Here is a 173748-nt window from a genome sequence, read left to right as displayed (position 1 = left end):
GGCTGTTAAAACCCCTGTTTATCATCATCAAAAAAAATTTTCTGTCAGTAAACAACTTTATTTCTGTTGAGTGCCTGAATACGGCATTTTTTGAATTGTGGCGTCTGCGGATTTGCCGATGCTGAGTTTTTTTACCTGCCGGTAGTACATAACCTTCTGATGCCGTTACTGATCTGCCTGTTTGCCCCGAAAGTTCCCCGGCGTATGTGCGCGTCTGATACCTTGTTTTTGCCGTTGGTGATGGCTTAGCCAGTCCTTATGCGACATTGCGGCCGTCAGATCGATAAGCATGGTATTGATGGCGGTGATGACTGCACGGGTGATCGGGGCAACCCGCGAAGGATCTCTATCTGACACGGCTTGCCATGAGGTGGACACCTCCAGGCTGGCAATCCGCAGCTCGTGTTGCTCGATCTGCTTTTTTAGCGCCATCCAGTCGCTGTTACTCAGACGGGTCAGACGGTCTATCTGTTCAAGCAGCCGCTACGGTGTCTAAAGGTAAGGGGAGAGGTGAAATAGCCTTAAGCCCCTTTAAGGCAATCAGGTTATTTCTGTTTTCTGGTCATACTCGCAGAGATCTTCAATAATGCAGGCGCCACAGCGCGGCTTACGCGCGACGCAGGTATAGCGCCCGAGGAGGATCAACCAGTGATGACAATTGAGTTTGAACTCTGAAGGCACAACCTTGAGCAGCTTATCTTCTACCTGCTCAACGTTACTGCCGGGTGCAAAGTGAGTACGGTTTGCTACGCGAAAAATATGGGTATCGACGGCGATCGTTGGCCAGCCAAAGGCAGTATTCAGAACGACGTTTGCCGTTTTTCGTCCTACGCCAGGTAACGCTTCCAGCGCCTGGCGATTTTGAGGCACTTCACCGGCGTGTCTTTCCAGCAGAATACGGCTGGTTTTAATCACGTGTTCAGCCTTGCTGTTAAATAAACCGATTGTTTTGATGTATTCCTTCACGCCGTCAACGCCGAGATCCAGCATTGCCTGTGGCGTATTCGCCACAGGATAAAGACGGGCGGTGGCTTTATTCACGCTAACATCCGTCGCCTGCGCAGAAAGTAGGACTGCGATCAGCAGCTCAAAGGGAGAGGAAAAATTGAGCTCAGTTGTTGGATGAGGGTTATCTTCGCGCAGACGTTCCAGTATCATGCGGCGTTTTTCTTTATTCACGCAGTGCTTCCCGTTTGTCCGTTCAGTCCTCTGGTTGACTCTGAGCGTTGTTCAGCTCTCAGTGCTGCTCGCTGTTTCATTTTTTTGTCGATCAAATATTTACATGCCAGCAGCATGCCAAGTCCGATAAAGGCACCCGGGGGCAGCATTGCCAGCAGCATCGGCGAGTCAAAATGGAAAATCTGAATACGCAGCACTTTCGCCCAAGGACCAAGCAGCTGATCAGCACCGTTGAAGATTGTACCATTGCCGATAATTTCACGAATCGAACCCAGTACAACCATCACGCTGGTCGCACCAAGACCGATCGCCATACCGTCCAGTGCAGCAAGGGGAACACTGCTTTTAGATGCAACCGCTTCCGCGCGGCCGACGACAATGCAGTTTGTGACAATCAGGGGAATAAAAATCCCCAGTGATTGATTTAACTCCGGCGCCCAAGCTGCAATGAGCATCTGTACGCAACTGACTACAGCGGCAATGATCATCACGTAAACTGGAATGCGGATCTCTGAAGGTACCCAACGGCGTGAAAGTGAGATCCCACTGTTAGTGCAGGTTAATACCAGCGTGGTCGCCAGACCCAGACCTAATGCATTGGTCGCCGTGGAAGTTACCGCCAGCAGGGGGCACAGACCCAGTAATTGCACCAGCGCAGAATTATTCTTCCACAAACCGCCGATGAGTAGTTCCTTCGCTTGGCGCATTATTATTCTCCGCAGGCTTTTAGTGAGTTCAGTTGAGGTTGCAGGGTTTCCACATAAAGCGTGGTGCGTTTTACAGCGTTAACGACCGCGCGCGGCGTAATTGTCGCCCCGGTAAACTGATCGAAGTCACCGCCATCCTTTTTTACTGCAAAATGCGGGTCGGCGCTGCCATGAATAACTTTATCATCGAAAGACAAGATCCAATTGGAGATACGTAAATCAATCTTATCTCCCAGACCTGGTGTTTCATGGTGCTCAACAACGCGAGTACCCAGAACCTTACCCTTAAAATCGGCACCAACCAACATCTGAATGTTGCCGGAATAGCCATCAGATGCCGTCGTTTCGAGCGCCACTGCTACCGGTTTGCCATTCTTACGCGCAAGATAAAGGTGGTGAGGATTCAAATTCCCTAATGCTCTATTTGTGACAACGTAACATTCCTGTTGCAACTGGTTGTCATAAATATCCGGTGGAACCACCTGGTCAAGTAACGCTTTCTGCGCCAGATCAGCCTGATGCGCGATAGTGGGTTTAGTCACTGCGTTGATGACTGCTGTCATGCCGGTGGTGATGGCGGCAAAAACCGCAAGCGTAACACCATTTCTACGGATCACATCCAGCATATTTACTCCTTTTTGTGACCGTATACGCGCGGCTGCGTGTAATAATCAATCAGTGGCACAGTAATGTTAGCCAGCAAAACGGCAAAAGCTACGCCATCAGGATAACCGCCAAAACTGCGAATCAACCACACCAACATGCCAATTAAAGCGCCAAAAATCAGGCGGCCTTTATTGGTCGTGGAGGCGGTTACGGGATCGGTGGCAATAAAAAATGCCCCAAGCATGGTTGCGCCAGAAAACAGATGAATCAGCGGCGAAATAAATTTATCGGGTGCGATCAGCCAGCTAATAGTCGCGCAAATCGTCAGCGATAGCAGAAAACTGAGTGGAATATGCCAGCGAATGGCATTCCGGCTAAGTAAGAACAGACCGCCGAGAAGAAAACCAAGGTTGATCCATTGCCAGCCTGGCCCTGCCAGTACACCGCTGTAGATAGGCTGAGTGAGCAGCTGAGCGGCGTGATGGCCGGTAGCCAATCCGGTTTTAAAATTATCCAGTGGCGTTGCTTGACTAATACCATCAATCCCTTCACGCAGTTGGTGCAGCGTCTCACCGTTAAGACTATGACCACTGAATATCACCGCCAGTGAATCGGCAAGGCCGACCGTTGATGCCTGAAGTTCTCTGGGTGGCAGCCAACTGGTCATCTGTACAGGGAAGGATATCAGCAGAACAACATAGCCTATCATCGCCGGATTGAAAGGGTTTTGACCGAGCCCGCCGTATAGTTGCTTGGCAATAATAATCGCAAAAGCGGTACCAATAACCACCATCCACCAGGGGGCAAGTGCTGGGATACTTATTCCCAGTAGCAGGGCGGTTAACAGTGCTGAATAGTCGCCCAAGCCTGGCAGCACCGGACTGCTGCGTAGCCTTAATGCCAGCCCCTCTGAAGCCAGCGCGGTAACTATCGCGATCGCTACTTGTATCAGGTTACCCCAGCCAAAGTAATACCACTGCGCCACTATACCGGGGAGTGCGGCTATAACGACCAGCAGCATGATTTTACCGGTATTGCGGTGGTTGTGGGTATAGGGAGAGCTTGCGATACGAAACGCCATTTATTCCTCTTGAGTTCGTTGCTGTGCGGCTTTTTTTGCTTTAGCGCGGGCGATAGCGGCTTCCACCGCCGCCTTACGCGGATCGCTGGTGGAGGGCTGTGTGGTACGTTGCTCCTCTTGCGGCAGTTCTGGCACGGCTTTTTTTGCTTTAGCGCGGGCGATAGCGGCTTCTACCGCCGCCTTACGCGGATCGCTACTTTGGCGGGTGATAGGATCTTTCTGAGACTGCTTTTCCGACTGGCGAGCGTATGCCTCAGCTTTACGCGCCTGACGCTGAATGATCATTGCGCTGTTATCCGGCAAACTTCCTGCCTGTACTATCACTGGCTGATCAGGCTTAATATTCTTCGCTTTAACACGTGCAAGTGCGGCGCTTATCTCCTGCTGATCGCGCTCACTGACCGTTGTTTTTGCCTGTTGATGGCGTGCCTCGCGGGCTTCTTTTTCACGCCCGAGACGGTTTTTCCGTGCTTCAAAACGCGCCTTTGCCTCAGCGGTGCGTCTGGCGTCAAGGTCGATGGCCCTCAGCTCAGCTTTTTCCTGGCGATAATACTGAACCAGCGGGATATTGCTGGGACAAACGTAAGCGCAGGCTCCACATTCAATGCAATCATCAAGGTGATGGATGCGGGCTTTGTCATGATCGCCACCCCGGCTGTACCAGTACAGCTGTTGTGGAAGCAGTGCTGCCGGGCAAACGTCGGCGCAGGCGCTGCATCGAATGCAGGACTGCTCAGCCAGGGGTTTACCAATCTCTTCGCTGGAGGGGGCTAACAGGCAGTTGGTTATCTTAACCACTGGCACATCCAGTGCTGATAAGGTAAAGCCCATCAGCGGGCCACCCATTATAACCATCTGCTCAGCCTGCGGCGCAAAACCGGCATGGTGTAGCAGATGGCTAACTGGAGTACCCATCCGCCCCCAAACGTTTCCCGGTTGTGCAATTGCCTCACCAGTGAGCGTTACTACGCGTTCCGTCAGCGCTTCGCCATCGATAATTGCTCGCTTCACGGCATAGGCCGTGCCAACGTTTTGCATCAGCACGCCGATATCAGATGAGCGCCCGCCGTGGGGAACTTCCATTCCCGTGAGAATTTTTGTCAGTTGCTTTGCACCACCTGACGGGTATTTAGTGGGGATAATGCGCAACTGCAAATCATGGCTGCCGGCCAGAGCCTGTTTCAATGCTTTGATGGCCTGGGGTTTATTATCTTCAATGCCGATCAGTGTCTGGTCTGACTGTAAAATCCAGGCAAGAATACGGCTACCTTCTATAACCTCTGCAGCGCAGTCCTGCATCAGGCGGTCGTCAGCTGTGATATAAGGCTCGCACTCCGCAGCGTTAATAATTAATGTCCTGGTGCTGTTCCGGCCGCCGTTCAATTTGAGTGCGGTAGGAAATCCGGCACCGCCAAGTCCGGCGATGCCAGCCTGATGAATATGTGTTATCAACTCAGCACGTGGCCGCAACTTATAATCTGTCAGCGGATTACGCGGTGCCCAACGATCCTCTCCGTCCGCTTCAAGAAAAATACAGAATTCACTCAGCCCTGAGGGATGTGCCGTCATATGGTAAGCTATGGCCTCGATGACACCAGAAGTCGGCGCATGCACCGGCAACATTCGATCCTTGCCGAAGGTCAGAGGCTGGCCACGCAGCACTTTATCGCCAGGCTTAACGCAGATCTCGCCATCTTGTCCGATATGTTGTTTCAACGGAATAATAAAGCGCGATGCTAGCGGCAGCTGACGCAAAGGCCTACTGTTTGACTGCGTTTTCATTTCAGGCGGATGAATGCCGCCTTCAAAATCCCAGATGCGTTTTTTTTTGAACAGATTAAGTTGTTTAAGCATGACAATCCGCAGGGATTACTTTTACTGGAATAGTCTCTAAGTTCCATTTCCAGTTAGCAGGGGTGACGGCAACTGGCCGCATTTCAATGCAGTCAGTTGGGCAAGGTGCAACACAGAGGTCGCAGCCAGTACATGCATCGCTAAGCACAGTATGCATGGCACGGGTGGCGCCTATAATCGCATCGACCGGACAAGCCTGAATGCATTTGGTGCAGCCAATGCAATTGGCTTCATCGATCCAGGCGACTTTCCTTAGCGGCTCACGCGCTTCGTCATCGCCATCAATCGGCTGTGCCTCAACATTGAGCAGCGCCGCCAGCTTAAGCATGGTTTGCTCGCCACCGGGGGCGCATTTATTAATTGCCTCGCCATTGTTACCCACCGCGTTTGCATAGGGGCGGCAGCCGGGATAGCCACACTGGCCGCACTGACTCTGTGGTAAAAGTGCATCGATTTGCTCGACGATGGGATCGTCTTCAACTTTAAATCGACGGGAAGCATAGCCGAGTAGGGCGCCAAAAAACAGGCCCAGTGCACTGAGTACCACAACAGCGATCCAGATTGCGGCCATCAGAATTTCACCAACCCGCTGAAGCCCATGAAGGCCAGGGCCATCAACCCGGCGGTAATCAGTGCAATAGAATTTCCTTTAAACGGAGCAGGCACATCAGCCAGAACCAGCCGCTCACGCAGGCCGGCAAATAGCACCATGACCAGTGAAAAGCCAATGGATGCGCTGAAGCCAAATACTGATGCCTGCAAGAAGCTGTGACTGAGATTTACGCTCAGCAACGGAACGGCCAACACGGCACAGTTAGTGGTAATCAATGGCAGGAAGATGCCCAACAGGCGATAAAGACCGGGGCTGGTTTTACGTACCACCATCTCGGTAAATTGTACGACGACCGCGATCACCAGGATATAAGCCATAGTGCGCAGGTAGGTGAGATCGAGGGGAACAAGAATCAGATGATTGACCAGCCATGCACAAATCGAGGCCAGAGTAATCACAAAGGTTGTGGCGAGCCCCATGCCGATTGCCGTTTCCAGCTTTTTGGAAACGCCCATAAAAGGGCAAAGCCCGAGGAACTTCACCAGGACGAAATTATTCACCAACACGGTGCCAACAAATAACAGCAGGTATTCGGTCATGGTTTAGCCTGAACAACAAAAGCGGTTATTATCGGCCATCCCACTGCCGGGCACAACCGCGCAATACCAAGGTTAATCCGTAAACCCTCTCAGAAAGCACTATTGAATAAACACGTATGGCTAAGGTTCAATAAAGGTCGTTTTGGCTCTTTTTGAACGCCGTAAATAAACAGCAAAAAGAGCGGCAGCCAACAAAGAAATCAGCAGGTTTCGCGTGGCGATGGCCTCACTTACTGGCGATAAAGCCCAGCTTTTGAGCGACAGCGCAATCGTCAATAGTAGCCATATGATGTAATGACGCGGCAGCCGGCTGGAGCGCTGATAAAATAACCAGGTAACCCAGGCGCTGTAAATCCACATGCCAGCCGCTGTCACCAGCGTAGCGGCTATCTGAATCAACAGAGTATGTGATTGACTGAACAGATTGTGCCAGATCGGGTTATTCAGCAGCCAGGCGACATAATGCCCCATCACTAACGTGCTGGTAAGCAGCGTCAGAACCAGCCATATAAAGGGCAACCACAACCAGCCACCAATACGCGGCGCAGATTCTATTTTCACAACAAACCCTCATGGTCCGCAGCATGGAAATGTTGACTGTTGAAAAGCAGAGGCGCGATTATACGTGATTTTTTGTAAAATTCATCAGGCAGAGAAATTTAGATGACATAGCGCCAGACAGATTTCGGCACCTGGCCCAAATTAAACAGCCTGCCGCCTGAAACAAGCTCAGCGCGTCGATGATCGGCAGCGCGATACATATTGATAATGTCCTTGTCATCAGTCAGAGAATAATTAAGACGATCGAAAAGTTTTTCTAAGTTGTCGTAATTGTTAATTTTGCGAAATGTTAAAAGAAAATCTTGAGCTGTCATGATGTTGATAGATTGTCCTGGTAGTAGAAATCATAAAGATAGGAGAAAGACATAACCCGACTCTCATTTTAATCAAGAAACCTGAAACCTGATTAAAACAAATTGCTCATAATGCTTCTGAAAAGGCAGCCGGATGCATCGATTTTCTTAGCCTAATAACTCTGCTGTTAGGAAAAGTGGTACTGGGTATTCTCACAGGTCAATCTTTAGACACAGATTCATCATGCTTTTTATCGTAATTTCATTTTTTCAACATTTTTATAATATTGCGAAAGGGATGGCGATTACTATTTGTGCCGCTCCTCCTATTTAACTATCGCTATTCACAATCAGACTTCGACTGTAAACAGACATTTTTCTGGCGTGGCTATTGTGCGGTAGAGACGTGTAGTTAAGGTGCAGCACACCTGTCAGTGCTGATGATGGCGATTGTAATCAACATCTTTTGGTTTTTGGCATTTGTCCCGCTGTGCTCAATGGGCACAAGAATAAACTTTCAGCGTATTCGGCCTTGTTCTGCATCGCACTTTCAACTTTAATCAATCGGATAGAGAACGAGAGGAGTCAAAATGAGCGACAAAATTCGTGTTGGTCTGGTAGGGTACGGCTTTGCCAGCAAAACGTTTCACGCCCCATTAATTGCCGGAACCTCCGGAATGGAGCTGGCGGCTATATCCAGCAGCGATGCTGCAAAAGTTCATGCGGACTGGCCATCAGTCAGGGTCGAATCCGATCCGCAGACGTTATTTGACGATCCTTCTCTGCAGGTCATCGTTATTCCAACGCCGAATGATAGCCATTTTCCACTGGCAAAAGCCGCTTTGAATGCCGGTAAGCACGTGGTGGTTGATAAACCTTTCACTGTTACACTGTCACAAGCTTATGAGTTAAATGCCCTGGCACAGTCGAAAGGATTGTTGCTTTCGGTGTTCCACAACCGCCGCTGGGACAGTGATTTTATGACGGTTAAGCACTTGCTGGATGAAGGTACTTTGGGTGAAATTTGCTATTTTGAATCGCACTTTGATCGCTTTCGCCCGGAGGTGCGTCAGCGCTGGCGTGAACAAAAAGGCGTGGGCAGCGGCCTCTGGTTCGATCTTGGGCCGCATCTGTTAGATCAGGCTCTTCAGTTGTTCGGCTCACCGGTAGCCATTAATGTCGATATGACAGAGCTGCGTCCCGGGGCACAAACAACCGACTATTTTCACGCGGTGTTAATCTATCCGCAAAAGCGCGTGATTTTACATGCGAGCATGCTGGTGGCCGCCGAGTCAGCGCGTTACCAGCTTCATGGCACCCGTGGGAGCTACGTGAAGTTTGGCCTTGATCCGCAGGAAGACAGCCTTAAATCTGGTGCCCGACCACCGCAGACGGAATGGGGGTATGATATGCGAGACGGCGTGTTGACGCTGATCGAGGGGGATCAGGTGATTGAGAAAAGCCTGTTAACAATCCCTGGCAACTACCCGGCGTACTATGCTGCAATTCGTGACGCAATTAAAGGGGATGGTGCCAATCCGGTTAGCGCTGAAGAAGCCATTCAGGTAATGGAATTGATTGAGCTTGGCTTGCAGTCTGTGGAAAAGCGTCAGACGCTTTCCTGTAAATAATCGCCGTAAACAGAGCGGCTGCGTGAAGTGCGCGCCCAGAAAAGGAAAGTAATTTTTACCTCCCTGATGTGCAGGGAGGCTTTTTCAATCGTCAACCGGTGGAAACGCGTTGGCGCAATGCTTGCTTTTCCACTTCACTGAGGAAAGCAATTGTCAGGCCATTTTCCTGCGCCTGGCGAATATGTGCTGCTGACAGCCCGGCGCTGGGCGCTGCAACCTGATATTCATGGGGTAGCTCGATGCCCTGAACCGCAGGATCGTCAGTGTTCAGCGTGGCCAGTATCCCGTGGTCGAGGAATTGTCTCAGCGGATGTGAAGCCAGTGACGGGACGGTGTTGGTTTGAATGTTCGACGTCAGGCAGGATTCAATGCCGATACCCTGTTCAGCGAGAAAATCCATCAGGGCAGGATCGTCAATAGCCCTGACGCCGTGCCCTATGCGTTCGGCGCCCAGCTCGCGGATAGCTTGCCAGATGCTCTCGGCGCCGGCCGCTTCTCCCGCGTGGATTGTCACGTGAAAACCTGCATCGCGAGCGCGATTAAAATGTGTCAGGAACTCGCTTCCGGGGAAACCGAGTTCGTCGCCGGCAAGGTCAACGGCAGTGATTGCATCGCGATGGGCCAGCAGACCCTCCAGTTCTTGCAGGCAGGCTTCTTCACCAAAGGTCCGGCTCATGATACCAATCAGGCGTACCTCGATCTGATACTGGCGTCTGGCGCTTTTGATGCCGTCGGCAATGGCCTCCACCACGCCGCTAACCGGCAGGTTATGCGTCATCGCCATATAGCCAGGAGAGAAGCGCAACTCCGCATAATGAATACCCGCCCGTGCAGCATCCTCAACGTTCTCTATAGCTACCCGGCGGCAGGCTTCAAGCGATCCCAACACTTTTACGCCCCAGTCTAGTTTATTGAGGAAGCTCACTAAGTCGGGTTCACTTCCGGTAACCTGCACGTGGGGGCGTAAACTCGCCAGGTTGGCTGCCGGCAGGTTAACATTGAACTCTCGTCCCAAGTCCAGGATTGTTTGCGCACGGATATTGCCATCAAGATGACGATGAAGGTCTGTCAGGGGGAGGTTGTCAACGATCACAGTGCACTCACTTACCAGATTGAATTTATAAAGTGCAGAACATTATAAAAATATCACAACGTATGATGCCACTAGTTTGCGCAAAATTTTTTTTGTTTGCGTAAATCACCACTAATAAAAAGCGCGCCATAGCGCGCTTTTTATGGGATCGAAATGATTGAAATTACTGCGGCATACTATCTGGCGTAGCGTTAAGCGGGAGGTAACGATTGATAAACTGGTCGAGCGGCATTTTTTCGCCATTCATGTTTATCTGGCCATTGGCAAAATGCAGACTGGTAACGATATCACCATTCTGCTGGGTAGTGAGCTTGAACATCTGCCCCATTGCAGCAAAGCCTTTAACCTGCTGATCGGCAATCTTGGCGGCTTGTTCTTCGCTGTTACCTTCTGCCATGCCTACACGAGTCATAGTTTCATTTGCCATCGCCATAGGGATGACGAGTCTGGCGTCGAGGGATTTGACGAACGTGTCTGCGGCCTGATTAATATCACCGGCATCGGCTGGTATACCGGCTGACGGATCTCTCAGGCTGATAGTTAAATTAAAGGTACTTTCGCCCTTGGCATTTTTCCAGCTCAACGGGGCAATGCTGATAACCGGATCGCCTTTGAGCAGCAGCGGAAGATTTTTAATAAAGATTGCACGGGATTTTTGTTGTAACATCAGCGAATCATTGTTTTGCTGATTAATTATCGGCTGCATTTCATCGCGATAATTATTCAGGAAGGTCCTCAACGCATTAGCATCGAGTTGTGATAATTTCAGATTAAGATTGGCCGAGCCTAAATCTTGCCTCTGTATTTTCAGGCCGTTCATGCTGTAATCCAACTGCCCGTTGATATCCTTATCATCGCTTGTGAAGTCTGACAGAAGTTTCAGCCCTTCAGCGTCAACCATCTCTTTGCCCTGAATGCTGGTATTGAACTTTTTCAGTGCTATCACCTGTTTACCAACGCGGAAACCGCTCGCACCTAAATGTGTTATACCCGTTACCGATAAGCCATTAAAGGTAAGCAGAACAGGCATGCCCATATCATTTTTACTGGTAATCTGCAGGTTATCGATATTGCCGTTATAATCCAGTTTGTTACCCCGGTTATCGGCAGAAACGGTTAGCTCGCCGCCATTGAAGGCCAGTCGATCACCACTTTTCTCATCCTGAAAATCAATCGGCAACAAATGAATTACGCTTGAAGTTGCTCCGCTATAACCAACGCGGGTATCAGATGTAATAAAGGGCTTATCTTTGGTCAACTTAAACAGCCCGCCCACCGGGGCGGTATTTTGCAGCGTGCTGTGTACGGAAGCCATACTGGGGATCAGATTAAATTGCTTTAATTGCGCCAGCGGAAATGGACCGTGATCGATCGTTTCCTGAAGAACAATGCTCTGGCCGGGTTTCAACAGCGCATTGTCTGTTGTCTGAGATGTTGATTGTATGACCAGTTTAACGTGGCTGCTGAACAGGCCGCGTTGATAATCCTGATAATTGACCGTCAGACGCGATTGTGGCAGCTGCTGTTGCAGCCAGTGATTAATCTGTTGTAATGCCTGATCGCGATTTTGCTCCAGCTTTTTCCCTGTTATCCACGCGCCCCCGGTCCAGATTACGCCTAATGCTACCACCACGACGACCGCTATTTTGGTCTTTTTCATCAATAAATCCTTTCTCTTTCGTCATGCCGGTGTACCTTCCTGTTCTTGCGGGCTGTTCCGGCGGGGTGTTTTTTAAGTAATAGCTTGAATGATAACAGCTATTTTATAACCTGTCTTTTCAGTTAATCCAGCTGATTATAAACACGAGCAATGCGCCCTGTGCCAGTAAGCGTCACGGGTGATTCGTTGGCGGGGATAAAGCAGGAATCACCTGGCATCAGCGTTATCTGCTGTTTCCCTTGCGCGACCAGTGCTTCACCGTCAATGCAGAACAGAATGGCTGCACTCTCCTGGCTGATAACAGCTTTCTCCGCGCTCAGGGTATGTAATGCAAAGGCAAAATCCTCTACCGGTATCGGAAAAATCAGACTGCTGCCTTTGGACTGCGGCTCTGTGCGCAGTGAATCATAAGGTTTTGCCGTGAACTTGAGATTTGCTAACAGCTCCGGAAGATCAATATATTTTGGCGTCAGCCCTGCGCGCAGTACATTATCAGAATTTGCCATTACCTCCAGCGCAACGCCACTCAGATAGGCATGAGGCGTTTCTGCGAACAGGAACATAGCTTCACCCGGTTGCAGGGTAATGACATTTAGCAGAAGCGGTGAAAACAGGCCATTATCATTAGGATAATCCGCGGCAATAGTGCGGATGGTTTCCCAGGGTTCGCCTGGCTGACTGTTTAGCATGTCTTTAAGTACCCCGAGTGCCAGAGATTTCCTTTCTCCCTCCATCGAAAGCAGGCTGGCAAAAAGCTGTTTGAGACGTAGCTCATCAGGTGCCTGTAAAAAGTGGGCGATATCTGGATGAGCGCCAGCGACTGGCTGCAACAGTGAAACCATTTCTCTTTGTTGACGAAAACCGTTGATGGCTTTGAACGGTGTCAGTGCAAACACCAGCTCCGGCTTGTGATTGGCATCTTTATAGTTGCGCTCAGGGGCATCCAGTGCGATCCCTGCGGCGTTCTCTTTGGCGAAACCGGCTTCGGCTGACGATTTGCTGGGATGGACCTGAATGGACAACGGCTGGGCGGCGCAAAGAACCTTAAATAAAAAGGGCAGTTCACCAAAGCGAAGGGCAACTTTTTCACCCAGAATCGCAGTGGTATTTTCTGAAATAACCTCACGCAATGAGCGACGGCCAGCGGGGGTATCTATTTGTGAAGGACTTTTAGGATGGGCGCCCATCCAAAGTTCTGCCAGCGGACGATTATCGGGATTAGCAATATGATAAAGTTCTGTTAAGGCTGTTTTACTGCCCCAAGCATAATATTGCAGTGAATTGATTAATTTTTGCATGATAAGTTCCCGTGTTGGCAGTGAAATAATCGTGATGTATTACAACAGAATGTCATAGTAAAGGCATTCAATGACTAATAACTTGGACTCAGTTGCATAAGACAATGTTGATCTTAATCACGCTGAGCGGTGTAGTTTCCGCCTCTCGCGGGGGTTAGGCCGTAAATACTCACTATTTGTGTTAAGGAGACAGTAATGGTTGCCAATCGCATTGAAAAAGACTCAATGGGTTCGATCGATGTTCCCTCTGATAAGCTGTGGGGTGCACAGACCCAACGCTCTCTGGAACACTTTCGGATCTCAACGGAAAAAATGCCAGACGCGTTGATTCATGCGCTGGCGCTGACTAAACGCGCAGCGGCAAAAGTTAATCAGGATTTGGGATTATTAGTTGAAGAACGCGCAGAGGCGATCATCAAAGCAGCAGAAGAAGTGCTGGATAATCAACACAGCGGAGAGTTTCCTCTGGCCATCTGGCAGACCGGCTCCGGTACGCAAACTAACATGAACATGAATGAGGTATTAGCGAACCGCGCCAGTGAGATCCTCGGCGGTGAACGAGGTATGTCACGACTGGTCCATCCCAATGATGACGTGAACAAAAGTCAGAGCTCTAACGACGTATTCCCTACCGCTATGCATGTTGCCGCAGTCATTGCCGTGCGTAAACAGCTTATTCCACAGCTACACACGCTGAAGAAAACCCTGAAGCAGAAATCTGACACTTTTAAAAATATCGTCAAGATTGGTCGCACCCACTTGCAGGATGCGACACCGTTGACGCTTGGGCAGGAGATTTCTGGTTGGGTGGCGATGCTGGAGCATAGCCTGACGCATATTGAAAACAGCATTCCGCATGTAGCTGAGCTTGCCCTGGGCGGTACGGCCGTTGGCACTGGATTGAACACCCATCCTGAATATGCTGTTCGCGTAGCCAAAGAGCTGGCAACACTGACGGGACTGCCATTTGTCACCGCCCCAAATAAGTTTGAATCGTTGGCAACCTGTGACGCGCTGGTGCATGCGCACGGCGCGCTCAAAGGCCTGGCCGCATCATTGATGAAGATTGCTAACGACGTGCGCTGGTTGGCCTCTGGGCCGCGTTGTGGCATAGGCGAACTGGCTATTCCTGAAAACGAGCCGGGTAGCTCAATTATGCCGGGTAAGGTAAATCCCACGCAGTGCGAAGCGGTTACCATGCTTTGCTGTCAGGTGATGGGCAATGACGTTGCAATAAATATGGGTGGCGCGTCGGGCAATTTTGAACTGAACGTTTACCGCCCAATGATTATCCATAATTTCCTGCAAACCGTGCGACTGCTGGCCGATGGCATGGAAAGCTTTAATCACCACTGCGCGAGTGGGATTGAGCCTAACCGCGAGCGAATCAGCCAGCTACTGAACGAGTCATTGATGTTGGTTACTGCACTGAATACGCATATTGGCTACGATAAAGCAGCTGAAATCGCGAAAAAAGCCCATAAAGAAGGACTGACGTTAAAAGATGCCGCGCTGAAACTTGGTTATCTGACCGCTAAAGAGTTCGATTCATGGGTACGACCGCAGGAAATGGTTGGTAGTATGAAGCAGTAAGTCTTTTCATGCTGGTTAAACCGGGCCAGGCCCGGTTTTTTACTATGAACGTTCAACAAATAAATGCAGACGGGGGATCAGCGGCCACAAGGCCTGAGCCTCAGGCTTATATCGGTGATTTATGGCGTTTTCATCATAATCAGTTAGCTCACCAAGTGTTGGTAGCTGGCTGGCATCGTGACAGATGATAATCAGCGGGGAAGGGCAGGCCAGCTGAGTTTGCTTTTGCTTATCCGCTTGCCAGATGCGGGCTATCGGCTGCACTTTCACCGGTCGGCGTATCTTTAGCTTAGCATCCTGCGGCAGAGCTTCGAGTATGGCTATCTCCTGCTGCAAATTTTCTGCCCATTTTTCGCGGCTCCAGCCCGCAGCGCTTCGCCCACTTTCCAGGCTTATCATCAGCTTTTGTATTAATTCGCCGCAACTCACCTTTTTTATAATCTGTTTATTTGCCCAGCCAAAACGTACGCTGTCTGGTGCATCGAGGAGCGTAATGGTTCGGTAGACATTGAGGGTGATCAGGCCAGGTAGCTGCTGGTGGACAAAGGCAAAACGCTCTTCCGACGCGACGCCAGAATCAACGGTAATGATCTGCTCCATCCGACGTTTGAGCTGGTTAATATGTAAAACCCGATTACGCAAGTTTTCTGCAACGGAATCAGTCGCCTCCAGACAAATCGCGCCAGGAAGCCTGACGGCAGATTTAGTGCTGCGCTGCGTCGATTGTTGCTGCATAAAAAGCAGACCGAAATGATGTAGCGCTTGCGCCCGCGCTTCTTCAGCTTGCAACTGGGTGACCGTAATTTGTGGGCGAGGGTCGTGCTCCTTACCCCGGGTAACGTCAGGAAGAACGAACACCCGACCCGCCAACAGGGGTAACTGCTTTAACGGGTGTTGTAACTCCCTAAGCTTAAGTTCGAGTTCTTTAACGGTCTGATGAAGTTGCCCGATGGCCTGATAACGTGACATCAACCCTCCGATTTAGTTACAACATCCTGTCATTGTCGAATGAAATTACCCGTATTTCTACGCTAGTGGACAAAACTTCCGTCAGGAAAAATCATTCCTGATGGTCTGGTCAGACGGCCCTTTTTCTCAGTTGTAGACCAATCAGCAGAGCAATCACTAACAGCGAGCCAATAAACAGTGTGATACCCGGCCAACCAAAGTTATGCCAGAATAAACCGCCGGCCGTGCCAGCTATGCTGGAGCCGAGATAATAGCTGAACAAATAAAGTGAAGAGGCCTGGCCTTTTGCCCGTCGCGCCCGTGGACCGATCCAGCCGCTGGCGACCGAGTGGGCGGCGAAAAAGCCTGCGGTAAATAACATCATACCTGGCAGAATTATCCACAGCGAACTGAAAGCTGTAAGCAATAGTCCCGACAACATCACAGCGGTAGAAAATAGCATCACCGCGCTGCGCCCAAATCGCGTTGTCATGGTACCGGCTTTCGGCGAGCTCCATGTTCCCGTCAGATAGACGATAGACAGCAGACCGACAATCGCTTGATTGAGTGACCACGGCGGGTTGACAAGCCGGTAGCCGATATAGTTGAACAGCGTGACGAACGAACCCATTAGTAAGAAACCCTCTGCGAACAGCAGCGGTAACCCGCGATCGTGCCAGTGCAGATGAAAATTTATTAGCAGATTTTTGGGGCGCAAAGAGGATGGGCGGAAATGACGTGATGGCGGTAGTATTTTCCAGAACATGAGCGCGGCAGCCAGTGAAAAACAGCCGATAGTGGCAATAGCAATCCGCCAGGAAAAAAAGTCAGCGATCACCCCGCTGAGCAGCCTTCCGCTCATGCCGCCAATCGAGTTACCGCTAATGTAAAGCCCCATGCTAAAGGGAATAACGCTGGGATGAATCTCCTCACTGAGATAGGTCATACCGACCGCCGCAACCCCGCTGAGTGCCAATCCGGTTAATGCACGCATTAGCAGGATACCGTGCCAGCTTGTCATGGTTGCTGATAACAGCGTGCATAACGAAGCCAGCATCAGGGCCGTCACCATTACCGATTTTCGCCCGATCGCATCAGAAAGTGGGCCGGTGATCAGTAAGCCCAAGGCCAGCAGTGCCGTTGATACTGACAGCGACAGGCTACTGGCAGCTGGCGATACGCCAAACTCTTTTGATAAAAGGGGCAAAACAGGCTGAACACAATAGAGCAGCGCAAAGGTCGCCAGACCCGCAGAGAATAACGCCAGAGTGACCCGAATGAATTGGGGAGTACCGCGTTTAATGTATTGGGCTGAACGATGCCGATCTGGAGTGCTCGTAGAGTGTTGATCTGGCTGATCACGTGTTGATGTGGATGACGCGGAGATACGGCTCACGATTGATCCTTTGCAACGTTAGGACGGTACTGCTTTGAAGCATAAGGAGCAGCGTATATTATGTCTAATATATTAATCATCTTAAATAATATTTTATGCATATCGAACTGCGCCATTTACGTTATTTCATCGCCGTAGCTGAAGAGCTTCACTTTGGTCGCGCAGCCCAGCGTCTTAACATTTCTCAGCCACCGCTTAGTCAGCAAATCCAGGCGCTGGAGAAACAGATAAATGCCCGACTTCTGGTCCGTACTAACCGACGTGTCGAACTAACACCAGCAGGAGAACAGTTTTTACTGGACTGTCGGCAGATTCTGGCCAACGTCGATCGGGCGACGGAAAAAGCTTCACGTTTGCATGCCGGTACTGTTGGTGAGCTGTGCATTGGTTTCACTTCTTCGTCCCCGTTTATTACACGAGTTTCTGAGGCACTATCCCACTTCTGTAACCAGTATCCTGATGTTCATTTGCAAATGCAGGAGCTGAATACCCGGCAGCAACTGGATCCCATAATCGCCGGTAGCCTCGATCTTGGTGTAATGCGCAATACCGAGCTGCCTGATTCTTTGACGTGGCGTTTGCTGATGTGCGAACCTTTATGCGCGTTATTGCACCACGATCATCCGTTGGCGTCTGAGGCAGATCTGTCCGTGAGTGACCTGGCAAGCGAACCATTTGTGTTCTTCGATCCCCATGTAGGAACTGCACTTTACAGTGAAATTCTGGCGTTGATGAATCGTTATCAGGCGACACCCAGTATTACGCAGGAAGTGGGTGAAGCGATGACGATCATGGGTCTGGTCGCCGCTGGTTTGGGAGTTTCTATTTTGCCAGCTTCCTTTCAACGCGTTTCACCGCCGGAGGTGATATGGAAAAACTTACGGGAAGTCGATGCATTATCTGAAGTGTGGCTGGTGTGGTCGCGTCAACGAGAGTTGCGGGCGCCAATGGCGCAGATGATTGCTTTGCTGACAGGGGGGGATTTGTGAAGTAAATCACAAAACCAATCAATTAGTTGACGAAAAAATATAACTATTTCACCATGCAGAACAGCTTTTTTAAGCGCGGAAATAACCGGAGCGTAACACGTGTTGGAGGATAATAAACCGGGTCATATCGATCAAATAAAAAAAATTAACGCTGGGGTGGTTTATCGCCTCATCGACCAATACGGACCAATATCCCGCATTGAGCTGTCAAAAAAGGCCCAGCTGGCACCCGCAAGCATTACTAAAATCGTGCGTGAATTAGTTGATGCGGAATTAGTTAAGGAAACCGAATTTCAGGAAATCTCCAGTCGGGGACGCCCGGCGACCGGATTGGTTCTTGATACAGGTAACTGGCACTATCTGGCTTTACGTATCGGTAATGGTGAAATAATTCTTGCGTTACGTGACCTCAGTAGTCGATGCATCATTGAAGAAATTCAGCCGCTGGTGCTTGATGATGTTCGCCCGCTGCAGTTTCTAATCGCCGAGCAAATCGATGCCTTTTTTTTCCGCAACCAGGACAAGCTGGAGCGACTGATGGCGATTGCCATTACCGCTCCCGGTATGGTTAACGGCCGCCTCGGGGTAATTCATCGGATGCCGTTTTACAAGGTTAAGGATCTGGCTCTGGGCCCTTTTTTAACCGCCCGGATGGGGCTGCCGGTTTATCTGGCACACGAGATTTATGGCTGGACGCTGGCCGAAGCCCTGTTTGGTGCTGCGCGTGGTGCACGTGATGTCATCCATCTGGTAATCGACGATAATGTCGGTGTCGGTATTATAACCGATGGGCGTATTCTCCATCGTGGCACCTCTTCCCTGGCGGAGATCGGTCATACGCAGATCATGCCGCAGGGCCATCAGTGCTATTGCGGCAATCGCGGCTGCCTTGAGACTCTGGTCAGTATCCCCAATTTGCTGGAGCGTGCCGCTGAAGGCATGGCGCGCGATCCCTCTTCCTCGCTACATCTTCAACCGTTAAACTTAGACGCGCTATGCCATGCGGCGAAAAATAACGATTTGCTAACTCAGGCGTTGATTCTTGACGCTGGAGAAAGTGTAGGTCGACTGCTGGCGATTATGGTGAATATTTTTCATCCACAAAAAATACTAATTGGTTCACCACTCAATCAGGTCTCTTCATTACTTTATCCGGTAATCAGCGACGCAATCATGCAGCAGTCGTTACCGGCTTACAGCGCAAAGTTGATTCTTGAAGCATCGCAGATTACAGGTCGGGGGACGTTACCCGGCGCTGCTCTGATTAAAGATGCATTATTTGAAGGTTCGCTGCTAATACAGTTATTACAAGGCTGAGTTTTCCACGTTAACATTGCGCTAACGCAATCTGCATTACTTCTATTTTGCTTATAATTTTCATCTGACCGGTTAGCCGGTTTACATAGGGGTGGGGCATTCGGGGGAACGAGGATGAAAAGGGTATTTGTAACGGGGACTGACAGCGCGATTGGTAAAACCGTTACTTGCTGTGCACTTATGCAAAAGCTCTCCTCTCAGGGTAAGCGAGTTGTGGGGTATAAGCCTATTGGTCGTAATAGTTTGCAAACACCCGAGGGTTTACGTAACCCTGACGCACTGGTTCTTCAGACTGCTTCAACGCTGAAGACAACCTATGAAGCAATTAACCCACTGGCTTACGAGGATGATGAAGTTAGCGCACAGCGCGGCGCGCCGGTTAACTACGCTGCACTGAGTGAGGGACTGGCCGCGCTTTCATCACAGGCTGATACGGTTATTATTGAGGGTACCGGCGGTTGGCGTAATTTGTTAAGCGATCTGCGTCCGCTTTCGGAGTGGGTGGTACAGGAACAGCTGCCAGTAATTATGGTGGTTGGCATTCAGAGCGGATGTATTAGCCATGCGCTGTTGACCTCTCAGGCCATTCTGGCGGATGGTTTGCCGTTAGTAGGCTGGGTAGCTAATCGTATCAATCCAGGATTGGCGCACTACGCTGAAATTATCGACGTGCTGAGTGAGAAACTTTCCGCACCGTTGCTGGGTGAAATACCCTATTTACCAAGGCCTGAAAAACGCGCGTTGGCGGATTATCTTTGTGGCATGTAATGATTGAAAAGCGGACGTCCCTGTCCGCTACGGCGTCTGGTATTGTTTGTAGACAGGCCCTGTGATGGCGTGTTTTGATGAGCTGATAAAAGTTCCGGACGCAGCTTTACTCCAATCAGGCCACTCCTTAGAACGAATGCGTCAAATTTATCATTGTCTAACTGTCTCAATCGCTGAGAGTGACTGACGCACTGGCCCATTTTCCTTGTATCGGTTTAACCAGGAGGAACCAGATATTCATGTAAATATTTTGGACGCGGTAAAGACATGGTCGCCTACACGCTGCTGTGTAACCACATCCCGATCAACGGTCATCTGATAGGCACAAACGAGTACGAAGGCCATCATGTCTTTGATATCTGGTACCGCAACACCTCAGTAATGAAACCCACAGCCATTACCGGAGACATGCACAGCATCAATAAAGCCAACTTTGCGATCCTGCACTGGTTTGGGGTTCGCTCTGAACCGCATTTCACCGACCTGAATAAGCAGTTGAAGAAGCTGTATTTTACCTGGGAGCGATCGGCCTATAAAAAATGGCTGATTCAGCCCGTTGAGCAGATTAATCAGGACCTTATCATCCGCAAAAAAATAATGTCGATCGTATTGTCGCTACGTTGGGACTGAAGGAGATGACGCAGGGAACGCTGATATGCAAGCTATGTACGTACACAACAACCAATCCGACAAGACAGGCTATATTTGAATATGACCGGCTGGTTCGCAGCATTTACACACTGAAGTATCTGCGTGATCCGCAACTGGAACGCAATATCCGGCGCTCCCAGAACCGGATTAAATCTTATAACCAGCTACGCGCGGCAGTCTCCAAAATTGGCGGAAAGAAAGAGTTGAGCGGGAAAAATGATCTTGAAACGGAAATCAGTAACCAGTGCGGGCGGTTGATCTCCAACGCAATCGTTCGTTACAACTCTGCAATCCTGTTGCAATTACTGGAACGACTGGAAGCGGAAGGCAATGCCAAGGGAATTGAGGCTTTGGCCAGGATATCACCGGAAGCCTGGCAGCACATTTTGTTGAGCGGGCATTATATCTTTCATAGTAGCAATGAAATCATGGACCTGGATGCACTGATTGCTGGTCTGAAACTGGGGTAACAGAAATTTCGGCGGTTCCGGCATAGAACCCCTTTAAACATAAATCGCAGTTGATGAAGCGACATCGGATAAACGATTTTTACAGGTGCCCTCCAAAACTCGGCATGCTGTAAGAAGCACTAAACCAAGTTTTCACTTATCAGGCCGGGTAATAGCAGCGATTCCAACAAGTAAATCAGCATGCACATGCATCCTGAATTTAATGCGTTTCCGTACCGGATAAAGTAAAGCGCGAATCGGATTCAACGCCGGAGCTGCTAAAATCTCCGATCTGGGATTTTTTAGAACCTGAAGGGATTAATGGATGGCACACAAAATACCCGAGTTTTACAGATGATCTTCCGGACTATCTTCATCAGCGAGTGTTGGTTTGTGATCATTCAAATGAAATTGACATCTTTTCAAATATGGCAATTAACAAAGCAATGACGATAGTGATGCTGAATTATAATCTGTTGCAACGTCTTCCTGACTTTCATGATCCCGTTCAGCAAATGATATCGCCCGCGCAGCGAGCATTTTAAGTCGTCGATGTCCTGCAACTGGTCACGCTGTAGGTAGTCAGTTCACCTCACTGGACGTTTCTTTCACAACGTTGTTTGCCGTGGTCTGTATACTGCTTGCAAGAATGCTATACAGCCAGAAAATTGCCTGAAATGAGTGGGGACGTTAAAACGTCCCCGGATGTTATTGTGCAGGAGAGTCCTGACTGGTGCCGGCATTAGCCGGAACGCTGGAGCCCCTTTCACTATTGTTTCGTTTATAAACGATTTTTTGCGTGTCATTATCACAGTGTCCGACGACCTGACCACCGGCCCGATCGGCCTGATCATTTGGCACTATATCAAGAGTGAAGTCATTTTCCGGCACGCCGTTTTTAATGATTTTTTGGGAAATTTCATTTTTTAAAGATTCGCAGGAAGCCTGCGCAAACAGAGGGGCAGCTATCAATAGGCCGGTCAATAATAATGTGTTCTTTCTCATTGTTCTCATCCTTTAGTAAAAAGACCCTGACTGACATTAGTTTCATAAAACTGTTCGTTTTATGCAACTTCAGGGCGTTACGGGGCGACCCGTTCGACGATCCAGACAACGCATGGTTTTGGGTTCCCAATAAGCGTTGACGTTCAGGCTGCTTTCACAAGCTTCGCGTTTATCAAGGCCATTGGCCGCCTTATCGAACTGTTTTTCTACCCTTTGGTTAATTTTATTGCGCAGATTGCGTGTAGCATCCCACTGTTCTTTTTGTTCGCGGGCTTCTTCACGAATCAATGGGTTACCGTTACTGTCCAGAATTATGTGCTGAGTCTCAGCCTTTGCCATCTGACTGAGCGAAAGAACGCCCGCAAAAAGGGTTAGCAGCATTAAAAATGGTATAACAACTTTCACCGAAGTATTCATCTTACTGATTCCTATGTTTGCACCGGCATAGTATATCATTTGGGCCTTTATAGCCCAATGTTACCAGCAATTGGTTAAAACAGGAGAGAGGTTAATGGTATGGTGAAAATCACACTGCTATTTTTTCTAACGGCGCTGGCGGAAATTACCGGCTGTTTCCTTCCCTGGCTGTGGCTCAAAAAAGGAGCCAGTGGCTGGCTCTTATTACCGGCATTGGCCAGTCTTACACTGTTTGTCTGGCTGCTGACGCTTCATCCTGCGGCGAGCGGAAGAGTATACGCCGCCTACGGCGGTGTATACGTTGTTACGGCTTTAATTTGGCTGCGGTTGGTTGATGGCGTGAAACTTAGCCATTGGGACTGGCTTGGCGGCATGGTAGCGCTGGGCGGTATGTTGATTGTCGTTGCCGGTTGGGGCAGCAAATAAAACCGGTGGATAACCTCAAACTCCGTTCCACGGTATAAACTCAGCCCTTATGCACCTTCATTCCTGCAGTGGTCTGCGCCACCGGCATCATTTCGAGCGTATTAATATTGACATGCGCGGGAAGCGTTGCCACCCACCACACAGCCTCAGTGACGTCGTCAGCTGTCAGAGGGGTGGTATTTTCATACAGGCCGCTGGCTTTAGCATCATCACCTTTATAGCGCACATTAGAAAACTCGGTACCACCAACCAGACCCGGCTCAATATTCGTCACTCGTAGCGCCGTGCCGTGAAGATCGGTGCGTAGGTTTAGGCTGAACTGGCGCACAAATGCTTTGGTGGCACCATAGACGTTACCGCCCGGATAGGGCCAGTTACCGGCAGTGGAACCGATGTTAATAATATGACCGCGATTGCGTTCGACCATTCCTGGAAGCAGAGCGCGGGTCATGTATATCAGCCCCTTGTTATTGGTGTCGATCATATCCTCCCAGTCTTCAATTCTGGCCTTGTGTGCGGGTTCGACGCCGAGCGCCAACCCGGCATTATTTACCAGCACGTCAGGTGCCCGCCACCCCTGCGGCAGGCTGGCCAGCGCGTGCTCAATTTCCGCCCGGTTACGTATATCAAGCTGTAAGGGGTGCAGATTAGCACCGAGTTCACTTTTAAGCTCTTCAAGCCTTGACAGACGGCGGCCCGCAGCGATGACTTTATGACCCTGTGCGATGAAACGTCGGGTAATGCTTCGGCCAAATCCGGCGGTGGCACCTGTAACAAATACAATCATTGTGCTAATCCTCAGCGAGAACATGTTTACTATACGTCACCTTACCATGACGCTTTTTACCTGTCCCCGCACAATAGCTGAACAGGTAACAATAAGCCTGCAGCAAGGGTCAGTGACTTTTATATAGCAAGGATATCTATGGAACTTACTTTGACGCGTCGGCGCTTTCTCTGTGCCGCCGCACTGTTGCCCATCACGGCGGGGTTAGCCCCTCAGCTCCAGGCCGCTCGCGTCCGCAATCTTCATCTGCAGTTGGCAACGCTTGAGAAACGGTATAACGGCCGTCTGGGAATGACGCTACTCGATACGGCAAGCGGTCATAAACTGCAGTATCGTGGCAACGAACGCTTTCCAATGTGCAGCACCTCAAAGACTCTGCTCGCGGCAGTGGTGCTGAATCTCAGTTTGCAACAGCCGGGTCTGCTCGAACGACGTATCTACTGGGATACGTCAGAGCGGCTATCCTGGATGCCCGTCACAGAGAAGCATTATGAGAGCGGAATGACGGTAAATGAATTGTGCCAGGCTATGCTCCAGTATAGTGATAATCTTGCCGCAAACCTGATGTTGAAACTGGTTAACGGACCTGCCGCCGTTACCACGCTGGCACGGTCACTTGGTGACAATGTAACCCGCCTCGACCGAACTGAGCCTGCTCTTAACAGTGCGATCCCTGGTGATAAGCGTGATACAACGACGCCGCTGGCGATGGCAAGTGATCTGCAAAAACTGGCTTTTGGCAACGGATTGCCCCATCGGGAGCAGCAGCTATGGATTCGCTGGCTGAAAGGCAATACCACCGGTAAGCAGTCGATTGCCGCCGGTGTCCCTGCGGTCTGGAAGGTCGGTGATAAAACTGGCAGTGGCGATTATGGCACGACCAACGACGTCGCCCTCTTATGGCCGCCTCAGCGTCAACCCCTGGTGTTAACGGTCTATTTTACCCAGCCGGATAAAACGGCGGCGTCGAACAGGACGGTGCTTGCTGAAACCGCGCGACTGACGCTGGCGACGTGGCGTTAAAGCTTGCGGCTAGCTTGTAGAGTCATACCCGTGTTTTTGGCCATTTAGTGTCGCAGCGGAAAGACGTAATGAGCGGCGCGATAAGATAAGACAAGGTCACCTGCCACCGAACATTCGTCGGGGCAGGTCTTTTAGTTGAAGGCGTAGCTCAGCGTTGCTCCGATACCATAATTACGGCCTGGTGCGGATTCGTAATAGCGGCCATTCGTTTCATTGACGATCACTGAACCGATATAGTTGCGATCAAACAGGTTATCTACCCGACCGAATACATCAAGCAGCCAATTTCCCTGCCTGAATTTATAGCCGCTATTCAAGCCAACTGTGGCGTATGAAGGTGCGCTAACGCTGTTTTCATCATCGGCGGCAATATTACTCATATAGTGTAAATCCGCCCCGGCATACCAACCGCTTTCCGGCTGATACCCCAGCGACACGTAAGCCATGTTGCGCGCAATGCCTGGAATACGGTTACCGTTGCAATTTTCAGTGCTACAAACATTGCTACGATAGCGAGCATCAAGCAGCGTCAGGGCCATTCCCAAACGCCAGTCATAGGCAAACTGCTGATCGAAGCCTGCTTCCAGGCCGCGTCGCCGGGTTTGACCGGCATTTTTATAGCTGGTACGGCCATTGAGGCTACCGGCAGAGACGATCTCATTCTGACTGTTGGTCTCAAACAGCGCCAGGCTGAGCAGGCCGAAACCAATGCGTGTCTTGCTACCCAGTTCATAGGTAGTGCTGGTCGAAGGTTTCAGACCAAAATTATTGCCGCCGTTGCTATTGTAGGAACGTTCGTTAAGTGTTGGCGTCTCAACTCCGCGACCGCTTGAAGCATACATATTCCAACTATCAGTAATGGCATATTTCAGCGAGCCGACCGGTAGCCATTGATGGAAGCTGCTGCTATAACTGTCATCACCATTGGTGCCGACAATATAGTTATCGTGGGAATCAACGTTTACCGTGGTATAGCGCAAACCAGCATCCAGCGTCAGGCGGTCGGTCAGCTGCCAGCTGCTTTGCAGATAAGGGTCGAGATTCCACACCAGATTACGTTCGTTGCGGCGTAAATTGCCTTTATCGCCATAGTGATAGCTGCCGTTGCTGAAGGTGAAGTTTTCGTAACCTTTACGTCGCTCGGTCATGGTTTCATAATCCAGTCCGATTGTTACAGCGACAGGCACGTCGGCGACAGTATCTCTGTGGGTCCAGCGCGTATCTATACCCTGAAAGTGGCGGGTCAGATTGATAACACCACCGGGATGATCAGCGGATCTGCGTTGGGTCGCGGCAGGAATTGACTGGTACTGGGTCGTTTCACGGATCCCCGTGTAAAGCATTACGCTGAGGTCATCATTTTTCGACATCTGATGCTGATAACGTAACCCGCCTTGAGTCTGACTAACGGTTTTGCGCGTATTGTACTGCGTGACAATCGGCGCCACCTGACGCGGATTTTGCTGCCACTGCTCTCGGGTTAATCCACCGGGATCCTGTGCGGTGATATCCACGCTGTTAAACAGCAGCGTCATCGTACTGACATCGTCAATACGAATGCCCAATTTAGCATTGCCGAGGTTTTTTTGCGCCGCACTGTGTTCACGCCAGCCGTGTGTGGTGAAACGGCTGGCTGAAATCAGATAATTAACGTCGCCGGCATGAGTACCGTCGCCAACAGCGCCGCTGGCTTTCACGCTGTTGCGCCAGCTGCCATAGCTACCGTAGTAGCTACTATATTCCAGTAATGGCGGCAGATGTCCGGTTTCAGTAGTTACATTCACGACGCCACCGGCGGAGTTGCCGTACAGTGCCGAAAACGGGCCGCGAAGGATCTCTACGCGATCGACCGAATTTAGATCGATATTCGACGTCTGTCCCTGGCCATCCGGCATAGTCGCTGGAATACCGTCAACGTAAATACGGACACCCCTCACGCCAAAGGTGGAGCGTGCGCCGAAACCACGGACTGACAGCTGAAGATCCTGGGCATAATTTTGTCGGTTTTGAATTTGCAGTCCGGGTACAGCGCTTAATCCTTCCGACAGGTTGATGCGAGGCGCAGCATGGCGCAAATCCTTGCCATCAACCATGCTGATCGCCGCTGGAGTATCCAGCTCGGAGGGCGCGCCCGGTGCAGCAGTAACTACCATGGTTTGCTGAGGATCTTTGTTCTGTTGGTCTGCGGCGTAAACCTGGAGAGAGGGGCAGGTTAGGGTGGCAGAGAGCAGCACCAGCGGACCCGTGGCCTTTTTAGGCAATCGCATATTCATGTGTTATCCGTGAGTAAAAAGTTACCATCCTTAATAAAAAGGCGCTCAGGATAACGTTTTATGTCAACTTTTGAAAAAATTTTGTAACCACATCCAACAAAAATTAACCTTAAGGCAGGTGTTAATGCTCTTCGTGCCGGCCAGATTCAGCAGAGAAAGCCTGTCGGTGCGCCATGATTCCGGTGATGTTATTTTCCAGCCACTCAGCCAGCAGAGCGACGCGCGTTTCGGCTTCGCACCCCAGCGGAGTCAAATAGTACTCAACGTGCGGTGGAACCACATCATGAGCGATACGAACAATAAAACCGTCCTCCTCCATATGACGTAGTGTTTGCGCCAGCATCCTTTCACTGACACCGCCGATGCGACGACGCAATGCGCTGAAACGTAAGGTTTCCTGCTTCAGGGCGATCAGTACCAGCAGGCTCCAGCGTCCAAGAAGTCGTTTAAGTATGTCGCGAGAGGGGCAGTCGGCGTTAAGCAAATCGCCTTTTTTTATCTTGAGATCTAATGAGTTAGTCATGATTAGCCTTTTTTTGATACTAACATAGCTGTAAGTAATTACTTTTCGTAAGTATAGCGTTTAACCTGTTCGGGTGAGAAGCATGACGTTAAGCTTGCGTCGCCTGCCAACGTTAAATGAAAGGGGTAATTATGTTTGCGATAACAGGTGCAACTGGCCAACTTGGCCGCCTGGTGATTGAGGTGATGCTTAAAAGTGTTGCTGCAAAAGAGATTGTTGCAGTGGCTCGCTCGCCAGATAAAGCCGCTGATCTGGCTGCTCGTGGCCTGATAGTGCGTCAGGGGAACTACGCGCAGCCGACAACCCTTGATGAGGCTTTTATCGGCGTCGAAAAATTGCTGCTCATTTCTTCCAGCGAAGTTGGACAGCGGGACGCACAGCATCAGGCAGTGATTAACGCGGCACGACACGCCGGGGTAAAATTGATTGCTTACACCAGTTTGCTGCATGCCGATTGTTCTCCGATCGGGCTGGCTGTTGAGCATCGAGCAACGGAAGCCGCGTTAAAAGCGTCGGGAATCCCTTTCGTGATACTGCGTAATGGCTGGTATAGCGAAAACTATGCTGCCAGCATTGCGTCTGCGATTGAACAGGGCATATTTTTCGGTGCGGCAGGCGAAGGGCGGATCGCTTCCGCTACGCGTCAGGACTATGCCGAAGCCGCCGCCGCGGTGCTAATCAAAGAAAATCAGGCGGGTAAAATTTATGAACTGGCAGGGGACAATGCCTATACTCTGACCGAGTTTTCCCGGCAAATAAGCGCCAGCAGCGGCAAGCCGGTCAGTTATCAAAATCTGAGTGAGGCCGACTTCGTCTCGCTGCTCAAAGAAGCTGGCCTGCCTGATGATCTGGCTTCCATGCTGGCAGACGCCGATTATAGCGCGTCTAAGCAGAGCTTATTTGATGACAGCCATACTCTGAGTCGCCTTATCGGCCGATCGACCACGCCCTGGCAGCAGACGATAGAAATGAGCATCAAGCATTTATGATGCGCATCGATTAGTCGTGCAAATGGATATCAGGCTGGTTTGTTTTCTGTAGCTAGCCTCCTGTGCATATGGATATGAAATTTGCTTTCCGGCGTTCAATTTGCAACGCCTGCGTAAGCGGCGGTAGAGAGGAAAGTCGCGCCCTGGCCTCCACCACGGAGTCTGCCCGCCGTTGATTTCCGTGGCGCTAACCCGGGCGATTAAAAAGAGCTGGAAAATACCGGTTGATAGCAGCTGGAGAGGACTTTTCACTCTTCAGCCGCTATGATCAGAGCAGGAATTCAACCGGTAAGGAGTACAGCGGTGGGCGTTAAACTGATCGCGGTGGATATGGACGGCACCTTTTTACGTGATAACAAAACCTACGATACTGAACGCTTCGCCCGCCAGTTTGCGCAGATGCAGGCGCTGGGGATCCGTTTTGTGGTAGCCAGTGGCAATCAATATTATCAGCTGCGATCCTTTTTTCCTGATATCCATCCAGAAATCGCTTTTGTGGCTGAGAATGGAGCCTGTGTTATTGATCAGCAACAGCCGGTGTTTGTTGCCGGAATGCCGCGTCAGGAGTGGGAGAAATGCCTGGCCGTGCTTGATCGCTATGATTTTATCAAAATCATCATCTGCGGTTTCCAGAGCGCCTATATACGCCGCCCTTTAGACGAGCGTTTTTTTAAAAGTATGTCGCGCTTTTATCACCGCTTACAGGTGATTGAACATCAGGATTCAATTAAAGACACCGTGTTTAAGTTTGCGCTTAATATTGATGACGACCAGTTTGATAACTTTATGCTCACTATTAACGACGAAACGGAAGGCTTGCTAACCCCAGTCTCCAGTGGTCATGGGTCTGCGGATCTGATCATATCGGGTATGCATAAAGCCAACGGTTTGCGTATTTTGCAGCAGCAGTGGGGAATTACTGATGAAGAAATTGTCGCCTTTGGCGATGGGGGTAACGATCACGAGATGCTCGATAAAGCCGGCTGGGGTTTTGTGATGCAGAACGCCCCGGATAAAATGCGCATGCCTGGACGTCTTGCTGCGGGTCATAACAATAAGGATGGAGTATTGGATATGATTGATAATATTCTGTATGGCAGGACGCCATTCAATCATTAACTCTCAGACGCACGACGTAAAAATGAGGGCAACCAGTCAAGGTAATGTCGTACGGATTTCTCAGACACTGACATTGTTTTACGCTGTGACCATAGCATAAAGATTTCAGAGAGATTGATGTAATGACGTGGTATTACGGCATGCTGGTCTGACATTGATGCTACGTAACAGTCATACCTGCAGCCGGTATTAAGCCTTAAAACGTCAGCGGCATGTCCGAAATAAGGCGCCTTACGGCGCCCAAATAATCATTTCATGGTAAAGCTGTAATTGCCTTTTGTTTTATGGCCGTCAGTTGAAAGCACATGCCAGTTTACCTGATAAGCACCTGCTGCCAGCGGGGCGATTAACGGCAAAACTATCTGCTGACGATTACGCTTACTCACTAACGCCTTACCCGTGGGAACGACTGCGCCCTGGCTATCCTTGAGGATAACATCGCTGAAAGCCGGTTCCAGTCCTTCTGTGAAGGTTAGCGTGAGTTGTTTTAGTGACGTTGTCACCTCAGCGTTTGCTGCCGGTTCCGAAGATTTCAGATGGGCATGCGCCTGTGCCTGCTGCATGGTAGCCAGCAGTGAAAGAACGGTGGCGACCGACAAAAAGGTGTTCCTGATAGAGGTTTTCATCATCGTGCTCCTGGGTAATTGTTGTTCATCATGACGCATTGTAACCAAAAGGTTGGCAGCATGATAACATGGGTGGAGGATTAAAAAGGGGGTTGCCTGCTATGATCAACGTGCGGCTACCTATCGGTAACCCGCCATCATGCTCCAACGTTAATTGATACTAAGGATCCTGCCCATGCCACATATCGAACTATCATTCTTTCCTCGTGATCTTAATGAAGAGCAGCAGCAAGCGCTGGCCTCTGACCTGTGCGAGGCGGTGAAAAAGCACTTTGGTTCTCGTGATGCGTCATTATCGGTTGCTCTGCATGCCGTTGAAAAGGAAAACTGGAAAGCGCAGATTTACGATCGGCGTATCAAGCCAGAGCTGGACCAACTGGCTAAAAAGCCTGGTTACGAAATGTAGTTTCTTTTGCCGCCGCTATTTATTCCCGCGCACCGACGCGGGTTTTTTATGCCTTTTAACCGCTGAGCTGTTGTTTCCCTAAGGATGCACAAGATTGGTATTTTGGGGTCAGAGTCCCTGATGACGGGGGCTATTTAATCTATAACAGGGCCTCTGACTATCGCAACCGCCAATAAGGATGAGAGGCTTACTTGGTTTCAGTACCGCTGGATCGTCTGAGCTATTCATGTACCCGCAGCTGTGGATAACGTTGAAAGATAAACAGGCACCAGCCGAAGGCAATAGCGCCAATCAGCCCACCGGCATAGCCCACTTGCGACATGCTAAAGTGCAGACTGATCTGATTGCCCAGCAGAGCACCGCCGCCAATGCCGATGTTATAGATACCGGATAGTAATGACATGGCAACGTCGGTGGCATCCGGAGCTAACTCCAGCACGCGAACCTGTACCGCCAGCCCCATAATCATCACGGCCATTCCCCATACTATACTTAGCAGAGCAATAGCCAGCATGTGCGGAGCAGCCAGCCACAATAAAAGCATAGAGGTGGATATAATCGCCAGCGCAGCCATCAGGAGAATGGCCGTAAAGCGATTTCCCAGCATGCTGAAGAGGATGCTACCGAGAATCCCAGCCGCGCCAAATAGCAATAGTAAAAAGGTGGTGCCGTTGCCAGTAACGTTCGCCACCACCTCCATAAAGGGCTCAATGTAGCTGTAAGCGGTATAGTGGGCGGTAACTGCCAGCGCGATAAGCAGGTACAACGCCATCAGCGCCGGGCGGCGAAACAGCAGCGGCAGGCTTTTTAACGAACCTGTATGTTCGCTCGGTAGCTTAGGCAGCAGGCGCATCAGGCAAATCAATGTCACTAGCGCAGCGATGCCGATAACGCCGAAGGTACTTCGCCAGCCAAGATATTGACCAATAACACGTCCCAGAGGTAAACCCAGTACCATAGCCAGAGCAGTACCCGTAGCCAGCATGCTTAACGCCTGAGTCTTTTTGCCGGGAGGGGCAACGCGAATTGCCAGCGAGGCAGTAATTGACCAGAACACAGAATGCGCGAGAGCGATACCGATACGCGATATCACCAACACATTAAAATTCCATGCAATGGTGGAAAGCGCGTGGCTTAGAATAAACAGGATAAATATAGCGGCTAACAGCAGTCGACGTTCGACGTTACGCGTGAGTAGCATCATTGGCAGCGACATAATCGCTACTATCCACGCGTATATAGTTATCATGAGGCCAACTTCAGCCGTTTTCATCGACCATGTTCCGGCAATATCAGATAGCAGACCCACGGGAGCAAATTCGGTTGTATTAAAAATAAAGGCGGCGATAGCCATCATGATGACACGTAGCCATGCCGTTTGGCGTGAAACGGTGGTAGAAGTCGCTTCCATGTAATAAGAGCTCGCTTTCAGATAATTGCAGAGATAAACCGGGAAAAACAACGATTCGTTATATTGTGATTGATTCGCTATGAGGTCAAATCAAAACTCATTGGAATTCACAAAACCCCATAATGTAAACAACATCACCAGCTTTATTTGAGCAATCAGGATACGAGTGAGTTTTTGCGGGATTATTTCTGCATAGACTACAGAATAAACATAACGAGTTCATTTTTATTCTTCAGAATGGCAGGAACCTGTCTGTGGATGTACAAAACAATAACATTACAACCACGTAACTGTTGATCAGCGTGAAGGTTGCCCGCTTTTGGGTGCGCGGTTTGTGCCTTTGTTAACGTAATAAATTTCTTATTATCAGTCACCTATCGCAATTAGCCACACAGTGCCAGTAATCAACTTCAAAGAGCATTAACGTTCTGCTATATTAGCTGTCAACTATGTTTATACCTGAATGATTTTTAACGCTTTTTATGATCAGAGATTCCGATCAGGAATTTAGAAAAGCAAGGATATCATCATGCTTGATTTGCGCTTTCCTACAGCTTTACAAATAGTGCTTTGTGTGGCGATGTCAGATCGGGAAGGTCGTCGCAGTACCAGTAAAACGCTTGCTATGGGGTTGGAAGTCAACCCGAGCTTTGTGCGCAAATTAATGGTGCCGTTAACTCGCGAGGGCATAATTATATCTACTTTAGGCCGCAGCGGAACGATTCATCTGGGGCGGCCTCCGGAAGATATTACGCTGTGCGATATCTACACTTCAGTAATAGAGGATAAGCCTTTGCTGCCGCAGCGCCCCGAAGTCAAAGCTCGTTGCGTCGTCTCAGCCAATACCTGCTGGTTTTTTAAAGAGCTGGCATTTGAAGCCGAGCAGGCCTCCATGAAAGTGCTGAAAAGTAAAACCGTTGCTGACGCTTTGCGCGAAATTTGTGAGCGTGACAGACGTAATACCGAAGACGCGAATACGCTGGTTTGCCGCCCCTAAAAGTGAATGGGGCCGTATATTAAAAAACCATGTCGAAACGGCATGGTTTTTTAATATACGGCCAGTGACGCTTCCCGGTGGGGCCTGTGCAACGCGAAACCCACGGTACGGCGCATACGTTAATCTCTGCGTAACAGTGCGTATTCTGGTTTATTGCCTGTCCTTCAATCCATTCACCTGTACGATTTATTCGCCGACTCGTTACCCCGGATCAAGATGATGCGCCGTTTCGAATTATTTTATTGGCTGATGAATATGTTACGTCAAATGAACATGCCGATAAAACCACGCTAACTTCTCGATTATTGGTGTGGGATATTCATTAGCTGAGGTGTGTAAAGAAAAAAATACCGATAGATTAAAAAGTATTTTTTACACTTGCATTTAAGTTAGAGCTACTCTAGCATTAATAAATGCTCTAGTTATAGTTACTTTTTACAGTTCACTCGGATAGAGATGTTTGCATCAGAGTAACAACAGAACAGAGAAGGGGAAGCCTGATGAATCATGATGATTTTATTGACGATCTCGTAAAATGGATAGAGGGTCATATTGAAGGAAAAATGGATTTGGATTGCGTCGCTAAACGAGCGGGTTATTCGAAATGGCATTTGCAGCGAATGTTCAAGCAACATACTGGCCGTTCGCTGGGTGAATACATTCGTGCTCGCCGCCTGAAAAAATCTGCGGAACGCCTCGCAAAAGGCGGTGAGCCTATTCTTGACGTTGCAATCTCATTTGGATTTGATTCACAGCAGTCTTTTAATCGTAGTTTTAAGCGCCAGTTTGGTCAGACGCCGGGGTCGTGGCGTCGTCAGGTACAGGTAAGTACCAGCCAGGCTAACTAATTATCGCGGGCCACCAGGCTCGCCGTTTTCCTCTGTACTCAAGCCTTCAGCCTCGTTGTATACTGCCCCATATTCCTCTGTTTTTGTCATTTTCGACAGGAGTCGACATGGAAATGGGAAACACCCGGCAGCAACATTACATTCAGCTCGCCAGTTATACTCTGATTGCTCTGGCGTTATTTCTTCTCTTTCCTCTGCGGCTGTTACCCTGTTTTCTGGCCGGTTTTATTGTCTATCAGATTATTGTCGCGTTGACTCCGTGGGTGCAGCGACTGGTGAAAGGTCAGGCGGCGCGTTGGGTCATCATTCTGACTCTGAGCATGCTGATCATCCTCGGTCTCATCACCGCTATCAGCAAAATCATGGGTTTTTTCCTGCATGATTTTCAGAGTGTTCAGGCCTTTCATGCAACCGCCAGCAAGCTGCTCAATGATGCGCAAAGTACACTTTCACCATTGATCGTACGCTATCTGCCTTCCGATATCGACGAACTGCAATCTCAGCTCATCGGATGGCTGCGCGAGCATCTGGTGGTGGTGCAGAGTTTAGGTAAGACGGTGGCGCATACGATAGCGACCATGCTGATTGGTATGCTGCTCGGCGCCATTATCTCACTGCGTACCGCATTGCGCGATGATAATGCCGCGCGACCACTGAAAAGAGCCTTATTAGATCGACTTTCGATACTGGCGACGTCATTTCAAAACGTGGTTTTTGCGCAGATTAAAGTTTCTCTGGTTAATACTATTCTTACCGGCATTTTTCTGTTTGGCGTGCTGCCGCTTTTTGGCCTGCACTTTCCCTTTGGTAAAACCATCGTAGTATTGACGTTTCTTGCCGGGTTGCTACCCATTATTGGCAACCTGATTTCCAATACGGTTATTGTATTGATCGGCCTGTCTATTTCACTTGAGGCGGCCGTGATAGCGCTGACTTTTCTGGTTCTGGTTCATAAGCTGGAATACTTTATTAACGCCCGAATCTTCGGCACCCGCATCAACGCAAAAACCTGGGAAATACTGCTGGCGATGCTGATTTTCGAATCGGCATTTGGACTTGTCGGTGTGGTTGCCGCGCCACTTTATTATGCTTATTTGAAAAGTGAACTGCGGTCTGCCGGTCTCATTTAGGGAACTTCCGATCTGGTAACGTTCAGGTTAACCCTGTGTAAGTGGCAAAGGAGAACTGATGGCCGGTGCACGACGCCAGTTATCAGTGCGCCAGACAAAACCAGAAAAGCCCTCTCGTAAAATTTCTGCTAGTGATAAATGAATACTATTCATTAACGCTATCTTTTTTTGCACTCTAAACACCTCTCCCAACGTGCATTATGCTTTTGCTCTGTCACGCTGGAGGAGACCTATATGCGAACAGTTCTACTGAATAACGGAATCGAAATGCCCTTGCTGGGCTTTGGCGTATTTCAGATGACAGATGTTGCTGAGTGCGAACGTGCTGTGCTGGAGGCCATCGGGGTAGGTTACCGGCTGATTGATACCGCCGCGTCTTATCAGAATGAAACTCAGGTTGGGAATGCATTAAAGCGCAGCGGTGTTGCACGTAACCAACTCTTTATCACAACAAAACTCTGGCTCCAGGGCGCCAGTTATGAGGGTGCAAAGGAACAGTTCGAGCGCTCCCTGAACCGTTTGCAGCTTGATTATGTTGATCTCTATCTGATTCATCAGCCTTACGGTGATGTCCACGGTGCATGGCGTGCGATGGAGGAGCTGTACCGCGCGGGCAGAATTCGCGCTATCGGCGTCAGTAACTTCTATCCTGACCGGCTTGCAGACCTGATGGCGTTTAACACGGTGGTCCCCGCCGTCAACCAGATTGAAGTTAATCCTTTTAATCAGCAGCTGCACGCCACACCGTGGATGCAAAGCCGGGGTATACAACCCGAAGCCTGGGCCCCATTTGCTGAAGGCAGAAATGATTTTTTCCAGCATCCCGTATTAGCTTCCATCGGTGATAAATACGCTAAAAGTATTGGTCAGGTCGTCCTTCGCTGGATTTATCAGCGCGGTATGGTTTCGCTGGCAAAATCAGTCAGAAAAGAACGAATGGAAGAAAATATCACTATTCTCGACTTTGAACTGAGTGCTGACGACATATTGCGGATTTCCGCGCTTGATACCGCGACCAGCGCTTTCTTCTCGCATCGTGACCCTGCCATGGTGGAGTGGCTTACGGGTCGTCAACTCGACGTTTGATATCACACGACAAAGGGTTCTATTTATGCAAACTCGTTATCTTGGCCGCGCCGGACTTAACGTCTCCTCGCTGGGTTTAGGGTGTATGGGACTGAGTTACGGATATGGCCCGGCCACGGATACCCGTCAAGCCGTTGAGCTTATCCGTGACGCAGTGGAGCGCGGCGTAACCTTCTTTGACACAGCCGAAGTCTATGGTCCGTATCTGAATGAAGAGGTTGTCGGTCAAGCTCTGAAGCCGTTTCGTGACCGGATGGTGATCGCCACCAAGTTCGGCTTTGACTTTGGCGAAGACAATAACCAGCAGGTTTTAAACAGCCGTCCTGAACATATCCGCAAAGCGGTGGAAGGATCGCTGCGCCGTCTCAATACCGATGTGATTGATCTGCTGTACCAGCATCGCGTTGATCCGGACGTACCGATTGAGGACGTCGCTGGCACAGTGAAAGAGCTGATTGCCGAAGGTAAAGTGAAGCACTTCGGGCTGTCTGAAGCGGGTGCCGGGACGATTCGTCGTGCGCATGCCGTACAGCCGGTTACGGCGTTACAAAGTGAATACTCCCTCTGGTGGCGTGAGCCTGAGAAAGAGATCCTGCCGCTGCTGGAGGAGCTGGGAATTGGCTTTGTGCCGTTCAGTCCATTAGGTAAAGGCTTTCTGACGGGAGCGATCACCGCTGAAACTGTGTTCGGTGCGCAAGATTTCCGGAGCAAAGTACCCCGTTTTACGGCAGAAGCGATTGAGGCCAATGAACAACTGATCGTGGTGTTAGGAGAGCTTGCCAGGGAAAAAGGGGTGACTCCCGCACAAATCGCCCTGGCCTGGTTGCTGGCACAAAAACCCTGGATTGTGCCCATTCCGGGAACCACGAAGCTACATCGTCTGGAAGAAAATCTGGCGTCGACAGAGATTAGTCTGACTGCCGAAGAATCAGGCAAAATTACCCGTTCCCTGGATGCAATAAAAATTGTGGGTGAACGCTATCCCGCAGCGCTTCAGGCTCGGGTAGGACGTTAATATCTGGCGAAAGCTGGTGGTTCTTTCGCCAGCTTTTTGGTATCGATCGGTCTCCAGGCCGGATTCTTTGCCAGCCTTGCTGGTAAGGTTTCAGCCTGGCGTGGTAAGACGTAGCGCTTCAATCAGCAATGCAAAGGCCGGTGGATGTTGTCTGCGGCTGGGATAATAGAGATGATACCCGGCAAAGGACGGACTCCATGAATCCAGCACCCTGATCAGCCTGCCGGTGCGGATGTGCTCCACGACCGTATCTTCTGGTATACAGGCAATACCAAATCCTTCCAGCGCAGCATCTACACGCTCGGTTAACTGGTTGAGGATGAGCTGTCCTTCAACCTTTACCCGCAATGGTTTTCCTCCATTATCAAATTCCCAGTGATAAACGCCCCCCGCCGTGGGTAATCGCATATTGATGCAGCAGTGATTTTGTAAATCATAGGGTGTTTGTGGTATGCCTGACTGATTGAAATAGTCAGGTGATGCCGCCGTGATCATCTTCATATCGGGGCCAATCTTAACGGCTATCATGTCTTTTTCCACGCTTTCACCTAACCGTACACCTGCATCAAAACCGCCCCGAACAATATCAACAAAGCCATTTTCTGCCACCAACTCAAGGTGAATGTCCGGATAGTCGCGCAAAAATGGTTTCAGTTTCGGCCATAAGAGGCTATGTATTGCATGCTCACCGGCAGAAAGTCGGATATTGCCCGACGCGATCCCGTTCATCTGGACAATATTTCCCAATTCAAGCTCCAGTTCAGCAAGTCTTGGCTCAAGACAGGCAAGAATGCGCTCGCCGGCTTCCGTGGGGGCTACGCTGCGGGTGGTACGAGTTAACAACCGTAAGTTCATCCGCGCCTCCAGTGCCTTGACGGCATGGCTCAGCGCTGACTGTGAAACCCCCAGTTTCGCTGCTGCTTTAGTAAAACTGCGCTCTCTGGCGATCGCCAGAAAAAATTGCAACTCATTAAAATTCTCTTTCAGCATGCGATTTCCTGACCCGGTTTATTCATGAACATCATTCATAGATGCAATCATTCTAATGCTATTACTCTGAATAATGACAACGGGTATTCTTTTTTCATTACGGTATCTCTGCCATATCAACAAAACATGAATAATGCCCGTTTTAATTATCCAGCTCAGCGGTTCGTACAGTGCTGGTTATCGCCAGATGTGGCGTTCGCACCGGCAGTGCGTGCTGCAACACCGGATGAAGTCGGCCCTATGGTCTCTGAGGGGGCCGTTATTATCGCCCGTCTTTTTCTGATGGATGCCGGAAACCGCAGCTTAACTGTTTGCAGAATTCCAAACTCGCCCATCATTCTTTCTCTCATTAATTTATTTTTTTGTGAATGTCTCTATGCCTGAAAATGCTACACACTCATCTCAACCGATAACAGTGGGGGCCGGATTTATCATTCTGCTCAGTGCGCTGATGGCACTGACTTCGTTATCTACTGATATTTATCTGCCGGCCATGCCGATGCTGGGCCGTGAACTTCACGGTGATGCCGAACAACTGACTATTACCGGATTTTTAATCGGCTTTACCATTGCTCAACTGGTCTGGGGGCCGATAAGCGACCAACTGGGACGAAAAGTTCCCCTGATTATTGGGATGCTCCTGTTTATTGCAGGCTCTGTTGGTTGCGCCATCTCTTCCTCTATGACGCAGATGGTGTTCTGGCGTGTTTTTCAGGCACTGGGGGCTTGCACTGGACCGATGCTTGCGCGTTCCATGATAAGAGATCTATTTAGTCGTTCGCGCGCTGCAGCGATGCTTTCCACGCTGATGATTATGATGGCGATTGCCCCGATTGGCGGCCCGCTGCTGGGGGGGCTAATCATTGAGTTCAGTAGCTGGCCGGTCATTTTCTGGTTGCTGGCTGTGACAGGTGTCATGTTGCTGCTGGCATTACTGACCTTACCAGAGACGCTGCCTGAAGAGCGTCGCGTGCGTGCCACGTTCAACGGTGCATTCAGTAACTATTTCTCGTTACTGAAAAATGGACTTTTCCTGCGCTATACGTTGAGCCTGACCTCCTATTACATGGCGATCTATGCCTTTATTGCCGGTTCTCCGCTGGTTTACATCAGCTATTACGGCGTCTCACCACAGCATTATGGCTGGTTATTTGCCGTCAATATTGTTGGCGTCATGTTAATCAGCACAGTCAACCGTCGTCTGGTACAGCGCTACCCACTGGATATACTGCTGAAAACCGCCCTGAGCATTGCCAGCCTCGCCGCTATTTTGCTGACACTGGCCGCGGGAATGAAAACAGGAGGCATCGTTTTCCTGGCGGTCATGATGTTTTTCACGTTCTCAATGAATGGTGTGATTGCTGCAACCTCAATCGCGGCCGCGCTGGATGAGGTTCCGGAGTTCGCGGGCTCTGCCTCTGCATTGGTTGGCGCACTTCAGTACGGCAGTGGCATTGTTTCCACAGGATTACTGTCATTGTTCAGCGATAACACGCCCTGGACCATGAGCTGGATAATAGGTCTTTTTACCACCACAGGAGCCATGATGGTGCTGACGGTAAAACGCAGGCACTGAGTAAAGCTGCCCGCCTCAGTCCGGGCAAAAATACTTTTTCGTAAAACAAACAGGAGGAGCCACCATGCCAGATCGGCTCAATGAACGACAGCAATCCATCATCCCTATTGCGGCATTTACTGCCTGCGGTGATTTGCCCCGGTTGGAAGCGTCCCTGCATCAAGGGCTGGACAGTGCACTTAGTATCACTGAGAGCAAGGAAGTTCTGGTCCAGCTGTATGCTTATTGCGGCTTTCCCCGCAGCCTGAATGCACTGACCACGCTGATGTCCGTTGTTAAAACTCGCCGTCAGGCGGGCACAGAGGATAAGGTGGGTCAGAGCGCATCACCCGCACCTGCCAACTGGAACAGCCTTGTTAACGGTAGCGAAAATCAGACCCGGCTGGTCGGTAAACCGGTGACCGGTGCTTTATTCGATTTTGCGCCCACCATTGATCAGTTTCTTAAATCTCATCTGTTTGGCGATATTTTCCAGCGCGATGTGCTTGACTGGCAAACCCGAGAAGTGGCGACGATTTCGGCACTGGCGGCGATATCCGGAGTGGAGGATCAGCTCCGCAGTCATTACGCCATCAGTCTGAATACCGGGTTGACTCGCGCGCAGCTACAGCACTTTACTGACATACTGAGTTCAGCGTATGACCCGGAAAGGGCAGCCAGCGCCCGACAAATTCTATACACTATCTGAACGATCAGGACGCTTCAATGAATCAACTATTTAATGGCAATGGTATTTTCCCAAAAGGTCCCAAAAATGAGGCCTATGCGCAGTATTTCCAGGGGACAAGCTATTTGAATATGCTGTCCACGACGGGCGTTAATATTGGTAATGTGGTGTTTGAACCGGGGTGCCGAAATAACTGGCACATTCACCACAAGGGCGGACAAATTCTGCTGGTAACCGGGGGGCGTGGCTGGTACCAGGAGTGGGATCATCCAGCCCGCCTATTGGTGGCTGGTGATGTAGTTAATATTCCCCCTGAAACTAAGCACTGGCACGGGGCAGCTAAAGACAGCTGGTTTGCGCATATTGCGATACAAGTGCCGGCAGAAGGGGCGTCTAATCAATGGCTGGAGATAGTCGATGACGCACAGTATAACCAGCTTTACTATAAGATGAGTTCGTTGTAGCAAAATGATAACTGAAAATGTTGATCACAGATGTCCGGTTAAAATGCGATAACCCCTGGCGCTGCACTGTACTCCTCTCACTTATGGCGTGCGCAGAGTAGTGCGGCAGAAAATGATAACCCTGAGTAAAGTAAATCACCGATGAGTAAGCGATTAATCGTTGCCATGCTGCTGGCAGGGGTGGCAGTAATTTATGGCCTGCACCAGCCCCATAGCGGCCACTCCTCCCCGGTACACAATAGTCAGCAACAGCAAACGAAAAGGTCAGCGTCTGATGACATAGGCAGTAAAACCCGACAGCAGGTCGTCGTGAGTTTCTTGCAACAGCATCAGCGTCTGCCGGATTTTTATCTGACAAAACGTCAGGCCCGTCATCAGGGCTGGCAGCCTGATAAGGGTAATCTTTGCCAGGTTTTACCTGGCAGGGCTATCGGCGGTGACCGTTTTGGTAACCGGGAAAAACGGCTGCCTGAGCAGGCCGGGCGTCGATGGTTTGAAGCAGATATCAACTATCATTGTGGAAAGCGAGGCCGTGACCGCCTGCTTTATTCCAGCGATGGCCTGATCTTCGTTACCCACGATCATTATCAACATTTCCAACAGGTGGGCGGATGATTCAACAGCTTAATCTCGACTTCCGGCATATTGCAGATATGCCGGAATTTTATCGCCAGTTTGCCGCGTTGCTGGATCTGGATGATGGATTCGGTGCCAATCTCGATGCGCTTTGGGATACTATCACCAGCGAAATTACCTTGCCGCTCCATCTGTCGCTGCAACACTGGCAACAGCATGCCGATCCGCAGCAGTTTAATGACCTGATTATTTTGTTAAAAGATGCTGAAAAAGAGACTGCTGGTGCTTTCAGGTTGAGCCTCGTGTGACATTGTCACTTTTACTGCCTTCCGATGTCAGGCAACCACACGTGCAGCAATCAATGTCAGCATCTGGCGTGCCGCGCTGCTGATGTTTTGCGAGGCGGAAAATCCGGCGTTTTGCACGATCAGCGCATTAAGAGCCACCAGCCAGTCGTAGATATAATAGGCCGCGGCATTAATTGGCTGGGCTGACAGGCGTGACAACCGCTGTCCGGGGCCAGGTATAAAATTGCTGGCTCCGGGACGAGCGAAAATTTTTTGACCGCGATGAATCCGGCTATCCGGCTTTTGCTCATACGGCACTGACTGGAATCCCAGCCAGGCGATATAATCACCCAGCACGCTGAGCGCCTGTGAAACCTGACGTTGAGCAATTAGTTCAGGAAGCGCGCCAGCTGACGGTGCCTCGCTAAGCGCCGCCAGTAATGTACTTTCAATTTCCAGACGGATACTTCCGGTGATCAGCTCTTCAGTTAGCATTTCAAGCGTAGGCTTTGTGACACCCAGTAGTTCTCTCAGCGAAGCATCATCCGGAACTTTGCGCAGCTGATTAATCCAGTAACGATACACCTGATGAGCAAAGGCGGTAGTTTCGCTTTCCGGTATGTCATTATGATCATGGGCATCACAGGGTTCTGGCTGGTCTCCGAGCAGATCAATGGTTACGCCGATGCTGAAAGGATCGCTATTCTGCAAGACTTGAAACTCACGCTGAACGTTTATATTTCCCTGATGCTGCAGCAAAAATAATTGACACAAGGCATCACGTTCGGGCAGCAACCTTTCCAGTAACTCGCCGTGGACGCCGGTGCGGGTCTGCAACGTTTTAAGCAGCGATTCGGCAATGCGTTGTTTTGCGGCGGGATCTGCCGCGCTATCCTGCTGTAACCAGGGGCCAAGCAGATTATCCTGTAGTTCCCGGTACAGCTCCTGATACTGCTCGCTGAGGCGCGCCAGTTTGGTTTCTCTTTTAACCTCATTGGTCAGCCACGTCGCCATACGCAGCACGTCTTTATTCTCCATCATCAACAGGGTACCCCAGCTATCGCCGGGCTGTCCGACGTAGCGCTGCACGGCGGCATCGAAATTTTCGCCAAGAGTGACGCGATGATCGTAGGGGGTCAATGCCCAAATCAGACCGGGTTTGCGTCGTTTGCGCGTTTCGCTGTTTTCCCCCTGAGTCTGCCTGACCCAAAAATCCAGCAGTTCTCCCGTCGTACGGCTACTGTCGCGCGTCGCGTTAGCGGTACACACCAGTAGCCAGTGGATTTGCTGTTCTTCGCTGGCGAGATCCAGCAGCAAACCGCGCTTAGCGTTAATGACGTCCCTCGTCAGGTCGTTTATCTGATTATCGTTCTCATTAGGTGCGCCGGGGGCGGAGAAATCGACCACATCGACCTCCTCAAACAGCGCTTCCCGTGGCGCAGCATAAAGAGACAAGGTAATTTCACGGCTAATTAAAGCCAACTCTGATAGTGACAGTGTCACAGATTTGAGTGATCGTCCCTGATGGCGTGGGCAAACCTGAAGGAGGGTATCCGCCGGGGTGTTAAAATTCTGCAGCGCACTGGTATTTAACAGGCTACAGGAGGCATCGTCGATGCTGCCGAGCGGGGCAGCAACCCGGTGCGCACTACCAAGATGATGGAGTACGTGGGCCAGCTGACGGTAGAGCGCCGTGAGTTCACGATCTTCACCCCAAAGCAGGGAAAACAGGCGCGCACGATCGTCTACACTTAAGTGCGGTGCAAGATCGATTGCCCGCGGCCAAAAGTGAGTATTAAGTGCTTTTTGTCCAGGGTGCGCGACGCGGTTATAGCGATCCCAGAAGGCGATCATCTCCTGCGGGGTAATGCCCGCAATCGCTTCGCTCTGTCGTTGCAGCAACAAACTTTTCATGCATTCAGCCAGCTGCTGTTCATTGGCTGGCTGCGGCTGGTGCGAGCGTTTATGCCAGACACCCGCCAGCATACTGGCAATCTCGCTTTCACGCAGCAGAGTGAGTTGAACCGGCCATTGGGCGTCACCATCAGGCAGCTGGCGGGTGAAGCGCTGTGCCATTGTTGCACTCTGCTGCCTGGGATTAAGCTGCGCATAATCCAGCGATTGGCCGGCAAGATCCAGCGCTAACCGTCCGTTATCACCGCTCATTAACGCGTTGATCAGAAAAGCTTTGCCTCGTTGTGCCAGGCCAAAAAAACCAATAGCGCACTCCTGCTGACTGGCCGCGAAGTAGCAGCGGGCCTGATAATTAAGACGGCGAAGTTTTATCTTCAGCCGGTCGGCTTCCATTTCGAGTCGCGGAGCCTTTTTACGCTGATTACTGACCCAGGTCAGTGCATCATCCAATGCCAGAGCGGCCTGATCCAGTTTGCTCCCCAACTGGGTGGCGAATTGTTTGCTGGTTATAGGTTTCACTTTTAACAGACGCTCCCGCTGTCGATCCAGTATTGAGCAATGCCGTTGCCGCCGGCGGTCAGCGTATTGAGCCGCAGTCGCAGCTGCTCCAGTGGCACCCTGGTGCCATCCTCCAGCCGCGCATCGGTAATTTCAAAACGTTCAGGTCCGAATGCCCGGGGGGCTTTGCTCACAGCCAGACGAACGAACAGCTTGCCATCGCCCGCGATCTTTCTCGCCAGTGATGGATCGTCAATCGTCAGCGAGTACAGGGGGGATGCGGGCCAGCGTTCGTTGTCCAACTGGCGAAAACCGAGGCAAAGATTACCGCGCACCTGAAAGCGGGCTTTAGCATCGGGAGTATACCTGGCATCATCAAGGTCAATGTCGCTGTACCAAACATTGTCATCGGTCATGGCCTGATCCTCATTCACTATGCCGAGATGGCGAATGGTGGAATAGGGCTGGAAATCGCCGGCTTTAAACCAGAAGTTACCCAGCCGCAGGTCAAGTGACAGCAGGCAGAGCATGGCTCCCACCGCCGCCGTTGATTTTGGATTTTCAATCCGACCGTTTTTGTTAAAAGGATACCAGTCGCTGGTATGATAACCATCCAGCGAAAGGATACGACTTACCGGCAGCGGTTGCAGGTGACGAAACAGAGCTTGAATGCCGGGAAAACGCGACGGACGTCCGGTAAGCAACAATATATCGCAATCATAAACTGCAACCACTTCAGCCAATGCTCGCAAGCTTCGTGTGATTTTCATTCGCGGAGAAACAAATTCGGCGTGAAGCTTACTAAGGCGCATTAATAGCGGAACCTGCAGGATATCGAACGTCGTGACGTTGGTGGGTAGCTCGCGCTTGATTTCTCTGTTGATGTAATCGTGCAGCCGGGAAGTTGGCTGATGCTGCAAAAGTTCACCAAATGACGCATCGATTTCAGCGGTAAGATCCAGCGGATCGTAGTTCTCATAAGCTTCAAGGATCGCCTGACCTAACGGAATGAAAATTTGCAGCGTAACTTGCTGGCGCAGCGTTGAGTGGCCGTCGAGCCGACCCTCAGCGCCGAACAGACGGGTCATAACCGCTTCCGGATTGATCATGCCAGCCTGTTTAAATGCCTGCTGTAAACAGGGCAGTACGTAGAGTTGGATTACATCCAGCAGAATATCATCGCCCGCCATTTTAAAACCTTCACGAAAAAGCAAGCGTGGCATGATTTTCACATTATTGCCCTGACCGTCGTCTAAGCGATACTGTGTAATGGCCAGATCGGTGGTGCCTCCGCCAATGTCTATCATGGCAATACGCAGGGTTTTACCCAGCGGCTCATCAGCCTCACGCACGCGATCCTTTCGCGCCATACTGGCAAAAAATGCTTCAGCGCGACCGCCAAAATTAACCTGGGTTTCATTGTAGAGATAAACCATTTGTCCGCAGGTTGCTTCGTCCCACTCCATCCGGACATCTGGCACGGGCATGCTACTGAGTGCAAAATCTGCGGCGTTTTCAAACGATGCATCCTGGGGATGCCACCCCTGTGCTTTCCACACTAATCCAATAGCTTCCTGCATACGCCGGCGAAAAATTTCCCGCTCTGGTTTTGGCATTGCTGACGGCAGCGTCAGAATGATATGGCGTAACTGACGTGGGACGCTGCTGCGCACCATGCGATAGCGCTGTGCCACGCTGTTGATCTGCCTTAGCGCCTGGCTTAGCAATTCACTCAGCATCAGGCTCATGACGGCGCTACGTGTATAGGTAGGATTGAGCACAGGCAGACGCTCTGCTACGGGCTGGCAGAATAGCGGCTCTCCTTCATCATCAATCAACCAGCAAAAAGGGGCTGCGATGGCCAGGGGCTCATGGCCACTGGCACCGTTTTTCTGGCTGAAACGCCATCCGCTAACCCAGGGGTCTTCATCCCACAGATAGCGGCGAGGACTGGATAATCCGGTGGTACCATCGGTGCCGAGGCGCTTTCGCGCCATGTGACTCGCTTCCCGACCTACGCGCACCATTGAAGGCCAGAGAAATGCACCTTCACGCCCACTTTCAAGCGAAAAATTAGCTTTCCCGAAGCTGGCTTCGCAGAATTCAACCCGACTCTCAAACAGCGCGTTATATTCCTGAATCGGTTCGCTGAGATTACGTAAATGCAGTTCGTAACAATGCTTCAAGCCCTGATGATCCTCCAGATGATCCTCAACCATAATGCCGCAAGTATGCGAGTTGCCAACATCAAGGATGAGATCGACCTCGACTGCCGGCTCCTGTAAAGAGGCCCGACAAACCTTTATTTCTGGCATCTGCAGCTCATTGGCGATGATATGCAGCACATTAAGGTAATGAGCCTGATATTCAAATTCGCGCAGGCCGGCATTGACGTTGACAATGGCACGATCCTCTCTGGAATCTGCCTGTTCACTGAATACTTCACGTAGCCAGCCATCGACCCAGGTGTGATCAAGAAAATCGATCAGCTCGTTGCTGCGCCAGGCAAGGGTAAAGGCCGTACCATTGGTCACATCACTTTCCGTTAAGGCCAGCCCTTCATATTCGTGTCCCTGAGGGTAAACTCGCGTGTCGAATGCCAGGCATAGACGGTGGGTAAAACCATCGGTATCAGGTTTGTCGAGGGCGACCAGCATCATACGCGCCCAGTTGTCCGGACCGCTAACAAAGGTTCGCGGCGGATTAAAACGTAGCCATGGCACAGGGAGCCACACGCTGTCCAACAGTTTCAAAGACTGTTGTAACGGGTAACTGTATTCCGGTTTAACCATTTCGGCGGCCTGCCTATCAGACCGCGGCAGCAAATAGCGGCCCTGGTCCGGATCAGGTTCAAGGCGCAGAAGCGGACCGTTAGCAGTTTTACGTACAAATTTACCTTCCGAATCGCTCGTCCGGCATGGTATCAAACCAAAGTCCAGAAACTGAATACCACTGTCCTGAATGAGCGTCAGGTTAGTTTTATAATCGCTGAGAGTGGCGAGCATTAATTATTTCCCTTCGCGCTTTATCGTGATTGGGTAAGCGGTATTTTCATCATAGCGTGCGGTGCACTGAGCCGAACCTGTCGCGTCTTGCTTGCAGGTTAACTCAGGAATGGCGTAGCGGGTGCCATCGCTACATTTCGCTTTGGTGCGGGAATTAATAACCAGATTACCGGACCTCATCAGACCGGCGAACACCGCGACGCGGCAGTGGGCTCCGTCTCCCTGTCGCAATTTGACCCTACCTTTACCGTTCGTAAATTGATAATGCAAAATGGGTGGCCTACCGGTAACGGGCGTTTTTATGTCGAGGATAGCTTGCCAGTTACCGTTGAGAAACGTTGTCGTGCCGAGGCGCACGGCGTTTGTCGGTAACACTAAATCGTCTTTAGCGATACCTGTTGACGTACTGGCAATCTGCCTATTTCGGGCAGCAGAAGGGGGCATAACCGCTGTAGCAGGCGCGGGTACGGTGATTGCTGCTGGCGTATCACTGCGCGCAACGCTGGCGGCGTTGAGTGGCAGTGACGCAGCGCTCAGCGTAGACAGGGTCGGCAGGAAAATTGGGGCGCGGGTATCAGGTTGCGGAGCCTGCATGTTCTGAGAGGGCTTGTCCGGCGTGACAGCCGGGGTATTCAGGCTGGCAATTGACGCAGTTTTTTCTGTTGTCACGTAGCCGCGCAGTTGAAAACCGAATAACGCGACCAGCGCTATACCCGTTGAAACCCAGCCGTAACGAAGCCATTGGCCCTCCGATGCCTTTTTGGCCTGAGACGACGTGACCCCGGCAGGTTGTGCTTGTTCGTAAGTTTGTGACACTGTCAAACCGTTGATTTCTGCTGCTGTCGATACAGGGCGTTGATTAAGCGTGCCCAATTGATTGTTCTCAGAGGGAGAAACTGCTACCGATTGCGGTGTCACTAATTGCGCGGGTGTCATCCTCGTCGTGTTTGCCATCCCGGGCGTCTCAGTTTGTCTTACGATATCCTGTGGCGGCGAGCCGCTGAAGGTTTTCGCCTCCATTGCAGGCATCGCCGGGGGAGCGCAATTCTCCTTAACCAGTGATGCCGACAGGCTATCAGGCGTGCTACTGCGCAATGAATCAAGGGGATCGGCTATTTTTTTATTAATCGCGTTAAACCCCCAAAAGGTGATTACCGGCTTGCCCCCCACTAAAAAAACGCAGTTTTGATCGGGAAACTGCAACGCTTTTAATAGCAGGGCACCAAACAACTTATGCCTGGGTTTGCTTGCAGCCAGCGCGGTATGACTCATCTCACGCAGCGCAATTTCCGCTTCTTCCAGCCTGCTTAACATCCCTGCACGAACACTTTCGCTGGCGCTGTTCCAGGTGACGACTTTTCCACTGAAAGCCGCATACCAGTCGAGCCGGTTGCCCGCCTCGTTAGGCTGGGGGACAGCGAACAAATCGGCAAGCATCTGCTGCTGACGCAATCGCAGAGTTTCGCGTATTTGCTGCGCTGAGTGCCAGAGAGGCTGACCATTTTCGCCCAATGCCAATACTGACTCCAGATTTCCGCTGCGTAAAAATGTATTAGCCACGCAAAAAAGACCCTTTTATAAGATGCCATCAGGTTGAAACAGAATGACATGCAGAATACCAGATAGTTACAGATTCATTCCTTTATTCAAACGTGGAAATAAAGACACAAATCGGCCCTTCATTGTCGAATGAAAAAAGGGGCAAATTGATCGAAATCCCACAACATTTTGCCGGACTTTGATTGAAATCAATAATGAGAATTATTACCATAACTACTCTATCCCAATCCTTCGCCTGATTTACTCTCACGTCCAGGACAATATGATGAACTTTCATTCCAGACAGACCTTTGCAATCGTTGGCTTCTCGCCGGAGATACCACCGGCATGGCGACAGAAACTATTGTCATTTGGTTTGTTGCCTGGTAGCACATTTGAGATCGTACGCATCGCACCATTAGGTGATCCTGTCGAAATCCGGACCTGTCGCAGCAGCCTGATGCTGCGTAAAAAAGATATGATCCATCTTGAGTTGCAGGAAGTCGCCTCATGAACAACATCACGATTGGGCTTATCGGGAATCCAAATGCCGGGAAAACGACACTATTTAACCAGCTAACAGGTGCACGTCAAAGAGTCGGCAACTGGGCTGGCGTCACCGTTGAACGCAAACAGGGCCATTTCACTACACCTAATTCAGACGTTACTCTGGTCGATTTGCCCGGCACCTTGTCATTAACCACGCTGTCGCATAGTGGATCGCTTGATGAGCAGATAGCCTGCCAGTACTTGCTGAATGGCGAAGCCGATCTGTTCATTAACGTTGTCGATGCGTCCAGCCTGGAACGTAGCCTTGCTCTGACGTTTGAACTGCTGTCACTCGGTGTTCCCTGCATTGTGGCACTGAATATGCTGGATATGGCGCAAAGTCAGAACATTGAAGTTGACACGGCCGCACTGGCGAAACGGCTTGGCTGCCCGGTAATTCCGTTGGTGAGTACCCGTGGTGAAGGTATTGAGTTACTCAAAGCGCAGATAGACCGCCCATGGCAGATTCCTGCGCTGCCGGAATTACCCTATGCGCCGGCTTTACAACAGGCTTTTACTACTCTCACCAGCGCAATGCCCAGGCAGTTGAACGAACGTCACAAATTCTGGCTGGCTCAGCAATTGCTGAACGGCGACATCGTGAGTCGGGCACCGGCGGGTGAGGCGAGTGCGTTGGTTGCTGAAGTACAGAGTCAGGTGAGAAAGGCTACAGGTAGTGAAGCCAGCATGTTGATAGCTGATGCCCGTTATCGGGTGATTAATCAACTTTGTCAGCAGGTAACAACCGCCAGCCGGGCCCAACTCAACCCGCTCACCGTGGCGTTGGATCGCATTGTGCTTAATCGCTGGCTGGGGTTGCCGGTTTTTCTGTTCACCATGTATTTGATGTTTTTACTGTCGATTAATCTCGGCGGCGCGCTGCAGCCGCTGTTTGATTTAGGTTCAGTCGCGGTGTTTATCGATGGTGCACGCTGGCTGGGTGCTGAGCTGAATTTTCCTGCATGGCTGACGGTTTTCTTGGCCCAGGGCGTCGGCGGGGGCATCAACACCGTTTTGCCGTTGGTACCGCAAATTGGTTTGATGTATCTGTTCCTGTCATTTCTGGAGGACTCCGGTTACATGGCGCGCGCGGCCTTTGTAATGGACCGACTGATGCAGATGCTTGGGCTACCGGGAAAATCTTTTGTTCCACTGATTGTTGGCTTCGGCTGCAACGTACCCTCTATTATGGGGGCCAGAACTCTTGATGCCCCGCGCGATCGCCTGATGACCGTGATGATGGCACCCTTTATGTCCTGCGGTGCCAGACTGGCGATATTCGCCGTATTTGCGGCGACTTTTTTTGGTCAGCACGGCGCCAGCATTGTATTTTCGCTCTACGTTCTGGGTATCCTGGCTGCAATCGCGACCGGGCTGATCCTCAAATATACCCTGATGCGTGGTGAAGCCACGCCGTTCATTATGGACCTGCCGCTCTATCATGTACCGCATGTTAAGAGTTTGCTGCTGCAAACCTGGTTGAGGTTAAAGGGTTTTACTTTACGCGCTGGAAAGGTGATCGTACTGGCCAGTATGCTGATTGGCGGCTTAAGCAGCTTTGCTTTTAACGGCAGCGTAGTGAGCAATATTGATAATTCTGCGCTGGCGGTGGTCAGCAAATCGCTGACACCGGTATTGTCACCGATTGGCGTCGGACATGATAACTGGCAAGCGACGGTGGGGCTGATAACTGGCGCCATGGCTAAAGAAGTGGTCGTTGGGACGCTTAATACGCTTTATACCGCCCAGGCAATCCAGCAGGAGCCGTTTGATCCGGCCGCTTTCAGCCTGAGCAGTGAGCTTAAAAACGCCGTTTCCCAGACATGGGAGTCAATCAAAGGCACGTTCTCGCTCAGCGTATTAGCTAACCCGGTAGAAGCCAGCAAAGGGGATGGTGATATGGATAGCGGTGCATCTGGCACCATGAGTAAAAAGTTCGGCAGCGTTCATTCAGCTTACAGCTATCTGATTTTCGTGCTGTTGTATGTTCCCTGCGCATCGGTCATGGGCGCTATCACCCGTGAATCAGGAGTTCGCTGGATGCTGTTTGCTATGGGCTGGGGGCTCGATCTGGCCTGGTCTCTGGCAACGCTCTATTACCAGACGGTAACGTTCAGCCAGCACCCCGTCAGCAGCGGGTGGTGGTTGTTGCTGGTGATTGGCTTTAATGCCCTGTTAATCACTGCCTTGCGCTGGCTGGGTCAGCGTAACAGTCGCATAGACTTCGTTAGCCCCCCCCATCGCCCGACCGGAGGCTGCGGCTCAGGAGGCTGTGCGGGGTGTTCAGCCAACAAAGCTTGCCATTAAATACGTTATTGTTTTCGCTGAAGCAGCCAGACGGCTGCTTCAGTGCGCGAACGCAGTCCAAGCTTTTGCAATAAATGTTTAACGTGCACTTTAACGGTACTTTCACTGATATCCAGCTCGCGAGCAATCAGCTTATTACTCAGTCCGCGTGCCAGTTGGCGCAGTATTTCTTCTTCACGTGGGGTCAGGGAGCTAGCCGCCAGGCTAGCAGGAGCCGGTGGTGTACGTAGCTGTTCAGCCAGTAGTGGCACCAGGTTATCACTGAGTACCATTTCCCCAGCCGCCGCCTGATGTAGTGCGGCAAGCAGCGCTTCGGGCTCCATATCTTTGAGTAAATAGCCGTCGGCACCCTGCTGCAGAGCGGCAATCACGTCCTGTCGCAGATCCGAAACGGTGAATATCACTACCCGGCCAGAGAGAGGCTGCTGTCGCAAGGCATTCAGCGTCACCAGCCCATCATATTCTGGCATGTTCATATCCAGCAGGATTAGATCCGGATCATGCTCACGGGCAAGGCGCACCCCGTCAGGTCCGTTACCGGCTTCGCCGATCACTTGTAGCATAGGATCGAGACTGACAAGCTGGCAGATACCGCGACGCAGAGTGGGGTGATCATCAATCAGTAGAAGCGTTGCTGGCATCATGGTCATGGCTATCATCATCGTGGGTTATAAAGGGAAGCTAACATCAATACGTGTACCGCTGCCGGGCGTGGTGTGCAGACCGAACTGACCGTTCAGGGCCTGAGCACGACCGTGCATAATAGCCAGTCCGTAATGCTGATCGGCAACACTGTCGGCGACGAAGCCCCGGCCATTATCCCTGATCCGCAGAAAGACCTGATTAGCGCTGCATTTGACGGTAATTTTTACCTGACTGGCTGAAGCATGCCGCACCACATTGTTTAAGGCTTCGCGGACGATATTGGTGACGTGCAGCGCCTGTGAAGGCGTGAAAGCGGCATCAGCTGTCTGCCAGTCCAGCTCGGGACGGTAGCCAAGACGGGAGGTGAATTCGTCACAGGTTTCCGCCAGTGCCGGTTGGAGTCCCGGCTGTGAGAGCTGCACACGGAAGGTGGTCAGTAGTTCACGTAACTGTTGCCATGAGCGATTAAGCTCCTGACGCATCTGACCCAGCAGCTCAGCGGTTTTCGGCTCTTTCAGGCCCGGCTGCATTTGCACGTAGCCAAGCTGCATTTTAAGGCAGCTCAGAGATTGTGCGATGGAGTCGTGCAGCTCACGAGCAATGATGGCACGCTCTTCCATGAGTGCAACCTGCTGACGATAATCCTGTTGGCGGGCGATGGTCTGCGTATTGGCGATCATTTCGCATAGCGTAACAATGAGCTGATGTTGATCGGCGGTCAGCGGTGTCGAGTCGTTAAGACAGGCGTTAAGATAGTCGTGTTCTGGCTGCGTCGGACGTAGCGGCCAGTATAGGTGATGCTTAGCGGCATCGGCCGCAGGTAACGGGCCACTCTTCAGCGTTGGATTGTTCAGTGGCGTAACGTGGGTCAGTAGCTTCAGCACGCCTGCAATACGCTCGCTGAGAGGTTCGTTGCCTTGCAGGCGCTGGCTGGCTTCGAATAAAAAACGCAGTTCATCGTGCTTTTGCGCCAGAGTCGCGGTTTTTTCCAGCACCCGCTGCTCCAGCAGGCCATAACTTTGAGAAAGTGCGCCGGTCATCTGGTTTAGGGCGGAAGCAAGCTGGGCCATTTCGTCACTGCCATCAACCGCAACGCGCGGTGTGAAGTCACTCAGACTAATTTTATCTGCCTGATCCATCAGCGCCCGCCAGGGGAGCAGCACCCGTTTACGCAGCCAGCTGCGCATCAACAGAAGCTCTGTAATTAGCACGATAACCAGTAAAAAGTGCATGCGGGCGGTCTGTTCCAGGCGGCGGGTAGTTCGATTATCGAGTGCTTGAACCAGTTTATTGATGTTATCGACAAAGCCTGCCACTTGCGCTTTCACGCCGTCGCGTTGCTGCGCTGCACGCAGCGACGGCGCGATAGTCTGTAACCACTGTTGCTGTAACGCTATCAGAGACGGTTTCAGCCCGGCGGTATCCGCCGCATTGATAATTTCCGGCTGCCAGAGCAGTTGCCGGATACGTGTAAATACCGCTTCATCTTCTGCTTTAACCGGAACCTCTGACAGCAGGCGATAGCTAAGCATCCGTAGTGATCCGGCGTTGTTTATCACGTGAGCATTGCCATCCACACTACGCGTTAGCCACGCAGAGAGAAGCACACCGCCCAGGCAGGTCAGGGCAATAAGCAGGATAAGGCTGCTCAGCTGAGTCATCAGAGAGAGTCGGGCGCTCAACAATTTATTTATGCGACACGCAGTCAATACCCCTTTATGAGTACTCCTTAATATTCGGAAAGTCCCCCTCCATGCCTTTGCTATGCAACTCATTGTTTTTAAAGCACCTTTAAATGTATATCCCGGTTTTTTCGGACATGCCGTGATTATGATTAATACGCGCTACGTTTCGCCTTGATGTATATCAACACCGCCGATCGCTATCGTTCTTACCGTAACGTCATCTTTTCGTTCCGGAAAAAATATTATGACGAATAATACACCAGCGGTGAAAGGGCGCCAGCTCAACCAGTGGGAACCCGAAAATCCTCAATTCTGGCAGCAAACGGGACATGCTGTTGCCCGGCGCAATCTGGCAATTTCGGTTCCCTGCCTGCTACTTTCATTCTGCGTCTGGATGCTGTTCAGCGCCATCGCGGTAAATTTACCAAAAGCCGGTTTTACTTTTACTACCGATGAGCTGTTTCTGCTTACCGCGCTGCCTTCGGTTTCCGGCGCGCTGATGCGTGTGCCGTATTCTTTCATGGTCCCGCTAATGGGAGGGCGACGTTGGACAGCAATTAGCACTGCTATCATGATAATCCCTTGCGTATGGCTCGGCTTTGCAGTGCAAAATCCACAAACCAGCTTCCAGGTATTTATGGTTATCGCACTGCTGTGCGGTTTCGCAGGCGCTAACTTTGCCTCAAGCATGGGCAATATCAGCTTCTTTTATCCCAAATCGCGTCAGGGTGCGGCGTTAGGCATTAATGGCGGCATCGGCAACATGGGCGTCAGTGTGATGCAATTGCTGGCACCGCTGGCAATTTCTCTGTCTATTTATGGTGCTTTTAACGGTAAAGTGGTGACACTGCCAGACGGTGCGCAGCTGTGGCTACAGAATGCAGCCTGGGTGTGGATCCCATTTCTGATCATTGCCACCCTGGCAGCATGGTTTGGCATGAATGATCTGTCGACCGCCAGAGCCTCGGTACGTCAGCAGTTGCCCGTACTGGCACGCGGCGATTTGTGGTTACTGGGACTGCTTTATCTGGCCACTTTCGGCTCCTTTATCGGATTTTCCGCCGGATTTGCCATGCTCACCCGTACGCAGTTTCCACAAGCCGATATTTTACATTACGCCTTTTTTGGCCCCTTCCTTGGCGCACTGGCACGTTCATTAGGCGGAATGATCTCTGACCGGCTCGGTGGCAACCGGGTTAACTTAGTTAATTATCTCGTAATGGCAGTACTTAGCGGACTGGTTTTCCTTACGCTGCCTGGCGTTGGGAGCAGTGGTAGTTTCACCGCCTTTTTTATCGTGTTCATGCTGCTGTTCTTCAGCGCTGGCCTGGGCAGTGGCTCGACCTTTCAGATGGTCGCCACGATTTTTCGAATCCGCACCCTGGCGCGCGCCAAAGCAAGTGGTGCCAGCGATGAAGCTGCGCAGCACGCGGCGGCCACGGATACCTCCGCCGCGCTGGGCTTTATTTCGGCCATCGGTGCAATCGGCGGTTTTTTTATTCCGAATGCTTTCGGTATTTCACTAAAAATGACCGGTTCTCCGGCAGGTGCGATGGGTGTTTTCCTCGCCTTTTACCTGATTTGCGCAGTCATCACCGCCACCGTTTACAACAAAAAAAAGTGTGAGCCTGCGTCGTAGTATTTGATGGGAGTAATGAGTTATGAGTAAATTTCTTGACCGATTTCGTTATTTTAAACAAAAAGGGGAAACTTTTTCTGACGATCATGGCCAGACCTGGAACCAGAATCGGGACTGGGAAGAGGGCTATCGTCAGCGTTGGCAGCATGACAAAATCGTGCGTTCCACCCACGGCGTTAACTGTACCGGTTCATGCAGCTGGAAAATATACGTCAAAAACGGCTTAGTTACCTGGGAGACGCAGCAGACAGACTATCCGCGTACCCGACCCGATCTGCCAAACCATGAACCGCGCGGCTGCCCGCGTGGGGCCAGCTTTTCCTGGTACATTTACAGCGCTAATCGTCTTAAACATCCACTGGTACGCCAGACGCTAATCTCGCTCTGGCGCGAGGCTAAAGCCCAGCATTCCGATCCGGTAAACGCCTGGCAGGCGCTGGTCAGCGATCCGCAGAAAGCGTCACAATGGAAACAGGCACGCGGTCGCGGCGGCTTTGTTCGCGCTGACTGGAATGAGCTTAATGAGCTGATTGCCGCTGCCAATATTCATACCATTAAAACCTGGGGCCCGGATCGTATCGCTGGTTTTTCACCGATCCCGGCGATGTCAATGGTTTCCTACGCGGCGGGTGCCCGCTATCTGTCGCTGCTGGGTGGCGTTTGCCTGAGCTTTTACGACTGGTACTGCGATCTACCACCGGCGTCGCCAATGACCTGGGGAGAGCAGACGGATGTGCCTGAATCAGCAGACTGGTATAACTCAGGTTACATCATTGCCTGGGGTTCTAACGTGCCGCAGACCAGAACGCCGGATGCACACTTTTTTACCGAAGTCCGCTATAAAGGCACTAAAACCGTTGCTATCACGCCAGATTATGCTGAGGTCGCTAAACTCTGCGATCAGTGGCTTGCACCTAAGCAAGGCACCGACAGCGCGCTGGCGATGGCAATGGGCCATGTGATCTTGCGCGAGTTCTATCTTGATAAACCCTGTGACTATTTTATTAACTATGCACGTCACTACAGCGACCTGCCAATGCTGGTCTTACTGGAGCCGCGTCCGGAAGGTTATCAGGTTGCAGGTCGTCTGCTGCGCGCATCTGATCTCAGTAATAAGCTGGGTGAAAGTAATCAGCCGCAGTGGAAAACGGTGGCGATCGATGAGGATAGCGGTGAGCTGGTTGCTCCTAATGGTTCCATTGGCTTCCGCTGGGGCGAAAAAGGCAAATGGAACCTTGAGCCGAAAGCGGCTGAAAAACCGGTGACGCTACGCCTTGGCCTGAAAGGCCAACACGATGAGGTTGTCCCGGTAGGCCTTCCTTATTTCGGTGGTGACGCACACCCGCAGTTTAAGGCTGTTGAACTGGATAACGTGTTAGTCCGCACCGTGCCAGCCCGGCGTCTTACTCTGTCCGACGGGCGCGAAGTCTATGTCACCTCGGTCTACGACCTGACGCTTGCCAGCTACGGCGTCTCTCAGGGGCTGCAAGAGGGGGGTTGTGCTACCAGCTACAACGACATTACCGCCTACACGCCGGCATGGGCTGAGCATATTACCGGCGTGCCGCGCGGTGACATCATTCGTATTGCGCGTGAGTTCGCAGATAACGCGGCAAAAACTCACGGTCGTTCAATGATTATCGTCGGTGCTGGTCTCAACCACTGGTTCCATATGGATATGAACTACCGTGGCCTGATCAACATGCTGGTATTTTGTGGCTGTGTTGGTCAGAGCGGCGGGGGGTGGGCGCATTATGTAGGTCAGGAAAAGCTGCGTCCGCAAACTGGCTGGCAGCCACTGGCATTCGCCCTCGACTGGCAGCGTCCACCGCGCCATATGAACGGCACCTCATTTTTCTATAATCACAGTAGCCAGTGGCGTTACGAAACAGTAAGCGCCAGTTCGCTGCTGTCGCCGCTGGCGGATAAATCGCGCTATCAAGGGCATCTCATCGATTTTAACGTGCGCGCCGAACGCATGGGCTGGTTACCATCCGCACCGCAGCTGAATGTGAACCCACTGCATATCCACACCGCCTCACAGCAGGCGGGCATGACGGATAAGGAGTATCTGAGCCAACAGATGCAGCAGGGTAACGTGTGTCTGGCATCGGAGCAGCCAGAGCGTGAGCAAAACTATCCCCGTAATCTGTTTATCTGGCGCTCCAATCTGCTGGGATCGTCAGGGAAAGGCCATGAGTATTTTCTGAAACACCTACTGGGTACCGAACACGGTATCCAGGGTAAAGATCTCGGAGAGCAGGGGGGCGAGCATCCGCTGGAAGTGGAGTGGCAGGACCAGGCCACCGAAGGCAAACTGGACCTGGTAGTCACCCTCGATTTTCGCATGTCCAGTACCTGCCTCTATTCGGATATCGTGTTGCCTACCGCGACATGGTATGAAAAAGACGACATGAATACCTCGGATATGCATCCGTTTATTCATCCGCTGTCAGCAGCCGTCGATCCGGCCTGGGAGTCACGTAGCGATTGGGATATCTATAAAGGGCTGGCCAGGCATTTCTCCCGGTTGTGTCCCGGCCATCTCGGCGAGGAAACCGACATGGTGCTGCTGCCGCTACAGCACGATACTCCTGCGGAGCTGTCACAACCTTTTGAGGTGAATGACTGGAAACACGGAGAATGCCCGCTGATCCCCGGTCAGACTGCACCGCAAATGGTTAGCGTTGAGCGCAATTATCCGGAAACCTACCGTCGCTTTACCTCCCTTGGTCCACTGATGGAAAGTCTCGGCAACGGTGGCAAAGGTATAAACTGGAATACCCAAAGCGAAGTCGAGCTGCTCAAGCGTCTGAACGGCGTCAAAGAAAACGGCCAGGCAGCAATTGAAACGGCGATCGACGCGGCGGAAACTATTTTGTCGCTGGCACCCGAAACCAATGGTCAGGTTGCCGTACGTGCCTGGCAGGCTCTTGGCGAGATTACCGGGCGCGATCATCGCCATCTGGCGTTGAATAAGGAAGATGAAAAGATCCGCTTTCGCGATATCCAGGCGCAACCGCGCAAAATTATCTCCAGTCCGACCTGGTCAGGGCTTGAAGATGAACACGTTTCCTATAACGCCGGTTACACCAACGTGCACGAGCTGATACCCTGGCGCACACTGACCGGTCGCCAGCAGCTTTATCAGGATCATCCGTGGATGCGTGATTTCGGCGAGAGTTTGGTGGTTTATCGTCCACCGATCGATACACGCAGTGTTCAGAGCATGCTTAACCTGCGTCCCAATGGTAACCCGGAGAAAGCACTCAACTTTATTACGCCGCATCAGAAATGGGGGATTCACTCTACTTACAGCGATATCCTTCTGATGCTGACCCTGTCGCGCGGCGGTCCAATAGTCTGGATAAGCGAAGAGGATGCACGCGAACTGGGCATTGAAGATAACGACTGGATTGAAGCCTTTAACGTTAACGGCGCACTGACGGCCCGTGCGGTCGTCAGCCAGCGAGTACCTGCCGGTATGACCATGATGTATCACGCCCAGGAGCGTTTAGTAAATATTCCGGGATCGGAGATCACTGGCCAGCGTGGCGGTATCCATAACTCCGTGACGCGCATTACTCCGAAACCGACCCATATGATTGGCGGCTACGCTCAGCAATCTTACGGTTTTAATTACTACGGAACGGTCGGCTCAAATCGCGATGAATTTGTCGTGGTGCGCAAAATGCAGCGCGTTGACTGGCTCGACGATGAATCACAGGAGCGCGTCTGATGAAAATTCGATCTCAAGTGGGCATGGTGCTCAATCTCGATAAATGCATAGGCTGTCACACCTGTTCCGTTACCTGTAAAAATGTCTGGACCAGTCGTGAAGGTATGGAATATGCCTGGTTTAACAACGTAGAAAGTAAACCCGGCGTCGGCTATCCCCACGCATGGGAAGACCAGGAGAAATGGAAGGGCGGCTGGATACGTAAAATTAACGGTCGTTTGCAGCCACGCCTCGGCAGTAAAGTCGGCGTACTGCATAACATCTTCGCTAACCCGGTAATGCCGGAGATTGATGATTACTACGAGCCCTATACTTTCGATTACCAGCACTTACAAAACGCGCCTAAAGGAAAGCATCAACCGATTGCACGTCCGCGCTCCCTGCTCACCGGTGAGCGTATGGAAAAAGTGCAGGGGGGACCAAACTGGGAAGAGATTCTTGGCGGCGAGTTCACTAAGCGCAGCGCTGACAGCAACTTTGCTGGTATTGAACGCGAAATTTACGGCCAGTTCGAACAGACGTTTATGATGTATCTGCCGCGTCTTTGTGAACACTGTCTCAATCCTGCCTGCGCAGCAACCTGTCCAAGCGGTGCGATTTACAAACGTGAAGAAGATGGCATCGTACTGATTGACCAGGATAAATGTCGCGGCTGGCGTATGTGTATCAGCGGCTGCCCGTATAAAAAAATCTACTTCAACTGGAAAAGCGGTAAGTCAGAAAAATGTATTTTCTGCTATCCACGTATTGAAAGCGGCATGCCCACCGTTTGTTCAGAAACCTGTGTCGGACGCATTCGCTATCTGGGCGTACTGCTGTACGACGCTGATCGCATTGCTGACGCCGCCAGTACTGAACATGAACAGGATCTCTATCAGCGCCAGCTGGATATTTTCCTCGATCCGCACGATCCGCAGGTGATCGCTGAAGCAGAAAAGCAAGGTATTCCGTGGAGCGTTATTGAAGCCGCGCAGCACTCCCCGGTTTACAAGATGGCGGTCGACTGGCAACTGGCATTGCCGCTGCATCCGGAATACCGCACGCTACCAATGGTATGGTATGTGCCGCCGTTATCCCCGGTGCAGTCACAGGCGGATGCCGGTAATTTGTCGAATCACGGCGTGTTGCCTGATGTTAGCGCACTGCGTATTCCTATGCGCTATCTGGCCAATCTGCTGACGGCTGGCGATGAAAAGCCCGTGAAGCTGGCCCTGGAGCGCCTGATGGCCATGCGTCACTATAAACGCGCCCAGAGCGTGGAGGGTATAGACGACACCAGGGCACTACAACAGACCGGGCTTACTGTCGCCCAGGCTGAAGAGATGTACCGCTATCTGGCTATCGCCAACTATGAAGATCGCTATGTCGTTCCCTCTTCGCACCGTGAGCTGGCACGTGATGCCTTCCCCGAACGTAACGGCTGCGGATTCAGTTTTGGTGATGGCTGCCACGGTAGTGACACCCGCTTCAACCTGTTCAATAGCCGCCGTATCGATGCAATAGAAATCGAGGCAAAGGACGGGAGCCGATAATGAAACGATTAAAAGTCATTTCGCTGCTGATGGACTATCCACAACAAGCTATCTGGCAGCACCAACAGGAGTTGACGCAGGCTTGTGAACAGCTGCCGCAGCTGAAGCTTTTCATTGATGAACTTTGCGCGCTCCCTCAGCTGGAAGCTGAAGCGCGTTGGGTGGCACAATTTGAACGCGGGCGCGCCACGTCACTGCTGTTGTTCGAGCACGTTCACGGAGAGTCACGCGATCGCGGTCAGGCGATGGTCGATTTGCTTAGCTGCTATGAGCAGGCCGGGCTGGTTCTGAGTGAGCGCGAGCTGCCGGATTATCTACCGCTGTATCTGGAGTATCTCAGCGTTCAGCCGGAGAAGGATGCCCGCCAGGGTATTGACGATATTGCGCCGATTCTGGCGCTGATCACCGCACGCTTGCGTCATCAGAACAGCCAGTATGCTGCGCTTTTTGCAGAGCTTTTAGCCTGGATAGATTACCAGGCTGACAGTGAGCAGTTGAATAAACAAGTTCACCAGGAAGGTGATGATCGGTCACCGGCAGCGCTTGATGCAGTGTGGCAAGAGGAACAGGTGCGTTTTCTGAGTGAAAGCGGGGGGTGCGATAGTGCACAGCAGCAGCATCAACGACGTTTCGCCCGACAACCTGCGGTGCAGTATTTAAACCTGACGTCAGGAGGTCAGTGATGTCGCATTTTCTAACGCTTTTTTTCTTCGACATCTACCCGTATATTGCCGGCAGCGTTTTTTTAATCGGCAGTTGGGTTCGTTATGATTACGGTCAGTACAGCTGGCGTGCAGGGTCCAGCCAGTTAATGAGCCGTAAAGGAATGCGCCTTGCTTCCAACTTGTTCCACATCGGCATCCTTGGCATTTTGTTTGGCCACTTCTTTGGCCTGCTGACACCGCACTGGATGTATGAGCGCTTTTTGCCGATCGCCACCAAGCAAAAGCTGGCAATGATTGCCGGGGGCATTTGCGGCGCAATGACGTTAGTGGGCGGGCTGATGCTGTTGTATCGACGCCTGTTCAACGCCCGCGTTCGTTCTACCTCCAGCACTGCAGATATTTTGATCCTGTCACTGCTGCTTATTCAGGCGTCGCTGGGGCTGATTACCATCCACTTCTCGGCGCAGCATATGGACGGTAGCGAAATGATGAAGCTGGTCGGCTGGGCGCAGTCGATAGTAACTTTCCACGGCGATGCTGCCGCGCATCTTCAAGGCGTGGATCTCATCTATCGGGTGCATATGGTTCTGGGCATGACACTGTTCCTGCTATTTCCGTTCACGCGGCTGGTGCATATCTGGAGCGCGCCGGTGGAGTATCTTACTCGCCGCTACCAGGTGGTGAGGTTGCGTAAATAACCTGTCCTGGCCGGTCGCAAGTTCAATCAGGCTGACGACTGGCCGCATTTAAAGGGCGGTAATTTAGAAAAAGAGATCAATGGAGGGACGACGTTGTTTCAGTGCAAACGTGTTTATCAGATTGTGGAAAAAAGCGACGGCTACCGGGTGCTGATCGACAGACTCTGGCCCCGTGGTATCAAAAAAGTTGATTTAGTGCTGGATGGATGGTTGAAAAATCTGGCGCCATCAGCAGATTTGCGCTTAGCGTTACATCGACAGCTGATTGACTTTTCCTCCTTTAGTGTGGCCTACAGGCAAGAGCTGTATGCGCTTGATCGCAGCTGCTGGCTGCCACTGGTTGCCACTGCAGAGAAGGGGACGGTAACGTTGTTATACGCCAGCAGTGACACCCAGCATAATCATGCGCTGGTGTTAAAAAAGTTTCTTGAAACTCAGCCGCTCTGGCCCCTTTCATAATCTATCGCTTTTAGCACGCTTATTTGCGCCATACGGCCACGCTTCCTTACAATTTTGGGGAAAAAGCTTAATATTAACTTGCTGTTAACCAAACATGACGTTGGTTACAATAACGCTTTCGTATTTTATAGAGGCTTGTTTTCAGCATGCACATGCGCTTAATGCTGGCTGGCATCCCCGCCACAATACTCCTCTTTGGCTGCACCCCCAAGCCTGCCGTCGATGACGCCAGCGAGGCTTTCTCAGGGCCAACACGTGTTCATATCACTCACCTCCTAACCCGCGCTGATGATGGGTCCCGTATTTTTTTAACGGTGGATGGTAAAGAAGTCGGAATACTCCCGGCAGGCGAAAGTCGGGATATTAATTTGAAGGCCGGTAAGCATCAGATTGGTGGTTACGTTTCTACGCTGTTCAACTATGGTCGCGTCACCGTTAAGCCGGTTGACATCATCACCAATACCCACGCAGTGCAGGATGTTACCTACGCGGTGACCAGTAACCAATACGGGTTCACGATAACGGGCTCAACACCCGTTCCGTCGCCAGCCCCTGCCGTTAAACCGGCTCCGGCAAACTCAAATCAGAACCTGAGCGCCGATGGCGACACCCCTCAGGCAACAACGAGCATCACGCCACCACTAAACTCAGCACAAACTACCCCAGGCAACACCACAGCTGCCGATATAAATCAGAGCCCCGCTGCCGTAACACCAGTGCCAGCGTACACGCCATCAGCAACGACAGAACAACCTCCGACAGCGGTCGTCACAACGCCAGGTGCCGCAGAGATAACGAATACGCCAGGAATGGGTTCCAACACGGCTAACAGCATGACAAGTGCTCCCGGCACATCTTCTGATAATTCCGAAAGCGCCACGCCGCAAACAGCTGAATCGGCGCATTCCGCGCAGGCCACAGTTCCTGAGCCAGATACAGCAACAACGTCATCTTCTTCATTGAACAGTCACTGATCCTGCATGTTCGTTTATTACTCATCACTGTCCGGTGTTAATTCTGATTAAGGGGAGGGCAGTGATAAACGTGACACTCTCTTTTAAACGCAAGCAAATAATATCTCGATAAAATTAGTTGGGCGCTAAATCAATCTGCTATTATTTCTCTTCAAAAAAAGGGGCATAAGGATGTTAATGTCCGGATCGGCTAAAATGGCGGCGGCGAGGATCTATGGGTAAGATTGCAAAACAACTAGCAGCGGTTTTTTTCCTCAATATCTGGAAGGTTACCGGCTATAAAGTAAAAAAAATTACCCGCTTTGATGAACAACATATTATTAACACTATTGCAATTTTCTCCACTACCGCACTCGGTGATTTCATCTTAAATACCCCGGCAATGGGTGCAATCAAGGCGCGCTGGCCACATGCAAAGTTGCTGCTGGTTATTAATCAACGTAATGAGGCACTGGTTGCAGGAAGCGGACTGTTCGATGAAATTATTTTTTGGAACGGGAAAGTAAACAGCGTCATAAGAGTCGCCGCGACTTTACGTCGACACAAGGTTGATGCAACCTTTATCCTTCATGCGCTACACCCTATGACATCATGGCTGCCTCAATGGCATTCTCGACCTATATCATCAAAGATGTTTACTTCAATGATTATCACGGCAGAAAGAATTTTGCACTGGCTCGCTTTTTGTCCGCACACTATGACCATCGTGAGCAAGGTGGCATCCACTTTATTGAGCAGAAAGCCCGTCTGCTTAATTTAGTTGGTATTAACACGCCGTCAAAAGCGATGTTCCTTCCCGCACCTTTTACCGCAGAGCAACCCACAAAACCGATCATTGGCATACATGCCGGCGCATCAAGTCCTGAGCGCTGCTGGCCGGCCGAAAAGTTCACCCGGCTAATTCAGATGCTGCTTGCTCAGCATCCGCAGGTGGATATTGTACTGATTGGCGGGACGAATGAGAGGGCGCTAAACCAGAGCATTATCGACGGCCTGGATGACGGACGAGAGAACGTACGCAATCTGGCCGGAAAAACTAATTTAAAACAGCTCGCAGCATGTATTGCCAGCTTTTCCTGTCTGGTCGTCGGTGATACCGGCCCATTGCACGTTGCCGTCGCGTTGAAAACGCCGGTAGTCACTCTGTTCGGCAGTGCTTCCACAGCCGGAGCCGCACCGATTCAGGATCTGCATCTGCATCGGATGGTGGTTCCTGACGACAAAAATGAAGGAATTACTGCCATCAGGGTAGAAGAGGTATATATGAATGTTAATCAATCTCTTCGTGCCAATGCTCGCGATCGGGTTTCAGAAGAGTTGACTTGAGTTGGCGCAGATAAAAATAATGGCTTTTTAGAGAATTACGTTAAGCATGATCAGCGTATTTGAATACCATCCTGGTATCATCGGCAACATCGCTGAAGCTCCAGGGTAGTGGTTCTTTTATATTTCCTATCCAAACTTCATAGCGATTAATAAAACTTTTGAATTTAGACACATCTTCATAGAGATAGCTCAGTAATGTAATCATGTAAGCTGTATTATCTGGATTCATCCAGACATTCTCATCTGCGAGAGATAGCCTTTCGTTAACCAGACTCTTTAACTTCTGCTCTCTAAGGGCTAAGTTTTCATCTTTAATGATATCAGGAATTTTTTCACTACCCCAACCGTTATCAAATGCCTTCGTAATTGAATCGGTGTTTGCTAATGAGACTTTAATCCTCAGTTTCCGTAATAATGGTGAAGTCAACTTTGCGATCGCAGATATATCTAATTTATCTTCGTAAAGTCTTGGATAACATATGTCAGGTGATTTCTTGGTAAGAATATGATAACTTTCATGGATCAGAGCCGTAGAAATAAAGCTTTCGAATTTTCCCTTTGAATATCCCAATCGGTTATTCGTCTCAACAAGACTGCCTGCGAACACCGTGATTGTGATGGGAGTATGCTCACTACTCTCAGCACCAGCCACATACTGCGTTTCAAATATACGGCTGGGTTGAGATTCTTTGAATCCACCCTGATATATCATTTCTTTTGAAAATCTGAATTTACTCAAGACTTTAATTTGGCTTTTGATCAGTTTTTTTGTTTTCTCTTTAAAAATAGAATATTTAATGTCGTCAGTAGGTTTGCCAATAAATATATCAAATATAGTTTTTACATTAGCTATGTCATTTTCCTTTCGACTTTCTAGGATTTTCAGGGCTCTTCTCTGACACTTTATTGCTTTAACTCTTGATGCCCAAACCAGTGAGCGTATTTCTCTTGCATGATTTTTACTCATGTTCTCAATCCTTTCGATTGGCTTATTTTTTCTACCCCCAGCATTTTGTAGCCTATATGCTAACAAATGAATCTTACTTCCCTTACGCCAGGTGACACCACCATCACGTGATACAAAAATTTCGCCTTTTTCTATTCGTCCAAACAACATTTCCTCACCGAACATGAATGAGCGTACAGCCATATCAACCGTTAAAGAATAGACCGGTGAATTATTTTGTATCATTCCCAAGTGTTCTAAAAGATTTGGTTCATCCATATGCTGGATAATCTCTGTACTTGGATATTTTTCACATATATTACGAGTCATATGATAAGAGTCAGATACGCTAAGGCCGCTGGTCAGAAATGCCTGGTAAATAGCAAGTGGCTCACCAGTGTCCAGAGCTGTTTTGATACTTTCTGCTAAGATCCCGAGATCTAAGAATTTGTTACTCACCATAAGTCCGTATTTAACTGCACTTCCACCAATCGAGGTAAACTTTGCCACTTTAGCGGCTATTTTACCGCCAGGTATACTCCCAACAACCAGAGCAGATACCGCTAAGGGATCCAGTTCCTTTCCTTCCGCCACGTCTGCGGCGATTTCCGCAGCTGCCTGCAAGGAGTTAACAACAAATCCTACTGGCGTAAACGAAGTGATTGCCCCTACACTCACATCAACCCAACTCCCTATATACTCAGCCTGATGAACATTTGCATCAGTTTCTTGTACTGTTTCCCCCTTAAGGGAGCTGGATACCAACTGCATCTCTCCACTGAGAATGGAAAAGGGTCTGGCGAATGATCGCAGGTAATTTTGGGGAGTTAAGTAATCTAATGTTAATTCAAGATGATAGCTTTTCTCGGCTATACTGACTTCTGATACAGGGATGTGAGCTCCAGCAATAGCTCTTAAAATCAATGAGTCGTTTACTATTTCCTTATTTTTAAGCAAATAATCTTTTTCGATAATATTAGTGAGATATTCAGAAATTTCTTCAATGCTCATTGGCTTTGAATTGTCTTGGTTGAAATAGTTATTGAAAAATTTTTCACTTTGCCTCATTGTATTTAAAAAAATATCGCAGCTCTCGTAATATATATCTATAGTTCCTGGAGCATTAGAGTCACGAAATTTAATTTTTGGAATAGATGCCAGATAAGGCATTCCCTCCCTGATATCATCTGGAAGATCCTTTCCGCTCTCGACGTAATTGTAAAGCTTTTCAGAATTCAAAGAAATAAGAATGCCAGACTTAGCGTTGAGACTATCTGGAAGGAAAAGTGCATTATTTATCTTGCAGCCTTTTAAATCTACAGGAATAAGTTTTTTTGAACCTATTCGGGTCAAATAAGCCATATCTCTAATTTTTTTATTTAATTGTTTATCGTTTTCTATTTTTTGAAGTGCGAATTGAATAGCATATGAGTAGGTATTTTTCTTCATTTTATCTGAGAGATCTTGATACCGTATATTACGGTCTGAATCAAAATGCTCTGATTTTAGTTTCGCATCGGCAGGTATTGATTTATAGAAATCTGGATAGGAGTGAGTAGGGTGATCTTCCGCTAATGATCTTCTGAGTCGGACATGACTATTTCTGTGAATCGATTCTCGATTATACATAGCAGGATCAAATATGCTGCTGTAATTTGAACTCACTGGATTTAGGGGTATTAGTGGGTATAAGTCGCTGTCTTTGTCAGAAATAATTGCTGTTTTTTCTGACAAACACTGGCTATCGGTTAACCTGACTTGGCTCAGCAGCATTATTAGTGGAACTAGAATGCTCTTAGGTGTAGCTACAGCCTGATAAGATGCGTGATTGATTACTTCGCTAGAATTGGTGACCTTACTGATATCGCATCCAAAGCGACCTATATCATCCGGGGTTGAACTGCTGTCAAACCTCATGCCCTGTATCAATCTTATGCTTTTTCTCCTGATACTATCGTGTAACTTATTCTGGTGAGATCCCGCTGAAACCCTGTGCTGACATGTTGATACAGACATTCCTGATAACCCTTCATATAAAAATGAATTAATTACATATCGGTGCCTGCATTACTATCAATAAACCATTTTTATCGATTATTTTCTTGAACAGCATATATTTTCTGAGTGTTTTATAACTGAAATAACAATAGCATGACGTCCCCTGAGATTTTCAGCTTCCAATATGCGGGCCAAATTCACTGTAGTTTTCATGCAGCAGTGCCAGCACAGGTAATCTGCACGACTCCGCTCCGGCAAACGGTGGGGGCCGGTGAGCAGCAGACTCGCGGTAGCCGTTCATGAGGCATTGAACTTGGATCCAACTGAAAAGGCTGCATTATATGACATAGTCACTAACACGCACCCTCGTGAGGCTACACCTGCCGTGAGTTTACGATCCACGCTTACCGATACTGCATCATGAAAAAAATACTTATTGTCATTACTTTTTTTTACTGTCCTGGCAGCACAGGCAGAGCAGGGCGGCGCTGGCTTTCCCTGACTGGCGTGCCTGTTTCGCAGGCAATAACGGTGCTCTGGCGTGACATATTCGCCCATCCGTTCATTCTTGCTCAGGCGCTTGTTTCCGATTCCTACCACGTGTCGTTTTCCGTTGATGCCCGTCGGCCAACGCGACAGTCTGTGGACGTTCCTGCACCACAGGTCACTGTTTTCTGTTACGTGTTTGAGATTCAGACGGTGGAAAGGTGTTAAAAGGATAACGGTACTGAGCGCGTCAGAATTTCATGTACACTACGTTGGTACGCATAACGCCCTTGTACGCATCTGTGTCGTAAGTATTATCTTTACGAAGATTATTTGTTCGCATCTCATAATAGAGATCTTTGATGTTCTGCATAACAACTCAGCCAGTGTCAACGATTCCCACCAGATTCCGCTAACCTTACCGTTGGTGCGCATAATGTATATTATGTTAAATTAGCGTTATTTACCAATATACTGGTTGATTTTGCCCTGTTCCCCATGCCCTGGATTGTGGAATTTTTCAGGGCGTGAAGACAGGAAGCTCAACATGCATAATCCTGCCGGTATCTGCAGCGTGTTTAAATTCCGCGTGAGAGGATCAGTTCAACACACCTGAAAAAGATTTTGAATTAAATAAACGGCGAGACGGCTCTTTTCACCAATAACCTACCTCTGTGCTGCGCACATCCGGGAATCTGACAGGTTGTGCACCTCAATGATCTATCTGATCAAGGGTTATTAATGTCGCCGCGCGCCAGCGCGGCGACATTGTTGCCGTTGACGTCAGTAGCGTTCATGTCAGCCCCTTTGGCCTTAAGCTGTTCCAGCAACGAGTGTCGCTGAAACAAGGCCGCATACATGGCCGCGGTCTGCCCGGCATTATTACGCGTATCCGGATTGCATTTTGCGGTTATCAACTGCCCTGCTATTTTCACTTCGCCTTTAAAAATAGCCCCCATCAGTGCAGTATTGCCGCGTTTATCACGCAGACAAGGATCGGCACCAGCGTTCAGCAGGTTTTCCACTGTCGCCCGATGGCCATGATAGGCCGCCAGGATCACTGCGGTATAACCGCGTTCATCCTGCACGTTGAGATTGTATCTGGCGGCGATAAAATCGTCGATAACGCCGTTATTTCCCGTTCGTGCAGCATCCCACAGATAGTTGTTTAGCTGCTGTTTGATCTGTTTTTCGCTGGCGTTGTTCGGAGCCTGAATGGCAGCCATCGGCGCGGCCGCCAGGAAAAACAACAGATAAAGTGCTTTCATCACGTTTTGCTCATCATCCTGCTAAAAAGCCTACACTGTGGTGCTGGCGCTTATCGTCGGTGTCAGTCGGATAGTTTATCCGCTAATTTCTGTACTGTGCCCAAATCCCCTTTTGCTATGCCAGTCAGACGCGTACCGTAATCCTTATCTGCTTTATAGAAATAAGACAGCATGATGTTCTTGCTCTCCTTGTCTGCACCAGCCAGCGACGTGCCCAGGCTGTTCACCAGATCGTTCTGCTCTTTCTTGCTGTAAGAGCGGTACAGCTCGCCGGTCTGTTTGAAGTTCTGTTCACGCTGGATTTTACTTTGCTGGGTAGTGCCTTTCAGCAGTGTACGGCTGTATCGGGCAGAGCTAAGCTCTTCACGCGGATAGATGCGACTCGGCTGGTAATTCACCCCCTTATCAAGGGTATGCCCACTGTTGAGGCGGCCGTCCTGATTGCCGTTATTAACCGGGCTATGCGGACGATTAATCGGCAGGCTGAGCGCATTGGCTCCGATACGGTAGTACTGAGTATCGGCATAGGCAAACAGGCGGCCCTGTAGCAGTTTATCTTCCGAAGGTTCTATTCCTGGCACCAGGTTGGATGGTGCCATCGCCACCTGCTCAGTTTCCTGGAATACATTGTCGGTATTTTTATTCAGCACCATCTGGCCAATTTTACGCTCCGGCACGTCAGGCCAAATCTTGGTCGCGTCCAGTGGATCAAAATCAAACGACTTCAGATCCTCAGGCTTCAGAACCTGAATATAGAGATCCCATTTGGGATAGTCGCCCCGATTAATCGCCGCCACCAAATCGTGCGTCATATGGCTGTAATCTTTTCCCTGTACCTGCTCAACCTGTTGTGGATCCAGATTTTTAATCCCCTGCAGCGTTTTCCAGTGAAACTTGACGTAATGCACTTCACCTTTATTATTCACCAGCTTGTAAGCATGAACGCTGTTGCCATCCATATTGCGGTAAGAAGCCGGTGTCCCTTCGTTGGAATAGAGCAGCGTCAGGGTGCGGATCGATTCCGGCAGGTGAGAAAAGAAATCGAAACGCCGTGAATCGTCATCCAGATTGGTGCGGGGATCAGGCTTGAACGCATGCACCATATCCGGGAATTTTATCGCATCACGAATAAAGAACGTGGGGAAGTTATTACCGACCAGATCCCAGTTGCCTTCAGTGGTATAAAACTTGGTCGCGAATCCCCGAGGATCGCGCAGCGTTTCCGGTGAGTGATTGCCGTGTACTACGCTTGAAAAACGAACAAACACTGGCGTTGTGCTACCCGCAGTAAACACTTTCGCCTTCGTTAAATCGGAAATGTCCGCAGTGGCGGTGAACTCACCATGCGCGCCTGCGCCGCGGGCATGTACCACGCGTTCCGGTACACGCTCGCGATCGAAACGCTGTAGCTTTTGCAGAAGTTGTACATCCTGCAAAAGCACCGGACCGTTGGCACCGGCAGTTTGTGAATTCTGATTATCACCCACCGCTGCACCATTATCACGGGTTAAGGTGTCTGCCACTGCCATCGGGCTGATGGCCAGTGAGGTTAAAGCAACCAGCAACTTTTTTCGCGTAATGTAACCGCCTGTGATACGAGTATTGCTCATAACGCTATCCTTATCGTTTATTGTCGTGAAACGTAATTCCGTTCTATCGCACGCACCAGCAGGCCGCAGAGGACAAGGAAAATCGTCAGTCGGCGCATAATTTCCCAGAGGCTGGCGCTGTATGTAATAAATGCAAAGGGCTGTCCTGCATTCCTGGATCAGGACAATCTGCCTGTAACGCCACACACTTTACAGGGTATTGCATCTATTTGTGAGCCATTATGCGCTATTGAAGTAATAGGCTATACGGATTGACGTACCTGCCTTTATTAACTGGGATAAAAAATATTAGTTAAAAGGGAGAATGATGGAGGTTTGCTTGCCTGGAAGCATGCTAATTGCCGTGATAGCCGCGCCCCCTCCCCCGTCACCGCCGTCAACCCAGAAACCCTGATCCTGATACACCACACCTCCTTTCATTTCAAGATTGAAGGCGTAAAGCACGCCAGCCTAAAGGCGCTGTATCCGACGGAACCCTCAAAAACCGTTGCTTCAGCGAACTGATAAGCCGATGCATAAAGACGGTGACTGGCCGCTTTCTTTGGTGAGAGCGGTTTAAGGCCTGCCGCACAATGACACTGCTTATTGTGCGGCGACCTCGGCCAGCAATGTCTCTGCGGCTAACCTGCCGAGATTATTGGACGCCAATGGACTGTCACCGGTTAATAAACGACGATCTTTATGGACTTTTCCCGTGATATCACTGTTGATGATCCTGACGCCCAATGCGCTAAGACGTTCACCGACCAGCCAGGGCATCTGGCCCGGAATATAGCCGATATCAATATTTGCGCCGGTATCGAGCATGTCAGGGAAAACGCAGATTTCGTAACCCCGATACAGGAAGTTTTCTTTATTCTCGCCCAGACTTGCCGCCAATAAACCGGCAGGTCCGTGGCACAGTGAAATGACATAGCGGTCGTTTTTATTGGCCCAGTAAAGCGCTTTTTTCACGTCTTCGCTGAAGGGGATATCGTTTAATACTCCGTGACCACCCGGTATAAAAATGCCGATATAATTGCCAGCATCTAGATCCTTCACCACTTCAGTCAGTTTTTTGGGCTGTTTAAGTTGAAGGCGATACTTCTCATATGTGACTCTGACCGCCTCATCCTCTGAAGGAAAAGCCCACATTTCAAGTTTAACCGGATCGCCAGATGGCGTAGCAATGTCAATGTTGAACCCGGCAAGATCCATGTGGTGCATGGGTAATAACATCTCCACAGGATGGTTCCCGGTAGAGAAAAACTTTCCATTTTGCATCATCAGATAGCGTTCCTGACACGCAATCATCAATACCTTCCACTTGCCTCCTTTATAAGGCGCAGGATAGTGGGCGCCGCAAAAATCTGTCTTTGATGAAGTGTATTTACTCAGAGAGTAAGGCGATGGGAAAAATGCATTTTCTTCAGCAACATCAGGAACTGGATTGCGATTTTCAGATGCTAAGTTAGACATGATAGCCCCCTTCGTTAATTGACTTTTTTGGCAGAAGCAACACAGTATGACGAGCAATCTAGCGAACCTCTCATAGCGATGCTTTTAATACTATGGCACCGAATTGATTATTACCGGCAGATTTTCCCGCAAAAATACTACAGGGTGGACATCGATTTGCTTATGATGACGTCGGTAAGTGAAGCCTCCCCTTACCAGATTAATAAAATGATTGTCATGACATCTTTTGGATTCTAAGTGACAAGTTTGGTGGAACTCTCCCCGGAAACGCAACAGTCAGCGGTTCGTTTTGGAGGGGCGACAAAGCCGTCCTCTGGAGCCTGAAGATATCCACAGACTTCGAGAGGAAAGCAGCTCTGCAAGTACTGTATGAAGATGAACATTAACTAGCGCAATACACCTGCTTTGGCGCCAGGTTTTAGCCAGCCATTACCATGTCGAACGAAGGGTACTCAGATAAAAGACAATGCCACTCCATTCGAAACCAGGGTGTGAATTGTGCTTCTGATTTTGAAAGTTGTGCGGATATTTGATCGCGAGTCAGCCATCTGATACTGCGAATCTCCAATGCAGAAGGCGTTACCACCGCGTCAGAACGTGCAACTAATACATGACATAATTCATGTTCCGCACCGATCGAACCGAAGCGAGCATGATACTCAAAACTATATATAAAGCGGCAGGAAGCAGATATCCCTAATTCCTCCTGCAGACGCCGGGAAGCAGCGGCCAGGATGGTTTCTCCTGGAGCCGGATGACTGCAGCAAGCATTCGACCAATAACCAGGCCAAAGCATTTTTCCTGCCGCACGACATTGAAGGAGATGACGTCCGCCGTTGTCGATTAGATGTACCGAAAATGCGCGATGGCGCTTTCCTTCATCCAAATGCGCAGCGCGCTTGTCACAAATACCGATTTGTCTATCGTGTGCGTCGACTAACACAACATCATTGGTCATTGTGTTTTTCCTTTTATAAATTGCTGTCCGCACAATGCGAGGGCGAGACTATGCTTTTCGACGTATGGGGACTTGCCCCCATGAGCTGACGAATGTCAACGCTGTATCAGTGAACTCAGGAGCAGCACGTAGGCTGGCCATAGCATCGAGATCATTTTGAGTTAACAAGCCTAACTTCAATAGCGCCGGTCCCGCCTGGACGGTCGTTGCCGCCCAGAAGGTATCAGCTGGACTATTGTCACCTATACGACCTTCGACGGTTCGATGTCCAATATTGGATAATCCTCTGTCACGTAGACGACTGGGAAGAATATCGGCCCAGAACATGTCGGAACCAACAGACTGTTCAAGAAGAGTTATTCCGGCCAGGGCGATTTTTCGGAACAACGGGTTCGTGGTGCTCAAACTCGGTTGCAGACTCACATCTTCTATTATCAACCAACCGCCAGGACGAACCCAACTGGCAATTCGAGTTAATATAGCCTCACGTTCAGTAAGGTGACTCAATAGCGCCCGGGCATGCACTACGTCAAAAGAGGCAGCAGGAAAATCATCGGTCACAATATTGTGGGAGATCACTTGAATATCGGGTACATCTATAAGGAATCGGATATCAATGTCGGTGGCGGTGGCGGTGACTTTAGCATCGGGATATTGCCTGGCCAACCAGCCAGCCAACGATCCTGCGCCAGCACCAAGATCAAGGATGTCAGACCTGGCCGGAATCTCCAACTGCTCGAAAACCGTTTTACTTAGCGGGTCAAAAGCGTACTCCAGGGTGCGCAGTCGTGCTAATTCTCCGACGCACTGACTACCAAGATAACTTTGGGTATAGCAGGGTTTACCTGCGGGGCCGGTCACAATGTTACCTCCAGTCGATTAGGAACGCGGTTAAGAAATCCATGTTCTGTAGGCTGAAACTCTGGAGCCCAACGCACATTTGGAAAAGCCTGTAACAACATACGGCTGGCAGTGGTAATCTCCATCTGAGACATCATCGCACCCAAGCAGAAATGCCGCCCCGCACCAAAAGCAAAATGATTTATAGCCTGATTGGGACGCATCATATTGAAGGTGTCAGGATCAGGGAATCTATCTGGATCACGGTTAGCCGAACCGATTAGACATGCAAAGTTCGCACCAGAAGGAAGTATTCCTGAGGGTAAATCCATTGAGTCTTTAGCTTCTCTGAGTACGAGTTGCAAAGGAGGATTACGCCGCAAAGTTTCGGTGAACACATTATCCATCAGGTCGGGATTAGCCATCACCGCATCTTTGACACCAGGCTCACTCAACAGATTGACAATAGTATTCGCTAAGGCTCCGTTGCTGGTCTCACTACCCGCTGTCATCAGGATTGCACAGTAAGCTCGAATGTACGTCTCGGATAAAGGCTGATCATCAATTCGGGCCGCCAGTAAATGCGAGATCAAATCATTTGTGGGTTGAGCTCGACGGGCGTCGATATAGGGCTGAATATAGTCATAGAAACTATCCCGATTGGACACCCCGCCAGTTAACAGTGCTGGATCCTGTCGATAGTTGCCCAGATAAGAGAAGCCGACAGCACCCCAGTTTTTTAGCTGTTCAATCTGCTGGGAAGTATCAGCCGGTAGACCCAGCGCACGAGCCATCACGCGAACCGGCAACACTGAGGTAAAATCAGCAATGAGATCTACCTGAGTGCGATCATGCATCTGCGCAAGCAGGTCGGTAGTAACTGACGTAATAGAGTCTCTGAGTACTTCAAGTGCTTTGCCGCGAAATGCCGGACTAAGCAATGCTCTGTGTTGCGCGTGTTCACAACCGTCCATCGAGACAAGAGTAGGTCCAAGCAGTGGTCCAATCTGCCATGCGTAATTGTTATTGCTCACATTTGGGTGGATCAATGCGGCTTTGACATCCACGTACCGACTGATAAGCCACAAATCCGTGGGTTCGTCGTATACGATTGGCATGGTGGTCCGTAGACGATCATATATGGGGTAAGGATCGATTTCGAATTGTCGGGATTTAAGCGTGGGAGGCGTAAGTTCCAGATCCAGCTGCCGTGTGGACTGTTCTAAAAAATTTGTGCTCTGCAGGTGATAGCGAGAAACGGTCCGATGCCAGTCCCCTGCTGCACGGACAATATGACGTAGGCGATCAGGGTCAGTCGCTTTGGACAGCTGGTCACTTGGAGGCTGGTTAGCGGTTGCGGTGAATTCTGCAACCGCTGTTTTCACCTTCTGATGAGCGGACTCAATCGCGGTAGACCAGTCTATGCCCGTATTGTCCGTCAGGATAGATACCAAGTTGAAGCGTTCACCACAAACCACATCCTTAGCAACCGAATAGATATCGTTCGTCCATGCAATGATATTCGCACAGTGTTCACGCAGTGTATTCCACCATTCGATGTCCGCTGAATGTTGATACGGGTCGAGAGATTCGGCCGCATCGATGAGATCAAAGAAGAAAAACGCGCCAAACGAATCACGCCGCAATGGCAGATACCTGGTCAGCGTAATCGCCGCGTCGATCTCCTGCATTCTTACCAGCGCCGCTTGTGCGCGAAGGTGTTGAACTAGATGTTGCACGAGCTGACTCCGCCATCGATCGTCTCCCAAATTCCGGGTTCGCGGCCATAAATCACAGACCAAAACATTGATCATTGGATCATCACATTTAAGCGTTTTATGCGAAAGATTAGCACCGTCGTCGTACCCAGTCACCGCCTGGACCGCGATGATAAAACGCTCCAACACCCCGTTTTCCGCCCATGGTCCGTCATCGATACGGTCATCGAGAATAAGCGCCCAGAGATACCAGCACACCAGAATTTCGGCGCGTTCTGTCGGAGAGCTCCCGCATAACGCGACCCCCAATTCGAGCAAAGGTGTCGTACTCAGCCGGTGAGCCCCACGGCGACCGATCAAGCCATTTCTCTCCGCCCAAGCCAGAGCATGCGTCCGCAACTGATCACTGTCTGAACGCGGAGGGGGAGCGGTGAAAGGAAACTGAATATCAGGAATGACCAACGGTGTCGACAATGAGTGGCAAGCGCGGCTCATGCCGGGATGACTTTTACTATGTCCTTGTTTCATGGTGCTCTCCTTTTGGAACAACTTTCCTTCAAGTTTGCCTTTAATTTTCCTGTCATCTAAGGGCTAAGCCAGCGCTAACATTTCAGGATCACGGATTAGCTGCTGGTAACAATCGATACAATTATTTCACAAACACATAACCCTTACCCAGATCCAGTTCAAAAAAGCTGATGCATGATTTTTTAGTTTTACGCTAACCAAACTGAACGCATGTGTTTATTACGTTGATACATTGGATATTATTAAAAGAAAAAAACATCCTTCTTTATCGTCTCATTGCACTAGCCCTTAACATGATTTTAGGTTCAACGGAGAGTCAGGTCCCGTCACTTTATAAGAAACGTTTTCAGATGGTCATGATGGAGAAAGATCATGCATTGATTTTTTTTTGTTAATCAGGACCACGCGCATTTTGCCTACGAGAAAGGGGCCGCGGATGTGGCCTTCTCAATGCGGAGGCAGCGTTAACATTAGAATAATCCAGACGCCAGCCAGCTCGTCAGCATTAACAAAAAGTAGAGCTATCCCCGCGGCTAAAAACAGCAGGATCCGCACTCATATTTCAGCCAATGACCGGCTCACCGAAGATGCAGACTTAAGCTTGCTTTCGTTATAATCACCCTTTTAAACCTTAGAATTTTGGAAAAAATAATGAAAGTACAGACTGGCAGAGTCAGCTATCTGATAAAGTTTTTAGCTGTTATTGCAACAGGGTTCGCGGCGGGTCTCGCGGGTATGGCGCTCGCCCTGTTATTACATGCTATACAGCATTTTGCATTCGGATACAGCACCGCACATCTCATCGACGCTGAATCTTTTCTGCAGGGAGTGAGTGACTCAACGCCTTTGCGGCGCATCGGCGCAATCATTACAGGGGGTATTGTCGCCGGATTCGGATGGTGGCTACTGGGGAGGTACGGTCGACCTCGCATATCAATTAAGTCTGCTGTATCAACACCTTCCAGCCCCATGCCTGCAGTGACCACGACCGTTCATGTACTGCTACAGATAATTACCGTGGCGTTGGGGTCGCCTTTGGGGCGTGAGGTGGCCCCCAGAGAGATGGGGGCGCTTGCCGGGGGCGCCATTGCGCGCCGGGCTGGGCTTAACGACGATGAGATTCGGATCCTTATTGCCTGCGGTGCCGGGGCTGGCCTGGCTGCCGTTTATAATGTTCCGCTGGCGGGTGCGCTGTTCAGCCTTGAAGCTCTTTTACTCTCATTTAGCTGGGAAAAGGTGTTCGCTGCCATTGTCACATCTGCCATTGCAGCCTGGACGGCGACGCTCGCTCTGGGTAACGAATCGCAATATCATTTTGTATCAGCAGAGCTCCCACACAGCTTTCTGCTTTGGGCCTGTGTCGCGGGACCCGTTCTCGGTCTGGCAGCATGGGGGTTCCGTAAATCCACAGGAAAAGCCCGTGCCAGTGTCAGGGCTAACTGGCAGATGCCCGTTATCTGTTTTTTAGCCTTCGTTATTCTGGCGGTTCTCAGTCTCTACTATCCTCAGTTACCGGGCAATGGTAAAGGACCGGTGCAGATGGCCATCAGTGATGAACTGGGCTACCCGCATGCAGCCGTTTTACTGGGACTTAAACTGCTGGTCATTCTGGCCGTACTCCGGGGCGGCGCCGAAGGCGGGTTGCTTACCCCTGGGCTTGCTGTCGGTGGGCTATTAAGCCTGGTCCTCTGTGCGGGATGGCAGCTCATGTGTCCAGGCGGAGATGCCCTCAGTTTTGCGCTTGTGGGAGGCGCTGCCTTTCTGGCTGCATCCATGCAGATGCCTCTGACCGCTATCGTCCTTGTTCTGGAGTTCACGCATATGGAGCACAGCTACTTTGTACCGGTCATGTTTTGTGCCGCCGGTTCGTTCATCACATGTCGTATCCTGGAAAAAAATTATGCCTACTGAAATGGTGAGAGGATGAGTGCAAAGGCAGCCAGAGCTGAAGGACGGGTATATTTTTGAAATTGCTCGCCAGGAAGTACAAATCAGGCAGCGATTATCCCGGGAATATCATCTGTAGTAACATGACAACCAATATCCGGAACAGAAGCCAGCACGGAGGAATTTGATCTAATCCAATCAGGCCTGAGCGAGGTTTGGCTCTTTCAGTTGGTGCTTATCCTTCAGGTATACTGAGAGGGGTGGTTTAACCGCCCTGACACCCTCTCAGTCTCTGATCTTCAGTACGAAAGGCGTCTGATATGAACAGTGTATTTTATCAGTACTTCTGTAAACCTCGTCAGGCAGCTGGTAAAGAAAAATCACCAGTGTCTGCGCACTGTCTGGCGGATGGGACATGGGCGTCAGCTTCCACGGTACGTTGAGTATCCATACTGACTCAATAGCAGCGGTATATGGTAGTGTTCACCCGCTTTTGACACATGAATAATTACTGGGATTTCTGGGAAGAAAGTATCTTCTTTATGCTCGGCATAGTACTTACCTGTTTCGAAGATCACTCGGTAATCGCCTGGCTCAATCTCTTTGCCCGCAGGATACAGAGCATTTATGCGTCCATCCTGACCGGTAGCTGCCGAGTTCAATTTGATCCATTTATGCCCTTCTCTTTTATCAAGAGTCACTAAAATGTCTTCAGACGGAAAACCCGTTTTTAAATTTAGCACATGAACGCTTATCGGGTTTTTAGCGGGTAGGGTTTGTGCCGCGAATGAGGCTGAGGACAAAGAAATTAACACACCTGAAAGCGAAAATTTTACGAGTCGATTCATTAGTCTCACCCACTTTACGATGCGTAATGGAAGAAATTTATTCATATCACTAATAAAGTATAGTCAATATAAAAATAATACTCTGAATATAGTCATATCATCGATTATCCGGTAGCTTTTCAGCGGGGTCGGGATGGCATCCTGTCTTATAAGCCAGTGCAATTCCATCTATTCTTGTACAAATTATAACCCAGTTGCTGAGTGAGGGATGCTGTCATTTTTTGGGCGCGAACACTGTTGCCCATCGTATCAAGTGGTGGGGAGAATGCGGCAATTCCCATCACTCCTGGTACTACGGTTAAAACCCCGCCGCCGACACCGCTTTTTGCGGGTAAACCAACGGTATAAGCCCAGTCACCCGAGCTGCCGTACATCCCTTCCATGGTCATTTGCGCAAGAAGAAAAGGAATATTTTCTGCAGTTAATACCGTTTTCTGTGTTAATGGATTAATGCCGCAAGCGGCCAGGGTTGCCGCCATAGTCGCAAGCTCTACGGTATTTACAAGCGTTGAACATTGACGGGTATAAACGTCACAGGCTTCCATAGGATCGCAATAAATAGCATCGGCTGAGTACAACAGCCATGCGATGGCCCGGTTATGGAAATTAGTGGTTTGTTCAGAGTGATTAAGCGCTTCGCACAGAGATACTGGCGCGCCTGCCAACTGTTGCTGCATATCAAGAATACGTTTCCACCGATTTTCAACATTTTCTGCTTTCAGGATACTCACCGTAGACATGGCGCCCGCGTTGACTAATGGTGATAAAGGTTTCCCTCCATGCAACTCTAAGGCAATGATTGAGTTAAAAGGTAGACCTGTCGGATCTGCACCAATTCTGTTTTGCACTACTGAGGGGCCGACGTCTTCGAGTGCCAGAGCAAGCGAACAAACTTTCGAAATAGATTCCAGAGCAAACCGGAATTCAGAATCCCCCTTAGATAAAATATCACCCTCTACGGTGACGATTGCTATCGCGGCGAGATTATCTGGCACCGTAGCCAGATAAGGAATATAGCTTGCGTTCTCGCCACCCTTAAATGATGAGAATTGAGAGTAAGCATTCACCAATGCATCATGTACATCATTGAATAGTATATTCATTAAATTTATCTTAAATATATTTCATTCAGCAGCGGGGATAATGAAGCGTCTGAAGAATTAGACGCTTCATTAATTTATTATATTTTGAAAAACATCACCTATCTTTATCAATTTCTTTCTCGTCACCTGCAATAAAATGATGAGCAGATCGTGCGCGCGGATGCATAAAGAAATGTCCGATCGGAGCGTTGTTTGACTTGATGGGTACAAGGGTTGCGTTGGTTGTTTTTCCTTTCTTGCTATGTAATGCATAAACGATGAAAGGTATAGACAGTACAATCAGGAAGCTAACAACCAGGAGTTCAACATACACATTATTTACTTCACCGCCCGGTAAAGAGCTCGGGGGGAAGAATGAAACAATAAAGGCCAAAATTGAAATCGATAGTCCAACGATGGCAATGAATATTTTAAACGCCTTGCCTCCGGGGATATGGAAAGCACGCTTTTTATCAGATTGTTTACGAATTAACTGAATATAACCTAAGAACAGCATCAAATAACTGCAGAGATAAATAACCACGGTCAGTGACAATGCGATCAGAAATGACATGTTGCTGCCGCCGCCGGTGTTAGTTAAAACAGTTAATGCAATAGTTGTGATCAATAATTGAAAAATAACCAGTGCGATGGGGACCCCGTTTTTGTTCACTTTTGCAAAGCTTTTCGGAAGGATACCTTTTTGGGCTGTGACAAACATTCCGCGTGAAGGCCCCACAATCCAGGAAGCAACTTCAGCTAAGACCCCCAGCATTAACAATGCGGCAATGATACGCGTCACCCACTCAAATCCAGGACCATAATGTGAAATAAGTACGTTGAACGTCTGGACGACGCCACTGGACAGATTAATATCATTATGCGGTATAACGGAGGCGACAGAAAGTCCGCCAATAGAACTCAAACAAATGGCGGTAATCATCAGCAGTATCATCGCGACAGGATAATCGCGACCTGGGTTCTTCATTTCATTAACGTGCGTGGCCGACGCTTCAACCCCCATGTAACTTAAGATAAAGGCCACAAATACAACCAGTGTCCCGATTTTTGTAAAGTCAGGGAAGAAGGTTGCTGTACTCATTTCAATCTGCAGGGGTGCGCCGCTGGCTAAATAGCCAATAGCCAGAACAACAAGAATAAACGCTGGCAGCAAAATACCCGCGAAGAAGCCGATTTTTGCAATGCGTGCGGTATATTTTGTTCCCAAGAATTGGGTGATAGCTAAGACCCAGAGAATAATTAATCCAGCAACAGTTTTTGTTATCGGGTTGTCATTGAGTGCAGGCCATTTCAGGATGAAAGATAATGCGCCTAAAATAAAATAAAGCATGGGAATAAAGCCTACTGCAATTTGTAAATATCCAAAAGAAATTGCAGCAAATCCCCATCGCTCACCAAGTGTTTTGGATACCCAGGTAAAAACACCCCCCTCCTCCCAGCCTTCAACGGTCGCCATTTCTGCAGCACAAAGGCCTACGGGAATAAACCATAAAATACCGCCTAGCAGCAGGAAGAAAATCAAGCTAAACCCTGATGTTGAGAATGTAGGGTACTCATATACCGCCATAACCATAGACGCTGTTATCGCAAAGAAACCTAATAGTGATAGCTGATTTTTAACCGGTGAGGCTTTCATCTTCGTCATTGTTATTTCCTCGAAATAACAATTACCATTCCTATCCAGTATAGGATATATGTGGAAAGGGTAGCTGTTGTCTGTTGAATAGAGATATGCCCGGTTCAGATCAAATTCATTCAATGATCACAGGCATTGGATAATGAAAATTAACAATGATTAAATCCGCTGGCCTCTTTTTCTGATAGAGAATAGTTCACAGGATGTTTTTCTAAATAATCCAGCGCACGTTTCATATCATCAATTAACAAGCTAGCGAGATCGTGGCTAACGCCATGACGCACCAGTATTCGTTGGACCACCAGATCTTCACGCTCCGCAGGCATAGAGTAAGCCGGTACCTGCCAGCCACGGCTGCGTAATCTGTCCGCTAAGTCATACAAGGTGTAGCTATTTGCAGACGCACTCTCTTTTAGTTTCCAGGCAATAGCGGGGATACCTTTTTCACAATCACCACTGAAGATCATTTCGAATGGACCCAGTTTTTCAATCTCTCGCGCAAGGTATTGGGCTGTTGAATAACATGCATTATGAATTTTGCTATAACCTTCGCGCCCCAAACGGAGGAAGTTATAATACTGCGCGATAATTTGACCACCTGGTCTTGAGAAATTTAGCGCGAAAGTCGGCATGTCACCGCCAAGATAATTCACTTTGAAAATGAGTTCTTCCGGCAGATCAGCGGCCTGACGCCATATTATCCAGCCGGTGCCAAGCGGAGCAAGTCCAAACTTATGACCGGAAGCATTGATGGATTTGACTCTCGGCAGGCGAAAATCCCACTCCAGGTCGGGGGCGCAGAACGGTGCTAAAAAACCGCCGCTTGCGCCATCAATATGCATTGGAATATCCAGACCGCTCTCTACCTGTAACTGGTCTAAAGCATCATGAACCTTTTTTACCGGCTCATACTGGCAGGTGAATGTGACGCCAAGCGTCGGAATGACGCCAATCGTGTTTTCGTCGACGCGTTTCAGCACCTCCTCTGGGCTCATGATCAAGCGATCGCCTTGTAAAGGGATCTCACGTAATTCAACATCAAAATAACGCGCAAATTTATGCCAGCAAATTTGCACCGGGCCGCAGATCAAATTCGGCTTGTCGGTCGGTAAACCTAATGCTTCACGCTTTTTACGCCATTGCCATTTGAGTGATAATCCCCCCAGCATTGCAGCTTCGGATGAACCAATGGTAGAACAACCCAGGGTCGTTTCTGGGTTTGGGGAGTGCCAGAGATCGGCCAGCATATGAACACAGCGAGTTTCAATTTCGGCAGTCTGTGGATATTCATCTTTATCGATCATGTTTTTATCGATTGAAAGATCCATCAGATCACGAATTTCTTCATCAACCCATGTCTGGCAAAAGGTTGCTAAATTTTGACGGGAGTTTCCATCTAACATTAATTCATCGCGAACGGCGTTGAAAATATTTCTTGGATCACGCTCTTCAGCGGGGAATTTTGTTTTTGGTAATGAAGAGGCTAATTCGATCGATGCATAAACATCATCAAGTTTATCATTGTATTTCAGTGGTTGCTTAATTTCCATATATTACCTCGATAAGTTTTATATCATCTTCAAGGCGGTTATCGGGATGATTCAGCAGTTATGATTATACATAGAGGACAGTATCATTTTATTCAACAGGTATAATTTTTTTATTTTTCTTAATTAAAATATTCATCTCTACTTAATAACATTTTGACTCATAAATACATAATTTTTCATAAAATGAGTATCTGAAATGTATTATTGCAAGTTTAAAAGGTCACGCAATCCCCCAAAATATAAATGTCACTGTTGTAGGGAATGGCTTGAACTCCATTTCAAAAAAAATCCTACTTCTGGCTATTATTTTTGATAATTCATCACTTCACACTCTCCCAGGACGTCTGCCATGAACGTTAGTAAATCATCATCAACTCACCATACTGCTGCCGATGGGCGCATCTATAATGATTTTAAAAGGAGGCCTGTCGGCCTTGCCGGTAAAGTAAACGAAGTTACAAATACCGTTGATGTACCGAAACAATATCCACTACAGACGTCTGGAGATAAAAGACATATGGATATGCTTTTTAACAGGTGCTTCAGTCATGCATAAAAAGACACACAATCGAAAAATTGATAGCTGATTACTCTCAATGGCTAATTAATTTCGTAATCAGTCTGGAGCATATCAGCCAAAGCTATTTAACTATCCTTTTATGCCCTGCTCTGCCAGAGTGAGTGTAGGCTGGCACCCGCATATTGATATGAGCATGGCGCAGTGGCGATAGTTACTCTGTCCGTAATAAGCATCCGGACCATGCTTACGTATAACGTGTTTCTCCATCAGATAACTATCGATGACGCAAAGTTGCGAGTTAATGCAACGCCCAATCACCACCATTCTGGCCACGTCTTCCATAACCCCCGCCTCGTGAGCATCGTTGCCTCAGGCAAAGGATCCGTGCTGATACACCATAACCCCCGGCGTATGCAGTGGCTCTGTCTCCCTGGTATAGTGAAAGCGCTTAAGGCGCAGTATGTTGAAGTCGTGCTGGTGTAGCCCTCTATTTCTTCAGAACACGGTAAGTTACCCCGGCGCTGAAATCGGTCAACGACTCTCTGATCTTTGCTCAGATTGGTGAGGTTTTATTATACTCGCCACTGTTGCAGAGTTTGTGGTGTGGCTGATCAGTATAACGCTGAAAGACCCTGAATTTGACACAGACTTATCACCAGGCACATCCGGTGAGCCGCGCCCTCTAAATGCAGGCTTTACTCCGGGACAAAGCGTTTCTCCTTATTCGTACTCGTCGCCGTGGTCTGATTAACAAACGGCCAACCAAATAGCATTTATCTCAGTTTTACATCAACGACTCTCTTACAAAGATTGTCATTGAAGCCGCTTTGCAGGAAAATCGTTATGTAAAATAATACACAACGTGGTGATCAATGTGACTTATAGAAAAATAAAGTACGTCCTTACAGCGGTGGCGTTGATGCAAATGTCATTCTTCGCACTGGCAAAAGATATCCGTGTGACCTATGCCGGTTCAATGGGCAAAGTGATGGATGAGGGATTAGGTCCGGCATTCTCCAAAGCGGAAAACGCAGAATATCAGGGACAGGGACAAGGCGCTTACGGAATGGCGCGCCTGCTGGCTGACCATAAGATTGCGGCCGATGTTTTTGTTTCCATTACCCCCGGCCCGATGGAAATTCTTAAGAAAGCCAGGCTGATTGATGAGGCGGTTCCCGTGGCAAGTACGAGCATGGTGATCGCCTACAGCCCCAAAGGGAAATACGCGGCGCAGTTTACACAAGCCAGCCAGGAAAAAAATGGTTCATGGCTCAATCTGTTAGCGAAAAAAGATATTTATTTCGGCCGTACCGATCCGTATGTGGATCCCAAAGGTCAGAATATCATCTTCAGCCTGATGTTAGCAGAAAAGTACTACAAAATGCCGGGTATTGCCGATAAGATCCTGGGTTCATTGCAAAATCCGCAACAGACTAATCAGGAAGGTGGTTTACTGGCGCGACTGGAAAGTGGTCAGGTGGATGCGGCGGCGGCGTACGAAAGTGAAGTCCGTTCGGCTCATCTTCCTTTTATCGCCCTGCCGGACGAAATCAACCTGAGTAATCCGGCGATGGCTAAGAAATGGTATAACACCGTCAGTTTTGCCATTAAAAACAGCAAGGGCCAAAATGTCATTGTGCACAGCCAACCACTGGTGTTTTACGCTGCAGTGCTCAAAAATGCGCCGGATGGAGTACGACAGGGGAAAAATTTTGTCGCGTTCATGCAGAGCGCTGAAGGCCAGAAAGTGTTCAAAGAATTTGGTTATGCCGCACCTAAAGGTGGTAACTTATTCGCCCGCTAAGCCGTCCTGGCGGGATTGTGGGCTGGCTGTCATTGCCCGCGATCCTGCTGTTAAGTATTCCCTTTCTCACGCTGGTTAGTGTCACGCCCTGGCATCATCTACAGCTGGCCTGGGGGGATAACGGATCCATCCTTACCTCGATGACGCTGGGCCTGCTGGCGCTCGGGATTATCATTGTTATCGGCACGCCCGCAGCGTGGTGGCTGTCGCGTTCGCGCGAAAGAAAACGGTTGCTGGGTGAGCTACTGGTGATGATCCCACTGCTGACACCACCTCTGGCGATGGGCATTTTGCTGGTATCGGCATTCGGGCCTTACGGGGTGATTGGTCATTGGCTGACCGTGCTGGGAATGACGTTAGTCAACAATCCTGCTGCCTTTGTGCTTGCTCAGGTTTATGGTGCCTTGCCTTACTTTATCGTAGTAGCGCGCTCGGCCTTTGCCACTGTTCCTGATACGATTCTTGAAGCTGGTCATACTTTGGGAGGCTCCGACTGGGCCTGTTTTCGCCGCCTCACATTGCCGCTGGCTTTGCCGGGTCTGGCCTCTGCTGTATCGCTTGCGTGGGTCCGCGCAGTGGGAGAGTTCGGCATAGTAATGATCTTTGCTTATTTTCCACAGGGTATACCGGTAAAGCTCTACATTAACTTGCAAAACGACGGTGTCGACGCGGTCTACACTCTGCTCTGGGTACTGCTGATCGTGACGCTTCCTCTCCCGATAGCCTGCTATATTCTTAGCAAAAAGACGGCAAATGAATAATACGCCCGTATAAAATCAATCACCTTGTTGCTGGCCTATACCGTTTTCACCAGCGTGAAGTTATTTAACCGTTTAAGTTAACAGTGATAGTATTTTTATCGCAATGTTCCTATCGCTGTTTAATATCAGATGAAAATATTCACTCGTTTAAATATCATCAGCACCACTCTTCAAGCTGCATCGTAAGTAAAAGAAGATAAAGAGTTTTTCTCTCAATATTTTGCGAAAACCCTCGGATATATATATAATCCCGATGCAATACGGATATGTATTAAAACCAAAAAAAAATGGATAAGTAATGAAATCATTAACAACACTAATTTTAATTCCGATTTTTTTCAGTTCAGGCGCCATGGCATATTCAGCCGGCGGCGGAAATGACTATAATCAAAATGCAGCCACATCAGTAGGATCAAGTAGCAATAGCTTATCTCCAGGGGCATCGGCATATGGAGCTAATAGCTTGGCAACAGGGCTAAATTCAACAGCAGTAGGTCTAAATGCAAATTCAAATGATGAAGCCTCAGTGGCTATTGGTTCCAATTCCAGTGTAAAGACAACGAGCGGCGTGGGTAAGGAAGGTATTGCCATAGGCAATGATTCATCATCTGATGGCTGGGGTGCTATCTCTGTTGGAGGTCAAAGTAAATCGAATGGAGATACCAGCACTGCGATAGGTTACGGCGCGAATAGTACCGGAGATTATTCAACTGCAGTTGGAAGAGGCGCTACAACAAAGGCCGCAAGTGCAACCGCTATTGGACATAATTCTGATGCTTCAGGAACCAACGCTGTAGCTTTAGGTAATGGTGCCAGTGCAACAGCTAATAACTCAGTTGCCATTGGTAATAATTCAACAGCAAATGAAGAGAATACTGTTTCAGTAGGTAATGATTTACAAAAAAGAAGAATCACGAATGTTGCAGATGGTATAGCTAATAACGATGCAGTGAACCTGGGTCAACTTAATAATGCTTCCAACAATACCTTAATGTCTGCTAATAGTTACACTGACAATCAAATAAGAAATCTGAACTCTGAATTCAATGAAAGGATAAATAATACTAATAAACGATTGAACGCAGGTATTGCCGGAGTAACAGCAATAGCGTCAATTCCCTATTTGAATGGCAACAGATTTTCATTTGGTATGGGAAGCGGGACTTATGACAACGGCTATGCTATTGCAGCTGGAGCGCAGGTACATCTAACCCCAAATACAGCGGCAAGGGTTAATTTATCGCTGGATTCATCTAATAATTCCGCAGTGGGTGTTGGATTTGCCGCTGGTTGGTAGCGGCTGACGAAATTGCATTATCACGAAATTACTGCCAAGTCTGAGTAGATGTGCCCGGCTGATGGCTATGCATTATTTTCGCTACGGGCGTGGCTGCAGCGTATGAAGAGCCTGTTTAACGGCGACCTTTTAAGAGCCATGTCCGTACGATTAAACATAAGCTTTTCGACTGATCACTCAGCGCCAGCCACTCTTTTATCTCCATGATTGATTCTCCTCAGACTTCCCCGCAGGGACGCGGAGGAGAATAAAAAACCACCATTAGAATAAAAATCAAAGGTAAAAACTAAAGACTAAATGCTAACCCCCCTTTCGACAGAACACCCACCCACCACAACCAGTAGGTGGAGTTGATGCGTCTCGTTTCGAAGTGATCTGGCAGCTAAATTTATTACTCGAGTTTTAGAGCCTGAGCCACACGTGGGCGCGTTGATGAGCTGTGTTATGGTTGCCAAACTGAAACCCGAACGCGAAGGCAAGATTGGGCGCCAGGCTCATGACTGTTTATGATTAAGTACCCAGCGCCAATGTCCGGGTACTGACAAAAAGCTATATATGCAGAAGTTGGTACTGGACATGACGGTGAACTGTTCCGAGAACAGTTCACCGCGTTAGTCTGTATTGTCAGAGGGTTGACAATAAGGATCATTCTAATCCGTAAGCGATCACATAATCACCACGGTCGGGTGACTGACGCGCCCCACCCGCTGAGATAAGAATGTACTGCTTACCGGTTTTAGGTGATAGATAACTTATTGGCCCTCCCTGACTGCCAACTGGCAGACGGGCTTTCCATAACTCCTTACCTGTTGAGCTATCAAAGGCCCGCAGATAGTAATCTTGCGTACCTGCGATAAATACAAGTCCACCTTGTGTAGCCAGCGAACCACCCAGTGAAGGCATCCCAACCGGCATCTTCATGTGCATCTTGATACCTAATGGCCCGGTATCCTGAACCGTTCCCAATGGAACCTGCCACACCACTTTTCGGGTATTCATATCAATTGCGCTGAGCGTGCCAAATGGCGGCGTCTGACAAGGGATACCCAACGGTGAAGAGAAGCGATTTTTATTGACCGAATAGGGTGCCCCTTTCATTGGCACCGCACCCATACCCGTATTGACCGCTTCACCACCGGAATTGGTTTGCATTTTCATCGATGGTGAATTTTTGACCAGCTGCTGCCAGAGTCCAAGCCGCATATCATTGACAAAGATATAGTGATTGTTCGGATCAACCGATATCCCTCCCCAGTTCATCCCACCAAGTGAACCCGGAAAGCTCAGTGAAATATCAGTTCCTGGCACCGTATAAAGGCCGTCATAGCGCATCGATTTAAACTCGATACGGCAGATTAGCTGATCAAACGGCGTCGCTCCCCACATATCGGACTCTTTAAGCGTTTGTGCGCCGATCTGTGGCATGCCGACAGATCGCGGTTGAGTATCGCTGTACTGCTCGCCGGGAATGTCGCCTCGTTTAACTTTTACGTTAACAACGTTCGTCAATGGTTTTCCTGACTGGCGGTCCAGTACATAAATCTGTCCTGCTTTGGTACCAAAAACCACCGCCGGACGCTCACTGCCGTCTGCCATGTTGAAGTCAATCAGACTCGGCTGCATCGGAATATCAAAATCCCATAAGTCGTTATGAACCGTCTGATAAACCCACTTCTCTTTGCCTGTGTTAGCATCCACGGCGAGTATTGAAGCGCCATATTTATGATCAAGCGCAGTACGGTTTGCTCCCCAGATATCGACGGAAGAACTTCCCATTGGCATAAAGACCGTGTTCGATTGCGGATCGTAGGACATCGGTGCCCAGGAGTTCGGGGTGCTGCGAACGTAGTGTGTCCCTGGCTTCAGTGGCTCATTAGGATCTTCTTTGCCTGTGTCAAACGCCCAGCGCAATGCCCCGGTTATCACATCATAGCCACGAATTACACCACCAGGCATATCCGTACTGACATTATCTGCAACACGTCCCCCTACGACCACGGTGGTACCCGCCAGGGTTGGCGGTGAGGTCAGCACATAGTCCGGATCCGGAGTACTCCCCATACCGGTATGCAGATTAACGGTCCCCTTGTCACCGAAATTCTCGCAGAACTGGCCATTGTCAGCATTCAGCGCAATTAAACGGCCGTCAATTGTATTCATCAACACACGGCGGGGACAGGTTTCAGTACTCACTGAAATGGGAGCCGCTCCGCCTGGCAGGGCCGATTTCGGCAACGGTTTATTGACATCAAAATAAGCCAGACCACGACAACGCATCCACACCGAAGATTTGGCGTTAATCTCCGCTTTCCAGATCTCTTTGCCAGTATCGCCATCAACAGCTATCACGTTGTTATGTGGAGTACAGAGGAAAACTTTATCACCGACCTGCAATGGTGTTTGCTGGTCTTCTGCGCCATTACCATCTGGACTCAACGGGATATCCCCGGTATGGAACATCCATATGGGTTTCAGCCTGGTCACGTTATTTCGATTAATTTGATCGAGGGCGACAAAACGACTGCCTTCAGGCGTATTACCGTAGTTATTCCAGTCTTTTTGTTGTTTGTCTTTTCCTACAGGGATTAGCGGCCGCGGAGTGCCTTCAAAAGCCACGGTAGGGTGAGGTTGAAACATACCCCAAAATGCGCCAATAAAAGCAGCAATAGCGATCCCGGCTAAAGTGTAAACACCTTTGCTGTGGCTGCGTTTATTCTCATAACGCAGTAACGATGGTAAAAGTAATAGCGAAATGATAGCCAGGCCCGCAGGAAACATGAGACGGGAAATTAGCGCCCAGAAGACAAGGCCGGCATCCCAAAATGCCCAAATACTTGAGCCAAGGAACACTATAATACAGAGAAATGCCCCAGAAGCGCGTATACGAATAAGTTGTATACCACTTGCCAACATCACGATTCCGGCAATTACGAAATAATTACTCCCGCCCAGCGTAACTAGCTTTACGCCATAATAGAGGAAGAAAGCCCCAGATAAAACCAGTACCAGCCCTAATAGTATTGAGATGATTTTTAGCCACAACGGCTTCGCAACAGAATGTTCCATTTTTCCCCATGTCAAATCGAATTAAAATAAAAAAATCATTATGGTTGTTAACGTATCATGCGTATCTGATACAGTGCGTAGTATGAGTTGAATACTAAGGTTAACGTAGTACCCTTCCAGGATGTAGCAAATTGCTCGGCAGGACACACAGAAAATCATTATTTGGTCATCACTGAATCACTCTGCGAGAATCCTTTGTGAGTCTGTCATCCATAATAATTCTCTGTGCAGGCGTTATGCTGAGAGAAGCTACCTTTCCATCTGATAATACCCGAATGAGGATATCTCTACTGACGTCAATACCCACCATCTTTTTTTGAATCATAACGCTGTAACACTATCTGATAAATCCGGTTATCAGACTCAGCCTTCTGTATCTCACTATCGGACTGAATATACACAGCGTATATTACTCAATGAAACTCCGTAAATTATTTTGCTTCTGGACATAACGTGCGGTCTGATTCATCAACATTTCCTTGTTTATTAGTTTCTGTTGCTGATAGTGCCGGTAATTATCACTATTTTTTTATTTTATCTCTTCTTCTCCTCATCCCGCAATATCAGAAGATTTATCTAATGCGAAATAGAGGGGTTGTAAGCGGAAATCCGCCAAAATTGTGTGACGCCTTATATGCAGGCAGCCCTGGCTCATATTCGGGCGCAGGGTGAAACACTGAATGATGAAGATATCGCACGCCTCTCCCCACTTACACGGACATATCAATATGCTCGCCTTCTAGACAACCTCTTCCCAAGCATTTAGCCTAAATTAAAATTTCAATATCTGTCAGGCTAGTTCATTATGAAAAATGATATCAGAACCCTGGACCTTAACCTCCTCAAGGCCCTTGATGCATTACTGGATGAGGGAAGCGTGACTCGGGCAGCAAAGCGCCTCTCCCTGACGCAGCCTGCCGTCAGTGGTATGCTTTTTCGCTTGCGTGATTATTTTGAGGATCCCCTCTTTATTCGCACCAACCACGGTATGGTCCCCACAAAGCGCGCCAACGAACTCTCTACGCCGATAAAACAAATCCTTACCGATATCGCTATCCTACTGAAACCAAGAATATTTGATCCCATGACGGTGGAAATGACTTATACCATCGTCGCAACCGACTATGCACTTAAGGCTATAGTCGTTCCGATGATGGCTGAGCTGAAACTACGTGCACCGTATATTAAAATTGCCGTACGGCCCGTGGAGAGTGAGCGAGTGTATCAGCAGTTGTCTCGGGGTGAAGTTGATCTGGCTTTGCTAACACCGCAAACAACCCCCGAAGAACTGCATGGAAAAGCGCTCTATGAGGAAGATTATATCTGCGTGGCACGACATCATCATCCACTGTCAATGGTTTCAGAGATGACGCTCGAACAATTTTGCAAACAGGAACATATTCTGGTCTCTTCAGAAGGTAACTTCACCGGTGTTACAGATGAAGCACTGGCTAAGCTCAGTCTGACACGGAGAGTAGGCATGTCAGTTAATAGTTTTCAGGTGATACCTGATATTTTGCGAGTGACTGATATGATTGCAGTTGTCCCTCACCGCATGGTCCTGACAAACAACGATCTCATCATTCTCTCTTTACCCCTGGAAGTCCCCGGCTTTACCAAGAGCATGGCCTGGCATGACCGAACCCATCGGGATCCAAGTCATCAGTGGATTCGTGCTTTGTGCGCAGAAGTAAGCCAAAATCCTCCATTTTGATATAATTTATCTTATATTGATTATAAGTAATGATAATTCGCCTTATAACTCCATTGCACCAATAATCACTGTCTTCACGCCACTGCCGTAATAACACACACACTGCACTCAACTAGAATAATCGGAGAAATTTATGCACGCGATTGACTGGCCAGAAGGATTTGTTCCGGGTTTTACCGATAACTTTGTTTCAAATGAAATGATTATCTCAAATCTGAACGTCAATGATCTCTGGCCGCTCCTGAGTCAGCCATTGCTATGGCCGGAATACTATAAAAATTCCGCCGATGTGTGCTTTCATGACAACAAAGGTCCAGAATTGGAGATTGGGGCTCGCTTCTACTTCAGCACGTTCGGTTTCCCAGTTGAAGCTGAGGTTGTGGAGTTTGTCTCACCTGCTGAAGGTAAACCTGCTCGACTGGCATGGCACGGATGGGCCGGTGAAAAAGATACCGCGCAACGACTCGATGTTCATCATGCGTGGCTACTGGAGGATCTTTCCGGTCACAGGATTCGTATCCTAACGCAGGAAACACAGAACGGCATCCCAGCAAAAGATCTGGCAAATACCCGCCCGAACCCAATGCTTAATGGTCATCAGGAATGGCTTGACGGTCTGATTCGAGCAGCAAAGAAATAATAAATCGCTTTCCACAGTCATATCACTGAGGCTGCACTTTCCCGCAACCCAGAAATATTGGCCCTTTTTTGCTAAGTGTTCCTCAATTATACGTTGAGGTTTGAAAGCAAAACCGGCAGCAAAGCTGAAGCAGTCATCCCCACGTCCGTCATTACAGATAAATTCATGTTCAGTGTCGCTGTGCGTCACCGATGAAAAATTACAGTGTGACTAATAAATGGCTGGCGTAAATACCCGCCCTGTTATTCTGTTTTTACCTATCAGGGTGAGTATTTTAGAGGAGGGATAAGTTCACAGTTCGATCATCTTCGATAAGATCCGAGTGTGATTTTGATGAAGGTGGCTATTTTGACCCGCAATCCAAAAGCGAGCGATATCAAAGCGGCGGAAGTGATATCCCGCCGCTATTGTTTTCGCGTTAACGGATAAAGCGTAGCGCTACACCCCGTGTCTGGCATGCCATCAGCAGCCCGGTATAGTCCAGTTCAAAACAGACCGTATCGCCCACTTTCAGCGACTGGGCAGAATCCTCAATATCTATCAGAGTGTGGTCGCTTGTCTGTCCTAACATCGTTATAGCGTCATCCTGCGGTACGCAATTTTCTGCCGGGACGTCCTGACGACCAAAAGCGAGCAGCGCGCGTTTGCGCGTACCGTGATCCTCAAAGGTTTTCGGTTGGAGAAAGGCATCAACGCCCAGCTCACCAACGGGTACGGTCGGTTTGCTGTTGAGTTCGATGATCTCCGCATAGAAGCGGTAGAGGTCTGAAGATGCTCTGCCTACAGCCTTGGTGGAGTGGTGAAATTCATCGAGATATTTCATATCGACATATTCAATGCCGAACTGGTGCAGACCGCCAATACGCAGATGATTAAGCGCCTGTGGCCAGAGCCCTTTGTCAATCAGGTGATAGCTGGTACAGTTTCCGGCCGAGAGGCGACGAACTTTACTACCGGTATCGGATTCCACGCGTTTGACGATGGCAATAAAATCCTCGCCGTTCTTCACGGTAGGCAATACAGTTCCATAGCAATTGAAATTGGTACCCATGCCATACAACGCCAGGCCCGGCAGTTCCTCAATCAGTCTTACTGTCTCAAGGATCTGTGGATAGTCTTCAAACCAGATCCCTTCACGTAAATCGCCCATATCTATCATCAGCAAAACCTGATGCGTTTTTTTCTGGCGTACAGCTTCGGCAGCCAGCGCGCGCAGAACGGGAGGCTCGCTGTTCAGACTGATGTCAGCGTAGCGCACCACGTCTTCGATTTCACTGAGACAGGGACTGCGTAACAGGCAGGTAGTACAGCCCGTCTCGCGTATCTTTTTCAGATTATAGGTGCGGGATTCGGCAATGACGTTAATCCCGCCCTCCATGACGGCACGGGCAGTTTCAATGCAGCCGTCAAACACTTTGTTCACCGCCATGACCTCGACGCCCTGCTTCTGCAACAGCGTTTTTTCAACGAAGGCATTGTCACGCAGCTTGTTCAAATCAATTTCAAGTATCGGCATATACATTTTTAAATCTTCCCTTCTGACGCCAGATGCGCGTTGCGCTTCTGGGCACGGTGGTATATGACTTCCGCAACAATGAATGCCAGCAGCGCGCCGCCAATAATTTTACCTGCGTACTGAAGATATCCCCCCATATTGATCTGAGACGGTGGGATAAACAGCAGAAACACGGCAAATGTGACGGAGATAAAGCCCATGATGGGTAACAACACCGGCAGAATTTTGCCCGGGATTTTAAAGCTGCGCGGGGTATCCGGCTGGCTTATGCGCAGACGGCAAAAAGCCGGAAACATCACCATATAGGGAATAAAGTAAGTGATGGTGGTCAGGGCGGTCAGCATCCAGTAGGCGGCGGCGACGCTGGTTGAGATAAAGGTAGAGAAACAAAGCAGGGTGACAATCACTGCCTGCATGATCAGCGCAAAAGCCGGTGTCTGGTACTTAGGATGCAGTCGGCCAATACGCTCGCCGAGCAGGTTATCTTCTCGTGAAGCTTCCTGCAGCATATAGATGGGGCCAACCAGCCAGGAATTAATCTGCCCCAGCGCCCCAAAGAACATGCAAATCGCCATTACCGGGAGCAACCAGGGCATATGTAGCGTTGCAGCTGCGGAGTGCATGGCCTGCATGACTCCGGCAACGATATCGGTTTTTCCCGCGGGCAGCAGAGTGTTCAACGCCCAAGTGCCGATCATGTAAATCCCCACGATAACCGCGGCTGAAAAAGCCATCGCACGCGGAAAGTCACGCTGTGGATTGCGGGTGCGTCCGGCAATCATTGGTGCAACTTCCAGACCGGCGAAGGCAAACATCATGCTGGACAGAAACACAATGGTGTTCCAGTGGCTCAGGTCGGGTATCCAGTCTGACACGCTGGCGTAGTTTGTTTGCATCGGATGACCGGTGATCAGCCACACAATCGCCAACAGGATCAGGATGGCAGAAGGAATAAACACGCCACACCAGGCGCTGATGCTGTTTATGATTTTAGTCCACTCCATACCGCGGATGTTCATCATCGTCAGCAACCAGAAAATGACCGCTGAACCCACTCCAATAAAGACTTTATTTTGCGCCAGACCGGCACTGAACATATAGCCCAGCGCGGTGAAACCAAATTGCAGCATCAGAGGGAAGAACAGGACGCAGGAGAACAGAAAGCAGACGACCACCATCCAGGCAATACGCTTGCCAAAAGCCTCTTTTATCCAGACAAATATTCCACCGTCTTTTGGCCAGCCAGTGGACAGCTCTCCACACACCATTGCCAGCGGGAAAAAAAGACAAAATGCGGCCAGAACCCAGAGGACCATAGCGGATGCGCCGTAAGGGGCAACGTTAGGAATTTGCCGCAGGCTGAGAATGGCAATAACATTCATAAAAATAATGTCTTTACTGCCAAGCAACCCTGAATTTTTATCACTCATCGTTATCTCCGAAACAAAACGGGGAGCATAGAGCTCCCCTTTGCGACAATTAATAGATGTCGTATCCAACCATATCCTGGTAAGTATCCTCGCGGCGAATAAGTCGGTCTTTACCCTCATTATCGATCATGACCACGGCGGTGCGCGGGCGATTGTTATAAACTGTCTGGCTCTCAATGGTGTAAGCACCCGCATCGAGAAACACGACGGTGTCCCCTACTTCAGTGGTTTTCGGCAACAGGAACTCCTCACCTTTCACTCCCATATGGAAATAGTCCCCACCGTCACACAGGGGTCCTGCCAGCTTGATATACTCGTCATGTGCTTCGGTAATGCGCGACGCGTTATAGACATAGAAAAACCAGTCGAAGTGCTGACTGTCAGAGAGCACGCTGTAGCCTGCATCAACAAATTTCCACTCCACATGACATTCGATATTGCCGTCCACATCGTAGTTGGTTTTGCGTTTTTCGCAGGAGACATCGGTAAGCAGAACCGCAGCAGAACTGGTCACTTTACGCCCGGGTTCAATGCAGATTTGCACGTCCGTGCGCCACTTATGTACCTCACTGATCACCGCATCAGCGAAGTCCTTAGCGGTTATTCCGGCATACATGTTGTCTTTCAGCGGATCACCGTTCTCGTCATCGTACTTATAAGGAACCGGAATGCCGCCACCAACATTGATTAGATCAAATTTGATGCCAAGCACTTCCTCCAGGCGACGTGATTCATCGACCAGCACTTTCGTCGCTTTGGCAAACGGTTCGGATTCCGGTACCTGATCCCCCACATGCATATGCAGACCACGAAGATGGACAAAAGGCATCTCAAGAATGCGTCGGCAGGTTTCTTCCGCCTGCTCAAGATCCAGACCTGACTTGGCATGATAGGCAGTAACCAGCTCCGCATGGGTAGCGGAAGGAACATTAGGTTCGACACGCACACAGACGTTAGCGGTTTTTTTCAGGCGGCGCGAAATCGCATCAATATGATCCAGCTCGTACAGACTGTCGACGTTAATCAGATAGAGATCGTTGGCGATAGCGTACTCCAGATCCTCGGGTTTTTTTACCACCCCGTTGAACACGATTTGATCGCCGCGGAAACCGATTTCCAGACATTTACGCACTTCGTACCTGGAGTTGGCTTCTGCGCAGATACCGGCGTCTTTGATTGCTTTCAACACCCCCATTACCGAGCAGGTTTTGGAAGCGAAAAAAGTTTTGGTGTTCGGGTGAGCAGCAAAGGCTTGTTCGATTTCGCGCACGTTGCGCACGATTTCCGGTTCCGAGAACACGTAGAACGGCGTCCCGTATTTTTTAGCCAGTGATTCAACATCAACACCTTCGAAACAGAGCTTTCCTTCGCAGGCGCTGAAACGACGGTCATTTTCAATCACACGCTGGCGCAACCGGTTGTAGTTAGCAGCAATACTGTCAGACATAAGAACCTCTCATCACGGGATAGTTGTGGATATTTTCATAAAGCAATTGATGTGCCAATTTTTTTTGATTGATAATCAATAGGTTAATAAAACCAACTAGAATTACTTCTTGTCTTAAGATAGATTTTTCATCTGAATGACGAATTTCCGTCTGTCTGAAAACATCAACAGGAAAGAGTATCTGATGCCTGCTATTGCTCCGGAATTACAGGACGCCCTGCGCATGTTTGCGCGCTTTTTCGATCTTATTCATCAGCCATTGGCTGTCATTAATCACGAAGGGAAATATGTGTATTACAACCAGGAGAGCGCGGACCTGGATGGCTCAACCATCGAACAGGCAATGGGACAGCACATGCTTGACGTCTATCCCAGAATGAAAGAGAACCAGAGCACCATGCTGACAGCACTGAAAAAGGGCAATGAATATATCGGGCACTATCAGATTTACTACAATGCCAGAGGGCAGGCAGTGGATTATCAGCATACCACTGCGCCACTCTACGACAGCTACGGGCAGCGGGTTGGGGTGATCGAAATTGGCCGTAACCTCTCCGGAGTCCGGCGTTTACAGGAACAAGTGGTAGAGCTGAACCACCTGCTTTACGCCCGGGAAAAGGAAGACAAGTACCGTATTATCACGGAAAACCCCGCAATGCTGGTCCTGATTGAGAAGGGAAAACGGCTGGCGGCAAGCGATGTCCCGGTGATGATCGTCGGTGAGACCGGAACCGGCAAGGAGTTATTTTCCCGCCTTATCCATCGTCACAGCAAAAGAGCCGACAAGCCCTTTATCGCCCTGAACTGCGGCGCGCTGCCGCCAACACTTATTGAGAGTACGTTATTTGGTACGGTAAAGGGCGCATTTACCGGCGCTGAGAACAGCCAGGGATATCTGGAGCTTGCAGACGGTGGCACTCTGTTTCTTGATGAACTCAATTCGCTGCCACTGGAAATGCAGAGCAAACTTTTGCGTTTTTTGCATGACAAAACCTTCTGGAAACTGGGGGGAAACCAACAGCAGACGTCCGATGTTCGCATCGTTGCCGCCATGAATGACTCCCCCATCCGGCTATTACAACAGGGTAAGCTTCGTTCCGACCTTTTTTACCGCCTGAGTGTGGGGACACTTCTGTTGCCACCGCTCTCTGCACGTCCGGAGGATATTCTGCTGCTCTCCAACTATTTCATTGATAAATACCGCGATAACGTTGAGAAAGATATTCAGGGGTTAAGCGATATTGCTGCCCGCACGCTGCTGATTCATCCATGGCCGGGCAACGTCCGCATGCTGGAAAACACTCTGGTACGCAGCATGATTATGCAGGATCGCGATGGACCACTGGAGAAGATTATTTTTGACGATGAAGAGGCAGAGCTACTTCCGATGGCAGAGTTAGAAGCCTTACCGGAATTACCAGCACCTCATTCTGAAAGCCATATTCTGACTGGCGATCTGATTACAGAAGTGGAGAAGTTTGAACAAAAATTGATCGTACAGGCCATCAATCAGGCTAACGGACGCATTGCGGAAGCAGCGCGAATACTGAAGGTGTCGCGTACCACACTTCATTACAAGATCAAAAAGTACGCCATCAGATTGGGGGTCATGCCATAACTGAAGAGGCATTCCGGAAAAACGACGGCGTCCGTGCCCTCTTCAGGTCAATCGTGAATCGCACACCGGGCTGGCGCGACACTATTCTATTGCGTATAGGAAAATTAACGGCGTTCGGGGAATCTGAATAGAAGATTTATCTCCATGTATGGAGTATAGGTTTATACTCGGAAAAATGTATACTCCTTCTGAGCAGCAGAAACGCAGGACAGCCTAACTGAAAAAATATCTGAAATAACCCCAATTTACCAGCAGGTATGAAGTCCGAAAGAATAAAATGGAGTTAATCGCACCATCACGCTACTCCATTATTCTAATAATCAAAACAGTTGCTTTTAGTTCATTTCTTTACAATTTGACTTAGGATCCCTAACAGAAATAGCGCACAACGTTAGAGATATCAGGAAAAGCATTGCCGTCTGTGCATTAATTAATACGGAATCTGTCAGGCCGCAAACAAACATAACGCATAAAGGCAGTGCTGCTGATGTAGATACTTTTTTTGTTATCGCAATCCACAGAAAAGTAAGGTAAATCAATACAAAAAAAATCAAACCGAAAACACCCTGCAAGGTCAATACCTCAAGGAATTCATTGTGCATGTTGTATCTGACATTAGTGTAACCCTCCAGATTACTTGGATAGTGTTTCTTAATATATGCCTGAGCAAATATTGTCCGTTGGTATGGCGTACTGAAAAGAAAATGATGACTGGCAAAGGGTAATGTCTCCAATTAGTAGAACATATATTTTTCAATAAACGCTCCGATAACTTTTTCGTGCAGCTCAACTGAGCGCGAGAAGCAGATCGTTTTACGAATCAGACGCTTTATGCGAGTGCGGAGCGTCAGGTTATTACGCTCAATTCGTTGGGTGAATATTTTGCCTGTCAGATGCTTATCCTTCGGCACCTCACGGCGATAGCTGCCCCAGTCGTCGCTGGTGATCATGCCAATGTTGAATGGCGTGAGCAGTGCCAGTAGCTCCCGGCAGGTTTCATCGGTCCGGGGACCAAAAGTGTAGGCCAGTACACCGCCTGTTTTGGTGTTGTATGCGTACCAGAGCCAGTGCTGCCGGGCTTTACTGCCAACAAAGCTCCATTGCTCATCGAGTTCACAGATAAGCGCCACATCAGCGTGGGCAACGGGTGAAGACGTTATTCGCTTTGGCGCGAGTTTTTAAAGTACGGATGACGGTGTTAATGCCAACTTTCAGCACTCTGGCGGTATCACGAACGCCGGCACCATTGAAGGTCATCTCAGTGATCTGCTCTTTAACGCCCGGCTTACGGGCTTCATAGACGTAAGTGAGCTGAAACACGCGGTGGCAGTCACGGCAGCGAAATCTGTCATGGCCTTTAGGGTTCTGACCATGACGATAAACCTGAGCAGACTGACAACGGGGACAATGAACATTAACGCTAGCCATGAGAGAACCTCAAAAAGCCTGCATTATACATCGGATTCAACCAATTAGAGGCATCACCAACCCGTACAGCTATCCAGTATACGCCTGCCAGATAGTATTCCTCATTCCGCCTGGGCGTCGGAAACCAGCTGACCAATTATATAAAAAATGCAATTAACTGGAGCATTACTTTGTAAGATTAAAAGATAATCGTCGTATTGTCATCCGCCTGAAAAATCGCCAGGAATTACCCGTGCATACTAAAGTAAGAATTGTGAATATTATTAAATTAAGCGACTCTGCCTTACACGCAGCAAAATACCGGCATTAACCGAAAGTTATCCGCCATCTCTTTTTTGCCAGCACGCTTTCAGGGAAGATAAAGGAGTAGACGAAATATGCGGCTGCACCAAATCAACGGTGCTCTTTATCCGTTCCAGCGTGCTGCCCTTCCTGTTTGTGCGAAAAACAGGTGGCTATAGTACAGTGGCATATACACCAGATCTGATAGACGGCTGAGAACCAAAAATAACGCATGGTAAGATTGCATAACTGTTTACAGGAATATTTGTAACGAAAACGCCGGAATCAGCATAAAGGCTTTTCACTGATTTCGGCGTTGAAAAAACTGAAAGCAGTGCGCGCGTCAGTTTCTATATGCACGATCAACAGACAAGTTCAGAAGGTTACTCCTTTGCGCCTGCCGCCTTATTAATAGCTGCCTGCAGGGCTGCGGAGCTGGTGAATCCCGGAATAACCGTCACATTATTAGCATAGGCACCTGTTGTGGGCATCACCACCAGGGCAGGTGTGCCACCAAAACCCAGCTGCTGAGCCAGGGTATTGATAGCATCCAGGGTGTCCTGTACATCTGCCGCTTTACTGGCGTCGAATTTAACCGCACTGGCCGCCTTGCTGATGTCACTGTCAGTTAACCTGCCCTCATTATGCCCGGTAGCGTAAATTGCATTGTGGTACTGAAGATAAGCGTCAGCCCCTTTTTGCTTCCAGATCTGCAGCCCGGTTTTCGCCGCTTTCAGCGAAGCCGGCCAGCGCTGGCCGAATATCGGGAACTCCTTAAACACAAATCGTACGTTTGGATTTGCCTTTATCACTTTTTCCAGCGCTGGCGCCAAGTGAGCACAGTAGATGCATTGGTAATCGAAAAACTCAACGACCGTCACTTTCGCATCTGCTGGACCATAGGAAGGCGTGCCTTTATCCATTAGCAGCGCGGCCTGATTCTTGATAACGGCCGCCGTCATCGCTTGCTGCTGCTCCTCCTCTTGCTGTGCCTGCAGCTTCTGGCTGACCTCAACCAGGATCTCCGGATGGGCCAGCAGGTAGTCTCGGGCCACTTCACCAATACGGGCTTCCTGCGCGCTGGTAAAGGTTGCGGCAGATTTATCTGCGGCAGTAGCCTGACCGGACAGCATGACGCCGGTAGCCATCATAACGGCCAGAATGTTATTCATTTTCATCGTTCATTTTTCTCCAGTTTCTATCTCTATCGCGATTTCGCGCTCGGTATGCTGCCACTGTTCTTTCACGCCGCCACGCTCAGGCTGCTCCCAGGCAAGCTCTCTCTGAATCATTTATCGAGCATTCTTCATGCATGCCGGTCTAACGTTCAATGCGCATCCATTCCTGGCGTTTCCTGCAGTGATCGTTACGTTTTCTACTCATTCTTTTTTCAGACTTCCCTAGGGGGTAAACCTGTTTCAAGCCATGCGACGACTATCTGCCAGCGCACAACCCCACCAGTTACAACTAAAGCAGCTCAGACGACCATTACCAACTAACTAAATTTAGCGCAGTATTGTTCCCGACAGTGCTATAGGCGGTAAGAGTTGCATACAGAGCCGATCATTTTCGACTGCCGAAGATAAACCGCGCCTCACCCACCCCGGTATCTTTTCTGGAAGTATGCCGTCTCCAACGCGTTTCATCCAGCGACCAGCAGTTTTCATCCGCCGGTAAATATCATGTGTGATCAGATGTCGGAGCGATGTTATCTGCCAGCACGGATATCTGAACAGCCGTGATGCCGCTCAGTCATCCCCGGACTGAAGTTCAGACGCCGTCTCCGAGCTCGCGCCCGGAGCGAGGAACGCTGACCTGCTCCCCTACCGAGCCAGCAGTATGGCAGGATCAAAAAATCGGCATATCATACTGACATCTTTATGACCTGCCGATAGCCCGTCCTGGAAACTTTTATCAACGGCACTACCCGGAACAGATCACGATGTACAATAGGCAGCCTGAATACCCCCCCCAACAATAATAGTGACGGTTTCACATGAAAATGGAACTTACCTTCCATCGAGAGAGTCACTTAGACTCATTTTTCAACAGGTATCTGAAAAGAAGACTTGAAGATGATAAAATCTCCGCAGGCATCTATCGGGCCACACATTTTCTTTCATGTCAGGAAAAAATAATACATAACTTTTCATATGCTTAACATTTTTTAAGCATAAAAAAAATCTGTTAACACGTCATATCATAAGTATCTTCAATACTGGTTAAATCTTCCCCAGGTATCATTCCTTAATATCATTCTTATCGATTAAAACGCCAGTGTCAGTGAACTCAAGATAAATCCAATAACAACAGTCAACGCCGTTAATAGCTATACGATTGCGATCTTTAACCGCAATCAGCCTGCTTTTTACTGCGTTCCGGCAGAATTATACGAGAAGATATTGCGTAATTGCTAGTATGAGATATGAGAATTACCCTATGTTTTGTATAAGGATTAGAGTTCTATATCAAAAATCATATCTCAACCTTTCAAAATCATAATCAGGATCAATTGGGGACTATTATATTTTAATCATTAAATAACGTATTTTATTATTGAGTATAATTCGGCGATTAACACTGTAGTTACTAATCTCTTAGCCTGTACGTTTCTCCTTGAAAGAGAAAGTGCCTTTATCACGAAGTTAAACCATCACGGGTCAATAACCAACCCTGGAGGTGATGATTTTTATTTACAAACCAAATCCCGTGAATATTTATACAAAAAAGACAATCTGAAAATCTGCCCCGTAAGATCACTAAAAGTATTTTATCGAATTATAAACACTTTTCTAGTTATATTATTTTAAAGTAAAATCACCTATCGTCAAATTGATTGTTTCATTAAAGAAATTATCACATAATTCATTCTGACAGGTAACGAAAGAATCATCGATATTTTTCTTTATAATGGAATCATTTTATCTCTCCTGCACTATTAATATCACTTTATTCTGAGATGAATCTGTATTTTTAAGAAACCACTCAAAATATCTATGATGTTTATTTTTAATAAAAAATTGCGCAAATAATATTTACGACGTTTTATTTTTTAATACGCCCATTTTAATAACCTCTTGCATTATAAGTTCTGGTAATTTTTCCACATCAGCTATTTTTCTATTGTCAACAATTATTTGACTCGCTTCTTTGTATCCTGCCTCATTGAGGCTTTTCACTAGTGGTGTCGAAACCACAACATCTCCGATGGTTCCTTCATTGCGCACGAGCAGTATAGTTTTGATTGATTTGATATCAAAAACGTTTTTTTTATGCTTATCCCAGATAAGCTTTGCAAAATAAATTTTAGTATTGAGCTTTACCTGTTTAATATAGTAATTTCTTCTCCTGTTCCAGGTCCTTATTTTTTTGAAACGACCGCTTGTGCCAGAAGCCTCTAAATCATTACTTTTTCTATTCTTTTCTCCATTTTTTTTACAAATTCCTCATTAACTTATGAGAGAGGTATTTACTAACTGCCAAACTACCGATACAAACAGTAATGTTAGGTAGTTAAACACTCCCTAAATTTGGTCGACGCCACAGGGTAACATAATCTACCTCATTGTTTTTCTTAGATTATGATGCTGATATAAACATCAGTCAACACAGCTTACTGCTATTACACAAATAACCTCGCGCATTCTACCAGTACACCCTAATTCGCGTCACCTCCTATGCGCTTAAGCTGATGCTGGCGTCTTTAATATCAACATGTGCACCTTCAGCGAACTTCAGCATCGATAGCAGCAGCTAACTAAACGGTCATAAACCTACAACGATATCAACCAGTTGTTGATAAAACTGAAGAGGCTATCTGTTTTTCAAACTGGTAGGAATGGGATCGGAGGAGTGTGCATTCGCCCGCAGGATACCGGGTTTTACAGAGCGAGTTATCTGGTTTGTGTGAACAACAGCGACTGAGCTCCCACACTTACAAAAAAAGCCCCGATTATTTATAGGTACAACAAAAACTTTAAGTCAAAGTGCACGGCATAGCCAGACAGCGAAGAAATCACCTGCTCCCGGTGATATTATCGGACTTCGCTGCGTGGCTTTATGATGTTATGTCTGTCTGTTGAACGATTAAATAGGATGATATCTTTATGAGTTATTGACTTGAATTACGAAAATAAGAGAATGTCATCTCTTAATTCTCATCTCGAAATCGGAGCATAACATTCGCCGCATTTGCTGTTTTGCCCTTTTCAGTCAAGTGAAAAGAAACGGTCTGCTAGCTGCAGCTGCATTTTTGCTTACCAGCTGTACCTCAGAGCCACCGCATAGCCTCATCACCCCTTTTTCTGCTGTGACAGCGGAGGCTAATTCAAAACCAAAGGCACTGCCTGAGCCGCTGGTCCGAGAGAAACAACCGCAGGTGCGCGGCGTCTGGCTGGCAACCGTTTCACGGCTTGACTGGCCGCCAGTCTCCTCAATCAACACCAGCAACCCTGTGTTACGCGCTACCCAGCAGAAGCTGGCATTAAGAGAAAAGCTCGATAAACTGCAACGTCTCGGTATTAATACCCTTTTCTTTCAGGTTAAGCCCGACGGCACCGCACTTTGGCAATCAAACATCTTACCCTCGTCAGATATGCTGACCGGCAGAATCGGTGAATATCCGGGCTATGATCCGCTGCAGTTTGTGCTGAATGAAGCCCATAAGCGCGGTATAAAAGTACATGCCTGGTTCAACCCCTATCGTGTTTCGGTAAATACCAATGCCGCAACCGTTGCCGCGCTGGATCGCACGCGATCTCAACATCCTGCCAGTGTTTTCGTTCTGCATCGCGACTGGATAAGGGTAGCAAGCAATCGGTTTGTCCTCGATCCGGGGATACCGCAAGTACGCGACTGGATCACCAGCATCGTCGCCGAAGTCGTGAAACATTATCCAATCGATGGCGTGCAGTTTGATGATTACTTTTACAGTGAATCCTCTGACTCTGCCCTGAACGACAGTCAGACTTATAAGGCTTTTGGTCAGGGATTTAACAGTAAGGCAGACTGGCGTCGTCATAATACTGAGTTACTGATTGAGCAGGTTTCGCGCACTATCCATCAGCTGAAACCGCATGTCGAATTCGGCGTCAGTCCAGTCGGGGTGTGGCGTAACTTATCCCATGACGCTGCTGGGTCTGATACGCGCGGTGCGGCGGCTTACGATGAATCTTATGCCGACACGCGACGCTGGGTGCAGCAGGGTTTGCTTGATTACATCGCCCCCCAGCTTTACTGGCCTTTCTCGCGCAGCGCAGCGCGCTACGACGTCCTGGCAAAATGGTGGGCAAACGTGGTCGCAACCACCAATACGCAGCTCTATATTGGCATTGCACTGTATAAGGTCGGCGAGCCTTCCAGTAAGGAGCCGGACTGGGCGCTTGAAGGTGGCGTGCCGGAGCTAAAAAAACAGCTCGATCTGAATGAATCGCTACCACAAATTCAGGGTACCATCCTGTTTAGAGAAGACTTCCTGAACCAGCCGCAAACCCGCGAAGCAGTTGATTACTTGTATAGCCGCTGGAGCGACTAATTGCGACCGGTACGAATCCTTTCGTACCGGCATCGTGTCAGTTATCGTCATTTGCTTGAGGAAAAAGTGCCCAAGCGGTACAAATAGAGACGCGTTAAAACCAGCCTAGAAAGAAGGAGCTCAATTCTTTAGATCAGAACGATCTGCTTACTCCATTCAGGGGTTGACAAATTTTTTTGAACTGGGTTAGCAGGGCACTACCACATGCTATAATCTGCGTAAATTTATATATTCCATCCGGTCGTTAAAATACAATCCTATAATAACATATAAGCTATGCCTGTTAGTTATCCACTCTATGATCTCCAGCATCTAAAATTATAATGATCTGTTTAAAATATTTACGTTAAATAACTTTTAATATCCCTCACTTTGAAATAACATCAGGTTCTTAGATATATATATCTAATTTCGCGAGTATTTTTTTGTAATTTTATTTTCCATTATTTTATGTAAAATAGTATTAAAAACTACACTTTAGATTTTTCAGCCTCTATAATATCAATCTTGGAACTCAAACAATCACAAGGCCCATAAATGTTAAATATTAAGACATCCTCCTTGAATCACACTGAAGATCATATGATTCACGTCAGTGATAAAAAATTTGATGATCTTTCAAGCGATAAGCTCAAGTGTCTATACGTTTTACGAAAAAAAACATTTTACGATAGATTGAAATGGCAGGTAAGCTGTGAATTGAACATGGAATTTGATAAATATGATAACTCAAACACCAAGTATATCTTAGGGGAGCTAAAAGGTGATATATTATTCGGCGTAAGATTAATTGAACTTAATAATGATAACATGATAAGTGAGGTTTTTTCTCCATACTTCGATGATATAAATATACCTTTTGGTAACTTCATCGAAGCAAGCCGGTTGTTTATTGATAAAGATGTAACAAAAAAACACAATCTTTTTGGTAAAGGTTTAAGTTTAATTCTATTTATATCAATGATCAATTTTGTCAGAAAATCACAATATGAAGCAATGTATTCGATCGTAAGCAAGCAGATGTATACCATTTTCAAAAGAGCACAATGGAATGTGAAAATAATATCAGAGGGAATTTCAGAAAAGAATGAAACAATATACTTCATTGCCATGCCAACAAATCAAGAAAATATTTATAATCTTATCAACAAATTAATGATGACTAGTAATGTGGATGAAAAAAAACTTACTGAGTGGCCTATTGCTATTGATCCTGACTTGTTAGTGGGCGGATGATTTTAAGTTCTTCAGCTAACTTTATTGCATGCTTAGCATTTGATACGCCTAATTTATTGACTATATTTCTCATGTGAAACTTTACAGTACTAATTCCTATGCTAAGTATCATCCCTATTTCTTGATAAGTTTTACCCAAACTAGCCCAATATAATATTTGATTTTCTCTATTTGTTAATACATGATTTTTCTCTCTCCTTTTACCGTCAATTTCTTTATATAACTCAAGTAACATTTGATGAATAGAAATCAATAGATATTGTAAGTTAAATTTATTCTCGGAGATAACTTCTCTAAAATTAATTTTATCAACTGTGTATCCGAAGATAGATAACATAGCGAGATTAGATTTATTATCGTGGAGTAAAAAAGTATGCCCAGTATTTATATTATAATCTTCACCGGCTTTAAATATATTCGATAACTTCAACTCAGATGTGATCATCAATTTCTCGTCCCAAGGGAAGTCTTGTACTCTATCCAAGGCTTTTAAGATAACGGGATCAATCAACTGATAACTTCCAGTCAAATAAAGTTCAAACCAAGGCTCGTGATTATTAATGATCTCCATATCATTTGGATCTTTTTTATTTAGTATTGCGTACGCATACTTAAACCCTCCATAAGCATTGATTTCATTATCTAATTTTTTCTTTATTAATGAATTTATTTTTTTATCATTAAAGTAGTTTTTCATATAAAATTCCATTATGTGTCATTAATATATTCAAGATAGCGCTTAAGAGTTAAATGCGCAACTAGGTAATCATATTTTTTAACATAAATAAAAATTTCCAACCCTTTACCTTTAGTTAAAATGATAATATCTAAACCAAGAATTTTTTATTAACTAACACTACTATACATTACATTTATCCCGTCAAATATACTAATTTACATTTTTCCATCCTGATAATGTCAATCAGATATGCTAAAGATCTTCGAGATCACCCTCTCAGGTTATACGCTCTGAAATAATGATCGCTTTTTCTGCAAATCAGAAAATAGTGATTTTCATTTAATCGTGGTTTAGTTACTCATTGAATTAAATTGATATGGATCAATTTTATAAATGCTATCCAGGCAATAATATTCTTGTAAGACCTGAGCAATTTACTGCACTGCAATTTTTTTCATTCCTTTTTATTCGCCATTTTCGAATGGCGATTTTTTAGTCTTTTTAAATTCCTTTTCGTCGCGCTAATATTGATTAATTTAACACGCCAGCGGCTATTCTTACCAGGAAAGCAGAAAATCTGCTTGATCCGCACATAAAATGGCGCAATTTTTCATGCGGGCCTGGTAACCTTGCCTGGTTTGTTATTGCTTATCAGGGGGTTGATTGGATACTGAAGTGTGAGCGCGGGTTAGCCAACATGCGGATTAGAGGAGCCTGCTTACGCCATTTTACGGCGCAAACAGGATTTGACTATCATTGGTACCGTGGATCAGTTTGATCTGATATAAGGCGTTGGCGCTCCCGCCGACGTACGCTCAGACTGGAAAAAATAAAAGTAACAACGAATACGCCGGCAAACAGCACCACGATGGTTGGAGCCGGTGCACTGTCAATATAGAACGACAGATACACGCCTGCCATAGAGATAATGATCGAGATGGCCACAGCGATCAGCAATGCCTGATGAAAGCGTCGGGTTAGCAAAACAGAAATTGCGCCGGGCGCGATCAATAACGAGATCGACAGAATAATTCCAACTGATTTGAGTGTTGCCACTATCGTCAGAGAGACCATGCATAGCAGGCCGTAGTGCAGCCAGCCGGTGCGCAATCCACAGGCCCTTGCCTGCTGTATATCAAAGCAGAACAGCAAAAAGTCACGCCATTTAACGGCGATCACTACGGCGACTACGGCCGAGATTACCATCGTCTGCTGCATATCGGTAAAGGTTATACCCAGCATATCGCCGAACAAAATATGATCGAGGTGAACCTCTGGCTTAAGCGCGATATAGAGGATCAGACCGGCGGCAAACATACCGGAGAATACGATTCCCATCACTGTATCCTGTTTAATCCGGCTATTATCTTTCAAAAAGCCCGTTGCCAGCGCACAGAACAGTCCGGCGACAAAAGCGCCAGCACCGAGAGGGATACTGAGCATCCAGGCCAGCACAACGCCGGGAAAAACCGCATGACTCATTGCATCGCCCATCAGTGCCCAGCCTTTCAGTACCAGAAAGACTGAAAGCAGTGCGCACGGTATCGCAACCAGCAGCGCGGCCAGCAGCGCGCTGGTCATAAAGCTGAACTGAAAAGGCTCAAGCAGCGCGGTTATCATGATTCTCTCCTGTTGCCTGGCGGGCGCGCCGACGGTTAGCCAGCAGTCCGTGAGTCGGGGCGAAAATAAATGCCAGCAGAAAAAGCAATGTTTGTGCAACAACAATAATGCCGCCGGTAGCGCCGTCGAGGTAGTAACTTGCCCATGCACCGAGGAAACTTGTCACGCTGCCGATGGCCACAGCAATGCACAGCAAGCGCGGGAAGCGGTCTGACAATAGCCAGGCGGTCGCTCCGGGCGTAACGACCAGGCAAATCACCAAAAAAGCGCCTACCGTTTGCAATGCTGCGACAGTTGAGGCCGCCAGCAGCGTGAAAAAAATCAGCTTAAGCCGCTCTGGACGCAGGCCGATAGTGCGGGCATGATTCTCATCGAAGAAGGTCACCATCAGGTCTTTCCACTTAAAGAACAGCACCATAATGGAGACCGCGCCAATAATGGCAAGCTGGAGAATATCTGAAGGAGCAATCGCCAGGATATTACCCAGCACGATAGTTTGTACATTGACGGATGTCGGGTTCAGCGACACCATAAACAGCCCAATACCAAAAAAAGAGGAAAAAATCAGCCCAATAATAGCGTCCTCTTTCAGGCGTGTGCGTTGGTTGAGAAATAACATGCTGCCGGCAGCAAGACCACCGGATAGAAAAGCACCGATTGAAAAAGGCACGCCAAGCATATAAGCGCCAGCCACTCCCGGTACGATTGAATGCGACAGTGCGTCGCCAATTAATGACCAACCTTTCAACATCAGGTAACAGGACAGGAACGCGCACAGCCCTCCTACCGTCGCCGAAACCCACATCGCATTCAGCATGTATTGATAGTGAAAAGGTTCCAGTAGAAATGCCATTATCACGCCCTTTCTTTGTCGGGAATACGATGTGAAACGAACGGGCGCTCATCATCGGTGACAATCCGATCTTCAGACCCGCTTAATACCACATGGCGTAGAACGCCGCTGAAAGCCCGCTCCAGATTTTCCATTGTAAACGTCGTTTCAGTTGGCCCATAAGCCAGCACCGTCCCCTTCACCAGCACGCAATAGTCGCAAAAATCCTTCACCGATCCAAGATTATGGGTGGAAACCAGCATGGTTTTACCCTCCATACGAAGCTCGTGCAGCAGGCTGGTGATTTTAGCTTCAGTTTTGACGTCAACACCGGTGAAAGGCTCATCCAGTAGAATAAGCTCACCCTGCTGCGCAATTGCCCTCGCGAGGAAAACACGCTTCTTTTGCCCTCCGGACAGCTCGCCAATCTGACGGCGGCGAAAATCCAGCATATCGACCCGCTCCAACGCCTCGCTGACGATACGTTTATCCTCAGCGCCAGGAATGCGTAGCATCCCCATATGACCATAGCGCCCCATCATCACGACATCTTCAACTAAAACCGGAAACGACCAGTCCACTTCTTCAGCTTGTGGCACATAAGCCACAAGGTTTTGACGCAGCGCCTGCTTCGTCGTGCGTCCAAGTATGGATATGGCGCCGCTGGAAAGACGTACAAAGCCCATTAATGCTTTGAACAGCGTTGACTTACCGGAACCATTAACTCCTACCAGCGCCGCAATAGAACCGCTGGGTACGTTAAAGCTGGCCTGCCGTAACGCTGAGTGACCGTTACGGTAAGTTACGGTCACGTCAGAAACCGCAATCCCTGCCGTTGTACTCATGACTTATCCTTCATGCCATCTTTGATACCTTGCACCACGGTAGAGGTCGTGACTTTAAGCAGGTCGATATAAGTCGGAACCGGGCCGTCTTGCTTACTCAGGGAATCGACATACAGCACACCGCCATAATGCGCACCCGTTTCACGCGCGACCTGACGAGCTGGTTTGTCGGAAACCGTACTTTCACTGAATACGGCAGGAATATGATTTTTTCTGACTAAATCAATAACTTTACGTACCTGCTGTGGCGTACCCTGCTGATCAGCATTGATGGGCCATAGATACAGCTCTTTCAGTCCAAGATCGCGTGCAAGATAGGAGAACGCCCCTTCGCTGGAAACTAACCAGCGCTTATCTTCCGGTAGCCCGGCGACCTGTTTTCTAAGCGGCTCAAGGGTGCTGATTATTTTTTTCTTATAAACGTCAGCATTATGCCGGTATATTGCGGCATTTACCGGGTCGTATTTCACCAACGCATCCCGGATATTATCAACGTAAATTAAGGCATTATCTGGCGACATCCAGGCATGGGGATTGGGCTTTCCATTATATGGCCCCTCAGTGATCCCCATCGGTTTAATGCCCCTGGTAACCACCACTTCTGGAACACCGTTGAGGTGTTGATAGAAACGTTTAAACCACAGTTCAAGATTGAGTCCGTTTGCCAGAATTAACTGTGCGCCTTGTGCGCGTTTAATATCCCCTGGGGTGGGCTGATATTCGTGAATTTCCGCGCCGGGTTTAGTGATTGAGCTTACGTCCGCAGCATCACCCGCCACATTTTTTGCCATATCCGCAATGACGGTAAAGGTGGTCACAACCTTAAATTTCTCTGCCGCCAGCGCAGCACTGCTGCTGACGGCCAGCATGAACCCGGTTAGCAGTAAAACTTTTGTTTTTTTTAATAAATACATCGTTTTTCTCCGAAAGCGTGAAAGATAGCAGAGGCTATGATTTATACCATCAGCTAAGATTAAATGACAATTATTCTCGATAACATTTTGTAGCACTGTGCGTGCGCAAAAATTTATAATTGATTATTTATCAGAAAGATAGGTTGAAATGATTGTTTTCAATCGGTATCGGCAATAGTAAAAACAGGTGAAAACACCCTGATATAATATATTTTACTGTATCAGCAAACGTTGCTGATAGGTGTAACGGTAATCTGCCACAGTGGATAAGAGGATTATTTATGAAATTAAAACGCTCTGATGCTCTGTCTCTTGCCTTATCAATCACAGCAATTTTTAGCAGCGGAATACACGCCGCTGAAAACCAAATTGAAATAGACGATAGCGGCCTTACAGTGAATTTTTCCGCCGCACAGTCGAAGAAGATCTACCACTATCTGGAGAAAGTACGGGAGCAGGAGGGCTATGTTGTTAGCTCTGGCGCGGCAGGTTCAGTCTATCTGTCCAGTCCGGCGGTGACTTGCAAACGCACCGATCCAGGCAATCTTGGACGCAGTGAAAAAAATGACAGTGCAGACCTGTACAGTTGTATGACACGTATCAACCAGGCAGGCCTCAGCGAACAACCGTAACCAGTAAGTTTATCTTATCGAGGGCGGTCTTCAGGTAAAAACAGCGCGATTCGTCAATATACTAAGGCGGACAAAACCTGTGCGACTGCCAACAGATCAGCGCTGCCACCAGGGCTCAAATTGCGCGCGATAAGTGCCCTGTCCATCTGTTCCAGGGAGGCCCTATTCCAGCCTTTCAGTAATAAATTTTGGGCGTAGCGTTGTACAAAGCGCAAGCCTTGTAGCCCGCCGCGGGCAGCAAGATTAGTATCAGGATTAACCGCCATCAGGCGTAACAAAGCGTCATGCAAACATCGATCGTCAGGCTGGTGCCTCTGCCAGAATGGCAGTACCGACTGCCTGATGATACGGAAACCACTTTCAACCTCCCCTCTGGCACCTGTCAGCCCCCAGCGCTGATAAAGCCGCTCGCCTGCCGTAGACGCATGGCGGCGCATCATTAACTCTCTGGCAACCAGCCCCTGCGTGATTTCACTCACCTGACGACACAGGCTACGTTGCGTCAGAGCGTTCTCCAGTGCGCTTAACCGCCCGGCAGCGACACACAGTATACCCAGTGAAAAAATGCCGCCTTTATGGGTGTTAACGCCACCGGTCGCACTGAACATTGCCTGCTCACAGGCAATGCCAGCCGGACGGATAATCGTCAGCACCTCCGCGGCTGGCCGCCAGGCATGCTCATATCCCAACTGATAAAACTGGCTGAACCACGGCGTGATCGCGTCAATACTGCACATAAATAGCGCCAGGTCCATATCACGATGTGCGCCGCTATTGTCACGATCGACCAGGCCCGGCTTAGGTGTCAGGTTCACTTCGTCGATCATGGCCTGACGTGCAAGATTCGCGATCAATGGCGGCGATACAGCGATAACAGCGGCAGAATTAGTCACGTCGTAACCAGTCATCTATGGTTTGTTCGATCTGTCCGACGACCTGTGCCAGTGGATGGCGACGGGATCGGCTACAGACATGGGCTTCATCGTCGCAAATCACGCAGCGGCGTGGTGCGAAACCACTGGCTTTGCGGCACAGCATCGTACCTTGCGGCGTCACCACGTCGATATCCCACAGACGGCCCAGCGGATGCTGATCTTCCAGCTCAATCACTGCGTTTTTAATTAATTGCGCTGGCTGATCTAAGCACCATAACGCTTCCGGGCCGGTAGGCAGCCAAAAAACCTCACGTTGTAATACTTTCCAGCCATTACGCCACAGCAGCTGATCGCAGGCCTGCAACGCGACGCCCATACAGTTACGATAGCGAATGCTGTCTTTAACCGGGCCGGGGGTCACCAGCGTCAGAGAGAGCAGCGGCGACTGCCAGCGCGTCCGCCAATCCTGCTGGCGTTGTGCGCGCTGATCTTTGGCGTCCAGCACCTCAGTGAGGCTGACGCCTGGCATTGCAGACGTCTCCTGCATCACTCGTCCTCTTTTACCTGACGTACCACATCAATCACTGTGCCGTCCCGATAGCGGATCACGCCAACAATGCGGTCGGCAAAGGCAATCGGACGCGGATTGCCACAGAGCACAATCGCCCGTTGATAGAGCGCCTCAATGTCCATTACCGGTAATCCGGCCTTAAGCAGACGCTCGCGTACTTCTGGCCGCGCCGGGTTAACGGCGATGCCATGATCGGTAACCAGTACGTCAATGCTTTCGCCCGGCGTGACCATTGTCGTCACCCGACGAACCACGGTTGGAATACGGCTGCGGATCAATGGCGCCACCACGATGGTAAGATTAGCACCCGCGGCAACGTCGCAATGACCACCTGACGCGCCGCGCATAACGCCATCGGAGCCGGTGATAACATTAACGTTAAAGTCGGTATCGATCTCAAGCGCGCTGAGAATAACCACATCGAGCCTGTCACAGCAAGCCGCTTTAGCGCCGGGATTGGCGTAAACGTTGGTCGATATCTCAACATGATTAGGATTTCTGGCCAACGAAGCCGCTGCCTGACCATCAAAGCACTGGGTATCGAGAAGGGTTTCAATCAATCCCTTTTCATGCAGATCCACCAGGCTACCAGTGATCCCCCCTAGAGCAAAACGTGCCACAATTTGCGCCCGCTCCATTTTTTCCTGCATAAAGCGAGTGCACGCCGTCGCCGCCGCGCCGGAGCCGGTTTGCATCGAAAAACCGTTTTTGAAATAGCCTGAATGTTCAATAACATCAGCCGCCTGACGGGCGATTAATAACTCACGCGGATTACTGGTAACTCGCGCGGCACCAACGCTAATTTTTTCCGCATCGCCGACGCTATCAACCTTTACCACGTAATCAACCTGATCCTGAACCAGACTGGCTGGCATATTAGGATAAGGGACCAGCATTTCAGTCAGCAGCACCACCTTACGGGCGAACTGCGCATCCACCATCGCGTAACCCAGCGATCCGCAGCAGGCGCTACCACGGGTACCGTTAGCATTGCCGAACTCATCGCTGCAGGGTACGCCGAGAAAAGCCACATCAATCTTGATTTCGCCTTTCTGTAATAAATTGACCCGCCCACCGTGAGAATGTATCTGCACCGGATGTTCCATCAGGCCGTGAGAAATCTCATCGGCCAGGCGGCCACGCATACCGGAGGTCCATATGCGGCTGATGACACCGGCGCGGATATGTTCGATCAGCGGCTCGTTGCAGGTCATGAGTGAACTGGAAGCCAGGGTTAGGTCACGAAAGCCCATTTTTGCCAGCAAGCCGATGACCTGATTAATGACACGATCACCTTCGCGAAATGCGTGATGGAACGATATCGTCATGCCATTTTGAAGGCCGCTGCGCTTAACCGCTTCTTCCAGGCTGTCACAGAGCTTACGCTGATACTTACTCTGTGTATCATTCAGCCACGGCGTTGCTGCGTGCGCGCCGTTAAACGGTGCCAGCTTCTGGAACTGGGGATATTTTTGCTGTAATTCTTCGATTATCTCGCTCATTGCCTATCTCACTGAATAATTAGCGGCGAATGCCGGTTTTAGCACGTTCCAGAACGAGCCGGGCGTGGTCGATAATCGGCCCGTCGATCATTTTACCGTTGAGTGAAACCACACCAAGACCATTACGTTCGCCCTCCTCTGCGGCCTGCACGACATTTTTTGCATGCTCGACCTCCTGGCTTGTAGGCGCATAGGCGTTATGTAACAGCTCTATCTGACGCGGATTAATCAGTGATTTGCCGTTAAAGCCAAGCTTACGGATAAGATCAACTTCCTGCAAAAAACCCTGCTCATCGTTGACGTCAGGCCATACCACGTCAAAGGCATCGATACCGGCCACTCGCGCGGCATGCAGCACAGTACAGCGCGCATAAAACAGTTCACTGCCGTCACCACGTTCGGTCTGCATATCCATGACATAATCGAATGCCGCCAGCGCAATACCCATCAGACGCTTTGAGCTGCAGGCAATCGCCACGGCGTTAACCACCCCTGACGCCGATTCGATTGCTGCCAACAGGCGTGTTGAGCCAGGCGCACGGCCACACTCTTTTTCGATGCGCACCAGATGCTCTTCAAGCTCATAAATATCCTCCGGCGAATCGGTTTTTGGCAGACGCACAATATCCACACCTGCACGGACTACCGCTTCAAGGTCGGCCAGGCCAAACGGCGTTCGCAACGAATTTATACGCACTACGGTTTCAATATCCTGATACATCGGATGCTGGAGGGCGTGGAAAACTAACATTCTGGCGCTATCCTTTTCCCGCAGCGCAACCGCATCCTCCAAATCAAACATGATGGAATCCGGGCGATAGATAAACGCGTTGGAGAGCATAGCGGCATTAGCACCGGGCAGAAACAACATGCTACGGCGAAGCTTTTTCATTTCATTGCCTCCCAGTTGATGCTGGCATCTTCAACCGAGCGCAGCACTGCGCTCTGCAAGCGGGCGCGGATCACACAGTCCAGCGCCCCTTTATCTTCAACCACGATCTGCCCTTCGGTTACCTGCATTTTTCTCAGCGTCTCATCAACCACGAGGCGAATTTGCTCACCAAACTGCTTGTAGACCTCGCTACGAATAACAATATCTAATTCGCCCGGCGCGGGAGCTACCTTGACCATCAGGTCGCTGGACTCAATGGTGCCAGCCAACGCTTCCTTAGTAATCTTCATATAAAAATCTCAGTTTAAATCTCGTTAACTCATGCGGTTAAAGCAAAATGCTTCGTCTGTAAGTACTGCAACGTACTGGGGGGCACCCGCCGTGCAATAGCAGGAAATTGATGTGCTGTAAGCAGTCTGCGCACTTCAGACGCTGAAACGGCTACGCCGCCTGCATCAGTCATGCGCGGCATTTCCACCACATTAATCGCGGGTAACCCGCTATCATAGGCACTTAAATCAGCCTGCATGGCCTGGTTGTACTGACGCGTAACCGGACAGAACGGCTCGCTGCCAACAAAACGGTGTGTGACGTGCAGTGCTGGTGCGATGTACTGGCGAAAAATGCGTAAATCCAGCGCACACCATGCCTGCTCAACGTTGCCGCTGGCTTTAAGAAAATAGGAAGGAAAGGTGGCGCGTGAAATAATATAAGCGCCGCCCTTATGAACACTGACGTTAGGCAAATCACTGACGCCTTGTTGCACCATTGCCAGACGATCATCAAAAGAAAACAGCGAGGCATTTTCCTCAACCACAAAAATATGCAACCAGTCGCAGCACGCGGCGGCCTGCTCTGCCAGATACCGATGTCCAAGCGTAAAAGGATTGGCATTCATCACGACGGAGCCGATTTTTTCTCCCGACCGCAGCGACTGAGCCAGCGTCGCACAATAACGGTTGATACCGCGTGGGATATTTTCCATCAACAACACGCTGTCAGTTTGCGCAATGGGCCAGAAGCCACACTGTTGAAAACGGCTACGATTAGTCGGTCGGGTGAATAAAAACAGATGCAGATGCCCCTGCGACATTGCATAGTTTTGGATTTCACTCATTAATCCGGCACAAACATTTTCACCGCGCCAACGTTCATCAACTGCTACGCACTTGACGACATTGCCATCCAGCCCGGCGCAACCTGCCAGCTCCTGACCGGACTGTGCAACCACAAATAGCGAAATAGCGTCGTCCATTTCCAGCTGACAGGCCTGCAATAAGCGAACGACTTCCGCTTTTATTTGTAGATCGCGCCTGATATCAACGATCAGCAACCGCAAACCGCTTTCAGAAACCATATTGTACTCCTTACGCCGCCACCACTTCCGGCACGCTCAGGGGCGCATCGGCAATCTGATTTGATAAGCAGCCAATATGCTCAATTTCAACTTCGATACGGTCGCCGGGATGCATAAACAGCGGTGGCGTACGTTTTTTACCAACGCCCCCAGGGGAGCCGGTAATGATCACGTCACCGGCGCTCAGTGAGGTAAAGGTCGAAATATATTCAATCAGCGCTGCAACGGTATAGATCATGTTACAGGTGGAATCCTGCTGAACCTGCTGACCATTAAGTCGGGTGACGAGCGTGAGTTTTTGCGGATCAGGAATTTCATCACAGGTAGTCATCCAGGGACCAAAAGCCCCAGTGCAGCGACCGTTCTTTCCGGCGGTATACCAGGTGTGCTGCCAGTCGCGAGCTGAGCCATCCATATAGCAGCTGTAGCCAGCAACGTGCGCCAGTGCCTGTTCACGCGGTATGTTGACCCCCGTACGGCCAATAATGACGGCCAGCTCGCCTTCATAGTCAAACTCAGCTGAATAGCGCGGTTTCAGTACCGGCTGAAGGTGACCCGTTTGAGAATCGGCAAAGCGTACAAACAGCGTCGGGGCCGGATTCTGTTCGTTAAACTCCAGACGTTTATCCGCATAGTTCATCCCCACACAGATAATTTTTCCGGGATTATCGATCACCGGCAGAAAGTCGACTTCGCTCAAGGTCAGATCAGGTAAATGATGTTGATATTCAGCCGCCTCAGCCTGCGCATTACTGGCGAGTAACGCCTTCAAATCGACGTAGCGTTTTCCAAGCCGAGCCCCCAGATCAATGATCCCGTTTTCGGTTTTAATGCCGTAACTACGGCATCCGTTAAATAAATAGGCTGCAAGTTTCACGATAATCGATCCGTTATAGTCAAAGAATAAAGTTGCTGAGAACCAGCAGCGACAGCGCGACGTTGAGCGCACCACCGACTCGAATAGCTATCTGGGCGAAAGGCATCAATGACATGCGGTTTGCCGCTGATAAAATGGCGACAGCACCGGTGCCACCCTGCCCACTCTGGCAACATGAAACAACGGCGACATCAATCGGGTGCATACCGAGCTTACGGCCAACCAGCGAACCGGTGATCGTTGTGGCACCAACGGTACTGATAATCACAAGCAGGTTTGACACGCTGAAGGCGCTGACAAGGTCTTGCCAGGGCGTGATGGCGACGCCAACAGCGAACAGGATGGGATAGGTTACCGCTGACTGGAAAAATTTATAAACAACCTGTGAACCATGCTGCATACGAGGTGAAACTGTGTTGCCAACTTTCAGCAGAACGGCAACAAATAACATACCAACGGGTGCTGGCAAGCTAATGTAGTGCTGAATGAGCATGCCAATCATATAGAGCAGCACGGCCAACAGCGCCCCGGAAGCTATAGCGTTAACGTCAACTTTGCCAGTGAACTCCTCAGTCAGACTCGTACCAACGTCATTCTTCACATCGGGCATCAGCTCCCCGTTACCGGTAAGATGCGGAAAACGTTTACCCAGTTGGTTAAGACATCCTCCCATCACAACCGCAAACAGGCCACCGAGCATGACGATAGGCAGAACCTTACCGAGAGCAACCCCTTGGTTCATATGCAAAATAGTGGCGTAACCAATCGACAAAGGGATGGCTCCTTCGCCAACACCACCGGCCATTATCGGTAAAACGATAAAGAAAAAGGTCTCAAACGGCGTAATCCCCAGCAGGTATCCGACACCAACGCCGACGAACATGCCGACAATTTCACCGCATACCATCGGAAACACGATGCGAAAAAAACCACGAATCAACGTAGTACGATTCATGCTCATCACACTACCGACGATTATGCAGCAGATGTAGAGATACAGGATATCGGTTGATTTATAAAATTCAGTGGTACATTTAACGACTTCAGTTGGTAGCCAGCCATAGTAAACCAGCGCTGAAGGAATGAAGGTCGCACAAATAGCTGCTGCTCCGATTTTACCTAAATAAGGCAGACGCTTACCAAATTCACCGCAGGCAAAACCGAAGAAAGCCATTGTTGCCACCATCACCACCATACTGCTGGAGAGGTGGCCATTCAGGCAATTCAAAGCAATTAACGCACCCGCCAGAATGAATAGCGGAAGAGGAACGATTCCGATCTTCCAGTTATCAAGAATGTGCCACCATTTCTCTGCGAATGAAATCTCGGGTTTCTTCTGTTTTTCGGGATCTATATAAGAATCATCTGTTAAGCTCATTTACTTTTTCCCTGGAATGAAATCTCAAAGAAATCAAAATAGGAAAATAACGATTTATTTAGATTGATTCAGGTCATAAATAAAACGAGGTTTTTAAGAACATAATGGTTTTTAAAGACTTTATTTTTATTCTGTAAAAAACCATTAACATACCATTAAAGACTACGCTAAGGTTTATCCTACCATAAGGAATCGGAATATAATTAATTTAATTAATATTTTTTTATTTTTTTTTAAGGTAAAATTCGCTTAAGAAATTGAATTCAACTCAATAAAAACAATAATGAAGCTAAGATTTCAGACTAAACTCTTCCTTTATCTGGCTATATTCAATACCGCCATTTTCATCACGCAGGGTGTCTGGCAATACACCAGATTAAATGACAAACTTTACAAAGATACAGCAATCCGAACGCACAAAGAGGCAGAATACATAGCGCAACTCTCTGCATTAAAACGAGATATCTTGAACCGCGATACTACTGCAATAAAACGTCTGCTCTCACCCCTCGCTGCCAGCAGTGATGCCAGTTTCATTGTCGTTGGCGACGCACATGCCAAGCACCTTTATCATTCGCGTGATGAAAAGCTGATTGGCACGCCCCTGGTAGGAAACGATAATGCCCGCGTGCTGGAAGGCTATCAGATCACTACGGTACGCCACGGCACACTTGGCATGTCACTCCGCAGCAAAGTCCCCGTACTCTACCAGGGGCGAGTTATTGGCATCGTCTCTGTTGGCTATCTGAAAAGCTACCTTAATGATGCCTCGGCACAGAATATTGTTCACATTTCGCTCTCACTGTTGTTACTGCTTTGCTGCCTGTATCTGTTCAGCTGGTGTTTCACCCGCCACATTAAAAAGCAAATTTTTTTCCTTGAACCTCGTGAAATTGGCGTACTGGTCAGGCAGCAAAAAGCGATGATGGAAGCTATGTATGAAGGCGTCATTGTGATTGATGATTGTGGACGCATCCAGCTTATCAACCGTGCGGCTAAAGTCTGGTTGAATCTGCCCCAAAAAAATCGCTTGTTGCGTGGCAAGCCGATAACCTCAGTGATTCACCCCATCACTTTTTTTGAGCCGCAGGTCATGTTAAATCAGGATACCCATGATGAGGTGGCGGTATTTAATAAGCTTACGGTCATCGCTAATCGTGTGCGGATTATGCTGGAAAATAAGCTTCAGGGATGGGTAATCAGCTTTCGAGACAGCAATGATATTAGCTCGCTTAACGATCAGCTCAGTCAGGTAAAAAGTCATATCAACGATCTGCGTATCGTTCGTCATGAATATCGCAATCAGCTGTCAACACTGACCGGATTACTGAGTTTAGGACACGTTGATGAAGCGCTAAGCTTTATTCAAGCGCAATCACAGCACACACAGCAGGTACTCGACTTCATTTCCACACGATTTTGTTCACCGTTGATTTGCGGCCTGCTGTTAGGGAAATACTCACGCGCATGTGAAAAGGGGATCATATTGTTATTTGATGCCGGCTGTTGGTTAAAAACCATGCCTGAATCGCTGTCTGATTCTGAATTTATTTCTGTCATTGGCAACGTGCTGGATAATGCGATCGAGGCGACACTGCGAGCCCCCTCCCCGCAAATGCCGATTGAAATTCTCATCAGACAAAATGCAGAGGAAATTTTAATCGAAGTGGCCGATCAGGGCATTGGCATTGCCGATTCGCTGAAAAGTACCCTGTTCGAACCGGGTATTACCAGCAAAACCGAAGGTGACCACGGTTTGGGTTTGCACCTGATCAGTACTTATATAAAACGTGTGGGCGGTGTGATTGAAGTTACTGATAACGTGCCGAATGGCACCATTTTTTCGCTTTACATTCCGGCCAGTACGGTAGGATTAAGCGAGGAGAAATGTAATGCAGTCTGAAGTTATCGATGTACTGATTGTTGAAGATGAAAGCAACCTTCAACGGCTTTACGAAGAGCTGATCCGCAGCACCCCCACGATGCGTCTGGTTGGCTGCGCTTCGTCGCTTAAGCAGGCCAACGAAATGATCGCTGCTCATAAACCTACGTTGATCCTGCTGGATAACTATTTGCCCGATGGCCAGGGCATTACTCTGTTGAGTCAGCCTGAATTTAAGCGTTATAACTGCTCCGTTATTTTCATTACTGCCGCTACGGATATGGATACTTGCAGTCAGGCCATTCAGGGCGGTGCGTTCGATTACATTCTCAAACCAATATCCTGGAAACGACTAAACCATACGTTTAAACGGTTTATACAGTTTTATGGACAGCAGCGGCTATGGAAAGTGGTCGATCAGCAGTGTGTCGATACCCTTTACTCTCTGCAATACAGTAACTTTCAGGGCGACAGGGAAAATAAGGGCATTGAAGAAAATACACTGCAGCGCGTGATCGCCCCCTTCCAGCAGTCGCCAGAAGAAACCTACTCTATTGATGAAATTATGCAGGTAAGCGGCTTAAGCAAAACCACTATCAGGCGCTATCTTGAATATGCGGTTGATAACAAGTTGTTATCCGCTGAAAAACAGTACGGCAAAGTAGGTCAACCACGGCGTGTTTATCGCTGGTTGAGTTGAGCGGCATACACAGCAGCAGCCCGATAGCGTTAACGTTCGGCAAACATAATAATGTGTAGCAGTTCGTTAATGGTATCTGACAGCAATTCACCGCGCTCATAAGCCTCACGCGTCGCTTCATCACCATTGATGACATTTTGCGGCTGCTCGATAAACTGACCTATTAGATGCTGCTGCGCATCAAGTACCGCTACGCAGGGAATGGCTATGCGCTCAACGCCCATAAGCGCTTTCAACGCCCTTTCTGCTCGCGCTTTACTGATAATTCTCATATCAATTCGCGGCTGCATCTGACACAGCAAATTCATCGCGCTGAGGTTACGCTGACAGTCCGGGCACCACATTTCCGCAGCAACTAAGAGACTGTAATGTCCCTTAACCGAGGCCAGCCTTTGCTGTAAAGAAAACGATAGCGAGTCGGCATTCAGCTTTTGTTCATAAAGGTGGGTGGCGTTAATCTCCTGCACTGAGCCATCCTGCGCATAATTTTTATAATCACGTCCTGCCGCCAATAGCGACTGAAAATCATTCATAATGTTACCTGATCCGGACCTGTTTCTGCGTTTGAGTATGTCGCTCTCAACATACCATCGTCAATCCTCCTGACGACATTGAAAGCGCTATTAATGTGAATTAATACCTTACGCAGTAATTTAACCTTACATAATTGAGGGGAAACTCTCAGCAGAGTCTGTTGTGCTGAACTACGCTAGAAAACGGAGTTATTATAATGATGCTGGAGATGCAATGATGAGAAATGATAAAACCAACCCAACAACCACGGATGCTGGCATTCCGGTAGCCAGCGACGATAACTCGCTCACCATTGGCCCGGACGGGCCGATTCTGTTGCATGATCATTACCTGATCGAACAAATGGCCAACTTTAATCGTGAGCGCATTCCTGAACGTCAGCCCCACGCCAAAGGCAGCGGCGCATTCGGCTATTTTCAGGTGACCGAAGACGTCAGCAAATACACGAAAGCTGCACTGTTCCAGCCCGGCGTAAAAACCGATGTCGTAATGCGTTTTTCTACCGTTGCTGGCGAGCGCGGCAGCCCCGATACCTGGCGTGACCCACGTGGATTTGCTATCAAGTTTTATACCAGTGAGGGTAATTACGACATGGTAGGGAATAACACCCCGATGTTTTTTATCCGCGACCCGATGAAATTTCAGCACTTTATTCGATCGCAAAAACGCCGTGCCGATAATAATCTGCGTGACCACGATATGCAGTGGGACTTTTGGACGTTGTCGCCCGAGTCGGCCCATCAGGTCACCTGGCTGATGGGAGATCGCGGTATTCCTAAGAGCTGGCGTAAAATGAACGGTTATTCCAGCCATACCTATTTATGGGTGAATGCCAAAGGTGAGAAATTCTGGGTGAAATACCATTTTAAAAGCGACTTGGGTGTGGAATGCCTGACACAGCAAGATGGTGACGCACTAGCCGGAATAGACGGCGATTATCACACGCGCGACCTTTTTGATGCGATAAAACAGGGGAACTTCCCCAGCTGGACACTTTTCATGCAGATCATGCCGTTCGCTGAGGCGGAGTCTTATCGCTATAACCCTTTTGATTTAACGAAAGTCTGGCCCCACGCTGACTATCCGTTGATCAAGGTGGGCAAGCTGGTACTCGATCGCAATCCCGCCGATAACCACGCAGAAATCGAACAGGCGGCTTTTGAACCAAATAATTTGGTGCCAGGCATCGGCCTGAGTCCGGATAAAATGCTGATAGGGCGTATCTTCGCCTATGCTGACGCACATCGTGCCCGTCTTGGCGTTAACTACAAACAGATCCCGGTCAATGCGCCACACTCCCCGGTGAACAGCTACAGCAAAGACGGCGCAATGCGCATCAATAAGGTATCAGATCCGGTTTACGCCCCTAATTCAAAAGGCGGCCCCAAAGCTGACGGTGAACGCTACCCGACTGATTCAGCCTGGTCTGCCAGTGGTGAGATGGTGCGCGCATCCTATACCTTGCGTAAAGACGATGACGATTATGGCCAGGCTAATGCACTCATCAATAAAGTCATGGATCAGGCCGCTCGCGACAGGCTGGTAAGTAATGTAGCGGGTCATCTGCTGGCAGGTGTCAGCGAACCTGTCCTATCACGCGCTTTCGAATACTGGCGACATATAGATGCTGTCATCGGCCAGCGCATAGAGGAGAAAGTTAAAGCCGGGCAGGCTGGCAAATAGTCACGTCTCAGCCAATTGCAATATTAATGTCTTCAGCGCCCCCAACCAGGGGGCGTTTTTTCATCAGGATTGCTGGTTTTCTTTCTCGCCGAGAAAAAAGTACCAGAGCGGTACTGAGAGCATCAGGGTAAACACCAGACTGTACAAGACAATCATTGAGACTTCGGTAACATATAACTGAACTGGCCACTGGCTGAATGGCAAATGGTACTCATCAATCACACCACCTATTATAGCTTTTCCCATTACTACACTGACCAGTATCGCCAGGACAACAACCGCAAAAACAAATTTTTTTGCCTGACGCGAGAGCGGAAACAGAGGCTTCATTACATACTCCTTATGGTATGAAGAGGCTAATCTTACGTCATGATCGCCGTCAATCCAATGTCAGTTACCTGTAGAACAGGATTAGGGGTTAAAAATTTGCAAGAGTTCTACACAAATCACATTTGAAAGCCACTGAAATAATCTGTCGAGGGGTGTCACATTGCAGCATTTTTGCTGGAATTAAGCGCTTAAAGTGAATCACTCAATAAAATATTTAATATTTATTTTATAGAAAATTAACATCCATGATAACTGTTATCAGCTTAAGAAACGCTGATCACGCTTCGTTTCGAATTATTAAGCAGAAAAAACTTAGTCTGCTGGAGATACATTGATAGCCAGTCTTCATCAGATGATTTAATTTTAATTAAAATAGTTAGCCATGCAATCACTAAATGATACATCAACGGATGGGACAAAAATCAACGCGATTTAGCTGATAGTCAGTTCAAATATATAAGAAATATTTAATATATAGCCTAGTATTGGCTATTATCAAATTGAATAATCAGTGGGTTACAAACGAATCAATGATAATTATCGATTGATTCGATCAATTTAGTAAAGTGTATTTCAATATCTTTACAAGTAGTGAATAAATAGAGGTTGACGATAAAAATGGCATGAAACGATAATATTGCCATTATTGATAACGTCACGGAGAAAATTAAAATTAGATAAAGTACACATTGCCTTTATGCAGTCAAAAAGTTAAACGTTGTACATTTATTAAATTGCTAAATTACAATTTGTAAATTATTTAACTCTTTTTATTTTTTTGATAAGAATATTAAGCAATTGTCAGGAATGTTTAAGGAAAATACGTTATGAAATACTTATCTTATAAAAAATTTGTATTACCTTTGATTGGTGGCTTAACGCTGGTTCCAGTGTTTGCTAGCGCGACACCTGCCACTGCAATAGCAGACAATTCTGCGAATGTAAAAGGGAAAATTGATATCAACTTGACTATAACCCCAGGTTGTATCGTCCAGCCAATTAGTTCGTCATCATCCGATCAACAACATTTGGCAGATGATAGCGAATGGACGAGCCTGAATTTCAACAATATGGATCTTGGTACTGATCATGCTTCTAATGATATAGATATCCAATGTACTGCAAGCGCGACACCATCGCTGAAACTTGATGGCGGAAAATATGGCAGTGGAGACAACCGCTATATGGAAGATTCAAAGGGAGACAAACAATCCTATACCCTAGCCGCAGGTCCAAATGGTGATGAAGGAAACATCGCGCCAAATCAACCTGTTAGCCCACCGGCCAACGGTGATTATGAAATTTACGCCACGACGAATATTCTACCCAAAACCGCCGTCGGAGCGTACAAAGATACGATTGAGGCCACCTTAAGCTGGTAGCAATAATATTAGAGCGACAGAATAAATGAAGATAGCTATAGATAAGTTCGCTGTCGTGGTATCACTTCTTAGCGCACTCGTACCCACATGTTATGCCTACGCTCATTCAACAACTAAAACATTTATGGTAAAGGCAACTGTCGTCAATGGATGCATCTTCAAAAATTACACGAAACCAATTCATGTGCAACTCCCGGAACTGTTGCCTGGTGGAAATGGCGTGTCAACAGTTAGGCAATTTCAGCTATCTTGCACCCCGGGAATGACAGCCGAAATAAGTATCGATGATGGTGAACATGCGGATAAATCCGGAGACAGAAATCTGGCATTAAACGATAAGAATGGTGTGCTGATCCCATACCAAATTTATTATGTGGATTCCGGGAAAAATATATTGTGGAACAATCCTATACCTTTCACTTCGAATGCGTCACCCGAAGTAATCAATATGATGATAAAAGTGCCTCAGCCTAAAACATCATTACACCCTGGGAATTATTCTGATACCGATACCATTATTGTTTCTTATTAAGAGTTTTAAAAATGTCGACTAAATATTTAATTAAGGCGATTCAGCTTTGTTGTTTACTTTTCATTTCCTGTCGTTGTTTCGCGAGCGCTGATCTTGAAATCTGGCCAGTCACCGTTTCCTGGAGTACGCAAACCACAATCCCCACCGTTTGGCTGCGTAATGTTGGTAAGGACAGCGTAAGCCTGCAAGTTCGCATACTTAAATGGCAACAACAGAATAATCAAAATATCTACAGCGATCAGAACACAATTTATTCATTACCGACATTTGTGAACCTTGGACCTGGACAGGAATTACCTTTTCGCATTTATGGCGAAAATACGAACGGCAGAAATGAAGACGCTTATCGTATTGTTATTGATCAGCTTCCCCAACTCAATTTGAAACCGCTCAAATTGAATGATAGCGCAGTTGATATACGCATGCAGTACGTGCTGCCCTTCTTTGTTTATCAAAAAGGAATCAATAAAAACGACTTACCTAATATCGATGGTTTTCCAGGTGAAAAACATCATATTCAGTGGTCCGTCAAAGGCGGAAATTTACAAATTCAAAATTTCAGTAAGACTCACCTGAAGATTATATCGGTCGCTTTGCGTTGTGGGGCTGAAATTTGTTTTAAAAAAAATATACCCGTGACTTACGTACTATCAGGAGCGAATGTCACTCTGCCTTTATCTGTACCCGGACCAACACAAAAAAAAGTGACCGGGTTAATCATTAACCCAGCTCAGTCTGGCGAAGAAAGTTTTAGAAAAGAGTGATTGATGGTCATGTTGAATCAAAAAAAATTAGCTTTTCTTCTCTTTTCTTGTCCGATTTATGCGAGTCATGCGGCAACCTATATTAATACTATCGAGCCTGAAACCACTCAGAGTTCGAATCGCTATCTGCTTACGCTGGTTGAGAATGGCCATGTATTTCCTGCACCTTACCAGGCAACCGTGAAAAACGGCAAAATCTATTTACCAGAAAATCTGCTGGCTATGCTTCACTTACCAGCAACAGTCAAGATCGGGCGTGGTGGTTTTTTTAATCCGGCAGAAATTCCCCATTTACAAGAAAAGTATGATGCCGATAAAAATGAACTCCTGATAACCATTCCGGCAGACTGGTTACCCGATCAGAAAGTGACCATCCCCGATCGTTGGACATCGGCCTTCTATAACGATGATGTGACGCCAGGCGCCCTGCTGAATTACAATATCTATGCCGAAAAATACGCACATAGCGCCTATCTGTCTGGCTGGCTGGACGGTATTTATTACAACCACTTTGGTTACCTTGACTTGTCCGGCGATTATACTTATCTACGTAATCAGGGCGAGGTTTTTACCCAAGCCCAGCGCCTGAATACTACTCTGGTCATTAATAATCGTCGTAAAGCCGACAAGCTTTTGCTGGGTGATATCACCACGGACAACAGTGGGGGTTTTAGCGGTGTGTACATGGGGGGGATCCAGTTTCGCCGTGATTTTAGTCTCAGACCGGATATTGTCACCTATCCAACGCTGAAACTTAGCGGTACTGCGGCACTCCCTTCGACTCTGGACTTTTATGTGAACGGCTCCAAAACTGATCAAACAAAAGTCAGTCCCGGCCCTTATGTCATCAACAATATTCCCTTTATCAACGGCGATGGCACCATGACGGTGGTAACGACCGATCAAAATGGAAGGCAGGTTGCCAGCACAATTCCTTATAATGTCCAGCAGGATATGCTTAAGCCGGGATTAAGTGATTTCAATATGTCGTTAGGGCTGCTACGTTATAATTACGGTACTCCCGACAATGAATATAAAAATGCCGCTGCCAGCGGTACCTGGCGCTATGGCCTCTCCGACGCTGTTACCACCCTCTCACACGCTGAAGCCGCGAGACGCATGGCATTGTTGGGCGGCGGAATACAATACAATACCGGCCGATGGGGGCGTTTCGATATAATGGCCAGCGGCAGCGAGGCCCGCGAAGCCGAGAAAGGCGCCAGTGGGTACATCAGTTATACCCAGTCTTTTCGTCGGGCAAGTATCACATTCAGTCACGTTCAGTCCAGTAACCATTATCTGGATTTGAGTGATTATGATGCGTTCTATTCTGACCCGATATCATCAGATCAGATATTTTACTCACAAACGCTACCGGACGCCGTCGGAACGTTGGGCGTTGGGTTGATGCATTTTCACAGCGAAGATGGTGGTTCGGATACGCTTGCTAACCTGTCCTACAGCACCGTATATGACCGGTTGTTAACCTTCACACTGTCCTACAGTCGTGACTTTTCCCAGACGAACAGTAATGACGTGATGTTCGGTATTACACTGCCTTTCGGTGGTAAAACCACGGTGGGCGTTCAGGAGCAAACCTCGTCAGGTGATGAGAGCAGTACCTTGCTCAATATTTCTCATCAATCCGGCAGCGATCTGGGGCTGGACTGGAGCGCCAACACCAGCCTAGAAAATGATTATCTCTATCCTGGCTACACCGACTTTTCTGCCAACTGGAAAACGGCACACGCTACCTATAGTGGCGGCGCTTACGGCTACGGTCGTAGCTTCACCCCCTGGTTGGGCGTTCAGGGCAGTATGGTGTATATGGACAAAAGTTTGTTTTTCTCTCGTGAACTGGGTGATGCCTTTATCAAGGTGGATACCGACGGCGTCGGCGGCGTGCCCTATTACTATAATGGCACCCTGGAAGGTAAGACCAGCAGCAACGGCGTCGGTTTTGTCAGTGACGTTGTGCCATATGAAAAAGATGACGTCGCTATTGACCCGACCCATTTGCCCGCAAATGAGGTGGCAACCGGCGTCAAACATGGATTCTTTGTACCTGAAGAGGCTGGTTACGAAGTCAGGTTCCGGTTCAACAATCTGTCTGAACAGCAGCTTATTCGCGTTGATGCGGGCAAAAGCGTTTCACTCTTTGCCGGCGAGCCAATTGTTGATAGCAAAGGGCGGGTGATCACCCATCTGGCCTATGGCAATATGGCCGCACTGTCGAATAATGCGATAAATCAACGCTATACACTGAAAAACAACGGCAAGACTCTGTGCAGTTTTACGCTTTCCACTAAACATGATACAGGAATCGAACCGGTACTATGCAAAAACTAACTATTAACTTATCGTGCTTATGTGTCTTGTGCCCGCTGTTGTTCGTTAGTGCCAGTAATGCACATACCCTCTCCTGGAAAGAGATATGCGACTTTAACTGGCAGGATTCAAGGATAGATATGAATGGCGGCGGTGCGATCTCCCCGCTGGATTTAACCACTACCAAGCAAGTATATCAGCAGCCGGTTCAAGTCTGGTGTGACACGGCACCGGACGATACATCAACCTCTGGTCAGGAGGTTGGCTTAGTAATAGATACCCAATCAACCCCAAATACTACAACACTGTCTCTGAGTCCTCCAACGACGTCACTCAGTAACAACCTCTTGCCGATTAAACTTTGCCTGGGCAGGCGGAATGCAACACAACTTTGCTTATCTTCAATATATGATAAACGAACTTACAAATGGGGGGGGGGAAGTTCCAAAGTATCGCTGAGTTCGTTGATGTTTATAGACATGAATCCAAAGGACAAAAAATATGGCGATAAATGTCATGATGGCAAAGGTGAACCTTGGTGTGCCGATTTGTGGGGCTATGCAGGACCTTATAGGAACATGATTGCGGTGCATTTTGTGACTGATCCCTTAGCTATTGCTAACGCGCCCCCTGCGCCTGGTAAATATACTGACAAGATCACGGCAACGATCAACGGGAATGTAGGAACAGGAAAAGGTGACTGGTCCGTATTCCCATCAGCAGTGGATTTTTCTGGAGAGGATAACCCGACTATCTACCTGACCGCGACGTTGGAACCGGATTGCCGGATAGACAGCGCGCCGGATGTCTCCATGAGCGGTAATTTATCCAGTCAGCTTAGCTCGGAACAGACCATTACCGTAACCTGCACCAATACTACTCCCTATACGATGAGCTTTGCCGGTGCTAACGACATTGCGGGTTGGCATCAGATGAAGTCTGATACTAACAGCGATATGCTGCGTTATCAGATTTACAGCAATTCCACTCACACCGCGCTATGGAACACACAAAAATTCACCGGATCAGGCCTCCTGCAAAAACATGATATTTATTATGCTACCGATCCTTTGCAGGCAAATTTGCCCGCAGGTACCTATCAGGATACGGAAACGCTAACTGTTAGCTATTAACTTCCCCGTACTGCCAAGCTACTGTTAAATGAATGACATGCCCGCGCAATGCGGGCATGATTTTTTAAGGCAATTGTATCCATACATATTTTTAATGCCGTAAATGAACGCGTCGAAATTAAGTTGCGAGCATACCAGCAAGAAAATATTGCTTAACCCGTAACAGGTGTGATACCGCTACGCTGCCAATCTCCGCCTATCTCGTCAGCCCGACTTTATCAGAACGACACCCACTCATCTGGAGTTCTGCCTGTCTTTGAAGCCGCATTGGACACTGAATTATCCCGTCCCTGCGGGGGAATATTGGCTGTTAATAGTGTTTTTTCGTCATTGTTAAGCTGGAAACGCGCGACCGATTGTGTCAGGTTGACGGTCTGCTGCTCCAGCGCATTTGTCGCAGAAGCCATTTCAGAGACCAGCGACGCATTTTGCTGCGTGACCTCATCCATCTCATTTACGGCCTGTCCAACCTGACCAATACCTTTGCTTTGCTCTTCCGAGGCGGCAGCAATTTGCTTCATGATATCGGTAACCGCGCTAACGGCCGTTAACATCTCCTCCATCACGACACCGGCATCATTAACCAGCCGGTTGCCATTGTCCACTCTGGAGACCGAATCGGCGATTAACGAGCCTATCTCTTTCGCAGCATTGGCGCTGCGTTGAGCAAGGTTACGCACTTCGCTTGCAACTACGGCAAATCCACGCCCTTGCTCACCCGCCCTGGCCGCCTCTACCGCCGCATTCAGCGCCAGGATGTTGGTCTGAAAGGCGATACTGTTGATGACATTGGTGATATCCGCAATCTTGTGAGCGCTGCCAGCAATCCCTTCCATTGTGACCACTACGTTCTGAACTAACTGCCCGCCTTTACTGGCTGTTACCGAGGCGGTATCGGCCAGCTCGCTGGCCTGGCGGGCATTTTCCGCATTAAACTTCACTGTTGCCGTTAGCTGTTCCATGCTGGCGGCAGTCTCTTCCAGCGCCGCCGCCTGCTGTTCGGTACGTGAGGAGAGGTCGAGGTTTCCACTGGAGATGCTGCGCGCATCATGATATATGCTGTCGCTGGCGGTACGGATGGTTCCTACTGCCTGACCCAGACTCTGCTGCATGGTTCTTAATAATGGCACCAGTTTACCGACGCAGTTACGGCCAAAATCTTCGATTGGCTGGGTTAAATCCCCCTCAGCAATCGAGGTAAACTGACGACGGATCCTTTTCAGAGGACGTACCAAAATGATTACCAGGTAGCGGTCGGTAAAAATCAGAATGAGTACACCAACGACACCACCAAACATCAGCACCGCCTTAGTGAAATAAATCCCCCTGTCGACATCTATCCGCGTTTTTTCCAGCGCTATGCCGGTGGCCTTGTTAAATTTTTCAATCTCGGCACCGAAATCACGACTCAGAGCCGGTGTAACGCCATTGGCCTGTCGGTAATAGGCCGTCAGATCTGCCTGCTGAGCAAAGCGCATTTGCGGCAGAATGCCCTTATTTAACAGCACCTCCCAGCGTTCAATAACCGACCGTGAGAGTTTTGTATTCAGTGATGAAGCCGACTGTGATTTGAACTCATTCAGTCGCTGTATCATGCCATCCAGCGCGCTTTGCGCGGCATTAACACTTTCCACGGAGGGTGCGCTACCTTTTTCCCGCACGTCAACAACCCGATAAAGCCTTGTGATAAAACGAAAATATTGATCGTTACCCCGGCTGAGCGTTGTCATTTGCGCAACCAACTGACGATCGAGACTATTACCGGCGCTCATGGCGTTAAGCGCATTCACACTGTAAAAACCCACCCCACACAAAAGTAAACAAAACAGACCGAGCACCCACAGCATGACGCTACGGATAGTGAAGTTTTTAAGTATTCTCATGGCATTACCGTCCTTAAGACAATGTGATGTCAGCTTGTGATTAAGACCTTGAGGACATATATCGGCAATTCGGATAAAAACAGTATGAAAATTCTGGATAGTTTTTAACGATGAGAAACATCTTCAAATCAAGGCTCGCATTAACCACATAATTGATTGATAAGTTTTTTTTCTAATGCTCAAGACTGAATAATGATATGAATGACCTTTAACGCACAGTAACGCTCAGCGATAATTATGCAGATGGCCACACATTTACAGGAAAAAACTTGCTTGTGACGTAGCATGAATCGGTGTCCCACTGTGATACCCGCAGTCGTTGCGTAGTGTCTGCCCCGTGCCTGAGCAGCCAGCCGACATTAGCTTCGATGGAAAAGGTATAGCACGACGTAAAAAGCCAGCCGCCAGTCGAAAACCCGCAGGCTACGTGCGGCACTATTGTGCCGGCCCCTATCAGTACGGTTCTCTATCGATTACAGCAGATTATTTCGTGTAGGCTGCAAGCCTCCACATTTACGGTGACGTTTTTACAGCCTTTGCTGAAAAACCAGCTTATTTTTCTGAAAAAGATATTCAGTGAAATTGAGTTACACGGCGGCGTATTTTCCACTAGATTCAATAGTGTAAAATTATTAATGAGGATTGTTTTATGTTTTCTACAATTAACAGCTCTTTGAACCGTCTTGGCGATCATCCTGATTTAGGTAAACTTTTACTGCGCCTGACTATCGGTATTTTACTGTTATTCCACGGTATCTATAAAATTCAACATGGCGTGGGATGGATAGGCGGAATGCTCGCCGCGCAGGGCTTACCTTCGTTTATTGCTTATGGCGCATACATTGGCGAAGTTGTTGCGCCCGTAATGGTTATTATCGGTTTTCTGACGCGCCCTGCAGGTTTAGTCATTGCGATAAATCTGGCGGTCGCGGTGCTGCTGGTCGGTATGGGAGAGTGGACACAGCGCACCGACGTTGGAGCGTGGGCGCTGGAGACTGAAATGCTCTATTTCATGGGCGGTATTCTGATTATGCTGCTGGGCCCAGGAAAATATACGTTAATACGCAATACGCGTTTACAGTGATCCGCTGCCGGGTGACAGCGCCCGGCATTTTCGAAGGGTACATACGCTCTGCTCTCCACCGCGTAAGCACAACTGTTTATTCTGGGATTTAGCTGGCCGGGCATAACAACTACGGCACGCTGACATGCAGCTATCAGATGGCGCTGTGCGGCGAGCACCGATGGTTTCCTCCGCCAGCCGTTGATTGCTCACGCCAATGAAGCGAATCGAACCACTCTCCGCGCAGCCTATCCCAAATCTTAGCGCGACCATCAGAGATCGCTCCAGGGTGCTTAACCACGAGCCTGTGCAGATCCCCAACCTGTTGTCGTCAACACCCTGTCATTAAACCCAGCGATCCAACGCAGCAGTGTCCCGCACTTAAGCTAAAGTGAAGTTCCGGCACTCCTGCGGCACGTTAATCCCGTGAGGTTTAAGCCCTGATAAGGTGGTGATATAACGTGCAATAAAGCTTAATGTTAATTATATATTTCGATTAAGTTAATGTTATAAAGCGAAACATCTTGCCGCCAGCGGCGCGATTTCATTACTGTGGGTTATGGATAAAAATTACCTTTTTCATCAGCGTATTCGCCTGCGTCATCTGTACACCTTTGTCGCCGTTGCGCAGCAGGGAACCTTAGGTCGTGCCGCAGAAACCTTAAATCTCAGTCAGCCTGCACTATCCAAAACACTGAACGAGCTGGAAGCATTAACTGGCGCCAGCCTGCTGGAGCGCGGACGACTTGGTGCACGGCTGACCGCGATGGGCAAACAATTTCTTCCTCATGCGGTGCGCGTGCTCGACGCTCTGAATCACGCCGGACAATCATTTAGTATGGGCGTTAACGAAGAATCGACCGTGCTACGCCTCGGCGTGCTGACGACAGCCGCGCTGGGGATGTTGCCCTCAATTCTAAACCACTTCCACCAGCAGCAGCCTAATACGTTGGTGCAGGTCGCCACGCTTCATAATAATGTGCTGCTTGCCGGACTAAGAGCTAGCGAATTTGACGTTGGTATCGGGCGCATGGCGGCACCGGAGCTTATGGTGGGACTGTCTTATGAACTGTTATTTCTTGAATCACTACAATTGGTTGTACGTCCCGACCACCCGCTTTTAAGTGACAGCGTCACCTTATTCCGGGCCTTGAACTGGCCCGTGGTGATTTCACCGGAAGGAACGGCCCCCAGGCGCATTGCCGATATCATGTTACAAGAACAAGGCTGTCGCCTGCCTGAGACTCTGGTTGAAACGTCGGCGACTTCACTGGCCCGACAGCTGGCGCTGCGCTATGGCTACGTCTGGTTTGTTCCCTCAGGTGCTATCAAAGAGGATCTGGCACATAACGCTCTGGCGGCGCTTCCCATCGCTTCTCGCGGGCCAGGAGAGCCGGTCGGCATCATTACCCGCACGGGTCACCCACTTAGCGCTGAGGGGGAAGTTATGCTCGCTTCCATTCGTAAATCACACGGCGGCTAACGTCTGTGTTTGGCATGCCGCTCACGGCTCTCCTCGCGCGCCTTCGCACTTTTACGCAAGTCCACATCGCAGGCACTGGCATCGCCGTGATAAGTACAATAAGCCTGAACCACGTTAAATTGTTGCAGCCATTGAGCCAGGTAACTGCGCACGATATTGGTATGAGCTTCATTGTCCCGACCTCTACCATGAATGATCTACATATTACGAAGGCTATCTTTTTATGCCTGACATATAAAACGCCACAACGACTGGCGGTAGTTTTCCACCAGTTGACGCAGAAGATTCAGACTGTCATCCAGTGGATAATTTCCCAGTCGCAATTTATTCAACATCCCATGCTGTATCCCTTCGGCTTTGTCTTCCAGCGGGACAGAACAAGGGATAATTTCCAGATAACCGCGTTGCAGAAAATTATCTCGCTGCAGCTGGTTCTGAAGGTCTCGTTTCACCCTGGCAACCGATGTTTTGACCCAGTTCATGCGGTTCTAATCCTTGAGCGGTGTAACGTCACTCATTGCGTTGGTAAACAGTTTTTTATCGTCTAGATCCGTTATTCAGCTTCCCCTGGCAGGGGTAACGAGTAATCAAGATGCCAGCAGTGATAGGCCTGGCGGCCTTCTCTCGACCGATAACCGTCTGAGTTGTTTGCCAGAGAATACTTAACACCTCCCGATCACCACGATCACTTTCATCCATCTAAAACCAACACATGGAAAAAGGATACTCAGCGTAAACAGCACAGAAAAGATCATATTAGATTGATATAAATCAAGACTGCGGAGGTTAATGTCCGTTTTTCATCCTTTTTTTTACCTGTTTAACCGATTCAACCAATTCTTTCCGGCAAAAAAAATGTTAAAATTGACTTTAGTCAATATATTGTTGGAGCCTGATAATGATTGCGGAAAAGAGAATTATTCGTCGAATTCAATCTGGCGGTTGTGCGATCCACTGTCAGGATTGCAGTATCAGCCAGCTCTGCATCCCCTTCACACTCAATAATCATGAATTGGATCAGCTCGATAATATCATCGAGCGTAAAAAGCCAATTCAAAAAGGCCAGACGTTGTTTAAAGCCGGTGACGAGCTGAAGTCATTGTATGCTATCCGCTCCGGAACTATTAAAAGCTATACCATCACCGAGCAGGGAGATGAACAGATTACGGGATTCCATCTGGCTGGTGATCTCGTGGGATTCGATGCGATAAGCGCTCACCAGCATCCCAGCTTTGCTCAGGCGCTGGAAACGGCAATGGTGTGTGAAATACCCTTCGAAACGCTGGACGACCTTTCCGGTAAAATGCCGAATCTACGCCAGCAAATCATGCGTCTGATGAGCGGTGAGATCAAAGGCGATCAGGATATGATTTTACTGCTTTCAAAAAAGAATGCTGAAGAACGTCTGGCCGCGTTTATCTACGGCTTGTCTCAGCGTTTTGGTCAACGGGGCTTTTCCCTGCGCGAGTTTCGCCTTACCATGACGCGCGGCGATATCGGTAATTATCTTGGCCTCACGGTTGAAACCATCAGTCGTCTGCTAGGACGCTTTCAGAAAAATGGCCTGCTGGAAGTCAAAGGTAAATACATCACTATCATGGATCAGGAAATGCTGGCGCAATTGGCCGGACAGGTGCGCTGCACAGTCTGAACGTCCTTATAAGATTCGTCGCAACCAGCGGCGAACGCCCCTTTTTTCCCGTGTCTGTTGCACGTCAGATAATCGCCAGGCCAGTAACTTCTCCGCTTCTTCCCTGCACATTAATCGGCTATCTTTAAATCTGAAACTTCAGTTTTATGGAGAGCTGAATATGATTAAGTATCAAAACATCCTTGTTGCGATTGATCCTATGCAGGATGACCAGCCGGCTCTGCGCCGTGCGGTTTATTTAAACCAGCGTCTCGGTGGGAAAATTAAGGCGTTCCTGCCTATTTATGATTTCTCTTACGAGATGACCACCCTGCTATCACCGAACGAGCGAATTAGCATGCGCAAGGACGCTATCAGTCAGCGTACCGAATGGATTCGTGAGCAGGCCAGCGCCTATCTGGCTGCTGGTGTTGATATTGATATCAAGGTGATGTGGCATAACCGCCCCTATGAAGCTATCATCCGCGAGGTGATGGAAGCAGGCCACGACCTGGTACTGAAAATGACTCACCAGCATGATCGGTTACAGGCAGTCATGTTTACGCCTACCGACTGGCATCTTTTACGCAAATGCCCCTGTCCGGTTTGGATGGTGAAAGACCAGCCGTGGCCGGAATCAGCCAAAGCGCTGGTAGCTGTAAATCTAAGCAGCGAGGAACCTTATCATCACGAGCTGAACAAAAAGCTGGTGTGGGAAACCACTGAACTGGCGCGGCTGGTTAACCATACTGAGGTTCATCTGGTCAATGCCTATCCCGTTACGCCAATAAATATTGCCATCGAGCTTCCCGATTTCGATCCCAGCGTCTATAACGATGCTATCCGCAGGCAGCATTTGATCGGGATGAAAGCGCTGCGGCAGCACTTCAGCATCGATGAAAAAATGACGCATGTTGAAAAAGGATTGCCAGAAGAGGTTATTCCCAATATTGCAGAGCATCTTAACGTTGGCGTGGTGGTACTCGGCACCATCGGACGTACCGGTATTTCAGCGGCCTTTCTCGGTAACACCGCCGAGCAGGTTATTGACCATCTGCGTTGCGATTTGCTCGCCATCAAGCCTGATGGGTTCGTCAGCCCAGTAGACCCTAACAGCGATGAAGATTAGAAAAGAGTACTCTGGATTAAAACGTATAAAGCCCGGCTGATATGACGGGCTTTGTTTCTAATATAAGCGTGGCTTGCTTTGCCTCACAAGGCTTTCAAAATGGCATCCACGGTAACTTTAGCGTCGCCAAAGAGCATCTGCGTGTTCTCTCTGAAAAACAAGGGATTTTGTACCCCGGCGTAGCCCGTATTCATCGAGCGTTTAAACACCACAACGTCCCGCGCCTTCCATACTTCCAGCACCGGCATTCCGGCGATAGGACTGCGTGGATCTTCTTGTGCCGCCGGGTTAACAGTATCGTTAGCGCCAATAACCAGTACGGTATCTGTATCGGAAAAGTCATCGTTGAGCTCGTCCATCTCCAGCACAACATCATAAGGTACTTTGGCTTCTGCAAGTAATACATTCATATGGCCCGGCAGACGCCCGGCAACCGGGTGAATACCAAAGCGAACTTTAATTCCCCGTGAACGCAGCTTTTCTGTAATTTCAGCCACCGGATACTGTGCCTGCGCTACGGCCATACCGTATCCCGGAGTGATAATGACCGAATCAGAGTTTTTTAATAGCTCGGCTGTCTCCTGAGCAGTAATTTCCCGATACTCGCCAACTTCATCTGTTTCGTCACTGCCGGTGCTATCGGTACCAAAGCCACCAGCGATAACGCTGACAAAAGAACGATTCATCGCCTTACACATAATGTAAGAGAGAATGGCTCCGGAAGAGCCAACCAGCGCACCGGTGACAATCAGCAGGTCGTTACTCAGCATAAAGCCAGCAGCAGCAGCCGCCCAACCTGAATAGGAATTAAGCATAGAAACAACAACCGGCATGTCTGCACCACCGATTGAAGCAACCAGGTGCCAGCCGAAAACAAGCGCAATCAGTGTCATTAGCGTCAGGGCGAAAGCCTGCATCCCGCCGCTTTCTGTACGCACAAAGACAATAAGCAGTATCGCTGTAACCACCAGTGCCAGCAGATTGAGGCGGTGGCGGTGCGGCAACATTAACGGACGGGACGGAATCTTACCGCGCAATTTTCCAAATGCCACAACAGAACCGGTAAAGGTCACTGCGCCAATAAATATCCCTATAAATACTTCAGTCAGATGAATGTTTTCCATGATTGTCGGCAGTCCTGGTGCATGATCAATATAGCTGTTGTATCCGACCAGCACCGCTGCCAGACCAACGAAACTATGCAGAATAGCCACAAGTTCAGGCATTTCTGTCATTTCAACTTTGCGTGCCAGATGAATACCTATCGCCCCTCCCATTACCATCGCTATCAACAACCATCCAACGTTAGCCGTATCCGGCCCCAGAATGGTTGCGATCAACGCAATAGCCATGCCGCTGATACCGAAAATATTCCCCTGCTTCGATGTCTCATGCTTTGACAGCCCGGCCAGGCTGAGAATAAACAAAATTGCGGCAACAATGTATGCTGCAGTTACTAATCCACCAGACATTGACTACCCCTTAGTTTTTACGAAACATTTTCAGCATGCGCTGAGTCACGGTAAAGCCACCAAAAATATTGATACTGGCGATAAGTACCGCGATAAAAGCCAGCAGGGTTACCCAGCCACCATGGCCGATCTGCAACAGTGCGCCGACAACAATAATACCGGAGATAGCATTGGTTACTGCCATTAGCGGTGTGTGCAACGCATGACTGACGTTCCATACGACGTAGTAACCTACTACGCAGGAGAGCGCGAAAACCGTAAAATGTGACAGGAATTCCGCCGGGGCGACGTTCGCCAGCCAGCCAAATAAAATAATGGCAACTGCGAGCAGCAAATATTTAGGCCACGAGCGGACAGGCGCTTTTTCAACCACTCGGGGTGCGGGTTGTTGTGCAGGCGTAGCGGTTTTGGGCGCGGCGGATACCTGTATCGGTGGCGCTGGCCAGCAAAGCTCTCCGTCACGCATGACGGTTACCCCGCGGATCACAACGTCGTCGAAATCTATATCGATAGCGCCATCTTTTTCTTTGCACAACAGCTTCATCAGATTAACAAGGTTTGTGCCGTAAAGCTGTGAGGATTGCGTCGGAAGCCGGGAGGGTAAATCGGTGTAGCCGATGATCTTCACGCCGTTATCCGTTATCGTCACCTGCCCCGCAACGGTTAATTCACAGTTTCCGCCGGTTTGCGCTGCCAAATCAACCACTACGCTGCCGGGTTTCATGTTTTTAACCATCTCAGCAGTGATTAATTCAGGCGCAGGCTTACCAGGAATAAGGGCCGTAGTAACAATGATATCAACCTCTTTCGCCTGGGCTGAGAACAGTGCCATCTCCGCAGCAATAAAGGCTTCCGACATCTGCTTAGCATAACCGTCGCCACTGCCTGCTTCTTCCTTAAAATCCAGCTCAAGAAACTCTGCACCCATACTCTGAACCTGCTCTTTCACTTCAGGTCGGGTGTCGAAAGCTCGTACAATTGCACCGAGGCTGCCAGCCGCACCAATCGCAGCAAGTCCAGCAACGCCGGCGCCAATAACCATCACTTTGGCTGGCGGTACTTTACCCGCTGCAGTGATCTGGCCGGTGAAGAAACGACCGAATTCGTGGGCGGCTTCGACGATAGCGCGGTAACCCGCAATATTCGCCATTGAGCTCAACGCATCAAGAGACTGTGCCCGTGAAATACGCGGCACGGAATCCATAGCCATAACGTTAACCTTTTGCGCCTGTAATTTCTCCAGCAGCTGTGGATTTTGCGCAGGCCAGATAAAGCTAATCAGGGTTGCTCCGGGACGTAGCAGTGACACTTCATCATCTTCAGGGGCATTCACTTTAAATACGATATCTGCCTGCCAGGCTTGCTCTGCCTCGCCGATTTCGGCGCCCGCCTGCTGATAGGCAAGGTCATCAAAGCTGGCGGCCAAACCGGCTTGTTTCTCAATAACAACCTGAAAACCGAGCTGAATTAATTGCGCCACCGTTTTGGGCGTGGCTGCGACACGGCGTTCGTCGGGCCAACGCTCTTTAGGTACTCCGATTATCATATTCTTCCCTTATTCAGATGGAAGGTAATCCGCTATACAAGGCTCAGCACCTCAACGTTATACCGGCACGAAATTGTGTGATGCTCTTCATAATCTGCTGGAAATATGTCTTACATTTTTCTCTTCGACAAGATTGAAACAGCGTTTCACTGTAAAAATACAAATAAACCAGGTAACCACGACAATTCGACCTATTACTTGCCATCATTACATCATTTTGTGCTAAGCAATTATTTAACGTCGGTACCAGGTTAATAACAAAACATAAACATAACAATTACTTGAATGCGCATTTATCATCATTACGGCGCCCACCATGACGATAATGATAATCAGGCTGCTGGTAGCCCCTACGCTCCGGCATCATCTAAACCAGCATAATCACCATTTTCGCCGCTAAAATGGCTGGGACAGCGTGCATTATTAGTGCCATAATCGGCAGCTATTCTGTTACATATCAAAAGTCAGAGACGTTTTATTCCTATTTTTGCGTTAGGCGAAGGATACTTTTTTATGAAGCTTAAAATTACCGTTCTGGCCTCTGCCTTGTTATCAGTGGCAACCATGTCGGCACATGCAGCGAAAGAACTGACTGCGCAACAAGCTGCTGCCCTGAAACCATTCGAGCGCATCGCCATTATCGATAAATTTAATTCGATCGGTGATGCTAACGCGGCAATTTCCAGGCGTGCTGACTCAATGGGTGCAGCATCTTACTTCGTTCAGGGTATCAATGAGTTAAACAGCAATAGCGGCAACTGGCGCGTAACCGCTGACCTTTATAAAGCCGATGCGCTAAAGCGTACTAAAGACAAGCACTTTCTTACGATGCATGGCGTCCGCCAGTATCCAAAAGATTTGGCCTATTCGCTCGAACCTTATGATACCGTCAGCGTAAACGGTTTTTTTCGTAGTCAGCCAGACGTTGAAGAGGCAATTTCACGTGCCGCTGCCCGCAAAGGCGCTTATGGCTATTTTATCATTCGCCAGGTTGATGCCAATAACGGCGGTAACCAGTACATCACCGCTTTCCTTTACAAAAAAGATGCCACTAAGCGCCTGACACAGGATACGTCAGATATGATCCCTGCCGACTCTCAGGCAGGCAAAGCAGCACTAGCCGCTGGTGGCGCGGCAGCCAAACGCGTTGCTATCCCTGGCGTAGCCAGTTCAGATACGCCAAGCAACAGCGTTGGTCGCTTCTTTGAAACCCAAAGCTCTAGCGGTAAACGCTATACGGTTAAGCTACCTGATGGCCGTTCAATCGAGGAAGTTAATGCGGTCACCGCCGCACAGATGCAGCCTTTCGATAGCGTGACCTTTACCGGTCATTTTGGTACGCCAACTGATATATCTGAAGAGGTCGGCAGACGCGCCATCGAAAAAGGCGCTAAGTATTATCATATTACCCGCCAATGGCAGAACCAAAGCGGCGGCAACTTAACGGTCAGCGCCGATCTGTTTAAATAATTGCAAGCGCTCGATGTTAAAAACCGCAGTCCAGGCTGTAATGCCATTCAGTTAAGGATCGATTGATTGATCCAGTGGATGTGTAAAAATCCGGAAATACTCACTCATTTCCGGATTTTTTATGCCTGCTGCACAGGCTCTTGATTCTGGTACCTCTTTACGATACTCTTCGTAACCCATTGATTTTTATGGGCTAATGCCCAGGATCCGCAACTGATTTCCGCTGTCTGACCGAAGCCGGTACCCAGCTTAGCGTCTCACAGTCATGCGGATGCTTATGACTCGTCAGGGTGCTTCTCCAGGCTAAGCCAGGAGCTAATGCGTGATTTTGAAAATATGGGACAACTGGCACAGTTACCGACGAGAAAAGAAAGAGCCTTCCCGAGTGTAATACAGGAGAGACACTGGAGATATTCGACAGCTTCGAAAACGGCCAGTCAGTTGCTTAACAGAATTGCAGCCCAGGCTGCGCTTTTTGTCTATACCGCACCGTTATCAGATTGAAAAAAGTAACGACGTCAGGATTCAAAGAATATTGTTAAGCGGCATCGGCAACAATAATCGACAGTTTGTCACCCTGTAGTTTAAGGCTGACGGGCTTACCATACTCCGCATGGATGATTTTAATCTGCTGTTCGCTGAAAGTATAAGGGAGCAGAATATCAAAGTGGGTGATTTGCAACTGTCTGGCCAACGTAATCAAACGCACAATATTTATTTCATCGCTGACTTGGGTTGAAAGCACTTGCAGTGCCAGCTCAGGCAGATCGTCCTTACGATCTTTCGCCTTTTTATTCGGCGTTTTTGTTACCATGCCGAAAATGGGCATAACACCATATATAGCGTCAACAAAGCTCCAGCGTTTTTTACATGAGGCAGCAAGAAAATCGAGGTAGTTTATGCAGATATGGTCCCTGCTGGCGGACGAAAGCAGCTTTAGGTCAGACACCTTGTTCTCCTTTTGCAGGCTGATCTACGACAATCCACATGGCTGACTCCGTTCATTTATAATGGCATAGTTGTCCATGTGTATACTATAAATCGTAAAATTTTTAGCACGGATAGTGCGTTCAGGCCGCCAGTGTTGTCCGTGCTTACTCCTTTTTCACCATGGAGATAGCTCCTGGCTAAGGTTCAGGCTAATCTGGGTTACTGTTATGGTCTGTCAGATAATATGAATAAGATTGTTTTTGTTGAAGACGACCCGGATGTGGGTCAGTTAATCGCCGCTTATCTTGGTCGCCACGATATCGATGTTATTGTTGAAAGTCGCGGGGATTGCGCTGAGGAAACCATCGTTACACATAACCCGGACTTGGTAATGCTGGATATCATGCTGCCCGGCAAAGATGGTATGACGCTGTGTCGTGATTTACATACCTCGAACCGCTGGTCTGGTCCAATCGTCCTGCTTACCTCGTTAGACAGTGATATGAATCACATTTTATCGCTGGAAATGGGAGCTAATGACTATATTCTGAAAACCACCCCACCCGCAGTTTTACTGGCACGCCTGCGCCTGCATTTACGTAACGCCAGCGCGTTACAACAGGGAGATGACGCTCCTTCCGCTCCGCCTGGTCAGAAAGCGCTGCGTTTTGGTACGTTGTTTATCGATCCGATCAACAGACAGGTATCATTGAATAATGAAGTTATTCAGCTTTCGACCGCTGATTTTGACCTGCTGTGGGAACTCGCCACGCACGCTGGCAGCATTCTGAATCGGGATGCGCTGTTAAGAACGCTGCGAGGTGTTGAGTACGACGGCCTCGATCGCAGCATTGACGTCGCCATATCCCGCCTGCGTAAAAAATTGCTCGATAACGCTAACGAGCCTTACCGCATTAAAACCATTCGTAACAAAGGCTATCTGTTCGCCCCCCACGCGTGGGATACACCATGAGAAAGTTGTTCATTCAGTTCTACTTATTGCTGTTTGTTTGCTTTCTGGTCATGACGATGCTGGTTGGTCTGGTTTATAAATTCACCGCTGAACGCGCCGGACGTGAGTCAATGGATGATCTGATGAAAAGCTCGCTCTATCTGATGCGCAGCGAGCTGCGGGAAATTCCGCCGCGTGACTGGAATAGAACCATCGAGAACCTCGACTTCAACCTGTCATTTAAATTACATATTGAGCCGCTCAATAAATATCAGCTCAACGCCAGCAGCATGAAGCGATTGCGTAACGGTGAGATTGTAGCGATTGATAATGAATATACGTTTATACAACGTATTCCCCGCAGCCACTACGTACTGGCCGTTGGCCCCATCCCCTACCTTTTTTATCTCCATGAGATGCGCATTTTTGATATCTCCCTGATGTTCTTCATCGGTGTCTCGCTGGCGCTGCCGGTGTTTATCTGGATGCGTCCACACTGGAAAGATCTGCTACGCCTTGAGAAAGCGGCACAGCGCTTTGGCCACGGGCACCTTGATGAGCGTATACATTTCGACGCCACCTCCAGCCTGGCGCGTCTCGGCGTTGCGTTTAATCAAATGGCCGATAACGTCAACACCCTGGTAAGCAGCAAAAAACAGCTAATCGATGGCATTGCCCATGAGCTACGTACACCACTGGTACGCCTGCGTTACAGGCTGGAAATGAGCGATAATCTCAGTGAGAAGGAGCTGCTCGCACTTAACCGCGATGTTGGTCAACTGGAGGCATTGATCGAAGAGCTGCTGACCTACGCGCGGCTAGACCGCCCGCGCGTAGAGTTGACTATACAGCACATCGACTTAGCCAGCTGGCTTAGTGATAAACTGGCCGATTTTCGTCTGATCAATCCCGACAATGAGATCAATCTTGAAGCGCCGCAGCATGATAACGTGTGTATGGCGGATCTGCGACTGATGGAGCGCGTACTCGATAACCTGGTTAACAACGCGCTACGCTACGCCCGTTATCAGTTACGAGTCAGCCTTTGGTTCGATGCTAATACGGCCATCTTGCAGGTTGAAGATGACGGCCCTGGCATTCCACCTGAAGCGCGTCAGCACGTGTTCGAGCCCTTTGTTCGCCTCGATCCCAGCCGTGACCGCGCCACTGGCGGCTGTGGTCTTGGACTGGCCATCGTACACTCAATCGCTCAGGCCTTTGGCGGCCAGGTGATTATAGATGGCAGCCCGCTGGGGGGCGCATGCGTGCGTTTTTGCTGGCCGGTCAATATGCCTTCACACCCCAAAAATTAATTTATCACGGAGATGTTATGCCCAGTGCTTATACCCGCCTGACTAGCCGTTTTCAGCGTCTTTCCCGTTTTGGTCACCTTTCCGCAATAGCCGGATGGGACATGATGACGATGATGTCTCCGGGCGGAAGCCGGGCCAGAGGTGAAGCGCTGGCCGAACTTAGCGTTTTGCAACATCAAATCCTGACCAGCCCCGAAACCGCTGTAGATCTTGTGCAGGCTAAGCAGGAATCCTTATCTGACGACGAGTGGGTTAACCTGGCCGAAATGGAGCGCGCCTGGCAACAAGCTGTCATCTTACCGGCCCGGCTGGTTGAAGCAAAATCAGTTGCCGGATCGCGCTGTGAGAACGCCTGGCGTAGCCAGCGCCCGGCAAATGACTGGAAGGGATTTGCCGAAAATCTTAAAGAGGTCGTTTACCTGAGTCGGCAAGAGGCTGAAATACGCGCTCAGAACGCCGGTGTTTCCCGCTACGACGCCCTTCTCGATATTTATGAACCGGGCATGACCAGCTGTCAGCTCGATACGATTTTCTCTGATATCAAAAGCTGGCTACCAGACTTGTTGCAACGGGTGATTACCCACCAGTCTGAGCAATCCATCCAGCAACCGCAAGGACCATTCACGATTGAGAACCAGCGCCACCTCGGGTTAAAAGCGATGGAGACGCTGGGCTTTGACTTCGATGCCGGTAGACTGGACGTCAGCGCACACCCCTTTTGTGGCGGCGTACCGCAGGACGTTCGCATTACGACTCGCTATGACCAGCAAAATTTTCTTTCGGCGCTAATGGGCGTCATTCATGAGACGGGCCACGCTCGCTATGAACAGAATTTACCTACGCAGTGGCCTGGGCAACCGATAGCGCTTGCTCGATCCACCGCGATCCACGAATCGCAAAGCCTGTTTTTTGAAATGCAGCTGGGCCGCAGTCCGGCTTTTCTGGCGCGCATATTGCCGGAAGTCATCAACCATCTCGGCGTACAGCCAGCACTGACCCAACAAAATTTTATCCGCCTGGCGCAGCGCGTTGAGCCAGGGCTGATCCGCGTTAATGCAGATGAAGTCAGCTATCCCGCTCATATCATTCTGCGCTATGAAATTGAGCGGGCGCTCATCGAATCTGAAATTGAGGTAGAAGATATTCCGGCCCTCTGGCAGGAGAAAATGGAGCGGTTGTTAGGCATGGATACCACAGGAAATTATCGCAACGGCTGCATGCAAGATATCCACTGGACCGACGGTGCTTTCGGCTATTTTCCGACCTATACTCTGGGTGCAATGTACGCCGCCCAGCTATTCCAGGCTCTCGGCCGGACGCTACCAGACGTAGAACAGTTGATTGCTGACGGCGATCTACAGCCTGTGTTCATCTGGTTGCAAGAGAATATCTGGCATCACGGTAGCCGCTTCAGTACCCGCGAGCTGATCACCCGCGCCAGCGGTGAGGATCTCAATCCTCGCTGGTTCCGCCAGCATCTCGAAAGTCGCTATTTGGCCGACTGATTCACGCTGGTTATTTCTGGCTTATCCTGCCATTTGCCTTAAGCGGCGCAACGCCGATCTTACTCACTTACCACACTGTTTACGAATCAGAATCAATATTTCTCACCACTCAATCGTTGTATACTAAAAAATATAACGATTTGGAGAGTGTAATGAAGAAATTAACTCCGCTGCTATTGCTGGCGGCGCTACTCATGGGTTTCACCGCCAGAGCGATGGCATCACGCGTCATTACCGATCAGATCGGACGCCAAGTCACGATCCCAGATAAGGTTGACAGAGTAGTGGTTTTACAGCATCAGACGCTGAATTTACTGGTGCAGCTGAATGCCACCAATAAAATTGTTGGCATTCTGTCCAACTGGAAACAGGAGCTGGGCGATAATTATGCACGGCTGGTACCGGAGCTAAACAAAATTCCTGTACTTGGCGATCTGACGCACGTCGATGCGGAAAAGCTGGTCACCCTGCGCCCGCAGGTCGTTTTCGTTACGAACTATGCACCGCGTGAAATGATTGACAGCATCAGCGCGCTGGGGATCCCGGTCGTCGCTATTTCGCTGCGTGACGACGTACCCGGCGAACGCGACAAACTTAATCCGACGCAAAGTGATGAAGGGAAAGCTTACGACCGGGGCCTGCGTGAAGGGATTACGCTGATTGCGGATATCGTCAACAAACAACAGCAAGGTAAGGCACTGATCAAGGCAGCTTTCGCCGGACGTAAGCTGGTCACCGAACGGCTAAGCAACCTGCCACCTGCACAGCGCGTGCGTGCTTATATGGCTAATCCTGGTCTGATTACCTATGGTTCCGGAAAGTATACCGGCCTGATGATGGAGCATGCCGGTGCGTTGAATGTCGCCGCAGCAACGGTCAAAGGCTATAAGCAGGTTTCAATGGAGCAGATCATTGCCTGGAACCCGCATGTAATTTTTGTGCAAAATCGCTACCCCCAGGTGGTGAAAGAAATTGAGAACGATCCGAAATGGCAAACTATCGATGCCGTACGCCATCACCGTATCTGGCTGATGCCGGAATATGCCAAAGCCTGGGGTTATCCCATGCCGGAAGCCGTGGGATTGGGCGAACTGTGGATGGCAAAAAAACTTTATCCACAAAGATTTGCCGATATAAATATGCAAAAGCGTGTTAATAGCTGGTACTTGCGCTTTTACCGTCATCCTTATCAGGGTACGGAATGATGCACATCCTGGCGGCAGGGAGTCTGAAGCTGGTCTGGCCACGCCTGATGGTCCAATGGCCACAGGCAAAAGCGCAACAGAACACTGAGTTTGGGCCAGCCGGATTGCTCTGCGAGGCAATCATGGCGGGCAGATGCTGCGATCTGTTTGTCTCTGCTAATCAGGCGCACCCGCAACGTCTTCTGGCGGCGGGCATTGCCCGTGAAATCCGTCCCTTTACAACCAATAGCCTATGCCTTACGGTTCGGGCTGATGCTTGTCATGCACAAGACAACTGGTTGACGTTACTGCGTCGTCCCGACCTACGTCTTGCAACCTCTACTGCGGGCTGCGATCCCTGTGGCGATTACAGTCTGACTCTCTTTGAGCGCATTGCGAAGGACGACTCACCACTGGGATCGCAGCTACGGCAAAGGGCCATGCCATTGGTTGGCGGCCGGGATTGTCTGAAGATCCCAGCCGGTCAGTTAGCCGCCAGCTGGCTGTTGACAAGCGATTTCGCTGATATGTTCATTGGGTATGCCAGCTACCGGTCGCAGCTTGAGCGGGATCCGTCTCTGCGGGTTTTTACTATTCCGGCAGAATATAATCCCCGCGCCATCTATACCCTGGCGGTGATGAATCCGATTGCCAGTGAGCTGGCCTACTATCTTTGCTCCCCTGAAGCCACAGAGCTACTGACTGCATTCGGTTTTAACGCTGTGGGTTAGCAACTTGACAGTTATTACAAGTTTCTTACGCTGCATACTTTCTCTGAATGTTCTTTTGTACAATACGTTACACGCCGATACCAATCACTCACGGAAGTCCTTCACAGCTTTGCATATATTGACTCTACCGGCTCCACAGTGGGCTGATAAATGAATCACACTCCTTGAGGACTTTTTAATGAAAAAATTATTTGCTCTGGTTGTAGCCGCTGCTATGGGTCTGTCTTCAGTTGCTTTTGCTGCTGACAATTCTGCTGCCCCAACCTCGTCAACAACTGCAACTACCACGGCTCCGGCTCACGCTTCTGCAAAAAAACATGAGAAACATGAGAAAGCTGCCGCTCATAAAGCTAAAAATCATCACAAAAAAGTAGCCAAGAAAAAAGCCGCTAAGCAAAAAGCTCAGGCTGCTAAAAAACACGTGAAGCATAAAAAAGCCGCCGCTCAGAAAGCCCAGGCTGCCAAAAAACACCACAAAAATGTAGCTAAAAAACATGTAGCTCAGAAAGCTCAGGCTGCAAAAAAACATCACAAAAAAGTAGCTAAGAAAGCAGCTGCTAAATAAAGTGTACGGGATAAGCATCCCGACCTGATAGATTGAGTCTGACACCCGGATCCGTCCGGGTGTTTCTTTAGTGGAGTCCTGGATGATGCTGCGTCGCTACTTATTTGAAATCATCTTAGGTGTGATGATTATCTGCGGTATTCTGGTTGCCAGCTTCTATTTCTAATTACTCAGGTACATTTGTCAGCCAACCTGCCCTCTTTTTTATTGCTATCCGGCTATAGTTATCACAAAATTTGTTTTAGCAAATTATTCTTATCATTCTCATTTCCGAGAGATGTATGCGCATACTGGCTGTGGTGTTTTTAAGTTGCCTGACATTTTCGCATTACTGTTGGGCAGATCGTGACGCTCAACGCGAAAACGTAAATAAAACACGATTATTTTTTGGTAATGATGAACGACGTCCGGTTAAATCCCCAACCACTGCGCCCTGGGATGCTATTGGTCAACTAGAAACGGAGAGCGGCAATTTATGTACCGCTACCCTTATCTCCACGCATCTGGCGCTGACCGCCGGTCACTGTCTGGTTGCGCCGCCGGGCGGCAAAATCGATAGGGTCATCGCCCTGCGTTTTATCTCCGGTCGTGATGGCTGGCGTTATGATATTCACGATATAGAAACCCGTGTTGATCCGGCTCTCGGCAAAAAATTAAAAGCTGACGGCGACGGCTGGATCGTTCCCTCCGCCGCTGCGCCTTTCGATTACGGGTTGATTATTCTTCGTAATCCCCCTTCGGGTATAACGCCGATCCCACTGTTTCAGGGTACGCGCGAAGCATTGTACGAGGCGCTGAAGGAAGATGGACGCAGAGTGACTCAGGCGGGTTACCCGGAGGATCACCTCGACACCTTGTACGCTCACAGTAACTGCCTGATAACGGGTTGGGCGCAGAAAAATGTGATGTCGCACCAGTGCGATACTCTGCCAGGCGATAGTGGTTCGCCATTGCTGCTTGATGTTGACGGCAGCTGGCAAATAATCGGTATTCAAAGCTCCGCTCCGGCCCCCGCCGACCGCTATCGTGCTGATAATCGCGCTATCGCGGTGACAGCCTTTCGCGATAATTTGCAACACCTCGCCGCTGTAAACTAAGCGCCAGCCCAGGCCTCGTTATAGCACGAGGCCAGGTCAATGGTTAGCTGGCGGAAATCTGCTCCATCGCCTGTAAAACACGCTTATCGGAAATGGGATAAGGTGTTCCCAGCTGTTGAGCAAAATAGCTGACCCGAAGCTCTTCAATCATCCATCGGACATCGACAACATCGGCGGCATCACGCCGTTGAACAGGGATTTTATTCAACCACCCCTGCCAGGCTTGCTGAACCTGTTCGATTTTCAGCATGCGTGCACGATCGCTGTGAGGATCAACCGGTAATTTTTCCAGGCGCCTTTCAATTGCATTCAGATAACGCAGCACGTCAGGTAGTCGTTTCCAGCCAATGGCGGTGACAAAACCGCGAAACACCAGGCCCTGCATTTGCACTTTAATATCTGAAAGCGCCAGCGCCAGTGTCATATCCACCCGCCCTTTTAAACGCTTGTTGATGGCAAATCCCTTTGTCAGGATCTGTTCTACCTGCCGGGCGATGGCTACGACGGTGTCATTGAGTTCAGCACGCACCTTCTCATGTAGCTGACGAAACGCCTGCTCCTGCCAGACCGGCCCGCCAGCCTCTTCTACCAGCTTGTCCACCCCACAGGCGATGCAGTCGTCAATTAAATCCATCACTTTGCCATAGGGATTAAAATAGAGTCCAAGCTTGGCTTTATTTGGCAATCTGTCATGCAAATATTTAACCGGTGACGGGATATTCAGTAACAGCAGGCGACGCAGTCCAGCACGCATGGCCTGTTGCTGCTCAAAGGCTGAATCAAACAGCCGGATTGCCACGCTCTCTTTTTCGTCAACCAATGCCGGCCAGGCTTTGACGTTATAACCGTGGCGTTTTTGCTCATAGTGGCGCGGCAGATCCCCGAAGCTCCAGAGATGCAGACCGTTCTGCTCAAGCCCTTCATCGGCAACATGAGATAGCGTTTGCTGCACTTTGGCCTTAAGTGCCAGTTTGAGCGCGTGCAAATCTTTACCTTCACGCAAAGTACGCTGATTTTCATCGACAACGCGGAAGGTCATTTTCAGATGATCGGCGACCATCTCCCACTGCCAGCTATCGCGATCGATAGTCACGCCACTCATGCGGCGAAACTCACGTTCAAGCGCATCTAACAGCGGCTGCTCCAACGGCGTAGCCCGACTCAGGAATGCTTCTGCGTAGTTGGGTGCAGGGACGAAATTACGCCGTAAAGTTTTGGGCAGCGACTTAATCAGCGAGATGATCAGCTCCTGGCGCAAGCCTGGAATTTGCCATTCAAAACCCTGCTCTTCCACCTGATTAAGCAGCGGCAGCGGAATGTGCAAAGTCACGCCGTCAGCGTCAGTGCCAGGTTCAAACTGGTAGCTAAGGCGCAGTTTGAGATTTCCTTGCTGCCAGAAATTGGGAAAATCGAGCTTGCTGACCTTATCGGCACCGTCTTTAATCAGCATCTCACGTTCGAAATTTAGCAGATCTGGCTGCTCACGAGCCGTGCGTTTCCACCAGCTGTCAAAATGGCGCGCCGAAACAACCTCGTGATCCACTCGCTGATCATAGAAAGCAAACAGCGATTCATCATCAACCATAATGTCACGCCGCCGGGTTTTATGCTCCAGCTCTTCGATCTCAGCGCGTAATTTTTGATTATCGCTAAAAAAAGCGTGACGGGTTTGCCATTCACCCTCCACCATCGCATGACGAATAAACAACTGCCGCGATAACTGGGGGTCGATCTGGCTGTAATTCACCTTGCGGGCAGCAACGACCGGTAAGCCATACAGCGTGACTTTCTCCGTCGCCATAACCGCACCTTGACTCTTCTCCCAGTGCGGTTCGCTGTAGCTACGCTTCAGCAGATGCTGCGCCAGCGGTTCAATCCATTCAGGTTCAATACGTGCCGCAATACGGCCCCATAACCTGCTGGTTTCAACCAGCTCCGCGACCATGACCCACTTAGGCGGTTTTTTAAACAAGCCGGAGCCAGGGAAGATAGCGAAATGCGCATTGCGCGCGCCGATAAACTGTGGTTTTTCCGTATCTTTTTGTCCGATATGTGACAGCAATCCGGTCAACAGTGCACAGTGAATGCCGCGAAAATCTGCCGCTTCACGATTAACCGTCAACCCAAGCTCTCGCACCACCTGACGCAGCTGGGTGTATATATCCTGCCATTCGCGCACGCGCAAATAGTTGAGAAAGTCAGTTTTGCACTGACGTCTGAAGTGCGTCGATGAGAGCGTTTTTTGCTGATGTTGCAGGTAATCCCACAGGTTAACAAACGCCATAAAGTCGGAATCTTTATCGGCAAAGCGCCGATGTTTTTCATCCGCGGCCTGCCGACGTTCTACCGGCCGCTCGCGCGGATCCTGGATCGACAGCGCGGAAACGATGATCATCACTTCACGCAACGCGGCCATTTTCGGTGCTTCCAGCACCATGCGCGCCAGCCGTGGGTCAACCGGTAGTTGCGAGAGCGCCCGACCGGAGTCGGTTAGTTTATAGCGCTCATCCTGCTTGGTGATGGCGCCCAGTTCTTCGAGCAAACGTACGCCATCCTGAATATTACGTTTATCAGGCGCTTCGACGAAAGGAAAAGCGCTGATATCACCCAGACCCAGCGCGGTCATCTGCAAAATGACCGACGCCAGATTAGTGCGCAAAATTTCCGGATCGGAAAATTTCGGCCGACTGAGAAAATCACTCTCACTGTACAGACGAATACATATTCCATCCGAAACCCGCCCACAGCGCCCTTTTCGCTGATTCGCCGACGCCTGTGATATCGGCTCAATGGGCAAGCGTTGTACTTTCGTTCGATAACTATAGCGGCTGATACGGGCGGTGCCGGGATCGATAACATACTTGATACCCGGCACGGTAAGCGAGGTTTCCGCTACGTTCGTCGCCAGAACGATGCGTCGTCCGGCGTGAGACTGGAATACTCTATTCTGCTCAGCATTAGACAGTCGGGCATACAGCGGCAGGATTTCGGTATGTGGCATCTCACGGCGTGTTAGTGCGTCAGCCGTATCGCGGATCTCCCGCTCACCGCTCATAAAAATCAGGATATCACCTCGCTCCTCGGTGCTTAATTCATCAACTGCATCAAAAATAGCCTGTAGCTGATCGCGATCGCTATCATCAGCGTCCTCAACCACTGGACGATAGCGCACCTCCACCGGATATGTCCGACCCGATACCTCAATCACCGGTGCATGATTAAAGTGGCGTGAAAAACGCTGTGGATCGATGGTTGCTGACGTAATGATGACTTTGAGATCCGGGCGGCGCGGCAATAGCTCACGCAGATAGCCCAACAGAAAGTCGATATTCAGGCTACGCTCGTGGGCCTCGTCAATAATCAGGGTGTCATACTGCAACAGCAGGCGATCCTGCTGAATTTCAGCGAGCAGAATGCCATCGGTCATTAATTTAATCTGGCTTAGCTCACCCACCTGATCGTTAAAGCGAACTTTAAAGCCTACACAGCCGCCCAGCGGCGTTTTCAGCTCCTCCGCGATACGCGAAGCCACGGTTCGCGCCGCCAGTCGTCTTGGCTGAGTATGTCCAATCAGGCCGCGTACGCCACGGCCCAACGCCAGACAAATTTTAGGAAGCTGCGTGGTTTTACCGGAACCGGTTTCACCGGCAACGATCACCACCTGATGCCGGGCAATCGCCTCGGCGATTTCCGGCTGTTTCTGACTAACGGGCAGGTTTTGTGGATAGGTTATCGCGGGCGTCGCCGCTGCCCGAGTGGCAACAACCTGCCCGGCGCGTGCGATCTCAATTTCAATTTCGTCGGCGATGGCCTTCAGCGCTGCGGGGCTGCGAATTTTTTTTGCCCCTTGCAGGCGCCGCTGTAAGCGCTGACGATCGCGCAGTGATAAGGTATCGAGGCGCGACCAAAGCGCTTGCAGTGGAGTATGTGGTGTTTCTGACATGATTATCCGGTTGTGAGGCAACAATTGACCTGATTTAACTTCATGTGCTGTGAGCATCTGACAGGCAATCTATGCTAACACATCTGGCACCAGTCTGGCTGCCGGCCTGTTCTTATTCAATAAATTCGAATGTACAACTCGAAATATTGATCTTTCTCTGCCGCGGTTTTACTCATAAAGTGTAATGCATTGGACGGAAAGCGTTCCTTATTAACCAGACAGGAAAACATGAATTATGAGTAAAGTACTTGTCCTGAAGTCCAGCATTCTCGCCGGCTATTCTACCTCTGGTCAGCTCGCAGACCATTTAATTGCTGAATGGAAAGCGGCTCATCCGAAAGATGAAATCACCGTACGCGATCTGGCAGCAAATCCTGTTCCAGTGTTAGATGGTGAACTTGTCGGTGCGCTGCGCCCATCAGATGCAACGCTGACTCCGCGCCAACAGGAAGCGCTGGATTTGTCAGACGAACTGATTGCCGAACTGAACGCTCACGATACGATTGTTATCACAGCGCCGATGTACAACTTCAACATCCCAACCCAGTTGAAAAACTATTTCGACCTGGTCGCGCGCGCGGGCGTGACCTTCCGGTACAGCGAAAATGGCCCTGAAGGCCTGATTAAAGGTAAAAAAGTGGTGGTCATTTCCAGCCGTGGCGGCATTCATAAGGATACCCCAAGCGACCTGCTGACTCCGTATCTGAAGCTGTTCCTCGGCTTCCTGGGTATGACCGAGGTTGACTTTGTCTTCGCCGAAGGCATTGCTTATGGTCCGGATGTGGCGGGCAAAGCCTCTGATGGCGCTAAAGCAGTACTGAAACAAATTATCGCTGCCTGATTCAGGCGATAAGGCCCGATGCGTGGAAAGCGATCTGCAAATCGCTTTCCACTTCCTGTTATATCCGGATATTTACTGCGCTTTTTTCTGCACCCACAGGCCATTAATACCGCGTACATATTCACCCGGATCGGCCCGCTCAACCAGCTTTTGCCCGGCAATGGCGGCCACTTCGTTTGTTGTCAGGTTATTTTGATCCGCCAGTCGTTGGTACTGCTGCTGACGACCCGTATTCACGCGATTCACCAGCGCCTGCGTTTCCCTGTCGTTCTGCCGTGCTGCCAGATAGCCGCTCAGCGTTTCACCTGCCCGTCCGCTGCTACGCGCCTCAGTCAGAGTCAGTGCCAGGCTGGCCGGCGTAAGAATGATCAGAGCCAGTATCCAGCCTGTATAACGCTTGATGCTCATGGCATAATCCTTATCAGAACAGGTTGCGATTATTTTTCAGCAAAGCTTCTACGTCTTTATCCGCTTTAATATGGATTTCATGTTCAATTTTCACATTCATATTGATGGTGATCGGATCTTTGGGCGCCGCCACTTCAATACGCGGCACGCAGCCACACACAAGTAATGCGCTGCCGAGCAGCAAAGAATTAAGGCTATTTGTCATCAGATGCATCCTTTTGCGACGGCAGGCTGGCATTGTTTTCCACCCATGATTGCAAATTATCGCCAAAGCGCAGGCTGCGCCAGAGCTGGAACAGGTTTTCGCGATGGGTATAGTGCAACGATACCCGCTGTTTACGGTCGCTGAACTGGCTGGCGCCGTCCACCTGCGCGGTCATTTTTAACCAGCCTAGATTATTGAGATCAATCGTTGCCCAGGAGCGGGATATTTCCATATAACGCAGCCAGTCCATTGCGGCACCGGCCACCATATTATTACTGGATATAGCATCTGCGGTGTCTTTATCCAGGCGAAGTGTTAGCGGCCCCTCATTAGCTATCCAGCCGTTATGTACCAGCCATTGCCGATCGTTCAGCCACAGCGGCAACATACCATTAACATAACCAGAAAGAGCAAATTGCTTGGGATTGAGCGCGGTGACAAACTTACTCAGGCTGATATGCGTCAGGCGCACATTTGCCGCTTCTTGCTGCGGCATCACCAGGCTAGCCATCGACAGTTTTCCGTCCATCAGGTCAACGTTGACATTACTCAGTCGGAGCGGTTGCTGGCGTTTCCACGGATACCACCCCTGTAAATCGGCGGTGATATTTTTCAGGTCGAACTGATTTTTTATGCCAGCGATACGCAGCTCCACTGGACCTTTGGCACCAAAGTACCATTGCTGTTGCTTAAAGCGGAACGGCAGAGAGAAGTTCACACCCTGTATCTCATTATCTGGCATACGGGCATAGCCATTACCCACCACAAAGTGGCCGCCCGCCTGGAATCCCTGACCGGTTGCTGCCGAAAAAGCTGCCTGTGCCCGCAGCGTCCCGTCCTGAATACGCATTTTCAAATTTGGGCTAAGGAGCGGCTGAAAAACCCGCAGTGACTGTGCGGGCCACCAGGCCTGCCCGCGCAGACGCTGGCCGTCCCAGCGCCCGCTGACCTGCACCGGGCCCATATCGCCGGCCTGCAATGTCCCGCGCCACTGAAACCAGGCGGGATCGCGACCTGTGAGCGTCAATGCGAGATGGCTGTCAGGCAGTAAGCCGCCATAGCTGAACCGGGTTTCTCTGGCATCAAGTTTGAAACTGCCGTTGAGCGAGGGATGCTCAGGATCACGCTGCCAGCGAACAGGTTCATCCAGCGTCAACCGGGGGGCATTAACGTTAACGGCACCATAGCTCAATTTATCAAAGCCGGTGGACAGACTCTCCAGTGCTATTTGCGTATCCTGCCAGCTACCCCGGCCTTTTACATCCCAGCTCGCTGCCAACGGTTTCATCTGCCCCTGGCCCCAGTAGCGCCAGCGCCATAGCCCGTTATCCGGCCAAAAGTTATGCGCACCGCCATCAAGATGCATGCGAAAATCGCCCATACTGGGATCGCGAGCGCTGAGAATAGCCTGCAGCCGACCGCTGATGCCGGCACTGGAGAGCTGAACGCCCGCCAGGGGCAAGCGTGCTTCATCTACCTCCAGTGTCGAAAGCAGACGCCCACGCATACGCATCAGCGCCCCCGGGGAAAAATAGATAGCCGGATCGAGAATTGGCCCGCGTAGCTCACCCGGCAGGCTGGCAAAAAATTGTAAGTTTGTCAGCTTGCTGTCTCCGGTTATCTGCAACGGTATCTGGCTGTTCTGCCAGTCTGGCTTACCTGGCCCAAAGCTGATAACCACGTTGCCTCGCCCTCCACGACCGTTTGTCCGCACATTCAGCCTCCCGCTGAGAAGCGCCTGACCAAGGCCTTTTTGCCAGTTGTCTATTTCAAGCGCCACGCCGCCTGAAAGTAACTGCCCGGCCAATGGCCATTGCCATAAACCGTTAGCAATGCGAATGCGAGTGTTATCCGCTTGCCAGGGAAGTTGCAGCAGGGCGTTACCTTCACCAGCGGTGGAAACGTTCAGTTCACCCTGCTGGTGCTGCCATTTGAGCGAAATAGTTAGCGGAGGAGATGGGTTATTAACCTGCACGCGACCAGTCAGTTCCCCCTTTTCAGGCAACGCATCGGGTATTTGTGATAATTGCAGCGCGCCTTGCAGCGTTAACGGCTGACTGGCTCCCACCAACGGCAACGTCAGATGCTGGATGATCAGCTCGCGGCCAGCGATACGGGCCCCCAGATTGAGTTTATCACCCGAGTAGTGAAGCACTTGTTGCCGTGGATCGAGAGTAAGATGAACAGACCCGGCCCAGTCCTGCCACGGTGTTACGATGACCTTATCGATATCCAGTTGCGCGGTGGGTAATAAATGTTGCCAGCCGCTGAGCGTCCGGGCTGGTTGGTTGGACTCCCTGGAGGGAATGTTATTCAGACATGGACTGTCAATTCTGACGGTTGTGGCCTGTAACAGCCATCGTCCGTTATTGCGGCCAAGAACGGCACCATCCAGTGAAACCAGCAGGCAATTACCCTGCCAGTAGCGCAATAAGGGCAATTTTAGCTGGCCGTGCTGCCAGCCGAAGCGTCCGACCATCTCCACCCGCGCCCGGTCAGGAAGCCAGAAAGCGATGACACCTGGCAGCCACAGAGAGACGCTGGCAAGCAGCACGCCTGACATTATAATAACAATTAGAAATATTATGCCGACAGTTTTTGAACAACGCCCCACGCCGCTCCTCCCCATTCTCTCCGATCTTCGGGGAAAATAATGTCATGAAAGCACTGATCGGGTGAAATTTTATTGCTCATGGTAACCAGGAGAAAAATGATGAAACTAGCCGTTTACAGCACCAGACAATATGAACGCAAATATCTTGAACATGTCAATGAAAGTTATGGAATTAACATCGAATTTTTTGATTTTCTGCTCAGCAAAGGAACGGCCAAAAACGCGATAAACTGTGATGCTGTGTGCATTTTTGTTAACGATGATGGCAGCGGTGCGGTACTGGAGGAACTTGCAGAACTGGGCGTAAAATATATCGCGCTACGCTGCGCTGGTTTTAATAATGTCGATCTCGAGGCCGCGTACAAACTCGGTCTGACAGTTGTCCGCGTACCAGCCTATTCCCCAGAAGCAGTAGCGGAACATGCGGTAGGCCTGATGATGACGCTTAACCGCCGTATTCATCGTGCCTGGCTGCGTACCCGCGATGCTAATTTCTCACTGGAAGGATTAACCGGATTCAATATGCATGGCCGCACGGCTGGAATTATTGGCACCGGAAAAATCGGTATCGCCACGTTGCGCATTCTCAACGGTTTCGGAATGCGACTGTTGGCCTACGATCCCTATCCGAATCCTCTTGCACTGGAGACCGGAGCGGAATATGTTGACCTCGCTACGCTGTTTAAACAGTCAGACGTTATTAGCCTGCATTGTCCACTGACCGCGGACAACCAACATCTTCTTAATGCCGGTGCCTTTGCTCAGATGAAGAATGGCGTGATGATTATTAATACCAGCCGGGGCGCGCTTATTGACTCCAGCGCGGCAATTGAGGCACTGAAGAGCCAGAAAATTGGTTCACTGGGAATGGATGTCTACGAAAATGAACGGGATCTTTTCTTCGAAGATAAATCTAACGATGTGATCCAGGATGATGTTTTTCGTCGCCTGTCCGCCTGTCATAATGTTTTGTTTACCGGTCATCAGGCTTTCCTGACTTCAGATGCGTTGATCAGCATCGCCCAGGTTACACTGGAAAACCTCGCTTGCCTGGAAAGAGGAGAGAGCTGTAATAATGCGTTAACACCCGTAAACTAAATAATAGCGTTTAAATACAGCCTCCCGATATCAGCGCCGTTTCATTACAGCGGCGCCCATTCGGCAACTGACACGTTCCAACGGAAGTGCCATCGAGCTGGCGTGAAAATGCCAGGGTTCCGCCAGCAACGCCACAGACATTGGTAGCCGGAGATGACATAGAGGGAGTGACCATCACATGAGCGCTGGTAGCTTGCTGTGATGGTTCATTTTGTTCAGGATCGCTACTACATGAACAAAGCGACAGCGCGGCAGCACCGGTCAGTAATAACGTTTTAACTTTCATTAATCAGGCTCCGGGATAGTGAGTTTTAAAGGTTAAAAATCTTCAGAAAAGTTAAACAAAAGCTCAACGCCTGTCATCTTTTTTTACTAAAAAAATCGACAAAATTGCAGTTGCTGATTGTCTTAATGTCTTATTTTACGAATCCGCCAATTAACTAAAAAAAATCAGGAGGATAAAAGATGGTGATTGATTTACTTATGCGTATTGCTCTGGCCGGTGCGTTGGGAGGACTCATTGGCCTTGAACGTCAGCTGCGAGCAAAAGAAGCGGGATTACGTACTCATATACTGGTTGGTATTGGCAGTGCCATGTTTATGATCGTTTCCAAATATGGCTTTACGGATGTACTCCCGCTGGAGCATATCGAACTCGACCCCAGTCGAATAGCCGCGCAGGTGGTAAGCGGAATGGGTTTTCTCGGGGCCGGGACCATTATGATCCAACGCCAGGTGGTGAGGGGCCTTACTACCGCCGCTGGCCTATGGGTCACCGCTGCCATTGGTCTGGTTATCGGCAGCGGACTTTATGAGATTGGCATCTATGGCACCCTGCTGGCACTGATCGTACTGGAGCTGTTCAGCCGCCTCAGTCGTTACCTGATTGGCCAGCACCATTCGCTGCTGTTTCGCCTTAAACCTAAAAGCGTACCGCTGGTTCTGCTCGCCTTGCAAAAAGAGCGGATCCGCACCGGGCAGGTTTCTGTCATTAACCGTGATGATGAAAGCGGACTTTGCGAATTATCGCTTGAAGTGACAATGTCACGAAGAGTCATACAGTCTCATCTTTATGAGGCTTTGATGGAAATCAAAGGCGTGCATAGTCTGGAGATGCACTAGAACCAGGCAAGTTTGATCCTTAGTGCGCCATTCCCCTCATTTTAATAGGGATAAGCGACACTGCTATGCCAGACTACTGGCAGTTCAATTTTAGAGGATGTTGTATGATCACGATCGACGGCAATGGTGCAGCGGCCTCCGTTGCCTTTCGTACCAGCGAAGTGATAGCCATTTACCCGATAACACCGAGTTCCGCTATGGCTGAACAGGCGGATGCCTGGTCGAGTGCCGGGAACCAGAACGTCTGGGGCGACGTGCCTAAAGTTGTTGAGATGCAGTCTGAAGCCGGAGCGATCGCCGCAGTCCACGGCGCGTTACAAACTGGGGCGCTTTCCACCAGTTTTACGTCCTCTCAGGGATTGCTGCTGATGATCCCTACGCTTTATAAGCTCGCCGGACAGCTGATCCCTTTTGTCCTGCATGTTGCTGCCCGCACTGTCGCCACCCACGCACTTTCCATCTTTGGTGACCATTCCGACGTCATGGCAGTGCGGCAAACCGGCTGTGCAATGCTTTGCGCTGAGGACGTGCAGCAGGCGCAAGATTTCGCGTTGATAGCGCAGATGTCCTCGCTTAACAGCCGCCTGCCCTTTATTCACTTTTTTGATGGCTTCCGCACCTCACATGAAATCAATAAAATCGTGCCACTCTCCGATGAAACGCTACGCACCCTGATGCCCGAAGAGGCTATCCGGGCGCATCGGCAGCGGGCGCTTTCACCAGACCATCCGGTCATTCGTGGTACTTCAGCGAACCCGGACACCTGGTTCCAGTCACGTGAGGCCATCAACCCCTGGTATCATGACGCCGTAGCGCACGTTGAACAGGCGATGGATGATTTCGCCAGAGAAACTGGCCGCCAGTATCATCCTGTCAGCTTCTACGGTGCCCCGCAGGCCGAACGCGTTATCGTGTTAATGGGGTCGGCCGCCGGCACCTGTCGGGAGGTGATCGACAGCCTTTGCGCACAGGGTGAAAAAGTCGGGCTGATTATCGTCCACCTTTATCGCCCCTTTCCCACCGCGCAGCTGTTGGCGTCACTGCCCGATTCGGTTAAACGCATCGCCGTGCTCGATCGTACTAAAGAGCCTGGCGCCCAGGCTGAACCGCTGTTCCTTGACGTGATAAGTGCGTTGGCCGAAGCGGCGGCGCGAGGTGAACGAAACACAATGCCGCTGATGAGCGGTGGACGTTATGGCTTATCCTCGAAAGAATTCGATTCCCGTTGCGTGCTGGCAATATTTAATGCACTTTCTCTGCCACAACCACCCGCCCGTTTTACCGTCGGCATTTATGATGACGTGACTCAGCTTTCACTGCCATTACCCGCGCAGGGATTGACTAACAATGCGCGTTTACAGGCACTGTTTTACGGTCTTGGAAGCGATGGCAGTGTATCCGCCACAAAAAATAATATTAAAATTATTGGCAACAGTACGCCGTTCCACGTTCAGGGCTATTTTGTTTATGACTCCAAAAAAGCCGGTGGCCTTACGGTTTCCCATCTGCGTGTCAGTGAACAGCCGATCCAGTCGGCTTATCTGATTAATGAAGCTGATTTCATCGGTTGCCATCAGTGGCAATTTATTGACAAATATCGTCTGGTGGAACGACTGAAACCCGGCGGTATTTTTCTGCTTAACACGCCATGGCCTGCGACAGAGGTCTGGCGACGTCTGCCGCAGGAAGTACAGGCAACACTTAACCGCAAACAGGCGCGATTTTATATCATTAATGCCACACGGATCGCGCGCGAATGTCAGCTAGGAGCCCGAATCAATACCGTCATGCAAATGGCCTTTTTTGAGCTGAGCGGTTTGATTACTCCTGACGATGCATTCGCATTACTACAGGATGCAGCGGCGCGGAGCTATCGCAGCAAAGGTGATGAGCTGGTTGAGCGTAACTGGATGGCACTCTCTATGGCCCGCACGGCGCTGGAATCAGTCGCACTGCAACCGGTAGAGACGCAAAGTCATCAGATGCCGCCTGTGGTCTCCGGAAATGCACCCGACTTCGTTAAAACGGTGACTGCCGCCATGCTGGCGGGTCTGGGCGACACGCTACCGGTCTCAGCCCTGCCGCCAGATGGCACATGGCCCACCGGAACGACACGCTGGGAAAAGCGCAATATCGCCGAGGCGATCCCTATCTGGAAGGCTGATCTCTGTACCCAATGTAATCACTGCGTTGCCGCCTGTCCGCATGCGGCAATCCGCGCGAAAGTGGTTTCGCCAGAGAGCTTGGAGACTGTTGGTAGTGTATTGCCCTCGCTTGACGTCAGATCGCGCGACATGCGTGGACAAAAGTATATTCTGCAAGTAGCTCCCGAAGATTGTACCGGCTGCAATCTCTGTGTCGAAGTTTGTCCGGCTAAAGACCGCCAGAATCCGGAAATAAAAGCCATAAATATGCAGCCACAGTTGATACACCTCGACGAAGAAAAAAGGCGTTTTGATGCGTTCCTTTCTCTACCGGATAGAGAACCTTCGCAGCTTGAGAATATCGATATCCGTACATCACAACTCATCACACCGCTGTTTGAGTATTCCGGTGCCTGTTCTGGCTGTGGTGAAACACCCTATATTAAGCTACTGACTCAGCTTTATGGTGACCGCCTGCTGATTGCCAACGCAACCGGTTGTTCCTCAATTTACGGCGGGAACTTGCCATCGACGCCTTACACGACCAATAAAGATGGTCGCGGGCCAGCCTGGGCGAATTCGCTGTTTGAGGACAATGCAGAGTTCGGTCTGGGATTTCGTCTCAGCGTAGATCTTCAGCGTCAGCGCGCCCGACGCCTTGTTAACCAACTCTCAGACCGCCTGCCCGCGGAGTTAAAAACCACCCTTATCAGTGACAATGTCACAATTGATCAGCAGCGTGCAGCAGTTGAGACACTGCGCACCTTACTGACGCAACATGATGATTCCGATGCCCGTACACTTTATCAACAAGCTGACGCGCTGATTGACAAATCAATCTGGCTTATCGGGGGTGACGGCTGGGCCTATGATATTGGCTTTGGTGGCCTCGACCATGTACTCAGTCTTACAGAAAACGTCAATATTCTGGTACTGGATACCCAATGTTATTCCAATACAGGTGGCCAGGCGTCAAAAGCGACACCACTTGGTGCAGTAACCCGCTTTGCTGAAAACGGTAAGCGTAAAGCGCGTAAAGATTTGGGTGTCAGCGTGATGATGTATGGTCACGTTTACGTCGCACAAATTTCCCTCGGTGCGCAGCTCAATCAGACGGTCAAAGCAATTAAGGAAGCCGAAGCCTACCCCGGCCCCTCGCTGATCATTGCTTATAGCCCCTGCGAAGAGCATGGTTATGACCTTGCATTTAGCCACGATCAAATGCGCCAGCTGACTACCAGCGGTTTCTGGCCGCTTTACCGTTACGATCCTCAGCGCAGTGAGCAGGGAAAAGTTGCGCTGTCGCTTGATTCGCGACCACCCGCCAGCGAGATTGAAACAGCATTGATGAATGAACAGCGTTTTCGCCGTTTGAACCAGCAACAGCCTGATGCTGCCCGTCAGCTGTGGAGTGATGCCGGAAAAGAAGCCCAGCGCAAATATGCGCTGCTGGCGCAGCTAGCGGGTAAAGTGGAAATCTGATATCAAGTGTTCAGGCGCACGGAAAGTCGTACAGTATGCCGCCTATCGCACGTAGAATATTGGCTCGTTAGCGTTAAAAGGAGTGTTTTTTATGTCAGAAAAACCGCTGATGGTCGTCGCAAAATTTATTGCAAAACCCGGAAAGGCTGATGAGTTACAAACGGTACTGATCCGTTGCATCGAACCCAGCCGTGACGAATCAGGTTGCTTGCATTATGACCTTTATCGCAGTCTCGAAGACCAAAATACCTTTTTATTCCATGAAAGCTGGCGCAATCAGGCGTCAATTGATCGTCATGGCGAACAGCCACATTTTAAAGCTTTGTTGGCTGATGTCGCACCGTTATTACAACAAATGCCAGAAATAATCATCAATTAGTCACTACAGGGCGACTATCGTCGCCCTGCTAGCTACCGTACGATACGACCGATTAGCCTGTGCTACCAGCGAATTCCGCCACCCTCACTTTTCAACTCACCCAAGGCATTCTCTTCTCTGAAGTGATAGAATTCGACGTCATGGTCGAGCTTCCATTTTAGATTAGCGTTATTCTTTTTAACATCGAGCGGATGTTGCTCCACTTGATGCTTACCTGCCTGGCTTGACGGCAATTCGGGAACGTATTGAAACTTTTCCGATAAACTATTTATCTCCGCGCATTGAACATTCATGCAACCGAAAAAAAAGAGTCCGGCAATGACTTTTTTCATCATGATTATCCTTAAATGATTGTCCTTATATCCCCTGACAGGCCAGTGTTGTTGAGTTTTGTTGGCGCAGATATTAGGATTGCTTACTGGCGCATGTCAAACCTTGACTGACGGCAATTTATGCACAGCGTCCCCTTTGAAGGGTAGCCGCTGAATAAAATTGTTAAACCTACTCATTTTCTGACAAGAACCAGGCTGATTTATATTCCCTGCTCAAGACGATTACACCCGAAGCTAGGCCAGCTTTTTTGTTTGGCCCTCGTTTAAATGGGAAAATGCACGATGTCGTCTCTAATCCCGTATGCAAACTCACCGTTACTCAGATTAAGCACGACGAATACGTTTATTAGCGCATGATTTAAATAGCCGTGCAGTATGTCAAATTCGCCCGCAGGCTCTTATTTTTTAGGTTGAAAATACCCATGAATTCACTAAAAAACAGGTTGCTATCATCTTCTGAGATATTTATCTTCTTATAAAAATGTTAAGAAATGAAAAGAGAGTCTCATAATGGATGACTGGCAACATATTAAGTTAACCTACATAACCCATTTTTATTGTAATCAGGGAAATATCGATTCTGTTTTATCCTTGTTAAGACTTTATGAAAGCTATCCAGAAGACATTCTGAACAGCACACATTTTGTGATAGTTGATGATTGCAGCAACATCCATTATGAAGTCCCTGAGTTTAAGTTAAATCTGACCTGGCTGAGGATTGATGACGACATCGCCTGGAATCAGGGTGGTGCACGCAATCTCGGCGTTACCTATGCAAAATCGGACAAGATCCTGATAACCGATCTGGACCATCATCTGCCGCCGGAGACGTTCAGCTATCTAATCCGGCATAAGAATCCCGACCGGAAATTCTATAAAATATATCGAAATGATGCTGAAACAGGGAAAAGAATTAAAGGGCACAGCAATTTATTTTTCATGTCACGTGCAAGGTTCTTCAGACACTTTGGCTACGATGAAGAGTTCTGTGGTCATTATGGCGCTGAAGATTATCGTTTTGTTAAATATCATAAATATCATGGCTCGGTGCAGCGCTACCTTCCACGTCACATTCGTTGCAACATCAGAAATATCGACCGCGAGAACTCGTATCATAGTCTGCAACGCGACCTGTCTTTTAATACACCTGTCGACCTGAAAAAAGCCAACGAAATTTCCACCTATGGTGCTGAGCGTGGGCATAGCCGTAATTTCTTAAACTTTAAATGGCATACTGTTGCGGTTTTTAACAGACCAGACACCCCGCCAAAACCGCGTAGACTCTGGAGGAGCCTGTGGTGGTTTCGTTGTCTGTTTTCCCCTCTGGCGAGATAACGTCTGGTCGTCCTGCATTTGATTACCTGACTCTTCATCCGTTACTACAATGCGCTCTTTTCTTTATATTACTCGCCGGAAACAGGGCGCAGTTGAACCCGCCGGCTCCTTCAATCCGCCGTGCAGTTAAAAAGGTGCTGGTATTCGGCACCGTAATCCGTACCATACGCGCCATGCATACGCTCGCAGTCTTTCAGCCAGCGATATCCGGCCATGCCTGTCAGGTTTATCCGGAGAAGAAGCCCATAAGAGATAGCCACAATGTCAGAAAATCAAACGGTTGATAAAAAAACGCAATACAATCTCAATAAGCTGCACAAGCGCTTGCGCCGCAATACAGGTGAAGCGATTGCCGATTTCAATATGATTGAAGAAGGCGACAGGATTATGGTTTGCCTCTCAGGTGGCAAAGATAGCTACACCATGTTGGAAATTTTGCGTAATTTGCAGCAAAGTGCGCCGATCAGATTCAGTCTGGTTGCGGTCAACCTCGATCAGAAACAACCTGGATTTCCTGAGCATATTTTGCCTGACTACCTCGACAGCATCTGCGTTGAATATAAAATTGTTCAGGAAGATACTTACAGCATCGTCAAAGAAAAAATTCCTGAAGGTAAAACGACATGCTCACTCTGTTCCCGACTGCGCCGCGGTATTCTTTATCGCACAGCCACGGAGCTGGGTGCGACTAAAATCGCACTGGGTCATCATCGCGATGATATTTTGCAGACGCTTTTTCTTAATATGTTTTACGGCGGCAAAATGAAAGGTATGCCGCCTAAACTCATGAGCGATGATGGCAAGCATATCGTTATCCGCCCACTGGCCTACTGCCGGGAAAAAGATATTGAGCGCTTTGCAAAAGCTCGTCAGTTTCCGATTATCCCCTGCAATTTATGTGGCTCTCAGCCTAATCTTCAGCGTCAGGTTATCGCAGATATGCTACGTGACTGGGACCGTAAATATCCGGGTCGGATTGAAACCATGTTTAGTGCGATGCAAAACCTGGTGCCATCGCATCTCGCGGATATCTCACTATTTGACTTTAAAGCCATTAAGCATGGTGATGAAGTGATCGACGGCGGGGATCTCGCGTTTGATCGTGAGTCCATACCGCAACAACTGACTGGCTGGCTCGATCCGGATGAAACCGATGACGCCGCTTCTGACTATTCGCATTTCGACGTATTGCACATTGAATAGCCCTTCTCCCGTCACTTACAGGGCGGCGGCACATTGTTCAGAGAGGAGTAGTTTCATGCGGAGGTGAGTCGGATATTTGCTACGGCTGCGGTATCCGGCAAGTGGGATAGGATGGCCGAGGTTAGGATCACTCATCCCGCGTACCCTATCCTTCATCAGTCACTCAATTACACTAGCACGTACCAAAACGGAACCGTAAAATAGCAAAAAAAAGCCGACTTTACGCCGGCGTATCGAATTAAATGTGCTATGCAATAATTCAAAAAATAAGTAAGACAATATGGAGCGCAACGCCCATCGCTTGGCGTTACATTCACCTGCATTAGATAGTTTGCACCCTTCTTGTTTTTGCCTCTTTGATATCGATCATTTATTTTGGGGTTAATTGATATAAAAGTCATTTACTACAACCAGTTACGCCTTCTTAACCATAGCGCAACGCTCACAACCAATATCAATAACAAAAAACAAAAAAGTGGAAATCCGTAACCCCAGCCATTGCCAGGAATGCCGCCAAGATTGACACCAAACAAACCGGTAAGAAAAGTTGTCGGCAGGAAAATCATCGCCATCAGTGACATAGTATAAGTCCGGCGGTTCATCGCGTCGGCGATCACGCTGCTGATTTCATCCGCCAGCACGGCAGTACGCGCGACGCAAGCGTCGAGATCATCCAGTCCTCTCCCTAGACGATCGGCAATATCCTGCATACGTCGGCGGTCATCATCACTCAGCCATGACAGCCGTTCGCTGGCCAGCCGTCCATAAACATCGCGCTGAGGCGCCATGTAGCGACGCATAACAATAAGCTGTTTGCGGATCAGCGCCAGTTCACCGCGCGCGGGAGTCTGCTGATCGACCACCGCATCCTCCAAATCGATTATTTTATCGTGCAATTGCTCTATGAACTCACTGGTGTGATCATTCAAAGTCTCGCAGAGCTCAACCAGCCAGCTGCCAGCATCCGTAGGCCCGTTACCATTTTGCAATTCGGTCAGAATTTCATCGACAGCAAACACTTTTCGGCGACGCGTAGAAACGATGATTTTCCCGTTAATAAATATCCGGATCACCACCAGCTGATCGGGACGCGACTCACTGTTCAGGTTTACGCTGCGAAGCGTGATTAAGGTGCCATCCCCCAGGCGGTTCACCTTGGGACGAAGTGAATCTCCACCCAGTGCGTCACGTACGTTATCAGGAATCAAAGGCGTTGAGGAGAGCCATTCAGCACTTCCCCGCTGTGTGTAATTCAGATGTAGCCAGCAGGGTTTGTCGCAATGGATAACGTCGTTATCATCAATTGGGATCAACCCACCCTTACCATCAAGCTGGCAGGAAATGATGGCATCGGAAATCTGCAATGCCTTACCCTCAATAATATCCACAATGGCTCCATCAATCGAATAATCAACAGGATACAGTTTAGACCAGCGGCGAATTGTTATAAACTCAGCTATGCGGCGTATAAGTTACAAAAAGGGGCGAATGGCTAAATTAGTTAACTGATTATTGACATTGGTCGCTCCGTAAGGGGGACGACTGTTAAGAATATTCAGTGTTTAAGGATATAAAGCTGCCGACTGTAGGCAACATCTTCCGCGTTGCCTATTGCACAGCCTTTCACCCAGGATTTAATAGTTTTGGCCGGTACACACGGTGATGAGATCGCCGATGTGGTCGCTCTTTTCTGTGCCATCCGCACTCTGTGACACCCCCTGGCGCCGAGATCATGTGGGGCTGGCCGTCAACCCGGAAGGTTGTCAGCCAGGCCTGCGAACCAACGCACGCAGTGGAGATCTTAACCGGAACTTTCCGGTGGCAAACTGGCAAAGCGGGGATACCGTGTATCGCTGGAACAACCATGCACCGGAACGTGACGTGATACTTTTAACCGGAGAGCGCCCTGGTTCTGAGCCTGAAACGCAGACACTTTGCCCCCTCATACAGCAACTGAAAACAGAATGGAGAGTCAGCGTTCATAAGCCGCTGGCCTGCATTGACGATCTACATTCTAGCCGACTCGGACGCAGGCTGGCCGAAAAAAGCATCGCTTACACTAACAGGCAGATTTGACTATGCAACGCCGGATTCATCAGGCAGCTGGTGCACCGAACTTAACTTGCCTTATATCACGGCAGAATTATCTACTATCTCTGCCGACGCAGCATTTGCCCGTTTTGATTGAATCATTATCCTGGCCGGCTGGATAAATCGATCCGCCCACAGGAAAATGCCAGCGATGGTTCAGCATCCCGGGCCAGCCATGTGGGGCCATCAAGATCGACAAAACAAGCCTGAGGCACGAGCGGCAATGCCGCTGAAATGGACCTTGAGGTGCAAAGCATGCAACCTAACATAATCTCGAATCCCTCAGCACGGGCCTGCTGAGCCAGCGCCAGCGCCTCGGTAAGCCCCCCGCTTTTATCCAGCTTGATATTAATCATATCGTAGCGTCCATGCAGGTTAATAAGGCTGTCGCGCGTATGGCAACTTTCATCAGCGCAGATAGGTAAAGGATGAACGAAATCGCTGAGGGCAGCGTCATTGTCAGCCGGCAGCGGCTGCTCCAGCATTGCCACTTTCAGGTCAGCAAGCAGCTGGCAGCGCGTAGCCAGACCTTCCGCATCCCAGGACTCATTCGCATCTACGATCAATGTTACATCAGGCACTCTGGCGCGGATTGCCATCAGCCGTTCAGTAATAAGATGATTATCGAGCTTAATTTTTAGCAGCCGCGCGCCCTTCTCAACCAACAGCGCGGCACACAGCGCCATAACCTTCGGTGTGTCAATACTCACCGTTTGCGCCATAACGACCGAATCGGGCATTGGCACGCCGGTTTTCTGCCACAGACTTTGTCGCTGCTGACGGCATTCCAGATCCCATAGCGCACTATCAATCGCGTTTCGGGCGGCGCCTGGGACTAACTGCTGCTGCAACAGATGACGTGATAAACCTTTCTCCAGGGCTGGTTTCAGGTTATTTATTTGCGCCATCACCGAAGCCACACTTTCGTCATAGCGAGGATAAGGTGTACATTCCCCAATCCCTTTAATTCCGTCCTGCTCAATTTCAACCACCAATACCAGCGCTTCGCTACGGCTCCCGCGAGCAATAATCAAAGGTGCATTCAGAGGCCAGGTTTCGGGATATACGTTGACCTGTCGCATCATTTTATCCTTATTTATTTTTGTGCTGATTGAGTGTGGCCTGGATTTACGCTTTGTGCCTGCCGCTTAACGCGCTTTGTCCCGTTGCTTACTATTTTTATCATTCATTTGCTGCATCCAGGCCAATTGTCATTTAAGTTATCTCATCAGAATGTACTCTATTTGTGCTCGTCATCACCCTAGTCCTTACCTCTTTTATAGGATCAATTATGTCTCAGACCGTACTTTTTCAGGGTAACCCGATCACTGTTACCGGCCAGATCCCGCGCAAAGGCGCGTCAGCCAAAGCCTTTTCACTGGTAGCAAAAGATCTCGTGGATACGCCGCTCAGTCAGTTCGCAGGAAAACGTAAAGTGTTGAATATTTTCCCCAGTATCGACACGGGCGTTTGCGCCACTTCCGTTCGTAAATTCAATCAGCTGGCAGGTGAGATGGATAACACGGTAGTACTGTGTATTTCCGCCGATCTGCCCTTCGCCCAGTCACGTTTTTGCGGTTCGGATGGCCTGGCGAATGTGATAACGTTCTCCACGTTACGCGGTGGAAACTTTAAAGAAGATTACGGTGTGGCTATTGCTGACGGCCCATTACGAGGTTTAACCGCTCGCGCGGTTATTGTTCTGGACGAACAGGATAAAGTGTTGCACAGCCAACTGGTCGAAGAAATTACCTCTGAACCCAACTATGACGCTGTACTGGCAGCGCTGAAATGATTTCTGACGCCGGGATCTCACGCGCCCGGCGTCATTTTCGTGTCTGGTGCCCGCGTTCTCTCTCCTTATCTGTATGTTCACCACGCCGCAGTCCCAGTCCATACTCGCGCAGTTTATTCGCAATAGCGGTATGGGAAACGCCAAGCCTTTTCGCCAGCTTGCGTGTGCTGGGATAGGTGAGATAAAGCCGCGTTAATACCGAGCGCTCAAAGCGACTGGTTATATCGTCCAGCGTCCCGTCGAGACTTTCTTCAGTGATGGCGTCCCCGTCATTATCCTTTTCTGACGGCAGTGAAGCCATATCCTGTACCCGTAGTTCCGTGCCATCTATTTGAGTTAACGCCCGGTAAAGCGCGTTACTCAGCTGTCGCACATTCCCCGGCCAGCTATAGCC

The 173748-nt window shown here is 49.2% G+C and carries 145 protein-coding genes and 8 pseudogenes (1 of these 153 cut by a window edge); 77 read left to right on the top strand and 76 right to left on the bottom strand.

Annotation, left to right across the window (positions count from 1 at the left end; genetic code table 11):
• Positions 1-44: 44 nt before the first annotated feature.
• From BM191_RS17020 to ydgT, 10 genes and pseudogenes are all read right to left on the bottom strand, one after another.
• A pseudogene (locus tag BM191_RS17020) lies at positions 45-480 on the bottom strand (recombinase family protein); the annotation flags it as partial.
• Positions 481-540: 60 nt separating this feature from the next.
• The gene (gene nth, locus BM191_RS03420; RefSeq protein ID WP_092875114.1) at positions 541-1179 is read right to left on the bottom strand and encodes an endonuclease III; all 639 of its coding nucleotides are present in this window, start codon (positions 1177-1179) and stop codon (positions 541-543) included.
• Positions 1176-1886 carry an electron transport complex subunit E gene (locus tag BM191_RS03415; RefSeq protein WP_092875112.1) on the bottom strand — a complete coding sequence of 237 codons (711 nt, stop codon included), beginning with the start codon at positions 1884-1886 and terminating at the stop codon, positions 1176-1178. Before BM191_RS03415 ends, nth begins: the two co-directional genes overlap by 4 nt.
• 2 nt (positions 1887-1888) lie before the next feature.
• On the bottom strand, positions 1889-2512 hold the full coding sequence (gene rsxG, locus BM191_RS03410) for an electron transport complex subunit RsxG (RefSeq protein ID WP_092875110.1): 624 nt from the start codon (positions 2510-2512) through the stop codon (positions 1889-1891).
• 2 nt (positions 2513-2514) lie between these two features.
• Positions 2515-3573 carry an electron transport complex subunit RsxD gene (rsxD, locus tag BM191_RS03405; RefSeq protein ID WP_092875108.1) on the bottom strand — a complete coding sequence of 353 codons (1059 nt, stop codon included), beginning with the start codon at positions 3571-3573 and terminating at the stop codon, positions 2515-2517.
• Positions 3574-5427, bottom strand: a complete 1854-nt coding sequence (gene rsxC, locus BM191_RS03400; protein WP_092875106.1) for an electron transport complex subunit RsxC — start codon at positions 5425-5427, stop codon at positions 3574-3576.
• The gene (gene rsxB, locus BM191_RS03395; protein WP_092875104.1) at positions 5420-5998 is read right to left on the bottom strand and encodes an electron transport complex subunit RsxB; all 579 of its coding nucleotides are present in this window, start codon (positions 5996-5998) and stop codon (positions 5420-5422) included. Before rsxB ends, rsxC begins: the two co-directional genes overlap by 8 nt.
• Entirely contained in the window at positions 5998-6579 is a 582-nt protein-coding gene (rsxA, locus tag BM191_RS03390; RefSeq protein WP_092875102.1) for an electron transport complex subunit RsxA, read from the bottom strand. The genes rsxB and rsxA overlap by 1 nt, the downstream gene beginning before the upstream one ends.
• Before the next feature lie 120 nt (positions 6580-6699).
• Positions 6700-7140 carry a DUF2569 domain-containing protein gene (locus BM191_RS03385; RefSeq protein WP_092875100.1) on the bottom strand — a complete coding sequence of 147 codons (441 nt, stop codon included), beginning with the start codon at positions 7138-7140 and terminating at the stop codon, positions 6700-6702.
• A 98-nt stretch (positions 7141-7238) separates the two neighbouring features.
• Positions 7239-7454 (bottom strand): transcription modulator YdgT, encoded by a 216-nt coding sequence (gene ydgT / locus BM191_RS03380; protein WP_092875098.1) that lies wholly within the window; start codon positions 7452-7454, stop codon positions 7239-7241.
• A 569-nt stretch (positions 7455-8023) separates the two neighbouring features.
• On the opposite strand from ydgT, the gene BM191_RS03375 reads away from it, so the two are divergent.
• Positions 8024-9064 carry an oxidoreductase gene (locus BM191_RS03375; RefSeq protein ID WP_092875096.1) on the top strand — a complete coding sequence of 347 codons (1041 nt, stop codon included), beginning with the start codon at positions 8024-8026 and terminating at the stop codon, positions 9062-9064.
• A gap of 91 nt (positions 9065-9155) precedes the next feature.
• Here BM191_RS03375 and add read toward each other — a convergent pair whose 3' ends face one another.
• The 3 genes from add to manA all read right to left on the bottom strand — a co-directional run bounded on the left by add (position 9156) and on the right by manA (position 13115).
• Positions 9156-10157, bottom strand: a complete 1002-nt coding sequence (gene add / locus BM191_RS03370; RefSeq protein WP_092875094.1) for an adenosine deaminase — start codon at positions 10155-10157, stop codon at positions 9156-9158.
• Positions 10158-10320: 163 nt separating this feature from the next.
• Positions 10321-11817: a YdgA family protein gene (locus tag BM191_RS03365; RefSeq protein WP_092875092.1), complete on the bottom strand. Its 1497-nt coding sequence runs from the start codon at positions 11815-11817 to the stop codon at positions 10321-10323.
• Positions 11818-11939: 122 nt separating this feature from the next.
• Positions 11940-13115, bottom strand: a complete 1176-nt coding sequence (manA, locus tag BM191_RS03360; protein ID WP_092875090.1) for a mannose-6-phosphate isomerase — start codon at positions 13113-13115, stop codon at positions 11940-11942.
• Positions 13116-13310: 195 nt separating this feature from the next.
• On the opposite strand from manA, the gene fumC reads away from it, so the two are divergent.
• Positions 13311-14708, top strand: coding sequence for a class II fumarate hydratase (gene fumC, locus BM191_RS03355; protein ID WP_092875088.1), 1398 nt, complete (start codon positions 13311-13313; stop codon positions 14706-14708).
• A 42-nt stretch (positions 14709-14750) separates the two neighbouring features.
• Here the strand turns inward: fumC and tus are convergent, their stop codons facing one another.
• The gene (gene tus, locus BM191_RS03350; protein ID WP_092875086.1) at positions 14751-15677 is read right to left on the bottom strand and encodes a DNA replication terminus site-binding protein; all 927 of its coding nucleotides are present in this window, start codon (positions 15675-15677) and stop codon (positions 14751-14753) included.
• A gap of 109 nt (positions 15678-15786) precedes the next feature.
• On the bottom strand, positions 15787-17043 hold the full coding sequence (locus BM191_RS03345; RefSeq protein ID WP_092875219.1) for an MFS transporter: 1257 nt from the start codon (positions 17041-17043) through the stop codon (positions 15787-15789).
• 104 nt (positions 17044-17147) lie between these two features.
• Between BM191_RS03345 and BM191_RS03340 the strand changes: the two genes are divergently transcribed.
• The 4 genes and pseudogenes from BM191_RS03340 to BM191_RS03325 all read left to right on the top strand — a co-directional run.
• A complete protein-coding gene (locus tag BM191_RS03340) occupies positions 17148-18041 on the top strand; it encodes a LysR family transcriptional regulator (RefSeq protein WP_092875084.1) in 894 nt (297 codons plus the stop codon).
• Positions 18042-18140: 99 nt separating this feature from the next.
• Complete coding sequence (mlc, locus tag BM191_RS03335) at positions 18141-19358, top strand: sugar metabolism global transcriptional regulator Mlc (protein ID WP_092875082.1); 1218 nt, start codon at positions 18141-18143, stop codon at positions 19356-19358.
• A gap of 114 nt (positions 19359-19472) precedes the next feature.
• Complete coding sequence (bioD, locus tag BM191_RS03330) at positions 19473-20126, top strand: dethiobiotin synthase (RefSeq protein WP_092875080.1); 654 nt, start codon at positions 19473-19475, stop codon at positions 20124-20126.
• 231 nt (positions 20127-20357) lie between these two features.
• Positions 20358-21247: pseudogene (locus BM191_RS03325) on the top strand (Tn3 family transposase); the annotation flags it as partial.
• Positions 21248-21934: 687 nt separating this feature from the next.
• Here the strand turns inward: BM191_RS03325 and BM191_RS03320 are convergent.
• Both BM191_RS03320 and BM191_RS03315 read right to left on the bottom strand, forming a co-directional pair.
• On the bottom strand, positions 21935-22231 hold the full coding sequence (locus BM191_RS03320; protein WP_092875078.1) for a DUF1161 domain-containing protein: 297 nt from the start codon (positions 22229-22231) through the stop codon (positions 21935-21937).
• A gap of 69 nt (positions 22232-22300) precedes the next feature.
• Complete coding sequence (locus BM191_RS03315) at positions 22301-22648, bottom strand: DUF1283 family protein (RefSeq protein ID WP_092875076.1); 348 nt, start codon at positions 22646-22648, stop codon at positions 22301-22303.
• 99 nt (positions 22649-22747) lie between these two features.
• Between BM191_RS03315 and BM191_RS03310 the strand changes: the two genes are divergently transcribed.
• Positions 22748-23074: a YnfA family protein gene (locus BM191_RS03310; RefSeq protein WP_092875074.1), complete on the top strand. Its 327-nt coding sequence runs from the start codon at positions 22748-22750 to the stop codon at positions 23072-23074.
• A gap of 40 nt (positions 23075-23114) precedes the next feature.
• Here BM191_RS03310 and ydfG read toward each other — a convergent pair whose 3' ends face one another.
• The gene (ydfG, locus tag BM191_RS03305) at positions 23115-23861 is read right to left on the bottom strand and encodes a bifunctional NADP-dependent 3-hydroxy acid dehydrogenase/3-hydroxypropionate dehydrogenase YdfG (RefSeq protein ID WP_092875072.1); all 747 of its coding nucleotides are present in this window, start codon (positions 23859-23861) and stop codon (positions 23115-23117) included.
• A 138-nt stretch (positions 23862-23999) separates the two neighbouring features.
• Here ydfG and bla point away from each other — a divergent pair, with 138 nt between their 5' ends.
• Positions 24000-24884, top strand: a complete 885-nt coding sequence (bla, locus tag BM191_RS03300; RefSeq protein ID WP_092875070.1) for a class A beta-lactamase — start codon at positions 24000-24002, stop codon at positions 24882-24884.
• Between the two features lie 131 nt (positions 24885-25015).
• On the opposite strand, the gene pqqU is transcribed toward bla, so the two are convergent.
• Positions 25016-27157 (bottom strand): TonB-dependent receptor PqqU, encoded by a 2142-nt coding sequence (gene pqqU, locus BM191_RS03295; protein ID WP_092875068.1) that lies wholly within the window; start codon positions 27155-27157, stop codon positions 25016-25018.
• Positions 27158-27278: 121 nt separating this feature from the next.
• Positions 27279-27680, bottom strand: a complete 402-nt coding sequence (locus BM191_RS03290) for a winged helix-turn-helix transcriptional regulator (protein ID WP_092875066.1) — start codon at positions 27678-27680, stop codon at positions 27279-27281.
• A 131-nt stretch (positions 27681-27811) separates the two neighbouring features.
• Here BM191_RS03290 and BM191_RS03285 point away from each other — a divergent pair, with 131 nt between their 5' ends.
• Positions 27812-28669 carry an SDR family oxidoreductase gene (locus BM191_RS03285; RefSeq protein WP_092875064.1) on the top strand — a complete coding sequence of 286 codons (858 nt, stop codon included), beginning with the start codon at positions 27812-27814 and terminating at the stop codon, positions 28667-28669.
• A gap of 303 nt (positions 28670-28972) precedes the next feature.
• The gene (locus tag BM191_RS03280) at positions 28973-29788 is read left to right on the top strand and encodes a Cof-type HAD-IIB family hydrolase (protein ID WP_092875062.1); all 816 of its coding nucleotides are present in this window, start codon (positions 28973-28975) and stop codon (positions 29786-29788) included.
• A 248-nt stretch (positions 29789-30036) separates the two neighbouring features.
• Here BM191_RS03280 and copC read toward each other — a convergent pair whose 3' ends face one another.
• The gene (gene copC / locus BM191_RS03275; RefSeq protein ID WP_092875060.1) at positions 30037-30414 is read right to left on the bottom strand and encodes a copper homeostasis periplasmic binding protein CopC; all 378 of its coding nucleotides are present in this window, start codon (positions 30412-30414) and stop codon (positions 30037-30039) included.
• 175 nt (positions 30415-30589) lie between these two features.
• Here copC and pptA point away from each other — a divergent pair, with 175 nt between their 5' ends.
• Complete coding sequence (gene pptA, locus BM191_RS03270; RefSeq protein ID WP_092875058.1) at positions 30590-30820, top strand: tautomerase PptA; 231 nt, start codon at positions 30590-30592, stop codon at positions 30818-30820.
• A 220-nt stretch (positions 30821-31040) separates the two neighbouring features.
• On the opposite strand, the gene BM191_RS03265 is transcribed toward pptA, so the two are convergent.
• A complete protein-coding gene (locus BM191_RS03265) occupies positions 31041-32231 on the bottom strand; it encodes a sugar transporter (protein ID WP_092875056.1) in 1191 nt (396 codons plus the stop codon).
• A 529-nt stretch (positions 32232-32760) separates the two neighbouring features.
• On the opposite strand from BM191_RS03265, the gene BM191_RS03260 reads away from it, so the two are divergent.
• From BM191_RS03260 to BM191_RS03240, 5 genes are all read left to right on the top strand, one after another.
• Entirely contained in the window at positions 32761-33228 is a 468-nt protein-coding gene (locus BM191_RS03260) for an RrF2 family transcriptional regulator (RefSeq protein WP_092875054.1), read from the top strand.
• 500 nt (positions 33229-33728) lie between these two features.
• On the top strand, positions 33729-34076 hold the full coding sequence (locus BM191_RS03255; protein WP_092875052.1) for a helix-turn-helix domain-containing protein: 348 nt from the start codon (positions 33729-33731) through the stop codon (positions 34074-34076).
• Between the two features lie 107 nt (positions 34077-34183).
• A complete protein-coding gene (locus BM191_RS03250) occupies positions 34184-35206 on the top strand; it encodes an AI-2E family transporter (protein WP_092875050.1) in 1023 nt (340 codons plus the stop codon).
• Positions 35207-35440: 234 nt separating this feature from the next.
• Entirely contained in the window at positions 35441-36292 is an 852-nt protein-coding gene (locus tag BM191_RS03245) for an aldo/keto reductase (RefSeq protein ID WP_092875048.1), read from the top strand.
• 25 nt (positions 36293-36317) lie between these two features.
• Positions 36318-37307 carry an aldo/keto reductase gene (locus BM191_RS03240; protein WP_092875046.1) on the top strand — a complete coding sequence of 330 codons (990 nt, stop codon included), beginning with the start codon at positions 36318-36320 and terminating at the stop codon, positions 37305-37307.
• 90 nt (positions 37308-37397) lie between these two features.
• Here BM191_RS03240 and BM191_RS03235 read toward each other — a convergent pair whose 3' ends face one another.
• Positions 37398-38297: a LysR family transcriptional regulator gene (locus BM191_RS03235; protein WP_092875044.1), complete on the bottom strand. Its 900-nt coding sequence runs from the start codon at positions 38295-38297 to the stop codon at positions 37398-37400.
• Positions 38298-38321: 24 nt separating this feature from the next.
• Between BM191_RS03235 and BM191_RS03230 the strand changes: the two genes are divergently transcribed.
• From BM191_RS03230 to BM191_RS03210, 6 genes are all read left to right on the top strand, one after another.
• Positions 38322-38681: a hypothetical protein gene (locus tag BM191_RS03230; protein ID WP_092875042.1), complete on the top strand. Its 360-nt coding sequence runs from the start codon at positions 38322-38324 to the stop codon at positions 38679-38681.
• On the top strand, positions 38674-39873 hold the full coding sequence (locus tag BM191_RS03225; RefSeq protein ID WP_092875040.1) for a multidrug effflux MFS transporter: 1200 nt from the start codon (positions 38674-38676) through the stop codon (positions 39871-39873). The genes BM191_RS03230 and BM191_RS03225 overlap by 8 nt, the downstream gene beginning before the upstream one ends.
• Positions 39874-39937: 64 nt before the next feature.
• Positions 39938-40561 (top strand): carboxymuconolactone decarboxylase family protein, encoded by a 624-nt coding sequence (locus tag BM191_RS16480; protein WP_143088784.1) that lies wholly within the window; start codon positions 39938-39940, stop codon positions 40559-40561.
• A gap of 17 nt (positions 40562-40578) precedes the next feature.
• Positions 40579-41004 (top strand): cupin domain-containing protein, encoded by a 426-nt coding sequence (locus BM191_RS16475; protein WP_143088783.1) that lies wholly within the window; start codon positions 40579-40581, stop codon positions 41002-41004.
• A 141-nt stretch (positions 41005-41145) separates the two neighbouring features.
• Entirely contained in the window at positions 41146-41619 is a 474-nt protein-coding gene (locus tag BM191_RS03215) for a ribonuclease domain-containing protein (RefSeq protein WP_092875038.1), read from the top strand.
• Positions 41616-41888: a barstar family protein gene (locus BM191_RS03210; protein ID WP_230479493.1), complete on the top strand. Its 273-nt coding sequence runs from the start codon at positions 41616-41618 to the stop codon at positions 41886-41888. The genes BM191_RS03215 and BM191_RS03210 overlap by 4 nt, the downstream gene beginning before the upstream one ends.
• A gap of 27 nt (positions 41889-41915) precedes the next feature.
• On the opposite strand, the gene BM191_RS03205 is transcribed toward BM191_RS03210, so the two are convergent.
• From BM191_RS03205 to BM191_RS03195, 3 genes are read right to left on the bottom strand one after another with little or no spacing between them, the layout of a single operon-like run.
• The gene (locus BM191_RS03205; RefSeq protein WP_092875036.1) at positions 41916-44300 is read right to left on the bottom strand and encodes a virulence factor SrfC family protein; all 2385 of its coding nucleotides are present in this window, start codon (positions 44298-44300) and stop codon (positions 41916-41918) included.
• A gap of 2 nt (positions 44301-44302) precedes the next feature.
• Entirely contained in the window at positions 44303-47284 is a 2982-nt protein-coding gene (locus BM191_RS03200; protein ID WP_092875034.1) for a virulence factor SrfB, read from the bottom strand.
• A gap of 3 nt (positions 47285-47287) precedes the next feature.
• Positions 47288-48844 (bottom strand): SrfA family protein, encoded by a 1557-nt coding sequence (locus tag BM191_RS03195; protein WP_092875032.1) that lies wholly within the window; start codon positions 48842-48844, stop codon positions 47288-47290.
• Between the two features lie 265 nt (positions 48845-49109).
• Here BM191_RS03195 and feoA point away from each other — a divergent pair, with 265 nt between their 5' ends.
• Entirely contained in the window at positions 49110-49337 is a 228-nt protein-coding gene (gene feoA / locus BM191_RS03190) for a ferrous iron transporter A (protein ID WP_092875030.1), read from the top strand.
• Positions 49334-51679: a Fe(2+) transporter permease subunit FeoB gene (gene feoB, locus BM191_RS03185; RefSeq protein WP_092875028.1), complete on the top strand. Its 2346-nt coding sequence runs from the start codon at positions 49334-49336 to the stop codon at positions 51677-51679. The genes feoA and feoB overlap by 4 nt, the downstream gene beginning before the upstream one ends.
• A 5-nt stretch (positions 51680-51684) precedes the next feature.
• Here the strand turns inward: feoB and narL are convergent, their stop codons facing one another.
• Together narL and BM191_RS03175 are read right to left on the bottom strand one after the other, a co-directional pair.
• Positions 51685-52329, bottom strand: coding sequence for a two-component system response regulator NarL (gene narL / locus BM191_RS03180; RefSeq protein ID WP_092875026.1), 645 nt, complete (start codon positions 52327-52329; stop codon positions 51685-51687).
• Between the two features lie 18 nt (positions 52330-52347).
• Positions 52348-53985, bottom strand: a complete 1638-nt coding sequence (locus BM191_RS03175; protein ID WP_177203281.1) for a histidine kinase — start codon at positions 53983-53985, stop codon at positions 52348-52350.
• Positions 53986-54253: 268 nt separating this feature from the next.
• Here BM191_RS03175 and BM191_RS03170 point away from each other — a divergent pair, with 268 nt between their 5' ends.
• The 9 genes from BM191_RS03170 (at position 54254) to BM191_RS17010 (ending at position 65041) form a co-directional block, all read left to right on the top strand.
• Positions 54254-55648, top strand: coding sequence for a NarK family nitrate/nitrite MFS transporter (locus BM191_RS03170; protein WP_092875022.1), 1395 nt, complete (start codon positions 54254-54256; stop codon positions 55646-55648).
• A 22-nt stretch (positions 55649-55670) separates the two neighbouring features.
• Complete coding sequence (locus tag BM191_RS03165; protein WP_092875020.1) at positions 55671-59387, top strand: nitrate reductase subunit alpha; 3717 nt, start codon at positions 55671-55673, stop codon at positions 59385-59387.
• Positions 59387-60919 carry a nitrate reductase subunit beta gene (gene narH, locus BM191_RS03160; protein WP_092875017.1) on the top strand — a complete coding sequence of 511 codons (1533 nt, stop codon included), beginning with the start codon at positions 59387-59389 and terminating at the stop codon, positions 60917-60919. The genes BM191_RS03165 and narH overlap by 1 nt, the downstream gene beginning before the upstream one ends.
• Complete coding sequence (gene narJ / locus BM191_RS03155) at positions 60919-61602, top strand: nitrate reductase molybdenum cofactor assembly chaperone (protein ID WP_092875014.1); 684 nt, start codon at positions 60919-60921, stop codon at positions 61600-61602. The genes narH and narJ overlap by 1 nt, the downstream gene beginning before the upstream one ends.
• A complete protein-coding gene (gene narI, locus BM191_RS03150; protein WP_092875012.1) occupies positions 61602-62282 on the top strand; it encodes a respiratory nitrate reductase subunit gamma in 681 nt (226 codons plus the stop codon). The genes narJ and narI overlap by 1 nt, the downstream gene beginning before the upstream one ends.
• Positions 62283-62375: 93 nt before the next feature.
• Complete coding sequence (locus BM191_RS03145) at positions 62376-62741, top strand: DUF488 domain-containing protein (RefSeq protein ID WP_092875009.1); 366 nt, start codon at positions 62376-62378, stop codon at positions 62739-62741.
• 146 nt (positions 62742-62887) lie between these two features.
• Positions 62888-63715 (top strand): hypothetical protein, encoded by an 828-nt coding sequence (locus BM191_RS16710; protein ID WP_177203280.1) that lies wholly within the window; start codon positions 62888-62890, stop codon positions 63713-63715.
• Between the two features lie 214 nt (positions 63716-63929).
• Entirely contained in the window at positions 63930-64475 is a 546-nt protein-coding gene (locus BM191_RS17015) for a glycosyltransferase family 9 protein (RefSeq protein WP_230479492.1), read from the top strand.
• The gene (locus tag BM191_RS17010; protein ID WP_230479491.1) at positions 64400-65041 is read left to right on the top strand and encodes a glycosyltransferase family 9 protein; all 642 of its coding nucleotides are present in this window, start codon (positions 64400-64402) and stop codon (positions 65039-65041) included. The genes BM191_RS17015 and BM191_RS17010 overlap by 76 nt, the downstream gene beginning before the upstream one ends.
• Before the next feature lie 40 nt (positions 65042-65081).
• Here the strand turns inward: BM191_RS17010 and BM191_RS03130 are convergent, their stop codons facing one another.
• A complete protein-coding gene (locus BM191_RS03130; protein ID WP_143088782.1) occupies positions 65082-68003 on the bottom strand; it encodes a hypothetical protein in 2922 nt (973 codons plus the stop codon).
• Positions 68004-68405: 402 nt separating this feature from the next.
• On the opposite strand from BM191_RS03130, the gene BM191_RS03125 reads away from it, so the two are divergent.
• Complete coding sequence (locus BM191_RS03125; RefSeq protein ID WP_092875003.1) at positions 68406-68699, top strand: hypothetical protein; 294 nt, start codon at positions 68406-68408, stop codon at positions 68697-68699.
• Between the two features lie 500 nt (positions 68700-69199).
• On the opposite strand, the gene BM191_RS03120 is transcribed toward BM191_RS03125, so the two are convergent.
• From BM191_RS03120 to BM191_RS03095, 6 genes are all read right to left on the bottom strand, one after another.
• A complete protein-coding gene (locus tag BM191_RS03120; RefSeq protein WP_092875000.1) occupies positions 69200-69739 on the bottom strand; it encodes an ankyrin repeat domain-containing protein in 540 nt (179 codons plus the stop codon).
• 62 nt (positions 69740-69801) lie between these two features.
• Complete coding sequence (gene katB, locus BM191_RS03115; protein WP_230479505.1) at positions 69802-71268, bottom strand: catalase KatB; 1467 nt, start codon at positions 71266-71268, stop codon at positions 69802-69804.
• A gap of 663 nt (positions 71269-71931) precedes the next feature.
• Positions 71932-72807 carry a glyoxalase III HchA gene (gene hchA, locus BM191_RS03110; protein ID WP_092874995.1) on the bottom strand — a complete coding sequence of 292 codons (876 nt, stop codon included), beginning with the start codon at positions 72805-72807 and terminating at the stop codon, positions 71932-71934.
• Between the two features lie 418 nt (positions 72808-73225).
• Positions 73226-73765: an isopentenyl-diphosphate Delta-isomerase gene (idi, locus tag BM191_RS03105; protein WP_092874992.1), complete on the bottom strand. Its 540-nt coding sequence runs from the start codon at positions 73763-73765 to the stop codon at positions 73226-73228.
• 48 nt (positions 73766-73813) lie between these two features.
• Positions 73814-74626, bottom strand: coding sequence for a class I SAM-dependent methyltransferase (locus BM191_RS03100; RefSeq protein WP_230479490.1), 813 nt, complete (start codon positions 74624-74626; stop codon positions 73814-73816).
• On the bottom strand, positions 74623-76851 hold the full coding sequence (locus BM191_RS03095) for a cytochrome P450 (RefSeq protein ID WP_092874986.1): 2229 nt from the start codon (positions 76849-76851) through the stop codon (positions 74623-74625). The genes BM191_RS03100 and BM191_RS03095 overlap by 4 nt, the downstream gene beginning before the upstream one ends.
• Positions 76852-77502: 651 nt before the next feature.
• Here BM191_RS03095 and BM191_RS03090 point away from each other — a divergent pair.
• Positions 77503-78762 (top strand): chloride channel protein, encoded by a 1260-nt coding sequence (locus tag BM191_RS03090; RefSeq protein WP_092874983.1) that lies wholly within the window; start codon positions 77503-77505, stop codon positions 78760-78762.
• 398 nt (positions 78763-79160) lie between these two features.
• Here the strand turns inward: BM191_RS03090 and uraH are convergent, their stop codons facing one another.
• The 4 genes from uraH to BM191_RS03070 all read right to left on the bottom strand — a co-directional run bounded on the left by uraH (position 79161) and on the right by BM191_RS03070 (position 83875).
• Positions 79161-79586: a hydroxyisourate hydrolase gene (gene uraH / locus BM191_RS03085; RefSeq protein ID WP_092874980.1), complete on the bottom strand. Its 426-nt coding sequence runs from the start codon at positions 79584-79586 to the stop codon at positions 79161-79163.
• Positions 79587-79732: 146 nt separating this feature from the next.
• The gene (gene glsA, locus BM191_RS03080) at positions 79733-80689 is read right to left on the bottom strand and encodes a glutaminase A (protein WP_092874977.1); all 957 of its coding nucleotides are present in this window, start codon (positions 80687-80689) and stop codon (positions 79733-79735) included.
• Positions 80690-80783: 94 nt separating this feature from the next.
• Positions 80784-82334: a glutamate:gamma-aminobutyrate antiporter gene (gene gadC / locus BM191_RS03075; RefSeq protein WP_092874975.1), complete on the bottom strand. Its 1551-nt coding sequence runs from the start codon at positions 82332-82334 to the stop codon at positions 80784-80786.
• Between the two features lie 140 nt (positions 82335-82474).
• Positions 82475-83875, bottom strand: a complete 1401-nt coding sequence (locus BM191_RS03070; RefSeq protein WP_092874972.1) for a glutamate decarboxylase — start codon at positions 83873-83875, stop codon at positions 82475-82477.
• Positions 83876-84224: 349 nt separating this feature from the next.
• Here BM191_RS03070 and BM191_RS16470 point away from each other — a divergent pair, with 349 nt between their 5' ends.
• Positions 84225-84431 carry a hypothetical protein gene (locus BM191_RS16470; protein ID WP_143088781.1) on the top strand — a complete coding sequence of 69 codons (207 nt, stop codon included), beginning with the start codon at positions 84225-84227 and terminating at the stop codon, positions 84429-84431.
• A gap of 180 nt (positions 84432-84611) precedes the next feature.
• On the opposite strand, the pseudogene araD reads toward BM191_RS16470, so the two are convergent.
• Positions 84612-84824 (bottom strand): annotated as a pseudogene (gene araD / locus BM191_RS16705) (L-ribulose-5-phosphate 4-epimerase); the annotation flags it as partial.
• 490 nt (positions 84825-85314) lie between these two features.
• On the opposite strand from araD, the gene BM191_RS03060 reads away from it, so the two are divergent.
• The 3 genes from BM191_RS03060 to BM191_RS03050 all read left to right on the top strand — a co-directional run bounded on the left by BM191_RS03060 (position 85315) and on the right by BM191_RS03050 (position 88257).
• Complete coding sequence (locus BM191_RS03060) at positions 85315-86199, top strand: extracellular solute-binding protein (protein ID WP_092874969.1); 885 nt, start codon at positions 85315-85317, stop codon at positions 86197-86199.
• 14 nt (positions 86200-86213) lie between these two features.
• The gene (locus tag BM191_RS03055; protein WP_092874966.1) at positions 86214-86960 is read left to right on the top strand and encodes a molybdate ABC transporter permease subunit; all 747 of its coding nucleotides are present in this window, start codon (positions 86214-86216) and stop codon (positions 86958-86960) included.
• 298 nt (positions 86961-87258) lie between these two features.
• Positions 87259-88257 (top strand): YadA family autotransporter adhesin, encoded by a 999-nt coding sequence (locus BM191_RS03050; RefSeq protein ID WP_092874963.1) that lies wholly within the window; start codon positions 87259-87261, stop codon positions 88255-88257.
• Positions 88258-88902: 645 nt separating this feature from the next.
• On the opposite strand, the gene BM191_RS03045 is transcribed toward BM191_RS03050, so the two are convergent.
• The gene (locus BM191_RS03045; protein WP_092874960.1) at positions 88903-91323 is read right to left on the bottom strand and encodes a glucose/quinate/shikimate family membrane-bound PQQ-dependent dehydrogenase; all 2421 of its coding nucleotides are present in this window, start codon (positions 91321-91323) and stop codon (positions 88903-88905) included.
• A gap of 625 nt (positions 91324-91948) precedes the next feature.
• On the opposite strand from BM191_RS03045, the pseudogene BM191_RS17485 reads away from it, so the two are divergent.
• The 3 genes and pseudogenes from BM191_RS17485 to BM191_RS03035 form a co-directional block, all read left to right on the top strand.
• A pseudogene (locus BM191_RS17485) lies at positions 91949-92057 on the top strand (Tn3 family transposase); the annotation flags it as partial.
• Positions 92058-92128: 71 nt separating this feature from the next.
• Complete coding sequence (locus BM191_RS03040) at positions 92129-93037, top strand: LysR family transcriptional regulator (protein WP_092874957.1); 909 nt, start codon at positions 92129-92131, stop codon at positions 93035-93037.
• A 133-nt stretch (positions 93038-93170) separates the two neighbouring features.
• Positions 93171-93677 (top strand): SRPBCC family protein, encoded by a 507-nt coding sequence (locus BM191_RS03035; protein WP_092874954.1) that lies wholly within the window; start codon positions 93171-93173, stop codon positions 93675-93677.
• A 418-nt stretch (positions 93678-94095) separates the two neighbouring features.
• On the opposite strand, the gene BM191_RS03030 is transcribed toward BM191_RS03035, so the two are convergent.
• From BM191_RS03030 to BM191_RS03020, 3 genes are read right to left on the bottom strand one after another with little or no spacing between them, the layout of a single operon-like run.
• Positions 94096-95199 carry an alanine/ornithine racemase family PLP-dependent enzyme gene (locus BM191_RS03030; RefSeq protein ID WP_092874951.1) on the bottom strand — a complete coding sequence of 368 codons (1104 nt, stop codon included), beginning with the start codon at positions 95197-95199 and terminating at the stop codon, positions 94096-94098.
• A gap of 2 nt (positions 95200-95201) precedes the next feature.
• Positions 95202-96623, bottom strand: a complete 1422-nt coding sequence (locus BM191_RS03025) for an APC family permease (protein ID WP_092874948.1) — start codon at positions 96621-96623, stop codon at positions 95202-95204.
• 49 nt (positions 96624-96672) lie between these two features.
• On the bottom strand, positions 96673-98070 hold the full coding sequence (locus BM191_RS03020; RefSeq protein WP_092874945.1) for an ornithine/lysine decarboxylase DokD: 1398 nt from the start codon (positions 98068-98070) through the stop codon (positions 96673-96675).
• 184 nt (positions 98071-98254) lie between these two features.
• On the opposite strand from BM191_RS03020, the gene BM191_RS03015 reads away from it, so the two are divergent.
• Entirely contained in the window at positions 98255-99688 is a 1434-nt protein-coding gene (locus BM191_RS03015; protein ID WP_092874942.1) for a sigma-54 interaction domain-containing protein, read from the top strand.
• Between the two features lie 734 nt (positions 99689-100422).
• Here BM191_RS03015 and BM191_RS03005 read toward each other — a convergent pair.
• Positions 100423-101116, bottom strand: a protein-coding gene (locus tag BM191_RS03005) for an IS1 family transposase (protein WP_092874936.1) whose coding sequence is annotated in 2 segments (ribosomal slippage) — positions 100423-100867 and positions 100866-101116 — 696 coding nt in all. Because the reading frame shifts where the segments join, the coding sequence is not laid out codon by codon here.
• Between the two features lie 665 nt (positions 101117-101781).
• Positions 101782-102570, bottom strand: a complete 789-nt coding sequence (locus tag BM191_RS03000; protein ID WP_092875215.1) for a DsbA family protein — start codon at positions 102568-102570, stop codon at positions 101782-101784.
• 1122 nt (positions 102571-103692) lie between these two features.
• Between BM191_RS03000 and BM191_RS17005 the strand changes: the two are divergent.
• Positions 103693-103803 (top strand): annotated as a pseudogene (locus BM191_RS17005) (type II toxin-antitoxin system Phd/YefM family antitoxin); the annotation flags it as partial.
• A 630-nt stretch (positions 103804-104433) separates the two neighbouring features.
• Here BM191_RS17005 and BM191_RS16700 read toward each other — a convergent pair.
• Positions 104434-104595, bottom strand: coding sequence for a hypothetical protein (locus BM191_RS16700; protein ID WP_177203279.1), 162 nt, complete (start codon positions 104593-104595; stop codon positions 104434-104436).
• A gap of 983 nt (positions 104596-105578) precedes the next feature.
• Here BM191_RS16700 and BM191_RS02985 point away from each other — a divergent pair.
• Both BM191_RS02985 and BM191_RS02980 read left to right on the top strand, forming a co-directional pair.
• The gene (locus BM191_RS02985) at positions 105579-106931 is read left to right on the top strand and encodes a glycoside hydrolase family 10 protein (RefSeq protein ID WP_407927852.1); all 1353 of its coding nucleotides are present in this window, start codon (positions 105579-105581) and stop codon (positions 106929-106931) included.
• Between the two features lie 537 nt (positions 106932-107468).
• Positions 107469-108167: an acyl-homoserine-lactone synthase gene (locus BM191_RS02980; protein WP_092874930.1), complete on the top strand. Its 699-nt coding sequence runs from the start codon at positions 107469-107471 to the stop codon at positions 108165-108167.
• On the opposite strand, the gene BM191_RS02975 is transcribed toward BM191_RS02980, so the two are convergent.
• The 5 genes from BM191_RS02975 to BM191_RS02955 form a co-directional block, all read right to left on the bottom strand.
• Positions 108136-108864 carry a helix-turn-helix transcriptional regulator gene (locus BM191_RS02975; protein WP_092874927.1) on the bottom strand — a complete coding sequence of 243 codons (729 nt, stop codon included), beginning with the start codon at positions 108862-108864 and terminating at the stop codon, positions 108136-108138. The genes BM191_RS02980 and BM191_RS02975 overlap by 32 nt on opposite strands.
• Positions 108865-109599: 735 nt before the next feature.
• Entirely contained in the window at positions 109600-110466 is an 867-nt protein-coding gene (locus BM191_RS02970) for a metal ABC transporter permease (RefSeq protein ID WP_092874924.1), read from the bottom strand.
• Positions 110447-111319: an iron/manganese ABC transporter permease subunit SitC gene (gene sitC / locus BM191_RS02965; protein ID WP_092874921.1), complete on the bottom strand. Its 873-nt coding sequence runs from the start codon at positions 111317-111319 to the stop codon at positions 110447-110449. The genes BM191_RS02970 and sitC overlap by 20 nt, the downstream gene beginning before the upstream one ends.
• 2 nt (positions 111320-111321) lie before the next feature.
• Positions 111322-112143 (bottom strand): manganese/iron ABC transporter ATP-binding protein, encoded by an 822-nt coding sequence (locus tag BM191_RS02960; RefSeq protein WP_092874918.1) that lies wholly within the window; start codon positions 112141-112143, stop codon positions 111322-111324.
• Complete coding sequence (locus BM191_RS02955; RefSeq protein ID WP_329957238.1) at positions 112140-113012, bottom strand: metal ABC transporter substrate-binding protein; 873 nt, start codon at positions 113010-113012, stop codon at positions 112140-112142. Before BM191_RS02955 ends, BM191_RS02960 begins: the two co-directional genes overlap by 4 nt.
• A 326-nt stretch (positions 113013-113338) precedes the next feature.
• Here BM191_RS02955 and BM191_RS02950 point away from each other — a divergent pair, with 326 nt between their 5' ends.
• Complete coding sequence (locus BM191_RS02950; protein WP_092874912.1) at positions 113339-113689, top strand: hypothetical protein; 351 nt, start codon at positions 113339-113341, stop codon at positions 113687-113689.
• 53 nt (positions 113690-113742) lie between these two features.
• Here BM191_RS02950 and citG read toward each other — a convergent pair whose 3' ends face one another.
• Genes citG through BM191_RS02910 form a run of 8 tightly spaced genes read right to left on the bottom strand, consistent with a single transcriptional unit; the run spans position 113743 to position 121141 of the window.
• On the bottom strand, positions 113743-114597 hold the full coding sequence (citG, locus tag BM191_RS02945) for a triphosphoribosyl-dephospho-CoA synthase CitG (RefSeq protein ID WP_092874909.1): 855 nt from the start codon (positions 114595-114597) through the stop codon (positions 113743-113745).
• On the bottom strand, positions 114575-115114 hold the full coding sequence (citX, locus tag BM191_RS02940) for a citrate lyase holo-[acyl-carrier protein] synthase (RefSeq protein ID WP_230479489.1): 540 nt from the start codon (positions 115112-115114) through the stop codon (positions 114575-114577). The genes citG and citX overlap by 23 nt, the downstream gene beginning before the upstream one ends.
• The gene (gene citF / locus BM191_RS02935) at positions 115111-116637 is read right to left on the bottom strand and encodes a citrate lyase subunit alpha (RefSeq protein WP_092874903.1); all 1527 of its coding nucleotides are present in this window, start codon (positions 116635-116637) and stop codon (positions 115111-115113) included. The genes citX and citF overlap by 4 nt, the downstream gene beginning before the upstream one ends.
• A 19-nt stretch (positions 116638-116656) precedes the next feature.
• The gene (citE, locus tag BM191_RS02930) at positions 116657-117529 is read right to left on the bottom strand and encodes a citrate (pro-3S)-lyase subunit beta (protein WP_092874900.1); all 873 of its coding nucleotides are present in this window, start codon (positions 117527-117529) and stop codon (positions 116657-116659) included.
• Positions 117526-117819, bottom strand: a complete 294-nt coding sequence (gene citD, locus BM191_RS02925) for a citrate lyase acyl carrier protein (protein WP_092874897.1) — start codon at positions 117817-117819, stop codon at positions 117526-117528. The genes citE and citD overlap by 4 nt, the downstream gene beginning before the upstream one ends.
• Before the next feature lie 29 nt (positions 117820-117848).
• Positions 117849-118886, bottom strand: coding sequence for a [citrate (pro-3S)-lyase] ligase (gene citC, locus BM191_RS02920; RefSeq protein ID WP_092874894.1), 1038 nt, complete (start codon positions 118884-118886; stop codon positions 117849-117851).
• A gap of 10 nt (positions 118887-118896) precedes the next feature.
• Positions 118897-119763, bottom strand: a complete 867-nt coding sequence (locus BM191_RS02915) for a fumarylacetoacetate hydrolase family protein (RefSeq protein ID WP_092874891.1) — start codon at positions 119761-119763, stop codon at positions 118897-118899.
• Positions 119764-119782: 19 nt separating this feature from the next.
• Positions 119783-121141 (bottom strand): 2-hydroxycarboxylate transporter family protein, encoded by a 1359-nt coding sequence (locus BM191_RS02910; RefSeq protein ID WP_092874888.1) that lies wholly within the window; start codon positions 121139-121141, stop codon positions 119783-119785.
• A 283-nt stretch (positions 121142-121424) separates the two neighbouring features.
• Between BM191_RS02910 and BM191_RS02905 the strand changes: the two genes are divergently transcribed.
• Positions 121425-123044 (top strand): ATP-binding protein, encoded by a 1620-nt coding sequence (locus tag BM191_RS02905; protein ID WP_092874885.1) that lies wholly within the window; start codon positions 121425-121427, stop codon positions 123042-123044.
• Entirely contained in the window at positions 123034-123723 is a 690-nt protein-coding gene (locus BM191_RS02900; RefSeq protein WP_092874882.1) for a response regulator, read from the top strand. The genes BM191_RS02905 and BM191_RS02900 overlap by 11 nt, the downstream gene beginning before the upstream one ends.
• 29 nt (positions 123724-123752) lie before the next feature.
• Here the strand turns inward: BM191_RS02900 and BM191_RS02895 are convergent, their stop codons facing one another.
• Entirely contained in the window at positions 123753-124256 is a 504-nt protein-coding gene (locus BM191_RS02895) for a thioredoxin family protein (RefSeq protein WP_092874879.1), read from the bottom strand.
• Positions 124257-124473: 217 nt separating this feature from the next.
• Here BM191_RS02895 and BM191_RS02890 point away from each other — a divergent pair, with 217 nt between their 5' ends.
• The gene (locus BM191_RS02890; RefSeq protein ID WP_092875213.1) at positions 124474-125940 is read left to right on the top strand and encodes a catalase; all 1467 of its coding nucleotides are present in this window, start codon (positions 124474-124476) and stop codon (positions 125938-125940) included.
• A gap of 63 nt (positions 125941-126003) precedes the next feature.
• Here BM191_RS02890 and BM191_RS02885 read toward each other — a convergent pair whose 3' ends face one another.
• A complete protein-coding gene (locus BM191_RS02885; RefSeq protein ID WP_092874876.1) occupies positions 126004-126270 on the bottom strand; it encodes a DUF2534 family protein in 267 nt (88 codons plus the stop codon).
• Positions 126271-127097: 827 nt separating this feature from the next.
• Between BM191_RS02885 and BM191_RS02880 the strand changes: the two genes are divergently transcribed.
• From BM191_RS02880 to BM191_RS02860, 5 genes are all read left to right on the top strand, one after another.
• Complete coding sequence (locus BM191_RS02880; RefSeq protein ID WP_092874873.1) at positions 127098-127652, top strand: spore coat protein U domain-containing protein; 555 nt, start codon at positions 127098-127100, stop codon at positions 127650-127652.
• Positions 127653-127776: 124 nt separating this feature from the next.
• Positions 127777-128184 carry a spore coat protein U domain-containing protein gene (locus BM191_RS02875; RefSeq protein WP_177203278.1) on the top strand — a complete coding sequence of 136 codons (408 nt, stop codon included), beginning with the start codon at positions 127777-127779 and terminating at the stop codon, positions 128182-128184.
• An 11-nt stretch (positions 128185-128195) separates the two neighbouring features.
• Positions 128196-128948, top strand: coding sequence for a fimbrial biogenesis chaperone (locus tag BM191_RS02870; protein WP_092874867.1), 753 nt, complete (start codon positions 128196-128198; stop codon positions 128946-128948).
• 9 nt (positions 128949-128957) lie between these two features.
• Entirely contained in the window at positions 128958-131297 is a 2340-nt protein-coding gene (locus BM191_RS02865; protein WP_177203277.1) for a fimbria/pilus outer membrane usher protein, read from the top strand.
• Positions 131285-132409, top strand: coding sequence for a Csu type fimbrial protein (locus tag BM191_RS02860; protein WP_092874861.1), 1125 nt, complete (start codon positions 131285-131287; stop codon positions 132407-132409). Before BM191_RS02865 ends, BM191_RS02860 begins: the two co-directional genes overlap by 13 nt.
• A gap of 218 nt (positions 132410-132627) precedes the next feature.
• Here the strand turns inward: BM191_RS02860 and BM191_RS02855 are convergent, their stop codons facing one another.
• Complete coding sequence (locus BM191_RS02855; protein ID WP_092874858.1) at positions 132628-134292, bottom strand: methyl-accepting chemotaxis protein; 1665 nt, start codon at positions 134290-134292, stop codon at positions 132628-132630.
• A 649-nt stretch (positions 134293-134941) separates the two neighbouring features.
• Here BM191_RS02855 and BM191_RS02850 point away from each other — a divergent pair.
• On the top strand, positions 134942-135376 hold the full coding sequence (locus BM191_RS02850) for a DoxX family protein (protein WP_092874855.1): 435 nt from the start codon (positions 134942-134944) through the stop codon (positions 135374-135376).
• 538 nt (positions 135377-135914) lie between these two features.
• Positions 135915-136838 carry a LysR substrate-binding domain-containing protein gene (locus BM191_RS02845; protein WP_092874852.1) on the top strand — a complete coding sequence of 308 codons (924 nt, stop codon included), beginning with the start codon at positions 135915-135917 and terminating at the stop codon, positions 136836-136838.
• Here the strand turns inward: BM191_RS02845 and BM191_RS02840 are convergent.
• A pseudogene (locus BM191_RS02840) lies at positions 136835-137356 on the bottom strand (Smr/MutS family protein). The gene BM191_RS02845 and the pseudogene BM191_RS02840 overlap by 4 nt on opposite strands.
• Positions 137357-137736: 380 nt before the next feature.
• Here BM191_RS02840 and BM191_RS02835 point away from each other — a divergent pair.
• Together BM191_RS02835 and uspE are read left to right on the top strand one after the other, a co-directional pair.
• Positions 137737-138489 carry an FNR family transcription factor gene (locus tag BM191_RS02835; RefSeq protein ID WP_092874849.1) on the top strand — a complete coding sequence of 251 codons (753 nt, stop codon included), beginning with the start codon at positions 137737-137739 and terminating at the stop codon, positions 138487-138489.
• Between the two features lie 160 nt (positions 138490-138649).
• Positions 138650-139597, top strand: a complete 948-nt coding sequence (gene uspE, locus BM191_RS02830; protein ID WP_092874846.1) for a universal stress protein UspE — start codon at positions 138650-138652, stop codon at positions 139595-139597.
• Positions 139598-139680: 83 nt separating this feature from the next.
• Here uspE and pntB read toward each other — a convergent pair whose 3' ends face one another.
• Together pntB and pntA are read right to left on the bottom strand one after the other, a co-directional pair.
• On the bottom strand, positions 139681-141069 hold the full coding sequence (gene pntB / locus BM191_RS02825; protein WP_092874844.1) for a Re/Si-specific NAD(P)(+) transhydrogenase subunit beta: 1389 nt from the start codon (positions 141067-141069) through the stop codon (positions 139681-139683).
• Positions 141070-141079: 10 nt separating this feature from the next.
• Complete coding sequence (gene pntA / locus BM191_RS02820) at positions 141080-142615, bottom strand: Re/Si-specific NAD(P)(+) transhydrogenase subunit alpha (RefSeq protein ID WP_092874841.1); 1536 nt, start codon at positions 142613-142615, stop codon at positions 141080-141082.
• A 513-nt stretch (positions 142616-143128) separates the two neighbouring features.
• Here pntA and ydgH point away from each other — a divergent pair.
• Together ydgH and BM191_RS02810 are read left to right on the top strand one after the other, a co-directional pair.
• Entirely contained in the window at positions 143129-144085 is a 957-nt protein-coding gene (gene ydgH / locus BM191_RS02815; protein WP_092874838.1) for a DUF1471 family protein YdgH, read from the top strand.
• 262 nt (positions 144086-144347) lie between these two features.
• Positions 144348-144589, top strand: a pseudogene (locus tag BM191_RS02810) (hypothetical protein); the annotation flags it as partial.
• 34 nt (positions 144590-144623) lie between these two features.
• Here BM191_RS02810 and BM191_RS02805 read toward each other — a convergent pair.
• Positions 144624-145034: a hypothetical protein gene (locus BM191_RS02805; RefSeq protein ID WP_092874832.1), complete on the bottom strand. Its 411-nt coding sequence runs from the start codon at positions 145032-145034 to the stop codon at positions 144624-144626.
• A 225-nt stretch (positions 145035-145259) separates the two neighbouring features.
• Here BM191_RS02805 and rstA point away from each other — a divergent pair, with 225 nt between their 5' ends.
• The 7 genes from rstA (at position 145260) to BM191_RS02770 (ending at position 152362) form a co-directional block, all read left to right on the top strand.
• The gene (gene rstA / locus BM191_RS02800) at positions 145260-145988 is read left to right on the top strand and encodes a two-component system response regulator RstA (protein ID WP_092874829.1); all 729 of its coding nucleotides are present in this window, start codon (positions 145260-145262) and stop codon (positions 145986-145988) included.
• Positions 145985-147280: a two-component system sensor histidine kinase RstB gene (gene rstB, locus BM191_RS02795; RefSeq protein WP_092874826.1), complete on the top strand. Its 1296-nt coding sequence runs from the start codon at positions 145985-145987 to the stop codon at positions 147278-147280. The genes rstA and rstB overlap by 4 nt, the downstream gene beginning before the upstream one ends.
• A 17-nt stretch (positions 147281-147297) precedes the next feature.
• Positions 147298-148785, top strand: coding sequence for a carboxypeptidase M32 (locus tag BM191_RS02790; protein ID WP_092875211.1), 1488 nt, complete (start codon positions 147298-147300; stop codon positions 148783-148785).
• A gap of 194 nt (positions 148786-148979) precedes the next feature.
• Entirely contained in the window at positions 148980-149990 is a 1011-nt protein-coding gene (locus BM191_RS02785; RefSeq protein WP_230479503.1) for an ABC transporter substrate-binding protein, read from the top strand.
• Positions 149990-150700, top strand: a complete 711-nt coding sequence (locus BM191_RS02780) for a substrate-binding domain-containing protein (protein WP_092875209.1) — start codon at positions 149990-149992, stop codon at positions 150698-150700. Before BM191_RS02785 ends, BM191_RS02780 begins: the two co-directional genes overlap by 1 nt.
• Before the next feature lie 178 nt (positions 150701-150878).
• Entirely contained in the window at positions 150879-151265 is a 387-nt protein-coding gene (asr, locus tag BM191_RS02775; protein WP_092874820.1) for an acid resistance repetitive basic protein Asr, read from the top strand.
• A 281-nt stretch (positions 151266-151546) separates the two neighbouring features.
• Positions 151547-152362, top strand: a complete 816-nt coding sequence (locus tag BM191_RS02770) for a trypsin-like serine peptidase (RefSeq protein WP_092874817.1) — start codon at positions 151547-151549, stop codon at positions 152360-152362.
• A 43-nt stretch (positions 152363-152405) separates the two neighbouring features.
• On the opposite strand, the gene hrpA is transcribed toward BM191_RS02770, so the two are convergent.
• On the bottom strand, positions 152406-156305 hold the full coding sequence (gene hrpA / locus BM191_RS02765) for an ATP-dependent RNA helicase HrpA (protein WP_092874814.1): 3900 nt from the start codon (positions 156303-156305) through the stop codon (positions 152406-152408).
• A gap of 235 nt (positions 156306-156540) precedes the next feature.
• Here hrpA and BM191_RS02760 point away from each other — a divergent pair, with 235 nt between their 5' ends.
• Entirely contained in the window at positions 156541-157146 is a 606-nt protein-coding gene (locus BM191_RS02760; protein WP_092874811.1) for an FMN-dependent NADH-azoreductase, read from the top strand.
• Between the two features lie 72 nt (positions 157147-157218).
• Here the strand turns inward: BM191_RS02760 and BM191_RS02755 are convergent, their stop codons facing one another.
• The 3 genes from BM191_RS02755 to BM191_RS02745 are packed head-to-tail and all read right to left on the bottom strand — an operon-like array spanning position 157219 to position 160322.
• On the bottom strand, positions 157219-157554 hold the full coding sequence (locus tag BM191_RS02755) for a YdbL family protein (protein WP_092874808.1): 336 nt from the start codon (positions 157552-157554) through the stop codon (positions 157219-157221).
• Positions 157555-157567: 13 nt separating this feature from the next.
• Positions 157568-157759 (bottom strand): YnbE family lipoprotein, encoded by a 192-nt coding sequence (locus BM191_RS02750; RefSeq protein ID WP_092874805.1) that lies wholly within the window; start codon positions 157757-157759, stop codon positions 157568-157570.
• Positions 157749-160322, bottom strand: a complete 2574-nt coding sequence (locus BM191_RS02745) for a YdbH family protein (RefSeq protein WP_230479487.1) — start codon at positions 160320-160322, stop codon at positions 157749-157751. Before BM191_RS02745 ends, BM191_RS02750 begins: the two co-directional genes overlap by 11 nt.
• A gap of 150 nt (positions 160323-160472) precedes the next feature.
• Between BM191_RS02745 and BM191_RS02740 the strand changes: the two genes are divergently transcribed.
• Positions 160473-161471, top strand: coding sequence for a 2-hydroxyacid dehydrogenase (locus tag BM191_RS02740; RefSeq protein ID WP_092874799.1), 999 nt, complete (start codon positions 160473-160475; stop codon positions 161469-161471).
• A gap of 10 nt (positions 161472-161481) precedes the next feature.
• On the opposite strand, the gene BM191_RS02735 is transcribed toward BM191_RS02740, so the two are convergent.
• Positions 161482-161757: a putative hemolysin gene (locus tag BM191_RS02735; RefSeq protein WP_092874796.1), complete on the bottom strand. Its 276-nt coding sequence runs from the start codon at positions 161755-161757 to the stop codon at positions 161482-161484.
• Positions 161758-161936: 179 nt separating this feature from the next.
• Here BM191_RS02735 and BM191_RS02730 point away from each other — a divergent pair, with 179 nt between their 5' ends.
• The 3 genes from BM191_RS02730 (at position 161937) to BM191_RS02720 (ending at position 166598) form a co-directional block, all read left to right on the top strand.
• On the top strand, positions 161937-162593 hold the full coding sequence (locus BM191_RS02730) for an MgtC/SapB family protein (RefSeq protein ID WP_092874793.1): 657 nt from the start codon (positions 161937-161939) through the stop codon (positions 162591-162593).
• Positions 162594-162697: 104 nt separating this feature from the next.
• Positions 162698-166219 carry a pyruvate:ferredoxin (flavodoxin) oxidoreductase gene (gene nifJ / locus BM191_RS02725; protein WP_092874790.1) on the top strand — a complete coding sequence of 1174 codons (3522 nt, stop codon included), beginning with the start codon at positions 162698-162700 and terminating at the stop codon, positions 166217-166219.
• A 91-nt stretch (positions 166220-166310) separates the two neighbouring features.
• The gene (locus BM191_RS02720) at positions 166311-166598 is read left to right on the top strand and encodes a putative quinol monooxygenase (RefSeq protein ID WP_092874787.1); all 288 of its coding nucleotides are present in this window, start codon (positions 166311-166313) and stop codon (positions 166596-166598) included.
• A gap of 62 nt (positions 166599-166660) precedes the next feature.
• Here BM191_RS02720 and BM191_RS02715 read toward each other — a convergent pair whose 3' ends face one another.
• On the bottom strand, positions 166661-166933 hold the full coding sequence (locus tag BM191_RS02715; RefSeq protein ID WP_143088780.1) for a hypothetical protein: 273 nt from the start codon (positions 166931-166933) through the stop codon (positions 166661-166663).
• 507 nt (positions 166934-167440) lie between these two features.
• On the opposite strand from BM191_RS02715, the gene BM191_RS02710 reads away from it, so the two are divergent.
• Entirely contained in the window at positions 167441-168265 is an 825-nt protein-coding gene (locus BM191_RS02710) for a glycosyltransferase family A protein (RefSeq protein WP_092874781.1), read from the top strand.
• Positions 168266-168526: 261 nt separating this feature from the next.
• Positions 168527-169468 (top strand): tRNA 2-thiocytidine(32) synthetase TtcA, encoded by a 942-nt coding sequence (gene ttcA, locus BM191_RS02705; protein ID WP_092874778.1) that lies wholly within the window; start codon positions 168527-168529, stop codon positions 169466-169468.
• 404 nt (positions 169469-169872) lie between these two features.
• Here ttcA and zntB read toward each other — a convergent pair whose 3' ends face one another.
• On the bottom strand, positions 169873-170856 hold the full coding sequence (zntB, locus tag BM191_RS02700; protein ID WP_092874775.1) for a zinc transporter ZntB: 984 nt from the start codon (positions 170854-170856) through the stop codon (positions 169873-169875).
• A gap of 249 nt (positions 170857-171105) precedes the next feature.
• Between zntB and mpaA the strand changes: the two are divergent.
• Positions 171106-171656 (top strand): annotated as a pseudogene (gene mpaA, locus BM191_RS02695) (murein tripeptide amidase MpaA); the annotation flags it as partial.
• 4 nt (positions 171657-171660) lie between these two features.
• Here mpaA and ycjG read toward each other — a convergent pair.
• A complete protein-coding gene (ycjG, locus tag BM191_RS02690) occupies positions 171661-172641 on the bottom strand; it encodes an L-Ala-D/L-Glu epimerase (protein WP_092874772.1) in 981 nt (326 codons plus the stop codon).
• Between the two features lie 209 nt (positions 172642-172850).
• Between ycjG and tpx the strand changes: the two genes are divergently transcribed.
• Positions 172851-173354 (top strand): thiol peroxidase, encoded by a 504-nt coding sequence (gene tpx, locus BM191_RS02685; protein WP_092874769.1) that lies wholly within the window; start codon positions 172851-172853, stop codon positions 173352-173354.
• A 31-nt stretch (positions 173355-173385) separates the two neighbouring features.
• On the opposite strand, the gene tyrR is transcribed toward tpx, so the two are convergent.
• Positions 173386-173748, bottom strand: the final stretch of a protein-coding gene (gene tyrR / locus BM191_RS02680) for a transcriptional regulator TyrR (RefSeq protein ID WP_092874766.1). It continues 1233 nt past the right edge of the window; 363 of the gene's 1596 nt are visible here — the last part of the coding sequence; the start codon falls outside the window, past its right edge; it ends in the stop codon at positions 173386-173388.

The organism is Izhakiella capsodis, from assembly GCF_900115045.1.
In the GTDB taxonomy this organism is placed as follows: domain Bacteria; phylum Pseudomonadota; class Gammaproteobacteria; order Enterobacterales; family Enterobacteriaceae; genus Izhakiella; species Izhakiella capsodis.
This window is presented reverse-complemented; position numbering and strand designations above follow the sequence as displayed.

Excerpts from the sequence above, each read along its gene's own strand:
- BM191_RS03265 (WP_092875056.1), bottom strand. The coding sequence starts at position 32,231 with ATGGAAGCGACTTCTACCACCGTTTCACGCCAAACGGCATGGCTACGT.
- BM191_RS02845 (WP_092874852.1), top strand. The coding sequence starts at position 135,915 with ATGGATAAAAATTACCTTTTTCATCAGCGTATTCGCCTGCGTCATCTG.
- asr (WP_092874820.1), top strand. The coding sequence starts at position 150,879 with ATGAAAAAATTATTTGCTCTGGTTGTAGCCGCTGCTATGGGTCTGTCT.
- BM191_RS02960 (WP_092874918.1), bottom strand. The coding sequence starts at position 112,143 with ATGAGTACAACGGCAGGGATTGCGGTTTCTGACGTGACCGTAACTTAC.
- BM191_RS03235 (WP_092875044.1), bottom strand. The coding sequence starts at position 38,297 with ATGCTGAAAGAGAATTTTAATGAGTTGCAATTTTTTCTGGCGATCGCC.
- BM191_RS02720 (WP_092874787.1), top strand. The coding sequence starts at position 166,311 with ATGTCAGAAAAACCGCTGATGGTCGTCGCAAAATTTATTGCAAAACCC.
- narL (WP_092875026.1), bottom strand. The coding sequence starts at position 52,329 with ATGACCATGATGCCAGCAACGCTTCTACTGATTGATGATCACCCCACT.
- sitC (WP_092874921.1), bottom strand. The coding sequence starts at position 111,319 with ATGGCATTTCTACTGGAACCTTTTCACTATCAATACATGCTGAATGCG.
- BM191_RS02870 (WP_092874867.1), top strand. The coding sequence starts at position 128,196 with ATGTCGACTAAATATTTAATTAAGGCGATTCAGCTTTGTTGTTTACTT.
- citC (WP_092874894.1), bottom strand. The coding sequence starts at position 118,886 with ATGGTTTCTGAAAGCGGTTTGCGGTTGCTGATCGTTGATATCAGGCGC.
- BM191_RS03095 (WP_092874986.1), bottom strand. The coding sequence starts at position 76,851 with ATGAAACAAGGACATAGTAAAAGTCATCCCGGCATGAGCCGCGCTTGC.
- ydgH (WP_092874838.1), top strand. The coding sequence starts at position 143,129 with ATGAAGCTTAAAATTACCGTTCTGGCCTCTGCCTTGTTATCAGTGGCA.
- citG (WP_092874909.1), bottom strand. The coding sequence starts at position 114,597 with ATGACTGGTTACGACGTGACTAATTCTGCCGCTGTTATCGCTGTATCG.
- rstB (WP_092874826.1), top strand. The coding sequence starts at position 145,985 with ATGAGAAAGTTGTTCATTCAGTTCTACTTATTGCTGTTTGTTTGCTTT.
- pntA (WP_092874841.1), bottom strand. The coding sequence starts at position 142,615 with ATGATAATCGGAGTACCTAAAGAGCGTTGGCCCGACGAACGCCGTGTC.
- BM191_RS02735 (WP_092874796.1), bottom strand. The coding sequence starts at position 161,757 with ATGAAAGTTAAAACGTTATTACTGACCGGTGCTGCCGCGCTGTCGCTT.
- BM191_RS03245 (WP_092875048.1), top strand. The coding sequence starts at position 35,441 with ATGCGAACAGTTCTACTGAATAACGGAATCGAAATGCCCTTGCTGGGC.
- BM191_RS03240 (WP_092875046.1), top strand. The coding sequence starts at position 36,318 with ATGCAAACTCGTTATCTTGGCCGCGCCGGACTTAACGTCTCCTCGCTG.
- BM191_RS02980 (WP_092874930.1), top strand. The coding sequence starts at position 107,469 with ATGTTAAATATTAAGACATCCTCCTTGAATCACACTGAAGATCATATG.
- BM191_RS16710 (WP_177203280.1), top strand. The coding sequence starts at position 62,888 with ATGCACATGCGCTTAATGCTGGCTGGCATCCCCGCCACAATACTCCTC.
- BM191_RS03060 (WP_092874969.1), top strand. The coding sequence starts at position 85,315 with ATGCAAATGTCATTCTTCGCACTGGCAAAAGATATCCGTGTGACCTAT.
- BM191_RS03255 (WP_092875052.1), top strand. The coding sequence starts at position 33,729 with ATGAATCATGATGATTTTATTGACGATCTCGTAAAATGGATAGAGGGT.
- BM191_RS03040 (WP_092874957.1), top strand. The coding sequence starts at position 92,129 with ATGAAAAATGATATCAGAACCCTGGACCTTAACCTCCTCAAGGCCCTT.
- BM191_RS03130 (WP_143088782.1), bottom strand. The coding sequence starts at position 68,003 with ATGTCTGTATCAACATGTCAGCACAGGGTTTCAGCGGGATCTCACCAG.
- BM191_RS02835 (WP_092874849.1), top strand. The coding sequence starts at position 137,737 with ATGATTGCGGAAAAGAGAATTATTCGTCGAATTCAATCTGGCGGTTGT.
- BM191_RS02900 (WP_092874882.1), top strand. The coding sequence starts at position 123,034 with ATGCAGTCTGAAGTTATCGATGTACTGATTGTTGAAGATGAAAGCAAC.
- BM191_RS03170 (WP_092875022.1), top strand. The coding sequence starts at position 54,254 with ATGACGAATAATACACCAGCGGTGAAAGGGCGCCAGCTCAACCAGTGG.
- BM191_RS03125 (WP_092875003.1), top strand. The coding sequence starts at position 68,406 with ATGAAAAAAATACTTATTGTCATTACTTTTTTTTACTGTCCTGGCAGC.
- pntB (WP_092874844.1), bottom strand. The coding sequence starts at position 141,069 with ATGTCTGGTGGATTAGTAACTGCAGCATACATTGTTGCCGCAATTTTG.
- BM191_RS02860 (WP_092874861.1), top strand. The coding sequence starts at position 131,285 with ATGCAAAAACTAACTATTAACTTATCGTGCTTATGTGTCTTGTGCCCG.
- BM191_RS02895 (WP_092874879.1), bottom strand. The coding sequence starts at position 124,256 with ATGAATGATTTTCAGTCGCTATTGGCGGCAGGACGTGATTATAAAAAT.
- feoA (WP_092875030.1), top strand. The coding sequence starts at position 49,110 with ATGAACTTTCATTCCAGACAGACCTTTGCAATCGTTGGCTTCTCGCCG.
- citF (WP_092874903.1), bottom strand. The coding sequence starts at position 116,637 with ATGAGCGAGATAATCGAAGAATTACAGCAAAAATATCCCCAGTTCCAG.
- BM191_RS02755 (WP_092874808.1), bottom strand. The coding sequence starts at position 157,554 with ATGAGCATCAAGCGTTATACAGGCTGGATACTGGCTCTGATCATTCTT.
- rsxG (WP_092875110.1), bottom strand. The coding sequence starts at position 2,512 with ATGCTGGATGTGATCCGTAGAAATGGTGTTACGCTTGCGGTTTTTGCC.
- BM191_RS03090 (WP_092874983.1), top strand. The coding sequence starts at position 77,503 with ATGAAAGTACAGACTGGCAGAGTCAGCTATCTGATAAAGTTTTTAGCT.
- idi (WP_092874992.1), bottom strand. The coding sequence starts at position 73,765 with ATGACCAATGATGTTGTGTTAGTCGACGCACACGATAGACAAATCGGT.
- BM191_RS03045 (WP_092874960.1), bottom strand. The coding sequence starts at position 91,323 with ATGGAACATTCTGTTGCGAAGCCGTTGTGGCTAAAAATCATCTCAATA.
- BM191_RS03285 (WP_092875064.1), top strand. The coding sequence starts at position 27,812 with ATGTTTGCGATAACAGGTGCAACTGGCCAACTTGGCCGCCTGGTGATT.
- BM191_RS03165 (WP_092875020.1), top strand. The coding sequence starts at position 55,671 with ATGAGTAAATTTCTTGACCGATTTCGTTATTTTAAACAAAAAGGGGAA.
- BM191_RS02790 (WP_092875211.1), top strand. The coding sequence starts at position 147,298 with ATGCCCAGTGCTTATACCCGCCTGACTAGCCGTTTTCAGCGTCTTTCC.
- BM191_RS03000 (WP_092875215.1), bottom strand. The coding sequence starts at position 102,570 with ATGAATAACATTCTGGCCGTTATGATGGCTACCGGCGTCATGCTGTCC.
- BM191_RS02730 (WP_092874793.1), top strand. The coding sequence starts at position 161,937 with ATGGTGATTGATTTACTTATGCGTATTGCTCTGGCCGGTGCGTTGGGA.
- BM191_RS02865 (WP_177203277.1), top strand. The coding sequence starts at position 128,958 with ATGTTGAATCAAAAAAAATTAGCTTTTCTTCTCTTTTCTTGTCCGATT.
- BM191_RS16480 (WP_143088784.1), top strand. The coding sequence starts at position 39,938 with ATGCCAGATCGGCTCAATGAACGACAGCAATCCATCATCCCTATTGCG.
- BM191_RS03315 (WP_092875076.1), bottom strand. The coding sequence starts at position 22,648 with ATGAATACTTCGGTGAAAGTTGTTATACCATTTTTAATGCTGCTAACC.
- gadC (WP_092874975.1), bottom strand. The coding sequence starts at position 82,334 with ATGACGAAGATGAAAGCCTCACCGGTTAAAAATCAGCTATCACTATTA.
- narI (WP_092875012.1), top strand. The coding sequence starts at position 61,602 with ATGTCGCATTTTCTAACGCTTTTTTTCTTCGACATCTACCCGTATATT.
- BM191_RS03215 (WP_092875038.1), top strand. The coding sequence starts at position 41,146 with ATGAGTAAGCGATTAATCGTTGCCATGCTGCTGGCAGGGGTGGCAGTA.
- rsxC (WP_092875106.1), bottom strand. The coding sequence starts at position 5,427 with ATGCTTAAACAACTTAATCTGTTCAAAAAAAAACGCATCTGGGATTTT.
- BM191_RS02750 (WP_092874805.1), bottom strand. The coding sequence starts at position 157,759 with ATGACAAATAGCCTTAATTCTTTGCTGCTCGGCAGCGCATTACTTGTG.
- BM191_RS03415 (WP_092875112.1), bottom strand. The coding sequence starts at position 1,886 with ATGCGCCAAGCGAAGGAACTACTCATCGGCGGTTTGTGGAAGAATAAT.
- BM191_RS03025 (WP_092874948.1), bottom strand. The coding sequence starts at position 96,623 with ATGAGTGATAAAAATTCAGGGTTGCTTGGCAGTAAAGACATTATTTTT.
- BM191_RS02785 (WP_230479503.1), top strand. The coding sequence starts at position 148,980 with ATGGGTTTCACCGCCAGAGCGATGGCATCACGCGTCATTACCGATCAG.
- BM191_RS02975 (WP_092874927.1), bottom strand. The coding sequence starts at position 108,864 with ATGAAAAACTACTTTAATGATAAAAAAATAAATTCATTAATAAAGAAA.
- BM191_RS03260 (WP_092875054.1), top strand. The coding sequence starts at position 32,761 with ATGCTTGATTTGCGCTTTCCTACAGCTTTACAAATAGTGCTTTGTGTG.
- BM191_RS03175 (WP_177203281.1), bottom strand. The coding sequence starts at position 53,985 with ATGACTCAGCTGAGCAGCCTTATCCTGCTTATTGCCCTGACCTGCCTG.
- BM191_RS03375 (WP_092875096.1), top strand. The coding sequence starts at position 8,024 with ATGAGCGACAAAATTCGTGTTGGTCTGGTAGGGTACGGCTTTGCCAGC.
- BM191_RS02970 (WP_092874924.1), bottom strand. The coding sequence starts at position 110,466 with ATGATAACCGCGCTGCTTGAGCCTTTTCAGTTCAGCTTTATGACCAGC.
- ydfG (WP_092875072.1), bottom strand. The coding sequence starts at position 23,861 with ATGATTGTATTTGTTACAGGTGCCACCGCCGGATTTGGCCGAAGCATT.
- BM191_RS03015 (WP_092874942.1), top strand. The coding sequence starts at position 98,255 with ATGCCTGCTATTGCTCCGGAATTACAGGACGCCCTGCGCATGTTTGCG.
- bioD (WP_092875080.1), top strand. The coding sequence starts at position 19,473 with ATGAAAAGGGTATTTGTAACGGGGACTGACAGCGCGATTGGTAAAACC.
- BM191_RS03310 (WP_092875074.1), top strand. The coding sequence starts at position 22,748 with ATGGTGAAAATCACACTGCTATTTTTTCTAACGGCGCTGGCGGAAATT.
- uraH (WP_092874980.1), bottom strand. The coding sequence starts at position 79,586 with ATGAATCGACTCGTAAAATTTTCGCTTTCAGGTGTGTTAATTTCTTTG.
- BM191_RS03210 (WP_230479493.1), top strand. The coding sequence starts at position 41,616 with ATGATTCAACAGCTTAATCTCGACTTCCGGCATATTGCAGATATGCCG.
- pqqU (WP_092875068.1), bottom strand. The coding sequence starts at position 27,157 with ATGAATATGCGATTGCCTAAAAAGGCCACGGGTCCGCTGGTGCTGCTC.
- BM191_RS03250 (WP_092875050.1), top strand. The coding sequence starts at position 34,184 with ATGGAAATGGGAAACACCCGGCAGCAACATTACATTCAGCTCGCCAGT.
- BM191_RS02740 (WP_092874799.1), top strand. The coding sequence starts at position 160,473 with ATGAAACTAGCCGTTTACAGCACCAGACAATATGAACGCAAATATCTT.
- BM191_RS02890 (WP_092875213.1), top strand. The coding sequence starts at position 124,474 with ATGAGAAATGATAAAACCAACCCAACAACCACGGATGCTGGCATTCCG.
- BM191_RS02770 (WP_092874817.1), top strand. The coding sequence starts at position 151,547 with ATGCGCATACTGGCTGTGGTGTTTTTAAGTTGCCTGACATTTTCGCAT.
- BM191_RS03365 (WP_092875092.1), bottom strand. The coding sequence starts at position 11,817 with ATGAAAAAGACCAAAATAGCGGTCGTCGTGGTGGTAGCATTAGGCGTA.
- BM191_RS03200 (WP_092875034.1), bottom strand. The coding sequence starts at position 47,284 with ATGCTCGCCACTCTCAGCGATTATAAAACTAACCTGACGCTCATTCAG.
- copC (WP_092875060.1), bottom strand. The coding sequence starts at position 30,414 with ATGAAAACCTCTATCAGGAACACCTTTTTGTCGGTCGCCACCGTTCTT.
- narH (WP_092875017.1), top strand. The coding sequence starts at position 59,387 with ATGAAAATTCGATCTCAAGTGGGCATGGTGCTCAATCTCGATAAATGC.
- narJ (WP_092875014.1), top strand. The coding sequence starts at position 60,919 with ATGAAACGATTAAAAGTCATTTCGCTGCTGATGGACTATCCACAACAA.
- BM191_RS03020 (WP_092874945.1), bottom strand. The coding sequence starts at position 98,070 with ATGTCTGACAGTATTGCTGCTAACTACAACCGGTTGCGCCAGCGTGTG.
- BM191_RS02910 (WP_092874888.1), bottom strand. The coding sequence starts at position 121,141 with ATGAGCTTAACAGATGATTCTTATATAGATCCCGAAAAACAGAAGAAA.
- BM191_RS03225 (WP_092875040.1), top strand. The coding sequence starts at position 38,674 with ATGCCTGAAAATGCTACACACTCATCTCAACCGATAACAGTGGGGGCC.
- BM191_RS03320 (WP_092875078.1), bottom strand. The coding sequence starts at position 22,231 with ATGAGAAAGAACACATTATTATTGACCGGCCTATTGATAGCTGCCCCT.
- BM191_RS03120 (WP_092875000.1), bottom strand. The coding sequence starts at position 69,739 with ATGAAAGCACTTTATCTGTTGTTTTTCCTGGCGGCCGCGCCGATGGCT.
- ycjG (WP_092874772.1), bottom strand. The coding sequence starts at position 172,641 with ATGCGACAGGTCAACGTATATCCCGAAACCTGGCCTCTGAATGCACCT.
- BM191_RS02880 (WP_092874873.1), top strand. The coding sequence starts at position 127,098 with ATGAAATACTTATCTTATAAAAAATTTGTATTACCTTTGATTGGTGGC.
- rsxB (WP_092875104.1), bottom strand. The coding sequence starts at position 5,998 with ATGGCCGCAATCTGGATCGCTGTTGTGGTACTCAGTGCACTGGGCCTG.
- ttcA (WP_092874778.1), top strand. The coding sequence starts at position 168,527 with ATGTCAGAAAATCAAACGGTTGATAAAAAAACGCAATACAATCTCAAT.
- fumC (WP_092875088.1), top strand. The coding sequence starts at position 13,311 with ATGGTTGCCAATCGCATTGAAAAAGACTCAATGGGTTCGATCGATGTT.
- BM191_RS02850 (WP_092874855.1), top strand. The coding sequence starts at position 134,942 with ATGTTTTCTACAATTAACAGCTCTTTGAACCGTCTTGGCGATCATCCT.
- BM191_RS02905 (WP_092874885.1), top strand. The coding sequence starts at position 121,425 with ATGAAGCTAAGATTTCAGACTAAACTCTTCCTTTATCTGGCTATATTC.
- BM191_RS02780 (WP_092875209.1), top strand. The coding sequence starts at position 149,990 with ATGCACATCCTGGCGGCAGGGAGTCTGAAGCTGGTCTGGCCACGCCTG.
- hrpA (WP_092874814.1), bottom strand. The coding sequence starts at position 156,305 with ATGTCAGAAACACCACATACTCCACTGCAAGCGCTTTGGTCGCGCCTC.
- hchA (WP_092874995.1), bottom strand. The coding sequence starts at position 72,807 with ATGTCTAACTTAGCATCTGAAAATCGCAATCCAGTTCCTGATGTTGCT.
- BM191_RS16470 (WP_143088781.1), top strand. The coding sequence starts at position 84,225 with ATGAACGTTAGTAAATCATCATCAACTCACCATACTGCTGCCGATGGG.
- BM191_RS03030 (WP_092874951.1), bottom strand. The coding sequence starts at position 95,199 with ATGTATATGCCGATACTTGAAATTGATTTGAACAAGCTGCGTGACAAT.
- tpx (WP_092874769.1), top strand. The coding sequence starts at position 172,851 with ATGTCTCAGACCGTACTTTTTCAGGGTAACCCGATCACTGTTACCGGC.
- tus (WP_092875086.1), bottom strand. The coding sequence starts at position 15,677 with ATGTCACGTTATCAGGCCATCGGGCAACTTCATCAGACCGTTAAAGAA.
- BM191_RS02955 (WP_329957238.1), bottom strand. The coding sequence starts at position 113,012 with ATGCTGGCCGTCAGCAGCAGTGCTGCGCTGGCGGCAGAGAAATTTAAG.
- BM191_RS02710 (WP_092874781.1), top strand. The coding sequence starts at position 167,441 with ATGGATGACTGGCAACATATTAAGTTAACCTACATAACCCATTTTTAT.
- ydgT (WP_092875098.1), bottom strand. The coding sequence starts at position 7,454 with ATGACAGCTCAAGATTTTCTTTTAACATTTCGCAAAATTAACAATTAC.
- katB (WP_230479505.1), bottom strand. The coding sequence starts at position 71,268 with ATGGCAGTGGCAGACACCTTAACCCGTGATAATGGTGCAGCGGTGGGT.
- BM191_RS02875 (WP_177203278.1), top strand. The coding sequence starts at position 127,777 with ATGGTAAAGGCAACTGTCGTCAATGGATGCATCTTCAAAAATTACACG.
- rstA (WP_092874829.1), top strand. The coding sequence starts at position 145,260 with ATGAATAAGATTGTTTTTGTTGAAGACGACCCGGATGTGGGTCAGTTA.
- uspE (WP_092874846.1), top strand. The coding sequence starts at position 138,650 with ATGATTAAGTATCAAAACATCCTTGTTGCGATTGATCCTATGCAGGAT.
- BM191_RS02885 (WP_092874876.1), bottom strand. The coding sequence starts at position 126,270 with ATGAAGCCTCTGTTTCCGCTCTCGCGTCAGGCAAAAAAATTTGTTTTT.
- BM191_RS02715 (WP_143088780.1), bottom strand. The coding sequence starts at position 166,933 with ATGATGAAAAAAGTCATTGCCGGACTCTTTTTTTTCGGTTGCATGAAT.
- rsxD (WP_092875108.1), bottom strand. The coding sequence starts at position 3,573 with ATGGCGTTTCGTATCGCAAGCTCTCCCTATACCCACAACCACCGCAAT.
- BM191_RS03340 (WP_092875084.1), top strand. The coding sequence starts at position 17,148 with ATGCATATCGAACTGCGCCATTTACGTTATTTCATCGCCGTAGCTGAA.
- BM191_RS16475 (WP_143088783.1), top strand. The coding sequence starts at position 40,579 with ATGAATCAACTATTTAATGGCAATGGTATTTTCCCAAAAGGTCCCAAA.
- nifJ (WP_092874790.1), top strand. The coding sequence starts at position 162,698 with ATGATCACGATCGACGGCAATGGTGCAGCGGCCTCCGTTGCCTTTCGT.
- BM191_RS03230 (WP_092875042.1), top strand. The coding sequence starts at position 38,322 with ATGAACATCATTCATAGATGCAATCATTCTAATGCTATTACTCTGAAT.
- BM191_RS02745 (WP_230479487.1), bottom strand. The coding sequence starts at position 160,322 with ATGTCAGGCGTGCTGCTTGCCAGCGTCTCTCTGTGGCTGCCAGGTGTC.
- BM191_RS03050 (WP_092874963.1), top strand. The coding sequence starts at position 87,259 with ATGAAATCATTAACAACACTAATTTTAATTCCGATTTTTTTCAGTTCA.
- glsA (WP_092874977.1), bottom strand. The coding sequence starts at position 80,689 with ATGAATATACTATTCAATGATGTACATGATGCATTGGTGAATGCTTAC.
- BM191_RS02760 (WP_092874811.1), top strand. The coding sequence starts at position 156,541 with ATGAGTAAAGTACTTGTCCTGAAGTCCAGCATTCTCGCCGGCTATTCT.
- feoB (WP_092875028.1), top strand. The coding sequence starts at position 49,334 with ATGAACAACATCACGATTGGGCTTATCGGGAATCCAAATGCCGGGAAA.
- BM191_RS03290 (WP_092875066.1), bottom strand. The coding sequence starts at position 27,680 with ATGACTAACTCATTAGATCTCAAGATAAAAAAAGGCGATTTGCTTAAC.
- pptA (WP_092875058.1), top strand. The coding sequence starts at position 30,590 with ATGCCACATATCGAACTATCATTCTTTCCTCGTGATCTTAATGAAGAG.
- BM191_RS02950 (WP_092874912.1), top strand. The coding sequence starts at position 113,339 with ATGAAATTAAAACGCTCTGATGCTCTGTCTCTTGCCTTATCAATCACA.
- BM191_RS17015 (WP_230479492.1), top strand. The coding sequence starts at position 63,930 with ATGGGTAAGATTGCAAAACAACTAGCAGCGGTTTTTTTCCTCAATATC.
- BM191_RS02855 (WP_092874858.1), bottom strand. The coding sequence starts at position 134,292 with ATGAGAATACTTAAAAACTTCACTATCCGTAGCGTCATGCTGTGGGTG.
- rsxA (WP_092875102.1), bottom strand. The coding sequence starts at position 6,579 with ATGACCGAATACCTGCTGTTATTTGTTGGCACCGTGTTGGTGAATAAT.
- BM191_RS03070 (WP_092874972.1), bottom strand. The coding sequence starts at position 83,875 with ATGGAAATTAAGCAACCACTGAAATACAATGATAAACTTGATGATGTT.
- BM191_RS03035 (WP_092874954.1), top strand. The coding sequence starts at position 93,171 with ATGCACGCGATTGACTGGCCAGAAGGATTTGTTCCGGGTTTTACCGAT.
- citD (WP_092874897.1), bottom strand. The coding sequence starts at position 117,819 with ATGAAGATTACTAAGGAAGCGTTGGCTGGCACCATTGAGTCCAGCGAC.
- citE (WP_092874900.1), bottom strand. The coding sequence starts at position 117,529 with ATGAAAAAGCTTCGCCGTAGCATGTTGTTTCTGCCCGGTGCTAATGCC.
- manA (WP_092875090.1), bottom strand. The coding sequence starts at position 13,115 with ATGCAAAAATTAATCAATTCACTGCAATATTATGCTTGGGGCAGTAAA.
- bla (WP_092875070.1), top strand. The coding sequence starts at position 24,000 with ATGGAACTTACTTTGACGCGTCGGCGCTTTCTCTGTGCCGCCGCACTG.